This window comes from Thermodesulfobacteriota bacterium (genome assembly GCA_040753795.1).
Lineage (GTDB): Bacteria > Desulfobacterota > Desulfobacteria > Desulfobacterales > Desulfosudaceae > JBFMDX01.
The window spans coordinates 1-230,686 of record JBFMDX010000001.1 but is presented as its reverse complement, the minus strand read 5'-3'; the positions used below and the strand labels follow the sequence as shown (position 1 = coordinate 230,686).

Below are 230,686 nucleotides of genomic sequence, written 5' to 3'. Positions count from 1 at the left end.
GGCTGCCTTGATCCGCCCCACGGCCAGACACAACTCGGCCCGCCTGTTCAAAAAGGTCAGGATCTCCCGGTCGGTCCGGCTGATCTCCTGACGTAGCTGTTCCAGCGTCCTGTTTTCCGGTCCTCCCGGCTTTTCTGATCCGGAATCGTTCATCCTGATCTTTTCCCTGAAACGGCAGCAGGTTAAAGGTACCTTATCTTTTGATGCGCTCGTAAAAGCCTTACGAGACTGTCATTTATTGTATTTCACAGTTTATCGTTGATGGCCGCCTGATATCAATCTTTTTTTCCCATGTTGCACTATCCCGTTATTTATGCTAATCAGACCTTCATGAAACAATATGTAATCGACGAGCTCCGCCCCGGGGAAGCGGACAAAATCACGGATTATCTGATCAAAACCTTCGGTCCGCCGGAACTGTCCAGCCTGTTCTGGATTCCCCTTCCAGGAGACCTGCTCTCCGGCACCCAGGCGACCCACAAAAACTGTCAACCGTTTTATTTTGTTGTTGATATCAATGAGTCGCAGATGTCCTGCGAGCTCCTGGTCCGAACCAAAAACACCATCCGTTGCAACTGTATCGGCTATGCCACCCCGGAACAGCGGAATTGGCTGCTGACTTATATCGATTCAATTTTTGAACGGCTTGAAATAATTACGTAAGCATAACGATATCGTCCCTGCCGGCGCGGCCGTGGGGAAAAGGCGCTCCTGATGCTGAAAATCATTCCCCTGGGCGGAACCCGGGAAATCGGTCTGAATATGATGGCCGTTGAATACGGCGACACGACTTTCGCCATCGACGCCGGGCTGATGTTTCCGGAAGATTACATGCTCGGGGTGGATATCGTTATCCCCGAAATCAGCTATCTCAAGGCCAAACAGGACAGCTTCGCCGCCATTGTCCTGACCCACGGTCACGAAGATCACATCGGCGCCATTCCTTATGTATTAAAGACCATGAATGTGCCGGTCTACGGCACGCCCTTCACCCTGGAACTGGTCAAGTACAAGCTGAACGAATGGGGCCTGCTGGAAAATGCCCGTCTTCACCCGATCTCCCCGGATGATACATTGAAGATCGGTCCGTTTGAACTGAATTTCATCCGGGTCAACCACAGCGTGGTGGACGGTGTGGGTATCGCCATTGGCACGCCGGTGGGCACAGTCATCCATACCGGGGATTTCAAGCTCAGCGAAAGCCATTTCTCCTGGATGAACACGGACGTGGATAAGTTCGTCGAATACGGCCAGAAAGGCGTGCTGGCCCTCATGTCCGATTCCACCAACGTTGAAAAGGAAGGGCGCACCTTTTCCGACAAAAAAGTCGGGGACACCCTGGAAAAACTGATCTCCCGCAGCCCGGGCCGGGCCATTATCGCCCTGTTCGCGTCCAACATCGTCCGCATTCAGCAGATCGTCGACATCGCCGCCCGGCACAACCGCAAGATCGCCTTTGACGGACGCAGCATTGAGGTCAGCGTCCAGACGGCCAGGGACCTGGGATACCTGCGCATTCCGGAACACCTGGGAATCAGCATCAAGGACATGGATTACTTCCCCGACCGGGAAGTCATCGTCATCACCACCGGCAGCCAGGGTGAGCCCATGTCATCCCTGGCCCGCATGGCCATCGGCAACAACAAGATGATCCGCACCAAACCGGACGACACCATTATCCTGTCCTCCAAGTTCATTCCCGGCAACGAAAAGGCCATTGCCGGGGTCATCAATAATTTCTGCGAAGACGGCGCCCGGGTCATCTATGAAAAAATTTCCGACATCCATGTCTCCGGCCACGCCTTTGCCGACGAACTCAAGGAGATGATCGACCTGGTCAACCCCCAATATTTCATTCCCATCCACGGCGAACGGCGGCACCTGGTGCACCATATCCGGCTGGCCGAAGAAATGGGCATCCCCCGGGAACGGACGCTGCTGCCGGACAACGGCCGGGTCATCGAATTCGACGAGAACGGCGGACGCATCGGCGGACGCATCGAAACCAGCCGGGTGCTGGTCGACGGCAAAGGCGTCGGCGATGTCGGCCAGCGCGTCCTGCGGGAGCGCCGGGAACTGGCCGAGCACGGCCTGGTGATCGTGGTCATGATATTCGACGAAGAGACCGGCATCATCCTGCACGGCCCGGAAATCATCTCCAAGGGTTTTGTCTTCCCCGGGGTCACCGGCCATCTGCTCCAGGACGCCGAATGCGTCATCCTGGAAATCGTGGAAGAGGTCAGCGGTACCGTTCCCGACCGGGTGGCGGTCATCGAAGCGAAGATGAAAATCGCCCTGCGGCAATACTTTAAATTTACGATTCAGCGACGGCCGGTTGTCATCCCCATTATTGTAGAGATATAATTATAAGTATGAAAAAAGAACTCGGCGGCATCCTGCTTTTCTTCCTGGTCATCCTGACCCTGGTCAGCCTGCTGACCTTCAGCCCGGAAGACCCCGCCATCGGCCTGGGCACGTCTTCCACCGGAAAAATCAGAAATTTTTTCGGCCCCCTGGGAGCGCACACGGCCGGGCTGCTGCTGGCCGGTTTCGGCATCGGCGCGTTCTGGGCACCGCTGCTGCTCTTTATGGCCGGCATACGGATCATCCTCAAAAAAGACGTGGCGGCTATTATCCGCATCGCCTGGGGCGGGGTACTGCTGATGGTCGCCACCGGATGCCTGGCCTCGTTCCAGTCCGGTGAACGGTTTTTTTCCATTTATCCCGCTCACAGCGCCGCCGGGAAAATTCTGCAGGAAGCCCTGACCCGGTTGGCCGGCCCCAGGGGCGGGTTATTTATCGTTCTCCTGCTGCTTTTAGTCGGCCTGATCACCGCCACCGGGTTTTCGCCGGTCCGGTTCTTCAGGCGCGCCAGGGGGCTCGGCCGGATGATGATCGAGCAGATCAAAACCCGGCGGATGATTCTCCGGGAGCGAAAACTGAAAACGGAAAAGCGCGTGGCCGCCCAGTTGAAAAAACCGCCCAAAAAACCCGGCGAGCTGAAAATCAACACCCCTGTCCCTGCTCCCGTCAAGGCCGTGCCGCGGCCCAAGCAGGAAGAATTTTCCTTCATGAGTGACAGCGGGGGATTCTCTCTGCCCTCGGTAAAGCTCCTGGATGATCCCGATGAACGGCCGGCGTCGGTGGACCATGACAGCCTGGCAATGCTGTCCCGCCTGCTGGAAAAAAAGCTGGATGATTTCGGCGTCAACGGATCGGTCACCGCCGTCACCCCCGGCCCGGTCGTGACCATGTTCGAATACGAGCCGGCCCCCGGCGTAAAGATCAACCGCATCGTCAGCCTGGCCGACGACCTGGCCCTGGCCTTGCGGGCCTTGAGCATCCGCATCGTGGCGCCCATCCCCGGCAAATCCGTGATCGGCATCGAGATCCCCAACCCCCAGCGGGAGACGGTACGCATCAAGGAGATCATCGTTTCGGAAAGCTTTGAAAAACAAAAATCCAAGCTGACCCTGTGCCTGGGAAAAGACATTGTCGGCGAACCGGTGGCGGTGGAAATGGACAAGATGCCCCACCTGCTGGTGGCCGGTTCGACCGGATCGGGCAAAAGCGTGGCCCTAAACGCCATGATCTGCAGCCTGCTGTACAAGGCCACCCCGGACGAAGTCAAGCTGCTGATGATCGATCCCAAGCGCATCGAACTCTCCCTTTACAACAATATCCCCCACCTGATCACGCCGGTGGTCACCGACATGAGGAAGGCCACCAACGCCCTGTCCTGGGCGGTCCGGGAAATGGAACAGCGGTACGAACGGCTGTCCGAGAAGAAAGTCCGCAACATCAGCCAGTACAACCGTAAAATCGAAAAGGAGCAGAAGGCCGGGGAAGAGGCCGAGCCCAAACTGCCCTACATCGTCATCATCATCGACGAGTTCGCCGACCTGATGGCCGTCTCCTCCCGGGAGGTGGAAGCCGCCCTGGCGCGCCTGGCCCAGATGGCCCGAGCCGCCGGCATTCACCTGATCATCGCCACCCAGCGGCCGTCGGTGAACGTCATCACCGGCATCATCAAGGCCAACTTTCCCACCCGGATATCCTTTCAGGTCTCCTCCAAGATCGATTCCCGCACCATCCTGGACGCCAACGGCGCCGAAAGCCTGCTGGGCAGCGGCGACATGCTCTTCATGGCGCCCGGCACGGCCAAAATTCAGCGCATCCACGGCGCCTTTATTTCCGAGGAAGAGGTACTGCGGGTCATCGAGTTTCTGAAGAAGCAGAAGCGGCCGGATTTTGACGAACGTGTCACGGAAGCGCCGCCCCGGCCCGAGGGGGAACCGGAATCAACGGAATATGATGAATTTTATGATGAGGCGGTGGCCCTGGTCGCCAAAACCCGGCAGGCATCCATCTCCATGATCCAGCGCCATCTGCGCATCGGCTACAACCGGGCGGCCCGGATCGTTGAGACCATGGAGCGTGAGGGCGTGGTCGGCCCGTCCGACGGCGTCAAGCCCCGGGAGGTGCTGGTGGCTGATTTTGACCAGGGGCTCAAGGGATCAAGGGATCAAGGGGCCAAATGAAGTGGAAAAAAAATTGGATTTTGATGTAAAACAACTGGCTGCCATAAAAGGCTTTATGGACGACGAAGAGGCAGCCCACCTTTATCGCGTGGCCCGGGAGGCGGCCGGGCTGGGGCCCTGCCTTGAAATCGGCAGCTACTGCGGCAAATCGGCGGTTTGCCTGGGCAGCGGCTGCCGGGAAGCCGGCGGCATCCTCTTTTCCATTGACCACCACCGGGGTTCCGAGGAGCAGCAGGCCGGCGAGGAATACTTTGATCCGGCCCTGTATGATTACCGGGCCGGCCGCGTCAACACCCTGCCTGCCTTCCTGGCGGCCCTTGAACATGCCGGACTGACCGGAACGGTGGTGCCCATCGTCTGCGCCTCGGACGTGGCGGCCAGGGCCTGGGCCACTCCCCTGTCCCTGGTCTTTATCGACGGCGGCCACGCCCTGGAAACCGCCGTCACGGACTACCGCTGCTGGGCCCATCATCTCATGCCGGGCGGTTTTCTGTTGATCCACGATATTTTTGAAAACCCGGAAGAAGGCGGGCAGGCGCCATACGAAGTTTACAAGCTCGCTCAATCCTCAGGCCTCTTTGCGCCTCACTCCCGCGTCAGGACCCTGGGCGTGTTGCGGCGAAAATAAAACCGCTGATGGAAAGCGGGGCCTCATCATGAAATCAGCCTGGACGCGAATCAGCATCGTTATGCTGACGGTTGTCATCATAATTGCCGGCGGCGAGCTGGTTGTCCGTCACAAGCTGCCCGGTTACGCGACCCCGCCGCCCCACCCTCCCTGCCGGCATGATGATGTCCTCGGCTGGCGCAACCAGGCGACGGCCGGCGAACTGCCTTCCCTGTCATCCCACCGGCAGACGGTCATGGTGTCGCATACCGCCGACGGCCGGCGGATCACCTCCCCGGACAAGGGGAACATGGACGACCGCGGCCAGGTGGTGGTGATCGGCGACTCCCTGACTTATGGCTACGGCCTGTCGGACGAGGAGACCTGGCCCTGGCTTCTCCAGCAAAGAACCCCCTGTACCCGGGTATTAAACTATGGTACCCCCGGATACGGCACTTACCAGTGCCTGCTGACGCTGGAGCGGATTCTGCCGGAATTATCCTCCCCGCGAATCGTTCTTTACGGATTTCTCGAGCATCACCTGGTCCGCAACGTAGCACCGCCATCCTGGCGGGCAGTGCTGAACATGAACCGCGGGCAGGAAGCGCGGCTGCCATACGTAAGTATCGACCAGGAAGATCGTTTGATCCGCCATCCCGCGGCCTCCGTTCGCCCCTGGCCTTTCAGTCGGTCGCTGGCGCTGGTGAGGTTTTCCCAGGTCATGGTGTTGAGTACCCTCCAGGGCCGGGAATATTTTAAAGCCATGGATATGGCCTGGCAGCGCCTGATGACGGAGATGAGAGACCTGTGCGCCGCCCGTGGCGCACGGCTGGTGGTGGTGGTACTCGGCATAGACCACCGGCAGGAAAAATTTTTTTACACGACCTTTTTTGAACGAAACGGCATCCCGTTCATCGATGCCGACATGGACATGGCCCCGGACATGTTTCTGGAAAAAGACCCTTCCCATCCCAATCACAGGGCCAACGCCGCCTGGGCGGATATCATCAGCCGCCATGTTTTCTGCGACCCGAAAACAGCGCAGGTGGTTTTTGATTAGGCCTTCCGGTTCCCCGGAAAATGGGGGCAGGCCTTGAGACAGGCAAAGCAGGAAATGCCGTAGCTCTCGAAAAAGCTCAGGGCGAAAAGGTCCATGAGGCTGGAGAGAAACCGGCTTTTGCCCACCGGCCAGCGGATCAGCGACAGGACCCACCTCGGCGGCAGCAGCAGATGCTCGATGCAGTTGCCCATGCACTGCATTTTGTTGATGCCTTTTTCAGACAACGCTCCCACCGGGCAGGCATCCCGGCATTTATGGCAGGCTTCCGGGCACAGCTTCGGGAACTCGCCGGGGCCGTCGGCCGGCAGCTCCAGGGTCGTCATCAGGCCACCCAGGCGCAGGATGTTGCCTTCCGTCGGATGAATCAGCAGCGTGTTCTTGCCCATCTTGCCCAGGCCGGCGGCCACGGCCGCGTGCTTGAGGCTGATCAGCCCCCGCGGTTCGCCGTCGTGAAACTTCAAGGGGCTGTAAGACGGAATCGGCAGGGCGGCATGACCGGCGTCCTCGAGCATCAGGCAGATGGTGTTCACGGCTTCGTTGGTGGCCTGGTAGTAGGTGTGAAAGGAACTGGTGTAAAATGAATAGATCTTGCGGTTGCGCGGCGTCTGAAAAATCGACAGGGGCAGAGGCTTGGCCACGATCAGCACCGATCGGGCGCCGGGCAGCATGTCCTCCGGCCGGAAGCCTTCCGGCGCCGTGCGGTTTAACTGCCCGGCGTCGGCCACGCCGAGCAGGGGGATGTTGTTTTTTTCAAGGGTGGCGCGGATCTCGTCCAGGATTGGTGTTGTCATAATCTTCCCTTTGAGTCTTACTCTATGATTTAGGCGTTAAAGAACCGCTCAAATATTTATGCACAATACTTGAAATGAGTGTTTGATAGGGGATGCCTTCTTCAATGGCTCTTATCTGTATTTGATGGTAGTCCTTCTGAGAAAGACGAAGATTGATTCGCTTGTCTTTTTTCAGAGTGTTTCTGGCCGCCTCGATTGCTTTTTTTCTTTCCTGATCAAATTTTTTAACGGGTTGCCACTCGTCACGATCAATGGATTCCATCAGGTCTTTTTCTTCCTGATCGATTGGGTCAAATGCTTTTTTTTTGATTTTATTCATTATGCCCCCTTCAAACCGTACTTTTTTGTGTATTTACGGCTTGGAAAAGCAGTCTTTAAAAATATTTCGGCATCATCTTCCAGATAAGGTACGACGATGGCATATTCGTCAATTTCAAGCACATACATTTTTTGACCCGGATACCCGGGATTTTCCTCGATTCCGATTACCCGGCCGGATTCAACCAAATAGGCTATTTCTTCAAAGGACAGGCCACGTTCTCTTTTTAAAATTTCGTTTTTTTCAGGATTCCAGTTCAGATATTTCATGTTAATAACTTATGCTTTTGTCTGCCTTTTGTCAACATAATTTTGGTGGGGGATTGTGCCCCTTCTCATCAATCCGCCGTCTGTTTGGTCAGGCGTCGGACCGCCTCTACCGCGTCACTCTTCTCGGCAGAAAGGCCTGAATTTTCCCCCTCAACGCCTCAACCCCTTACACCCTGCACCTTTCGCCTTACACCCCGCCCCTCGACCCCTCGACCCCTTGAACCCTTTTTTATTCCCCCATCACCATATCCCCGCAGGCGTACAGTTGGGTTTCGTCATAGATCACAAAGGAGCTTCCCCCGGCCGCGTTGGGAGCCAGGCCGGCTTTGACCCGGCCGACCTCGCCGCCGATCTCCTTGTTGTACTGGATGAAGATGCTTTTCACCGTCGGCGCGTTTGGGGACGAGCGGCGGATGAGGGTGTCCAGATAATCGAAATAGGCGGCGTTATTGACATGACCCAGCATGTCATAGTCCGAATGGCGGGTGGTGATATCCATGACAAAGGCGGGCGCCAGTTTCTTGTCCGGCCGCCACTCCTCGATGTCCAGGCCCAGGGCCAGGTCCGGCCGCGTGCCGTAAATCCGGTCGGTTTCCGCCGGAATCTTGACCACCCGGCGCCGGGCCAGGTCCAGGTAAAGCCAGGAACTGGTGGCCGCCGCCACCAGTTCCTCACCCGACCGGATTTCGTATTCCCGGTAGGACTTGAAGCCTTTTGTCCCCCGGTGCCAGGTATCCACGGTCAGGGTCTGACCGTAAACCGGATGCCGGAAAATCGTAATAGCCACCTTGTTGAGGATCCAGGCATAGCCATCGGCGATGAGCACCCGGGAATCCCGGTCAACCTCCCGGACATGTTCCAGGGCCGCGTTCTGCAGGATCTTGATGAAGGAATCCAGTTTGACCCGGCCGTCCGTGGCCGACTGGAAATAATCGATGGTCCGGGTCAGTTGAAAACCCATGCCCTGGCTCCTCAAAACCAGATGCCGCAGAGCTTGGCGGCCTTCTTCTTCTTTTCTTCCAGGTTGACCAGCCGGGAGATCATGATGCGCTGGGCCTGGGGCGATCCGGCCCCGTGCATTGATTCGGTCAGGTAGCCCACGGCCGCGGTCCCCAGGGTCAGGTTCTCGATCAGCCGCAGCACCCGCTGCCGGTTTTCCACGGGCACGCCCGCCCGTCCTTTAAAATACTTTTTCACCAGCCCGCCCACGTCCGGGGAATTGAAATCAGCCTCCGACGGCAGGGTGACCATCAGGCCGCCGGCGATGTCCTGGGCCAGGCGGGCGATCTCGTAGGGGAACCGGGTCACGTTCTGTTTGAAGACGTTGGCCAGCAGGGTGTTGACGGCAAAGGTCCCGCTGGGTTCCCGGTGGCCGGCGGCGGCGCAGGAGAACGACCCGCAGAAAAGGGTCTCGTTTAAATGGTTCATCTCCACGATTTTGTCTTTGATATGTGAAGCTTTTTCTGCCCCGTTGTATTCAGCGGCCAGCTGGGCCGCGCCGATGAGCACATCGCCGACGCCCACCTTGCAGGCGTAGCTCTGGCGGTGATAGGCGGCGAACTGCTCCACCAGCCGGCCGGCGAACTCAAATTCCTTGAGCATGAAAACCCGCTCGTGGGGCACGAACACGTCCTCGAAGACCACCAGGGCCTCGTGACCGCCGAAGACCGGGTTGCCCCGGTCGATGAGGCCATTTTCCAGCTTGCGGGTATCGCAGGACTGGCGGCCCATGATATAGGTGATGCCCTCGGCATCGCTGGGCAGAGCAAAGGACACGGCGTAATCCTTGTCCGCCTCCCGCATGGCGATGGTGGGCATGACGACGACCTCGTGGGAGTTGACGGCGCCGGTCTGGTGGGCCTTGGCCCCCCGGACCACGATACCGTCGTTCTTCACCTCCACCACCCGCAGGTACATGTCCGGGTCCGGCTGCTGATGGGGCGGGAGGGAGCGGTCGCCCTTGGGATCGGTCATGGCGCCGTCGCAGGTCAGGTCATTCTCCTGGACGTATTCCAGGTATTTGACAAACCGGCGGTGGTATTCGGTGCCGTATTTGACGTCAATATCGAAGGTAACGATGGACAGGGCGTTTAACGCGTCCATGCCCACGCAGCGCTGAAAGCAGCAGGCCGTGGCCCCGCCCAGGAGCCGGCCCATGCGCGTCTTGCGGACCAGGTCGTCGGTGCTCTGGTGGATATGGGTAAAGCGGTTGATTCTCCGGCCGGTCAGGTGGGAAACGGCGGTCATCAGGTCCTCGTGTTCCGGCTTCCCGGCCAGTTCATAGGTCTTGGCGACCGCGTTCATGGAGGGCCGGATGATGGGGTTGTCCACCACGTTGTCCAGCTTCTCTCCGAACAGGTAAACCTTCAGGTTGAGTTTGCGCAGACTCTCTTCATAAGCTTCCGGGGTCATCATCATGGCCGTTCCTCCCCTTGCCGGTAAAAACGGTTATCGCGGCAGGACCGCCGCCGGTTTCTTGAAATAGAGCACCAGGCTCTTGCCCAGGACCGGATTGAGCAGCCGGCTGGCGGCCCGGGTGATTTTCGGCCGCTTCATGATATCCCAGGTCAAAAACCGGTGGTAGAGGTTGACCGGCAGGCTGTCCGTCCGGGTGGGTCCCACCAGGCATTTGAGCCACCAGTAGGGCGAATGCAGGCTGTGGGCAAAGTGCCGGGCGTACGGTTTCACCCCCAGGCTCTCCAGGCGCCGGATCAACTGCCCCTGCCGGTAGATGCGGACATGGCCCTGGTTGACGTTGAAGTACTCGTCCGACAGGGCCCAGCAGATGCGCTCGGGGAAATATCGGGGAACGCTGACCACCAGGTCCCGCCCCGGCTTGACCACCCGGATGATCTCCCGCATGGCAGCCTCGTCCTGGGGGATGTGCTCCAGCACCTCCGAACAGATGACCAGGTCAAAATACCCGTCCGGGAACGGCAGGCGGGTGATGTCGGTCTGGAGCAGGCCCCAGGCGCCGCCGCCGTGTTCGCCGAGCTGGTCGTGAAACTGAAGCCTTTTTCTGGCCTCTTGCAGGGAATTGAAATTCAGGTCCGCGCCCACCACGGTGACGTTTTTTAACCGGTAGGCGGCGCAGACGTGGCGTCCCTCGCCGCAACCGATATCCAGGATCTTGGATCCCGGCTTGACCCTCAGCCGGCTGAAATCAGCGGTAACCACGGATCACCTCCCGGTATACCCGCACCGTCTCCAGGGCGGCCTTTTCCCAGGTGAACCGCTGATGCACCCGCGCGTATCCTTTACGGCCCAGTTCGGCCGCCAGGCCAGGGTTGTCGAACACCCGGACGATGGCTTCGGCCAGGGCCCGGGGGTCTCCGGGCGGCACGATGATGCCGGCGTCGCCGACCACTTCCGGCAGAGCCCCGCCGGAGGTGCTGATGACAGGGATGCCGCAGGCCATGGCTTCACCGGCCGGCAGGCCGAACCCCTCGTACACGGACGGCACCACCGCCACCGTGGAGACGGCGTAGTGCCGGACGAAGGCATCGTGATCGATCCGGCCGGTGAAGGTGATCAGCTGGCCGATGCCGAGCTTTTCCACCAGCCGGAGGACGCCGCCGTTTTCCTTGGGCGTGCCGATCACCGTCAGCCTGATGCTCCGCTCGGCGGCGATCATGGCCACGGCCCGCAGCAGATGGTAAAGACCTTTCAGCGGGGTGTCGGCGCTGTTGGTGACGATGACCCGGTCGGGCTCCCGGGGAATTTCCGTCATGGGATAAAACAGTTCGGTGTTGATGCCGTTGGGAACCACGGCAAACCGGCCGAAGGGAATGTCAAAGTCCCGGCAGATATCATCACGGGAGCATTCGGAAACGGTGATGATGCGCGGAAACGTCCGGGCCACCCTTTTCTGCATGCCGATAAATGAATACCAGCGCATATGTTTCAGGCGCACCATGTGCGAACGGGTGCTGCGCATGGCGATTTCCCGGTCCCGGGTAATGGGGTGATGAATGGTGACCACCGTCGGCATCTTCCGGCCGATGGCCCAGACGCCGTAGGACAGGCTCTGGTTGTCGTGGACGATATCGTATTGCCGGTGATGCTTTTTTAAAAATTCGTAGGCTCTCAAGCCAAAGGTAAACGGTTCGGGAAAGCCCATGGTAGAAACGCCGAACCACTCCATGAAATTGATGGGCTGGGACAGTTCCTGCCGGGACGGCATTCGGAAGAGATTTTCCGGGTTATACAGGTCCAGGCAGGGCAGCTGGGTCAGCTTGACCCCGTCTTTTAACTGGGGGTCCGGCGGGCCGGAGACCACCTCCACGCTGTGACCGAGCCGGGAAAGCCCGTGGCTCAGGTTCCGGACATAAACCCCCTGGCCGCCGCAATGGGGATTGCTGCGGTAACTCAATATGCAGATGCGAAGCGGTCTGTCGTTGTTCACTACTTTATTCGCTCCATTATTAAAAGATCCGGGCTAACGGTATTTGATTTTTATACAAAAGACAACCACCCGAAACATTTTTTTACCGGGCCGGGAACCAAAGCTGACCGTGTCGCAAAAAGGCGATGGTTGTCGATGTCATTTCGACCGAAGGGAGAAATCTATCTTTTCCCGAAAGTTATGTTTTAGGGATTTCTCGCTACGCTCGAAATGACATAGAAGTGCGACTTTTTTCGGGCTCATCAATGTTTTCGGCCTGAAGGATATATCATTTTCTAATCAAAACAGCCGTATAAAGCGGGCTACAGCCGAGATAAAAGTTTTTCGTGTATATTATCAAACCCGCCGTTGGACATGACCAGGATCAGGTCGCCGGGACGGGCCCGGGGCACGAGAAAGTCAACGATCTCGTCGGCGTTCTTGAAAACATGCGCCTCCTTGCCCCGGGCGGCCAGATCGGCCGCCAGCTGGTCGGAGGAAAAGCGCTGGCCTTCCGGCACTTTTTCCGGCAGGGGCGGCCGGCTGACGCAGACCAGGTCGGCGGCGTCAAAAGCCCGGGCGTACTCCGCCTGAAACACGTTGCGCATGCTGGTGTTGGTGCGCGGCTCAAACACCGCGATCAGCCGGGCATCCGGGTAAAAGCTGCGGATTCCGGCCAAAGTTTCCGTCACCGCCGTGGGGTGATGGGCGAAATCATCCATGACGGTGATGCCGTTTTTTATTCCCCGAACCTCCTGCCGCCGCTTGACCCCGCCGAACCCGGCCAGGGCCCGGCCGATGGCGTCATGGGGAACGCCGACCATCTCGGCGCAGGCAAACGCCGCCAGGGCGTTGTACAGGTTATGGCGGCCGCTCAAGGGGCTGGTGTATTCCCCCACCAGCCTGCCGGAACGGATGATCTCAAAATCCGTCCGGCCCGTCCGGGCCGTCACCCGGCCCAGCCGCCAGTCCGAATCCTCCTTGCGGCCGTAGCGGACGATCCGGCAGGACCGGTTACCGACCAGTTCGTCGATGTTTTTGTCATCGTCAAAGGCAAACACCGTGCTCTCCGACGGTAGGCCGGAAAGCAGCCGGTCAAAACTCTTCTTGACCGCGTCAAGATCGGCGAAGATATCGGCGTGGTCGAACTCCACGCTGGTCAAAATGGTGGCAACCGCTGGATAATGAAGGAATTTCGATCCCTTATCAAAGAAGGCCGTATCATACTCGTCGCCCTCGATGACCATGTGAGGGCCCTTGCCCAACCGGTAATTGCCGCCGAAATCTTTGACCACGCCGCCGATGACAAAGGAAGGGTCAAAACCGGCCGAATGGAGAATTCCGGCCAGAAGGGAGGAGGTGGTGGTCTTGCCGTGGGTGCCGCAGACCATCAGGATTTTCCGGCCGGCGGCGGCAAAATGGTTGATGGCCTGGGGCATGGAACAGTAGGGAAGGTTCATCTCCCCTGTCTTAATGACTTCCGGGTTGTCGCGGGAAACGGCGTTTCCCACCACCACCAGGTCGGGGCCATAGGCCAGGTTGTCTCCGGAAAACCCGGAGGCCACGGCGATGCCCCGGTCGGCCAGCAGAACGCTCATGGGCGGATAGACGTTCCGGTCCGAGCCGGTGACCGCGTAGCCCAGTTCCTGAAGCATGCAGGCCAGGGCCGCCATGGCCGTGCCGCAGGCCGCGATCAGGTGAACGCGGCGCACATTATCCGGAATTCTGTTTTGTTCGGGCGCGAGCATGCCCACTTAAAACCAGATTTTCGCTTCGGACGCAATCTGTTTTATCAAAACACCTCCGCGCGGCCCTCGCCTGTCGCAAAGAAAGAAAATTTACCCCTCCGCCGGGCGGGTAAGGCGTTTCAGCTTACCGGGCAGATCGTCAAACAGGGTATAGAGGGTGGGCACCACCACCAGGGTCAGAAAAGTGGCCATGGTCAAGCCCCAGATCACCACGCTGGCCATGGAGCGCCAGTACTGGGAGGATTCGCTGACCAGGGAGATATTAAAATCCGTGAAGTTGATGGAGACGCCGGTCACCATGGGGATCAGCCCCAGCACGGTGGTCACGGCCGTGAGCATCACCGGCCGCAACCGCGTGGCGCCCCCGGCAATGACCGCTTCGCGCAGGGGCATGCCCCCGGCCCGCAGCTTATTGGTGTAGTCGATCAGCACGATGGCGTTGTTCACCACCACGCCGGCCAGGGAGATGATGCCCACGCCGGTCATGATGATGGAGAAAGGCGCGTTGATCAGAACCAGTCCCAGAAAGGCCCCGCCCAGGGAGAGCAGGACCGAGGTCATGATGATAAAGGGCTGCATCACCGAGTTGAACTGGGTCACCAGGATCAGGAAAATCAGGAGCACGGCCACGACGAAAGCCTTGGATAAAAATTTTCCGGCCTCTTCCTGTTCTTCGCTTTCTCCCGTGAAGGTAAGCTGGTATCCCGGCGGCAGGGCAAACCCGGACAACAGCTTTTCCGCCTGTATGCGCAGCACGCTTCCCGGCACCTGGGTTTCATCCACGTTGGCCTTGACCGTGATCACCCGTTTGTGGTCGATGCGGGTGATGTCGCCGATGGTGCCGGTGTGGCGGATGTCGGCCAGGGTGGTTAAAGGCACCAGTTCGCCGTTGGGCGCCGGGATCAGCAGCTTCCGCAGCACGTCGGTGTTCCGACGGTCCTTTTCCGGCAGGCGGACGCTGATGTCATAGTCATCGCCCGCCTCCCGAAAGGTGGATACGTCGACGCCGTTATACGCGGTCTTCAGGGCATAGCCGATGATGCCGGTGGACAGGCCGAACTCCGACGCCTTCTGCCGGTCAATAGTGATCTCGATGGAGGGGATCGATTCCACGTAATCATCCCGCACGTCCTCGATGTGGGGAAGCTGGGAGATGGCCTCCCGGATTTTCTGGGCCAGTACGCCCAGAACCCGGTAGTCGGTGCCGGAAATCTCGATGTTGATCGGTGCGCCGGTGGGCGGTCCCTGGTCTTCCTCCTTGATGGAGATGCGGGCGCCGGGAATGTCGCGGATGCGCCCCCGGATCTCCTGAATCTCATCAAAGGTGGGGTGGTGGCGATCCTCCAGGTCGATAAACTGAACGCCCAGGTGGCTGGCGCTGGTCTGGGAAAAAATGCTGGTGCTGGCCTTGAGCGCGCTGGTGGCGTACACATGCTCGATGTTGGCCAGGTCGCTGGGGCCTTCGAACACCGTGCCCTTCCGGGTTTCATGGGACTTGGACCGGTAAGCGGCCTCATACAGGTCCAGCGGAATATGGTCGAGGGCTTCCGGGTGGTCGGCCCGTACCCCGGACACGGCGATCTCCACCCGGCGGACGACCTTGTCGATATAATCGATGTCGGCCCCCTCCGGCGGGTCCACGTTGATGTAGATGTTATTGGGCTGAATGGATGGGAAAAATTCCACCGGCCGGTCCACGCCCACCACGATCAGCCACAGCAGGATGCAGCCGACCATCATGCCGAAGGCGCCGAACAGCACCTTGCCGGGGTTATCCAGCACCTCGCGCATCATGCGGCTGTAAAACATCAGGACGCGGCCTTTGATCTCGACGGGTTTTTCACCGCCCCTGAGCATCTCCTCCGCCGTCATGCTCCGTCCGGGCACGGCGCCGCCGGCCTTCAATTTCATGTAATAGGTAGCCAGGGCCGGATTGATGACCATGGCGACAAAAAGGCTGGAGGAAAGAGTGACCACCAGGGTGATGGGCAGGTATTTCATGAACTCGCCCATAATGCCGGGCCAGAAAATCATGGGGAAAAAGGCGGCCACCGTGGTCAGGGTGGAACCGATGACCGGGTAGGACACTTCCGAGGTGGCGGCCATGGCCGCCTGGAGCCGGGGCACGCCCTGCTCCATGTAACGGTAGATGTTCTCCACGATCACGATGGCGTTGTCCACCAGCATGCCCAGGGCCAGGGTCAGGGAAAACAGTACCACCATGTTCAGCGTCACGCCCAGGGCATAGAGCACGATAAAGGAGAGCAGCATGGAAAAGGGGATGGCCAGGCCCACCAGCACGGCATTGCGAAGCCCCAGGGAGAACAGCAGCACCCCGACCACCAGCAGCAGGCCGGACAGAATATTGTTTTCCAGGTCCTTGACCATGTTGTGTATATCCTTGGCCTGATCCATAAGCTTAGTCACGGTGATGCCCGGCGGCCACTGGGTCCGGCGCTGGACGATCAGGGCGTCAACGGCCTCAGCGATGGCAATGATGTTCTCACCGGCCCGTTTCTTGACGGAAATATTGACGGCGTTGTGGCCGTCCAGCCGGGACCGGCTGGTCTCGTCCTTGAAGTCGTCCACCACCACGGCCACGTCCTTTAAATAGATGGGCCGTCCCTGGTGGGTGGCCACCACCAGTCCGTATACCTCCTCCGGTGTTTCAAACTCGCCGGGTACGCGCACCTGGAATCGCCCGTCACCCAGCGTTACCGTTCCGCCGGTCGTGTTCTGGTTCTCACCGGGCACCACGGTCTGGAACGCGGTGATGGGAATGCGGTAATAGGCCAGCTTGTCCGGATCCACCTCGATACGGATTTCCCGCTCCCGGGTGCCGGTGACCTCCGCTTCCAGGACGCCGGAGATGGCCTCGATCTCGTCCTCCAGATCGTCGGCGATCTTTTTCAGGGTTCGCATGTTGTAAGGGCCGGCAAACGAGTAGACCACGATGGGCACGTCAGAAAAATTCACCTCGTACACCGACGGGTCGTTCTCCAGGTCCGTGGGCAGGTCGGGTGCCGCATCGTCCACCTTGTTTTTCACCTTCTGCAGCACGTCGTCGATATTGGTGCCGGGAATAAACTCGATATCGATGTAGGAGATGCCTTCGGAGCTGACCGACACGATCTTCTTGACGTCATCCAGATTTTTCAGCTTTTTCTCGATGGGGATGGTGATGGACGTCTCGATATCCTGGGAGGCCACGCCCCGGTAAGTGGTGGAGACAAACACGTGGGGAATTTCAATGTCCGGAGCGCTCTCCCGGGGAAGGGCCAGGTAGCACCAGGTGCCGGTGACCAAAATGATAAACGCCAGCACCATCACGCTGACGCGGTTTTTTATGGCGGTATCGGAAATAATCATTGCATTACCATGGCCGGGTCGGCGACGGTCCGGGTGACGGTGACCTTCTGGCCGTCGGCCACCTGTTTCTGGCCCACGACAATGACCTGCTCGCCGAAGTCAAGGCCGGATGTGATCTGAACGTTGAATCCTTCCACGATGCCCAGGCCGACCTCCCGGAGATGGGCCACCCCGTCCTTTTCCACCATGACGGTGTTCACGGCATTGGAGGTGACGACGTAAAGCGGCAGCACCACCGCGTTGTCCACGGTCTGCTTGACCACGTCCACCCGGGCGAACATGTCCGGCAGGATCTGGGCATCCGGGTTGTCCAGCAGAATTTCAAGATCGTAAAGCCGGGCCATGGGATCGGCGGTTTTGGACAGAAAATGCTTTCGGCCGGTCACTGTTTTGCCGCTCAGGGCGGCGATGGTCACGGAGAATTCGCTCAGGCCGCGCACCGCCGGCATATCCGTTTCGGGAATGCCCACGGTCACCTTGACCGGGTCGATCTGCAGGATTTCGGCCACCTCCTGGTTGGGGTTTATCACCTGGCCCACTTCGATAAAAACCCGGTTGATGATGCCGGAAATCGGGGCCCGGATGACGCACCGGTCCAGGTCCAGGGCCGCGGTCTCCAGGGCGGCCCGATAATTTTCCACGGCCGCGTCGGCCGCGTCCAGGTCCGACTTTCTGGCCAGCTGTTCATTGTAAAGCTCGGTCAGCCGCTGCTGGGTGGCCAGGGCCGACTCTAAAGAGGCGTAGGCCCCGTCGCGGGTGTTCTGGTATTTGCGGGAATCGATGACCGCCAGTTGTTCGTTCTTTTTTATCACGGCCCCTTCGCGGGCGTTTTTTTCAAACACCTCGCCGGCCACCTGGGAAACCACGTTGAGCCGCACCCAGGCGCCGATGGTGCCGGGCAGGTTGATGCGGTCGGAGATGGTCCGGGGGGCCGTCGTGTAGGTGACCACGTTGACCGTGGCCTGTTCCTGACCCAGTTCGGCCCGCCGCCGGGCCTCCACGTTCGCTTTCCGGATGATAAAAACAAGGATCAGCAGAAGAATCACCAGCGCGGGAACGCCATAGGCCAGGAAGGCCCGCAGCAGTTTTTGGCCGAATGGCCTCTCCGGCGGTGCGGTGTGAGATATGCTCATATGTCGGTTAAAACCCCCATAACGGTTTCAAAAAACGTACCGGTGGCCTTTTCCAGGCGAAGGGAAGCAATGGCGCATTCAAATTCGGCCACGGCCAGTTCCTTGGCCGCCTGGGTAAAAAGGGTGTTGGCGTCGATCTTATCAATGCTGGTGGCCAGTCCGTTCTCAAACTGCCTGGAAACCGCGGCAAAGTTTTCCCGGGCAAAAGTCAGTTTGTCGAAAAGGGCCTCGCGCCGCCGAAGCCGGGAGGAGAGGTCGCGCCAGGCCTGCTCCACTTCCACCCGGATATCCTTCTCCAGCGCCTCCCGGGCCAGCCGGGCCTTTTCCAGCTCGGCCTCGGCCGTTCCCGTACTGGCCTTGCGCAGGCCGCCGTCAAAGATCGGCACACTGACCGATACGCCGCCATGAATGCTCTCCTCCTCCGGTCGGAATTCTTTCGGCTCCACGTCGGTGTAAGCGTACCCCCCTTCCAGGGTGACAGTGGGCCAGTAGGCGCTTTTTTCCAGCCTGATCTGGGATTGCGCTATCTTCTCGGCCACTTTTCGGGTCCGCAGGTCCGGTCGAAGCAGAAGCGCCCGGCCCTGGAGATCGGCCAGGTTTTCTTTAGAAAGAGGCGTAATGCCGGTAACCGGGGGTGGTGCAATGATAAAAGAGGCGTCAAGACCCACCAGACGGCTCAATGAGGATTCGGTCAGGTAGCGGGCGTTTTGCGCTTCGGTCAGGTCGGCCCGGGCGCTGGAAAGTTCGGCGTCGGTGCGGTAGACGTCGGGCCGGGTCACCTCGCCCAGTCGCAGCCGGGCCTCCACCGCGGCCCGGTGCTTTTCCAGCCGTTCCAGGTTTTCTTCGGCCGCTGTTTCCATTTCCGAGGCTTTGAGCGCGTCAAAATAGGTGGCGGCCACCGTCAGCAGATAGTTTTCCTTTGCTTCGCGTAGTTGATACTCTTTTCCCTCGACATTGTCCGCGGCAATGCCGAAGGCCAGAAGCTCCCGGCCGTTAAGCGTAAACGTGTAAGTCAGCAGCCCCCCCCAGGCGTTGGATTGTTCGGGTTGATTGAAATTGGCCTCGGTATTGCGAACGTATCGGTCAAAAGCTGTTATTCTGGGCATCAGGGCGGAAAAGGCGGCGTCCTTGTAGTTCTGCGCGATACCCAGATCGGCCTCGGCTATTTTGATGGTTTCAGCCCGCTCCAACGCCAGTTTGTAAAGGTCGGGCAGGGCATAACCCGCGGGCGCCGGCGGATTTTCTTCCGCGCCGGCGGCCAATCCCGCCGCCAGCAGCCACAGAAAAACAACCATGATAAATCGTATATTCATAAATTTTTTTATTACGCTTGATTCCCGCTCATACCATTTACGATTCGGATCAATCCGACGCGGTTACACGGCTCTCACCTGTTCGCCAGCATGCCGCTGACGAGCAGCTTCATGTAGGCCTGTGATGTTTTTTCAATCTTAAAACCCGGATCAAACCAGGCCTGGACTCCCAGGCCGTCCCAGGATCCCACCATGGCCGCGGCAATGGCCCGGGAGTTGACCTCTTTTTTAAATTCGCCGTCGGTCATCCCGCCCTGGATAATGCCGGCCACGATCCGGCGGAACCTTTCGTAAATGTCCCGGACTTCCGTTTCCATCCGGGTCCTCTTCTCCGGGGAGGCGGACACCGCGGCCGCCCAGAACTCCATGCTCAAAGTGTAGAAGTGCCGGTGCCGGGCGATCCATGAAACAATGGCGCTGTTGAGGGCCATCAGCCGACGGGCGGCACTTTTCCCGGCCGCTTTTCTCAAAGCCGCTTCAGCGATATCGCCGCTTTCCTGAATCACATGTTTGAACACGGCGAAAAAAAGGTCATCCTTGCTTTTGAAATATTCGTACACCGTGCCCTTGCCGATTTGGGCGGCCGACGCCACCTCGGCCATCAGCGTACGGGTATAGCCCTTTTCGGCAAACACGCCGACCGCCGCCTGAATGATCAGCGCTTTGCGCTCTGTTCGACTGGGACGTTTCATGGTCACGACTCATCCTTTCCCGGTGACGGAATTAGTTGCCCCGTTACCGGGGATTGGTTCCCGACCGACCGGCCGGTCAGTTTCGAACTATAGGGATTTAACGCGCGCGTGTCAAACAGGATTTTTTAGGATGGTAAAATCGATCGGATATGATATTGATCTAAAATAATGGAACCGCCCATGTTCACCAACATCAATTTTGAATCCATTGTCGCCAATCTTCATGAAGCCCTGTTCGTGGTCGACCGGGACCGGCGCATTCAATACTGGAACCGGGCCGCGGAAAACCTGACCGGGTTTACGGCCGGGGAAGTCATCGGCTTGCGCTGTTCGGCCAACATCCTGATTCATATAGACGCCGATGGAACCAGCCTGTGTGGAGAAGGGTGCCCTCTGGACGCGACCATCCGCGACGGGGAAACCCGTCAGGCGGAAGTATTCATGCGTCACAAGTCGGGACACCGCCTGCCGGTTCTGGTGCGGGTAACCCCGCTGCGCAACGAGCAAGGTGAGATTATCGGCGGCATCGAACTGTTTTCGGACAACACCGCCCGACAGGCCCTGCGGGTGGAAATTGCCCGGTTGCGGCAGCTGGCCCTGATCGACCCCCTCACCGAACTGCCCAACCGGCGGTATATCGAATCCCATATCCTGTCATCCCTGGCGATGCTGCTGCGGATCGACATCCCCTTCGGCCTGCTGTTCATGGACATCGACAACTTCAAGGCATACAACGACACGCACGGCCACCTGGCCGGCGACCGGGCCCTGAAAACCGTGGCCGACACCTTCCGCCACGCCATCCGTTCCTTTGATATTGTCGGCCGCTGGGGAGGAGAGGAATTTCTGGGCGTGTTTCCCAATATTACCGCCGACACCCTGCGTCAGACCGCCGAACGGTTGCGCATGCTGGTGGAACATTCGCTGGTGAAGACGGAAAGTCGCCTGTTACCCGTGACGATCTCCGTGGGCGGCGTGATAGCCTCGCCGGAGGACACGATGGAATTGCTGATTCACAAAGCCGACACTGCCCTTTACAGGAGCAAGCAATCGGGAAAGAACCGGGTCACCATTCATGAGGCCGGTTCGTAAAATTCCAATCCCGGCGTCGCGTTTATTTCTCTTTCAGGTCTTTTAAAATCTTGTCGGCGTGTTGCGGATAATATTTGAGCAGGCACTCCGGGCAGACGCCGTGGCTGAACTCGGCGTCGGAATGCTTCTGGATATACGTTTCCACCTGCTGCCAGTACCCCTTGTCGTCGCGGATTTTTTTGCAGCAGGCGCAGATGGGCACGATGCCCTTGAGGGTCTTGACCTGGTCCAGGGCGTCCTGAAGCTGGCGGATGAGTTGATCCTTTTCCTGCTGCTGTCTCCGGATGGTTTTTATCAGCAGGGCCTTTTCCATGGCCACCTGCACAGTACGGCAGAAGGCCTCGTCCTGAACTCTCCCTTTGACCACGTAGTCCATGGCCCCCTGTTTCATGGCCCGGACGGCGATCTCCTCGTTGCCCGCGCCGGTCATCATAACCACCGGGAGGGGAACCTCACCGGAACCGCCGGCGATCTTCTCCAGAAAATCAAACCCGTCCCCGTCCGGCAGGCGGTAGTCCAGCAGGACACAGTCCGGCTGCCGCTGACGATATCGCTTCAGGCCGTCGGTGACGGATTCGGCCTCTTCCAGAACATAGTCATACACCATGCATTTTCCCAGGAAACGCCGGCAGGCGTCGCGGTCTTCCTTGGCGTCATCGACGACCAGCACCCGGACGGATGATCCGGCCGGAATGGGACTGTTCATTCCCTGTCTCCTTTCGGCAAAACGGTTATCTCAAACCAGTAGTCCTTCACCATGGTAACGGCCCGGACAAATCCCTCCAGGTCCACGGGCTTCTGGATGTAACTGTTGGCGCCCCGGTCATAGCACATGCGTACGTCCCGGTCATCCCCGGAAGTGGTCAGTACCACCACCGGAATCCGGCGCAGGCGTTTGTCCCCCTTGACCGCTTCCAGCACCTCCCGTCCGTCCGTTCCCGGCAGATTCAAATCCAGCAGGATAATGCCCGGCCGGGGCGACGAAGCGGCATCCGTGTACCGGCCCCGACGGTAAAGAAAATCCAGGGCGTCCTCACCGTCGGTGCAGCGGTAAATGGCGTTTCTCAAGCCGGACCGGCGCAGCACCCGCACCGTGGCCTCATAATCTTCGGGGCTGTCTTCAACGATCAGCAGATGGGGCGACACAGCAGTCATTTATTTCTCCCGCCGGCAGCGTAAACCAGAATCTACTGCCCTGCCCGTATTCAGAGGTAACCCCCATGGCGCCGCCATGGCGTTCAACAATACGGCGGGCCAGGGTCAGGCCCGACCCGGTGCCGCCGCCATACTGATCCCGGCCATGCAGCCGCTTGAATATCGTAAACACCTTTTCCCGGTGCTTGTCCGGAATCCCGATGCCGTTGTCCCGGACATAAAACGTCACAAAACCGGGATGCTCATCCCGGGCCCAGCCGATCTCCACCTGTTTAACGCGGTTGTCATTATATTTTAAGGCATTGGATATCAGGTTGCGAAACACTTCCCCCACCCGCGCCCGGTCACACATAACCGCCGGCATGTCATCAGCAACGGTAACTTCCACCTGGTGCCCCTCCAGAAGGGGTACCATGGTCTCCAGCACCCCCCGGACCAGTTCACCGGTATCGGTCCGCTGCGTGGCCAGTTCGATCTGGCTGACCCGGGAATAGAGCAGCAGGTCATCCAGCAGGGATTCCAGCCGGCGCGTCAGCCGCATGAGGACGAGAAGCTTGTCCTTGCCCGCCTCGTCCAGCCGGTCGGCGTAGTCTTCCAACAGAAAGGAAGAATAGTTGTGAATACCGCGCAGGGGTTCCTTGAGATCGTGGGAAGCGATGTAGGCGAAATCCTCCAGCTCCCGGTTGCTGCGCTCCAGGCCGGCCGCGTACCTGGCCAGCTCGTCCCTGGCGCGGGCCAGTTCCTCCTCGGCCTGTTTGCGGTCGGTGATATCAATGATCGTGCCTTGCAGGCCGACCGGCGTTCCCGCCTCATCGCAGATGTTCTGAATGCTGTCATAAACCCAGCGGATCCGCCCGTCCTTCCGGTAAATGCGGTATTCCCGATCATAGGCGAATCCGGGGATGGCATGCAGCCGGGACTCTTCGACCGTAAACATATTCTTCAAATCGTCCGGATGAATCAGGGCGTCCCAGCGCATTCCCCCGGAAACAAAATCACCCTCCGTGTAGCCCGTGATCTCCTCCACGGCGCCATGAAAAAACTCCACCGAAAAATCCATGCGGCCCCGGTAAGCGATTCCCCGGAACCGTTCCACAAAAGAACGATATCGCTGTTCATTCTCCAGCAGCGCCTCCTGCAGGCGGTAACTTTCGGTCACGTCCCGGAACACCAGCACCACCCCCAGGATCCGGCCGGTCCGGTCCTTGATCGGCGCGCCCGAATCAGCGATCTGCCGTTCCCGGCCGTCCAGCGTGATCAGGGCGGTATGATTGGCCAGTCCCACGATAGCGCCCGACATCAGCACTTTGGTGACAGGGTCGGTCACCGGGTCCCGGGTGCGGGAATTGATGATCCGGAACACGTCGGTCACGGGCCGGTTGCCGGCATCGTCAAAAAACCAGCCGGTCAGCTGCTCCGCCACCGGATTCATGCGGGTAATGCGTCCGCGGGTATCGGTGGTGATGACGGCGTCTCCGATGGAGTAGAGGGTGACCCGCAGGTTTTCTTCGCTTTTCCGCAGATCCCGCACCATCTCCCGCTGAATGAAGGCATAAAAAACAAACGCCCAGGCCATGGGCAGGAGAGCACCCGCGTAATCCTCATATCTGTCAAGGGTCGCCGTTATCCCTTTCCACTCCACCCAGAGGCAGCAAGCGTAGAACAGGGTTATCAGCAGAAGGACGGCGAGCAGCATCCTGACGTCCGGACCCTTGATCCGCTTCCACCCGGCCGCCAGGGATATGAGGGCGGCAGCCGCTGCCAGCAGCATGACGCAATCGGTGGCGGAGACAAACGTCATTGTCTCTCTCCCTTTTCCCCGGGGGAGAATTTACAGCACCATACGGCCAGCGCCGCCGTGCTGACGGCGTAACAGAGATGTTCCAGCGCATTTAAAACGTCGGGCCAGAAGAAGTCTTCGAAAACGGTCATCACACAGCCCGCCAGGAAAATACTGTAGGAAAACAGCAGCAGTTTCCAGCCGGGAGTGCGCTCAAGGTGAGTTTTATTGACCATGGCGAAAAAAAAGACCGCGATACCCAGCGCCAGCATAATGATTTCATTTTCATGAATCATGGGAACTTTCCGGATTCTTCAAACAACATCCTTGTTACAATGAATACGGGTAAACGCCCCGCGGCAGGGGAAGCCATCGGCCCCGTTCAGCATCCGTCGGTCAACAGAGAATGCCCGCGATGGAGAGCGGCTTGCGGAGAGAGGAACTTGTCTTCCGGCCTGCGAATGCTTGCATATGAGCCCGTTATCCGTCTCCCTTCCCCGGTCGCGGATAACGACAATCAACGCGGATGCGGGCATATGAGAACGCCCGCCCTTCTAATTTGCAATTAGATTAGCATGTCGTACGAAAAAATACAAATTGTTTTTTATCAGACCGTCTCATCTTCCGGCAGGTCCAGGTCAAGGTCGGAAGCCGGGGGCGGTGTTTGCACCGCCGGTTCCCCCTTTCCGGCAAACCTTCCTCGCCATTCTACCGGCCGCCACAGACCGCCGGCGCTGTAGCATTCCCAGGCCCACTTCAGCCAGGTGACAACGGCCAGGGCCAGCCACAGGGCCCAGAGCAGAATCAGGATCCGGTAAACGATGATCGGCAGGGAAAACACCCAGGCCCGGGGCAGGACATCTCCGGAAATATCCTGATACCAGTTGAGCAAGTAGTTGCCGGATCCGTTACCGGCGATCTGCATGTCCGGATACCCCAGCAACCCCTGCTTGATACCGAACAGCAGGGCGGACATGGCGGCGACGGACAGCCCCGCCAGCGCTATCTGGGTAAGGTTAAAAACAAAACCGGGGAGGCGGTCCGGCGCTCTTTTCCGGTACCCCATTGCCAGGAACCAGGCCGCCACCGGCAGGGCGATCAGCAGCGACGCCTGGGTCAGCCCCAGGGCCAGCAGCAGCCAGTGCCGAAAGCGCAGCGGAGTGACATCCAGCCGGCCGAGCCCGGCCGACATCAGCAGAATCACCACCACGACACTCCAGAACAGAACCGCCGGCCCCACGTGGGGACCGCCGCACAGCAGCACCCAGCGATTCCTCGGCATATGAGTCGTAATAAACGAATCCACGCTGGCCATACCCAGACCCACCGCCGGCGTCAGCCATTTCCAGCCCAGATCCCGGTTCTCCCGCCAGGTCAGCCGGATTTCCTGTTGCCCGGGCGTCAGCGGCAGGACCACGTTGCGGCCGCTCTGGCGGATGGCCTGGGAAGCGCCGTTGATCTCCACCGTCTGCAGAACGGCCTGGTCCGGCAGTATCACGGTCTGCCGGCTGCCCCGGCTGCTGCGGATGGTCATGTCCAGTTCGGTCTGCGTGATCCGCTGGCCCGGCCGGACCGTCAGCCGGGTCTTCTCGATGGTATGGGTCTGCCCGCCCACGCCTTCCGGACGGTTCAGGTTAATGGTCACCTCTTCTCCCGGCCAGGGACGCCATTCCGGCAGCCAGCTGCCGGTCCGGTCCTGGTGATGAATCACCGGGATGCCCTGGATCTCGGCATGCCAGATCGGACCGACATTGACGTTCCAGGCCTCTGTCCAGTCCAGTGTGTCCGCCGCTTTCAACACCAGCCGGTCCGCCACCTCCAGGGTGGAAGACCATTCGAATTCCGCCTGGTTCGGCCCCAGGTTCAGCAGCACCCGGCCGTTCTCCACGGGAATTTCCGTGGTGACGGACTCTCCGGCCAGAAGGGGGATGGCCGTCACCACGGCCGTTCCGGCCGGCGTCAGCCGCCGGACCCGGGTATCCACCCGCCAGGTCAGCCCCAGAGACAGGGTCCGGGTCACTTCCAGAAACGGCGGCAACAGCACCGGATCAAACGACTCTCCGGCCGATTCGCCGGCAGCTATGCTGTCCCGTCCGGTCCGGGAAAACTGCAACTGATCGTCGGCCGCGCCGTTGTCATGAAGTCCTTCGACGGTCCATCCTTCGGCCTGGACCTCGACATAACGCGGCTTCAACGGCAGGGGCAGCTGCACGGTCTGCCGCCGGGGCAGAGGCCCCCGCAGATCCACCTGGTGTTTTCCGGAGGCGACATTCAGCCACAGGGTTCCGCTGGCGGGAGAGCGATACAGGTCGGTCACGGGGCGGTCATCCACCAGAACCGTTTCCGGCAGCCAGTGCTGGTCGGATCCCGGCAGGGGTACGGCCACGCCGTCACTCAGGCCGTGTATTTCCATCCGGATCCGGAGTGACGTATTGTCCATGACCACTTTCATGCGGGGGCTGGCGGCACAACCGGGCAGACAGTCGGGCGGATCCCGATCGGTCAGTCTGGCCTTCAATTCCTGCAGCAGGGAGTCCGGCGGAAAGGTGTCGGCGGACCGTGCCTCGGGAACGGCCGCCAGGACGCAAACCATCAGGACCAGGGCCATGGCCGGTCCCGGCCGGATAGCGGAAAAATCAAACCCGCGGCCGCTGGCATACCCCACCCCGGCCAGCCCGAACATCATGACCGCCAGCAGGGTCGCCCGCGCCAGGGCCAGTAAAAGATTGGCGCCCGGCGAGAGGAAGATAAACGTCATCTGTTCCCCCCGGCCCACCGGACCGTTCCAGGAAAAGGATACCTGGCGCCAGTTCCAGTTGGGGATGCCCGGTCCGGTCTGGATTTTGGCGCCGGTATCCACCATGGCGACCTGGGCTTGCCGGCTCCGGCCCGGGTATGACGCGGCAACGGACGCTTCGGGAGCCGGGGCGGCCATCTGCTCCGCCACCATCCCGGCCTCGATCCTGGCCATCGCGTGGACCTTGTCGAGCCGGACGTCGGCCGTCTCTTCCTGTTCGCCGAAGGGACCCATCACCTGCCAGGGTTGCTCCAGTTGAGGATAAAAGCCGGTCCTGATCTGAGTCACCATGAACGGCAGGCTGATCACCACCAGGCTGATCAGGGCGCCCAGCCGGTAATAATCAACCAGGAAACGGATTCGGCCCTTCGGCAGCACCCGCAGCAGGGCCACGGCCGCCAGCAGATGCAGCCAGACCCAACGGGGAGCGCCGGCCTCGTGGTTGATCAGGACAACGGTAATCAGGCACACCGCCCCCCATTTCCAGCCGCGGAGCCTGGCCGCCGCCACGGCGATAATCAGCACCAGGAACAAATCCAGCAGTTCCCACTGTTTCAGCCAGGTCTGCCGGATATTGTCGATGCCGGCGGCATGCAGCAGGGACCAGCCGGGCGGCAGATTCAACGTGCCCTTGACCGACTGGAAATCCCGGTCCCAGCCGGTCACCGGCAGACGGCCGGCGGTTTCGGCCCGGCTCTCCGCGGTCAGATCAACGGACCCGTAGCGCATCTCGACGCCGGCCTTGTCCGCGCCGGCCAGCCGGGTGATAAACTGCTCCTGACCGTTGACGGTGACGCGGCCCAGTTCCTGGGGCGGCCCCATCTCCAGCCGCCAGCCGGTGGTCATGGTGCCGGAGATATGATCCCGGATGGAAACGCCGCCGCCGTCAAAATTCAGCCACAGGGTCCGCTCCAGATTGAGCTGATCCGGGGCCGGCTGGGGATCCCCCCGTTTCTTTTCCACAAAGGACATCTTATCCCTGGGGGTCATGACGTAAACCGGATACTGCCGCCACTCCTCCGGCACGGTGGTCTGAAGGGGGTCAACCTGGGCCGGTCCCTCCACCGCCACCTGGCGCAGGTGCCGACGGGCGTCAAAGGCCCAGATCTCCTCATCAGCGCCAAAACCGCCGACCGCGTCCAGGATCAGTTCGGACACCGGTCCCTGATGTCGGGTTACGATTTCAATGGTCCACTTGCCGGGCCGGACCTGCGCCACCAGGGTGCCGTCGGTGTCGATCTTGACGGGCAGGTCGCTGTCGATCCGCATGGGAGTAAATTGTCCGGTATCCGCCTGCCCCAGACGGGCTTCCCGGTGCCGACCCGACACGGACAGTTCCAGGCGGGTAATCAGCCGCAGGGGGATATCGTCCTGAATCAGTCGATGCACCCGCACCTGCAGCCGGTTTTCCTGGGTTTCGGCCGCCGCCTCCCGGTCTCCCTCCTGCCTCAGCCAGAGACGGCCCTCCCTGTCCAGACGGGGAAAAGCCACCGGCCGGCCGTCAACAACCAGCCGGATCAGGCCCGTCTGCTCCGGCACGCGGAACCACTCCGGAAGGCGGTTAAAATAAAAGGCCCCGCTGATCGTATACTCACCGGGAGCGGAAATCCGCACTGAGGGGCGGCCGTCCCTGTCGCCGACCGGATGGGCCGTGCCGTTGACCGTCACCTCCTGGGGCCACAGGCCTTCCCCGCCCGGCAGGGTCAGCCAGAGGTCTTCGGCATACACGCGCCACTGCTGGGAGAAGGCCGCGGTCGACTTCTGAACATCCAGGGTCAGAAACGACGGCCAGGCACAAATGGCTTGTTCGCCGTCATTGAAAACGATCGGGCAAACGTCCTGTTGTTCACCGTACAGGGCCCACTCGACCCATGGCCGCAAAGCGTCCGGAACGTCCTGGCGGGAAAGGGGGGCGGCCGTAACCGACGCCGCCAGCAGCAAGCACATAAAAGTAACGGATAGGGTTCGCATGGGGCCTTCCTCTCTGATTTTTGAAGAATGGAGAATAACGATTGGCAATATAGCAGTAACCGCCATGGTTTTCAAAGGTTTCTCAACCACCGTCGGCCAACGCCGGAAGACCGCCTGCGGAACATAAAGGAAAAAGTGTTGACAAACAGAGACGATCCATCATTATTTACCCTGTTTTACCGTAAAAGTAAAAAGTTCAACGTAACAGTTCCAGGCAAAACACTTATAATGGCTCGCGATATGGTTTTTCATCATGAATTCCGAAATGGATTGACTGCCCCGCCTTTCTTCATATATAGTGGCGCTGTTTTTTTGGCAGCCGCAAAGGCGCCCGAAACGCCTGACGGCGACCCGGGGAAAACCGGCCCGCTAACGGCCATTAAACAAAACATAAATCAGGAAGGGAGATCAGCATGACTTCACTAAAAAAGAAAATGGTGTGTATGTCCGCCGTTGCCGCTCTTCTGGTAATCGTATGCGGATGCACTCCCATGCTTCGCTCGGGAATCAAGGTCGCGCATCCGGCCATCGAGAACATCGAGGTCGCTCTTTTCCAGCAGAAAAACCTGGATTTAGTGGAGAAAGGGCTGCCCGGACAAATCCTGCTTCTGGAAGGCCTGCTGGGGACGGCTCCCAATGACCCGCTCCTGTTGACCATGGCCGTTAAAGCCTACACCGGCCTGGGCATGCTGGTCGAAGACGAACACCCGGAAAAAGCCACCGCCCTGTATACCCGCGGAACCGAATGCGGCATGCGGCTGCTCAAGCAACACCGGGGATTCCGTAAAGCGATAGAAAAAGGGAAAAGCGTGGGCGAAGCCACCAAGCAGATCAAGAGCAAAAAATTCGCTCCGTCCCTGCTGTGGACGGCCTCCTGCATGGGCGCCAACGTACTGCTGAACGCCGGCGACCCCATGATCGCCATTGACCTGGCCCCGGTCAACACCATGGCCAACCATGTGGCGGAGCTGGACAGCAATTATTTCCATGGATTCGCGCACATGTTTGTCGGAACGGTCAACAGCATGCTGCCGGCCACCTTCGGCGGAGACAAGAAAAAGGCCAAGGAAGCGTTCGACACCATCGACAAGATGAACAAGGGCAAGTTCCTTCTTCCGAAGGTGTTTTACGCCAAATTCTATCTGACCGACGACAAAGACGCCGAGATGACCCTGCGAAAAATCATCGATACCCCGGATGGCGAGATGCCAGAAATCGAGCTGTTGAACCAGATCGCCAAGGCCAAGGCCAGATTTATTCTAAAACAGAGGGGTCTCCTGGAGCAATAAGATGAAAATCCTGTATAAAATCGAACGCATCATCTACAATGTCGAGTTGACGGCCATTGTTCTCCTGCTGCTGTCACTCTCCATTTTTGCCTTCATTCAGGTCGTATTGCGAAATTTCTTTGACTATTCGATCATCTGGATGGCGGTATACAACAGTATGGCCCTGCTGGCGCTGGCCCTGCTCGGCGCCAGCATCGCCACCTCCAGTTTCGAAAGAAGCCACATCAATATCGACCTTCTCCAGGGAATACTCAAGCCTCCCTACAACAGATACTTGAGCATGTTTTTAATGCTCGTGGCCGCTCTGGCCTGCCTGCTGTTCATGAAATTCTCCTGGGATTACGTGCTGGTGACCAGAGAGGTGGGAAAAATCGAATCGGCCATTCACACCCCGGAATGGGTCATCACCCTGATGTTTCCGGTATGTTTTCTGTCCATGGCTTTCAAGTTTTTCGTTTGTTTCCTGACCGAGATAAACGATATCCGCAAGGCAAGGAACACAGATTAACAGCCTCATACGGTTGAAAGGAATTCGGGCGTGACATTCATTGCGTTAGGACTTCTCCTGCTGGCGATATCCGGTGAACCCCTGTTTATTATCATCGGCGGCATGGCCTTTGCCAACTTTTATTTCGTGATCGACATCGCCCCCGCCACCCTGTTCACGGACTTCTACCGGCTGACCACCATGCCGATCTTTGTCGCCATCCCGCTCTTTATCTTTTCCGGATACCTGCTGGCCGACACCCGGCTGCCGGAAAAAATGCTGCGCCTGACCAACGCCCTGGTGGGCTGGCTGCCCGGAGGACTGTGCTTTGTCGCCCTGATCGCCTGTTCCATCTTCACCGCCTTTACCGGCGCCAGCGCCATCACCATCGTCGGCATCGGCACCCTGCTCTATCCCGTCTTCCAGAAAGACGGCTACCCGGAAAATTTCACCCTCGGCCTGATCACCACCGGCGGCAGCCTGGGCACCCTGCTCATGCCCTGCCTGCCCTTGATCCTATATGGCGTCATCGCCGGCCAGCAGAAAGGCGTCAGCCTGAACGTGGAGGACATGTTCATAGCCGGGCTGCTTCCGGCAATCCTGCTGATCGCCCTGCTCTACGCCTATGCCTTCTTCTTCGGCATCAAATACAGCCCGCTGAAAAAATTCTCTTTTGCGGAAGTGGCTGCCGCGACCTGGGAGATCAAGTGGGAACTGCCCCTGCCCGTGCTGGTGGTCGGCGGCATCCTGACCGGCCTGTTTTCTGCGCCCGAAGCCGCGGCCGTGGCCGCAATCTATGTGCTGGTGGTGGAGTGGTTTGTCATCCGGGATTTGAACTTCCGCAAGCTGATCTCAATCATCCGCCGCAGCATGATCATGAACGGCGCCATCCTGATGATCGTGGGCATGGCCCTGGGCCTGACGGACGTGTTCGTGACCCTGTCCGTTCCGGAAAAACTGTTTGAATTCCTCGGTCAGTACATCACCAGCAAGTACACCTTTCTCCTCCTGCTGAACGGCTTCCTGCTCATGGTCGGCGCGCTCATGGACATCTTTTCCGCCTGCGCCATTGTCGTGCCGATCGTGGTCCCCATCGCCCTGAAATACGGCGTCGATCCGGTTCACCTGGGCATTATTTTTCTGGCCAACCTGGAACTGGGCTTCCTTACCCCGCCCGTGGGCATGAGCCTGTTCATCTCCTCGCTCAAGTTCAACAAATCTTTACCCACGATCGTGCGCTCGATTCTTCCTTTTATTGCTCTGCTGCTCATCGGCGTTCTGCTGATCACCTACATCCCGGCCTTATCGCTTTATCTGCTTGAATTCACGGATAAACCAGCGATCATTGACCCGTCATCCCTGCTGTAGGAGGCATGCGTTGAACCTGTAATGGTAAGGAGGCAAAAAATGTTCAGCCGGCAAGTGTTTTTCAGAAACATTCGTCCGTGGCTGCTGTTTGCCACTGCCATCCTGGCCCTTTCGGCGGGAAGTCCATTGAATGCCGCGGCGGAACCTGTTTCCCCGGAATTTCAGGGCGTATTGATCGAAAGCCTGACGGCCCTGTGGACCGGCCAGGAATTTTCCCCGGAGCTGAAACAGCGGCAGGAAACCGTCAAAACCATGCTGACTTCCGGCGCCGTGTCGAAAGCCGAACTGGAAAGCCTGCTGGAAGCGTCCTTTCTTTCCATACCGAATCAGCATAAAACCTCCCGTTATATTCTCAAGGACTTTCCCGCGCGAGTGAACGCCCTCCTGTCTCCCCACATGACCTGGGAAGAGGTGAAACCCATCTTGTGGCAGGCCATGTCGTCCCCGGCCAGAAAAGACAATCCCATACAAATCCGGATCGGCACCTTGGGCCCGCCGGGCACTCCCTGGATCAACGTACCTGAAACCATCGCCATTCCCGAAATCGAAAAGTTGAGTGACGGAAAGGTTCTGATCAAGATTTACGGCGGCGGCGTCATGGGGGAAGACACCCAGGTGCTGAGAAAAATGGGCGCCGGCCAGCTGGACGGCTGCGGCTGCACCGCCCTGGGCGTGCTGGAAGCGTCACCGGACATGTCGTCGCTGCTCCTGCCGGGATTGTTTAAGAATTATAAAGAAGTGGATTTTATCTGTGAAAAGTTCAGAAAGCGGCTGGACAAGGCCTTTGAGGACAAAGGATACGTCCTGGTCGCCATCATTGATACCGGTTATTTCTATCTGTTCTCGAAAAACAAGGTGGCCGGCCTGGCGGATTTGAGAAAACAGAAGGCCCTGACCTGGTTCGGCGCCATGGAAAACACCTTTTTCCAGGAAATGGGAATCACCGCCATGCCGGTATCCGTGCCGGACATCGTTTCCGCCCTGAGTACCGGCCAGGCTGAAACCACCATGGCGCCGGCGGCCTGGATGCTGGGCATGCAGGCCTATCAATACATCAGTTTTTATCTTCAGCCGCCCCTGCTCTATTCACCGTCAGCCGTCTTCATCTCTAAAGATTTGGTCGACCGGGTACGAAAACAGATCGGCGTGTCCGAGATTTACGCCTTCAATGTTCAGGAAATCCTTGTGTCTGAATTCATCGCTCTGGAGCCGGAATGGAACCGGCAGATCAGGGATTACGAGGAAAAAAGCCTGAAAGCTTTTGAAGGCAAATGCGGCATGAAGGCCGTCACCTTTTCACCCGAAGATCAGCAGGCCATCGAAAAAGCGGGTAAAGCCGTCCAGCAGAAACTGGCCGGTAAGGTTTTCCCGGAAGACCTGATGGGAGACATCCAGAAATCGCTTGAGGCTTACCGGGCGCAGCATTAGATTAAGGAGACGGGAAAATGGTTATTTCGAACGCGCGTTCCGGAATCAATCTGCCGCGGGTCTTTTTATCCGTTTTTATCGCGCTGCTGATCAGCATCATGGTTGGGCCGACGGTATCCGCGGCAGCGGATGCCGGGCGGCAGGGATTTCAAACCATCCTGGTCGAAAGCTTGACGGCGCTGTGGACCGGTCAGGAATTTTCTCCGGAATTAAAGCAGCGGCAGGAAACCCTTAAAGCCATGCTGGCATCGGGCGCCGTGCCAAAATCCGAGATGGAAACCATGACGGAAGAAACTATTTCTTCCATTCTGGACCGGCATAAAACTTCACGATACATTCTCAAGGATTTCCCCACCCGCGCCAGCGCCCTCTTTGCGCCTCAAATGACCTGGGATGAAATCAAGCAAATCATCTGGCGGGCCATGACGTCACCGGTCAAAAAAGAAGATCCTGTATTGTTTAAGGTCGGCACCCTGGCTCCGCCGGGCACACCCTGGCTGACCGTTCCCGAGACCATTGCCTTTCCGGAAATCGAAAGGCTGAGCGAGGGCAGGGTTCTGATGAAAATTTACGGAGGCGGCGTCATGGGGGAAGACACCGACATTCTCAGAAAGATGGATATGGGGCAGCTCGACAGCTGCGGCTGCACCTCCCTCGGCGTTCTGGCGGCCTCTCCGGACACCTCGGCCTTTCTGGTGCCGGGCCTGTTCAAAAATTACGAAGAAGTCGATTACATCTGCGAAAAATTCAGAAAACGGCTGGACGAGGGGTTTGAAAAAAAAGGGTATATTCTGGCGGCCCTGATCGACACCGGCTTCTTCTATATGTTTTCCAAAAACAAGATCACCGGCCTGGCGGATTTGCGCAAGCAGAAGGTCCTGACCTGGTTCGGTGCCATGGAAACAGCCCTTTACAAGGAACTGAGCATCAATCCCACGCCCGTGGCCGTCCCGGAAATCGTATCCACCCTGAGTACCGGACTGGCCGACACCAATCTGTCGCCGGCGGGATGGATGCTGGGCATGCAGGCTTATCAGTATTCCAAATATTTTCTCAAACCGGCCCTGCTCTATTCACCCGCGGCCGTCATTGTCAGCACCAAAACCAAGGAACGGTTGCGGAAGCAGATCAACGTGTCCGAGACTTACGCCCACAATGTCCAGGAATTGCTGGTTTTTGAATTTAATTCCATCGAGCCGGAATGGAGACGGCAGATCAGGGCTTACGAGGGCAAAAGCCTGGAGGCCTTCGAAAGCAAATGCGGCATCAAGGTCATGACGTTTTCATTTGAAGACCAGCAGGCCATCGAAAAGGCGGGCGAATCCGTGCAGCGACAGATGGCCGGCAAGGCTTTTTCCGCGGATCTGATCGTCGACATTAAGAAAGCGCTGGAGGAATACAGAGCAAAGCATTAACCATCAAGCCCCAGAAAAGATAAAGGAGGAGTCGTTATGGTTACTATCCATCTGCGTTCCATGAAACCCCGGCTGCGGGTACTGTGCGGCATCATGATCATGATGATTCTGACGTGGCGCCCGGCCGCCGTTGCGGCGGCGGATGCCGGAACTGCCGAATTCCAGGGCATGCTTCAGGCCGTTCTGGAGGCCCTGTGGACCGGGCAGGATCTGACCCCGGAGTTGAAGCAGAAACAGGAAACCATCAAAGACACGTTGAGAACAGGCGCCGTGCAGGCGGCCGACCTGGAAGCCATGCTGCAGAAAATGATGCCTTCCGTACTGGATCGCCAGCAGACATCCCGATATATCCAGATAGGGCTTCCGGAACAGATCAACGCCCTGCTGGCCCCGCAGATGGACTGGAAAAAATTTAAAGACATTGCCTGGAAGGTGATGGCGTCCCCGGCTAAGAAGGAGGACCCCATGGTGATCAAGCTCGGCACCCTGGCGCCTCCGGGCACCCCCTGGCTGAGCATCCCTGAAACCGTTACCCTCCCCGAGATCGAAAGGCTGAGCGAAGGAAAGCTCCAGATCAAAATTTACGGCGGCGGCGTCATGGGGGAAGATACGGACATCCTCAGAAAGATCGACATCGGCCAGCTCGACAGCTGCGGCTGCACCGCCATCGGTGTGCTGGCGGCCTCGCCGGACACCTCGGCTCTGCTCCTGCCGGGCCTGTTTAAAAATTATGCCGAGATCGATTACATCTGCGAAAAGTTCCGGAGAAGACTGGATGAGGGGTTTGAGAAAAAGGGATATATCCTGGCGGCCCTGATCGACACCGGCTATTTTTATATATTCTCGGCCAACAAGATTACCGGCCTGGAGGACCTGCGCAAGCAGAAAGTCCTGACCTGGTTCGGCGCCATGGAAACCACCCTGTACAAGGAACTGGGCATCAACGCCACCCCAGTGGCGGTTCCGGAAGTGGTTTCGGCCCTGAGCACCGGCCTGGCCGATACCAACATGGCGCCCGCCGCCTGGATGCTGGGCATGCAGGCCTATCAATACTCCAACTACTATCTCAAACCGCCTTTCCTCTATTGCCCCGCAGCCGTTATCGTCAGTTCAAAGACCAAAGAGCGGCTGCAGAAGCAGATTGGCGTATCGGAGACCTACGCCCAGAACATCCAGGAAATGCTGGTGGCTGAATTCAACGTCCTGGAGCCGGAATGGAAAAAGCAGATCAGGGCCTACGAGGAAAAAAGCCTGAAAGCCTTTGAAAGCAAGTGCGGCATGAAGGCCATGACCTTCTCTCCCGAAGACATGAAGATGATTGAAAAGGCCAGCCAGGCGGTTCTGGCTTCCCAGTCCGGCAAGACGTTCTCCGCGGAACTGATGGCCGACATCCAGAAGGAGCTGGACGCTTACCGGGCGAGCAAAAAATAGCACCGGGCCGGAAGCTGATCGTTTGCCGAAAACATTTGGAGGCGGCCTTCCGGCCGCCTCTTCCATCAGAAGCACATCCGTACCGGTGCCTGTTTCGTGTGACAGCGGGACAGACGGGGGTGAATCGGTTATAGGAACAAAAAGAAGGGGTGAATCATGCATATTCCCGGTGTTCGTTGGGGACTTATCCGCCGCCCGCTGCCAGTATTCTTCTGCCTGCTGATACTGGGCATCACGTCGCGGCCGGAGGCCGCTGGCGACGCACCCGCCCGTGATGGTTTTCAAAAAATTCTGCAGGAAAGCCTGGAGACCCTGTGGACCGGTCGTGAAGTAGGGCCTGAACTCAAACGGCGCCAGCAGTCCATGCTCAACAACGGCGCCGTGGCCAAGGTCGACCTGGAAAGCATGGCAAAAACAGCGCTGACGACCATTATGGATCGGCACAAAACCTCTCGATATATCCAGAAAGACCTGCCCGAACGTTTTAACGCTCTTTTTTCCCCGCATATAAACAAAAAAGAGTTTAAGCAGATCCTGTGGCGCGCCCTGACGTCCCCCATTCAGGGGAAGGAGCCTTTCCAGATACGGATTGGCACGCTGGCTCCTCCCGGAACGCCCTGGCTGACCGTGCCGGAAACCAGCACCATCCCGGAAATCGAAACATTAAGCGGCGGAAAAATTTTGATCAAGATTTACGGCGGCGGGGTTATGGGGGAAGACCCTGAAATCCTCAAAAAAATGAAGGACGACCAGGTTGACGGCTGCGGCTGCACCGCCCTGGGTGTATTAACGGCCTCTCCCGACGCATCCGCGCTGCTGATACCCGGACTATTTAAAAACTATGAAGAGGTGGATTACATCTGCGAAAAATTCCGTCCGGACCTGGACCGGGTTTTTGAGGAAAAAGGTTACATTCTGGCGGCCCTGATCGACACCGGTTTTTTTTACCTGTTTTCTAAAAACGCCGTGACCGGCCTGACTGATATGAAAAGTCAGAAAGTTGCCACCTGGTTCGGTACCGTGGAAACGGCCCTTTATCAGGAACTGGGAATTGTCCCGATCCCTGTGACAACGCCGGAACTGGTGACTGCCCTCAGCACGAACGTCGTCACCACCAACCTGTCGCCCGCGGCATGGGTCCTGGGGATGCAGGCCCATCAGTATTGCCGCTATTATCTCAAACCGCCGCTGCTCTATTCACCTGCGGCCGTTATCGTTTCCACCCGCATGAGAGACCGGCTGCAAAAGCAAATCGGCATTTCAGACGTTTTCGCCTGGAACATTCAGGAGGTAATGGTTTCTGAATTCAACGGCCTGGAACCGGAGTGGAAAGCGCAGATCAGAAGCTACGAAGAAAAAAGCCTGATGGCCTTTGAAACCAAATGCGGCATTCAGCCCGTGGTCCTCTCTCCGCAAGATCAGCAGGTCATTGAAAAGGCAGGCACGTCGCTTCAGCAGAAACTGGCCGGGAAGGTCTTTTCGGCAAAACTGATGAATGATATTCAGAAAGCGCTGGAGGCGTATCGGGCCCAGAAGCAGTAAACCAGGCAGGTGGAAAATTATTGTTTTGTATTCAATTCCACGGTATTCTAATAAAATCTGATTGCGGCGCCTGTCCGCCGGCTGCAACCGCGTTCGATTTCGCCTGGAAAAATTCGGAGGTTTCCGACAACAACCGCATTTCACAAAAGGAGTTATGGTCATGGCTATTTCTATCGCGCGTTCAGTCAATATCCGGCCGCCGGTGCGGTGGTTATGCCTGTTCCTGGCGGCGACCTTGCTGTTCGCTGGCGCGGCCGCGGCAGCTGACGCCGCCCGCACGGATTTCCAGAACAACCTCCAGGCAAGCCTGGAGGCCATATGGACCGGACAGGAATTCAGCCCGGAAGTTAAGCAACGGCAGCAGTCGCTGCAGACCGCGCTGACGAGCGGCAACGTCAACAAGGCCGAACTGGAAAGCATGATGGAAGCGGCGTTTCTGTCCCTGCTGGACCGGCAGAAGACATCGCGATACGCGCTCAAAGCCCTGCCGGAACGATTCAACGCCATTTTCGCGCCCCATATGGATTGGAAAAGAGGCCGGGAAATCATGTGGCGGGCCATGGCGTCACCGGTCAAGAAAGAAGATCCCGTAATATTCAGGGTCGGCACCCTGGCGCCTCCGGGCACCCCCTGGCTGAGCGTTCCCGAGACCATCGCCTTTCCCGAGTTCGAACGGCTGAGCGACGGAAAATTTATAACCAAAATATACGGCGGCGGCGTCATGGGCGAGGACCCGGAAATTTTGAAAAAAATGGGCTCCGGCCAGCTGGACTGCTGCGGCTGCACCGCCCTGGGCGTGCTGGAGACCTGCCCGGAAGCGGCCGTCCTGCTGGTGCCAGGCCTGTTCACCAGCTTTGAAGAGGTGGATTACATCTTTGAAAAATTCAGAAAACGGCTGGACGACGGGTTTGAAAAAAAAGGATACGTCCTGTGGGCGCTGATCGACACCGGATTCTTTTACATGTTCTCCACCACCAAAACGGCCGGCCTGGAGGATATTAAAAAGCAAAAGGTCCTGACCTGGTTCGGTTCCATCGAAACCACCTTTTTCAAGGAACTGGGGATTACCCCCAAACCCGTGGCCGTGCCGGATATCGTAGCAGCGCTTAACACCGGCGCGGCCGAAACCAATATAGCCCCGGCCGCCTGGATGCTGGGCATGCAGGCCTACCAGTACTCGAACTATTATATCAAGCCACATCTGCTCTATTCACCGGCGGCCGTTATTGTCAGCGTCGATAAAAAACATAAAATTCAGAAACAACTGGGCGTTTCCGCCGTCTTTTCCCATAACATCATTGAGGTTCTGGCCGCCGAATGGAACATCGTTGAGCCGGAATGGAGACGGCAGATCAGAATGTACGAGGAAAAAAGTCTGAAAGCCTTTGAAACCAAGTGCGGCATGAAGTCCGTTACCCTGTCCGCTGAAGATCAGGCGGTCCTTCAGAAAGTAAATAAGGCCGTGGCGCAGAAACTGACCGGTACGGTATTTCCCGGTGACCTGTTGGGCGAAATTCAGAAGGCGCTGGAAGAGTTCCGGGCAAAAACACATTAAGCAGGGATTGCCATAAAGAGGGCCGCCGCTGTCAGGGGCGGCCTTCTTTTTTTCCGTCGGCGTACCGTTTCTCTCCATACCAGTTGATCTGTCGGCAGATGCCGCGGATCAGCCGGACTTCCTTGGCCGTCAGGCCGACCCGTGCAAAAAACCGGCGGAAATTGTTCATCCAGTAATCCGGGTTGCTGCGGTTGACAAAATCGATCTTGATCAGGGCGTCCTTTAAGTGATCGTACATGCCCTCCAGCTCGTGGTGATTGGCCAGACGGGGTTGGAATTCAGGCTCCTTCTCGCCGGCCGCCCGGAAGATTTCATAGCAGACGATCATGACCGCCTGAGCCAGATTCAGCGACGAAAAATCCGCCGTCGGTATGGTGATCAGGTTGTGACAAAAGCGCAGTTCGTCGTTTTCCAGCCCCCGGTCCTCGGGACCGAACAGAATGGCCATGGAATTGTCCGCGGAAAGAGCAACCATTTTGCGGGCCAGCTGCTCCGGGGGCAAAACCAGCTGGCGCTGCTTCCCCCTTCGGGCGGTCGTCCCGGCGATATAGGTAAAGGAAGACAAGGCCGTTTCCAGGCTGTCACAGACCTGTATGGCGTCCGCCACGGCCACGGCCACGTGGGTGGCGGTTTTGTAAATCCGGTCGAACTCGAGGTTCTCCGGTGCCACTACCACCAGCCGCCGGAGGCCCATGTTCATCATGGCCCGGCAGCAGGCCCCGATATTTTCCGGAATACGGGGCCGCACCAGGACAATGGCGGTGTTTTCCAGGACGGCTGCCGCGGTCATGCCTACCGGACGATTTCAAAGGCGTTGAAAAAATAGCCGATTTCAAAGGCCGCGGTTTCCGGCGCGTCCGAGCCATGGACCACGTTTTTCTCGATGTCCGTGGCCAGATCCCGGCGGATGGTGCCTTCGGCGGCATCCTTGCAGTTGGTGGCGCCCATCAGGTCGCGATAACGTTTGATGATATTCTCACCCTTGAGTACCATGACCACGGCCGGTCCGGAACACATGAAATCGGTCAGGCTCTCAAAAAACGGCCGGCCCCGGTGAACGGCGTAAAACCCCTCGGCCTGGGCCTTGGTCATGGAAACCATTTTCATGGCGGCAATGGTGAATCCCGCCTGTTCCAGCCGCTTGACCACTTCACCGATGAGGCCGCGCTGAACCGCGTCCGGTTTGATAATCGACAAGGTCTGTTCCATGCGTCATCTCCTTCTATTGTCTGTGTGGTTAGGAAAGGCAAAGTTTTACTGCCTGTTACCTGAATTACGGGGCCAAGTCAACCGGGAAAGTGCGCCCGAAGAGCAGATAGGTTCGTTTTGAACTTTCCAGGGAAAAATGATAATGGTTATTAAAAAGAGCCAAGCAGTCGTCACGGGCGCGGTATTGGCGCCGGGAAAAACGGGAGGACGCAAATGACAGACAACCTGTTGAGCAAAGTGGAGATCTGGCAGGGGGACATCACCACCCTGGCCGTGGATGCCATTGTCAACGCGGCCAACAAGAGCCTGCTGGGCGGCGGCGGGGTGGACGGGGCCATTCACCGGGCGGCGGGACCGGGCCTCCTGGAGGAGTGCCGCGCTCTGGGCGGTTGCCCCACAGGAGAAGCCCGCATCACCGGCGGATACAATCTTCCCGCCCGGTATATCATTCATACGGTGGGGCCGGTGTACAACCGGAATAACCCGGAAGTTCCCCGATTGCTGGCCTCCTGCTACGAAAACAGCCTGAAACTGGCGGCGGAACATCAGTTATCCTCAGTGGCTTTTCCCGCCATCAGCTGCGGTGTGTACGGCTATCCGGTGGAAGAGGCCTGCCGGATAGCGATAACGACCATATGTAAATCGCTGAAAACAAAACCGGGAATTAAAAAAGTTGTGCTGGTGGTCTTCTCAAATGACAATCTCCTATTATATCAAAATGTTATCAATGAATCGACATGACTCTTGGCCTGCTTTCCTTCGAAATCTCCAGCGGCTTTCGACAATTTGTGTTTGACAACCATCGGGTTGATCCTTAATCTATATTAAAAAGGGCGGTTGAAACTTCCGGCCTCAAGCCGGCGTTTTAACAAAAAATAGCCGGGCATCTGTTCCCGGTTCAATAGTTTATGCTTCAGGAGGATATTATGGCTGATGTTGAGGTTACTGCCCCCGCGCAGGAGCAGATTACCGAATATTTCAAAGGCAGGACAGTCTCTCCCATCCGGATTTTTTTAAACGAAGGTGGCTGAGGCGGACCGTCATTTGCGATGGCTCTGGATGAGCCAAAAGAGACGGACAGTGTCCATGAAATCGGCGGTTACAAGTTTCTGGTTGACACGGTTTTCCTGGAAAAGGCCAAACCGGTTAAAGTCGATTTTACCAATTACGGGTTTGCCATTTCATCCAGCATTGAGCTTGGCAAGGGAGGCTGCGGAAGCTGCGGAAGCGGTGAAAAAAGCACCTGCTGTGGTTAAACCCGGTTAATCGTTTTTTTAATACAAAAACCGCTTCATCGCCTGACGATGGAGCGGTTTTTTTGATAACAGGAGAAGCAATGGACAAAGTCACGTATTCCCTGGAAAACGAGGTGGCCATCATCGCTATGAACAGCGGAGAGAACCGCTTCAACAATGATTTTCTGGACGCTTTCCTGTCCACCATGGATGCCGTTGAGAACCGGACCGACGCCCGCACCCTGATTGTCACCTCCTCACATGAAAAAATCTTTTCCAACGGCATCGACCTGGACTGGCTGTCCGGGTTCATCAATGCCGGAAGAATCGACGAGGTAAAAAAGTTCTTGTATAAGCAGAACGAAATGTTCAAGCGGCTGGTCACATCGCCGCTGATCACCATCGCCGCCCTCTCCGGCCATGCCTTTGCCGGCGGCGCTATCCTGGCCTGCGCTTTTGATTTCCGGCTGATGCGCTCGGACCGGGGCTTTTTCTGCTTTCCGGAAGTGGACCTGGGCATTCCCTTCCTGCCCGGCATGCTGGAGCTTCTAAAATCGGCCATTCCGCTTTATAAAATGGACGAGATGCAATACCTTGGCTCCCGCCTGACCGCCCAGGAGTGCGAAGCGCATCATATTATTACCAAGGCCTGTCCGCGCGATGAACTGATGAAGGAAGCCGTGGCGTTTGCCAAAAAATTCAACAAGGACAGAAAAACCGTGGGCGAAATGAAACGCCGCATGAACCGGCACATCGTCCGGGCCATCGAAGTGGAAGACGTGGAATATATTGAAAGAGGCCGTCTGGTATAACCGCCGCAAGGCAGGAAAACATAAAAAGGAGATTGTCATGGGCGCTGTCATGGAAGCCATTAAGAACAGAAGAAGTATCAGAAAATACGAAGAGAAGGATGTTCCGGAGGCGGTCGTTAAGGAGTTGCTGGAGGCCGTGCAATGGTCCCAATCCTGGGCCAACACCCAGTGCTGGGAAGTGATCGTGGTCCGGGGACAGCAGATCAAGGACCAGCTCAGCGAAGCGGTCCTGAAGGGAAATCCGGCCCAGAAAGCCGTGTCCGCGGCGCCGGTGGTACTGGTGCTTTGCGCCAAACTGAAGAGTTCCGGATACTACAAAGATGTGGTCACCACCAAGTTCGGCGACTGGTTCATGTTTGACATCGGCATTGCCGCCCAGAACATCTGCCTTCAGGCCCAGGACATGGGTTTAGGCGCGGTGGTCATGGGTCTGTTTGATCATAACAAGATTCAGGAAATTCTCGGCGTTCCGGGAGGATATGAAGTGGTGACCATGATTCCTTTAGGCTATCCGGCCAAACCGGCCAGCGCGCCCAAACGCCGGGAAATAGCCGAATTCACCCATTATGAGCGGTTTTAGACCGATTATTTTTATTGGCCGGATTTTTTTATATATTACTTCCGGTCATATCTTCACCAGCGCGACCACGGTGACAAGGTCCTTTTTCAGAACAAATTTAACGGGCGTTCCCGGTGAAAAATTCAACCGTGTCAATCGCACACCGCTTTCACTATAATATTTAATATCAGTAGAAAACCTGTAGCCGGCGTCATCGACAACCATGCCGTTGTCATTGATCGAATCGATTCGCCCGGACTTCCAGACCAGTTCGGGCTCTTCCTGGGTACCGAATTCCACGGCCCCCATCAGCGGATCAGCGGGCACCGATTCCTCCGCCGGCAGCGCCAGGGGCGCCAGTATCATCGCCATCATTATCACAATAAGCATGCCTTTTTTCATCGTATCTCCTTAAAAAACCAAACCGCGCTCAGGGGCGGCCACCGCCATCGCCCGATCATTCATGCAGGACTCTTAAAAATTGCCAGTAAGCCACGCCAAGATGCTCTGAAGGAGGTTCTTTGCCTTTCTTTTCGTCGAAAAACATCTTTGTGTTATCTCCTTCAACAAAAACCGGCTTGTAAACAATATCAGGCAGTTCTTCGCGATTACTGCCATCGTCCTTGTCATCAATAACACCGTCATCATTGGTGTCCAGCACCTCTTCTTCCGGATTGCTTCCGTCGCAGGCCCGTACCAGCATCAGAAAGGAGTTACCGCCGGGCTTGCAGGGCGCCGGAGAAGGATCCAGCGAAACCATGATGGCCAGACCGGAACGGATGGTGGTATCGGCGATAACGCGTTCGCCGGTATTGGGCAGATCTAAATACCAGCCTGCATACCTGACGCCGGTATAACCGGCGCCATTGGCTTGCCAGGTGTCGGCGTCAAACCAGGCCCGCTGGTCGTCTGCGTCGTTGGGAATGCCATTGGGGTCTTTGTACTTGTCATACAGTTTGATTGCAGAGGTTTCGCTGAAAATACCGGACACGCTTCCAGCGGACTGCCCCTGCAGGGCGAAGGTAACCGGAGAAGATCCGCCCAGCAGGACCGGCAACTCGGCGTAGTCGGTCTTCCGTGAAGGGGCACCCAGCGGATAGTTTTTCGGATCGACGATGTCGCCGGTTTCCAGTTCCTCGGCCCAGTCCCAGACGCCGTAGATCGTCTGCTGCGAAGTGTCCTGGTGATCGCCTTGCGCAAAAAACTTGCCGGTGCCGAAGACCACGATATAGCCCTCGCGATTGGCCAGGCAGTGCCGCATGGCGCTTGGCTTGGCATAAATTGGCTGCGGGACGCCTTCATACTCGGCTTTAAACAACGGTTGAGGGGCCTCGGCCGTGCCATAGGCGACCTTCCAGCCTAACGACGTCGGGGCGGTCAGATCAAATTTCCACAGGTTACCCTGCATATCGCCGGCATAGATAAAGTCCAGCAGATTATCATAATTGACATCCGCGGCCATGGTAGAAGAGAGGCCGTTACAGCCCGTGGTAACCTCCGGATCTCCGGACTGGCTTCCGGCCAGGGTGTCAATCTTCCTCACTTCCACGATGGCGTTGTTGGCATCCAGCGTGAGAACATACAGCACGGCCCGGCCGTTCTTGCTGTCATAACCGTTGCCGAAAATCGCCAATCGTCCATACTGGTGCGGCACGACAATCGGTTTGGCAAAGGAGAAACCCATATCGTTGTCAATGCCGGGAGGGTACTCCCACAACACGTCGCTGGAATTGAAAGTCCCGGGACTGGTCACATCCAGGGCAAAATAGCCTTTGCCGCCCGCTCCCAGACCGCCGATCAGCAGCCCTGTCGAGTCTATAAAGGGGGTTGTATCCACGTAATACCGGTGTCTGTAATCGGGATCAGACAGGTAGGCCAGATTTTCGTACACAAGACTCGGGATATAGGCAAATACTTCCTGCCCACCGTCACTTGTAGACGCGGCGTCAAACGCATGAAGCATGCCGTCATTACCGCCGACGTAAAGGTAGTCATTACCGTCTGCGTACATAACGTGCACCGGCGCTGAATGGACGATATCGCCCAAACGGGAGACACGATCGCGCAGAGGGCCGCCATTATGCTCCTCCTGCGAGCGGTCGCCTTTCAGAAAATCGATCAGCCGTTGCCGTTCTCCGTCAGTGGTTCCCAGAAACTTTTTCTGTTCGGGAGACAGATTGCCCAGTTCAAAGGGCACACCGCTGGGTACGTCCGGATTATAGGTGAATATAGTCCGCGGATCGGCGCTTAAATCCCGTGCATCCAGAAGTCCTGCGGCCAGCCAGGTGGGGGTGGGGTTTATGGAGCCATCCAGATTGATCTTCCAGCTGCCCAGTTCCCCGAACCAGCCGGAAGTATTGAAAAAGGCGCGGTAAAGCTGGGTATCTTCCGTCAACTCCTGGGTACTGACCGCCACCGACGCGCCCGATCCCCGGCGATCTGAAATTTCATTTAAAATCGTCGACAAGGCATACGATAACTGCCGGACGTTGGAGGTGGCAAAATATTTTCCCCGTCCGTTAACCGAGGCATGGTACAGGTCGTCGATCTTCTCGAGGCATCCCTCATCTTTCTGGGGGATATACGGCCAGTAGGGTACGCAATTGCATGGCGCCGCCGCCGTGCAGGTTGCTCCGGAAAGACAGCCAGTCGAACTCGAATTAAAAGCATATGCCTTTGGATCAAGGGTACCGATGACACCGAAAGAAATACTGTAGGTAACGACGTGCTGATGACGGGCCGTGTCGTTGGCGGTGGTGGGCACGTTATCATCCAGTTCCGTCGCCAGATCCCTCTCATAATAATACATGGCCATATCCGCCAGCGTGTCACCCTGGCCATAAGCGTCGGCAAAGGGGGGGCCGTCAAAGGCGGTGTTCTGATTACCATCCTCGTCATCGATGCCCGGATTGGCCCCATTGTAATAGCCATCCGTCATCAAAATAATGAATGCCATCTGGCATTCGCCCCCTTCCTCCTCGCTGGCCCATGGGGAAGGCCTGCTGTCGTGAGCGGCATTATCAAAATAATCGCCGAGAGATCGATACGTCCGCAGCAGAGGCGTACCGCCGTTGGGTACGCCGGATTCAAGGATAAAGTCGATAACGCTCTGCCGGTTGGCGGGGCCGTCGTGGCCGCTGGCAGTGTCGACCTTGTCATCCACCAGAACCGGCTCGAAGAAGCCGCTGGCGGAATTGACGTTGATAGTCGTAACGCCGAGCTTGATGCCCGAAACATTTGACACCACCGAGACCAGCGTGTTGATGGCCGTCAGCATGCGGGTGCGGTAGTACTGGTACCAGTTGGCAAAATTCTGCCGCGCGGCATCCGCTTCAGCCGCCGAGCACTCCCGGTTGCCATCCTTCCAGGCCTGGGGAATAATCGCGTCATTCGGAACCGCTGACGCCGCCACCGGTCCGGTGACATGGTTGGCATCCAGTTCATTGTCCGCCGGTGGATTGATCCTGTAATAAGTTACGCTGGAATTGTTGACAAACACCAAATAGGGTCTCTGTTCGGTTGAGGACCAGGCATAGTAATGGGCTACCTTGACGTCAATCCCGCCTGCTCCGCTGAAGGTTTCAAATTTACTGTCCAGGTCCGTGGTCGGTGACGCATCCGGGTGTTGTCTGGGCCTCTGTTTGTTCGCGTTCGAATAATTCGGCCAGGGCGTGTATTCCACATTCGGGTTGTAATAAATCGTATTTTTCCCCGAATATTGGGCCTGCCAGTATTCATTATTTCCCGTGGTGCAGTCGGAGTAACCCTTGTAAAGCCCGTCCGCCTCCCCTGGGCACATGACATTCCACGACATGCTCCCGGAGTTATCCAGCAGCAGCATGACAATGGGCGGCGCGGAATCCACCTGGGTTTCCAGGGGGACGGCGGCTATATTCGCGCAGCCCCGGGTCGCGGTCGTGCCGCAGGGACGGTCTGCTCCGGAGCAGTCCTCGTCAATACCGTTGTCGCAAACATCAAAGGCTTCGGGATGAACATCCGCATCTTTGTCGTTACAATCGCTGGCGTCTATGACATAACCGACATCCAGCATGCAATCTTCCACATAGACGCCGGGATTACCGTATCCGTCGCCGTCATAATCCTGATAAGTCTTCTTATAATCTTCCTTGGGGACATCTTCATCGGAAGCAAAGTCGCAGTCATTATCCAGATGATCGCACAGATCCAGCACAAAGGGACGGATAGCGGGATTGGCGTCATCACAATCACCGCCGGCGGCCACGTAACCGGCAGGCTGAGAAACCTCTTTGATGTAAACCTCGGGGTTTCCGAATTTATCGCCATCAAGGTCCTGATACCAGAAGATACAACCTTCGTCTACGGCGCCGTCGCAGTCATTATCAATACCATCGCAGGTTTCCCTCACTCCTTTATGAATGGCAGCATCGGCGTCGTTACAGTCGCCGGGGACCGCCACGTACCCGGGCGGCCGGGTAAAATCAGAAATAGTGTGGACGGAGCCGTAACCGTCGCCGTCATTATCCTGATACCAGTCAGCGCAGCCCTCGTCTTGCGATCCGTCACAGTCATTGTCAATACCGTCGTCACAGACTTCGGCCACTCCGGGATTTACGTCGCTATCGGCGTCATTGCAATCCCCGCCCCTGTCGGTGTAATCATCCGGCCGGGTAACGGCTTCGATGACAGCGCCCGGCAGGCCGTAATTGTCGCCATCGAGGTCCTGATACCAGGTAATACACCCTTCGTCGGCGCTGCCGTCACAGTCGTTATCAACCCCGTCACCACAGACTTCGGTTACGCCGGGATTGACGGCGGCATTACTGTCCTCACAGTCTCCGTCTCTGGCCGCAAAACCGAGCGGTTGCAGAACGGCGGTGACAGCAATGGCGGAATCACCGTAAGTGTCGCCGTCAAGGTCCTGGTACCAGGCCACGCACCCTTCGTCGGCTCTGCCGTCACAGTCGTTGTCCGCGCCGTCGCAGATTTCAACGGCGGCGGGATTGACGGCGGTGTCAGCGTCATTGCAGTCTCCGCCTCTGCCGGCATATCCGGCCGGCTGAGTGACGGCTATCGTGGTGACGGCGTCATTACCGTAACCGTCAGCATCATTATCCTGGTACCAGGCCACACACCCTTCGTCCAGACCGCCGTCACAATCATTATCAACACCATCACAGACTTCCACGGCACCGGGATTGACGGCGGCATCATTATCATCACAATCCGTTCCGGCAGCGACATACCCTGCCGGTTGGCTCACGGCATCGACAGAGACGGCCGGGTCGCCATAGGCGTCGCCGTCACTGTCCCGGTACCATCGGACGCACCCTTCGTCCAGACCGCCGTCACAATCGTTATCAACGCCGTCGCCGCAGACCTCCGTAACGCCGGGATTAATAGCGGCATTAGCGTCATTACAGTCACCCGGCAGGGCTGCGTAACCGGCCGGCTGGAGATCTGCCCGGGTGGAAACGGCGGAGCCGAAATTGTCACCGTCATTGTCTCGATACCAAGCCGTGCAGCCCTCATCGATACCGCCGACACAGTTATTATCAATGCCGTCGCAAATTTCCGTCGCGCCGGGATTGACAAAAGCCCTGGCGTCATCACAATCCATGTTGTTGCTTACGTACCCGGCCGGCCGGATAGCGGACTGGGTGGAAACCGCCGGGTCTCCGTAACTATCACTATCATTGTCCAGGTACCAGACCTGGCAGCCGTCGTCCACGCCGCCGGCGCAGTCGTTGTCAAGACCGTCCCCGCACACCTCCGCCATGCCGGGATTGACGCCGGCATTGGTGTCGTCGCAGTCCGTGCCGTCGGACACATAGCCCGGGGGTTGAATGACGGTCGCCAGGGCAACACCGGCATTGCCGTAATTGTCACCGTCACTGTCCTGATACCAGGTCAGGCAGCCGTTATCCGCACCGTCGAGGCAATCGTTGTCCAGACCGTCCCCGCACACTTCCATGGCGCCCGGGTGGACGGCGGTGTTGGTATCGTCGCAGTCCGTGTCGTCGGACACATAGCCCGCCGGCTGGACAATGGCGTCCATGGGGGCACCGGGACCGCCAAAATTATCACCGTCGCTATCCGGATACCAGGTCAGGCAGCCGTTGTCCGCGCCGCCGAAGCAGTCATTGTCAAGACCGTCCGCGCACACCTCCGCCATGCCGGGATTGACACCGGCATTGGTGTCGTCGCAGTCCGTGCCGTCCGCCACGTAACCGGCCGGCTGGACAATGGCCACCACGGATACGGCGGAGTTGCCATAATTGTCGCCGTCCGCGTCTTCATACCAGGTCACGCAGGTCTCGTCCGTCCACCAGTTGCAGTTATTGTCGATGCCGTCGCACAACTCCGGAACCCCGGGATGAATGGCGGCATTGGTATCATCGCAGTCGTTCCAGTCGTAGACATAACCGGGCGGTCGGACCATGGCGTTGACCCAGACGGCACTATTACCGAAGGTGTCACCGTCGGCGTCCTGACACCACCCCTGGCAGCCCTCGTCCCACACCCCGTCGCAATCTTCATCGGTCATCCAGTTGTCGCAGACCTCCTGGGCGCCGGGATGGACGGCCGGATTGGCGTCATCACAATCCGTCCGGTCTTCCACGTATCCGGGCGGCCTGGTGACGGAGACAATCCAGACACTGGGGTTGCCGTAATTATCACCGTCGCCGTCCTGATACCAGGTCTGGCAGCCGTTGTCGGCGCCGCCGGCGCAGTCGTTGTCCAGGCCGTCCCCGCAAACCTCCGTCTGACCGGGATTGACAGCGGCATTGCCGTCATCGCAGTCGGTACTGTCCGGCACATACCCCGGCGGCTGAATAATAGACGTGACAAAAGACCCGGCATTGCCGTAATTGTCGCCGTCGCCGTCCTGGTACCAGATCACGCAGCCTTCGTCCTGGCTCCCATTGCAATTATTGTCGATGGCGTCACCGCACACTTCCGGAACGCCAGGATTGACGGCCGCGTTGCCATCATCACAGTCACCGGCCCGAGAGACGTAGCCAGCCGGCTGTCCGACAGCCATGGTGGTCTGGGTGGGATCACCGTAGGTATCGCCGTCCACATCCTTGAACCAGTTAACACAACTTATGTCGTCAATATTGCCGTCGCAGTCATTGTCAATACCGTCCCCGCACTTTTCCGACATGCCGGGATTCTTCAGCGGATTGGTGTCGTCGCAGTCGGTATTGTCGGGGACAAATCCGGGAGGCTGATAGGCGGCCGACTGGGAAACGCCGGCATTGCCGTAATTGTCGCCGTCACTGTCCTGGTACCAAACCAGGCAGCCTTCGTCCGTGCCGCCGTCGCAGTTGTTGTCCAGTCCGTCACCGCACACCTCCGCGACGCCGGGGTTTACTCCCGGATTAGTGTCGTCGCAATCGCCGGCCACGGCCACGTAACCGCCCGTCTGATCAACGGCCGTGAGGGTGACCCCGGCATTGCCGTAGCCGTCACCGTCGCCGTCCTGGTACCAGACCAGGCATCTCTCATCCACGGCGCCGTCGCAATCCTCGTCATTAATACCATCACAGACTTCCGTAGCGCCGGGATGAATCAACGGATCGGTATCATCGCAGTCCGTGCCGTCCATTACATAACCGGCCGGCTGGGTTTCGGATACCACTGACACGGCGGAGTTGCCATAATTATCACCGTCGCCGTCCTGATACCAGGTCACGCAGCCTTCATCTATGTTCCAGTTACAGTTGTTGTCCAGACCGTCACCGCAGATTTCCACGGCACTGGGATTGATTGCGGGATTGGTGTCATCGCAGTCCTTCCAGTCCAGGACATACCCGGGAGGCGCGGTCTGGGACACCAGCCAGATGGCGTTATTGCCGTAATTATCGCCGTCGGCATCCTGATACCACCACTGGCAGTTCTCGTCCCAGCTACCGTCACAGTCTTCGTCATTGGCCCAGGAGTCGCAGATCTCCGCGGCGCCGGGGTTCACGCCGGGATTGGCGTCATTGCAGTCGGTGTTATCAGGCACGTAGCCGGGCGGCTGGGTGAGAGAGGTCATGGACACGCCGGCATTACCGTAATTGTCACCGTCGGCGTCCCGGTACCAGGCCAGGCAGCCTTCGTCCGTACCGCCGGCGCAGTTGTTGTCCAGGCCGTCACAAACTTCCATCGCGCCGGGATGGACACCGGGATCGCCGTCATCGCAATCCGTCCGGTCGAACACATAACCGGCTGGCGGCGTGATGGCCGTGATAGACACGCCGGCATTGCCGTAATGATCTCCATCGGCGTCCTGATACCAAGTCAGACAGCCCTCGTCAACACCGCCGGCGCAGTTGTTGTCCAGGCCGTCATCGCACACTTCCGTCAACCCAGGGTTCACGGCGGCGTTAGTGTCATCGCAATCCGTCCGGTCAAGCACGTATCCGGCCGGCTGGGCAATGGAAATCATGGAAACCGCCGCGTTACCGTAACCATCGTCGTCGGCGTCCTGATGCCAGGCAACACAGCCCTCATCCACGGCGCCGTCGCAGTTATCATCCTTAATTCCATCGCAGACTTCCACGGCTCCGGGATGAACGAGCGAATCGGTGTCATCGCAATCCATGCCGTCCCTGACAAATCCGGCCGGCTGAGTGCTGGACACGGTGGACACGCCGGGATTACCGTAACCGTCACCATCAGCGTCCCTGTACCAGGTCAGACAGCCTTCGTCCGCATCGCCGGAGCAGTTGTTATCAATCCCGTCGCCGCAGACTTCCGGAGCGCCCGGATTTACAGCAGCGCTGGTATCGTCGCAGTCGGTATTGCCGTTGACGTATCCGGCCGGCTGCGCATTGGCATTGCTGGAGACTCCGGCATCGCCGTAAGTATCTCCGTCCGCGTCCCGATACCAGAGCATGCAGCCTTCGTCCACGATACCGTCACAGTCGTTGTCGCCGCCATCACAGACTTCCGCCACACCGGGATGAATAGCGGCGTCAGTATCGTTACAGTCACCGGCCATGCCAACGAAACCGGCCGGCTGGCTCACGGATTCGAAAGAAACGGCCGGGTCACCATAGGTATCGTCATCACTGTCCCGATACCACCGGACGCAGCCTTCATCCCGATCGCCGTCACAGTCGTTATCGATGCCATCGCATATCTCAGTGGCATCAGGATTGACGGCGGCGTTGGCGTCGTTGCAGTCACCGCTCCGGGCTGCGAAACCGGCCGGTTGCCCGATAGCCATCACGTAATCGGCAGTACCGAAGGTATCGCCGTCATTGTCCCGGTACCACCGGACGCAGCCTTCATCCACACCGCCGGCGCAATTATTGTCAGTTCCGTCATCGCAGACTTCCGCCTGATCAGGGTTTATATCGGCTCTGGTATCGTCACAATCACCGGCTCTCTCCACATACCCGGCTGGCTGGTCACCGGTATTGTCGGAGACATCGGGGTTACCAAAGGTATCACCGTCCGCATCCTGATACCATGTCATGCAGCCTTCATCAGTACTGCCGTCGCAGTCGTTATCCTCACCGTCATCGCAAGCCTCCTCCGCCCCGGGATTGATGGAGGCCTTGGTATCATCGCAATCATCGTCGTTATTGACATAACCGGCAGGCTGCATTATGGCTTCAGTGGAAACCGCCGGATTTCCATACCCGTCGCCGTCCGCGTCCTGATACCAGGCCTGGCAGCCCTCGTCTATAGACCCGTCGCAATCGCTGTCCATTCCGTCGCAGGCTTCCTCGGCACCGGGATGAGCGGCGGCATTGCTGTCATTACAATCGCTGCTATCGGCCACAAAACCGGCCGGTTGTTCAACCGCATTGACCGAAACGCCCGGATTTCCATATGTGTCGCCATCGGCATCCAGATACCATTCAAGGCAACCCTCATCCACTCCTCCGGCGCAGTTATTATCAATACCATCATTACATACTTCCGGCGCATCGGGATTGATGCTGATTCTGGTATCATCACAATCCCCGGGGACAAGCACATAACCGTCCCGCTTTTCACCGGTATACGAAACGGCCGGGTTGCCAAAAGTGTCGCCGTCATTGTCCTGATACCATCTCTGGATACAACCCTCGTCCACAAACCCGTTGCAGTTGTTGTCCACTTCGTCGCATACTTCCCGGGCGCCGGGGGAAATGGCGGCATTGGTATCGTCGCAGTCCGTACCCGCACCCACGTACCCGGTTGGTTGTACAGAAGCCGAAACAGAAACTGCAGGGTTACCAAAGCCGTCGCCGTCATTGTCAACGTACCAGAGCTGGCACCCTTCATCTGTGGTTCCGTCACAGTCATTATCCTTGCTGTCGGCACATACTTCAAATGCGTCAGGATTAACGGCGGCGTCACTGTCATCACAGTCCGTCCCGCTGTTCACATACCCGGCCGGCAGGTTAGTGTCCGCCACCGAAGCGGCCGGATCGCCATAACCGTCATGGTCATTGTCGTGATAAAAAATCTGGCACCCTTCGTCCGTAACACCGTTGCAATTATTGTCCACATTGTCGCATACTTCGGTTGCCCCCGGGTTGGCGGCGGCGTTGGTGTCATCGCAATCCATGTTGTTCAGCACATAACCCGGCGCGGCCACAACGCTGGTGTTCGCGGCATCGCCGTAACCGTCTCCGTCGCCGTCCCAATACCAGACCAGGCTTTCATCCGTCTCACCGTCGCAGTCGTTATCATGACCGTCGCCGGTAACCTCCAGGGCGCCGGGATGTGAGCCTGCGTCGGTATCATCACAATCCGTGCTGTTCCCGACGTAACCGGCGGGCTGAGCAAAGGCTGATACAGATACAGCGGCGTTGCCGTAACCGTCGCCGTCGCCGTCCTGATACCAGGTCTGGCACCCTTCGTTGGCTAAACCGTTGCAGTTCTCGTCCTTGTGCCCGGTATCGCAGACCTCCGCCGCCCCCGGGTTTATAGCGGCATCAGCGTCATCGCAATCCGTATTGCCGGAAACAAAACCAGCCGGCTGGCCGACAGCCTGCTGGGAAATAGCGGGATTGCCGTAACCATCTCCGTCGCCATCCTGGTACCAGGATTGACATCCCTCATCCACGCTACTGTCGCAGTCGTTATCTTTGCCGTCGCACACTTCCGTCGCGCCTGGGAAAATGGCGGCATCGCTATCGTTGCAGTCGCTGGAATCAGCCACATAGCCGGGTGGCCTGGAATTAGCCGTTTGGGAGACATTGAGATTGCCGTACCCGTCCCCGTCCAGATCGCGGTACCAGGGGACGCAGCCTTCGTCCGTGCTGCCGTCGCAGTCATTATCCAACGTGTCGCAAAATTCCGTAGCGCCAGAAAAAACCGCGCTGTTGGTGTCATCACAATCCGTATTGTCGACAACATAGCCGGCCGGCTGAACCAGGGAAACCGTGGATACAGCCGGGTTGCCGTGTAAATCGTTGTCGCTGTCCCGATACCAGGTCACGCAGCCTTCATCTGTGGTGCCGTCACAGTCATTATCAACGCTGTCACATACGTCCTGGACTCCCGGATGAATGGCGCTGTTAGCGTCATTGCAATCATCGCTGTTGGTGACATATCCTGACGGCCTTATGCGTCTATCCACATAAACAGAAGGATTTCCATAGCCATCACTGTCAGCGTCTCGATAAAAGCGAGCGGCCATGACCGCGGTTGCCAGAAACAGATCCAGAGCCAGCAGGACCAGCAAAAACAGAATTGGTTTTGTTAAACGCGCGCGGGCTGATTTGATGCCTGAAAACGAGCCCATAGAAACATGTCTGATTTCTTTAGCATTCATGTTATGTTCCAAGTTTGTTTTCCCCCTGTCGTTTTCTGTCACCCGCTTAATCCGGACGCCTTTTTCTCCGTCTAAAACCGCACCCTGTAACCGATCTTTACCACGACTTCATCAGCGTCATTTCTCGTGGGCCCAACCCCCCGGCCGTACACGGAAAACTGATACACGTTGGTGGGTTCATTCATATCTATAGGAACCCCAGAGGCAGGGCCTTCATACCTGGCCATGAAACCCGAGGCGTTTTCATTGCCGTTGGCCAGCATGGTCGGCACGAAAGATCCGTAATCTATGTAGCCGCCGTCGCCCCGGAAATCACCAAAATCGACATCCGCTCCAAAGTCAAAGTCCAGTTTGTGCCGCATCCAGGGGAGCTCTCTGGGCCGCGCCGTCAACTCGCCTACGACTGACGGGTCGTCTCTATAGTCCTCTATTAACTGGGCCGCCTGCCGGACAGCGGCTTCCGCAAGGTAAAAATTCTGCCGGTGAATGGTGTGGTTACGCGCAATGGCGCTTTCCACGATTGTATCGTTGATTGACATGAGACCGACAATCAGCAGCGTCATCATGACCATAAGGGCGATGGCGATGACCGAGCCCTTCTGATTACCAATGCGTGAAAATATACTGATCACGATTGCCCCCCCCATATTTAGTTTTTTTCGTTATCTCAACATATTCCGGCACTGGACGGTGGTTGTCAGCAATACGCGCCGGTTATGATCGTTAAACGGCCCCCAATTTGCTCCTGACAGGGCAGTGTAGACCTGTGTGTCAGTGTAACCGGGGGACTCAAACTCGCTTCGGGTCAGGATGGATATACCGACCTTGCGAATATTTCCCCGATCATCATCACTGGCATAGGTGGTGGCGGAAGCACCATTATCTAAAACATAAAAAAACTCCAACCGATCGATATCATTAGCGACCACTTCGGTCCTCCGGACATTGCCGGTGGCATCTTCCAGCAGGGTCCGCCGCAGTCGATCTCCGTCCAGCGAATACTGAATGGTTTCAAGTTCGTTGATTTCGTCAATATCGCCGTCGCCGTTATTGTCGACCCCGTCCTTTTCGTGTTTTTCATCAACCGTGCCGTCGCCGTTATTGTCGATTCTGTCATCCATTAAGTATTGACCAGCATAGGTAAACTGCAGCGTGGTTGAACCGGCGTTGGTTATGGTTCCGTCCGAAGGATTGGAAGGATCGTCGCTGAAACCGGCCAGCATGATATCCTGCGTCAGAAGAAACATGGCGGCGCGGCCATTCTGCTGCATATTCACCATCATCTGCTGGGCCCGACCGGTCTTGGTTTGAGACCAGTAGGCAGTCACTATCAGGACGATAACAATCGAGCCGACCGCCAGCGCCACCAGCAGTTCCGCCAGAGAAAAGCCGTCCTGGTCCAGCTTGTTATGGGTCTTGTTTCTTTTTTTACAGTATGCTGACCGCCAACCCCGACCGTACGGGCTAAAAGGGAGGGAAGAGCAGCCTTTACTTGCCCCCCAACGACCTGACTGCAACAACCCACGGCGTGAAAACAGGATCTCACTAACCAATCGTCCCTCCCGATCGTTAATGGTGGGCAGCTTAATGCCCTTATAGTGAATTACGGAAAATTGTTTATCTATTTGTCCCCGCCCTGTATTTTTCCCTATTCAAAAAAAAAGTCAATTATTTTTATTGTTTTTTTTGTATACCATTCTTTTTTTTCCGACCGGGTTTTATTGTATTTTGAGTAGAATCTATACTTTATTATATGCAGGAATTTATATTTCTTAATAAAATTCAATTTGTTATAAAAGTAGGCGACCAGATCGGCGCATTCATTTAAAAATTCAGTTATAATTCTAAATTCATTTAAATATTTATATAATATTAATTTTACCGACTTAAGTTTATTCGTTTTCGACAACGGTCTACCAAACTGACAACAGGATGCCGGACGGGGGTTTTCGCAAAAGGCCACGGTGACCGAAAATAGTCATAACCCAAAATGAATACCGCCGCTGTCTTCACCAGGCGAAAACACCCCTCGCCGTTTCTTTTGAATCGCCAGGCCATCTCTCCCAGAATGTCCATCAACGTGCCGCACCTGAAAAAGAATTGACAAAAATAGCCATCTTGCTATAGGGAAAAGCCATAACATCTATTTATCATCCGTTTCTCCAGATTATCCATGAATGTCAGCGCATGATTGTGGATAGAACGGGAAATGAATCCGGCGTCTTGAAATACGCCGGCGGTTGCAGCATATGGATTTATCGGCCTTCTTCACCGTCATGTCTCTTTCCTTTGTCGTCGCCCTGACCGGGGCCATGGCGCCGGGCCCCCTGTTGACCTACACCATCGTCCAGTCGGCCCGCACCCGTAAGCGGGGATACCTGGTGGGCGTATGGGTGATCGTTGGCCATGCCCTGATCGAAGCGGCCATTATCCTCCTGCTGCTGGCCGGCTTTTCCATGGTTCTTCAAAAAGATATCGCCGCTAAAATTATCGGTTTGACCGGCGGCGCCCTGCTGGTCATGTTCAGTTTGATGATTATCCGGGATCTGTACCGCGAAAAAATTCCCGATGAGTTCACCGGGGAGCCCCCCGAACCCGAGGCCGTGGAAAATCGGGCGCTGATCAAAAAGGCCCTCCGCCACCCGGTGACCGGCGGCGCCCTGGTATCCATGTCCAACCCCTACTGGTGGATCTGGTGGGCCACTATTGGTTTCGCCTTCATGATGCAGTTCAACGTCTCCTTCGACAACCTTTCCGGATTTTTTGCTTTTTTTATCGGCCATGAGGCCGGTGACCTGGCCTGGTATGCGCTGGTCTCGGTCCTATCTTACTGGGGTATCCGCCGGCTGAACCGGAAAGTATATTATGCCACCCTGGGTTGCTGCGCCGTGTTTATGGCGGGATTCGGGGTTTATCTGGGGATTTCGCCGTTTCTTGCCGCCGGCTGAGCACATTTATTCCGGCTTATTTTTTTGCAGTCGTAGAATTTTTTATTGACAATTCCCGGCTGCCCGGCTATAACTATCGTCACAGGCTGAATAGTTTCGCCCGTTTTGCTTACGTTGACCGCAACCATTGACGAGGAAAAGACATGAGAGACGTGTATGTGATCGGTTCGCATATGATCAAATTCGCCAAATACATGGACAAGGGCATCAAGGACCTGACCGCCATGACCGTGCTCGACTGCCTCAAGGACGCCGGCCTCGGGAAAAAAGAGATCCAGGCCCTCTGGTTTTCCAACTCCGGGTGGGGGTTCGGCAAAGGCCAGGACTGCATCCGCGGGCAGGTCGCCCTGCGGCCCATCGGCATCGACACCATTCCCATCACCAACGTGGAAAACGCCTGCGCCAGCGGTTCTACGGCCTTTCATCACGCCTGGCTGGGAGTAGCCAGCGGCCTGTATGACGTCACCATGGCGGTGGGCGCGGAAAAACTGTACAGCCCCAACAAAACGGCCATTTTCGCCGGTTTTCTGGGCGGCATCGATATTGAAAACTGCGTTCAGATCGCCAAAAGCCTCTCCGTCTACGCCCTGGATGAAACCGAAAAAAAACGTTTGGAATCTTTTAAAAACAAATATCAGCCGGCGGTTAGCGCCGCCAGCCGGCCCCGAAAAAAGAAGCCGGTCAGGGAGCGGATCAGGGAAACCAAAGACAAACTGGCGGTCGGTGTCATGCTGGGAGAAAAACTGGGCTATGACGTCGTCAAACAGATGAGCAAACTCTCGACCGGCGACCATTCCCCCTTCATGGACGTTTACGGATTCGCCGCCCGCCAGCACATGAAAAAATTCGGCAGTACCATTGAGCAACTGGCACTGATCGCCTCCAAGAATCACGCCAACGGCGCCCTCAACCCCCTGGCCCAGTACACCTTCGAGGTTCCCGTGGAAAAAGTGCTGGCTGACCGCATCGTCAGCTTCCCCCTGACCCGGGCCATGTGTGCGCCCATCGGCGACGGCGCCGCCTCGGCCGTCCTCTGTTCGGAAGAGACGGTCAAAAGGCTGGGGGTTTCCGGCCGGGCGGTGCGCATCCGGGCTTCCATTCTGGGGTCGGGCCAGGACCGGGCCTTTGATTCCGACCTGCCGGATATCGGCGAACGCCTGTCCAAACGAGCTTACGAAGCCGCCGGCCTCGGCCCGAACGAGATGAACATGGCCGAAGTCCATGACGCCACCGCTTACGGCGAGCTGGTCCAGGCCGAAAACCTCGGCTTCTGCCCCCGGGGCGAAGGCGGCCGGCTGGCCGAATCCGGCGCCACCCGAATCGACGGCCGGATTCCCATCAACACCAGCGGAGGCCTCATTTCCCGGGGTCATCCCATCGGCGCTTCCGGACTGGCCCAGATCTTCGAACTGGTCTGTCAGCTCCGGGGAGAAGCCGGCAAACGGCAGGTGAAAAACTGCCGCCTGGCCATCGCCGAGAACGGCGGCGGCGCCCTGGGCAGCGAAGAGGCGGCCATGTGCATGCATATCCTGGAAGCGCCGTCCAGATAACAACGACGCGCAAACAGCCATATCAGAACGGATCAAGGAGCCTGACTATGTCCAGCAAGAACCAGTCGGACAAACCGGACTTAACCCAATGGACGCCGGTGGAAGAGGTGATTTTCAAGCGGCGCAGCATCCGCGCCTTTAAAAGGGAGCCCCTGCCGGATTCCATGATCCGCCGGATACTGGAGGCGGGACGGTTCGCGCCCTCGGCCGGCAACTCACAGCCCTGGAAATTTGTCGTGGTCAAGAGCCCGGAAATTCTGGAGGAAATGGAAAAAGACGCCGTCAAGGTAACCAAGCTGCTGATGTGGTTCATCGACTACACCCGCAGCCCAACCCGACGACTTTTGTTAAAGCCTCTGTCCAAGCTGTTTATCCGCCTGAATGCCAATCAGCTTCATCCGGTTCCCATGGGCTTGCTGAGCGCCATCGCCAGGGACGAATGCCCGGTCTTTCACCATGCCCCGACCCTGATCCTGCTGCTGGAGGACCGGCGGGGCGTGTCCAGTCCGCCGACCGATATCGGCATCTGCGGACAGAACATGGTGCTGGCGGCGCACAGCCTGGGCGCGGGTTCCTGCTGGCTGGGCATGATCAAGCTGCTGATGGTTCTGCCTAAATGGAGAAAAAAGTTCGGTGTCAGCTACCCATACAAATTGAACGACTGCATTGCCGTGGGCTGGCCAAAGGTCAAGGCCGACGATCAGGTGCCCCGAGAGAAACAGGTGGTGCAGTGGTTTGTCGGCGGCCTGGAAACGCCGCCCCGAATTGAAATACAGGGGGAATAATGAATGCGTTAACCGTAAAGCCCTGGACAAAGATACCCGATTATATCAATCCCGAAGAAATGACCACCGGTCTGCTCGGGTTTGACGATGAAAAATGCAAACGGTGCGGCATCTGCTCCTTCATCTGCCCGGCCCGGTCCATCAGAAACGACCAGGGCCCCATGAACTGGAAGGAAGGGCTGCCCTGGTTGAGCGTCATCGCGCCCGGCGTGACCAACTGCGTCTCCTGCGGCTGCTGCCTGGCCGCCTGCCCGGAAGGGGCCATCACCATTGAACGCGGATTCAACCCCGGTTTCTATTTTCAGCGGCTAACCCAGACAGCCGACCTGGCCTATCCGAGATTATACCTGGAGACGGAAGAAAGACCGGCCGAAAATCCGCCGGAGCCTGACCCGAACATGCTGAACCCGAAGTACGGACTGCGGGAAAAGCTGCTGATGAAGAAAAACAGCCTGAAAATCGCCGGCCAGGCCATAACGGGCGTGACCGCCTTTTTCGCGGCCCAGGCCCGCCGGGGCCGGCTTCTGCCCACCCTTAAAGGGGTCCTGGGCAAGGAAGCCATTGACATTTCCTGGTCCGACCTGCTGGAGATAGACGCCGCCGAAGTGCCCGACAAACCCTTTCTGCTCTACCGGGACGAGTCCTACACCTACCGGCAGATGGACGAAAACGCCAACCGCCTGGCCCACTTCCTGATGGAGCAGGGCGGCGGCCGGGGCCGGGGCGTGGGCATCTTCATGAAGAACTCTCCCCGCTTTCTGGACATCTTCTTCGGCTGCCAGAAGATCGGCATGTATGCCGTTCCCATCAATCCCGAACTCAAGGCCGACGGCCTGGCCTATGTCGTCAACCACAGCGACATCCATCTGCTGGTCATCGACGCCGAACTGCTGGATGTCATCACCGCCGCCCGGGATAAATTCGAAAAAATAAACGATATCATCGTCGATGACATGGAAACGGAAGCCGCGGGCATCCCCGTCCCCGCCGACATGCTCCCCTTGAGCCGGGCCTACGCCGACTATCCGGCCGCCAACCCCGGTATCGGCCATAACCCGGACGACATCTGCATGATCCTGTACACTTCCGGCACCACCGGCCCGCCCAAGGGCGTCGTCTACCGGTACAAGAAGACATCGGTGACCATGATGTGCCTGGCGGCGCACCTGATGATGCGCAAAAGCGACATCTATTATACGGCGTTCGCCCTCTGCCACGGCAACGCCCTGCTGACCACGACCACCATGACCATGGGCATTCAGGGAACCATGGCCATGGCCCGGAAATTCTCCGCCAGCCGCTTCTGGGACGACATCCGCCGGTACCGGGCCACGGTCTTCAACACCATCGGGTCCATCATTCCCATTCTCATGAAACAGCCGGAACGACCCGAAGACTCACAGAATCAGGTGCGCTACGTGGCCTCCGCCGGCTGCCCGCCGGAGATGTGGGCCCCGTTTGAGAAGCGCTTCGGCGTCCAGCTGTACGAAGCTTACGGCGCGGTGGACGGCGGCGGCAAAGGCGTCTTCAACTTCGGCAACGCCCCGGTCGGCTCCCTGGGGAAAATCCCCCGGGTGGTGAAATACCGGTTGGTGGACGAAAAGGGCCTGGACGTGCCGACCGGCGTCCCCGGTGAGCTGCTCTTTGAAGCCAAAAAAGAGAAAAGCCGGGTAGAGTACTATAAAAATGAAGAGGCTTCCAAAAAGAAGTCCGGCGACGGCTGGCTGCACACCGGCGACCTGATCAAACAGGACATCAACGACTTTGTCTATTTTGTCGGCCGTAACACCGAGTCCATGAGAAAGGGCGGGGAGAACGTCTCCGCCTATGAAGTGGAACAGGTCATCATGGATCATCCGGCGGTGGAGGAGGTGGCGGTCTACGCCGTTCCCTCGGAACTGGCCGAGGACGAGATCATGGCCGCCATCCGGCCGGTGGAAGGCAAAATCGTGGATCCGGCCGAGCTGGTCCGGTTCCTGTCCGATAAGCTGGCCAAATTCGCCATTCCGCGGTACATCCGTCTGGTCGACGAATTTCCCAAGACCAATTCGCACCGGATCATCAAGCGGGTTCTGGAACGGGAAGGGGTTACCCCGGACACGTTCGACGCCCAGAAAAAGAAGTAGAAGGGACAAGCATGCTGTCGCGCGCGGAAGAAAAATCCCTGCTGGCGAAGTCGCCCGCTTTTGACGACATGTTCGTCAGCCTCAGCTCGGCCCCGAAACTGCCGGCCGGTCTGGTCCGGGAAACCCGGCAGGTCATGGCCCTGGCCCGCAAGTTCAACGATGAAGTGGTCCGGCCCTATGTGCGGGAACTGGATCTGGCCATGCACGACAATCCGGATTTCCTCCCCTACGAATTCGTCTCCAGGGCCAACGAGTGGGGACTCTACACCCTGTGGATTCCCCGCCTGTTCGGCGGCCGGGGGTATAATATGGCCTCGATGTCGGTCTTCGTGGAGGAGATCGGCTCGGTCTGTCTGGCCATGGCCAACCTCATCGGCGTCCATTACCTGGGCGTAGCCACCCTCTGCGCGCCCTGGAACGTGCGCATGATCAACCGCGTCTGCCGGGACGTGGCGGCCGGAGAAAAATCCGGGGTGCCCTGCCTGATCTCCCTGGCTATTACCGAGCCCGGCGCCGGCACGGACGTGGAGGAGGTGGACCTGTCGGACAAGGGCAACATCACCTGCCACGCCAAACGGGTGGACGGCGGCTACCTGGTCAACGGTTCCAAGATTTTCATTTCCAACGGCCATATCTCCACCTGGCACATGCTCATCGCCTACACGGACCTGAAAAAACCGTCGGAAAACACCGTCATGATGGCGGTCAGGACCGGCACCAAAGGGTTTTCCTTCGGCCGCATGGAGCACAAGATGGGTCAGAAAGGCTGCCCGGCCAGCGAACTGATCTTCAAGGACTGCTTCATAGCGGACGAAGATGTCTGTTACGACTGGAACCAGGCAGCGCCGCCGAAGCGCGGCCGCAAGGCAGCCACCCAGCAGGTCATCGATTTCGTGGTCTCGGCCACCCGGGCCGGCGTCGGCGCCTTTGCTACCGGCGCGGCCCGCGGGGCGTTTGAGGAAGCCCTGGCCTTTGCCGCCGAAACCAGAGTCAACGGCAGGCTGCTGATCAACCACGAATGGGCCCAATCCCTGCTGGCCGAGATGTACAAGAACGTGGTCACCTCCCGGCTGGCCTACATGGAAACCAATTACGCCAACGGCCTGTACGGATTTTTCCGGCTCATGCATCAGAAACTGATTTTTTACTATCTCAAGCATGTTCCCACCATCATCATTGAAAAATTCATTGCCCCGCTCCTGGATTCCCCGACTGTCACCCGGATCTTCCGCCATGTCATGGCCGACCGCCAGACCGATGACGAGATTCACCGCTGCTCCGGGCTGGCCTCACTGGCCAAGTTCGCGTCTTCCGATGCCGGTATCCGCAACTGTCACCTGGCCCTGGACCTCATGGGTCAGGCCGGCCTGCGGCACGACCGCCGGGCCGAAAAATTCCTGCGCGACGCCAAGCTGCTCCAGATTTACGAGGGCACCAACCAGCTCAACCGACTGAACCTATTCAAGTGCCTGATCGGCCGGGATTATCCCCAGGCAAACGTTTTTGAGGAATAGGACATTGCCATGCTTTCACGGTCAGCCGTAAAAGACCAGGTCAACCGCGAACCCCGCTTTGACGACATCATGAACACCCTCATGGCCCAGCCGGCCCTGCCCCGCCCCGTCGTCAGGGAAGTTCGCCGGGCCGTGGCCGTGGCCCGCAAGTTCAACGACCAGAACGTCCGGCCGGGCGCCCTGGAACTGGACCGCCGGATGCACGAAGATCCGTCTTACCTGCCCTGGGACTTCGTCACGGAGGCGGGCCGGTGGCGTTTCTACTCCATGTTCCTGCCCAAGATGTTCGGAGGGCTTGGCGTGGCCGCCCTGGCCGCGCCGCCGGTAGCCGAGGAACTGGCCTCGGCCTGCCTGGGCATGGCCAACCTGATCCTGGTCCATTACCTGGGCGTGGCGGCCCTGGCCTGCACCCTGAACACGCGGCTGATGAACCGGATCTTCCGGGACGTGGCCGCCGGTGAGGAGAGCGGCCGGCCCTGCCTCATCTCCACCGCCATTACCGAGCCCGGGGCCGGCACGGACGTGGAGGAGACCGAACTGGTGGACCGGGGCCGCGTGACCTGCCACGCGAAAAAAGTGGACGGCGGCTACCTGGTCAACGGCACCAAGGTCTTTATCTCCAGCGGCCATCTCTCCACCTGGCATATCCTCATCGCCTACAGCGATCTGGACAAGCCTTCGCGCAACACGGTGGTCATGGCCGTCCGCAACGGCATGAAGGGATTCTCCTTCGGCAAGATGGAAAAAAAGATGGGCCAGAAGGGGTGCCCGGCCAGCGAACTGGTTTTCGACGACTGTTTCGTCCCGGACGAATATGTCTGCGGGTCGCCGGATGATATCGCCTTCAAGGGCATGGACAAAAAGGATGTCATCCAGTTGCTGCTCGATGACGTCCTGTCCGCATCCCGGGCAGGCGTGGGCGCCCTGGGAGCGGGCGCGGCCCGGGGGGCCTTTGAAGCCGCCCGGGACATGGCCGCCAGTGAAAAAATCAACGGCCGGCTCCTGATCAATCATGAATGGGCCCAGTGCCTGCTGGCCGAGATGTACAAAAACGTGGTTTCGGCCCGGCTGACCTACATGGAGTCCAACTATGCCAACGGGCTGTACGGTGCTTCCGCCGACCTTCAGGCCCGGCCGGCGTACTACTATATGAAGCTGACGCCCCGCGCCTGGTTCGACCGGGTCGTGTCGGGCTGGCTGGAAAAACCGGCCGCCACCCGACTGATGCGCAGCCGGCGGTTCCGTCAGCACGATGAAGACAACACCCTGCGGGTGGCCGGCCTCGGCTCCCTGGCCAAATTCTTCGGCACCGACATGGGCATTAAAAACTGCCACCTGGCCCTGGACCTGATGGGCCAGGCCGGCCTGCGGCACGACCACCGGGCTGAAAAATTCCTGCGCGACGCCAAGCTGCTGCAGATCTACGAGGGCACCAACCAGCTCAACCGGCTGAATGTCTTTAAATGCCTGATCGGAAGGAATTACCCGCAGGCAAAAGTTTTTGATGAATAGTGGAGGATGATATGATTGCCGCCGACAACAAGGAATTGAAGCTGCTCAATAAAAGCGCCATAGAATTCGCCAGAAAAGAACTGGCTCCCAACCGGGAGGAAAACGACAGGTTTCCCTTCGGTCCCTTCTTCGATGGCGTGCTGGACAAAGCGTTTGCGGCGGACTTCTTCCACACCACCCTGCCCGAGGAATCCGGCGGCATCGGTCAGGGGATCCGCGCCCTGTGCATCCTGCTGGAAGGCCTCTGTCAGGAGGACAGCAGCTTGGGCGGCATCATCTATACCAACGCCGCCGCCCAGGAAATCATGCTGGCGGCCGGCGCCGGCGAGCTGCTTAAAAAGAAAATCAGCGGCGCCGGGACAGCCAAAGAATTCCTGATCGCCCTGCCGGTCTTCAACAACCCCGGCGAAGACGACCACGTGATCCGGGCGGAAAAAAAGGACGATCAGTACCGCCTGTCCGGGGATATCGAATATGTCGTCCTGGGCGGGATGGCCGGTCACGCCCTGATCCCGGGCGTTATCGCCGGGCAGAAGAAGTATTCCTTTTTCCTGGCGGCCCTGGACCAGAAAAGCCTGACCATCAGCCCGCCGGTTCACAGCCTGGGCCTGCATGCCTGCCCGGCGGTGGATATTTCATTGAAAGACGCCACGGGTGAACTGATCGGCCAGGAGGAGGAAGGCGCCGTTTATTTTGAAACCATGGCCGACCGGATGTCGGTGGCGGCCGCGGCCATGTCCACGGGCATCATGAAAGGCGCCTTCAAGGAGGCCTTTGACTACAGCAAGGCCCGGTCCCAGGGCGGCCGCGAGATCATCAACTGGTCGGAAATCCAGATGATCCTGGCCAACATGGCCGTCATGACGAAAAACGCGGAACTGGCCGTGGCCCGGGCCTGCCAGGCTGTTGACGCCGGGGAAAAAGGCTGGGAGTCGTGCAGCCGGGCCGTGGCCATCCATGTCCAGGCCATGGCCGGTGACCTGACCACCGACGGCATCCAGGTCATGGGCGGCGTCGGCTACATGAAGGATTTCGGTCAGGAGAAGCGCTTCCGCGACGCCCGTCACATCCAGTCCCTGCTGGGCATGGTGCCCATGAAAAAGATCAACTTCATCAGGAAAATGATCTGAAAAAGGGGGGTAGCAACCCATGGCCAAATCCGCCTGGCCCGCTGCCACGGCCTTTCTGCTTGTCGCGGCCGTTGTTCTTATATTCTTCCCGGTAGTGGGGTATGAATTTGTACACATTGACGACATGGATTATGTGGCGAGAAACCCCGGCGTCCAGGCCGGTCTTTCCCTGGCGAGCATAAAAGCCGCTTTCACTTCTCATTTTACTTCCCGTTCCGTGGGTATGTGGCTTCCCGGAACGTGGATTTCTTTTCTTGTCGACCATGCCCTCTATGGCCAGAATCCGGGGGGGTATCATCTGACCAATCTGATCCTGCACGCGGTCAATGCGCTGTTGCTGTTCGCGATTCTGCGGATGATAACCGGCTCGCTTTTCTCGAGCGCGCTGACTGCATTTCTCTTTGCCGTTCATCCCCTGCATGTGGAATCCGTAGCCTGGATAACCGAACGCAAGGACGTACTGTCTACTTTTTTCGGGCTGCTCTCCATCCTTTTTTATGTCCGGTACGCAACCGGGCGAGGGGTTGCTTCTTCATACCTTGCCGCGGCCTTCTTTTTTACCCTTTCACTTCTTTCAAAGCCCATGCTGGTCACTTTGCCATTTGTTTTTCTTCTACTTGACTGGTGGCCCCTGGAACGCCTGTACGGTAAAACATCCCCCCCGGAATATTCGCGGACACGTCTTATCCTGGAGAAGGTCCCCTTTTTGATGCTATCGGCCATGGCAAGCGCCGTCACCCTCTTCTTGATGCCAAAAGAGACATTGGCGTCACTGCCGATTTTCCTCCGCCTGGAAAACGCCTTTGTTGCCTATGCCGGATATCTTGTAAAAATGGTGTGGCCTTCCGGCCTGTCGGTTCTCTATCCACTTCCTCCGGCGGGGCCGGATACGGTCAAAGTCATCGGCGCTTTTGTTCTGGTGGCAGTGATTTCTGCCGGCGTGATAATGCAAAGAACCAGTCGGCCCTATCTGGCCGTAGGCTGGTTATGGTACCTGGGAACCCTGGTGCCCGTCATCGGTGTTGTCCAGAACGGCTTTCAGGCCATGGCCGACCGGTTCACCTATGTGCCGCTGGTGGGACTCTTTATCATGTTCGCCTGGGGGCTCCCGGATCTGTTGAGAACCTGGCGGCACCGCAAAACGGCCCTGGCGATTGTCTCCGTTTCGGTTGTCCTGGCGTGCATGGCTGTTTCGGCCTGGCAGGTCCGTTTCTGGAAGAACACCGTCACGCTGTTTGAGCGCGCCCTGGCGGTGACAAGCAACAACTGGTTTGCCCACTGTATCCTGGCAACGGCCCTCTACGAAAAAGACAACATCGAGGAAGCCCTGACCCATTTAAAAGAATCTCTCCGCATATGTCCCGATTGCTTCGAACCCCTTTGCGGAATGGCCGAGGTCCTAACTAAAGAAGAGCGGCCTTATGAAGCCATCGAATACTATCAGGCGGCTCTGCGGACGGGCGGCGACCTGGCCCGGCTGCACATCAACCTGGGGACTCAACTGGAAAAAGTCGGACGGACCGACGAGGCCCTGGCCCATTTTGCCAGGGCCGCCTCCCTGGAGCCGGACTCCATCATCGCTCCCTGGAATCTGGGCAGGTTGTTGTTGAAGGCCGGGAAATATCAGGAGGCGCTGCGGCAATTTGAAAAAGTCCTGGAGAAGAATCCACGGGCGGTTGAGGTCCTCGACAGCAAAGGCACCGCCCTTGTTGCCATGGGCAATGCCGGAGAAGCGCAGAAAGCGTTTGAGCGGGCCCTGGAGATCAACCCGGATTTCGCGTCGGCTCATTACAGCCTGGCCAGCCTTTTTGCCCGCACAGGCCGGCTCGATCAGGCTGTCCCCCATTTTGAAGCGGCTTTACGCCTGGAACCCGGTCATGTAAAAGCCCGGTTAAACTTCGGCAATACGCTTCTTTTCATGGGCAAAAAGGACGAAGCCATGGCACAATACCGGCAGGCCCTGGCCGTAAAGCCGGACTTCGCGGAAGCGTACAAAAACCTGGGTCTGTTGCTTGCCGCCGGCGGCAATACTGAAGAAGCCGTCTTCCACCTAGAGGAAGCCCTGCGTATCAATCCCGGCGATCAGGCGACCCGGGCCGCCCTGACAAAACTAAAAAAATAATGAAATCAACCACCGCTAGAATGATTGCCGCGCTGGTGATAGCCTCGCTGATCACTGTTTTTTTTGCTTTTGATCTCGGGCAATACCTCAATTTCAACTATCTGAAATCCCGGCACGCCGCCCTCGTATCCTTTTACAGCGGCCATCAATTCATGGCCATGGCGGGTTATATGGCCGTGTATGTCATTGTCGCGGCGTTGTCGTTTCCAGGCGCCGCCGTAATGACCCTTGCCGGGGGAGCGATTTTCGGGTTCTGGCGGGGTCTTGTTCTGGTATCCTTTGCCAGCAGTATCGGCGCGACGCTGGCATTCCTGATGGCGCGATTTTTTCTGAAAAATGCCGTTCAAAAGAAATTCGCTGACCGGCTGGAAGCCATCAACCGGGGAATCGAGAAAGATGGGGCCTTTTATCTGTTCTCCCTGCGACTGGTTCCTGTTTTTCCTTTTTTCGTGATCAATCTGGTGATGGGGCTCACGCCGATCCGGACAAGTGTTTTTTATTGGGTAAGCCAGGTCGGCATGCTGGCCGGTACAGCAGTGTATGTGAACGCCGGCACCCAGTTGGCGAAAATCAATTCCATGACCGGCATTTTATCGCCCGGCCTGATGGCTTCGTTTGTGCTGATCGGCATTTTTCCGTTAATGGCCAGAAAAATAACCGCCGCGATCAAAAGAAGAAAATTCATGGCACCATATCCCCGACCGAAAAAATTTGATTACAACCTGATCGTCATCGGGGCAGGCGCCGCCGGTCTGGTAACATCGTATATCGCGGCGACGACACGCGCCAGGGTGGCACTCATCGAAAAACATAAAATGGGCGGCGACTGCTTAAATACCGGATGCGTGCCGAGCAAGGCCCTGATCCGGTCGGCAAAACTACTCGCCGATGTGCGGCGGGCCGGGGAATTCGGATTTGACGGCGGGAAAATGGACGTTGATTTTTCACGTGTCATGGAGCGGGTCCGGCGGGTGATCCAAAAGATCGCGCCCCATGATTCGGTGGAGCGGTATTCCCGACTCGGGGTGGAATGCATTTCCGGAGAGGCAAGGATCACCTCACCGTATACGGTCGAGGTTGACGGCAGGACCCTGATCACCCGGAAAATCGTTGTCGCCACGGGAGCACGGCCGTTTGTGCCGCCCATCCCCGGGTTGGATCAGGTGCCGTATCTGACCTCGGATAATATATGGGGCATCGGAACCCTGCCCCGACGCCTGGTGGTGCTGGGTGGCGGGCCCATCGGATGCGAACTGGCTCAAACCTTTGCCCGGTTCGGGTCGATGGTCACTCAGGTGGAAATGATGCCCCGGATTATGGGCCGGGAAGACGAAGAGGTGGCGGCCCTGATTCAGGACCGGTTGGAAAAAGAAGGGGTCCGGGTACTGACCGGGCATCAGGCCCGGGAAGTAAAGACGGAAAGCAGCCAACCCGTTCTCATCTGCAACGAAAACGGCCGGGATGTTTCCATCCCCTTTGACGCCATCCTGGTGGCGGTGGGACGGGCGGCCAACATCAGCGGGTTCGGCCTGGAGGAACTGGGAATCGAGTTAACCTCACGGAGAACCCTTCAGGTCAATGAATTTTTGCAGACCAATGTTCCTACCATTTATGGGGCAGGTGATGTGGTCGGCCCCTATCAATTTACCCATGCCGCCGCCCATCAGGCGTGGTATGCATCAGTTAACGCTCTTTTTGACGGATTGAAATCATTCAAGGTCGATTACCGCGTTCTTCCCTGGACCACCTATACGGATCCCGAGGTTGCCCGGGTAGGGTTAAGTGAAATCGAAGCCGGAGAAAAAGGGATTTCCTATGAACTGACCCGCTACGATATCAGCGATCTGGACCGGGCCATCACCGATTCCGAAGATGTCGGGTTTGTAAAAGTGTTGACCCGGCCCGGCACGGATAAAATTCTGGGCGTCACTATTGTGGCCGCCCATGCGGGCGATATCCTTTCGGAATATGTTCTGGCCATGAAACATGGCCTGGGGCTCAACAAGATTCTGGGCACCATCCATGCCTACCCGACCATGGCCGAAGCCAACAAATACGCGGCCGGCGAATGGAAAAAAGCCCATGCCCCGGAAAAAATCTTAACGCTTCTGAAAAAATATCATTCCTGGATGCGGGGGTAACAACAGCGGCGGATTGTTTTCGCCATCAAAGCATATTGCGTCCGCTGACGCGTTTATCGTGGCTGCAACCGGTTCCAGAACTCAATGCTTTCCACCATGGTGCGGTACACGACCTTTTCAACCGCCTCCGGCCCCCGGGGCAGGGCCTCCCGCAACTGGGCATAGTATTCGCGGGACGCCTTCATGGTTTCTGGCATGGTAAAATAGAGCGGCGCCAGGGTCTTAAACAGGGTGACAAAGTCATTCAGGATCAAGGGATAAATGCGGTTTCCGGATTCCTGGGCCATCACTTCCTGTAAATCCCAGTCATACTGGGCAGTGGGCTCCGGCTCACAGGGAATATCCGGAAATCGTTCCAGGAATTTCAGCAGTACTTGAGGGGCACGGCCGGCCGCGGCCCTGGCCACAGCAGGCATCAGCACCCTTCGCAGTTCCAGCAGATCGACGATAAAGTCCTCCGGAAGATACTCGCCGTATTGAGCCAGGGTACCCAAGATGCTCAAGCCGCCTTTGCGCCAGTAATCACTGACGATGGTGGATTTCCCCTGATGGATGGTAATCCACCCCTCGGCCGCAAACCGCTGAAGATTTTCCCGCAGGGTGGGCCGGGTGACGCCCAGTTCTTCCGCCAGAGCGCGTTCATTGGGCAGACTGGTTCCCGACGGATAAGTACCGTTCAGAATCCGGACAAGAAGCCGGTGCCGCGTGAATTGCGCGGGCCGCATGGGAACGTTGTTTTCATTTTGAGACATGAGTTCTTTTTTCCCCTTTTCCGACAGTGGTCTAACCTCTTACCGCTGTCTATTATCATAATGAACGCCGGCAATTCAATATGTTCATTTTAAATCACAGTAACCGGGTTCCATCGTCCGACCCTGATTCCTGCGCGTCAATCAACTTTAATAACAATCAACAGATTGAAATTAAAAGGGGAAAAAACTATTGACAAACAGGAGGGCGGTGCAATATGTTCATCCGACTGGTAAGACCACTTACCTCATTAGTGGAAATCATGGTTTTCAGATAGGACCATTTAAAAAAACAAAGCATAAGGAGCGGAAAATGAAGAGACACCAATTGATTGGCGCCGCGATGATGTTGCTGATTCTGGCAGTCCCATTGGCGGCCATGGCCGACAGTGCGGTCAGCAGATTGAAACATGCTAACACCCCCGCCGAATACGGCGCGATATTCGAAGAAATCCTGGACCAGGGAGACGCTTCGGCAGGCGAACTGCTGGCCCTGCTCAGGGAAGACGTGCCGGCCGGAGATCCGGCTGTCATGCAAAAGGCCTGGGAAGCAAAAGTGACGGCCATGAACCTTCTGGGCGAAATGAAAGCCCAGTCCGCTCTGGTCCTGCTGGGAGACATGCTGAAAGATTCCGACAATGTCAGCGCCATTTATAATGCCGGCCGGGCCATCGGCCGCATCGGCGGCACGAACGCCTTTAACATTCTGAAAAACATCCTGGCGGAAACAGCCGGTGCCGATAACGAACTGAGCGAAGCCCGGAAAAAAGCGGCCATCGTCGGTCTCGGTCTGTGTGAAAACGAACAGGCCATCGAACTGCTGCGGGACGAGTTGAATAATGCCGCCAACACGGACATCGTCCGCATTTATGCCGCCGGTTCGCTGGGCATGCTGGGCGTCAACGACGGGCTTGATGTTGTGAAAGCCCGACTTGATTCAGAAGATGCCGATATCAGGCTGGCCGCCATCAGAGCCTTGGGTCTGATCGGAGATGCTGATGCCATTGCGGATCTGAATAACGCGGTCGGCCCGAACGGAATGGCTGTGCCGCGGAGAGCGGCGCAACTGTCCGTGGCCCAGATCACGGCCGCCCGGATGACCGGTGACGAAAAAGTCCGCTTTATTGAAAAAGAGTTGATGAAGAATTCGCACGACACGGCCTTTATCCAGTGGGGGACCATGCAGTTGAAAAAAATCCGCTCATCGGCTTCCATGAACGCGCTGGCCAGCCTGGCCGGCCAGCCGGGCCAGGAAATGGCGATCCTGCGCCAGGCCGCCAGGATCCGGATGAAATCCGCCTTATAACCCTATATAAAAAATATTCTTGATATTTACAGGAGATAAGAAATGAATTTGACGCGAATGTTCATCACCCTGTGCTGCGTTTTTATCATGGCCTCGTCCGCTCTCGGATGGGATAACAACGTGTCCCACCCCGGCATGACCAATGCCGCCGCCGACCTGCTGATGGGCACGCATCCCGAATACGGCTTTCTGAGTAATTATACGTATTTTAATCTCGCCACCGACCCCCAGCTCACGTTTATGGATGAAGGTTCGGTCAAAGAGGATTACGCCTTAAGCGCCGACTGGAATACGGCTGTCTGGGGCAGCCAGCAGGATTCTCGCGTTCCATCACTGTCCTGGAAGAGCCACGGATACGAGCCGACCACCGGCGAAACCTGGTATGAAATGCCGGATTTCGCCAATGCCTTTGTCTATTCGGAAAACATCTGGAACGATGTCATCTCCGCCGCGAACGTCTACTTCCAGATCGGCCGTTTCTGCCACATCATCGAAGACATGGCTTCTCCCTCCCACGCCAACGCCGATCTGCATATAGACGGCGACGATCTGGAAACCTATTCCAACTACCATTTCGGCGAAGTCACCTATCTGACCAACCAGTTGAGGACCCCGTCAACCGACGGCCTGACGGCCCAGGCCGGCCTGCCCCACCCGACCATGACCACCGACTATTACGGCGACTATGTCCGCAACGTCGCCTGGCGGACCTATTACATGACCACCTATTACGGCGGGAACCTGGTCGAAGTCGAAGGGGACGCCCAACCGGACAGTGAACTCAAGCGCATGTTTCCTTACAGCTCCGGTAGCGGCCTGCGTTATGACGACGGCGGCTGGTTTGTCAATGACAGCTACCAGATTGATGCCGTCGGCTACAACTGGATTGGCTACGGTGTCGGCAACAACCCGGACTGGTGGAGTTGCCCGGGCGAGACCGGGTACTTCTACCTGGAAAATATCGACGGCGACTGGTCAACCTGCGATCCCAGCATCGCCGGGAACGGCGTGGCGCCGGCAGTGTTCAAGATCGACAAATTCCGCCGCGTCAGGTCCACGGACAATCTCGGCCTGGTCCTTGCCGCCAACAGCAAAATTCTGGCCAGGATCTACTGCGAAAATCTCAATCCCTTGGCCACGGAATGGGCGGCCGGATTTATCAAATTCGCCGTCGACACGGTCGGCATCACCCCTCCGCCGGTCGTCAATCCTGAGATTAATATTCTTGGCAGCGGGATATCCATTGCCGACGGCGACGCTTCCCCCTCTCTGACGGACGGCACCGATTTCGGATCAACCAAAGTCGTTGGTGGTACGATCGTCAAGACATTTACGATATCCAACACGGGCAACGGCGCCCTGTCGCTTAACGGCTCACCGGCTGTGTCCATCACCGGGACCCACGCGTCGAACTTCACGGTAACGGCCGTTCCGGCAACGTCCGTCGCGGCCGGCGGAAGCACCACTTTCAAGATCACCTTCGATCCGTCCGCGGTCGGCCTGCGTACCGCCACCGTCAGCATCGCCAATACCGACGGTGACGAAAATCCCTACAACTTCTCGATCCAGGGGACCGGCACGAAAAAATAATTCCGGGTTTTATCTCATCTCTTTTCAAGGGGGCACGGAACCGTGCCCCCTTTTTCTTCAATCAACGTCTCATTTAAAGGGCGGGCAACCCGTCTAACATATTGCCATCAGCGGAACCGTTGAGCTGAAAACCCACGACATCCCTGTCCGATGTAAAGGTAATATAGGTGGCTCTGCCAATACTCCGCGGGGCGAATACATTTTCAGCCAGGTTGACCACCTTGGCATGGCCCTCGACGGTAATCGTCTGAACAGCCACCTGGTTTCCATTATCATCATAAGCGGTCAGGGTAACAGCGGCCGCATCGTTTTCCGTATTGACAAAGGCGACACCGGTCCAGCCGTTTTTTTCGATCTTGGGGAAAGCGCCCGCTTTCGCTCCGGCGCCGCTCCCTTCCGCATAGGCCGCAAGCTGTTTCCCATCCAGGGTGCCGAAAAGCTCGAATCCGACCAGCGGCCGGGTGGAATCGATGCGGAACCAGGCGGTATCATCCGGAAGATCAAGGTTCTTCACCACGCCGATATATTTTTCCCGGCCGGCGATAACCAGGGAGGAGGCGGCAAGAGCGGATCCCGCCGCGCTGTACGGGGTGAGGGTAATTTCAGAAGCCGCGTTCGAGGGGTTATACGCCACGATTCCGGTCCACCATCTGGTGATATCAGCCACGTGAGGATAGTATATGGTTGAAACCGTATCGTCCGTCAGGAGAAGACCGTCCAGCTGGTTGGCGCTGCCGAACAGTTCCAGACCGATAATACCGCCGGCATTGGTAATCACTCCGGATTTAATATCCGGCTGCGGTTGCCCTCCGAACAGTCCGGCGATGGTAAAGATCCGGTGTTCCCCGGCGGCAACGGTGAGGTCACTTCGCCGCCCGTTATTAAAGCTGATGGAAAGATTCTTTTCTTCAGCACTGGTATTCACCAGACTGATTCCGGTCCAGAAGGTTTCGTTTTCCGCTATGTGCGGAATATAAATGTTGGCCGTGTTTACCTCGGTGACCGCAGGAATTGCCGTCCGGTATTTGCCGTCCTGAAAAAACTTCGTGTAACCCTGAACCGTTCCTGTGGCTTCGGTAAAAACAATGTAACCGATACCGGCATGGTCTTGAAATTCATCGCTGACGGTGATCTGTTTTCGGCCCCGGGCGGGGAGGGATACGGTTCTGACATTTACGATCTGGCCATCATCGCCGTAAGCCTTCAGCGTGCCCGTGACGGTTTGACCGGCGCCGGTATCAATAATCGCGATCTCCGTTTCCCAGGGAGACCGGGTGGTCACGTGCGGGAAGTAAATCGCCGGGCAGGTCACGTCGCAGTTCTGCGTCTCCCCCTGCCAGGCATCCATGCCGCTGCTCATCGTGTAGACACTGGTAAAGCCCTGACCGTCAAGAAAGGCCGCGGCTTGAGCACTGCGGATCCCGCTTTCGCAGACCAGAAGAAACATGGAGTCCGGATCAAGCTCGGTGTAATGACTCTGCAGATACGCTGTCCAGGGATAATTCAAGGCGCAGGGAAGATGTCCCATCGTGCAGTATGTTTCATACGCACGCACATCGATGATCGTTCCCGCCGTTCCGGCCGCGAGACGGGCTTCGACCTCGGCGGGGGTGAACGTCGTGTAGGCCATGGCCCTGGTGACGACGCCCGGTGCAAACTGCGAAAGCAGCATCAGGACGAACAGGACCAGACAGACGGCAGGCCGTTGTCCGCTCCGGAGACACGGCCTTTTCGTAATATTCATATCTGACATGGCACCCCTCCTTAAAATTAATTATCGTCATGAGGTTGATCAAACAGCGGTACCCGCGGCTTGCGGATATAGATAAACCAATAGACCATGCCGACCAGCAAAGCGCCGCCGATGATGTTGCCGATGGTCACGGGCAGCAGATTGCCGATCAGAAAATTCTTCACCGTCAGATGGGAATAATTTTCGGCAGCGCCGCCGATCAGGGTCCAGAAGTGGGCCGGCGCCCCGGCTTTAATAAGCAGGCCTACGGGGATGAAGTACATGTTGGCCACGGAATGTTCAAACCCCGCGGCCACAAAGGCGGCGATGGGTAAAACAATGGACAGGATCTTGTCGGTGACGCTTCGGGCGCTGTAGCAAAGCCAGATGGCCAGGCACACCAGGACGTTGCAAAGGATGCCGCGGGTCAGGGCGGAAACAAAGTCAAGCCCGCATTTCTGGTCGGCGATCAGGAGAGCGTTGAGCCCTACCGCTCCCTTGCCGAGCATATACTGCCCGGCGACAAACATGGTGGCTGCCGCCAGCACCGACCCGACAAAATTACCGAGGTAAACAATCCACCAGTTTCGCAGCAGTTGCCGATTGGTGATCTTCCTGCTGGCCCAGGCCATGACGATCATGTTGTTGCCCGTGAACAGTTCCGCCCCGCCGATGACGACCAGCACCAGCCCCAGGCTGAATACCAGCCCGCCCAGGAGACGCGTCACGCCGAAAGCCGTTTTCTGCGCGTCCCCGGCAGTGACGGTTGTCGAAAAAACAGCGCCAAAAGCGATAAAGCCACCGGCCAGAACGGCCAGGAGAAACATGTTGCGCCAGCCCAGGGTCGCTTTCTTCACCCCGACCGCCTCGGCCTTGACGGCCATTTCCGGAGGCAGGAGCGCATCAATCGGATGGGTCGTGTTCTGCATGTGCTGATGTCCTTATGTTAAGTTCTGGTGTATTGGATAGAATAAGACACATAAAATAAAAAAGAAAATAAAAATCGCATGTTGGACTATTCGCCCGGTGATTTTTTGTCACGACCGGAAGATTGATCAGCCACAGATTCGCCGGCAAATATATCTGGCATATTATTTGCTGTTTAAACGACGTTCCACCAGGGAATCCGGGGAACCGGACTGGCGAAATTCTTTAAATAGGAAGCCCTTGTTGATTGATATCAGAAAAACCTATAGCCCGGGGGCCTGGACCGTAACCGTTTTTTTGTTTGTGCTCCTGCCGAGCCTGTCCTTCTGCTCCGAAACGGAATGGAAACACCTTTTTACCCGGGACGGTATAGACGTGTATCGGAGAAGCTCACCCGAAACCGGCGTTTACGCCTTCAAGGGCATCGGTTCAGTGGAGGCCGGAATCGATGTGGTCGGTTCCGTTCTTCAGGATATTGCCGGCTACCCCCAGTGGGTGGCCAGGTGCAGGGAATCGGTGGTTCTCAAGGAAATCAACCGCGATACCAGAGTGTTTTATACCGTCATCGACACGCCAAGGCCTTTTAAAGATCGGGACATTATTTTAAGCAATACAACGGTTTATCACCCCAATGAAGGCCTGGTCGAAATAAACTTCAACGTCTTCAACCAGGACATTCTCCCTCCCCGGGAGGGATACTGCCGGGTGAACGAATTCTCAAGCCAATATTTGATTGAGCCCCTCAGCCCGGACAGGACCCGGGTCACCTTCGTATTCAAAGGAGACCCCGGCGGCAACATCCCCGTCACCATCGCAAACTGGGTGGAAAGCAGAACCTATCCGCATTCCATTATCATGGGGTTAAGGGAGATGGTCCGGAAACGCAAGTGCGTCTCAGCAATCCGCGCCGATGATTTTACGGATCGGAATTAACCCGGCAGCGACACCTTTCGGCCTCGTGTCCAAACCGGGAAAACAAGCCGGTGCAAATTCTTGTTTACGTTCCGAACAACAACTTTTGAATACTGTAAAACAGGACAGGCCGTCCTATTACAGTGGAATTTCAATAAACGTTTTTTCGGATGTGATGACGAAAAGACGCTCCTCAAAGCAAGAGAGGCCTGTTAGCAGCCGATAATCAATTGACATCAGCGGGCATTATTCTACAATACCTTCATGGAAACGTCTCCGCCCCAGCAAGCCGCCCCACCCTTTCTCTTGCCGCTGTTGATCATACTGTTCCTTTTTATTACTGAACTGATCTTGATCCTGAAAATAAACGACGGCTTTTTTCTTCTGCTTTTCGATGATGCCTATATTCATTTTGAACAGGCCAGAAACATTCTCGCCGGCCATTACGGCCATAACCCGGGCGAAATATCCGCCCCGAACTCCAGCATCTTATGGCCCTTTATACTGGCCCCCTTAACCCCCCTGCCGTTCTTTGAATGGGCTGTTCTGCTGCTCAACCTGGGAATCGTCATCGCCATCGTCCGCATCCAATACAACATCATCACCCCGATGTTTTCCCGGCTTCCCGAACGACTGCGAACACGACGCGGACAGGCCCTGCGCTATCTGCTGCTGATTTCCCTGATTTTCATTCCCAACCTGATCCTGCTGCTTTTCAGCGGCATGGAAACCCCCCTGCAGATCCTTCTGGCCCACCTGATCCTTCTGGGGCTGATCCGCGAGCATCAGACCGGACGGATGCCCGCTTACCTGACCATCGCCCTGCTGCTCTCCCCCCTGATCCGGTACGAATCATTGGCCCTTGTCTGCCCCGCCCTGATCCGGCTTTTTTCACGTAACCATCGCGCCGGATCCGTCTTAACCGGCCTGATCATGGGCCTGACCCTCTTTCTTTTCTCTTATTATCTTTACCGCCACGGCATCGGCATGCTGCCCACTTCAATAACGGCTAAAACTATTCATCAGAACGGCTTCGGCAACCCGCTGCGCGGCCTCGGGATCAATATTTTCCTGAATCTGACCAACCCCTTCAGCCTGCCCCTCATCCTTCTCCTGTTAAGCCACGTGCCGGCATTGACGGCCGATCGCTGGCGCCAATACCGCGGGCTGGCGGCGGTCGTGTTCTCCGCCGGAGGGCTGCACCTGATTTTCGGAAATATCGGCCCCCTGCCCCTGTTCCGTTATGAAGCCTACATTCTGTCCCTTCTGGCCGTCAGCGCCGCCTGGATTTACCTGGCCGACACCTTCCGGTACCCGGGCGGAACAATGCGAGCCGTCTTCTTCGGTGTCATGCCATTCCTGGTCCTGTCTCTGCCATCGCTGATCATTACCACCCTGGTTCCGGCCATATCCAACGCGGCCTATCGACATCCCTACCAGATGCATCGGCTGATCACGGAATTTTATCCCTACCCGGCGGCGATTAATGATCTGGGCTGGGTGACTTACAAAAATTCCGCCTATGTTCTGGATTTGTGGGGGGTGGGATCGATCGAAGCCCTGCGCTGCGGAATCCAGCGCGACAGCTTGTCTTGCGTGGCCCGACTGGCCCGTGAAAAAGGCGTTCGTCTGGTGATGATCACCAGCGCCTGGTTTAAAAACGTCCCCGGCGTCTGGATAAAAATCGGCGAATATTATCCGGGGAAGAACCCGCCGCTGCTGGATCCCTTTGTCAGAGGAATCGTCAACCATGTTGATGTTTACGTCACCGATCAGCGCTACCGCCAGGAAGCGATCGAAGCAATCGGGGCATTCAACCGGACGCTTCCCCGGGGCGCGGAATTTATCTTCAGCCCGTCAGCAGACAACCCCGGATAAACGCCGAGGCCACGGCATCTGCCTCTTCCGGGTTGATATCCTCCCAGTGAATATCTTCGGGCAGGCCCCCGTTCCGCTTCAGGGCGTTTTGCACCGCCGGATGCGAGTAGATGTTGCCGGCCTGATAGAAGGGCAGTGAAGGAGTGGCGTTCAGCCAGTAATCATCCTTCCATATCCAGCGGACAAAGCCTTTGTTGATCAGGGAGCGGAAGCGGGTCAGGGTGCCGCTGGTGGCGTCCGAATAAAACGGTATTGACTCCCGGCGGTTCCATTTGAGCCAGGCCGAGGCAAACACCTCGTGGGCCAGGATATCCGTTGACGCGAAAACCAGGCCCTGCCCGGGAGCGACGACATGACCGTTGTCCGGCCCGAAATTCGCCAGCACGCGCCGGCCGGAGGAAATCAGCAGCCGCAGCCGGGAACGGATTTCGGGAACCTGATTGACCTCCTCGTACATGGCGTAAAAAGCGCTGCCGCCCTGATGAAACAACAGCCGGCTGTCTTCACGCAGAAAGCCCACTCCCAGCTTCATGCCGGAAGTGATGTCTCCCATGATATGAGAACCGACCCGGGGCAGGTACACCAGGTGATCGACCTGATCCAATATATTTGAAACATAAAGCGGACGGTCCCAGTGGGACGATCCTTCGGACCGGGTTTCCCGGTAAGCGTCATATCCGGCCTCCTCAAAAAACACCGGCCGCGCACCTGTCTCGTCTATCACCCGCAGAAGACCGGCCGACCGGCAGCACTCCCGGGAAGAGCCCCGTTTTGCCGCGGCGGTCCAGTGAACGGATTCCACGCCGCTCTGATCGCCCGCCAGTACCTGGCCGGCCCCTTTTTCATAAAGCAGCTTCACCACGCAGTAAAGCGACCAGGGATCGGAGGTGGCCGGGAACGGTTTGCCTGAATTCAGGGCCAGCTTGACCAGCACCCGGTCTCCGGGCCGCAGCCAGGAAAAATCCGTGGCGGCTTCGGCCGTTTTTTTAAACAGGTGGTAGTAGTCGGGGTGCCCCGCCCCGGGCACCCAGCAACTGGCCACGCACGGCTGGTATCCCGGCAGTCGATTCATGGCCTCCGGCATTCGGCCGGCTGAGCGGGGGTTGAGGCCAACGCACGACGGCATCATGCCGGCCGCGGCCATGACCGCCGTTGCCTTCAGAAAATCACGACGGGAAAATCCGTGTTCGATGGTCATACCGCCTCCGGACGAAACTCCGGAACGTTATTGATCCGGGTATGGCGCCATGATACATAAACGCAGGCAGTGAAACAAGTATCCATATTAACGAAAATACAAGTCCTCTCTCCTTAACGGAAACGACCGGATATGGCCCTGATCAGCATGCATGACGTGCGCTGGGGGTTCGGCGAACCCTATCTGCTGGACGGCATCAGCTTGAACATCGAGAAAGGCGAACGGGTCGGGTTGCTGGGCAGAAACGGTGTCGGCAAGACCAGCCTGCTACGGCTACTGAACCGGGAAATCCTGCCTGACGGCGGCGAGATTGTCCGACAGCAGGGGGTCCGGGTGGCCGTCCTGGAGCAGGATGTCCCCACCGGATTCACCGGCACCGTATTTGATGTGGTGGCGGGCGGACGGCGTCCGGCCACGGATGATGCCCAAAAAGATACGGGCACTGGAGACGAATGGACGCTGCGGCAGCAGGTCGAAAGCGTTCTGTTCCGGACCGGCCTTGACCCGGATAAACCGTTTGCCGACCTGTCGGCGGGCATGAAACGGCGGACCCTGTTCGCCCGGGCACTGGCCATGTCGCCCGACCTGCTGCTGCTGGATGAGCCGACCAACCATCTGGATATCGACAGCATCGTCTGGCTGGAGGATTTCCTCCTGCGCCAGGTCAAGACCCTGATGTTTATCACCCATGACCGGATGTTTCTGGAAAAAATCGCCACCCGGATCATGGAGCTGGACCGGGGTCGGCTGACCGCCTATGCCTGCGATTACAAGACCTACCTGCAGCGGCGGCGGGCGGAGCTGGAAATCGACGACCGTCACCAGCGCCATTTCGACCGTAAACTTTCCCAGGAGGAAGCCTGGATCCGGCAGGGCATCAAGGCCCGACGCACCCGCAACGAGGGCCGGGTGCGCGCCCTGGAGGAACTCCGGGCCGCGGCCCGCCGGCGCCGTGCCCGAATCGGCCTGGCGCACCTGGAAATGCAGGAGGCCGAGCGCAGCGGCCGGCTGGTCATCGAAGCCGAAGAGCTGACCTACCGTTACGGAGACCGCCCTATCGTCAAGGACTTTTCCACGACCATCATGCGCGGAGACAAAATCGGCATCATCGGGCCCAACGGCGCCGGGAAAACCACCCTCATCCGGCTCCTGCTTGGTGACATCGCCCCGGACAGCGGCACGGTCCGCCACGGCACCTGCCTGCAGACGGCCTTTTTTGACCAGCTCCGGACGGGCCTGGACGAGCAGAAGACGGTTGTCCAGAACATCTCCACGGACAACGACTATATTGTTTTCAACGGCCGCAAACGCCACGTGATCAGCTACCTTCAGGACTTTCTCTTTTCCCCCGAACGTTGCCGCACACCGGTTTACGTACTCTCGGGCGGAGAGCGCAACCGCCTGATGCTGGCCCGGCTCTTTACCCGGCCGGCCAACCTGCTGGTGCTCGACGAGCCGACCAACGACCTGGACGCCGAAACCCTGGAGCTGCTGGAAGAGCTGCTGTTTTCCTTTGACGGCACCTTGCTGCTGGTCAGCCACGACCGGAGTTTTTTAAATCATATTGTCACCAGCACCCTGGTGTTTGAAGGGCCGGGGCAGGTGGTCGAATACGCCGGCGGATACGATGACTGGCTGCTCCAGCGTCCCCGTCCGGAAGCCCTGCTGCAGCCCGAACCAAAGCCGGCGCCGGCCCGCCGCAAGCCGGAACAGGAAAAGACCAGACGACTGACCTTCGCCCAGAACCGGGAACTGGCGGCCCTGCCGTCCGAGATAGAGGCCCTGGAAGCCGAACTGGACAGCCTTCAGGCGGCCATGGCCGACCCGTCGTTCTACAAGCAGAGCCGGGAAAAAATCGTGGGGGAGCAGAACCGCCTCAAGGCCGTGGAAGAGCGCATCGCCGCTGCCTACCGCCGCTGGGAAGAGCTTGACGCGCTGCCGCGATAATGGAATAAATACATTTCGGACCTGGAAACGATCACGGATCAATTTCATCAGAGGCAAGGGACATGATGAGATTCTGGAAAATGGTTCTGACATTGTTTTTTCTGCCGCTGGCCCTTTCGTACCGGGCGGCGGGAGTTATCCTGGGAAAGGACCGGGCGAGGCGGCTGTTTTACGACGCCATCGTCGCCGGTTCGGCCCGGGTACTGGCCTGGAACATCCCGACCCTTAAAAATGGCCAGCCGTTTTCCGTGTTTTCAGACCGCTTTGCCCGGGTGCTGTCCCGTATGCCCTTTGAAACCATCCGGGTGACGATCCGAACCGCGGACACCTTCCAGATCAACATCACCCGCTGTCAGTTTGTCGAGGTGTTTGCTCTGCTGGGCATGCCGGAACTGACCCCGGCCCTGTGCCAGGGCGACGTGACCTTCTGTGACAAATTCCAGCCCCTGATCCGTTTTGAACGGTTTCATACCCTGGCCGCCGGCGACGGATTCTGCGACCACACCTATTATTTCAGAAACGACCGGGAGACCTGACCATGTTACGACGAATCGTATCCGCTCTGTTCATCGCCTACATCGCCGTTTCCTGCGCGGTGTTATATTGCGTGGCCCTGGCCATCTGGCTGCTGACGGTGCTGGTCGACCGGCGGCTGGCGATCCTGCACTGGTTCACCTGTCTGTGGGGCTCCATGTACATCTGGATCATGCCGGCCTGGTCGGTGACGGTGGTCGGCCGCGAAAAAATCCCCCGCAGGGGCAGCCGGGTGATCGTCTCCAACCATCAGTCCCAGCTGGACATCCTGGTCTGCTTCACGCTCTTTTTTCATTACAAATGGGTATCCAAGGAAGAGATGTTCCGGGTGCCGTTCATCGGCTGGAACATGACCCTGAACCGCTACATCCGTCTGCGCCGGGGCGACAAGGAGAGTATCATCAAAATGCTGGCCGACGCGGAAAAGGCCCTGGATCAAGGCAGCTCGGTCTTCTTCTTCCCGGAGGGCACCCGCTCCCCGGACGGCCGGGTGAAAGCCTTCAAGCCCGGGGCCTTTCACCTGGCCAGAAAGACCCGCAAGCCGATCCTGCCCATCGCCATCAGCGGCACCACCCGGGCGCTGCCGAAAAAAAGCATGAACTTTCACGGCTTTCACAAGATCCGGGTGACCATTCTGGATGAAATCCCCTACGAGGACTTTGCCGGCCTGACGGACGAGGAGACCGCCGAGATGGTCAGAACCCGCATCATCGAGCATGTGGACGACCACCACCGGAAACCGGATCCCGTCAGTTAACGAGTGTCCATCCAAGGCTATGAAAAGGGACACTGAACCGTTTCCAACCCAGTCCCGCCATGGCGGGATTGCGCAAGGTCAAGGAAAACAAGGGGTTTTGCGGAGGCGACCTTTTCGTACGCCGCACAAAAAGCCCCGCAGTTTGACGCAGAGATTGCGAAAAAAGGCCATTTATGGATGGAAACTAACGAGGCCCGGTCCGGGTTCACTATGGCGGCGTTTCTTTGGGCTTGCTTTCGTACAGCAGAAAGACGTCGGGATTCTTGACGGTGCCCCTGATCTTGAAAGGGATAAAAACGACGCTCTTTTCGCCCCGCCCCATTTTTTTCCCCACATAAGGGATCAGGGTCACAATGGAATCAATGGTTTTAAAAGGAGTAACATAGGCCACCAGGTCCATGGCGGTAGTCTTCAGATCGATAGTTCCCTTGAAAAAAATATTCAACCCTTCCCCGATAATCTTGGTCTCATCGATAGTCAGAATGTTGTCCGCGATTTTTCCCCTCACCTTGATGTCCGAAAAAGGATAGCCCAGGGTGAAAAATTTTTTAACCACGTTCAGCGAAATCAGGTCGGTCACGTTCAGCAGGGTAAAAATTTTCGAAAGAATCACCATCCCCTTCATGGTCCCATCTTTCACCCGGAAGTCGATATGACCGCCGGTCCAGCTACCCGGCGTCCCTTCGATGACCACGTCAAGGGAATACACCCCGGAAATTTTTCTGTCTTTTATCCCCAGGCAGTCCAGAAGCTGCTGGGCGTCGTTTTTTTCACGGGCGCCGGTCAGAAACGTCAGGAAGGTCTTTTCCGGCGGCAGACCAACCATTCCGGAGATGGCGGCGTCGCAGATGCTGCCGGTATTAATGGAAACGGAGACCCGGTTGCCCGGCTGCATCAGGTTGATCGTGCCGGTTAAATCATGGCCGGTGAACTCCCTGGCCGTTGAATCCATGATCGCCTGGGCCGTCGACGGCTCCGACTCGGGGTTGTATTGAAAAATATTGACGTCAAAGTTGATGGTTCCCGTCGCCGCCATACCGCTCAGTGTTGTAGACGCCGGTGAAGGAGACGGGGAGGAAGACGAAGAAGCGGCATCACGTTCTTTGAACAGGTTTTTTAAGTCGTTAGACAGCCGCTTCAGATTGGCGACTGAAATATACCCCGATCTGGCGTTCAGTTCGGTCCTGATCCCGGCGTCATCCGGAAAGTAAACACGCCCGTCAACAAAAACAAATTCGTCGTTGAGGTTAAGGTCCGCCTTCTTGATCTCAACAAAAGAGTCCTGGCCGGAAACTACAGTATTATTAATTGTAATACGGCTGTCTTTGATGAAGAAGGTGCTGCCCGATGCTTCCAGATTCCCCTTGAACCGGTGGGCGGAGGCATGGGAAAAATCATAGGCCAGTTCGCAGTCGCCGGTAATTTTTCCGTTGAGAAAGCGGTTGTTTTCCAGGATCGTATCCAGGCTCTTTTTCCGCAGGCTGCCGGAAAATCCCACCGTCAGGCCCGGAGACCGGCGCCGGTCAAGCGACAGCCGGACCTCGGCGGCTTCATCCGCCGAAGCGATGATCACCTTCTTCAGATTCACCCGGCCTTCGGCCACGTTCATATCCAGACGGCTGGTAACGCTGTCGGCGCCCTGCCCGGATACAATGGTCCCGTTCAGGGAGACGTCCTTTCCGTTGAAGACGATCGTTAACGGCTTCACCTGGCAGGGAGAGCGGGGAAAAACCATGTCCGGAATCCAGCCCTTTCCCCTGATCCATTGAGCCGTCTGCCGCTCGACGGTCCCGGTAACCGTCAGGGTTCCGGCAAAAGTCTTCCAGAGCGTATGCGAAAAATCGGCTTCCAGGGTCACCCGCTCGCCGGACATGTCCAAGGGTATGGATGGTAAAACGATCCGTTTGCTGCTGATCCGGGCGTCCGAGACCCTGACCCGGGCTTCGCCCGGCAGGAGGGGAGAGTCAATCGTCAACCCGTCGGTACTGACCGTGGCGTCATAGTTCAGCTTGCTGATATCCGTTATGGGTCCCCGGACCGTCACCTTTTTTACCTGAAGCGGACCGGAAACGGAGCGGATCACCGGCTCCAGAATTTGCCGGGCGGACGGGTACGCGATAACTTCCTTCAACAAGGGACCCGCGTCCAGGCGGGCGTCGATATCATCGATATCCAGCACTACCTTTTCTTTCCAAAAGACCGTGCCGCTGGTGTCATCAATCCGTTGCGATCCGATCTGGCCCTGAGCCCCTGCCCAGGTCAGCCGGTCGGGATAGATCGTCAGATCGCCGCGTTTGAATAAAATGGGTTCCTGCAAGCGCCCATACTCAATCCGGCCGTCCGATGACAGGATGTCGGCGTTAACTGCCAGGTGATGCAAATCGTCGCCGATTTCCAGGCGGCCCCTGGCCCGCCCTTTGACGCTGCTTATTTTCTGAAGTTCGTTGACGACCGTCTCTTTATGCTTGAGTAAATTGTTGGCCAGCCACCCGCGCAGTTCATCCAGATCGGCGTCCACATCCACGGCCAGCTGAAAAACGGGATCCCGGCCAAGACCCAGCCGGAAGCTGCCGTTCTTACCGGTGGACTTTCCCAGGCCGGCGGCCAGTCCCTGCCCGTTCAGGATGGCGTTTTCGATGACCACGGAACCGCGGCCGTGTTCAATGGGAAGGTCGATTTTCGGAACGCGGATGGAGACATCATCCGCCAGAGCCGAAATTTTCATGGCTTCCAGATGATTCAAATCCTCGGCATACCCCGTAAACCCATAATGCCCTTCCTTCACCCGGCCGCCCCTGACGATATCACATACTTTTTGGGCGACCCGGTGCTCCCCGAAAAGCAGGAGTACAATATCCCGGGCCCGGGTCAGGTCGATATTTTCACCGTCGATGTCCAGGCGCCAGTAATTTTTCAGAACGCCGGTCTCTTTCTGAAGCTGCCTTTTCACGCTGACCTGGGAAAGAATACGATCGGCAAAAGAAAACCGGCCGTCGGTTTTTACCATCAGACCGTCATGATGAAACCGGACGTCGGCGTTGATTCCGGTAATTTCCGTACGGGTTTTCTGCGCCGCCAGCTTATCCAGAAAACCGTCGGCAGGTAGCAGCAAATGACCGTCCTTGATCTTTAAGGAAAAAAATGGCGGCGGCGTTTTCTGGACTGCCCCGCTCTTTTCTTCGGTGTTCGCCGATGGTCGCAGGGATTTGACGACGATCACCGGCTGCTCCAGCATCATCCGGCCTGCGGACTGCCATTTAATCAACCCGACGATATCCGGATAAACAATACCGTGGGGAAAAGAAACGTCCAGGCGGGAATGGGACAACCTGGCCTGATACAGAGACACCCGGGGAAACGGAAACCATTCCCAGGCGATCCTGTCAAAATCAGCCTTGATGCCGTATTGAACGTCAAGCGCTGATTTAAAGGCGACCTGAACCGGTTTCAGGCTGATGGCGTGGGGCAGGGCGACAAGCAAAACCCCCAGCAGGATCAGGCCGGGCACGAGAATTCTGACTGCTCTTTTCATAAAACCACACTATCGTGAATACCTCGCAGCGGCTCGGGATCTTCAGGCCGGACTGCTGATTTTTTAATGTTGGGCACCTGTAAAAAATTGCCTTTGGGCTCGGTGTCGGCTTTGTGCTCAAATTTTAATCGTCGAAATACTTCAATGTATTCCTCCGATTAAAATTATCGCCCGCCTTGACCTCGAACCAAAATTCTAATTTTTAGAGATGCCTGTTGTCTTTACGGAATGGCTTTTACTCCGGAGCCCTTATCATTAGCAAGGCCGGGTGGTGATGTCAACATTTTCGCCAGCAGCAGCTGGCCGGCCAGAACGGCAGCGATCGGCTCGCAGATCAGCGTGACAAAGCCGATCAGCCGGATTTCATGGCCATAGGTTCCGGGGATAAGACGTAGCAACTCCGTTTCCGGCCACAAAAATCCGATCAGGATGAAAAATCCGCCGACAGGCGGAGCGCCCAGGGCGATGATGAACCCCGGCAGGCGATTGTTGATGAGGGCGACGGCGGCCAACAGATAGCCGGGGATGGCGAACAGGAAGAATATCCAGACCCACCAGAAGACCGGCTGGTTGTCGCGGACTGCACCGTAAAGACCGGCGGCGTGCATCAGGCCGCCCGTGGCGATCATGGCGGCGGTCAATCCGCGGGTAAGGTCCACGTAAGGCAGGGGCAGAAGAGTGTTCCCCTCAACGCTCGCTTCTTTCATAAGAATTTTCCCCTTTTGCGGTTGAAACAATTTGCCCGTTTTTTTGTCAACGTCGACAAATAAAATACAATTATTTTATTTTATTGTTATTATTTATGAAAGAACCGCCCGCGACCTGTCAAAAATAATTTTTATATGGCCGGCAAAAGCGGCCATGAAAAATCGAACCTGTTGCCAGAACCTCCGGGAAAGTATACAACAACCCAGGCAAATACGGAAAATATTCAGAGTTGGAGAACATCATGAAAAAAATCTGCTGTCTATTGATTCTGACGATCTGCTGTCTGGTGTCACCCGCCCTCCCGGAGTCACCCAACATGTGCGATACCGGCGGCTGGGAGCTGGTCATGGACAAAAACGGCATCAAAGCGTATTCGCGCAAGGTCGAAAACTCGGGCATTTTTGAATTCCGGGCCGTGATGGTGGCTGACGCACCACCCGAAGTCGTCGCCGAAATGTTGCGTGACGTGCCCGCCGACCCCCAGTGGCTGCCGTACTGCAAAGAGGCGTACGTTATTGAAAAAGAAAGTCTGAACGATTTCACTACCTACTTTTCTTTTGACCTGCCCTGGCCCGTGACGGACAGAGACCTGGTCATGAAGACGAACACGGCCTACGACTATGATCACGCCAGGGCCGTTACCAACCTTTACCGTACCGAAGTGGCCTCCTGTCCGCCAAAGGCGGATCTTATCCGGGTGCCCGAGATGACCGGCCAGTATGTGTTTGAATTCGTGACCCGGGAAAGGACCGGCATCGTCCACACCTATCGCATCGACCTGGCCGGCAGCCTGCCGGAATGGATGGCCAATTATTCCAGCCAGTACAATATTTATAATACCTTCATGAACATGAAAGAGATGTTCAAAAAAGAAAAGTACATCGAGCTTGGCAAAACCTCTCCGGACCGGGAGCTCTGCGATAAGTATTTCGCGGATAAACAGCAGGTAAAAAAAGTCCTGGTAGCCAGGCTCCGGGAGTTTATCCGGGACTCCGATTTTGTAGACATGATCCGGGACAGCCCGGTCATTGACGACATGCTCCGGGAAGACAAGGGAGAAATCAGCGAGACCCTGCTGTACGGCTGGGGTTCCGAAGAGAGCAAGAAAAAGGCCATCCGGGTGGTGATGAAAATGTTTTTGTCCGGGACGACCCGGGATGAGCAGTTGATCAAAACCATGCTGCGTGATGACAACCTGGTCGGCGTCATCCTGTGCGGGCCTTATCCCGGTGGAAAGACCGGCCGCCAGATCATCGACGGTTACCTTAAAAGCGGCGGCAAAAACGAAAAGTAAGAAGATAATACCAATTTCAAATCAAAGATGATCGCAAGGCGGCCAGGAGGAGGCGACGCAGGCGTATTGTAATACGTCGAGGAGCCGACGACGCAGCCAACACAGCGAGCGCTTTGATTTGAAATTGGTATAATTACCAGGCGGGAACCATCCCTTCCCGTGCCAGCTGACCGTCGGAATAACCCAGGTTGAAATCAACCGTTCCCTTGGGCATGACCGGCGGACCGGAAAATCCCTGCCGGAAACCGCTGTCATAATCAATTGTATTCTGCGCCTGTTTGAGCTTAAGGCGATAAGCGCGCCAGCCGACCAGAGATTTGTCCGCTTCCCCCCCAACTTTTTTCCCCTGTGGATCAAAATTATTTTTGACAAAAACAGCTACACTGCCCCACCAGGCCTTCTCCACCTGACCCAAAAATAATTTACGTTTAAGAAAAAACACACCTGTGTCACCCTTGGAAAGCGCGGGATCAAAATCCTCCAGGGTGCCCCTCGATATCAGGGTAAAGGTGTACTCGGCCTGCTCACCTTCGCCCTTTAAAAACACTTCCGGCTTTATGGTGACCTCATCCTGATCCCCCTTGGCGGCCACGTTCAACACCTGGGCCATGACGATCAGATCCGCCTTGTCATATAGCTCCGTCAGCGTGATCGGTCCGATCGAAGAGGCAAAGGCGGTTACCGCCAGCACCGCCGGAATAAGAACGTGAATTGCTGTGATTAGGCCTTTTTTTTTCATCCGGGTCATCCTCCGTTTTATATTGTCCGCCAACCCGTTCTGCCATTTTTGGGGCTTTTCATGAATCATAACCAATCACAGTCATTTGCGATTTGCAACTATTTGGCGTTTTAAGAAAAATCGACTATCTTTTTTTGTCTCAACTGTATCGACAATTGTAACGAAATACACCGCCATCATGCGGCCGGTGTCACTTTTTTACCCGGTTATACCCCGATCGAAAATCAGCAATGGATATTTTTTCCCCGCCCGGCAGACAAAACATCTATCTTTAGCTGTTATTTTCTTGAGCTGCCATTCTCGAATCTTCACCATTTCAATTTGTTATCAGAATATACCACATTGTGGCATATGATATGCTTTCTTTATTTTCAGCATAACTGCGCTCCCGCCCGGAAAGGGCGGGTTTGCGGATGTGCTGAAATTATGGGGCATGGTATTAACCTGTATACTCCAAGGGGGTCAAAACACCCCCTTGGAGGGGAGGTGTTAAAATGTACAGAGCCAACAATATATATAATGAACCTGTTTTTGAACCGGCATGCGGCCTGTCAACCGAATCAGCGGAACCGGATACAGAAAGAATCCCTGGTCGCCCATGTAAACAAGATGGGACCTGCCAGTTGATATCGGCATCTGAAGTCGACCGGGAAAAGACCAGGCAACCCGGTAAGCGAAACGGCTGCATCGGTAAATGGATGAACCAGCCACTTAATGAGGCATTAAATCAGTCTCCTGACTTATGCCATCGCAATAAACAGTAAAAAACCTCTTTCACAAGCGGGAAACAGGCTGATGCCGGCTTCCCGCCTTCTTGTCATCTTTTCCTCCCTTTAAAAAAACACACAATAAAACACAAATATGGCCAAACGATCTGATTTGGTGTATGATAATTTTTATTTTGTGTAAATAGACTTCTGACGGCTGATTTGAGCGTAGATTCCCTTTCAGATCGGCCGAACGGCAGAAAATAGATGGCACCTGCTTACCGTTGGTTTTGACGTTGTTCATATGCCGCTGATTGATTCATACATATTAACCGATACCGGCACACGGAATCAGATGGAAGACCGGTACAACCTGTCTTTGAGCAACAAAACCGGGATGATCCTCGGCGGGGTCTATGACGGACACGGCGGGCCCGATGTGGCTGAAAACGCGTCCAGAATTATCCCCAAAGAGGTGGTGATGCAGGCCCGCAACGGCGTCAACATCAAGGACGCGTTCAAAAAAGCGTTCCGGGTGGCCTCCTGTGAAGGCAAGCATTTGTACATCGGGAGTACGGCCCTGGCGTTTTTGATCCAGGGGCGGACCCTGATTGTGGCCAATGCCGGCGACTGCCGGATGCTGCTTATCGATGAAAATCATAATACACAACTGACCACCGACCACCGTGTCACCAACCAGGACGAATTTAACCGATTAATAGCCGCCGGGGCGACGATCAAGGGAAACCGGGTTTTCTACGATGAGTTCGGTCTGAATATTTCCCGGGCTCTGGGCGACCTGGCCATGAAAAAGATCGGTGTCACGGACGAACCGGACGTGGGGGTGTTCAAACTGCCGGAGCGATACATCCTGATTGCCGCCACGGACGGCCTCTGGGGCTACCTGAAGAATCACCAGGTCAGCAAAATCGTCAAATTCGATCTTTCCGCTGAAGAGATTGGGCGGGAACTGATCCGGATCATCAAAATAAAATCCCGCAAATATAACTATCTGGACAACACCACCCTGATCGTCCTGAAAAAAGACTGATCCGTTCGCACGGGAATGTCATTATCCTCGGACGCCTGGCCATGCCCGAATCCGCCGGCGGCAATAAACGGCGTCCTCCTTTCATCCGTAAAAGTTGTTCTTCTTACCGGAGCCTTTGAACTCGATGCTAAACTCTTCGCCCAAGGCAACGAGACCTCAACTCCGTCAAGAAGGGCACACCTTATTCCCTTTGGCCTGCCCGTTATTGCCTTGACATCAGCCGGGCATCCTCGTAGAATTTGTTTTCTAATGTTATCAAGAATATATAATGATATCCAAAGGATATATCCGCAAAGGAATCGGCCATGTTGCAGAATCTGAAACAGTTCATCGCGGCGTTGGAGGCAAAGGGCGATTTGAAGCGCGTGAGCGTTGAGGTGGACCCGAAGCTGGAGATCACCGAGATCGCCGACCGGGTGTCCAAGGCGCGCGGCCCGGCCCTGCTGTTTGAGAAAGTGCGGGGCTACAAGTATCCGGTGCTGATCAACGCCTTCGGCAGTGTCGGCCGCATGGAGATGGTATTTGACAACCGCCCTGTTGACGCAGTGGCGGCAAAGATTGAAACCCTGCTCAAAACCAAGCCGCCGGAAGGCATTGCCGGAAAGATCAAGACGTTGTTCACGTTAAAGGAAGTGGCCGACCTGTTTCCCAAAAAGGTCAAATCCGGCCCCTGTCAGGAGGTGATCCTTGGTCCGGACAGCGGGCTGCTGGACCTGCTGCCGATCCTGACCTGCTGGCCGGGTGACGGCGGACCGTTTGTGACGTTGCCGGTCGTCATCACCAAGGACCCGGACACCGGTACCCAGAACCTGGGCATGTACCGCATGCACAAGTATGACAAGGCCACCACCGGCATGCACTGGCAATATAATAAGGACGGGGCCCGGCATTATGACAAGAGCCGCAATGCCGGCCGGCGCCTGGAGGTGGCCGTGGCCCTGGGCGGGTCCCCGGCCGTGACCTACGCGGCTACGGCGCCGCTGCCGCCGGACGTGGACGAGATGATGCTGGCCGGGTTTGTCAACAACCGGGCCATCGAGATCGTCAAGGGGAAAACCGTGGACCTGTATGTGCCGGCGGAATCGGACTTTGTCATCGAGGGTTATGTGGACCCGGCCGAGGAGCGCATCGAAGGCCCCTTCGGGGACCACACCGGCTTTTACTCGGCCGCGGACATGTACCCGGTCGTTCACGTCACCTGCGTCACCTGCCGCAAAGAAGCCGTCTACCCGGCCACGGTGGTGGGCAAGCCGCCCATGGAGGACTGCTACATGGCCAAGGCCACGGAGCGGCTGTTTCTGCCCATGCTCAAGATGGTGGTGCCGGAAATCGTGGACATGGAACTGCCCTTTGAAGGCGTCTTTCACAACTGCGCCCTGGTCTCCATCGACAAGAAGCACCCCGGCCAGGCCAAGAAGGTGATCAGCGCCCTGTGGGGCCTGGGCCAGATGTCCTCGACCAAGTTCATCGCCGTGTTTGACAAGGATATTGATCTGCGGGATTCGTCCACGGTGGTCTGGAAGCTGTTAAACAACGTCGACCCGAGGCGCGACATCCTCTTTTCCGAAGGGCCCCTGGATGCTCTGGATCATTCCGCGCCGTTTGCCAATTTCGGCGGAAAAATGGGTTTTGACGCCACCCGCAAAACCAAAGAGGAAGGCATGGGCCGGCCCTGGCCCGAAGAAATCGTCATGTCGCCCGACATCCGCGAAATGGTTTCCCGGCGCTGGAAGGAATATGGATTTTAAGACGTTTTCCAAGCTGATCATGATCGAGCAGACTTTGTTCGCGCTGCCGTTTGCCCTGCTGGGGGTGCTGTTTGCCGGGGGCGGGACCTTCGGGGATTGGGTCTGGGTGGCGGTGGCCCTGGCCGCGGCCCGGACCGCCGGCATGTCTTTCAATCGCGTCATCGACGCCGACATCGACGCGAAAAATCCGCGCACGGCCGAGCGGGCCCTGCCAAAGGGTGACGTCAGCCGGACGGAGGTGTGGCTGACCGCCCTGGCCGCCTGCCTGATCTTTGTTTTCGCGGCCTGGATGCTCAACCCCCTCTGCTTTTACCTGTCATTCGCCGGGGTGTTTCTTCTGTTTACCTACTCCTTTTTCAAGCGGTTTTCGTCCTCGTCCCATTTCTACCTGGGCCTGATCGAAGCGGCCGCGCCCATCGGCGGATTTCTGGCTGTGACCGGCGAATTCGCCTTTCTGCCGTTTGTCCTGGGCTTTATCATTCTGGCCTGGATCGCGGGACTTGATATCGTGTACGCCCTCCAGGACCTGGAGTTTGACCGCGGCCACGGCCTGCATTCCCTGCCGGTCACCCTGGGCAAAGAGCGGGCCCTGCAGGTGTCGGCCCTGTGCTATGGCGGGTCAATAGCGGCCATGATTCTGGCCGGGCTGATGAGCGGGCAAAAAGGGCCGTACTGGACCGGGTTGATCGCCATTGCCGCGATATTCGTTTACCAGCAGACGTTGGCCCGGAAGCCGGACATCAAAAGGGCGTCATTGATAATCTTTAAAATCAATGGCTGGGTGGCGCCGATATTGTTAGCCGGGGCGTTGATGAGTTATGTGGTTAAGTGATTAAGTGGTTAAGTGGTTCAGGTGTTAGGGTGTTAAAATTGAAATGTAGGGGCGGCCTTCAGGCCGCCAGCGAAAAATGGAAGGCTGACGCCTTCCGCTACATGTTTTACGGATTCAGAGGAAGGAGCGAGCGATGATTGTCGTGGGCATATCCGGGGCCAGCGGGCCGATCATGGGCATCCGCCTGATCGAAGAACTGCTGCGGTCAAAGGAAGAGGTCATGGCCGTGGTGTCGCCGGCCGCCCGGCAGATCATCGGACACGAGTTACCGGAGGCGGGCGCCAAATATCCCGGCCTGTCCGGCATCATCAAAAAACGCGGCCGGGTGAAAAAGACGGCCGGACTGACCGAGTATGACAACACCGATTTTTTCGCGCCCATGGCCAGCGGCACGGCTAATTTTGAGGCGGTGGTGGTGGTACCCTGTTCCATGAAGACCCTGGCCGCCATTGCCGCCGGGTTTGCCGACACGCTTATCACCCGGGCCTGCGACGTGGCCTTGAAAGAAAAACGGCGTTGCGTCATCGTTCCCCGGGAGACCCCGCTGAACCTGATTCACGTGCGGAATCTTTACCAGGCGGCTCAAGCCGGCGTGGAGATCCTGCCGCCGGTGCCCGGTTTTTACACCCGGCCGGAAACCGTGGATGACGTGGTCGATTTTATCGTGGGAAAAATTTTAAGCCTGCTGGAAAGAAAACATACGCTCTTTAAGGAATGGGGGAGCGAATAGAAGATACAACATGCCGTTACCCGATATCATACAAAGCCGTGATCTGAAAAGCATCGCCAGGAAGGTAGAGGAAGACCGGCCGATCTCTTCGGCCGACGCCCTGACCCTGCTGACCGCCAGCGACATCCTCGACCTGGGGGCCATGGCCCACCACATCCGCACGCGGATGCACGGCCGGACCACCTACTACGGGGTCAACCGGAACCTGAACTATACCAACATCTGTGAACTGCGCTGCCCGTTATGCGCTTTCTCAAAAGACCCGGGAGAGGAAGGCGCCTACCTTCTTTCTCTGGACGAGATTGAAAAGACTGTTTCCCGGGCAGTAACGGACGGGCTGGATGAAATTCATATTGTCGGCGGTCTGCACCCGGACGTGACCCTGGATTACGCCGAAGAGATGATCCGCACCGTGCGACGAGTCGGGCCGGGCCTGTTTATCGTGGCCTTTACCGCCGTGGAGTATGACTACTTCGCGCAAAAAAGCGGCCTGCCCGTGGAGCAGGTGCTAAAACGGCTGATTGCGGCCGGCGTCAACTCCCTGCCCGGCGGCGGCGCGGAAATTTTCTCCCCGGACATCAGAAGCCGGATCGCCCCCAAAAAGATCTCCGGTGACCGCTGGCTGGAGGTGATGCGGACGGCCCACCACCTGGGGCTCAAGACCAACGCCACCATGCTGTACAATCATGTCGAAAGCTCCGGCAACATCGCCGACCACCTGCTTCGGATCCGCAAGCTCCAGGATGAGACCGGCGGATTCAAGACCTTCGTGCCGCTGCGGTTTCACGGGGCCAACACCGGCGTGCGGGAAAAGAGAACGGTCTCCGGTTATGATGACATCCGCGTCTATGCCACGGCCCGGATCGTCCTGCACAACATTCCCCACATCAAAGGGCTGTGGATGTATTTAGGCGACAAGATCGCCCAGGTGATGCAGCATTTCGGCGTGGACGACATCGGCGGGACTTACCATCAGGAAAAAGTGGTCCATGCCGCCGGCGCGGCCACTCCGGATTACGGGTCGGAACCATTTCTGCGGCGGCTGATCGAAAACGCGGGATTTGAGCCGAAACGCGCCACGGCGGGATATTCATCATGAAACTGGGCTATATTGATTTTTTAAACTGCTATCCGTTCTACTATCACATGTTCGAAAAGGCGCCGGTTCCCGGCGTGACGGTGGTGCCGGGGTACCCGGGCAAGTTGAACGCCATGATGGCGGCCGGCGACCTGGACATGGGTCCCATCTCTTCGGCCACCTGCGCCGACATTCATGACGACATCATGGTGCTGCCGGACTTCTGTTTAAGTTCAATCGGTTATGTGGGTTCGGTCTCGCTGGCGTCGCAATGCCCCATCGAGGAACTGGACGGAAAAATCGTGGGCGTGACCAGCGCCTCCCACACGTCGGCGGTACTGCTCAAAACCCTGCTGAAAAAATACTATCAGGCCGATCCGACCTATGTCACCACCGCCCCCCGGCCCACGCTGGATGGGTTGGACGCGGCCCTGCTCATCGGCAACGACGCCATGGTCTGCGCCACCCGGCCGGTCCCTTACCGCTACGATTTGGGCGACCTGTGGTTAAGGAAGACGGGCTACCCGGTGGTCTTTGCTGTATTCGTCGTCAGGCAGGACGCCGTGAAGCGTTTTCTGCCGGAAATAAAGGCGGTCATTGATTCTTATCATCTGTCTCTGGATTGCCTCAAGCAGCAGAAGGAGCTGGTCATTCGCAAGGCCGCGCAAAAATATGAGGACGTGTTATACGACCTGGATGAATACTATAAAACCTTGAAATTTGAATTTACCGACCGGTTGAAAGCGGCTTTGATGTTTTATTTTGAACAGGCCGCGGGACTGGGATTGATTAAGACGGTAAAAGAGTTAAAAGTTTTAAGTGATTAAGTGGTTAGGTGGTTAGGTGGTTATAAACAACGAGCTTTGTGAAAAAATATACGCGGGCAAAAGATTGACGCCGATGGAGGCACTGGAGCTGTTTGGCTGGGACCTGATCGATCTGGGAAAAGCCGCGGATTTCAGGATGCGCCTGGCCCATCCGGAGAACACGGTCGGATTCATCCTTGACCGGATCATCAACTTTACCAATATCTGCCGGGCCGGTTGCGCCTTCTGCGCCTTTCACGCCCGGGCCGGCCTGATCGACCCGTATGAACTTTCCTTTGAGGAGATCGAAGCGAAGATCGCGGCCCTGATGGAGGCGGGCGGCACCCAGGTCATGCTCCAGGGCGGCCTGCATCCGGATTACGGACTGAAGCAGTACACGCAGCTGCTGGAAAATGTGAAAGCCCGGTTCCCCGGCATCTGGCTGCACTCCTTTTCGCCGGCCGAGGTGATCCATATCAGTGAAAAAGAAGAGATGCCCGTCAAAGGCGTGATCGGCGCCCTGAAGAACGCCGGGCTGGATTCCATGCCGGGCGCCTCCGACCTGCTGGTGGATCGGATCCGCAACACCGTCAGCCCGAAAAAACTGACTGTTTCCCAGTGGAAAGAAGTCATGACCGCCCTGGCTGATCAGGGCCTGCCGTCATCAGCCACCATGACCTACGGCATGGGCGAAACCATTGCCGAAAAAATCGAACATCTGGTGGTAGTCCGTGAAGTGGCCGACCGGACCGGCAACATTCAGGCCTTCATCCCCTGGTCTTTCTCCCCTGCCCGGACCCGCCTTGAGCATATCGTCCCGGCCACCGGCGTGGATTATCTCAAGGTCGTGGCTATTTCCCGGATCTTTCTGGACAACATCCGCTATATCCAGGCCGGCTGGCTGACCGAAGGGGTGCGGCTGGCCCAGATCGCTCTCTCCTTTGGCGCCAATGACATGGGCGGCGTGCTTACCGAAGAACTGGTCGTCAAGGCCACGGGGGTAACCACCACCTCGTCCCGCGACGAGATGATCGCGCTGGTTAAAAACGCGGGGAGGGCGCCGGTGCAGAGAGATTCCTTATACAAAATTGTTCACAAGTACTGATATAGCCAGTTGAACGCCAGCATGATTAAAGGATTCAAGGATTCGAGGGGTCAAGGGGTCAAGCGACTGGAGGGATAAAACATCTTGTTTGAGTGACCAGGGAGGGTCGAAGAAATGTTAAAGAACTATAAAGAGCTGAAGGTGTGGCAAAAAGCGTACGCGCTATGCTTGGATGTATATAAACTGACAACGGCCTTTCCGGGTGATGAAAAATATGGTTTGCGACTACAGATAAGAAGATCGGCTGTTTCTATCCCGTCTAATATCGCGGAAGGATACGGCAGAAGAACAACCGCTGATTATATCCGGATGCTTTACATTGCTTATGGTTCGGTTTGTGAACTGGAAACCCAGATTCTGTTAGCCGGGGATTTAGGCTTTATCAGAATAGACAACTTTAACCGAACAAAAACTGATATTTCAGAGATTGAAAGGATGCTGAAAGCTTTGATAAAATCTCTCGAACAGAAATCAATTGAGGTCTGATGCCTGTGTTTTCACTATCGCTAAAAAACATGGGGCCTCTAACCCTTGGTCCATCGAACCTTAGAATGCTTCTGTTCCACACCCTTGAACCCTTGAACCCTCGAATCCTTGAACCCTTCTAATCCTATGCAAGAATATACTTACAAGATCAACAACGATTCCCCCCAGGAGAAAAAGCGGTTCGTGCGCGGACTGTTCGACGCCATCGTGCCCACCTACGACCTGCTCAACCATGTCTTGTCTTTCGGCACGGACATTGTCTGGCGAAAAAATATTTTCAGACATATTCAGAACGTGAAAGGCAAAGCCGTCGTTGACCTGGCCTGCGGCACCGGCGACCTGTCGCTGTTACTGGACAGGCACGGCGCCGCCGTGGCGTCACTGGATTTTTCTCTGGCCATGCTGGAAAAAGGCGTGCGGAAAAAAGCCATCCGCCACTTTCCCGTGGCCGGCGACGCCGCCTGCCTGCCTTTTGCCGACAACGCCTTTGCCGTGGCCACCATCGCCTTCGGCATCCGCAACATACCGGACATCAACGTGTTCATGGGCGAAGCCTTCCGGGTGCTGGCGCCCGGGGGCGAACTGGTCATCCTGGAACTGACCCGGCCGGCCAACCCGCTGATACGTTTCGGATACACCCTGTACCTGACCCGGCTGCTGCCGGTTATCGGCGGTCTGCTGTCGGGTCACCGCCAGGCCTATCAGTATCTGGCCCGGACGATTTCCACTTTTATCAGCCCGGAAAACATCCGGAAAATGCTACTTGAACACGGGTTCGCGTCCACCCGGCTGATTCCCCAGTGTTTCGGCGTGGCGGCCATCATCATCGCCAGAAAGGAAACGCCATGACCCGATTGAGCCTGGCGTTCTCGCCCTGCCCCAACGACACCTTCATGTTTCATGCCCTCCTGCACGGCCTTGTCGACACCGGCGGCCTGGAATATGCTGCCCATCTGCATGACATCGACGAGCTTAACGAATTTGCTTTTTCGGGACTTTTTGACGTGACCAAGATGTCCTTCTTCGCCTACCTGAAGCTGCAGGACAACTACCGGCTGCTGGACGCCGGCGCGGCCCTGGGGTTCGGCTGCGGCCCCCTGCTGGTAGCCCGCAACCTGGAGGCGTTCTCGCCGGACGCCACCATTGCCATCCCGGGAGAGATGACCACGGCCAGTCTCCTGCTGCAGCTGTGGAACCCGGGCATCCACCACACGGTGGTAACCCGATTTGACGACATTCTCCCGGGCGTGGCCCGGGGTGTTTATGACGCCGGCCTGATCATTCACGAAGGCCGGTTTGTTTATCAGAATTACGGCTGCCGGAAGATCGTGGACCTGGGCCAGTGGTGGGAGGAAGAAACCGGCCTGCCGATTCCGCTGGGGTGCATCGCCGTCAAAAAAGCGTCACCGGCCATGGATCACCGTGAGGCCATACAGACAGACATCCGGCAATCCATTCAATACGCCGTCAACCATCCGGAAACGTCCCGGGATTTTATCAGAAAACACGCCCAGGAAATGGACGACCAGGTTATCGACGGGCATATTCAACTGTACGTCAACCCCTTTTCCCTGGAACTGGGGGAAGTGGGCGAGGCGGCGATCTGCAAACTGGAGGAGATGGCGCTGTGGGCGGACATTCTGTGACCCTGATTATCATGGCCACCATGCTCGAGGCCAAACCGTTTGTGTCCGGATTGGGGCTGGAGGCTGTTTCGGAAAAGCCCTTTCCGGTCTTCAAAAGCAACAACCGGGTTCTGGTGATTTCCGGTATCGGCAAGGCCCATGCCGCGGCCGCCACCGCTTTTGGCTGCGTCTTGTTCAAGCCGTCGCGTGTCATCAATGCCGGGGCGGCCGGCGCCCTGGAAACGGGCTATCCGGTCGGCGCCATGGTTCAGATCCGTCACATCGTCGAACACGACCGGCCGGATATTTTCACCGGCCGGCCCGTCAGCCACCAACCGGATATGGTGGCGGGTGGCTTGGCCGCCGCCGTTCTGGCCACCGGCGACCGTCCGGTGATCCAACCGGCCGACCGGAAAGCGCTCTCGGTCCTGGCCGGACTGGTGGACATGGAAGCGGCGGCCGTGGTCCAGACCTGCCGGACCCTGGCCGTACCCTGCCATATATTCAAATTCGTCAGCGATGAACCGGGCCATACCAACGGCCTGGACATTATCAACAACATCCGCGCCTTCCGGACGCCTTTTTTTGAGTTTATCAACACTTTTGTCCTGGAACATCCGGTTTAACGGAACCTCCCTTGATTTTCATTGAAAAAGTTGTCTTGAAGTCGTAAGGGTATCGTTAACAGCAAAGGGAGGGAGCAAATTGCACATGCGGGGGATATTTCTGTTCGACCGGTGCGGTCGTTTGCCAAAAAATAAAACCATAACCACCTTACCGGCAGTGACGAAGATATTTTGGCCGTCGAAAATCTGCGTGCTTCTCTGTTCCATATTTCTGGTTGCGGCGGCCTTTCCAACCGTCGCGGAAGAGAATACCGGCCAACCGGAAGGGACGCAACCGATTTTGATCAGCGCCGCCATCACGGACTGCGGCGCGGTCATGAACGGAGAAAGAAAGAGGAGCGGACTCTCGGTTCGCCCCTTCCTGGAAGACTGGACGGGTTTCGTGGCCGTGAAAAACACGGGCACCACCTTCATCGATCATTTCCGGATCAGTTTTTCCTGCCCCATGAAGGGATCGGACGCCATGAAAATCGACCTGGTCTCCCCGGACATTCCCGCCTGGCTCTGGAAACCCTTTGCCGGAGACATGATCAGCCTGTGCACCCGTGGCATGGACTTTGTCTTCACAGGCGGCGAGGTGAAGATGCTCGACGCCGCCACCGGCAACCCGATAACGGTCTCCGGCGTCTACCCTTCGCAGCCGCTGAAGCCGGAGGGGCTTCCGCCCGGAGAAACGGTTCTGGTTGAATACACCGAACCCTACAGCGCCTGCATCGAAGGTTTTGTCCACAGCATCGCGGCGCGAAAGCATATGGACATCCGCACCGAAATCATGGACCGCGAAAACAACGTCATGCACATGATCGCCAGAAACTACACCATCGTTTTTCTGACCTTCGATCAGATAATTGCCGCCATTACCTTTAAGGGGAAAGGGGAACACGGCGCCTGCTCGCTGGAACTGACCATCGATGATCAATTATACGACTCCATTCCCTGGGTCGCCTATGAGTGGAAGTAAAAAGGCCTCCCGCGCCATATCCGGCACCAAGACTATTTATTGACAAACCACAAAAAGATGGTATTTTGTTTATTTTTTTGAGAATATGCTCATAACAAACACGCCGGGAACGGTGCACCGAAACCGGACATCCCGGACTGACATCAAGAGCGAGCAAAATGAAAGGGAACAACATGAAAAAAGTAGTCGTAGTGGCCTGCGGCGCATACATGGATAACGGCTATGGCTGCCCCGGAGAATGGCGCTGCCTGAAAGCGGCAGCCATGGGTGACGGCTCTTTCGGCGAACCGGCCCAGGTGCTGGCCTTTGTCAAATGCACCTGCCCGGGCCGGCCGACGGTCGCCAACGTGGGCATGGCCATCAAGGCTCTGGAGATAAAGCCGGACGCGATTCACTTGAGTTCCTGCATGGCCAAGGCGGTTCCCGGTTGCCCCTACACGAACCCGGAAGAAATGGCCAAAGCCCTGGAGGATAAGTTCGGGATCAAGGTTATCGCCGGCACCCACAGCTATACATAATCCCGATTCCAAATCAAAGCCCTCTCTTCGTCGGCTCCTCGGCTTATTACAATACGTTTGCGTCGCCTCCTCCTGGCCGCCTTGAGATCATCTTTGATTTGGAATCGGGATAATATGTCCGTTTTACAACTGCGGCTCGAGAATGGTGATGTTGTTGCGCTTGAGAAATTCCTGAAAGCCGTAAACATCGCTGCCCATGAACGTCATCCTGACGGCCCCGGCCGGGCAGTTATTGACGCAGCCGAGGCAGACCAGGCAGCGGTCGCGATCGATCGTTTTTTCGGACAGGTCGATGGCATCGACGGGGCAGTTGTCCCGGCATAAGCCGCATTCAATGCAGGTATCTTTATCAATATAATGCCGGCCAATCATCAGCCGGGTAAACCAGACCTGGGGCAGCAATCGGGTCAGGGAGTCCAGCCCGAACTCCCGGTCGATTTCATGGCTCTGGCCCGCGCGGACCTTCTCGAGCAAATCGGCGGCAAACCGCCGCGCCCGGGCGTAAGTTTGTTCATTCGGCCGGTCTTTATATTTTAATGTCCGTTTTTCATTTCCCATGGACCAGGTCGGCGCAAAAGTCGACATGTTACCGTATGTGTCCATGCCCCCGGGAACGGCGCCCTTTCGGGCCAGTTCCTCCAGTAGCCCGCAGGCGGTATGATGCTGGCCGTCACCATGACCGCCATAGGTCACATAAGCCGCCACCGGAATGCCTGCCAGGGAAGGCAGGGCCCGGATCCAGCGGCGGAGGTTGACGGGCACATCCATATAATAAACGGGCGTGCCCAGCGCGATCAGGTCGTAGCCGGCCAGGTCGGAAGAATTGATGTCGCGGTAATCGGTCAGGTCAACGGACAGCCCGGCCCGGATCCATTCGCTTCCGATAATTTTGCCGATCCGCCGGGTATGCCCCGTCTGACTGTACCAGGCAACCAGTGCCCGGCGGGGAGAACGGGTTTTGAGGCCGGGATGGGATTTAACCGGGGAGCAACCCGCCGTCCCGGCCGGCAGCATGATCGCCAGGCATCCGGCCACCCCCTTGATAAGAAATGATCTTCTGGTATCCATAACGATTTCTCCGCCTCAAAAGGCAACCCCCGGCAGAAGGGGCTGCGCGATCATCAGACAATAGTTCCCTTGATAAGACGGTAAGTGCCCTGCCCCATGGCCAGCATCAGCCCGTCCGGGTCATGGATGGCCGCTTTGATGAAACTGATCCGCTTTGTCCGGGACACGACCTCGGCCCGGCAGGAAAAAGCCGGTCCCCGGGCGGGGTGGGTATACTGGATATCCAGGTGAATGGTCGTGCAGGAACCCGCCTCCTCCTGGGCGGAGATGGCGGCCCAGGCCATGGTGGTATCCATGAGCGTGAACAGCACCCCGCCGTGGGGCTGCCCGGGAAAGGGCCAGCACATGGACGGCGTCGGCTCAAGGCGCGCGGTCACTTCCCCCTCTTCGGCCGATTCAATCCGGATTCCCATGGCCTGATAGAGGGGGTTCTGATTCACCAGATCGATCATTTCCCGGGTAAATTCCATGATCATCTCCCGATAACGGATGGATATTTTATTTCTTTCTGGCGACCAGCGCCGCTATACGCGCCACACCCTCATCCGTGGCTTTTTCCGTTTCTTCATAATAAAGGACGTGAAGCGGCAGGAACGCTCGCAGCAGTTCGTTCTCATCGAGGCGGAAATCCCGTGAGTGCCGGCGGCCACCGCTCCCCGGAAAATCGATGACAGTTTCAAAAATCAACAGGCCGCCGGGCGCCAGCCCGTGAATGATATGGGGGAAAAGGCGGCGGCTTAAAAACATGATGTTGACGATAAGCTGAAACCGGCCCTCCGGAATATCGTAAACATCCAGGTCGACGCACAGGGGGTGGACGTTTTCGTGGACGCCGGCCACGCGCCGCAGCCCGTCTTCGGCGATGTCGGCCGCCACCACATCAAACCCCCGGCCGGCCAGAAACAGCGCGTTCCGGCCGGTTCCCGCGCCGATGTCCAGGGCCAGGCCCGATTCAGCCAGACGGTGAAAACGTCGCACGATTTCGGACGGCTCGGCGGGCCAATCCCTTTCGGCGTATTTTCTGTTCCAGCGGATCCGGTCTTCGCGCATGGGCGCTCCTTCTATACCGAATATTTTCCTTCCCGGAATTGCATGCGGCCCTGCCGGATCATCTCTTCCAGATGCTTTTCCACCATGCACCGCTCAAAAAAAGAATAAATCACTTCCAGGCCGGGAATATATTTTCCGAACACGGGCTTCAAACCACAGATCTCGTCAAGGGTGCGGGGAACATCCAGCGCCGCAGCCACCCGCGTCGCGTTTCTGTTAAATTTCTCCCTGAAGGCGGCCAGTTCGTCCATGACATGTTCGGTCACCGGCAGCCGGTGGGAGCTGGCCACAACCCGGGGCCGCAGATCCATGATCCTGTCTAGGGAGTCTCTGAAAAGGGCGATGTCCGATTCCGGATTGCCGTAAAAAGGGCCAAAACCCGTCAGATCGATATCAAAGGAAAGCAGGACGTTCTCATCCGGTTCCAGGAAGCAGTAGTGGTCGTCAAGGTGACCGGGCGTGTGAACCGCCAGGAGCGTTAAACCACCGAAGTCCAACATATCACCATCCCGGAAGGTTTTTGTCGGGTGATAATCCCTCATGCCCAGCCCCTGGCGGGCGAAAAAATCCCAGGCGGCCATGACCCCGGGATCAGGGCCCACCAGACGGCGGCACAGGCGGCTGACGGCGCCGACTTCCCCCACCCGCTGTTCGGGAACCCACAACTCCCTTCCCGCAAACAGGTGATTGCCGGAAACATGATCGGGATGGCAGTGAGAATTGATGACCACGTCCACGTCGAAAGCCGCCAGCACTTCCCGGCAGGCCTCCGGCCCGCATCCGGTATCGATCAGGGCCCGCACCCGGGAGCCAAGAACGAGGAATGAGCAGGCCATGGGGAATCGGCCCCGGGTGGGGGTGTCGACGATAAACAGCCGGTCGCAGACCGGCGTCAGATCGGCCTGATTCATCATCCACCGGGTTACGGGGCTTCCACGACTTCGGCCTTGTTGATCACGACCGGTGTCTGGGGAACGTCCTCGTGCATGCCTTTTCTGCCCGTGGGTACGCCCTTGATTTTATTGACCACGCCCTGGCCTTTGACGACCTTGCCGAAAACCGCGTAGCCCCATCCCTGCGGGGTCTTGGATTTATAGTTTAAAAAATCGTTCTTCTTGACGTTGATAAAAAACTGGGCCGTGGCGCTGTTCGGGTCCGAAGTACGGGCCATGGCAACGGTGTAAGCGTCGTTCGTCAACCCGTTGTCCGCTTCGTTGGGAATGGGCGCACCGGTGGCTTTTTCCTTCATTTCCGCGGTCATGCCGCCGCCCTGGATCATGAACCCGTCAATGACCCGGTGAAAAATGGTACCGTCGTAATGGCCCGACTTGACGTAACTGATAAAGTTGGCGGCTGTCTTGGGGGCCTTGTCCTCGAAAATCTCCAGTTCGATCTCACCCATGCTGGTGTCCAGTTTAATGTTCATCTCTTTTTCCTTTCTGTATGGATACTGTAGTTTTATGAAGCTGCGATAAAATGGTTTCAATCAAAAATATATGCCCGTACCCGGTAATTAATAATGATGAGCTCCTTTTTGCCCAAAACCGCCGGAAAAAGCAAGCCATTATACCGGATTAAAGCAAAGGGATGTCTTTGTAACATGTAGAAAGGCGTTGCCCGGCAGGGGCACGGCGCGTCGCCCCTGCGTTCTCTGGTGCAAGGAAACCTGAATCTTCCCCCGGCATTGGTGCCCGGCGTCTTGTCGCCGCGGTCAGATCAATGCTTACAGCCGCCGGGTGCGCTTTGTTTCACGATCCGGCCTTTCAGCATAACAGGGAAATAAATGGTCATGTCGGAAAAAAGCCGGTCGGCGCTGGTGGTATTGATCACGTAAGAAAAGACCATGTCCGCCCCGCGCAGCATGGGGTGAAACTTCCCGGCGTAAATCAGCAGTTCCGGATTCCCCTGCTCGGGGGGTGAAAAAAAACAGATGGCCGTGGTCCAGGGCCCGAAAAGGCAGGGCGCCGTTGATGCGGCCAGGCAGGGGTTCAGAAAGCTGGCGGTCTGAACGCGAAAAAAATCCCCCGCCGGAGGCTTCCTTACCACGGTAAATTCCATCTGGCCGTCGGTAAATACAGGCCGGGGCGGCCGAGTGTCATCCTCGCCGCCAGCCCACCCTGAAACGGCTCCCGTCCACCATTGCGGTGCGGTGAGGGTACCGGCCCGGGCCGCCGCCTCGGGCCAACGGACCAGGTAAATCGTGCGATCGCTGCCGTCGGCGGCAAAGGTCTGAAGGAAACCGTTTTCCAGGATCGGGCTGCCGACCCCCGCCACCAGTTCCCGGTACTGGGGGCTGATCAGCCATGTCATCCGCCATCGGTCCGGCGGGTCTCCGGGATTGCTGACCCAGGCCGCCTTCCAGCCGCAGGACTCAAAGCCCAGGGCGTTTTCCGCGGGCCGGATTTCCATCAGAAATACCAGCAGAGACCGGCCCAGCATAATTCCCGAGGACGGCCAGTACCAGGTTTCCCCTTTTTTATGAAAAAAGGCGACCGGGCCGCCGGGCTCTGTTTTCCAGGCAAAGGCCATGGAAGCAAGGGCGGGGTCATAACCGGTCTGGACGGCGATGCTGTTACGCACCAGGGCGGAGGATTTTCTGTCGCTGATCCCGGCAGGAGCGACAAAGCTGTCGCCGAAAAGCCAGAGCACCCGGTTTCCACCCAGGTCCACAGAGGAGGCCCCGTCGCCGCCCAGCCAGCGGGGATCGGAACGGAAAATCGCCTCGGCCGCCGGCCAGCGCTCGGCCTCGATATGCCATGACGTTTCGCCCCGGACCTCGCCGCAGCGCCCGTCCGGCAGTCCGGCCAGGAGAAGCAGAACCAGCAGAACGGCGGTTTGAAACGCCCGGCGCCGAAGGGGGCCGATGGTCGTCCCGAAAAAGGTCATTGGCCTGTCTTACGAATCAGGGAAGGGTCGCCAGCTTGTCATAATCGATGGCAGCGGCATAATCCTTGAGCTCTTGAGCCGTGATGTTGCTGCCTTCGATCTGCACCAGAAAACGGTTGGCCGCGACCAGCTGAAGGTTACCCGATTTATCAGCGGCATCAAATTTTATAACGGCCTTCTGGTTGCCGATGCGCTCCAGCTTGCCGCCGTCGGCCGTGGCGTACATGGGATTGGAGATCATCATCAGCGCGCTCTGGAGCATGGGTGAATCGGCCATGATCTGAACCCGGACAGAGCTGTCGCCTTTCGTATAACTGCGTTCGGCCGTAATGCCGCCGCCCAGAAACGCGGCGGGCGCGGCCTGGGAAGTAGCGTCCTCCGCCTCCCATCCGGCCAGGGGCTTGGGCAGAAAGCCTTCCAGGCCGCTGCTTTTCTTCTGCTGGATGAGCTGTTCGGCGGCGCTCAAACTGGAAACCGCCTCGGAAAACTTGCCTTCCTTGTAATACTTCAGGCCCTCATTGATATACGTCTCGACATCATCCGCCAGGGCGGCGGCGGGAAAAGCAAAGACAGCGATAGCTGTGACCAGCAGCAACCCGATCAATTTTGAAGTGTTCATGGACGTCTCCTTTCATGAATAGTTTTTATACTCGCAGGCGCGGAGGCGGCACATAAACACGCCGCGCCCCTTCCTTCAGGGAAATAGCGTCGGCCGGGCAGAACCGGGCGCAGATACCGCAGCCGATGCAGTATTGCTCTACGCGGACCGCGACGCTGTCGCTATTTAACGATATGGCGTCGACCGGGCACCGTTCCACGCAAATGCCGCAGCCGGTGCAGGCGTCGGCGTCGATGACGGAAAGATAATTGGTGGAGTTGACCATGGGGACGGCGCCGTTGCGCCACAGGGTGAAGGTGTCGCAGCAGTCCTTGCAGCAGTTGCAGATGCTGTTTTCTTCCTTATTAATATTGGAGCCGTTGTGAAAGGCCTTGTGAACCAGTCCGCCCTCTTCGGCCTGCTTCATGATGGCCAGGGCCTCCGCTTTGGACACCGCCCGGGCAAACCCCTGGGCCACCGTATGTCGGGCGGATTTTCCGAAGGTAAAACAGACTTCGTTGGGCGCCTTGATTTCACAGTCATGGCCCAGGACCTTGTTGTAGTTACGGCAGAAGCAGTAGCCCACGGCGATGTCGTCAAACTTGGCGATAATCTCCTCGACCGTCTGGGCCGGCAGGACCGTGTCCTCGGCCTTGATGGACTTGTCGACCACGATATTGATGGTCCGGCCGTCTTCGGTGGTGCGAACAGGCACGGTCCGGTCGACCGGCGGCTGGTGCTCGAAGATGGGCAGCAGGCTATCATAGCTGCGTTGCATGTTGTCGCGCAGTTCCGTCAGCAATTGGTGATAGAGCCGGGCGATTTTCCCCAGGGGTTCCCGCTCTTTGCCTTCCGGCAGCCTGGTCATGAAAGTGTATTCAAAAGTCCCCACCAGAATCAGGGGCAGCAGCTTGTAGACGATGACGCCCTGGGTGTTGGGCTGGTTGAAGATAATGCCTTTTTTTGCCAGCGATTCGGTTTTGGTCCGGATGCGTTCATCCGAAAACCCGGTCTTGGCCTTGAGCTGATCGTAGGAAAGCGACTTGCTCCTGTCAAAAGAGGCGTTGATGAAATCGGCATCGTCTTCATCCAGGTAGAACCGGATGATTTCCATCAGCGTGTCGGTAATCGCAAAGGGGATCATGCCCGCGCTGGAGATCAGCCCGGCGGCCTGTTTAAACTTCTGTTCCACGGCTTCTTTGTCGCTCATTGGTCGGCTCCTGTCCGTTAAAGAGGGATTGACGGCTGTCTGTATGGGATACCATTAAGGTAACAAGCTGTTTTATGAGTATTATCCATAACAAGGGTGGCCTGTCATGTCAACGGTTTTCCGGGCACCGGCCAGGAACCAGGTGGAAAATAACATCCATTACTGATATACATCAGGTTCAAAACGTAAACCCGCGGCAGGAGGAAAACCATGGATTACAATCGCTACCAGCATATTATCGTAGAGAACAAAGACGAAATTCTTCGCCTGACCCTGAACCGGCCCGACCGCATGAACGCCGTAACACCGGCGCTTCACACGGAACTGACCGAGATCTTCGCCGATATCCGCAAAGACAAGGGGGTCAAGGTTGTGACCATCACCGGCGCCGGCAAGGCCTTCTGCGCCGGCGCCGATCTGAAGGAGCCGATACCGGACCGGGCGGCCATGGACCGGGTGTTTGCCGAAGCCCGGGAACTGCTGGTCAACATCATGGAAATCGACCGACCCATCATTGCCGGAGTCAACGGCGCGGCTGCCGGTCTCGGCGCCACCCTGGCCCTGTTCGCCGACATCGTTATCGCCTCGGACCGGGCGAAAATCGGCGACACCCATGTCAAGGTGGGACTGGCCGCCGGCGACGGCGGCGCGGTCATCTGGCCCATCCTGGTCGGCGTCAACAAGGCCAAGGAGATGCTGATGACCGGCGAGGTCATCGGCGCCGAGGAGGCCCTGCGCATCGGCCTGTTCAATCAGGTCGTGCCCCATGAGGATCTGGACCGGGCGGTGATGGACATGGCCGTCAAGCTCTGCCTGGGCCACCAGCCGGCCATCCGCTCCACCAAGAAAGCGGTCAACCTCTACGTCAAATGGATGCTCAACCAGGTGTTTGATTATTCGCTGCAGATGGAGTACCAGTGCCTGTCGGACATGATGGCGCCAAAATAGCTCCGATCCTGGTTGAGCGCTCCATCTTTTAGAAACCGCGAATTTATTTTTGGCTGTCCGTGCCGGAGAAAAGTTCCCGGATGCGCTCGACCCGCCGGCGATTGGCGCCCATGTCCGAGTAGCCCAGCCGGGAGGCCGACCGGACGTGAATAACCGGCTCCTCCGGAAAATAGAACTCCACGTCATCGACAAACCGGAAAATCAGGCTGGTATATTCAACCCGCACATAATCCGCTTCCTCCGCCAGGAGTCGCGTCCGGGAAGTGGTTTTCGCTATCTGCAGCAGGCGTTGCCGGGCCTCCTCCCGGGTGCAGGAATAGGAGATGGGCGCGACAAAGTGCCGGTCATCCGGTGCCTGGCTATTGACGCAGTTGGGCGTATCCGGGCAGGGTGTCAGCCTCCCGCCGGTCACCCCCAGCGACGGCGTCCGCCCGGCGCAGCCGGCCAGAATAACCGCCAGCATCATCATGGGATAAACGAAACTGGTTTTCATGAAAATCCGTCCTTTTTTTATTGTTCTCATTGTTTGGTCCGCTCCAATTTAATTAACGCATAGGATTCAAGGGGTCGAGCTTTTTTTCCCTTGACAAACGCTCCGGCTATCTGGTATGACCTCCTACCAGTAAGGAGAAATAATGGTTCAGACCGAAAAAACGATTTTCCGTCCCGCCCAGTTTGCCGAGCACCGGCTGGTGACGGCCATTCTGGATGAAACCTATCCGCCGGGATCCTCCCTGCCGGCGGAACGGGTGCTGGCCGAGCAATTGAACGTCACCCGCCAGACCCTGCGAGAAGTTCTGCAGCGCCTGGCCGGCGATCGCTGGATCACCATTCAGCATGGTAAGCCAACCGTCGTCAATCATTACTGGCGGGAGGGCGGCCTGGGCATTCTCAAGACCCTGGTCAATTTTACGGATTACCTGCCGGGCGAATTTATCGCGCATCTGCTTCAGGCCCGGGCGGTCTTCATGCCGGCCTGCGCCGGCACGGCGATCCGAAATCATGCGGATCAATTCCTCAAGCACCTGGAAACGGCCGAAACACTCGGCCAATCCCCTGCGGATTACTCCGTCTTTGACTGGGAGCTGCAATCTCTGATGGCCAAGTTCAGCGACAACATGATCAGTCCGCTGATTCTGAATGATTTCGCGCCGGTTTTCAGAGCGTTGGGCGAGCGCTATTTCACCCTCCCGGAAGGACGGGCGGCCTCGGCCGGATATTATCGCAAGCTGGACCGGGCCATCCGCCGGAAAACGACGGTCGAAGGCATTGTCCGCAAGGCCATGGAGGAAAGCCTGAAAATATGGAAAACGTTTCAAGAAAATCCGAGGGAGCAATAGCCATGAATCTTACCGATATTAAAAAGGACTGGGATCTGATTGTCGTCGGCGGCGGCGTCACCGGCGCGGGCATTTTCCGCGAAGCCGTGCGCATGGGGCTGCGGACCCTGCTGGTGGAGAAACAGGATTTTGCCTGGGGCACCTCCAGCCGGTCTTCCAAAATGGTGCACGGGGGCCTGCGTTACCTTAAGGAAGGCAAGCCCCTGCTGACCCGGGCCTCAGTCAGGGAACGTCAGCGCCTGCTGAACGAAGCGCCGGGGCTGATCGATCCCCTGGGTTTCCTGATGCCCCTGTTCACGGACCGCAGCCCTTCCAAAAAAATCATGGGTATCGGCCTGATGGTTTACAGCCTGATGGCCCTGGAAAAACAGCACGTCGGTTACAGCGCCGCAGAAATGACCCGGCGCATTCCGTTTCTGCGTCAGCATCACCTGGCCGGCGGATTTTATTTCAAGGACGCCCAGGTGGACGACGCCAGGCTGGTCCTGCGGCTGATCAATGAAACAATCGCGGTCGGCGGCTGCGCCGTCAACTATGCCGGCGTCCGGGAGATCCTCCGGGACCGGCAGGGGAATGTCTCCGGCGTCACGGTAAAAGACACGCTGACGGGCCAGGAAGCCGAATTGCGGACCAGGGCGGTCATCAACGCCACCGGCGCCTGGGCCGAAACCCTTCAGCCGTCGCCCCAGCACGGGCTTCACCTGCGCCCCCTGCGCGGCAGCCATCTGATTTTTCCCAAGGACTTGTTCCCGGTGGACAGCGTCGTCAGCTTCATGCACCCGGCGGACAAGCGGCCGGTGTTCATGTTCCCCTGGGAGGGGGTAGCCATCCTGGGCACCACCGACATCGATCATGATCAGGACATGAACCTGAATCCGGCCATCTCCACGGCGGAGGCCGATTACCTGATGGAGGGGATCAAATTCATCATGCCGGATCTGCCCTTGAAAAAATCCGACGCCATCGCCACCATCGCCGGGGTCAGGCCGGTTCTCAGCACCGGGCACAAGGCGGCCTCCCAGGAATCACGGGAGCATGTGGTCTGGAAAAACAACGGCCTGGTCACCGTCACCGGCGGGAAACTGACCACCTTCCGGCTGCTGGCCAGAGACGCGCTGAAAGAGGCCGGGGAGTATCTTCCCAAACAAACCCTGCCTCCGGACCGGGAACCGGTGTTCACTACTCCGAAGCAGCGACAGGACCTGCCGGCGTCCATTGCCCCGGATACCCGGCGCCGGCTTTACGGCCGCTACGGGCAGCAGGCCGACCCCATCCTTGACTACTGCCTGAAAAACACCGCCGAAACGATCCCGGAGACCAATATTTTGTGGGGCGAAGTGATCCATGCCGCCAGGAGCGAACAGGTCCGGCGCCTGACCGACCTGCTGCTGCGCCGTGTCCGCCTGGGTCTGGTGGCGAGGGACGGCGGCAGCGCGCATCTTGAAAAAATCGGTTCCCTGTGCCGGTCTTCCCTGGGCTGGGATGAGACCCGGTGGCAGACCGAGAAAAACCATTATCTCGAGACGTGGAAAAAATATTACGGACCGCCGGTGGGTTGAGATGGCGCTCCGCGCCGTTGAGGAGTTGAGGGGTGAGGCTACTTGATTCTCTGAATCCTTCTCAACAACTAAACGCCTCAACAACTAAACCATTATAAAATTAATCGAACAAGCAATTTCCCAAAGACAGGAGTTAAAAAATGAATAAAACGCTCCTATCCATCGACTGCGGAACCCAGAGCCTGCGGGCGCTGCTCTTTTCCGTCAACGGGGATATGCTGGCAAGGGCGCAGATCGAATACGCGCCCTACTACAGCGTCAAGCCCGGCTGGGCGGAACAGGACCCGGAGGTGTTCTGGACCAGTGTCGGCCAGGCCTGCCGGCGTCTGCAGAATGACGCGCCGGATCATTTTTTGGCCGTTGCCGGAATCGGCGTCACCTCCCAGCGGGCCAGCATGATCAACGTAGACCGCAACGGCATGCCCCTGCGTCCGGCCATTATCTGGCTGGACCAGCGCAAGGCCGAACCGCCGTTTGTTCCCCCGGCCGTCCTGAAGCCGGTTTTACGCCTTATTAATATGGAAGAAGCCATTGCCGAGCTTCAGGCCGAGGGCAAATGCAACTGGATCCGCCAGAACCAGCCGGAGATATGGGAAGCCACCCACAAGTATCTGCAGGTGTCCGGGTTTCTCAACTTCCGCCTGACGGGCGAGTTTGCCGATTCCGCGGCATCTCAGATCGGCCATATCCCTTTCAATTACAAAAAAATCAGGTGGGCGGGTAAATATGACCCCTCCTCCCTGTTCTTCCCCGTGGAAAAGGAAAAGCTGCCGGACATTGTCATGCCCGGAGAAACGATCGGCAAGGTGACCCATGCCGCGGCCGCGGTCACCGGGCTCGCGGCCGGGATTCCCGTCATCGCCTGCGGCTCGGACAAGGGCTGCGAAACCATCGGCGCGGGCGTCATCGACCAGACCATGGTCAGCTTAAGTTTCGGCACCACCGCCACGGTCCAGACCACTTCCGCCAGATATTTTGAGCCCATCCGCTTCATGCCGCCCTACCCGGCCCCGATTCCCGGATACTACAATCCCGAAGTGGAGATCTTCCGCGGCTTCTGGATGATCTCCTGGTTCAAGAACGAATTCGCCCACGAGGAAGTCCAGGAGGCCGCCCGGCAGGGCATCCCCGCCGAAGTCGTTTTAAACCAGCACCTGGCTCAGACCCGGCCGGGCTCCATGGGCCTGGTGGTGCAGCCTTACTGGAGCCCGGGTCTCAAACACCCGGCCGCCAAGGGCGCCATGATCGGCTTCGGCGACGTGCATACCAAAGGAATGATTTACCGCGCCGTCATTGAAGGGCTGGGCTTCGCCCTGAAGGACGGGCTGGAAAAAATGGAAAAAGCCGGGAAAATGTCGGCCCAGTCAGCGGCCGTGTCCGGCGGCGCCTCCCAGAGCGACGAAATCTGCAAAATTGTGGCCGATATCTTCAACCTGCCCATGGTCCGGGGGAAAACCCACGAGACATCGGGCCTGGGAGCGGCCATTGTCACCGCCGTGGGGACAGGACTTTACGACTCCTTTCCCCAGGCCATCAACGGCATGGTTACCCACGAAAAACAGTTTGATCCCAATCCGGAGGCGGTTGAGATTTATGAGGCGTTGTATGACCGGGTGTATCAGCGGATGTACGACGCCCTGGCGCCGCTTTATGAGGAGATACGAGATATTACCGGATATCCTGAAAAATAATCCCAAGGAGAGATAAACATGAGCCAGAATAAATCTTTCACGCCGGACTGGACGGATACACCGCCGCCGGCAGGATCATTCCGATCCATTTTCAAGTGGGGCGCCCCTGAACGGGTCAAACATCCCAGCCATGGATTTTATCAGGCAGTCAAAGACGCCCTCGGCATGACCGACGCTGATTTTTCCAGGAAAGTCAGTACCGGTGAGGAAAAGGTCGGCCGGGAAATTCCGCCCGGGATTTCTTCGAATGACCTGAAAGACCTGGTGGACATTGTCGGCCAGGAAAACGTGTCCACCGACACCTTCAACCGGCTGAAATATTCTTCCGGCAAGGCCATGGAAGATATTCTGAAGCTGCGCGAACAGATCATTGAAAACATTTCCGATGTAGTGGTGCATCCCCGCCACAGGGAAGACGTGAAAAAAATCGTGGCCCTCTGCAACCAGAGAAAGATACCTGTTTACGTGTATGGGGGCGGCAGTTCCGTTACCCTGGGGCTGTCATGCATCCGCGGCGGCATTTCTCTGGCCATGAACACCCACATGAACCGCGTTCTGGATTTTAATGAAACCCGTCAGACCATAACCGTGGAAGCAGGGATGATGGGACCGGAGTATGAGAAGATTTTAAACAGCGCGCCGGAGAGATTCAAGGCCGCCTACCGCTACACCGGCGGTCATTTTCCCCAGTCCTTTGAATATTCATCCGTGGGCGGTTGGGTGGTTACCCTAGGCGCCGGCCAGAATTCTTCTTATTACGGTGATGCCTATGACCTTGTTATCAGTCAGGAATATGTTACACCCACGGGATCTTTCACCACCCTGCCGTTTCCTGCCACCGCTACCGGTCCCAAGGTCAACGACATCATGAAAGGCAGCGAGGGGTGCTTCGGCGTACTTGTTGCAGTTACAATGAAAATTTTTAGGTATTTTCCGGAAAATCGCCAACCTTTCTCCTACATGATGCCGGACTGGGAATCCGCCGTGAATGCCGCCCGGGATATCTGCCAGGGAGAATTCGGCATGCCCGCCATCTTGCGCATATCCGATGCCGAAGAAACGGACATTGCCATGAAAATGTTCGGCATCTCCGGATCACCCCTGGATAAACTGATGATTTTCCGCAATCAGAAACCGGGAAGACGCTGCCTGCTCATCGGCCAGTCAGACGGAAATAAAAAATTTGCATTTCAAGTGAAGAAAAATATAAAAGAGATTTGCGCTAGTTATAACGGAATGTACCTGACCAGCTACCCCATGAACAAGTGGATGCACGGCCGCTTCAGCGATCCGTTTATGCGGGAAGACCTGAATGATTACGGCGTGATTATCGATACCCTGGAATCATCGGTCACCTGGGACAACCTGCACCGCCTGCATCAGGGGGTCCGCGCTTACATCAAAAGTCACCCACACACCATCTGCATGACCCACTCCTCGCATTTTTACCGCCAGGGCACAAACCTCTATTTTATCTTTCTAAGGCGATCCATGCCCGCCAAAGAGTTTCTGGAGTTTCAGCGGAACGTCATCGAACAGATCGAAAAGCACGGCGGATCATTGAGCCATCACCACGGCGCGGGGAAAATGATGGGGCCCTGGATGGAAAAGCACCTGGGCAAGGAACAGATGGCGGTCTTAAAGGCCATTAAAAAACATTTTGACCCCAACAACATCATGAATCCGGGGGGAACACTGGGGCTGGACGGATAAGTCCGCGGGGTCAAGGAATGCCGAACCGCTTTTTCAGCGCCTCCGCATCTTCCACCAGGTCGATGCCTTTTACCGTCAGCGTGATCATGGTGGCGACATAAGGAGGAAAGAGAACGGACTTTCCCAGTTCGATGTATTCGCATTTCTCAAGGTAAATCAGGTTCCAGTTCATCTCTTCCGGGCTGGTGCCGCAAGACTCTTCCAGTTCCCTGATATCAACCGATGAATTGGGGTGACGACGGAACGTATCATACAGATACACCATTATCCGGTATCTCAAATGAAAATGGCTTTCGCTTTGTTGATTTTCCATGAGAAAAAAGGCGCTCAAAAACAGTCGTCTTTGAGCGCCTTGCCTTTATCATAAAGAACGCGGTCCTCGTTGAGGCTTATGCCGGGACCAAATCAAAGATGATCTCAAGGCGGACAGACAGCCGACACAAAAGAGCGCTTTGATCTGGTATCGGGATTACATCATTTCCAGAACCGTGGCCATGGAGACCCCGCCGCCGCCGCAGAGGGTGGCCAGGCCCAGGGTTTTGCCGCGTTTTTTCATGGCATGGATCAGCGTCACCATTACGCGGCAGCCGGTGGAACCGACCGGATGGCCCAGACCGATGCCGGAACCGTTGACGTTGGTGATCTCCCGCTTCAGGCCCATTTCCTTTTCACAGCCCAGATACTGGGCGGCAAAAGCCTCGTTCAGCTCGATCAGTTCAAACGAGTCCATGTTCAGGCCGGCATTTTTAGCCAGCAGGTTTTTCACCGCCGGCACCGGGCTCAAGCCCATCACCGCCGGGTGACAGGCGCCGCGGGAAACGGCTTTGATTCTGGCCAGCGGCTTTTTGCCCAGCTCCTTGGCCTTTTCCGCGGACATCAGCACCATGGCCGAGGAGCCGTCATTCAACCCCGAAGCGTTGCCGGCCGTGACCTTGCCGATTTTGGGAATAAACGCCGGCGGCAGCTTGGCCATCTGCTCCAGGGTCGCGCCCGGCCGGAAATGCTCGTCCTTGTCAAAAATAACCGGGGGTTTCCCTCTTTTCTGGGGGATTTCCACCGGCACGATTTCCTCGACAAAATCGCCTTCCCTGGTGGCCCGCTCCACGTTATTGTGGCTGCGGACCGCGATCTCGTCCATCTCTTCGCGGCTGATGTTTTTATAGGCCGCCACCAGTTCGGCCGTGTGGCCCATGATATAGGGTTTCCCCCTCATCAGGTCGATGATTTCACCTTCCTTGACCGGACCGTCTTCCGGATGAGGAATAATGTGGGAACCGCAGTGAAGACCCCGGATCAGGGCATCCACCAGGGGCTTGTCCTGAAGACGGCAGCCCCAGCGGGCATCCTGGGAGATATAAGGTACGCCGGACATGTGCTCCACGCCACCGGCCAGGATCACATCGGCCATGCCGGCCTGGATCATGGCCATGCCGCTCACCACCGCCTCCATGCCGGATATGCACACCCGGTTGATCGTTGCCGCGGTGACCGTGTCCGGAATGCCGGCCAGCAGCGCGCCGACGCGGGTGACGTTCATGGAGTCCGCCGGATCCAGGCAGCAGCCGAAACGCACGTCATCAATAATGACAGGATCAATACCGGCCCTTTTGACCGCTTCTTTCATGGAGACGCTGGCAATATGGGCGGCAGGCATATCCTTCAGGGTTCCGCCGAAGGTTCCGATGGGCGTCCGGCAGGCCGAAACAATAACGACATCTTTCATGGACATACTCCTTTCTACACAACAGCAATTATAGGCTTTGATGGTTTTATATGCATTCTGCTGAACCTTTTGAAACAAAGCTTTCCCTTAATATGCTCCGGAGAAAAAGTCAATGATATCCTTCAGGTCCAATTCCCGCCCGGGATTAAAGATGACACCGGAACGGGCCGGATCCGCATTGACAAAACCGGCGCCCTGGAGTAGTTTCAAGGTCGGATTTCAGGTTCCGGTGGCAGGACATCTGCTGTTAAACCGGATGGTTTGGCGCAGCCGGGTCCTTCGATCAGAGTTCATCAGGCCTCCCTAAAAAGAGCGCCCGGACGAAGGGTTTGTTTCTCATTTCAGACGAGGAGGACAAGTGGATATGCAGACAAGACAGGAAGGCAGAGTGACCGTGGTGTCCCCTTCGGGAAAGATCGACGCCATGACCGCGCCGGCTTTTGAAGCCTCACTTTCCGGTCTGATCGGGGAGGGGCGGCTATGCCTGGCCCTGGATCTTGGCGGGGTGGAATATATCAGCAGCGCCGGCCTGAGAGTAATATTGGCGACGGCCAAAGCGCTTAAAAGCAAAAACGGTGTCCTGCTGCTGGCCAATGTCCGGGGGACGGTCAAAGAAGTCTTTGATATCTCGGGTTTCGGGTCCGTGTTCAGCATGCATGAATCCGTGGAAGCGGCTGTGAAAGCAGCGGGGTGATGCAGACTTCTCCTTCCGCCATCCGCCTTCCGGCCGCCCTGACACGCCTTCCGGAGGTAATGACATTCGTGGAAACCCATGCCGCGGCGGCCGGGGTCCCCGCGGCAAAGCGTTCCGCCCTCTGCCTGGCCGTGGAAGAGGCCTTTGTCAACATCTGTTCCTATGCTTTCAAAAACGGACAGGGAGAGGTGGCCCTGACCTGTGCGGCCGCTGCCGGCGCCTTTGTGCTGGAAATTGCGGATACCGGGCCGGAATTTGACCTGCTGTCGGTTCCGGAGCCGGACCTTTCCGCTCCCATGGAACAGCGGCGGATCGGCGGCCTGGGCATCCATTTTATCCGGAAATTCACGGACCATGCCGACTGGCGCCGGGAAAACGGCAGGAACATCCTCCGCCTGACCGTCCATCTGAGCGGCGGGGGATCACAACCATAATGAAATCCCGGCCCGCAACCGAATTCGCCCGCATTGTCCTGCTGTGCCTGGGGTGTTGCCTGCTGCTTGGGGTTGGCGGCGCCAACGGCGGCGAAGAAGAGGGCTTGACGCCCTGCACCCTGATGCCCCTGTGGAGCCCCCAGGCCCAGTTTGCCGGATACTATGTGGCGCAGGACAAGGGGTTTTACCGGAAACACGGCCTGGACATGGTCATCCTCAAAGGCGGTCCCGCCTGTTCCGGCTGTGAATATCTCAAAGACGGCCGGGCCGATTTCGCCGTCCTGTGGCTGACCACGGCCATCCGGCAATACGGTGAAGGGCTCCGGCTGGTGCATGTGGGACAGATGGTTCCCCGGTCTTCCATGATGCTGGTGGCCAGAAAGTCAAGGGACATCCGGGAGCCGGCCGATCTGAAGGGCGCCAAGGTGGGGGTCTGGGGGGGTGATCTGGCCCTGCCGCCCCGGGCGTTCTTCAGAAAATTCGGACTTGAAGTGAAAGAAGTCCCTCAGTCCTATACCGTCAATCTTTTCCTGCGCGGGGGCGTGGATGCGGCCTCGGCCATGTGGTACAACGAATACCACACCATCCTGAACTCCGGCATCGATCCCGACGAACTGACCGTCTTTCCCATGTGGGAATACGGTCTGAATTTTCCCGAAGACGGCCTTTACATGATGGAAGCCGCCTACAGGAAAAATCCCTCCCTTGCCGCCGCTTGCGTCCAGGCGTCGCTGGAAGGATGGGCCTATGCCTTCGACCATCCCGAAGAAGCCCTGGACATTGTCATGCAATATATGCAAGCGGCGAAAATAAGCGCCAACCGGACGCATCAGCGCTGGATGCTGGCGAGAATGCGGGACCTGATCATGCCGGCCATGAAAACCGGAGATCACAGGCCATTGAACCGGACGGATTTTACGTCGGTCTCAACCTTTCTTCTGCAGTCCGGGCTGATCAGAGAAGCCCCGGATTTTGACGCATTTACCGGAGGGCCCCGTGTCGCCCCCTGACGCCCGATCACTTCACTCCGGCATCAAATGGCATCACCGGTTATCCGTCCGGTTGAGCGTTCTGTTTTCCGTCTTCAGTATTCTGATTTTCAGCGGGGTGCTGGGCTATAATTATTATCATGCCCGGAAAATGATCATCGCCAAGACGGAGGCGCAGGCCAGAAATATCGTCACCGCGGCCGCCGACAAAGTGTCGACCACCATTGCCTCGGTAGTGGCCGTTACGGATTCCATGGCCCTTTCCCTGGAAATGTTTCCCTATGACAACGACCGGCTGCTGGCCTTTATCAGGGCATCGGTTCTGTCCCACCCGGATGTGTTCGGCTCCACCGTAGCCTTCGAGCCTTACACGGACAGCCGATTCCCGGCCCCTTACGCGCCTTATTTTTACAAAACACCGGACGGCGCGGGTTTTGTCGACCTGAAGGAGAGTTACGACTACACCCTGCAGGACTGGTACCAGATTCCCCGGGAACTGGGGAGAAAGGAATGGAGCGAGCCCTATTTCGACGAAGGCGGCGGCAACATCCTCATGGCCACCTACTCTGTCCCCTTTTATGAAAAGCGGGGGAGTCAAAGGCGGTTTGCCGGAATCGTGACGGCCGACATATCCCTTGGGCACCTGACGGATATCGTCTCTTCGATCCGGGTGCTGAAAACAGGATACGGCTTTCTGCTGTCCAGGAACGGCGTTTTTCTGGCCCATCCCCGGCAGGACATCGTCATGAACGAATCCGTGTTCAGCCTCGCCGAGGAACGGAACGATCAGTCGCTGCGGGAAATGGGCCGCCGCATGGCCGCCGGACAGAGCGGGTTTATTCCGTCCGCCGCCATTGACGGCGCTCCCGGCTGGATGTACTACGCCCCGTTGGGGCAGATGGGCGGCACCATCGGCGTGGTTTTCCCGGAGGGCGAACTGCTTTCGGACATCCGCAACCTGACGGGAATTATGGCCAGCATGGGATTGGCGGGTGTTCTGCTGCTGGCCCTGGTGGTGGTCTTCATTTCCGGATCCATCACGCGGCCTATCCGGGCGCTGGCGGACTCGTCAGGCAGAATCGCGGCCGGGGATTTCGATGCCGGACTGCCGGAACCCCGGTCCCGGGACGAGATCGGCGTCCTGACCCGGGATTTCAGGACCATGCGGGACTCGCTCAAGGATCACATCCGCCGGTTGACGGAAACAACCGCCGCCAGGGAGCGGATGGAGAGTGAGCTGAAAATCGCCCACGACATCCAGATGTCGATCCTGCCCAAGACCTTTCCACCGTTTCCCACCCGCGATGAATTCGACCTTTATGCCCTGATCGCGCCGGCCAGGGAGGTCGGCGGGGACTTTTACGACTTCTTTCAACTGAACGAAAACACGCTCTGTTTTGTCATCGGTGATGTTTCCGGCAAGGGGGTGCCGGCGGCCCTGTTCATGGCGATCACCAAAACGCTGATCAAGTCTTTTGCCAGAGGGGATGTCTCGCCGGACGAGATCCTCTCCCATGTCAACGGGGAACTGGCCGCCGATAATGAAGCCTGCATGTTTGTCACGCTTTTCTGCGGCCTGCTTGACATGACCAGCGGGGAGATCCGGTACGCCAACGCCGGCCACAACCCGCCGGTCCTCATCAAGAGAAACGGCGGGGTGGAATGGCTGCCCCGGGCCGCATCCCTGGTGGCCGGCGCCATGCCGGAAGTTGAATTCCAGTGTGAACGCCTCCGCCTTGGACCGGGGGACAACCTCTTCCTTTACACCGACGGCGTGACCGAGGCAATGAACAAAGCCGAAGAATTCTTTTCGGAGGAAAGCCTGATCGGAGAACTGGCCGGCGCCGCGGATCTTTCAATCAGGGAGGCCATCGAAAAAATAATGAATGCGGTTCATCGTTTTTCAGACGGCGCCCCGCAATCGGACGATATCACCATGATGATGATCCGTTATTCCGGGGGAAAATGAACGGGAAAGAAAAAAACCGGTGGCTTATTGCCGCTTCGGCCGTGGGCATTCACCTGTCCATCGGATCCGTTTACGCCTGGAGCGTTTTTGCCAAGCCCATCGTCGCCCAGGTCGGATGGAGTTTCAAGGAAGTCCAGCTGACATTCAGCATCGCCATTCTGTTTCTCGGTCTTTCCGCCGCTTTTCTGGGGCGTTTTGTCGAAAAATACGGGCCCCGGAAAGCCGGCACTCTGGCCGCCTGCTTTTTCGGCGTCGGCATCGCCTCGTCCGGGCTGGCGGTCCGGCTGGAGAACCTGTATCTCCTCTATATCTGCTACGGGGTTCTGGGCGGCATCGGCCTGGGGGTGGGGTATATCGCTCCGGTGTCGACGCTGGTCAAATGGTTCCCGGACCGGCGCGGACTGGCGACCGGCCTGGCCATCATGGGATTCGGCTTCGCGTCACTGATCGCCGGCCCGATTATCCAGAGACTGATTGTAGCGGCGGGACTGGCCGACACATTTTTCCTGCTGGGTCTGTTTTATTTCACCCTCATGTTTCTGTCCTCGCAATACCTGGCCCCACCCCGGCCCGGCTGGGTCCCGGGAAATTTCCAGGGAGCGGCGCCCCTGCCGGAGGAAGGAAAAATAAAGGATGAGCGCTGGCAGCTTTGCGCCGGTGAAGCCGTTAAAACGCGGCGCTTCTACTGGCTCTGGATCATGCTGTTTATCAATGTCACCTGCGGGATAGCGGTCATTTCCGCGGCCTCGCCCATGGGACAGGAAATAGCCGGACTGACGGCCTCACAGGCCGCGGCCATGGTCGGGCTTATCGGGCTGTTCAACGGCGGCGGCCGCATCGTCTGGGCCACGCTGTCGGATTACATCGGCCGGGCGAACACCTATTCCGCTTTTTTTGTGATTCAGATTATCGCTTTCTTCCTGCTGCCCAAGACATCCGATCCCTGGCTTTTCCAGGGGCTGCTTTTTCTGGCCATGACCTGTTACGGCGGCGGATTTTCCTGTATCCCGGCTTATATCGGCGATATTTTCGGCACCCGCCAGCTGGCCGCGATTCATGGGTACATCCTGACCGCCTGGGCGGCCGCCGGCCTGGCCGGACCGGTGTTCGCGGCCTGGGTGAGGGAATCCACTGGAAACTATGTCGGCACCATGTCCGTTTTCATGGTTTTATTCTGCCTGGCCCTGACGGTGTCGCTGCTGATCCGCCTGGATTTGCGTCATGTCAGGAAACTGCAGCAGCGGCCGGTTCCGCCTCCGGTTCCGGAAATCCCGGCTGCCGGAGAAACGACCCGCTCTTTCCCGGCCAGACCGGATGTGATCCGGCCGGTCATCAATTTCATCACGGCCCAGGCGGAACAAGCCGGGCTTCCAGGCCGGACGGTTTCCCGCCTGCAGCTGGCCGCGGAAGAGGCGATTACCAATATCTGCCATTATGCCTATCTGGAAGAGTCCGCCATCAACCGCGTCAATTATGCCTATCAGAATCCGGGCTACGTGGTGGTAAATCTCAGGAATAAGGCCGACGCCTTTGAAGTGGACCTCATTGATCAGGGAGAGTTGTTCAATCCCCTGATGGTGCCGTCCCCGGCTTTCGGCGATTCTCTGGACAATTTCGACGCCAGGGGGCTGGGGATTCATCTGCTTCGAAAAATGGCCGATGAGGTCGGGTATCAGCGGACGGATAAACAGAACATCCTCACCCTGGTGATGAAGAAAGAACGCGGTTAACTCGTCTTCCCGCGGGCGGATCGGAAAACATGAAAACCATTTTCAGGCACTTGTGGCCGGCCGTCAGCCTGATTCTGGCGGCGTCTTTTATACTGCTGCTGTCGGACCGGGAACAGCGAACCGGACATGTCAAAGAGATCGCCCGCGTCTTTCCGTCCATCGCGGTGATGCAGATCGCTTCGTCGGCCGTGCTGGACACCCACGTTGCCGGCGTGGTCAGCCGGCTGGATGAAAAAGGCTACCGGGCGCCGGACGGGAAAAACATCCGTTTCTACAATCCCCAGGGGGATTACGCCACGGCCAGCGCCATGGCCCGGGACATGGTCAACAGTCCCTATGGCCTGCTCATCACCTCCAGCACCGTCGCCCTGCAGGTGGTCGCCAAGGCCAACACAGCCGTCCGGAAACCCCATGTATTCGGAACGGTCACCGACCCCTACGGGGCCGGGGTGGGCATCACCGGCCCGGAACCGGACCAGCACCCGCCCTACATGGCCGGAGTGGGGACGTTTCAGCCGGTCGAGCGCACCATCGAGATCGCCCGGGACATGAACCCCGGGCTCAAACGGCTGGGGGTGGTCTGGAACCCCGGGGAGCAGTGTTCGGAAGTTTGCCTGAAAAAAGCCCGGCAGACCTGTGAATCGCTGGGGATCGAACTGGTTGAAGCCAACGCCGGCAATACCTCCGAGGTGCCCGAAGCCCTGCGTTCGGTGATCGCCAAAAACGTGAACGCCGTCTGGGTCGGCGGAGACAACGTCGCCATCGCGGCCGTCCGGCTGATGATCGATCTGGCCGGCCAGGCCGGTATACCGGTGTTCACCAACGATCCCACGGATACGGAAAAAGGAGCCCTGTTCGGCCTGGGCGCCGATTATTTTACCGTGGGGCAGTATACCGCCGACATTGCCGTGGCGGTCCTGGAGGGGAAGAAGCCGTCCGCCTTCCGCATTGAAAACATGGTTCCGGAAAAACTGGCCGTGAACCGGCAAGTCCTGGCCTCCCTGAAGGATATGTGGCGAATGACATCCCCGATTGAACAGTTACTGTCCGGCCAGAAGCCCCAGCCCGGAGAAGAACCGGCTGATCCTGATCCGGACAGCCCCGTACAGGACTTGGCCGAACTAACCGCCCGGACAGCACCGGGGAGTTCGTCACCCGCGGACACGCCCCTCTCTCCGGAAAAAAGCAGGCAACTGGCGCTGGATATGGCGGCCTTGGAAAAAGCCGGCGTCACGCCTCCGGAAGACCTGCTGACAAAAGCCGATGTTTTTCTCAATCTCCGCGGCCCGGATCAACCGCCGGCGAAAATCGCCCTGGTGAACCTGGTGGAAAACACCGCCCTGCTGGATGCCGTCAACGGCGTGAAAACGGCGTTATACGAAATGGGATTGCGTGAAAAAACCGATTTTACGGTGACCGAATACTGCGCCCAGGGGGACATGTCTCAGCTTTCCCAGATCCTGGACCGCATCGCCATGGAACCGCCTGATGCCCTGGTCACGGTGACCACGCCGGCGTTCATCGCCGCCGTCAAAAGAGATTTTGCCTTTCCCCTGATTTTCACCGTGTGCAGCGATCCGGAAAAACTGGGGGTCTTCAAGACCGGCCGCCCGCCCAACGTCTGCGGCATTTATGATGACCCGCCGGTGGCCGAACTGCTCAGAATGGCGGCAAAACATGATCCGGCCCTGAAGGCGGTCGGCATCATCTACGACGCCGGCCAGATGAACTCTCTGATTTCCGTGGAAAAGCTCCGCCGGGCGGGGCCGGACCAGGGCATAACCGTTCTTGAGGCCACGGCGTCCACGGTTTCCGATCTGCCCATGGCGGCCCGGTCGGTAATCCAGCGGGGAGCGGGCGCCATCATCCTGTCCGCCGACAACCTGGTCACGACGGGATTTGCCGCCATTGACAAGGCGGCCGGAGAGGCCGGCATTCCGATATACGTGACCGATGTCGATCTGGTGGCAAAAGGGGCGGACGGCGCCATCGGCGACAGTTATTTCGAGTGGGGCAAGGCTTCCGGAGAACTGGTGGCCAGGGTCCTGGCCGGCGTGCCGCCGGCCCGGCTGCCGGTATCGCCGACCCGGGTTCATCACCGGGTGGATCCCGGAGAGATAACGGCTGCACCGCCGGCCAAACCCTTTCAACTGCGGATCGTGCTGTACAGTGAAACGGAATTCGCCGAGCAATGCCGGCAAGGGCTGATTGACGGAATCGCCAAAGCCGGACTCCGGGAGGGAAGGGATTACGTGCTGAAATCCTACAACGCCCAGGGTGACATGTCCACCCTGTCGAGCATCATGACCACCGTCCGATCGGACCGGGTGGACCTGCTGATGGCGGTTTCAACGCCCACCCTTCAGGCGGCCCTGCGACAGGCCGGCGAAGAGACCCGCATCGTTTTCACCGGCGTGGGAGACGGCGTCAAAGCAGGCGCGGGGAAAAGCGAGACCGACCATCTGCCCAATGTCACCGGGATCACTACCCGCTCGCCCTTTGAAGGCATGGTCCGGATCATCCGGCAGACCCTGCCGGATGCCCGCCGGGTGGGCACCCTGTTCACACCGGCTGAAATCAACAGCGTGCTTTACAAGGACGGGCTCAAAGAAGCGCTGGAAAAAGAGGGCCTGGAACTGGTGACCGTCCCGGTCACGTCCAGCGCCGATGTGGCCCAGGCGGCCATCGAGCTCTGCGGCCAGGACATTCAGGTCGTGGCCCAGGTGGTGGACAACCTGACCCGCCCGGGGTTCGCGCTGATTGCCAGAAAAGCCGCGGAGAACGATCTGCCGGTCTTTGTTTTTGACAGCGCCCAGATGAAAGACGGCGGGGTGATCTGCCTGGCCCGGGATTATTATGACGCCGGGCTGGAGGCGGCGGAAAAAGCCGTCCGGATCCTGCGCGGGGAAAACCCCGGGACTATCCCCTTTACCAATACCCAGTCCGAAAAACTGCTTGTCAATCGGGATCTGGCCGCACGATACAAGCTCCGGATCTCGGACGAACTCATGAAAAAGGCTACCCTTTTCAAGCCTGATAACGAGCGGGACGGAAAATGAAAATTGACTGCCGGCAACGGGGAAAATATCTGCTGATAAAGGCGGAAGGACGGTTAGACGCCTCCTGGGCGGAATATTTCGCGGACACGCTTCTGCTTCAGATCCGCCAGGGGCAGCACCATCTGATACTTGATGCCGCGGGCACGATTTTCTTAAGCTCCGCCGGTATCCGCGCCCTGCTGCAGGTGTTCCGGGAGCTCAAGGCGGTAGAAGGTGATTTTCGGATCGTCAATCCTAGCGCTTTTGTGGAACAGACCCTGAACACCTCCGGATTCCAGATGTGGCTGGGCCGGGGGATGCCGGAGGATATGCCGGCCGACGGGGCAGGCGAAGAACCGGCAGCGACCGGTCAAGCCGGCATTCAGCGTTATCGACTGAACGAAAAAGCCGCGCTGGCTGTCTCCGAGCCGGTCTGCTGGCGGCCCTGGCGGAAAGTCGGCAAAGACCGGGTAAAAACCCTTACCTTTGACCGGAACGCCTGCTGCCTGGGAATCGGCAGCGCCGCCGCCACCGATAAGGAAGCCGAAGATCTTTTCGGCGAATTTCTGGTCGTGGCCGGAAACGTGGTTTATCAGCCGCCGGATGAACAGGCGCCTCCGGATTATCTGATCGCCGAAAACCGGTTTCTGCCCCGCATGCAGTGTATCCAGGCTTTGAGCTGGACCGGCGAGATGGGTCATTTAATCCGGTTCGCCCCCACGGACACAAGGCCCTTTTATACTGTCTCGGCCCTGATAAAGCTTGTTCTGGAGCAGACCGGCGGCCGGCCGGCCGGGTTCGTTATCGCAGGAGAAATCGAGGGGCTGGTGGGAGCGGCGCTGATCCGGTCGCCGGGACATATCCAGGAGGATATTGAAACCATCTCCTTTCCCGAAATCCGGAAATGGCTGACCTTCTGCGGAGAGCGGTCCTTTGCCCATCAACAGGCCCTGCTGGTCGGCGTTGTCACGGCTGCGGTCGGCCCTCTGACGCCGGAGATGTCCGCCTCATCGGATTGGGCCGCCCATATTCATGCCGCGGTTTTTCCATACCAGCCGCTGCCCAACGGCAGGATCGATCTGCCGGCGATCACGGAGAAATTTTTCAACGGGCCGTCCCCCCTGGCCGTCATCCACCTGACCGATGATAACCGTCCCGCCATCGGACTGGGTGAAAGCGCCTTGATACGGGGCGCCTGCTGGTGTGGCCCCTTGAACAATCCGGAGGTTTTGTCATGAGCCTGGTCATCGGCGCCTTTACCATGGGACTGATTCTTTCCCTCCTGTCCCTGGGCATGTTCATCAGTTTCCGGATGATCCGGTTTACGGACATTACCGTTGACGGTTCCATCACCCTGGGCGCGTCCGTTTCCGCCCTCATGATCGCGCATGGATATTCCCCCTGGCTGGCGATTCTGGTTTCCGTCACGGGCGGCGCCCTGGCCGGGACAGCCACCGGCATCCTTTATACCCGCTTCAGAATCCAGGAGATTCTGTCCGGGATCCTGGTGATGACGGCCCTGTATTCCATCAACCTGCGAATCATGGGCAGGAGCAATATCCCGCTTCTGGATGTGGCTACCGTTTCCAGCGGCATTGAAAGAGTGCTTGAGAAAATCACCTCCGGGGCTTCCCGGATCGACGTCCTGGGATGGCCGGTGCCGCCGGGGGACCTGGCGATTTTAGCAACCAGCGGCGCCATTACCGTGCTGATATCCGCGCTGCTGTTCATGTTCCTGCTGACCCATATCGGTACCGCCCTGCGGGCCGCCGGCAGCAATCCCCAAATGGTGCGGGCACAGGGTGTCAACAACCGGACCATGATCGTTTTCAGCCTGGCCCTAGCCAATGCCCTGGTGGCTTTCGCCGGCTCGCTGCTGGCCCAGTATCAGGGTTTCGCGGATGTCCAGATGGGCATTGGCATGATGGTCTGGGGCCTGGCCAGCATCATCATCGGCGAAGCCCTGGTGGGACGCGCGGGTCTCGGGCTGACCATCACCGGCGTGATCCTGGGGACCATCCTGTTCCGGCTGCTGATTGCCATCGCCCTGCGCTGGGGATTGAACCCCAACGACCTGAAACTGGTGACGGCCGTTTTTGTCTTCGCCGCGCTGGTCGCACCGGCATGGTTCGGCTCCCTGGGTCGCAAGATAAAAGGAGGGCGCCGGCATGCTGAAAATTGACGCGGTCGCCAAGACTTTTCATGCCCATACCGTTAATGAAATCCGGGCCCTGCGGGATGTCCGTTTGACCATAGAAGAGGGAAGTTTTACCGCGATCATCGGGACCAACGGGTCAGGCAAAAGCACGCTGCTCAACGCCGTGGCCGGAACGTTTTTCGTGGACAGCGGCCGTATCCATCTCGATGGCCGCGATATCACCGCCTGGCCGGAGTATAAACGGGCTTGTCTCATCGGCCGGGTCTTTCAGGACCCGTTCGCGGGGACAGCGCCGGACATGACCATCGCGGAGAACATCGCCATTGCCGTGAAACGGGGCAAACACCGGTCCCTTCGCCCGGCCGTGACCCGCTCTTTCCGTGAGGAGGTGGCCGAGCGGGTCCGCATTCTGAAGATGGGGCTTGAAGACCGGCTGGGCAATCCCATCGGCACCCTTTCCGGCGGCCAGCGGCAGGCGTTGACGCTGCTCATGGCTGTCTGGACCCGTCCCCGGCTCCTTCTGCTGGATGAACACACGGCCGCCCTGGATCCCAAAAGCGCCGCCAAGGTGGCGGAACTGACAAAAAAGATGATCGAGAAGGAAAAGCTCACCGCTCTGATGGTGACCCATTCCATGCAGCAGGCCGTTGATCTGCCCGACCGCATTATCATGATGCACCGGGGAATGATCGTGGAAGACTATCAGCAGGAACGGAAACGACGGGTCCGGGTGCCTGACCTGATGGCCACCTTTGACCGGGTTCAGAAGAGGGAGCTCTTTGACGAGTCGGTTGCCGTCATGCTGGAAGAACAATATTATTAGAATCCGGGGAGGAATCTATTCTGTTGCATAACCTGATGCCACCAGACAAGCCATATCCGCCGGGGTGGCATCGACGGTTGCCGCTACGGCCCATATCCGGGCGCCCCGATCCCGATAGTACTCGATCAGTGGCAGGGTTCGACGGTTAAAGACGTCCAGCTTTCTTGCTATCTCCTCCGGCGTATCGTCAATCCGGCCGGTACGGTCCTTTCCCGTGTTTTCGGCAATGCGCCGGCAGACCCCTTCAGGCGTACAGACCAGATGGACCAAGGCCTGAATGTTCACCAGCCGGTCCGTATCCCTGGCCTGGTCCAGGTGACGAGGCAAACCGTTTAGCACCAGCAGATCGTTATTCCCGACTTGCCGGTCTTTAATAAAAGCCGACAGAATGGATTCAGCCAGATAGAACGTATCGTTTTCAAGCAATGCGCCGCCATGCAACACACCCTCCAGAAACCGCCGGTCGGTTTCGCTGATGTCCGTATGGCCGCAGGCGGCCGCCTGCCGCAGGTTTTCCCCGAAATCAAAATGATGGCAGGCCCGGCCATTCAGACCGTTCTTTTCAAAAAACCTTCCCAGAGGCGTCTTGCCGGAACCGGTCGGTCCCACCAGCAGCAGGGCCTGATATCGATGCGTTTCCACGGTTACGCTTTAAGCCGCCGGATAACGGCCATGCAGTCTTCCTGGTTCATAATTTTAGGAACCGGATAGGTCGGGTTGCACTCCATCAGGGCGCGTTCGGCGATGATGGGGATGTCTTCGTCCCGGATGCAGTCAAATTTGTCGGGAATGTTCATCCGCCGGTTCAAGTCCTTGATGGCCTGAATAAAAGCCCCTGCTTTTTCTGAACGGCTCATGCCGGGTTTGGCAACGCCGGCCACGTCGGCCAGCTCGGCCAGTGATTTATGAACTACCTCTCCATACCATTCCAGGACATAGGGCATGATGACCGGCATGGCCAGGCCATGGGGTACGCCGTACAGGCCTCCCAGATTATGACCAATACAGTGGATGTTGCCCACGCCGCCGCGCGTGAAGGTATATCCGCCGTAATACGCGGCCCACAGCATCTGGCCGCGGGCTTCCAGGTCCTGGCCGTTCTGGTAGGCCTTTTCGATATTCCGGAAAATGATTTCAACCGCCAGAAGGGCTTTTTGGCGAGTGTCTCTGCTGTTATAAAACTTGCCGATGTACGACTCGACGGCGTGGGTCATGGCGTCCATGCCGGTGGTGGCGGTGATGTGCGGCGGCAGGCCCACCGTCAGCATCGGGTCCAGCACCGCGTATTTGGGCCGGAGCACGAGATCGGTCAGGGGATATTTTTCATGAGTGGTGGGGTCGGACACCACCGCCGCGATGGTGGTCTCGGACCCGGTGCCCGCCGTGGTGGGAACCGCGAACAGCGCCGGTGGCAGGATCGAGCCCATTTTCAGGGCCGGCAGACTGACCTTGAACAGGCCTCTCATTTTGGCTACCGGACGATTGGGCCGGGCGACTCGTGCGCCCGTCGCCTTGGCGCAATCCATGGGCGAGCCGCCGCCAAAGGCGATGATAGCCTGACAATTGTTCGTCTTGTAAACTTTGAGGGCCGCTTCGATATTCTCGATGGTCGGATTTGGCTGAACCTGATCATAGAGAAAGTACTGGATACCGGCATCCTTTAATGCATCAAAAAGAGAATCAGGCAGGTGAAGGCCCATAAGGACAGGGTCGGTGACCACCAGGACCCGGGCAAAACCTTTTTCTTTGATAACGGCGGGCAGTTTTTTAAGGCTGCCCGCGCCTTCGATGATTTCCGGCTCAAACCAAGGCATGAGTTTCATGCCCATCCCCATGCCGAATTGAAAAGTCCGGTAATACGCCTTTTTTAATTGCCACATCATGTCATGCTCCCAAAATTGTCGTTTATTCCGGAATATTCCGGTTTGCAAAATGGCCCTTTCCAAATATAAATATTTTTCATTTCCGGGCATAAAAAAACCCGGAATCGAAATGATCAGATCATCCGGTTCCGGGTTTTTTGAAAATTTTTTCGGCAGCGTCCTACTCTCCCGTGCAGTCTCCCGCACAGTACCATCGGCGCTAAAGAGCTTAACTTCCGTGTTCGGGATGGGAACGGGTGTTTCCTCTTTGCCATGGCCACCGAAAAAAGCGATGTCACATATAAATAGAATGTAAACACAATTAAACGTTCATGGGTTCCTCTGGAAAAAATTTGTGGCTAAGCCGCACGACCAATTAGTACCGGTAAGCTGAATACATTACTGTACTTACACCTCCGGCCTATCAACCTTGTAATCTTCAAGGGGTCTTTAGTTCCTTTGTTTCCATTGGAAGGGATATCTTATCTTGAGGCTGGCTTCCCGCTTAGATGCTTTCAGCGGTTATCCATTCCAAACTTAGCTACCCAGCAATGCCGCTGGCGCGACAACTGGATCACCATTGGTTTGTCCATCCCGGTCCTCTCGTACTAGGGACAGCTCCTCTCAAATATCCTGCGCCCGCGAAAGATAGGGACCAAACTGTCTCACGACGTTTTAAACCCAGCTCGCGTACCACTTTAATCGGCGAACAGCCGAACCCTTGGGACCTGCTTCAGCCCCAGGATGTGATGAGCCGACATCGAGGTGCCAAACCGCCTCGTCGATGTGAACTCTTGGAGGCGATAAGCCTGTTATCCCCGGCGTACCTTTTGTCCGATGAGCGACGGCCCTTCCATGCAGAACCGCCGGATCACTAAGACCTACTTTCGTACCTGCTCGAAATGTCTCTCTCGCAGTCAAGCTCCCTTATGCCTTTACACTCTACGGCTGGTTTCCAATCAGCCTGAGGGAACCTTTGCGCGCCTCCGTTACTCTTTAGGAGGCAACCGCCCCAGTCAAACTACCCACCAGACACTGTCTTTCGCCCGGATTACGGGACGAAATTAGAATCACAAAATGGCAAGGGTGGTATTTCAAGGTTGGCTCCATCACACCTGGCGGTGTGATTTCACAGCCTCCCACCTATCCTGCACATGCCATTTCAAGATCCAATGTCAAGCTATAGTAAAGGTGCCGGGGTCTTTCCGTCTTTTCGCGGGTAGACGGCATCTTCACCGCCAATACAATTTCGCTGAGTCTCTGGTTGAGACAGTGCGGGAATCGTTACGCCATTCGTGCAGGTCGGAACTTACCCGACAAGGAATTTCGCTACCTTAGGACCGTTATAGTTACGGCCGCCGTTTACTGGGGCTTCGGTTCACAGCTTCTCCGCTGAAAGCGGATGACCACTCCCCTTAACCTTCCAGCACCGGGCAGGCGTCAGACCCTATACATCGTCTTACGACTTAGCAGAGTCCTGTGTTTTTAGTAAACAGTCGCTCCCGCCGTTTCTCTGCGACCCTTCTCTGCTCCATCCGCGGGGACTTCACATAACAAGGGCACACCTTCTTCCGAAGTTACGGTGTCATTTTGCCGAGTTCCTTAACCAGAGTTCTCTCAAGCGCCTCGGGATACTCTCCCTGTCTACCTGTGTCGGTTTGCGGTACGATCACCCGTTATCTCGCTTAGAGGCTTTTCTTGGCAGCATGGGCTCAATCAGTTTATGAGGCTTACGCCTCTCCTCGTCACCTCTCGGCGTTAACAAGGGAGTGGATTTCCCTGCTCCCTCCGCCTACCGGCTTGAACCGCCTATTCCAACAGACGGCTGATCTACCCTCCTGCGTCCCCCCATCGCTCAAACAATAACTAGGTGGTACAGGAATATTAACCTGTTTTCCATCGCCTACGCCTTTCGGCCTCGACTTAGGATTTCGACTAACCCTGAGAAGATTAGCTTTACTCAGGAACCCTTAGACTTCCGGCGATACTGTTTTTCACAGTATTTATCGCTACTCATGTCAGCATGATCTCTTCTATTCAGTCCAGCCGTTCTTACGATCGACCTTCAGCCCGAATAGAATGCTCCCCTACCAACCCCGCCTTGCGGCAGAATTTCGCAGCTTCGGTAGTAAGCTTAGCCCCGTTACATTTTCGGCACAGACCTACTCGACCAGTGAGCTATTACGCTTTCTTTAAAGGATGGCTGCTTCTAAGCCAACCTCCTGGCTGTCTATGCATTTCCACATCCTTTCCCACTGAGCTTACATTTAGGGACCTTAGCTGGCGATCTGGGCTGTTTCCCTTTTGACCACGAAACTTAGCTCCCGTAGTCTGACTCCTGTAATGAAATTAACGGTATTCGGAGTTTGGTTAGGTTTGGTAATCTGGTAGGACCCCTAGCCCATCCAGTGCTCTACCCCCGTTAACAATCTTACAAGGCTATACCTAAATATATTTCGGGGAGAACCAGCTATCTCCAGGTTTGTTTGGCCTTTCACCCCTATCCACAGATCATCCGAGCAGTTTTCAACCTACACCGGTTCGGGCCTCCACGTGATTTTACTCACGCTTCACCCTGCCCATGGATAGCTCACCTGGTTTCGGGTCTACTTCGTGCAACTAATACGCCCTGTTCAGACTCGCTTTCGCTACGGCTACACCTGACGGCTTAACCTCGCTACACAAAGTAACTCGCTGACTCATTATGCAAAAGGCATGCGGTCAGACTGAAATGCGCACAAGGCGCATATCATAGTCCTCCCACTGCTTGTAGGCAAACGGTTTCAGGTACTATTTCACTCTCCTCACTGGAGTACTTTTCACCTTTCCCTCACGGTACTAGTTCGCTATCGGTTGCCAAGGATTATTTAGCCTTATGAGATGGTCCTCATAAATTCCCGCAGGGTTTCTCGTGTCCCGCGGTACTTGGGTGTCCGACCCAGAAAGACAGTATATTTTCGCTTACAGGACTTTCACCTTCTATGGTCAGTCGTTCCAGACTGTTCAACTAATAGACTGTTTTGTAACTTTCCGACGGCTCCGAAACGCCATCCGGTCGGATCCCGCGACCCCGAGTATACAACGCTTTCGGGCTTACATATACTCGGTTTGGGCTGCTCCCCGTTCGCTCGCCGCTACTTAGGGAATCACTGTTGTTTTCTTTTCCTGGGATTACTGAGATGTTTCAGTTCATCCCGTTCGCTTCTGCAATCTATGTATTCAATTGCAGATGTTCCGACACTACCCGGAACAGGTTTTCCCATTCAGAAATCTCCGGATCAAAGCTTGTTTAGCAGCTCCCCGAAGCTTATCGCAGCTTACCACGTCTTTCATCGCATCTTGGCACCAAGGCATCCACCATTTGCCCTTAGTAGCTTAGCCACAAAATTGTATTGCCAGAAAACACCATGAACGCTTAAAATGCGTCTACATTCTATTTGTCAAAGAACAGTGCATCTCTGTAATGTGAATTACAGATCAGAGACGACGAATCATGTTTTATATATTCGTAATCCCTGGTCAACCATTCACAAGATAACGTATTGAATACACTTTGGTGGAGGTGAACGGGTTCGAACCGATGGCCTCCTGCGTGCAAGGCAGGCGCTCTCCCAGCTGAGCTACACCCCCAATTCAAATTGCTAAAATCAGGGTCAATGGAACTCACGGTAACAATATGGTGGGCCTGGATGGAATTGAACCATCGACCTCACGCTTATCAGGCGTGCGCTCTAACCGAAACTGAGCTACAGGCCCAAATGGTGCCTTCATCAGCTCGGAATCAGCCCCATTTCACTTTCCATAAGACAAAGAACAAAAATAAAACTTGATCCCTCAAAACTAAATAGTAACAGTGTCGAATTTTTTTAAATTTTCTTTCCTTAGAAAGGAGGTGATCCAGCCGCAGGTTCCCCTACGGCTACCTTGTTACGACTTCACCCCAATCATCAGCCATACCTTAGGTACCTGCCTCCCGAATGGGTTGGCCCAGCAACTTCGGGTACAACCAACTCTCATGGTGTGACGGGCGGTGTGTACAAGGCCCGGGAACGTATTCACCGTGGCGTGCTGATCCACGATTACTAGCGATTCCAGCTTCATGGAGTCGAGTTGCAGACTCCAATCCGAACTGAGAACTGCTTTTTGGGATTGGCTTACCCTCGCGGGTTCGCAACCCTTTGTACAGCCCATTGTAGCACGTGTGTAGCCCTGGACATGAGGGCCATGAGGACTTGACGTCATCCCCACCTTCCTCCCCGTTAACCGGGGCAGTCTCTTTAGAGTTCCCAACTTAATGATGGCAAATAAAGAAAAGGGTTGCGCTCGTTGCGGGACTTAACCCAACATCTCACGACACGAGCTGACGACAGCCATGCAGCACCTGTCACCGGGTTCCCCGAAGGGCACATCCTTCTTTCAAAGGACTTCCCGGGATGTCAAATCCAGGTAAGGTTCTTCGCGTTGCGTCGAATTAAACCACATGCTCCACCGCTTGTGCGGGCCCCCGTCAATTCCTTTGAGTTTTAACCTTGCGATCGTACTCCCCAGGCGGATCACTTAATGCGTTAGCTTCGGCACAGCGGGGGTAAAAACCCGCTACACCTAGTGATCAACGTTTACTGTGTGGACTACCAGGGTATCTAATCCTGTTTGCTCCCCACACCTTCGCGCCTCAACGTCAGTATTGGTCCAGGAAGTCGCCTTCGCCACCGGTGTTCCTCCTGATATCTACGCATTTCACCGCTACACCAGGAATTCCACTTCCCTCTCCCATACTCAAGCTCCACAGTTTCAAATGTACTTCCGAGGTTGAGCCCCGGGCTTTCACATCTGACTTATGAAGCCGCCTACGCGCGCTTTACGCCCAATAAATCCGATTAACGCTAGCACCCCCCGTATTACCGCGGCTGCTGGCACGGAGTTAGCCGGTGCTTCCTTTAGCGGTACCGTCAATGCTTATTACCATTCGTAATAAACATTTTCTTTCCACTTGACAGAGCTTTACGACCCAAGGGCCTTCTTCACTCACGCGGCGTTGCTGCGTCAGGGTTTCCCCCATTGCGCAAAATTCCTCACTGCTGCCTCCCGTAGGAGTCTGGACCGTGTCTCAGTTCCAGTGTGGCTGGCCATCCTCTCAGACCAGCTAACCATCGTCGCCTTGGTGAGCCGTTACCTCACCAACAAGCTAATGGTACGCGGGCTTTTCTTCAGACAGAGGCTTACGTGTAGAGGCCCCCTTTGATCCGCAAAGCCGGAGCTTCACTGATATTATCCGGTATTAGCACCGCTTTCGCAGTGTTGTCCCGAATCCGAAGGTAAATTACCCACGTGTTACTCACCCGTGCGCCACTTTACTAGCTCTAGCAAGCTAAAGCGTTCTCGTACGACTTGCATGTGTTAAGCACGCCGCCAGCGTTCAATCTGAGCCAGGATCAAACTCTCCAATTAAAATTAAAAAATCGCTACCAGTTGGTACCGGAAGCGACATGGAATTAATTGGGTCAAATCCGAGCATGCTGTTACTATTTAGTTTTCAAAGATCAAGTTTAACGGACGTAATATAACGGCCGTTATTGATACTGTCAAGACTTTTTTTTCAAAGTTTCATCTTTTTTCGGTGTTCATTTTCTTCGGAACACCGTCAAAGTTTCACCCTTTTACGCTCTCGCTCCCGGCATGTCAAGAGCTTTTTTTCACAAATCGCAAAAATTCAGAATATATTTAAATCCGCCGCCCGCCAACACCCGCGGCATCAGGCCAGGCGCTTCTTCCGGTCCGGCAATAGCCTGTATCAAAGCGCCAGCGACCGGTTGCCGGTCCTTCAGAAAGGCAATGGCACGGCGCATATCCGAACGCGTCAGCCCGTAACTTCCGATAACGGTAATTTCACGGTAGTGAATATGATTGATCAGATCTGCCGGGAAAGCATTGTCCGCATTGAGTCCGCTGAAAAAGCAGAAACACCCGCCACAGCAAAGCCGCGTCAATCCCCGGGCAAACGCCGCCGCGTCCGGGCAGGCGTTGATCACCGCATCGACTTCCGTCTCTTCTGTTTCCGCCAGACACATCGCCGCGCTCTCGTCCAGCAGTATTTGTGCCGCCCGCCGTTTGGCCGCGTTCGGTTCAATCACAATCGGCACGGCGCCGCAGGCTGCCGCTGCCAGCGCGCTCAAAAGCCCCATGGTACCACCGCCATAAATCAGAACGCGGGCACCGGCGCCAAGCCGGCATTTGTCCAGCGCGTGCAGCACGCACCCGGCCGGTTCAGCCAGGCAGGCGACAAGCGGATCCAGTGTTTCCGGGAATGGAATCAGAGCGGCTTCGGGAACGTTTATCCGGTCCGCAAATCCTCCGTCCCGATGAAACCCGATTATCTTCAACCGACGGCAAAGGTTTTCACGATCGCCCCGGCAGAAATCGCATTCGCCGCAACTGTCTCCGGGCCAGACCACGTAACGCCGTCCTCGGCCATCAATCGCAACGATTTCATGCCCGGGAACCCGGGGCAGAACCAGATCCCGGTGCCCCTGGGCCCACATTTTAGCGTCCGTCCTGCAAACGCCGCAATACAGCACCTTCAACGGAATTTCACCAACCCCTGAAGACGGATGGTTATCGTCACGCATTACTTCCATCTGCCCGGAGCCGGTCAGCATCAGTCTCATGACCTCTCCTTTCTTAAGCAGCCCGGATCGGCCAGTCGTTCCAGTGTTCGCAACCCTTTCTCCGGCTCCCGGTTTTGCGCGGCAACCCAGGCCGTCAGCGTCGCAAACGCTTGACCGTTTTCCAGCAGCCGGGTCGCTTTCTGCAGCCCGCCATCAATACCGGATACGGTTCCGGCAGCATAAAAAACAAGGGCGGCATTCAGCAACACCGCATCTTTCCGGATGCCGTTTTCCCGGTTTTGCAGCAACGAAACAAAACGACGGGCTTCGGCGGCAAGGCCGCCCGACGGCGCCAGGTCTTGGGGATTCGTTGCCCGCAAGCCGTAATCTTCAGGATAGAGCGTAAACGCTCTTATGTCTCCTGATTCGCGCAATTCGGCGCAATGAGTGGGCCCGCAGACAGAGGCTTCGTCCATTCCCCCATCAAGGCCGGTAATCGTGCCGTAAAGACCAATCGCTTTCTTATAGCCGATGGATTTCATCAGCCGGACTACCGGCAATATCATTGCTTCGGAATAAACGCCTCTCACCCCGATTACGGGCATGGCCGGATTGGCCAGGGATGCCGCGATGTTCAGGATGGACCCGAAATGAATCTGAGAAAGGATTCTAGCCAGCGATCCGGGATGAATGGTCGGACTCATGCCGTTAAACAACCCGATTCCGGCCCGGGCAATGCTTTCCGCCACCATCTCAACAGGGCACTCCACATCCACGCCCACCGCCTCGGCCATATCCACCGTCCCGCAGGCTGAAGTAATGGCGCGGGCGCCGTGGCGCGCCATGGAAAGGCCGCCGGCGGCAGCGATAACCGCGGCCGCGGTGCTGATATTAAACGTTTTGAAGGCATCCATTCCTGTACCGCTGTTCTCCACCAGCGGCCGGGGTGGCAACAAATTTATTTTGACCGTATCCAGATTGAAGATGGCTTCCCAGGCGCCGGCCATTTCCTCTCCGGTTTCGCCCTTGGTGGCCAGGGCGGCCAGAAAGGCGCCCTGCTGCATGGAAGTGGTAGCGTCATTTAAAACAGCGGAAAACGCCTGACTGCTTTCCTCACGGGTAAGATCCTGATGGCGGGCCAGGCGGGAGATGAGGGCCCCGAAATTGCGGTCGATTTCTGCCGGCATAAAACACCTCCTGATAAAAAATACCTCAGAAGAATTTTATCCAGCAAAAATTCGATTAAACACAACCAGGCAGGCTTTCCGGCTTACGGATCATTCTTAAACCGCGCCTTCCCCCCGGCGAATTCTCACCAGAAGTGGCATCAGGCGGTTTTTGTCCCCGCTTACGGCAACGGCTGGGATGCGATGGACTTGCACCATCTTTCCTTTTACCCGTTATCGACCGGCCCTTCCGGGCAACGGTCACGGCACCTTGGTGTAACTATTTTTCGCTTACGCAAAATCTCAACGGTTGTCAAGATCAATCCTGGTGCAATGCCGGTCTATCAAGCCTTGAGGTCGTCCTGGATTCTAATCGTGTGGTATTTCTTTTTACCGGCTCTGAGTACGATTTCCCCGTCCCTGATATCGTCGGCCGTCACGCAATAATCCACCGATTCCAGACGCTGACCATTGATATAAACACCGCCCTGCTGAATCAACCGCCGGGCGGCTCCTTTGGATTGGGCCAGACCGGTGGTGTTAAAAAGATCCACGGCTGAAATGCCGGCTTTAATGGTCGATAAAGGCAATTTGGTTTGCGGCTCGCCGGCCATGGCAACAGAAATATCCGAAGAACCTGAAAAGGCCAAATCAGCCGGAGACGCAATAATAACGGTGTCCCTCGGTACGGCACTGGATGGCAATAGATCTTCGGGAATATTCCGGACGCCAAATTTTTTAATCGTATCCTGATGCGCCTTAATCGCCTTGTCCATACCATGCGCGATGGTGGTCGCCTCAAAAGCTAAAATGGTCTTGGCCGCGTTCAAATCGGCCCCTGCAAGCGACTTTACCCGATTGATCTCCTCCATGGGTAGAAAGGTAAACAGAGCCAGAAACCGGGCGACGTCATCGTCATGGGTATTAATCCAGTACTGGTAATATTCATAAGGCGAGGTCCGGTCGGAATCAAGCCAGACCGCGCCGGCCGCAGTCTTTCCCATTTTGGCGCCGCTGCTGGTCGTTATCAGCGGGAAAGTCAGCCCGTACACCTGCGCGTTGCGCACTCGCCGGACCAGATCAATGCCGGCCACGATGTTGCCCCACTGGTCGCTGCCGCCCATCTGCAGAACGCATTGGTGTTTGTCAAAAAGCTGCAAAAAATCATAGGCCTGCAGCAACATGTAGTTGAACTCAATAAAGCTCAACCCGTCTTCGGAATCAAGACGCATCTTATAGCTTTCGGCTTTAATCATGCGGTTAACGCTGAAATACCGGCCGATATCTCTTAAAAATTCGATGTAATTAATCGGCAACAGCCATTCGGCGTTATTCTCCAGCTTCGCCCGCCCTTCCGCAAAATCGATAAACCGCTCCAGCTGGCCTCGAATCCCCTTGACGTTTTCATTGACATCTTCAACCGTGATCAGCTTGCGCATTTCCGTCTTGCCGCTGGGGTCACCGACCAGACCGGTCCCCCCGCCCATCAGCGCGATGGGCAGATGTCCGTTTCGCTGCATATGCGCCAGTGCCATGATCGGCACCAGGCTGCCCACATGAAGGCTTGAGGCCGTGGGATCAAAACCGATATAGCAGACGAGGCGCCGGCTTCCCAGGGCGTCCCGCAACTCCTCGGGATGCGTCATTTCCGCCACGAATCCCCGCTCCTGCAATACATCAAGGACATTCATTATCAAAAACCCCTTAACCGGCTCACTTGTTGGCATATTCAACGGCTCTGGTTTCCCTGATCACCGTCACCTTGATCTGGCCCGGGAAAGTGAGTTTGGCTTCTATTTCACGGGCGATATCCCGGCTCAGCAATACCGCCTTTTCATCGGAAATATTGTCTCCCTCAACCATTACCCTCAACTCCCGGCCGGCCTGAATGGCAAAGGCGTTGGCCACGCCCTTATATCCGGCAGCGATTTTCTCAAGGTCCTCCAGCCGCTTGATATAGTTTTCCAAGAGCTCTTTTCTCGCCCCCGGCCGGGCTCCGGACAGAGCGTCCGCGGCCTGGACGAGAAGGTCATAAACAGTTTCCGGCGCCACGTCTTCATGATGGGCCGAAATGGCGTGGGTGACCTCCGCCGATTCACCGTACTTTTGAGCCACATTGGCGCCGATAAGGGCATGGGGGCCCTCCACCTCATGGTCAATGGCCTTGCCGATGTCATGAAGCAGGCCCATACGCTTGGCAAGCTTGGCATCCAGGCCGAGCTCCGTCGCCATGATACCGCACAGGAAGCTCACTTCCACGGAATGCTGCAGCACATTCTGGACGAAACTGGTTCTGAACTTCAGGCTGCCCAGAATTTTTATCAGTTCGGGGTTGATGCCGTGCACGCCGGTATCAAAAGCAGCCTGCTCACCGGCTTCCTTGATGGTGACATCCACCTCGGCTTTTACTTTCTTAACCACATCCTCGATACGGGCGGGATGAATGCGGCCGTCGGCTATCAACCGCTGAATGGAAATCCGCGCCACCTCTCGCCGGACCGGATTAAACCCGGACAGGATTACCGCTTCCGGAGTGTCATCAATAATCAAATCAATACCGGTAGCGGCTTCCAGCGCCCGGATGTTTCTACCCTCCCGACCGATAATCCGGCCCTTCATTTCATCTCCGGGTAACTCAACCACGGAGACAGTCCGTTCTGCGACAAAATCGCCGGCATAACGTTGAATCGCGGTGGCAATGATCTTTTTCGCCTTCTTGTCGGCTTCCTCTTCGGCGTCGGTGGTGATCCGTTTAATCAGTTTGGCGGCTTCATGCCGGGCATCTTCTTCCATGGATTGCACCAGGATGTCTTTGGCCTGATCGGAAGTCAGACCGGAAATGGCCTCCAGCTGCCTTTTCTGCTCATCAAACATCCGATTGCATTCCGTCTCTTTCTTTTCCAGATTTTCTTCCCGCTTCTGGAGAGATTTTTCTTTTTTATAAACCTCCTGCTCTCTGTGCTCGATCTGATCATATTTCCGATCCAGATTTTCCTCTTTAGAGATCAGGCGCTGTTCCTGTTTTTTCAGTTCTCCTTTGGTTTCTATGGTTTCAGCGTCAAAATCGCTTTTCATCTTCAGAAGCCTGTCTTTAGCCTCCAGTTTGGCTTCTTTGATGAGATTTTCAGCCCGCAACCGGGCGTCTTCTAAAATGCGACCGGACTCGGCCCTGGCGTCATCCATCTGCTTTATATAATTTTTCTTACGGACCCATATCGCCAAGACAAGCCCGACCGCCAGCCCCAATATCGCAAATATTATTTCCATTGTTGATCCCCTCAACCAAGTATTATTATTTTGCAGCGGCGTATGTCACAAAACGTCCCTGCCATGTCAAGCCCATCTTATGCGGCATATGCCACGTAAAGACCAAATAGATTTACCGACCCCACGAAAAACTCAATTCTGTCTTTCTACTGTCCTGAAGTCTTGTCAACCCGAAAGTCCGCGACCGTTTTCAGGGCTGCCTTAACGCACAACACCCGGAAAGCGGGAAAATGGGGTCTCTTTTGTAACCTGAAATTACTGCGAGGAAGAAGGATGTCTACTGGTCGGAAACGCGGCACAAAAAAAAGCCCCCTGCCATTGTGCCGTGTTGTTAGGTCTTTGACCTGGTTTTAACAACGTGGGCGCCATTTGATTTTTTTAGGCTTTTCTGCTTCAGCAGAACATGCACACCAAAATCAGTGACGGCTCCCTTCTTGTTGTATTTGGGACAAAGAGCATCTGTCAATCACTTGCACGGCAGGGGGCAAACATGAGGCTCTGATTATGTTACATCACCTTACAGGTGAAACAGGCTATACGGATAACAGCAGCAGCTTTATTTACAAACGGGCGTTTATTGATTTGAGCAAAGCATTTGATCTGTCTGTAAATTTTTTTTCCAGTTCCGTATATCGTCGCTGCAGTTCGACAAAATCATTTGCTATATTCAGGGCGGCTTGAGTCAGCTTGGCGAAATTATCCATGCTGGACGGTTGTTTTTCTCTGGCTGTTACTTTATGCACTTCCTGCGTCAGTAATTCCGCAACCCGCCTGGCATCGGCGACACCCTCGTCCGCCGTGAACCTTAACCTTTTTCCCAACAGCGTTATCGTTATATCTTCAGTCAATAATCAGCCCTGTTGTACTGCTGAAAAATATCTTTGTTACACCTGTGATACAAACGCATTTATTTTCTGAATTAACCCATCAACCTTGGACCTAATCAAAGCCTTTTCCTCACTGTACTTTTCTTCTTCCTCTGCTTTTTTCCTGGCTCCCTTCTCAAGATCCGAAATCGTTTCTTTCAGTTGTGCATTAATTGATTCAAGCGATTGAATTTTATCAAACAATTTTTCTACTTTTTTCTCGATCTCTTCAAATTGTGAAAAAAGCTGCTCATTTCCCATGGTTCCCAAAACACCTCTCTAGATTATGTATTATTTATATTGCCAATGACATGTAATGTCAAGAAAATTAGCGCATTTTTTGGCATAATGAGCTTGTAGCCCTGCCAAGATCGTCCAGACTGTTTACTCCGATAACTTCATGCTGATCCTGCACAACCACCGCCCCGGCCGGTCTGTTGGCACTGCGGGCAATGCCGACGATATCCGTTAAATACAGTTCTTTTTGTTTATTGTCAGATCCGATCTGCGCTAGCGACCACTCCAGAAACACTTTGTCGACGCAATAAGTTCCTGCGTTTATTATATTTATCAATTTCTCTGGTTCACTGGCGTCACTTTCTTCCACTATCTTCAGGACCCTGTCCTGACCATCAAAAAGAAGTCTGCCATACCCCTTCGGGCAATCCACTCTAGCAGCAAGAAGGGTCATATCCAACTCATCGCTCCTCTTTTTATCAATCAAGGCATTAACCGTTTTCTGACTGATAAAAGGCATATCCCCTGACAGGATAACAACATCCCGGACATTTTCCGCGAGGCTGTCCATAGCGCACAAGACCGCATGTCCGGTGCCAAGCTGCTGTCTTTGGTAGGCAAATTTTACAGCTGCCCTTTTCAGCGCCTCCCTGCGAACCGCATCTGCCTGACAACCGACAACCACCACGATATGGTCGCAGGAGGTAACGCCCAGAGCGGTTTCCAAGACATAACTGATCATGCTCTTTCCGGCGATTTCATGAAGCACCTTGGCTTTTTCGGACTTCATCCGGGTGCCCATACCCGCAGCCAGAATCACGACCGCGATGCCCTCTCCCCCGTTCATTGCCATATTCATATAATCCCGCCCCCATCATCTCCCCAGAAAAAAGGGGCATCCCTTGCTAAAGGCATGCCCCTGATTTTAAAACACAAGCCGGCAACCGGCGAAAAAACCGGCCTATAAGGATGACACAATTTTAAGACGCTGTATCGCCCTTGCCAACGCCGCTTGCGCCCGGATCATATCCAAATCCTTACCCGCCTCGGCAATTCGTTTTTCGGCTCTGTCCCTGGCTGCTTCCGCACGATTGGCATCGATAGCTTCCTTGCTTTCAGCCGATTCGGCCAGAATGGTCACTTTATCCGGCAACACTTCAGCAAAGCCTCCGCTGACAAACACCATGTGCTCTTTACCACTACCATCCGTATAACGAATCGCGCCGATTTTCAGGGAAGTCAAAAAGGGCGTATGTCCAGAAAGCACGCCGAATTCACCAACAGATCCAGGAGCCATGACGATCTGACAATCATCGCTGACCACCTCTTTTTCAGGTGTCACAATCGACAACTTAATATTCTGTGCCATTTACAAATCAACTCCCCGGGCTAAAAAAAATTAGGCTTCCTGTTTCATCTTTTCCGCTTTTTGAACGGCTTCTTCGATAGACCCAACCATATAGAAGGCCCGTTCAGGGAGGTCATCATACTTGCCTTCACAGATCTCCTTGAATCCCCTGACGGTATCTTCCACTTTCACGTACTTGCCGGCCATGCCGGTAAAAGTTTCGGCCACGTGGAACGGCTGAGACAGGAACCGCTGCAACTTCCGGGCGCGCTCAACTGTGAGCTTGTCCTCATCAGAGAGCTCTTCCATACCGAGAATAGCGATAATATCCTGAAGTTCTTTATATTTTTGAAGAATCTGCTGAACCTGACGAGCCGTGCGGTAATGCTCTTCCCCGATATAGTTGGCGTCCAGAATACGGGAGGTGGAATCCAGCGGATCCACTGCGGGATAAATCCCCAGTTCAGCGATCTGACGGGACAGAACCACGGTACCGTCCAGATGGGCAAACGTTGTTGCCGGAGCCGGGTCGGTCAGGTCATCGGCGGGAACGTACACACATTGTACCGCTGTAATGGAGCCTTTATCGGTAGAGGTGATGCGTTCCTGAAGTTCGCCCAGGTCAACCGCCAGCGTCGGCTGGTAACCGACCGCGGAAGGAATACGACCCAGCAGAGAAGAAACCTCCTGACCGGCCTGGGTAAACCGGAAGATGTTGTCAATGAAGATCAGCACGTCCTGACCTTCCACATCACGGAAGTATTCAGCCGCCGTCAGGGCGGACAGGGCAACGCGTGCTCTCGCTCCGGGAGGTTCGGTCATCTGTCCGTAAATCAGGGCGGCCTTGGGCAGAACGCCGGAATCTTTCATTTCATGATAGAGGTCGTTGCCTTCGCGGGTTCTCTCGCCGACGCCCGCGAAAACGGAAATACCGCCATGCTGCATGGCGATATTATGAACCATTTCCATCATGATAACGGTTTTACCGACGCCGGCCCCGCCGAACATGCCCATCTTACCGCCGCGGGGAAAGGGAACCAGCAGGTCGATAACCTTGACACCGGTCTCCAGAACATGCACTTCCGTGTCCTGTTCGGTGAATTTCGGCGCCGGCCGATGAATCGGCAGCATTTTTTCCTGGCTGATGGGACCGAGGCCATCCACCGGCCTGCCCACAACATTGAGAACCCGCCCCAGTCCGGCCGCGCCGACCGGCATCATGATCGGTTTCCCGGTGTGCGTGACAGCAGCCCCGCGAACCAGTCCGTCGGTAATGTCCATGGCGATCGTCCGCACCACATTGTCGCCCAGATGCTGCGCCACCTCCACCACCAAGTTTCCCGGTTCATCGTTGATGGCGGGGTTGGTGATCAATAAAGCGTCTTTGATGGGCGGCAGATTACCTGGCGCGAATTCCACATCGACGACCGGTCCCATGACCTGCGTGATCTTCCCTATATTCTCTCCCATTTATAACCTCCCAAACACTATTATGAAAAAATCCGATTCAAAAATTATCCTCTAAGCGCCTCGGCGCCGCCGACAATATCCATCAATTCCGCTGTAATCGCTGCCTGCCTCGCCTTGTTATAAGTCAACGTCAGCGCGTCGATCATATCGTTACAGGCCTTGGTGGCATTATCCATGGCCGCCATGCGGGCGGCATGTTCACTGGTGGATGTTTCCAGCAGGGCTCTGTAGAGCTGAATATAAATATTACGCGGAAGCATCTCCGCCATCAATTCACGGGCTGAAGGCTCACAGATGTGCTCGGCCTGAAAAGCGGCATCACCTCCGGAGTCGCCCCCTGTTTTCCCGGTTTCCAGCGGTGGGATCGGCAACAGCTTCTGCAACGTCGGAACCTGCCGGGACATACCTTGAAATTCAGAATAGATCACATAGATCTCGTCACATTCACCGTTCAGAAAACTGTCAATCAGCTTTCGGCCGGCCTTCATGGCAACGTCAAAAGGAATTTTTGTGCCCACCACATCAAGGTAGCTTGACCAGATGGTCAGTTTATTCTTCTGCGCCCACTTGAATCCTTTTTTTCCGAAATGGGTAAGGGAAACCTCGATGTTCTGACCGGATTTTTCCTTCAGAAACGAGTTGGCCTGTTCCGTCAGCTTGTTGTTAAACCCCCCGCACAGACCACGGTCGGAGGTGCAGAGGACCACATGAATTTTTTTTACCTCGTCGCGGGGAACCAGAAGGGGACTGGCCTCATCTCCGGCTTTTTCCGCCAGGCTGCCCAGGACTTCAGAAAACTTCTCCGCATAGGGGCGAAAAGCTTCCATGGCCATCTGGGAGCCCCGCATCTTGGAGCTGGCCACCATGTTCATTGCCCGGGTGATCTTTTTGGTTTTCTGAACCCCGGATATTTTCGACTTGACCTCTTTTAAACTCGCCATGCTTTATTACCCTTATTAATAACCGGTCTGCATTATCCGCTCAAACCCGGTCGCTATTTAACCGTGTCCTTAAACTCCTCGTCAAAGGCGGTGAGCGCCTGCTTCAACAGCGCATCGATATCATCGGTGATCTGCTTCTTTTCGGCAATTCCCTTGAACAGCTGCGGGTATTTGTTCTCAATAAAGGCATACAGGCTCTCTTCATATTTGGCGAGAACGCCGGTGTCGTACTTGTCGAGATATCCCTTGGTACCAGCATAAATAATCGATACCTGCTTCTCCAGAGGCAGCGGCTTGTACTGCGGCTGTTTTAAGATTTCCACCAACCTGGCGCCACGAGTCAGCTGTTTGCGTGTAGCCTCGTCAACATCACTGCCGAAAGCGGCAAACGATTCCAGTTCCCGGTACTGGGCCAGATCCAGCCGTAAGTTTCCGGCGACCTGTTTCATGGCCTTGGCTTGGGCGGCACCGCCGACGCGGGAGACGGACAGGCCGACGTTAATGGCCGGACGAACGCCAGCGAAGAAAAGGCTGGGCTCAAGGTAGATCTGGCCATCCGTAATGGAAATAACGTTCGTCGGGATATAGGCGGAAACGTCGCCGGCCTGGGTTTCAATAATCGGCAGGGCCGTCAGGGAACCGGCGCCGAGTTCGTCATTCAGCTTGGCGGCGCGCTCCAGCAGACGGGAGTGGTTATAAAAAATATCGCCGGGGTAAGCTTCACGGCCGGGAGGCCGTCTCATGAGCAGGGAAACCTGACGATAAGCCGCCGCCTGTTTGGAAAGGTCATCGTAGATAATCAGGGCGTGCTGACCTTTATCCCTGAAATATTCGCCGATGGCGCACCCGGCATAAGGCGCCAGAAACTGCAGAGAGGCCGGATCGCTGGCGTTGGCCGCGACGATGGTGGTGTATTCCATGGCGCCGTGTTTTTCCAGGATAGCCGCGACCTGGGCAACTGTCGATTTTTTCTGACCGCAGGCGACATAGATACAATAAACATCGGTATTTTTCTGGCTGATGATGGAGTCAACGGCTACTGCCGTTTTACCGATCTGACGGTCACCGATGATGAGTTCCCGCTGCCCCCGCCCGACCGGGGTCATGGAGTCAATCGCTTTCAAACCGGTCATCATCGGCTCATGAACGCTCTTTCTGGCAATAACGCCCGGCGCGACCATTTCAATACGGCGGCTTTCAGTCGAGGCAATCGGTCCTTTGCCATCCAGCGGTGCGCCGGTGGTGTCGATAACACGGCCCAGAACACCTTCACCGACGGGGATCTCCGCGATACGCTTGGTCCGCTTGACAATATCGCCTTCCTTGATATGCCTGTCGTCACCCATAACGGCGATACCGACGCTGTCCTGCTCCAGGTTCATCGCCAGACCGAGGATGCCTCCTGGAAATTCGACCAGTTCCAGAACCATCACATTTGTCAAGCCGTAGACTCTGGCGATACCATCGCCGACGGACAGCACCACGCCCGTCTCGCTCAATTCGACCTTTTTGTCGAACCCCTTAATCTGCTCCTTGATAACCTGACTGATCTCTTCTGCTCTTATTTCCATTAGACTCTCTCACCTTTTCTTAAAGATTCTTTCATATTTGCTAATTGGGTTTTTATGCTTCCATCCAATACGATATCGCCAACTTTGGTCACCACGCCGCCGATAAGAGCCTCATCCTGTTTGATATCAAGGATAATCTTCTTCCCGGTCATCCTGGAAAGGGAGACGCGGATTTTTTCAACCGCGTCGTCGGAAAGCAGGGTGGCCGACACCACATCCGCGCGAACGATTCCCTTAAACTCGTCGACAAGCTTCTTGTAATAATCGGTTATTCCGCGGATATGATCAATGCGACGTTTTTCAAACAGCAGAACAAGGAACGATCTGACAATCTGCGACAGCCCCATCTTGTCCATGACCGCCACCAAAACCCGTTTGCGGTCCTCGGCCGCGAACAAAGGATTGACCATCAAATCCTCAAAGGTCTTCTCGCCGTCCAGCACACCGACAAAGCCCTCCAGTTCTTCCTGGTAACGCTCGGCCTGATTGTCCTCGGTGCCGATAAGCATTAGCGCTTTAGCATAACGCCTTGAAATAGCATAGTTCTTCACTATAGCACCACCTTCTCTAAATATTCCTCAACCAACCGGTCCTGATCCGCCGATGTTATCTTTCCCTTTACCAGCACCTCCGCCCGGACAACCGCCTGATCAAAAATGTCCTCCCGCAGTTTTTTTCTGGCCACTTCGAATTCATTTTCGATATTTCTTTTGACCTGTTCGGTAATTTTATCGGCGGACTCCCTGGCGCTGGCCAGAATCCTTTCCTTTGCCGCCTCTCCCTGCTGACGATAATCCTTCAGAATGGCCTCCACCTCCTGATCCAGTGAAGCAATCCGTCTGGTATATTCATTCAACTGTTTTTCCGCCGCTTCTTTTTCCGCTTCCAGAACTTTCAGGTCTTCTTTGATCTTTTCAATCCGTCCATTCAAGGCGTTGGATACCGGCTTGCGGACCGCTACAATCAGGGCAATCGCCAGAACGGCGAAATTCAACACTTTATACCAATCTGTTTTTTTCCATATGACTTCAGCATTCCCCTCACTGGCGGCACAAAGGCCTGCCGCCGTCAGCAACAGGCAGACCGTAACCGCCATCAAAACCGTTTTCTTCGCCGATTTGGACAGGTTAAACAATGAGTTATATGTTCCCGTTGTCCTCATGAAAGCTCCCTCCCCAAGATTTTCCGGCCGATATCTGCTGCAAAAGCTTCCACTTCCTTCTGCAAATCCGCGGCTGCTTTTTTCACATCCTGGGCAATTCTGGCTTTGTTATCAGCCAGCGCCTGCTGGGCCTTCTGATTAATTTCTTCGATTATTTTATTTTCCTCCGCGGTCCCCTCCTCGAGAAGAGCGTTTTTTGCTTTCATGCCGTCAGTCTTGGCCTCTTTGATGGCACCCGCGTAAGCATTTTCCTTTTCGCTTAACTCTTTTTTAGCCTGCTCAATATCTTTGTCCAGACCGGACATGTGCTCCTGACGCTTGGCCACTATGCTCCGCATCGGCCGATACAAAATAATATTAAGCGCCCAGATCAAAACCAGAAAATTAATGATCTGCAGAATACACGACTGGTCCGGGAAAACACTGATACCGCCACCTGAAGCCTGGGCGGCTCCCGTTAAAAGGAATACCCCGGATCCTACGGTTATTCCTGCCGACACCCATTTTCGATCACATCCCATAAAAACGCCTCCGGCAATCAAAACCACTGTCGCTATTACAAAAATTCTTAATTAAACACATATAAAATGCAAAACAAACTGCTCTTATACCATAGCGTTAATTAATGTCAAAGGTTTTTTGGAAAATTTTTAACTTTTCCTCCCGCTTCCGCCTCCCGGGAACCGAAAGGAGGAAGATTCTTCTCCAACGTTGTTCCGCGGGGTTTCATGGTGCATTTGCCGTTAAACTGGACCCCGGCATCAATGGAAATGACCGGCGACTGGATATCTCCATCCACCTGCGCCGGAGGATAAATCTCGATCCGGTTGGCGGCATCGATGACCCCTTTGACCCGTCCCATGATAATAGCCACGCCCACGGAAATATCCGCTTCAATCACGGCTTTTTCTCCGATAATAACCGTTCCCGTCTGACTTTCGATTTTTCCGGAAACCCTGCCGTCCAGCCGAACCGTACCGGTAAAGGCTATGGAGCCTTCAACGGCGGTTTCCACTCCCAGAATGGTCGTTATCGGAGCCGTCTCCTTTGTCTTGCGCATTATGCCTCCCCTCTCTGATGTGGTTTCAGATCTTACCCGACGAGGTATCACTATTCAATCCAGGTTCTCTTCATGCTGATATTCATCAGCACCCCTATGGCCATCATAAACGTCAGCACCGACGAACCGCCGTAGCTGATCAGCGGAAGGGGGACGCCGACCACCGGCATCAACCCCATTACCATACCGACATTGATGACAACCTGCCAGAAAATTACTCCGATGGCGCCCACGGACAAAATAATACCGAACGGATCCTTACACTTATACGCAATACCGATTCCCCAGACAATTACAAAAAGATAAAGCAGAAGCACTGCGCCGGCACCGACCAACCCCCATTCTTCCGCCAGCACCGAAAAAATGAAATCCGTATGCTGCTCCGGAAGGAAAGCCAGCGCGTTCTGGGTCCCTTTCATGTATCCCTTGCCGAACAGCATGCCGGAACCGATAGCGATCTTTGACTGAATAATATGGTATCCGGCGCCCAGGGGATCACGATCAGGGTTCAGGAAGGTCAGCACCCGGAGTTTCTGATACGATTTTAACAGAAACATCCAGATCAGGGGAGCTGCGGCTATCAGCGCTCCCCCGAATACCAGAACCGTCCGCCGTCTCACCTTGACAAAACCGGTCATGAATGCGGTAATCAACACCAGCAGCATGGCGGTCCCGAGATCCGGCTGGACCAGAATCAGGCCGAACGGAACGGCTGTCAGCACCATGGGAACGATCAGATGCCTTAACGTCAGGCCCCCCGTAATCGATTTCTGGGAATAGTACTTGGCAATGATGATGACCAGCGCCATCTTCATCATCTCCGAAGGCTGGACGGAAATTGGGCCCAGGGGCAGCCAGCGCCGGGCCCCACCGGCCTCACGTCCGAGCAAAAGCACGGCGATCAACAGAACAATGCTGACGATATAAATACCCTCCGCCCAGGAAAAAAGTCGCTTATAATTAAAAAAAAGAAAAAAAAGAATCATCATCATGCTGCCGGCAAACCACATCGCCTGCTTGAGGCAAAGCCTTTTCTGCAGGTCAGGGGTTTCCGACGCGGCTGCACTGAAAATCGTCATGATCCCGATAATGCCCAGCAGGAAAACAGGCACCAGGATCCCCCAGTCCACCTGTTTTTTCCCCTCTTCTCCTTCGGCCATGATCTCCTTCCTTTCCGGCGTGTCCCCTATTCTGACGCCAACGGTTGAGGGCAGTGTTCCGGATCCGGACTTCCATTCAGGTACATACTGATCATTTCTCTGGCAATCGGCGCCGCCACGCTGGATCCGTGACCTCCCCGTTCCACCACGACCGCCATGGCGATCTTCGGATTTACAGAGGGGGCGTAGGCGATGAACCAGGCATGTGGTTTAATGGCGTCAACCAGACCCGACAAACGACCATCTTTTTCCTTGGGGCTGGCTACGACTTGTGCCGTCCCGGTTTTCCCGCTGATATCCAGTGCTTCATCGTGAACACGATAATAGGCCGTTCCGCCCGGTTCATTGACCACTTTCCAAAGGCCCTCCCGGACAACCGCCAGCGCAGCCGGGTCAACCGGAAGTCTTCCCTCATCCGTTGTCCGTCCGTTCTCGACAACGATACCATCCATGGTTTCAATCTTTTTCATGATCAGGGGTTTTTTTATCATTCCCCCGTTGGCAACGGCCGCCGCCAGCACCGCCATCTGAATCGGCGTTACCAGATTGTAGCCCTGACCGATAGCAACAGAAAGAGTTTCACCGCTGTACCAAGGCTGTTTCAAACGGCTCCTTTTCCATTTCTCCGACGGTATCAGACCGGCTTTTTCCCCGAACAGATCGATGCCGGTCGGACGGCCCAGGCCGCACCCCTTGGCATACCAAGCCAGCCGTTCCACTCCGGCTCTCTGGCCCAGCTGGTAAAAATAGACGTCACAGGATTGCGCCAGGGCGTTTACCATACCGACCTGGCCGTGCCCATGCTCTTTCCAGCAACGGAAAAGACGGTCTCCATACTGATAGTATCCGGGGCAGAAAAAGGTTTCCGCCGGCGATATCAACCGTTCCTGCAAACCGGCCAACGCCGTTACAATTTTGTATGTCGATCCCGGCGGGTATTCCGCCTGAATCGCCTTGTTGCTTAATGGCTTCCGGGGATCCGATACCAGCTCCCGCCACGCTTTTCCAGACAGACCGCTGATAAAGCTGTTCTGATCAAAGGCAGGGCTGCTGCATAGCGCCAGGACTTCCCCGGTAAGCGGATCCAGGGCCACGACCGCTCCGCACAATCCTTCCAGCAGGGCCTCGGCCTTCTTCTGTAATTCAAAATCAATCGTCAGATAAATGCTGTTTCCGGCTTCGGCGGGAACCGTTTTTAAAATCCGTTTGACCTGCCCGTTGGCGTTAACCTCCACTTGGGAACCGCCTTTTCGTCCTCGCAGATGGCGGTCAAAGGCCCTCTCCACACCGCATTTTCCCACGAAACAACCGGCCTCGTAACCGGTGAACTCCCTCTCTTCCAGTTCTTTTTTGCTGATTTCACCCAGATATCCGATCAGGTGAGCGGCAAATCGGTCATAAAGATAATGCCGCAAGGGTTTGAGATGAATGATCACTCCCGGCATATCAAATTTATTGGCCATCACCGCCGCCAGGACGTCCCGACTGACGTCAGCGGACAACAGAATCGGTTGATATCCCCCTTTTTTGTTTTTCGAATAACTGCTCTTCAGATCCTGAAAGGTAAAACCGGTAATCTCCGCCAGCGTCGCCAAGGTGTCGTCGATTTTACCGGCGTCCCGGGGAATAATGGTCAAATCAAAGGAGGGCCGATTGTCCACCATGCATTTCCCGTTCCGGTCAAAAATCAGTCCCCGCAGGGGGTCGATATCCTGAAGGCGGATACAATTATTGGCCGACAGCCGCAGATAGTCGCTTCCTTCAATAATTTGCAAAAAAAACAGTCGGGAGAAAAGGACGGCAAAGGCAGCCGTTATCATCAGCAGGAGAAGGATGAGGCGTTTTCTATAGACATCAAGGTCCACTGTCCGGAAAAAATTTTTCACGTCGCCACATCCCGCCTGCCGCTTAACCGGCCGTCGTTTGCAATTTCATGACGATGAAAAATGCGCAAAACCAGTCCCAACAAGAAAAAGGGCGTCTCAATACTTGAATGATCCGCCCCGGCTCCATCCATGACGCTCAGGGGAACAGCATCACCGGATCAGTTGCTGCCCTGCGGCTTGCGTTCCGGCGTGCCGGACAAATCAACTTCTGCTATATCCGGAATGGTCTTCTTGCCGCCATATAACCATTTGAAGGCGCACACCATAACTGGTCCCGTTGTGCCCGCCACAATCATTCGGCCAATGAGAATACCGGCCAGGTGCTTCTCCACCGGCAACGCGTTTCCGGACAAACCCGCAACGGTCAGTAAAAAAGCATATTCCAGAAGAATCCCCGCGAGAATTACGCTGGCCATCAAGGCCAGATTGTCTTTCTGCAAATAATGGACCACCAGTTGCGCGCCCGCAAAAATCCAAAAATAGGTCAGCGCATAAACGCCCATCGCCCCGCCGGTTAATCCGTCCACGATCAATCCCAGGAACAGAATCAATAAAATCGTCCTGCCGTTGGGATGAAAAAACGACAGATAAACCACCAGAGGGATCAATAAGTCATAGGTCAAACCGGACGGCAGATAAACCGCCAGCACCAGTGTTTCCAGAAGGATCAGCGCCAAAGCGGTGAAAACATAAAAGAGATAAATCATTGGATATCCGTGAAGTCAAGCTGCGGCTGATTCAACACTACCAGAACCTCCTCCAGACGATCAAAATCGACAAATGGCTCAATCTCAACGTTCTGGAACATACCGCACTTTTTTTTCATTACACCCGAAACCCGTCCCAGGGGCAAGCCTTTGGGATAGATCCCGTCCAGCCCGGAAGATATCACCATGTCTCCGGCGATGACATCGCTGGTTCTTAACACGTAAATAAAATCGCACTGATTGTCCACATCAGAGCCCTTGACAATCCCCCGGGCCCTTGACCGCTGGCATAAACCGTCCACCGCGCTGTTCCTGTCGATCACCAGCAGAACCTTGGAGTAATAACGGGACACATCAACGATCTGACCGACGATACCGGCCGCGACTACCACCGGCATCCGTTTTCTCACCCCGTCCGCGGATCCTTTATCGACAATAACCGTCTTAAACCATCCGGAGGGGTCCCGGCCCACGACTTCGGCGGCCGTCACCTGGATATCGAACTCCTTGTGAAAATCCAACAGAGCGCGAAGCCGCTCGTTGGAGAGCTCAATTTCCCTGCAGCGGTTGTTTTCAGCAACCAACCGTTGCACCTCCACTTTTAATTTTTGGCTGGTTTCCGCGGTCGAAACCAAATCAAAATAGTTGTGCCAGGTCTGTCTTATAAAACGGGCCGAACTGGTCAAGATATCCTGAATCGGGGCTACGATAAAAATGCCGAGAGTTCCGCCGCCGATAGGATAAGTGCTGCGCCGGCTGGTAAAGAAGAGAAACACCACATGGGCGAGCAAGATAAGAATAACGGCGGCTACAATCAAAAATTTTCGTGAAAACATATTGTATGATGGTAAACCACAATGACATGCCGGCTGAACGCCGCCGGAAAAACGCTAAAACACGCCGGTTTCGCCCCTGAATAATTCGGAAGATTTTCCGTCTACAGCATGACCTGCTTCAGGACTTCAATGTTATCCAGGGCTTTACCGGTACCAACGGCAACGGTTATCAAAGGATCATCGGCGATGGTTATGGGAAGGCCTGTCTCTTCCCGAAGCAGCTTGTCCAGATTCTTCAGCAGGGCGCCCCCTCCCGTCAGTACGATTCCACGATCAACAATATCCGCCGACAGTTCAGGAGGCGTCTGTTCCAGAGCCATTTTGACGGTTTCCACAATCGCTTCGATCTGTTCGGAAATCGCCAGGCGAATCTCCTCTGAATCTATGGCCAGTATCTTGGGAATACCGGATACCAGATCCCGGCCTTTCACCTCGATGGTTTCCAGGTTCTCTTCATCCGGATAGGCATTGCCGATCGTTATTTTAATCAGTTCGGCCGTTCGCTCGCCGATCAGCAGATTGTATTTCCTTTTAATGTACTGGGCGATGGCTTCGTCCATCTTGTCACCGGCCACCCGCAGCGACCGGCTGTAAACAATGCCGGCCAGAGAAATCACAGCCACTTCAGTGGTTCCGCCGCCGATATCCACCACCATGTTACAGGTCGGCTCGGTGATCGGAAGGCCTGCGCCGATGGCCGCCGCCATCGGTTCTTCCATAAGGATAACCTCCCTGGCGCCGGCCCGTTCGGCCGAGTCCTTAACGGCCCGCTTCTCGACCTCGGTAATACCGGATGGCACGGCGATAATAATTCGCGGCCGGACAAACTTGCGCCGGTTATGCGCCTTCAGAATAAAATAGCGCAGCATGGCTTCCGCCACCTCGAAATCCGCGATCACACCATCCCGCATAGGCCGGATTGCCACAATGCTTCCCGGCGTCCTGCCCAGCATCCGTTTGGCTTCCGCGCCAACAGCCACCACCCGATTCTTGACCCGGGTGTCGGTCCGTATGGCCACCACGGACGGTTCGCTCAAGACAACCCCCTTACCCTTGACAAACACAAGCGTATTAGCAGTCCCCAGATCAATCGCCAGATCGCTGGAAAAAAAGCCCAAAAAAGTATCCGACAGAAGATTCATGACAATCCTTTTTCATAATTGATCATACCGGAGGCGACGAGCCGGAACCGCTGTCTCACCACCGCGCCCCGGTCAATTCTTCATAAAAAAACAAATTGTTAAAAACATCCCTGATTGAAAAATATCTTTTATTTCTATCAATAAACCGTCCCCGGCACAAGGGAAAATATCTTATTTTTAAAAAACCGCCGGATTTTGACCGGTCAATTCCGACATAACGGCGTCATGGAGAATCGGGCGAAACGCTTTCAATTCGTTATGATCCCGGCGGGGATGAACCCGGTTGGTAAACAGCAGAACGGTTACGGCGCGGGCAATGTCCAGCCACACGGACACGCCGGTAAAGCCCAGATGCCCCACGGTTGTATCAGAAAACAGTCGGCCGGCACTGGAATTCTCACGATCCGGGGTGTCAAACCCATAGGTTCGTCCGGATCCCGGCTTGGGCGCCAGCATCAGCGCCGTCGTTTCTCTTGACAAAATCCCCACCGGCGTTTCACCGCCATGGATATCCAGCAGCGCGTCCAGAAACCGGGCCACCGCTGTGGTGGTGCCAAACAATCCCGCCTGGCCGGCGACCCCCCCGGCCTCATAGGCGTTATCATCATGAACCATCCCTTTGACGAGGCAGCCCCGTCGGGGGCAGTCTTCGGTCGCGGCAAAAGCTCTTTCCGTCCGCATTACCTCCAGCGCGGCCGGATCCTCCCGGTGGATATCGATAAAAAAAAGATCGTGGATGCGCAGAGGCGCGTAGAGGAATTCATGAACGAAAACATCCAGCCGTTTACCGGACACCTTTTCCACCACATATTTGAGCACCATGTAACCCAGGTCACTGTATACCTGATGGCGGCCGGGGGCGTATTCCAGAGGTTCTCCGGCCAGCAGCCGGAGCAGGGCCTGATCCCTTTCCTGACGGGGAAGGCGGGCCAGCGTCAAAAAGTATTCGCGGTGGGCGGGAAGCCCGGAAGTATGCAGAAGCAGTTGCACCGGCGTAATGGCGTGTTTATCCGTACCCCGGAATTCCGGCAGGATATCGCCGACGGCATCGTCCAGGCGCAGACGGCCTTCATCAGCCAGCTTCAAAACGGCCGGGGCCGTGGCCAGAGGCTTGGTCAGCGATGCCAGATCAAAAACCGTGTCCCGGGTCATGGGCTGGCGTGAAAAAAGATCGGCCTGCCCATAAGCCTCATGAAAAAGATCCCGGCGGTTCCGCCGGACATGCAGCACGCCCCCCGGGAAGACCCCCCGGGCGACCCCCTCCTCCATCAGGCGCCGGGCTTCTTTCATGGCACTTTCCGGACCGCTGTTGACAGCGCCGGCGAGTCGTATGCCAGCGTCCCCCGGTCGGCGTCCAGGGTGGCGCTCAATCCCAGGGGCAACGGCAGGTTATCTCCTTCATGCCCCACCGGCAGCCCGGCCAGAATCGGAATCGATTCGGTAAAACAGGCTCTGACGATATCGTAAATCTCCCGCATCTCCCCGCACTGGTCAAACCGCCCCAGGATTACCCCGGCCACGCCGTCCAGACACCCGGCCAGACGCATCTGGGTCAGCATCCGGTCAATCCGGTAAGGCGCTTCAGCCGTGTCTTCCAGCAGCAGCAGGCTCCCTTTCAAATCCGGTTGATAGGGAGTGCCGGTCAGCTGGCAGAGGGACGCAAGATTGCCGCCGCGAACGATTCCCGTGGCCCGTCCCGGCACCAGCGAAATCCCTTCCACCGCCGCCAGTGTCGTGGGCGCCGGTGACATGAATGCCGATGCCAGCGCCGTCCGTGTTGCCTCCCCGGCATCCGCCAGCGTCGTGATGACCGGAGCATGAAGGGTCACCAGCCCTGTTTTTTCAAAAAAAACTGACAGGAGTACGGTTATATCGCTGAACCCGGCGAAAATTTTCGGCCTGGTCCTGATCAGGTCATAATCGAGCATGGACAGAATTTTCAGGGACCCGAACCCGCCCCTGGCGCACATGATTGCTTTCACGTCTCTATCGGAAAAAAGCCGGTTTATGATGGCGGCCCGGTGCGCATCCGTCCCGGCCAGATACCCTCTCTGCAACGAAAGGTTCTCCGGGATGATTGCCCGGAACCCCAGCGATTCGAGCGCCATGATCCCCCGTTGAAACAGGTTGGCATCAAAGGCACTGGCCGGGGCGGCAATACCGATGGCGTCTCCGGGCTGCAGCGCCGGAGGGAGAATAGTCCTTTGTGAGGGCCGGTCCGGGTTCATCGCTTCCTTAAGTTGTATGGTATTGCATGCTGAAAATTGAATAATGGACGGGAAGACCATCTGTTCTTCACCCGCCCGTTTTTCCTTTGTTTTATAGCATCATAAGCATCAGAAAAACAAGCGGTTATTCACCGCCGGCGACCGAACGCGGTTGACAGGCGGAATCTTTTATTATAAAAGACAGTTGTTCCGTGGAACCGGAATACAAACATTCATGCAACCAACCGGAAACGGCCATCAGGAATCGTGAAATGCCGCACACCACCGACCACCCGGAGGCGGAGAAATACTTCAAGGCGCTGGCGGATATCAGCCGGGCGGTGGCCTCCGAACAATATCTGGAAGACATCCTCAAGCTGATTGTCATGGTCACGGCCAAGGTCACGGGCGTGGAAATCTGCTCCCTGTGGATGATTGAGGAAGAAGGCAATGGAAAAAAAATCCGGCTGAAAGCCACCCAGGCCATCGATCCGGCATACGTCAAGGACCGCACCTTGAACCTGGATGAGGGGATCGTCGGTTACGTGGCCACCAACAAAGTGCCGATCATTGTCCGCCATGTTCTGCGGGACGACCGGTTCAAGGAAAAGGCCATGGCGGAAAAGCTGGGCCTGGTTTCCATGGTGGGCATTCCCATGCAGATCAAAAACAACGAGGTCATCGGGGTGCTGAACTGTTTTACCGCCGTGCCCCACGACTTTTCCGAAACGGAAGTCAATCTGATCACCGCCGTGGCCCACCAGGCGGCGGTGGCAATCCACAATACCCAGCTGGCCCTGGACGCTAAAATCATCCGCGAAGAACTGGAAACCCGGAAAATGGTGGAACGGGCCAAGGAAGTACTCATGCGCAAACGCGGCATGGAGATCGACGAGGCCTACCGCTGGATCCGCAAACGCAGCATGGATTCACGCAAGCCCCTGCGGGATGTAGCCGAAGCCGTACTGCTTTCTGAGGATCTTTATTAAGGCCACATTAAGGAAACATCTGAATGCGGGCTAATGACTTTTTTGGTCGGGGCGGCAGGATTTGAACCTGCGGCTCCTTGCACCCCATGCAAGTGCGCTACCAGGCTGCGCTACGCCCCGCCGGAAAAACATGAAACGGTGAAACGGATACCACCTTCAGCCGCTTGATGTCAAGGCAATAATTTTGCGTGGCGGCAGATGAATATCCTGCCCGAATGAGCCGTAACGGCCTCTATTAATGATATCGACGGCAACGTCCCTTTTTCCTTGACAGAAAAAAATTGCTTGATTATATAAACTTTTTTTAACATCGTAGCGGTATCGCGTGTCCGGTACCATGTGCAGGCAAGCGGTCGTCGGCATGCTTCTGACGATTTATTTTCGGGAAGGGGACAGGCCAGTTGAGTATTTGGGAAAACAGTCATGCCAACCGTTGAATCCTTAATAGCCGGCCATAAAGAGTCCATTACCAGGCAATGGATCGAGGTTGCCCTCAAAACTTACCCGGCGGAAACCGCTTCCTTTTTTTTAAGGGAGAAAGACCGGTTTGCCAACCCCGTGGCCGGTAGTCTTTCCGAAAGCCTGACAAAAGTCATTGATGGCCTGGCTTCGCAGGCGTCTCAGAACGAGTTGTCGGAGTGCCTGGATGCCGCCATCCGGGTCCGAGCCGTTCAGTCCTTTGCGCCTTCCGAAGCGGTCTCTTTTATTTTTTCACTGAAACAGATTATCCGGGACGTGACGGGCGGCCAGGGCGACAACGATAATTCCGGTCCATATCGGCAACTGGATAAAAAAATTGATGAACTGGTTCTGCTCGGTTTCGACAAATACATGGAGTGCCGGGAAAAAATTTTTGAGCTTCGGGCCTATGAGGCCAGGAACAGAGTATTCAAAGCATTTGAAAAAGCGGGGTTGGTGTCGGACCCGGAGCAAACCAACTGATTAACTGGTCGTTCGAGAATCAGCCGGTTTCAGCGGCCATGATGGATGAATTTTTTATAGAGAGGTGCTGTTGATGAATGTAAACTATCTGTTCTCGTTGGCAACGGTTGTGGTCCTCATTGTGCTGACCTGGATAGGGGTCGACACACTGGGATTGAAAGGATTTTTCGGCATCATCATCCCTTACGCGGCCGTCGTCCTGTTCATTGTCGGAGTAACCCGCAAGGTGCTGAATTGGGCCAATTCCGCCGTTCCCTTTCGCATCCCCACGACCTGCGGCCAGCAGAAAAGCCTGCCCTGGATTCAGCAGGACAAAATTGACAACCCCAGCACAACCATCGGGGTGGTCATCCGCATGCTGTTTGAGGTGCTGACGTTCCGCTCCCTGTTTCGAAACACCAAAGCCAAATTCAAGGAAAACTACCGGCTCTCCTATCGCTGGGAAATCGTTCTCTGGGCAACGGCCCTGGCGTTTCATTATGCCTTTGCCGTGGTCCTTCTCCGGCATATGCGGTTTTTCTTCGAGCCGGTCCCGCTGGTGATTCGGCTTCTCGAAAACGCCGATTCCTTTTTCCGCCTGGAGTTCTTCTCCCCTTACTTTGCCGTCGGCCTGCCCGGCGTTTACATGTCCGGCCTGGTGCTGCTGGGCGCACTGCTGGTGCTGCTGGGCAGAAGGATCTTCCTGCCCCAGATCAAATACATCTCACTGGCGTCCGACTATTTCCCGCTTTTTCTGATTATCGGCATCGCCGCCACCGGAATTCTGATGCGCTACTTCGCCAAGGTGGACATTCTGGCCATCAAGGCCTTCGCCATGGGGTTGCTGACGTTCAATCCCGCCGTCCCGGAAAACGTCGGCACCCTGTTTTATGTTCATCTGCTGCTGGTCAGCGCGCTGGTGGCTTACTTCCCCTACAGCAAACTGATGCATGCCGGAGGGATTTTCCTGTCACCCACGCGCAACCTGGCCAATACCACCCGGGCCAAAAGGCATGTGAACCCCTGGAATTACACCGTCCATACGCATACGTATGAAGAATACGAGGAAGAGTTCAGAGAAAAAATGAGAGAAGCTGGTTTACCACTGGAAAAGGAGTAATCAATGGCAAGCAAGATAAAACCCGCCGAGTTGCTGGCAAGAACAGATCACAGGCCGCCTCGGACCGGCTGGATGGACACGCCGGTTGTCATCCGGGAGGGCATGTACTGTTACGCCTCAAACCCGAAAAGCGTGGAATATGTCGGTCTGCCCAATGCCAGAGCCTGGAATCCGCTGGAAGACGACTGGAAGCTGCCGGAAAACTGGCAGGAGATTCTGCACGAAGGATTCAAGGAGCGGCTGGAACGGTTCCGGACATTCAAGGTCTTCATGGATATCTGTGTCCGCTGCGGGGCCTGCGCCGACAAGTGTCATTTCTTTCTGGGCACCGGCGATCCCAAAAACATGCCGGTATTGAGGGCCGAACTGCTGCGGTCGGTTTATCGTAAAGATTTCACCGCTGCCGGGCGAATCATGAGTAGCCTGTTCGGCAAGCATATTTCCGGCGCCCGGGAACTGACCATGGATGTTCTCAAGGAGTGGTGGTATTACTTCTTCCAGTGCACCGAGTGCCGCCGCTGTTCGGTTTTCTGCCCCTATGGCATTGATACCGCCGAAATCACCATCATGGGCCGGGAACTGCTCAACCTCATCGGCCTGAACATCGACTGGATCGCCACGCCGGCGGCCAACTGCTACCGCACCGGCAACCATCTGGGCATCCAGCCTCATGCCTACAAGGACATGCTCGACTTCTTCGTCAGCGACATCGAAGAGTTCACCGGGGTCACCATCGACCCGCCGCAGCTGAACAAAAAAGGCGCCGACATCCTTTTTATTACGCCGTCAGGCGACGTCTTCGCCGACCCGGGCACCTATACCTGCATGGGATATATGATGCTGTTCGATTACCTGAAGAAGGTATACGGCCTGGATGTGACCTGGAGTACCTACGCTTCCGAGGGGGGCAACTTCGGGTTTTTCACCTCCCATGAAACCATGAAGCGGCTCAACGCCAAAATGTACGCCGAAGCCAGGCGGTTGGGCGTCAAATGGATTCTGGGCGGGGAATGCGGCCATATGTGGCGGGTTATCCATCAATACATGGATACCATGAACGGACCGGCCGACTTCCTCCAGGAGCCGGTTTCTCCCATCACCGGCACCCGTTTTGAAAACGCGAAATCCACAAAGATGGTTCACATCGCCGAATTTACCGCCGATCTCATCAAGCACGGTAAACTGAAACTGGATCCTTCTCGAAACGACAAAATCCGGCTGACCTACCATGACTCCTGCAACCCCTCCCGGGGCATGGGGCTGCTGGATGAGCCCCGGTATGTCATTAAGAACGTGTGCAACCACTTTTACGAGATGCCGCCGAACACCATCCGTGAACAGACCTTCTGCTGCGGCAGCGGCGCCGGCCTCAACGCCGGAGAAGACATGGAGCTGCGGATGTCCGGTGGATTGCCCAGGGCCAACGCCGTCAAGTACGTCCATGAAAAATACGGCGTCAATACGCTGGGCTGCATCTGCGCCATTGACCGGGCGGTGTTGCCCGCGCTGATGGATTACTGGGTTCCGGGAGTGGGCGTAGCCGGCCTGCATGAGCTGGTCGCCAACGCTCTGGTTTTCCCGGAAGAAGAAGGTCCAAGAGAAATGAACCTGCGCGGTGAACCGCTGGGAGCCGAGGAGGATGCAGATGAAGAATAAAGGGCTGATTATTGCCGGGCTGGTCGTGTTTTTCATAATCGCGCTGACCCCCTGGTGGTGGAACCTGGTCACCGGGACCAAAGCCAAAGCACCGGAACCGAAACTGACCGCTAAAGCCGAGGCAGCCAAGAACTGCGTGGAGTCCAAAGACTTCATGAAAAAAGAACATATGCAGCTCCTGGACCAGTGGCGGGAAGAGGTCGTGCGCCAGGAACGCCGGACTTATGTCAACACGGAGGGTAAATCCTTTGACATGAGCCTCACCAACACCTGCCTTGACTGTCATTCCAACAAGGCCGAGTTCTGTGACAGTTGTCACAACTATACATCCGTAAGGCCCTATTGCTTTGACTGTCACAACATTCCAAAGGAGGCAAACTGATGGATAACAGCCGGAGAACATTCCTCAAGATAGCCGGCATCGCAGCCGCCGGCCTTACCGCCGCGCCCGCCGTGACTTCCCTGGCGTCATCCGCCAGTCCGTCAAAGGGGGGGAAAGTGGTTAGAAATCCAGAGGCACTGACCGCCAAGCACTGGGGCATGGTGATCGACACCAGGAAACTGACCACGTCGGCCGACCTGGAACCGATCATCGAAGCCTGTCACCGGATTCATAACGTTCCCACGTTTGAAGACGACCTCATGATGCCGCAACTGCCGTGCCGGATGGCGGAAACGGAGTCTCTGAAACAGTCCTGCGAAAAAGTGAACGAGAAGATTCCCAAGATCTCTTCCGACAAGAAACGGCATGAGATCAAGTGGATCTGGGAAGAAGAATTTCACAATTTATTCCCCGATCAGTTGAATCCGTATCTGACCGAACACTTGGAGCATCTCCCCTTTCTGACCCTGTGCAACCACTGCGCCAATCCCTCCTGCGTCCAGGCCTGCCCGACCAAGGCCACGTTCCAGCGGGAAGACGGTATTGTGCTCATGGACTTTCACCGCTGCATCGGATGCCGCTTCTGCATGGCGGCCTGCCCTTACGGATCCAGAAGTTTCAATTTCCGTGATCCCCGGCAAGGATTGAAGGAAATCAACACCGCCTTCCCCACCCGGATGAAGGGTGTGGTGGAAAAATGCAACTTCTGCGCGGAACGATTGAGCAAGGGCCAGATGCCGGCCTGCGTGGAAGCGTCCAACGGCACCATCCTTTTCGGCGATCTGAATGATCCGGAATCGGAGGTCAGAAAGGCGCTGAAAGAAAATTATGCCGTCCGGCGACAGCCGAGCCTCGGCACCGAACCGTCAGTTTATTACATTTTATAGTCTTCATAAGATGAGGTGGTCATGCTTGAAACCGCATTAAAGGGAAGCAAAAGGTACTGGTCGCTGCTGATCGTCCTGGGAGGTCTTGCCGGCGCCGGATTTCTTGTTTATCTGCAACAGTTTGAACTCGGCCTGGGCATCACCGGCATGAGCCGGGATGTGACCTGGGGATTTTATATCGCCCAGTTCACCTTCCTAGTCGGCGTCGCGGCCGGAGGGGTGATGCTGGTCCTGCCGTATTATCTCCACCACTACAAGGTGTTCAGCAAAATTACTATCCTGGGTGAGTTCCTGGCCATTTCGGCGGTGTCCATGTGCCTGATGTTTATTATCGTCGATCTTGGTCAGCCCATGCGGGCCATGAACGTCATCCTGCACCCGACGCCCTACTCCATGCTGTTCTGGGATATGATTGTCTTAAACGGCTATCTTTTCCTGAACGTCGTTGTCGGCTGGGCGGTTCTGGAAGCGGAAAGAAACGCCGTGGCGCCCCCCAAATGGATCAAACCGCTGATTTACCTCTCCGTGCCCTGGGCCTTCGGCATTCATACGGTCACAGCCTACCTGTACTGCGGCCTGCCGGGACGCCATTTCTGGCTGACCGCGGTGCTGGCCCCCCGCTTCCTGGCCTCGGCCTTTGCCGCCGGCCCCGCCCTGATTATCATTATGGCGCTGATTCTGCGGCGGTTTACCTCTTTTGACGCCGGCAAGGAAGCCATCCAGGGAATTGCCCGGATCGTAACCTACGCGCTTATCGCCAACGTCTTCTTCTTCGCCTGCGAGGTATTTGTGGCCCTCTACAGCCAGATTCCCGGCCACGTGCATTCCCTGCAGTACCTCTTCCTCGGTCTCCACGGCCACAACGCCCTGGTGCCCTGGATGTGGACTTCTCTGTTTTTGATGCTGCTGGCCATTGCGCTGCTGATTGTCCCGTCTTTACGGCAGAATGAAACCGTGCTCTGCTTTTCCTGCATCATTCTGTTTGTCGGCATCTGGATCGACAAGGGCCTGGGCATGATCTCCGGCGGGTTTATTCCCACGCCGCTGCATCATGTCGTCGATTACATCCCAACCATTCCGGAAATCATTATTTCCCTCGGCGTCTATGGTGCGGGTTTTCTGATCCTGACGGTTCTGTATAAGATCGCCATCAGCGTGAAGGAAGAAGTTTCCGCATAGCGGTTCTGCCAGACAAAAAAGGCGCCGGAGACAAAAGTCCGCCGGCGCCTTTTCTATTTTCAGCCTCAGCCTTTATTTGATGCCTAAACCCCTTTTCCGGGGAAAAGCCGGTGCCGCAAATAGCCGAGAATCGTATTGTCCTTAAGGACATGGCGGTCTAGAGCATCAAACCCGTAATATATCTGCCGATATTCTCTCCGGAACCACTCCGTGCGGGTGACCAACTCTTTTTCCAGATCCAGCTGCTTGACGATCCTGGCCGGATTGCCGGCAACAATCACATTCTCCGGAACGTCATCAATGACAACGGCCCGGGCGCCGATGACGCTGTTATCGCCGATCGTCACGCCTTTGCATATCATGGCGTTGTCACAGACCCAGACATTCTTCCCCAGGGTAATGGGAGCGGCAACACCCATGCTGACCCGGTTGTAGAGATCATGCCAGTCCGCGTCGCTCAGATATACGCCGCTGGCCAGCATGGTCCCGTCTCCGATGGTTATTTTCCTGGCGGCGCTGATCCTCACTCCCGGGCAGATAAGACAGGCATCGCCAACGAATATGCCTTTGGTGTCCTCGCTTTCCGACCATACCGAAAACCGGACTTTATTGTCGGAAGTGGCGATGACCGTGGCATGGTTGCCGAGATGAATGCCGGGACCGAACAGCTCCACATGCCAGGGTTGCATGAAATTGAATTGCGGACCGAGGGATTCAAACTGCGGGCGCAGAAAATGATTCACATACAGGTGCTGCAGCCGCAAATGAAGTTTTTTCAAAAAATATGGACGGAAATCGTTTCTCAAGAGAAGCCTTGGCTTTACTCCTTGATGGTTGCGTCAAAAAGAAAGGGGTATTCCGTTTTCCAGAAGTTGTGATTAAAAAGGCGGCCGGCCGGAGTCAGGTGGTACAGGGCATCCGCGGCCAGAAGTACCGCCGCGTTGGTCCAGGAAATTTTTTCTTCCGGCCAGACAACCATATTCGGATAGGTAAAACCGCACCAGAAGGAACCGTCATCAAAGCACTTATCCTGAATCCAGGAAAAAACGGCCTGGGCGTCATTTTCATTGCCCATGGCGGCCAGCGCCATGACCAGTTCGCAGGATTCGGCGATGGTGACCCAGGGTTCATCGGCCACGCATTTAACACCCTGGCCTTCGACAACGAATTTCTTCCAGTGCCTGTCGATCCGCTTTTGCGCGTCGGGGCCGGTGATCGCTCCGGACAGAATGGGATAAAACCAGTCCATGGAAAAACGCGATTTGGCCACGTTAAACAGGTGCGGCTGAAACTGGATGGCATGACCGAGTCGGGACAGAGACGCCCGCCAGCCGGGCATATCCGCACCGATCTCATGAGCAAGGGCCAGCGCGCATTTTAAGCTGAAATAAATGGAACTTGAACCGGTCAGCAACGACATGGGATCGGTCCTGCCCTCCGGGTTTTTGGCCCAGTAAATTTCCCCTCTGGGGGTTTGGAGGCTCAAGGCGAAATCGATGCCCCCGCACATGACCGGCCACATGCTCTTGATAAAATCGATGTTCCCGGTAACCAGGTAATGATGGAAAAGACCGGCGGCCAGATAGGAGCTCATATTGGTGTCGACGGTACGGTCGTCCGGCAGATCATTGCGATAGGCGGCATACCAGCTTCCGTCCGGTCGCTGCTTGTTTTTCAGCCAGCGGAAAGCGGCCTCCGCTTTTTGCGCCTGACCGCCGATGGTCAAACCCATGGCGGCCTCCACCAGGTCCCAGGGATCCGTCTTGTCGCCGGACGACCAGGGGATATCGCCGTTATCGCGCTGGGTGGCGGCGATCCGGGCGCAGACCGCGTCCATGTCAATTGTCAGGTCCTGTTTTTTAACCGCAACTTTAACGTTCATGCCGCGTCCTTAATCGTTGACAGGTTAAAGGCCACCTTTAAAAATGACCGTAAAACCGCCTACCCGTTTTTCTGTTCGAACGCCTTCATAAAATCGGCCAAGGCCTGCACCGACTCCATGGTCGTGGCATTGTAAATGGAAGCCCGGCAGCCGCCCACGGAACGGTGGCCCTTGAGTCCTCCCAGATCATTGGCAGTCGCTTCGGCGATGAATTTCTTCTCCAGTTCTTCTGAAGGGAGCCGGAAGGTTACGTTCATCAGGGAACGGCTGCCTTTTTCCGCGGTTGCCTTGTAAAAACTGCCGGCATCCATCATGTCATACAGAAGGGCCGCCTTTTTGCGGTTAAGGGCATCCATTTTTTCAAGACCGCCGACGGTTTCTTCCAGCCATTTTAAAACCAGTTGAATGGTATAGATGGTGAAACAGGGCGGGGTGTTGTAAAGAGAGTTTTCCTTGGCAAAGGTGGCATACTTGAGCATGGTCGGCAACTGATCCGCGGCGGCCTCGAGCATATCCTTGCGGATAATGACCAGGCACACCCCGGCCGGCCCGATATTCTTCTGGGCGCCGGCGTAAATCAGCCCGAAACGGGTCATATCAACAGGCCGGCTCATGATATCGGAAGACATGTCGCAGACGATGGGGACCCCTTTTGTATCGGGGAAGGATGCCCATTGGGTGCCCTTGATGGTATTGTTAGACGTAAGATGAACATAGGCCGCGTTCGGATCAAAATCGATGTTCTGCGGGATATAGGAAAAATTCCTGTCTTCGGAAGAAGCCGGAACGCGAACGGTCTTGCCCAGAATTTTGGCTTCCTTGATGGCCTTGGTGGCCCAGGTGCCGGTGTTGACATAGTCGGCCGACTTTTCGTCCGGCAGCAGGTTCATGGGTACCATGGCAAACTGGAGACTGGCGCCGCCCTGGATGAACAGAACCGTAAACTCGTCGCCCACGCCCAGCAGCCGTTTGACTCTGGCCACCGCGTCATTGATGATGTTTTCAAACGGTTTTGAACGATGACTGACTTCGGTAATTGACATTCCCGTTCCGGCAAAATCCAGAAAAGATGCCTGGATTTCCTGCAAAACGCTCACCGGCAACGCGGCCGGCCCCGGGTTGAAATTATGAATACGCTTTGACATAAAAACCTCCTTTAAGACTATTCTCTGATTTGATATAATTAAAAAAAGGAAATAAAACAAATTTATAAATATATGTCAATGGGGAAAAGCGGGAGCTGAAAAAACGCAGTAACGGTAATTTCCATACGCCGGCGAATCCGGCAGCAAAAGGATGCTCACATGAAAGTATTTGATTACACGACGAAAACGGCCCAGGAACAATTGCGCCGGATCATGAACCGGGGAACCGATTATTCCCGGAAGGATTACCGCCAGGTCGAGCAGATTATTGGAGAGGTTCGCCGGAATGGTGACCGGGCCCTTGAAAAATACACCCGTCAGTTCGACGCCCCCGGACTGAAGGCCGCCCGGCTGCGGGTAACTCCTCAAGAGTTTAAAGCCGCCGGCAGGCAGGTCGACAGGCAATTCCGCCACTCCCTGGCCCGGGCCATTCGTCAGATTGAAACATTCCACCAGGCCCAGCGGGAAAACTCCTGGATCAGCACGGATCGCCCCGGTGTGGTGGTGGGTCAGCAGATAACACCGGTCGACTCGGCCGGCATTTATGTGCCCGGCGCAAGAGGGGGAGAGACGCCGCTGGTGTCAACGGTTCTGATGGGGGTGCTGCCGGCCAGACAGGCAGGCGTTCCCCGGATCGTGATGGTAACCCCGCCGAGAAAAGACGGCTCGGTCAGTCCGCATCTGCTGGTGGCCGCCGAAAAGACCGGGGTAACGGAAGTATACAAGGTCGGCAGTGCCTGGGCCATCGCCGCCCTGGCATATGGAACGGAAACGATTCCCAGGGTGGACATGATCGCCGGGCCGGGCAATAAATACGTGGTGCTGGCCAAAAAAACACTTTCGGGCACGGTCGGTATTGATATTATTGCCGGGCCCAGCGAAATCCTGATCATCGCCGACCAGACCGCCGATCCCCGTTATCTGGCGGCCGACCTTCTTTCTCAGGCGGAACATGACGCCCTTGCTTCGGCCGTACTGATCACGCCCGTCCGGGAAATCGCCCGGCAAACCGCCCGGGAAGTGGACGCGCAACTATCCGCCCTCAACCGGCAGGAAACGGCGAAAAAAGCCCTCGCCCGATACGGTGGTATTTTTATCGTCGACTCGATGGAAACCGCCCTGACGACAGCCAATCGCTTCGCGCCGGAACACCTGGAACTGCAGGTGGAAGAACCCTTCGCGATGCTGGGGAGAATACGAAACGCCGGGGCCGTTTTCCTGGGCCGCTTTACTCCCGAGCCCATCGGGGATTATGTGGCCGGCCCCAATCATACCCTGCCCACCGGCGGGTGCGCCCGTTTTGCCTCGGCGCTTTCAACCAGTCATTTTCTAAAGCGAACCAGCGTGGTTTTCTATTCTGAAGCCGCGTTGAAAGCAGAGGCCCCGGACGCCATCAGGCTGGCTGAAATCGAAGGACTGGGCGCCCATGCCAACGCCATCCGCGTCCGGTTGGAAAAATAACCGTAAAAGTTTATTGTAAGATGGCTTCGTCAGGGGTTCAAGACCAAGGCGCGCAAGTCACGAGGAATGCCGTCACGCCTGTGGCGTGATGAAATTCCGAGGGATGCATCGTAACGCGGATATTGGACGCCTGACGAAGCCATCATAATGAATACAGCAGGTAGGGACCGAGCTTATCGTAATGCTCCGTGGAAATAAAACTGGCGCCGACGGAGTCGCCATGCTGGCTTCTGACGATCACCTTGCGCGAAATCAGAGACTGGTCCCGGTCATTGATGGTGAACTCCAGTGTTATGGTTTCACCGATGGTAAACTGATGAGAAAGATGAAGTTTAAACCGCAGGCCCGATCGGGAAAGATCCCTGATGGTGACCCTGCCCTTGACTTCCATCCCTTTAACGTAAGCGTAATATGTTCCCGTAAAGGAGACCTCTTTTCTGATCTCCTTTCTCCTCTCTAAAAGGACGCTGTACTGATGACCGCAGGGGCATTTACACTTGACCTTGATAACCGACTTGTTGATGTGTTTGAACTGCGAGACATCCAGGACCCTGACCTTCCCGCACTTGGGGCAGGTGAAAGCCGCCCTGTCGTCCTTGGTCATGAATGTCCGCGGCAGATTTTCTTCGGTCATGAAGGTCATCCTTCAGGGTTAAAGACTGCTCTATCAACTGGTTAAGTATATCCGCAGGAATTTATATATTAAATAATATCAATCAATATAGCCCATGTCAACCTCCGGAGACAGGCAGGGCGGCAACTTTCGGTTCGATTTTTTAACTGCTTGCGGCAGGAGCAGTCCTGATGTCCGGATAATGATTGAACATTCATCCGTCTTTTAGTAATGGTAGACTCGAAGCCGCCGGGGTAACCCCGGACAATATGGAAGGAGACTGTCTGATGGGCGCTAATGAAGACCAGGTCTTAAGAGCCGCCAAAGAAGTAGCGGTCAAATTTATCGAAATGGGCAGGATTTCTCCGGCCAACTTCTCCGAATCGTTCCAGATGATTTATGAAGCCATAGAAGAGCGGATTCAGAGATCAGAAACCGGAACCACCGATCATAAGCAGAAAAAGCGGTGATTGGCCTTAAAATGCTTACGAAGAGGAACAGGTGAACAGGTTTTTTCCCTCTCTGCGGATCGCCTTTTTTCTCCTCCTCTGCTTTGTGGCGGGTGTGTTTTGCTGCTTTGCCGAAGACTCTCCCCTGTTTGGTTTTGGCGACCCCGATACCCCCTGGCACATTGAAGCCGATACCCTGCATTACCTGGGCAATGACCAGTATTCAGCGGTCGGCGGGGTTGTCATCTCGTCGGGGGAAAGACGGATTCATGCGGATACGATCCGGTTCGACAGCAAAAAACGCGAGATTCTGGCCGCGGGCAATGTGGTCATCAGATCCGGTGAGGACGTCCTTACCGGGGACAGGATGGAAATGAGCCTGGCGTCCGAAACCGGCACGGTTTACGGGGGGGAGTTACTCTTCGGCAAGAATCATTTCTACATCGCCGGGGACCGGATTGAAAAGGTGGGACCGGACGCCTACAAGGTCGACCGGTTCAAGGTTACGACCTGCGATCCGAAATCCCCCGACTGGCAATTCACGGGCCGGGACCTCTCTTTTACCATGGAGGGATACGGCTCCATGCGTCATGCCTCTTTCTGGGCGAAAAGCGTCCCGCTGCTGTATGTCCCCTACCTGTTTTTCCCGGTGAAGACAAAACGGCAAAGCGGTTTACTGGTCCCGGAGATAAACTATTCCAGCGAAGACGGGGCGGGATACACCCAGCCGCTATTCTGGGCCATAAACGACAGCACCGACATGACGATTTTCTCCCACTATATGACGCGCCGGGGGGCCAGGATGGGCGCCGAATACCGCCAGGCCTTCGGTGAGGATTCTAAAATCGTCATCATGATGGAAGGCCTGCACGACCGCCAGAGGAACAAGGAAGTCACGGATGGTGATTACGGATATGACGGGGACGCCTGGGCTAGGCCCAACTCCGATCGTTACTGGTTCCGCATGAAGCAGGATCATGCTTTTTCCGAAACGACCACCGCCCGCCTGGATCTTGACGTGGTCAGCGATCAGGACTATCTGAAAGAATTCGACAGTTCCTATATGGGCTTTAAAAAAACCGACGCCTTTTTTGAAAAATATTTCGGCCGGGATTTGGATGAAGAGAACGAGGCCATCCGCACCAACAATCTCAGCGTAAACCGGTTGTGGGCAAGCCACAGCCTGAACGGTGCCCTGCGGTGGGAAGACGATGTCATCAAACGGCGCTGGGAAGATGAGGATACAACGGTACAGCGGCTTCCGGTGGTGATGTTTGACGCCGTCCGGCAGTTTGCGCCGGGCCTTCCCCTTAGCTACGACCTGGGAAGCGAATATACTTTCTGTTTTCGTAAGGACGGGGCCAAAGGGCATCGGACGGATATTCATCCCAGGCTTTATCTCCCCCTGTACTGGCATCATTTTCTCGCCTTCGAACCCTCCGCCGGTATACGGGAAACCGCCTGGTGGATGGATAAACCCGATCCGTTATATCCCGCGATGGACAAAGATCAGACCCGGACAGCGTATGATATGCGGCTGGATCTCTCATCCGAACTGGACCGGGTATTTTCCTTAAACCGGGAGATGGGGACGAAACTGCAGCACGCCCTCCTTCCCCGTGTGGTTTATGACCATGTCCTTTCCCCGGAAGCGGATGACCCGTTTCCGGAATTCGACGACAGCCTCGACACCATTGAGGAAGAGCGCCTGGTTACCTATGGGCTGGAAAATGTGTTCACGCTGAAAAAACTGGTGGGCGGAGAAAAGAAAAGCCCGGGGGATCCGGATTTTCGATACCGCGAGATATGCCGTTTCAATATATGGCAAAGCTATGACATAAAAGAAGCCCGGGAAAACGACCCGGCCGACTGGAACAACGGGACCAGCCGGCGGCCGTTTTCTCCGATTATGGTGGAGCTCGACTTCAGGCCGGCGAATTATTTGCGGCTGGATATGGATGCCGGCTGGAATCGTTACGAACACGGCTGGTCCGAATATGATTTCAAAATGGCCCTGGCGGATAACCGGGGAGACGTCCTGCATGTCGCCTATCGGTATGACCGGGACATCGCCGAATCCATCCGCTCCAGGGGAACCCTGGTCCTGAATCGATTATTAAGATTGTATGCCGAGCATGAGCATAATTTCTTCGACCATATCGACATTGAAACCAGCGCCGGCTTCATCTATTCGGCCTACTGCTGGTCCCTGGATGTCTCTTTCACGGACGAGTCGGATGACGACCGATTTTCTTTCATGATCCGGCTGAACGGTTTGAGTGACATGGAAACCGGCATCACCGGAGAAGAATTGTAAATCAGCGGGGCGGAATAAATGCTTTTGGAAAAAGACCCGGCCTGGTATGTTATTCACACCCGAAGCAAATTCGAGAATGTCGTCTATCAGGGCCTCATGAAAAAAAGCAAGGATGTTTTCCTGCCGACCGTCAGGAAAAGAAGCCGGCGCCAGGACCGGCGCCTGTTTCTGCGGCAGCCGCTTTTTCCGGGATATCTGTTTGTGCGGATACCCATTACGCCGGCTGAACGGCTGGACGTGCTGAAAACCACGGGCGTGGTGAACCTGATCGGCAACCGGGATATACCGGTTCCGGTGGAGCCGGAGGTTATCGAATCGCTGCGGATTATCGTCCAGGCCGATGAACTGGTCGAAACCATAAACTGCCTGCGTCAGGGAGACCCGGTCCGGGTTATGGCCGGACCGTTTGCCGGTGTTATCGGTGTATTTGTCCGATACCAGAACTCGGAAAGGGTGGCAGTAAACATAGAGGCCATGGGCCGGGCGGCCGCCATTTTCGTGGCTGCCGAAGACGTGGAGCCCCTGGCCCTAAAAATCCTATAATCTCTTGACTTGTTATGATATTGTATGATTTAACGTCGTTATTCAACACTCCGGTCATCGGATACGATTTATTAATATGTGGGCTTTTTTTAATAAGGAGGATGGATGAATAAATTAGAGCTTATTACCGCTCTGAAAGACAAAGCGGGTATCTCCAAAGCCGAATCAGCCAAGGTCGTCAAGATTTTTTTCGATTCCATGGCCAACAACCTGGCGGAAGGCGGAAGGATAGAGATCCGCGGGCTGTGCAGCTTTTTCGTCAAGGAATACAAAAGTTATACCGGCCGGAACCCCAAGACCGGCGAGCGGGTAACCATATCTCCGAAAAAACTTCCGTTTTTTAAATGCGGGAAAGAGTTGAAAGACAGGGTTAACTATTAGCTTTGTGCCGCGATTTCACGAACTGATCGATCAGGAAAGGCCCCTGCGGATTTTATCGGGCATCCTGACAAAAGGAAACATCCCCCACGCTTTCTTGCTTACCGGTATAGACGGCATCGGAAAACGATCGACCGCCATCCACTTTGCCATGGCCAGGAATTGCCACGGATTGAAGCATGACGGCGGCGCTTCCGGTACCCGGGACATGATGACGACCCCTTGCGGTCAATGCGGCGCCTGCGTCAAAATCATGGCCGGAAGCCACCCGGACGTGTTGATGATAGAACCCGCCGGGGATGTGATAAAAATCGCTCAAATCCGTGAACTTTCCCGGAGACTGGCCTTTCAGCCACAGGAGGGGGGAGCGGCCCGAGTCGTCATTATTTCAGACGCGCAGGCCATGAACGTTGAAGCCGCCAACGCACTGTTAAAAGCACTGGAAGAACCGCCGCCCCTGACGTTTTTTTTCCTTACCGCCGGCCAGCCGGCGGACCTTTTGCCAACGGTTGTCTCCCGCTGCCAGCATATCCGGTTTAATCCCGTTTCAACTGAAAAGATCGAGCGGTTTCTGACGGAACACCACGGGATCAGCCCCACGACGGCAAGGCCCGCCGCTATTCTGGCGGACGGCAGCATGGCCAGGGCGCTGGATCTGTCGGAACGGCCGGAAACACTTCACGGGATGGAACGGCGGCGGCAATGGCTGGCAGCCGAAATGGCCGGATTACCGTCTTACCCGATCCCGCGTATTTTGCTGTTTGCTCAAAAACTGGCCGCCGATAAAAATGATCTGCCGGATTTTTTGCGGCTCATAAAAGGGCTGTTAAGGGACGCGGCGATATGCGGTACCTGCCCTGAAAAATTAATCAACACCGATTTACGGGAAGCGATAGAGGAGATGGCCCGGAAAAACAGCCTGTCCGCTATTTTTGACAAAATCACCGCGGTCGAGGAAGCGGACCAGGCTATCCGGCAACACGCCAACCAGCGGTTGACGCTGGAAGCCTTGTCTATCAGACTGGCGGATATTGCCGCCTGACCAGGAGTTGTTGACCATATCATGACCATGAGAAAAACAGTTGAAATCAAATTCAAGCCGGACGGCAAGGCCTATATCTTTGACTGCGGCGCCTTTGTGCTGGAAACCGGGGATTACGTAATCGTCGAAACCGAACAGGGGTACGGCATGGGAGTGGTGGCCAGTACGCCGGCCCCGGTCAATCCGGAACGGATAAAAACCCCGCTGAAAAAAGTCCACCGCAAGGCCATCGACAAGGATTTTGCCCAGTTGGATGAAAATCGGGTGCTGGAACAGCAGGGGCTCGAGTTCTGCAAGACGCAGATCAAGGAACTGAAGCTGGAGATGCACCTTTTTTCCGTGGACTGCTCCTTTGATTCCAGAAAACTGACCTTCCTCTATACCGCCGACGGACGGGTCGACTTCAGGGAACTGGTCAAGCGGCTGGTGAAACAGTTCCGCATTAAAATTGAAATGCGGCAGGTCGGCATCCGCAACCAGGCCAAAATCACCGGCGGTATCGGACGCTGCGGCCGGGAAATCTGCTGCGCGGCATTTATGAGAAAATTCGACCCCATTTCCATCCGCATGGCGAAAAATCAGGGGCTTTCCCTGAACCCGACAAAAATCTCCGGCGTCTGCGGCCGGTTGATGTGCTGCCTGGCTTTTGAAGAGGAGTCCTATCGAACACTCAAGAAGAGCATTCCCGCCATCGGCGACCGGATCCAGACCACCAGGGGAGAAGGAACGGTGATCGGTCACAATGTAATCGCCAAACGGGTAACGATTGAAAAGGAAGACGGAACCGTAGTGGAGGTCGCGCTGGACGCCATCACCTGCGACGAAGTGGAAAATGTTGAGGAAGAGGATTATGACGGATCCCTACTATCTGACGACCCCGATCTATTACGTTAATGCCCGTCCCCACCTGGGACATGCCTATACCACTATCATGGCGGATGTGGCCTGCCGCTTCAACGCCATGCGCCGCCGAGAGACCTTTCTGCTGACTGGAACCGATGAGCACGGCGACAAGATCATGAAGGCAGCCGCCGCCGAAGGCATTTCCCCGAAAGCCTACGCCGACCGGATCAGCGGTGTGTTCCGGGAATTGTGGCCGGCGCTGAACATCCGCTATTCCCGGTTCATCCGGACGACCGACGAGGGGCACAAACAGGTGGTCCGCTACCTGCTGACGCGGATCCATGACGCCGGCGACATCTATTTCAGTGAATATGAGGGGCTTTACTGCTTCGGCTGCGAAAGGTTTTACGGTGAACGGGAGCTGGTGGACGGCAAATGCCCGGACCATGAAACGGTCCCGGAAAAGATAAAGGAGTCCAACTATTTTTTCCGGATGGGCAAATACCAGCAGTGGCTGATTGACCATATCCATGCCAACCCGGATTTTATCCGCCCGGAAAGCTACCGCAACGAAATTCTTTCGTTTTTAAAGGAGCCCCTGGAGGACCTGTGCATTTCCCGGCCCAAATCCAGGCTGGACTGGGGCATCACCCTGCCCTTTGACGACCGTTATGTCACCTATGTCTGGTTTGACGCCCTGGCCAACTACATTTCCGCCATCGGCTACCCGGACGGCGAGGAGTTTAAAAAGTTCTGGCCCGTGGCCCAGCACCTGACCGCCAAGGACATCATCAAGCCCCACGGGATCTACTGGCCGATCATGCTCAAGGCGGCCGGCATCCCCGTCTATACCCATCTGAATGTTCACGGTTTCTGGAAAATCGACCAGAGCAAGATGTCCAAAAGCCTGGGCAACGTGGTCAGCCCCCTGGCGATGAAGGATGTGTACGGCCTGGACGCCTTCCGCTATTTCCTGTGCCGGGAAATGACCTTCGGGCTCGACGCCAGTTTTTCCGAGGACGCCCTGGTCGACCGGATCAACGCCGATCTGGCCAATGATATCGGCAACCTGTTTTCCCGGGTGCTGGCCATGGCCATCAAGTACGGTGACGGAACGGTCCCCGCCGGCGACCCGGCCCTGCTGCCGCAGAGCGAACTGGATTTAAGGGAACTGGCCGGCAGAACCGTCAGCGAATATGAAAAACAGATGACGGAATTTCATACGTCCAAAGCCCTGGCGGCGGTCTGGGAGTTCATCGGCGCCATGAACCGGTTCGTGGATTATTCGGCCCCATGGGTGCTGGCCAAGGACGCCTCCAGAAAAAAAGCGCTGGACGCCGTCCTCTATACCCTGCTGGAAGGATTGCGCGTCATCGCGGGCCTGGTCTCTCCGGTGATGCCGGACACCGCCGGCATCATGGCGCGGCATCTGGGCTTGTCTTCCGGCGATGAAAAGAGCGCGGCTTTCGACCTGGAATCACTGAAAATCTGGGGGAAGCTCCCGCCCGGGACGCCGCTCCTGCCGCCCGTTTCCCTGTTTCCCCGGGTCGAAAAGAAGACGCCCCACCCGGCGGAGCCCGAAAAAAAACCGGCCGAGACCGTTCCTCAAATCAGCCCTGAAATCGACTTTGACCTGTTTTTAAAAACGGACCTGCGGGTGGGTACCGTGCTGACCGCGGAAAAAATTCCCAAATCGAAAAAACTCCTGCGCCTGACGGTGGACATCGGCGAGACCCGCACCATCGTGGCCGGTATCGCCGAACGATACGCCCCGGAAGCGCTGGTCGGCAAGCAGGTCGTTATCGCGGCCAACCTGAAGCCGGTCAAGCTGATGGGGGTGGAGTCTCACGGCATGGTGCTGGCCGCGGTCACGGATCAGCAGACCTCCGTGGTGACCGTGGACCGGGAAGTGGCCCCCGGCACCCGGCTCCGATAGCAACCGGCGGAAAACGCCAGAGGAAAGTGGCAGTTTATGTGCGGCATTTCATCCATCATACCGGTGACACCGTCCGGAAGCGGTGATAACCGCCAGGTAACCGGGGAGTGCCTGTCCGACCTGGCCGCGCTGCTGAAAGAGATCGAAAACAATGTCTGGAGCCGGTGCTGTCCGGAAGGCCGGACGGCGACGGACCGCTACCTCGGAGGGCAAGACACGCTCGAGCGGCTCTGGCATATGTCCTGCCGTCTTAAAACAGACGCCTGCTTCTATCATCTGTTCGCCGAGGGAGCCGATTACCAGAAGGCCCTGGACGCCACCGCCCGCTTAGAAGCGGTGATTGCCGGGGAAGCGGAGGTCATGGAGCGCCAGGAGACGGCCCGGCTCGACGCCGCCGAGGGTGAAGCCGTCGCCGCCCGGTTTGAAAAAATCCGGGACATCTGCTGGTGCCTGAAACACGAGGTCTGCGGCAACATTGTCAAGACGCGGGACCTGGCCGCTTCCGGCATCACGACCTATGCCGCCATCATCCTGCTCAAAAAAATCAACGCCGTATTCAACAGCCTCGACCGGCTGGAAGTCCGGGGCCGTGACTCGGCGGGGTTGTCGATCTTATTCTCCCTGACGGAAGACTCTTTTAAGCGATTCTCGACGGTCCTTGAACAATCCGGCCTCGGTGAAGAACTGAAACAGCGGTGCGGGGACGACATTCTGACCCACCGCACGATCCGGGTTTCCCGGGACAAAAGCACCGGGACCGTCGGCCTGGCCTTTGTCTACAAGTATGCCGCCGAAATCGGCCGCCTGGGCGACAATGTCCGCTTCCTGCGTCGGGCCGTATCCGAGGACGCCGTTTTCCACGGCATGCTGGCCGCCGCCTGGCAAGACTACACCATCTCTTCCCACACGCGCTGGGCGTCGGTGGGCACGATCACCGAAGCCAACTGTCACCCCATGGACGGCCTGACCGGCCGGCCGGAGTCCCGGGAGCACATCATTCACGCCTGTCTAAACGGGGATATCGACAATTACCGCCAGCTGAAATCGGAACATGAAGCGGCCGGGGAGGTCATCGCCGCCGACATCACCACCGACACCAAGATCATCCCGGTGAGGATCGGCCGGTACGTCCGGCAGGGCCATGACATCATCGACGCCTTCCGCCTGGCCGTCAGCGACTTCACCGGCGCGCACGCCATCTCCATGCACACGGACCTGGCGCCGGGAAAAATGTTTTTTGCCCAGAGGGGAAGCGGCCAGGCCCTGTTCATCGGGCTGGCCGAGAACCATTACGTCGTCGCGTCGGAATTATATGGCGTCGTGGAGGAGACCTCCCGGTTCATCAAGATGAACGCCGGCGGAACGGCGGCAGCCGACGAGCAGGCGCCCGGGCAGATTGTGGTGCTGGACCGGGCCGCGGGAGGACTGGAGGGGATCGCCGCCATGCGGTACGACGGCACGCCGGTAACCTTCAGCGAAAAAGATATTCTGCGGACGGAAATCACCTCCCGGGACGTGGACCGCCAGGAGTACGAGCACTACTTTTTAAAAGAGATCTCGGAAGCGCCGCAATCCATTGAAAAAACGCTGCGCAACCGCTGGCAGACCGCGGCCGACGACCCGGGGATATTCGAGGTGCGCCTGTCGCCCGATGTCATTCCCGCCTCCCTGGCCGAAGCCCTGAAGAAAAATCTCATCCGCCGCGTTTTCTTCATCGGCCAGGGCACGGCCGGCGTGGCCGCGCTGGCCGGCGCCAACATCCTGCGCTACTACCTGTCCGACCCGGCCATCACCGTGCGGGCGGTGAAATCATCGGAATTAAGCGGCTTCAACCTGACCATAACAGATAGCGCCAGATCCATGAGCGACACCCTGGTCGTGGCCGTCAGCCAGTCCGGGACCACCACCGACACCAACCGCGCCGTCGACATGGTCCGGGGACTCGGCGCCCACACCCTGGCCATCGTCAACCGCCGGGACTCGGACCTCACCTTCAAGACGGACGGCGTCTTTTACACCAGCACCGGCCGGGACATCGAAATGTCGGTGGCCTCCACCAAGGCCTTCTATTCCCAGGTGGTGGCCGCGGCCATGTTGAGCCTGTATATCGTCGGGCTCAAGGGCGACCGGGACCGGGAATTTATTTCCAACGAGATCCGCCAGTTGTCCAAGCTCCCCTCGGCCTTACGGAAAATATTCTCCCGCCGGGACGACATCCGGGCCGTGGCCCAGCGCCTGGCGGCCACCCGGACCTACTGGGCGGTGGTCGGAAGCGGGCCCAACAAGGCCTCGGCCGACGAGATCCGGATCAAGCTGAGCGAGCTGTGTTACCGGACGATCTCCTCGGATTTCGTGGAGGACAAGAAGCATATCGATCTTTCCGCCGAACCGCTCATCATCGTCTGCGCGGCCGGGTCCCGCCCGGGCGTGCTGGACGACATCATCAAGGACACCGCCATCTTCCGGGCCCACAAGGCCATTCCCGTCGTCATTGCCGACGAGGGGGAAGACCGCTTTTCCCATTACGCCGCGGCGGTCATCCCCGTCCCCCAAACCGCCGAGCACTTCGGCCCGGTGGTCAACACCTTCGCCGGCCACCTGTGGGGGTACTACGCGGCCTTGGCCATCAACGAAGGGTCCCGCATGCTCCATGCCTTCCGGGAGGAGATCCGGAACGAGATCGCGGAATGCCGCCGGCGCAGCCTGGATGTTTTCGAAATCGTCCTGGAAAAAGGGTTCCGGGAAAAGGTGATCAGTTTTTATCACAAGATCCGGGGCATCCGGAAAGACATCATCGCGCCGTCCTGCATCGCCATGGCCTCCGACCTGGTGCTGCTGTTAAAATACCTGGCCGGCCGCCTGCCCCTGTCCGATTTCGAACTGGATTTCGGCCGGACCGGCACGGCCCCGAACATGTTAAACACCCTGTTCGAGTTCGTGGATGAATCCATCAACCAGATGGCCCGGCCCATCGACGCCATCAAGCACCAGGCCAAGACCGTCACCGTCGGCACCAGCCGCATTACCCAGACCATGGAAGGCATTCTCTTTGACGCCCTGACCGCCTACGGCATGGGCCTGTCCCAGTTGACCAACAGCAATGTGGTGGTCTTAAAGAACCTGCAGGGCATCGTAGCCGGCATCAAGGGCGCGATCCTCTATGAAGTGGACCGCCTTAACCTGCTGGGTGAGCCCACGGACGAGACGACCATCACCATCTTGAAAAAAGACGGGGTCCTGGCCGCCATCCCCTCCCGGGTCGAAAGCGACAACCGGCTCAAGGGGACCAAGAAGATCATCGTCCGGGAAGGCAACGTCTATATCGGCAAGGGCCGCAAGGACGACCGCTCCATCGTCGTCATCCCCGTTCTCTCCTCCTCCGCCTCCACGGGCGGCATGATCCGGTATATTCTGCTGATCAATATCGCCTTCAGGGAAGACGCGGCCCTGGCCGCCAAGAAAAAGGCCCTGGGCGGAAAAAGCGAGCGCATCAAGAATATCGTTCAGGAAAACAACGTGGCCTGGCAGGATCACTTTCTGGAACTGGTCGGCATCAAGGACCTCTTCGGCCTGTCGGCCGAGAAACTCGCCGAAGCCATTGTCGCCCGGGTGGAATCCGGCGCCGCCAGTTCTTAGCGTTTTATAATAAGAGGTAACATTCGGAAGGGGATTTGGTTCGTTCCCCGAGCATTTTGGGCGGGTTGAAGGATTCCGGCTGAATTTCTCGAACTCGGGCTGTTCAATATTTCATGAATTGTCCGGGATTCACCCTCAAACAGCGAGAAATTCTTTGCGCCGAAATCCGTCAACCCTTGTTCCCCAAAATGCTCGCGGGTCGCTCACAAAACCCCTTTGCCGAATGCGGCGGTTTATTTGTGCCAACAGGGGGAGATCTTCTACCTAAAGATAATGTTAGGCTCATGATGAAGATACTCAACGCACTTCTCGCCTTTTGCCTGTTACTGAATTCAGTCGCTTCGTTGGCTGCGGAGAAGGCCGACCTGGTTGTCGTCGAGAAGAGCAAGAATCGACTTTCCCTATACAGAAACGGGGAGTTGCTGGCCTCCTACCATGTGGTTTTCGGTGGTAACCCTACTGGGCCCAAAGAGCGGCAGGGAGATGGAAAGACTCCTGAAGGTCGCTACATCCTCGACTCAAAGAAATCGAATAGCGCCTACTACAAGGCCTTTCATGTATCCTACCCAAACCAACAAGATCTCGCCCGCGCGAAAAAAATGGGAGTCTCCCCAGGAGGGGACATTATGGTCCACGGGCAGAAAAACGGCTTGAGTTGGCTTTCCTTTCTCGCCCAACGAGTGAACTGGACAAAGGGATGTATTGCATTGTCCAATGCGGATATCGACGCAATGTGGAAGCTTGTAGATGCAGGCACCCCGATTGATATACTTCCGTAATACGCGCAACTGCTCACTACAACTGACGAGCCGAGGCTGTGCAAAAAGTGTGGGTGTGAGCGCCGTTGAGCCTTTTGGGAAAGAGCCGGATGGCGTCATCCGCGAAGAGCGTTTCTCGCTGTCCGAGGGTGTAGGCAGATATTTTGAAAAGATTCCAGCGCAGCCCGAGTTCGAGAAACGCCGCGGATGAGGGCAGCCGGCCCCAAAAGGGTCAGGGCGCGAACAAACATGCTTTTTGCATCATCGCATGCTATGTTCTTCACCAGCAGAAGTCATGCATGAACAAGGGGGTAGCATTCGGAAGGGGTTTGGGTTCGCTCCCCGAGCATTTTGGGCGGGTTGAATGATTCCGGCTGAATTTCTCGAACTCGGGCTGTTCAATATTTCATGAATTGTCCGGGCTTCACCCTCAAACAGCGAGAAATTCTTTACGCCGAAATCCTTCCCCCCTTGCTTCCCAAAATGCTCGCAAGTCGCTCACAAAACCCCTTTACCGAATGCGGCGATTTTATTTGTACGAATGTGTGAAGATTCTTTCTATCCAAATACAATGGTAGAATTAAAATGGTAAATAAGCTTTTCGTCAGCATTATGATCGTTTTGTGTTTTATAGCCTCGCCCTATGCAAATGAAATGATAAAATCTATGGAAAAGACGCAAAGTTCAGAGCTTGGCAGTTCAGTCCTTTGTTCTAAATTCATTGATTGGTGGGAGAATCAATGCAATAAAGATTGGTTGTCTTACAATAAAAAAAATATCGGTGAGATATCTATTGTAACAAAATATTCGAAACTAAAGATGGAAAACCTAAAGCGATATTATGGATCATCTTTCAAAATATCAGATAAAATCAAAGGAGCAAAATTACCTGATGGGTGGAATCATCCATATTGGCCAGAAGCCGGAGCTAAAGTCTATTATTTGTATGAATCAAAAGATATCACTTTATTTTTAATTACAGTAGTAAACGAGTACGCTTTTAGTGATAATTCATACCAGATTCTTAGCAGTAGCTCATACATTTCAGCAGCACCTTTTTCGAAATACGTAGCTATTGATATCGAGGAATACTCTGATGTTCATTCGGAAGAGGGTTTAGGCGGGGCGTTTGAGATCTTTTGGTTAAACAATAAAAAATATCCGGAAATTGCCGTAACTAAACCTGAAATGAATGGTGTCACAATTTACTTGTATATATTTGATGAAACAGAAAATGAATTCATTCTATCAAAAAAGAAATATTTGAGTTTTTAATGCTAAAAGCTCTTACAGCGTCATGATTGCGATGGTAAAAAGCCGCCGCGAATAGGCCGGACGGCGCAAAAAGTATGGGTGTGAGCGCCGTTGAGCCTTTTGGGAAAAGGCCGGCTGGCGTCATCCGCGAAGAGCGTTTCTCGCTGTCCGAGGGTGTAGGCAAATATTTTAAAGATTCAGGACAGCCCGAGTTCGAGAAACGCCGCGGATGAGGGCAGCCGGCCCCAAAAGGATCAGGGTGCGAACAACCACACTTTTTGCGCCGTCATCAAAAGTAGCTGGAGCCATCCCAACAATGCGTGCAAAGCTTCTCCTTCGGCAGCCCGATGGCCTCAACCAGGTCGTTCATGGTCTGGAATTTTAAGGTGGTCAGCTTGAGGCGCTTGCGGATGTTCTCGATCATGGCGCTGTTCTTTTCCGTGCCCGCCACGGCGTACTGGTCCAGGTTGGCGTCCTCACGGCCTTCGATTTCATAAATGGCTTTGCGGCCGGCCAGGTCCAGGGTAGACCGGGACTGGGAAAAATTCAGGAACTGGCAGGGATAAATCAGGACGGGGCAGGCCGGCCGCATGTGGACCTCCTTCGCCCCGGTGTTAAAAAGCAGTTCAACATTGTCCTGGAGCTGGGTCCCCCGAACGATAGAGTCCTCGCAGAACAGGATCCGCTTTCCCCTGATCAGATCGGCGATGGGGATCAGTTTCATCCTGGCCACCAGATCACGCATCTCCTGGTTCTGGGGCATGAAGCTTCGGGGCCAGGTCGGGGTGTATTTGACGTAGGGACGTTTATAATTAATTCCTTTGCCGTTGGCGTATCCCACCGCGTGGCCGATGCCCGAATCGGGGATGCCGGCTACAAAATCAATATCCACGGAATCGTTTCTGGCCAGGGCCTGGCCGCAGCGATAACGGACGCACTCGACGTTGATGCCTTCGTAGGCCGAGGCCGGGTAGCCGTAGTACACCCATAAAAACGAGCACACCTGCATTCTGTCCCCGGGCGGCTTCAACTGCTCGTATCCCTCGGAGGTGACGCGGACGATTTCGCCCGGCCCCAGATCTCTTTCCACGGTATAGCCCAGGTTGGGAAAGGCGCAGGTTTCCGACGACACGGCATAGGCGCCCTCTTTTTTACCGAGGATGAGGGGCGTCCGGCCCAGTTTGTCCCGGGCGGCGTAAAGGCAGTCCCTGGACAGAATCAGCATGGTGCAGGCCCCCTTGATCAGCTCCTGGGCATAGGCGATTCCCGCCTGGAAGGAATCCTGTTCGCAGATCAGCATGGCCACCAGTTCGGTGGGATTGATGCCGATGGGGCTTAATTCGGAAAAATGCTGTTTCCGCTTGAGAGCGATTTCAGCCAGCTCTTCGATGTTGATGATTTTTGACACCGTCACCAGCCCGAAGGTTCCCAGGTGAGAGCGCATGAGGATGGGCTGGTCCTCATGGTCGCTGATCACGCCGATACCCTGCCGGCCGTGAAGATCGGCCAGGTCCGACTCGAACTTGGACCGGAAATAGGCGTTTTCCAGGCTGTGGATCTTCCGCTTGATGCCCGAGGAGTTCCGCACCGCCAGCCCGCCCCGCCGTGTTCCCAGGTGAGAATGGTAATCCGTCCCGTAAAACAGGTCCGTCACACAGTTATCCCGTGAAGCACAACCAAATACGCCGCCCATAACGCCATCTCCCGTTTACGATTTTTCCCCTGTTTACCCCGCCGCGGGACTTTTTGTCCATTACTTTTTTTGCCTGAAAATACACCGGCTCTGCTTCACGATCCGCCACGCCGGACCGCGTACAAAAAAGGCCGTGCCACAGCCTTTTTTAACCCTCGAGAACCGATTCCCTGTCCTTGAGCAGCAGGTCCAGAATCCGCCAGCTGCCTTCGCTTTCCAGCTTGATTCCCTGGATGTTGGGCTCGTGGAGAATCTTCTGCATCAGGATGCCGTCGTCGTCATACCAGCGAGGCAGAACGCCGCCCAGGAAGTAGTGATGATCGCGCAGAAGGTCCAGGGCGCTGACCGTTGCCGGTTCGGACAGGTTTAAAAAAGCCTGAAAAACAGTGCAGCCGGCGGCCAGGGCCTTTTCCTCCATGGCGGTCAGCCGGGCTTCAAAATCACGCCCCAGGGTCATGAAGGTGGTTCGGGCCACGGCCGCTTCGGCATACATCTCTTCCCGGCTGACCGTGTCACGGTCTGCCGGCAGCGGCTCCGCGCCGGTTTCGATCCGGCGCCGGAGAGGAAGGGGCTGATAGAGGAAAGAGGCGATCCCGCTGTAAACGGCCGGAACATGGATCGTCCGAGTGACATCATCCGTGACCTTGAATCCCAGGATGGAGGAAACCCGGCCGGCGCTGCTTTTTTCCTTGCGGTAGGCGGCGGCCGGCATCAGGTCGATCTCGATGCCGGTGTAAATATAGCCGAGCTTGAGAGAGGCCTTCTGGGTGAAGACATGATTACAGACCCCCTCGCCCCAGCGCAGGGTGATGCCTTTTTCCGGATGGACGACCTCATGGCAATAACACCAGATGTCTTCCAGGATGTTCCGGTTGCGGCATTCAGGCAGAACCATCCCCTGGCCGTCTTCGTATAACCGGGGGTTGGGGGGGGCGGAGCGGTAGGAGGCGATATGTCCGAGGACCCTGCCTTCGTCGACTGCCACGATGCGGTAGCAGTCCCCGGCGTCCTGAGCCGCCATGATGGCAACGGGATCATAAACGCTTTTGACGGGATAAGCGTCCCCGTAAACCGTCCGGTACAGCTCAACCACCCCGGCGGCATCTTCTGACTGCATCAATCGAATCTGAAGGTCCATGTCTTCTCCTGTTCTGCTGGTATTAAGAAAACTGCTGTTTCAGTTGCAAATAGGTTTCGGGGGTGTCCATGTCCCGCAGGATTCCCGGCTCCCCGCACGCCACTTCAAAAACGCCCGCCCGGTTCAGCACCGCCCGCAGTCCGCCGTCTCCTTTTTCCGCGAGAATCGTTGCCTTCAATCCGGCGCGGATGAGGGGGGGGTGCCCGCGGCGGCCGCCGGCGGCAGGCACCAACACCATCCGGCCGGGGTGCCCCTCGGCGGCTTCCAGAATCCGCTCAAGGACGGAGACCGGCACCAGGGGGATGTCAACCGGGTGAATGAAAAACGCCTCGGTCTCGGGAGCGATGACCCGGACGCCGGCCTGGACCGAAGAGAACATGCCCTCTTCCGGCCGCGGGTTCTCGACCAGGACGGCGTCCAGGGGCAGGCCCGCCAGGGCGGAGGTGTTCCGGCCCGAGACCACTACAATGTTCCCCGCGCCGGCCGCCCGGTGGACGGCGATGACATGCTCCACGACCGTGACCGGCCCCAGGGGCAGGCGGGCCTTGTCGGTCCCCATGCGGCCGGAGTCTCCGGCGGCCAGGATAATGGCGGCATGCCTCATGGGGCATCTCGGCGCACGGCGATCATCCGGGCCAGGATGCTGACGGCGATTTCCGCCGGCGTTTCCGCGCCGATGGGCAGGCCCGCCGGGCTGTCCACCCGGTCAAGATCGGCCGGGGTCCATCCCGCGCGCAGCAAATCCCCGGACAGGGCGGCGCGCTTCCGGCGGCTGCCCACCATGCCGATGTAGGCGGCCGTCGTTGCCAGGGCCTGTTCCAGAACCACCCGGTCATGCCGGTGGCCGTAAGTGGCGATCAGGAGAAAGGTGGCGGCGTCCGCATCCGGTCCGGCCAGGCACCCTGCAAACGACGGCAGGACGCGGGTGGCCACCGTTTCGGGGAAAAGCCCTGCCGCAAACCGCTCCGGCCGGTCATCCAGGACCGTCACCCGGAAACCGGCGGCCAGGGCCATGGGCGCCAGGGCGGCGGCGATATGGCCGGCGCCGAAAACCATCAGACGGGGCGGCGGCGCCAAGGTGAAAACAAACGTTTCGGATGCGGCCGGTCCCTGCGTAGACGGCGCCGGGGCCGGACACAGGGACCAGTCCACGGTCTTGAACACACGGACGGGGGACGCTCCCACCGGCCGGCCGGAAGCGCCGGCGCTGTCCGGTTCGTCATGGCACTGGATCCGGAGGGAAACCGGGGCGCCGTCCCGGAGGCACTCCCCGGCCCGGCCAAAAAAATTTCCCGCCGGCCCGGCATCCGGTCCCAGGGGAACGATGAGCACGGCCATCCAGCCGCCGCAGAGCAGGCCGGCTTCCATGGTCAGGTGAAGGCGGAAGAGACGGACCCGCCCGTCCGCCAGGCACTGGCGGGCCAGGGCCAGGGCTTCATATTCCGGGGCCCCGCCGCCGATGGTGCCGCTGGTATCCCCGCCGCCGGTCACCAGCATCATGGCCGACGGCCCGGCCGGGACCGGGCCGTCCTGCTCCACCACCAGCATCAGGGCAACGGATTGCCCGTCCGCCAGCAGATCGACCAGGCGCTTTAATATAATAAGGTTATCGGTCATGAGCGGAAGCCGCCATCAGCACCAGGAAAGCCGCCGGAAGCATGAGCGCGCCGCCGGCCAGAAACAGCGGGGCATAACCGGCCTGGGCCAGAATCATGCCGCCCGCCAGGGGGCCGAGGAAAAAGCCCGCCTGGAGCATGAGGAATATCAGGTTCTGGTTGAGGCCCCGGGTTTCCGGCGGGGAAATGACAAAGCCGAGGGCATTGAGCAGCGGCATGGCGATTCCCCATCCCGCGCCGCAGACAGCGGCGGCGGCCAGCAGGGACGCCATGCCGGCGCACAGGGGCAGCGCGGCGATGGCGGCGGCGGACAGCACCAGGGCGCCGGCGGTCAGCCGCGCCTTGTCGAAACGGTCAAAGAGAAACCCGCCCGCCAGGCGGACGGCGATCATCACCAGGGTGGCCAGGGTGAAAAAGAGCCCGCTGTGGGCCAGGCCCGCTTGGGCCAGCAGGCCTTTGATGAAGAAAAAGGTGATGGCGTAGGAGGCGTACACCAGAAGGGTCGCCAGCAGCAGGCAGCCGAGCCGGACGTCCTTCAGGCTGCGGCCCATATCGGCCAGGGGCGAACCCGGCGCGGCGCTTTTTTCCGCGGGCGAGGCCGGGATGAAGATTAAGGCCAGCGCCGGGAAAAGCCCCAGCAGGACCGACCAGCGGATGACCGGGCCGAAACCGGCCGGGGTAATCCCCAGCAGGCCAAACAGCGGCGGCACGGCGGCGTAAGGCACCAAGCGGATCATGGAGATCCAGCCGAAGGCCTGGCCGCTGCGCTCCGGGGGAATGCACAGGACCAGCAGCGGCATGAAGGCGGTCATGACGCAGATGAAGCCGGCGCCCTGCAGCAGGCGCGCCGCCGTGAAGGGGACGGCCCGGGAGACGGTCCCTTCGGCCAGCAGGGCCGCGGCCAGGACCAGCGACCCGGCCGCCAGCCAGGCACGGGCGTTTCTGGCCGAGACCAGCGGCAGGATGAACGGTTGCACCACCAGGGCGGCCAGGGCGTCCGCGCCGATAATAAATCCGGCCGCCCGCTCGGAAATGCCCAGGCTGGTCAGGTAGAGCTGGAGGGGGAAAAACAGGGCCACAATGGTCGAAATGGCCAGCAGCTGGGTGCAGAGGAGAAGAAACGGTCGGGTCAGCAGGCCGGTGGTCATGGGGTCTCCAGCCTCAGGAGCAGGTTGGCGGACAGCATCCGGCGGTATTCGGCCGTAGCCCGGATGTCGTCGATGGGACGAACGGCCCGGCGGACGGCTTCCCCGGCCTCCCGGAGGCTGGCTTCGGAAAGCGGCCGGCCGGTCAGCCGGGCTTCGGCTTCGGGACAGCGCACCACGCAGGGGCCGACACTGCCCCAGGCCAGGCGCGCTTCGGCCACCCGGTTCCCTTCGTCCAGACGGACCAGGGCCGCCAGGCTGGCCACGGCAACGGCCAGGGCATTGCGCCTGCCGACTTTCTCAAAATGGCGGATGGCAAACTCGCCCGGGGGCGGCAGATGAACGGCCGTCAGCAGTTCGCCCGCCGACAGGACGGTTTTTTTCGGCCCCGTGATAAACGCCTCGACCGGCACCCGGCGCCGGTTTTCCCCGTCGGACAGTTCCAGGCGGGCCTCCAGCAGGTAAAGGGGCGGCAGGCAGTCGCCGGCGGGTGAGGCGGTGCAGATGTTGCCGCCGATGGTGGCCATGTTGCGGATGGCCGGGCCGCCCACGGTGGCCGCGGCCATGGCCAGCAGGGGATACCGCTCCGCCACCAGCGGGTGACGGATGACGGCCGACAGGGGGGCGGCGGCGCCGATGACGATCCCCCCGTCCGTGCCCGGGGCGATCTGACGGAGAGCCGCTATCCGCTCCAGGCAGACAAGGGGCCGCCCGCCGGAGCCGGTTTTACGTTCGGCCACCAGCAGATCGGTCCCGCCGGCCATGATCAGGGCGTCGCCGTACTGCCGGCGCAGATCGAAGCAGGCCTCCAGGGATTCGGGGAAAAAGACCGCGCTCATGGCGACTCCGTCCTGACCCGCGTCACGGCATCGATGATCTTGACGTAGCCGGTGCAGCGGCAGAGGTTTCCGGACAGGGCCCGCCTGGCGGCCTCCCGGTCCGGGGACGGGGCCTGCCGCAGCAGGGCCAGGGCGGTCATCTCCATGCCGGGCATGCAGTAGCCGCACTGGACCGCGCCGTGGGCCTCGAAGGCGTCCACCAGCCCGCGGCCGAGGGGCGTCTGCTCCAGGGACTCGACGGTTTCCACGGCATGTCCCTCCAGCTGGGCGGCCAGCATGAGACAGGCCAGGCGGGGCTCTCCGTCCACCAGGATGGTGCAGGCGCCGCACTCGCCGGTGCCGCACCCTTCCTTGCTCCCGGTCAGGCCGAGGTCCTCCCGGAGCAGGTCGATGACCCGCCGGTCAGGGGCGGTCCTGACCGTGACAGGCGCTCCGTTGAGGCTGAAATTAACGGCCGCTGAGGCATCGACAAGCGTCATGGCTCCCTTTCCTTTTCAGCCGGCGGCACATCCGCCGCCGCTGCGCGCAGGACCGCTTCCGGCGTCAGGGGGGCCCGGCGGATGCGGCCGCAGCCGGCATCGGCCAGGGCGTTGGCAATGGCCGGCAGGGGGCCGTTCATGGCCACCTCGCCGATCCCCTTCATGCCGAAAGGCCCGGTCGTTTCGGTCTGCCCGGTGGCGGCGACGGAAACGATCTCCGGCAGATCCAGGCTGCCGGGAATGATGTAAGTGGTCAGGTCGCCGGTCCGGACATGCCCGTCGCGGACGACGAAGTCCTCGTACAGGGCGTACCCCATGCCCTGGGCCACCCCGCCCTGGACCTGCTGATCGAACATGGCCGGGTTGATCACCTGCCCGCCGTCGGTCACGGCCAGGTAGTCGCTGACGCGCACCGCGCCGGTAAGGGTGTCTGCTTCGATCCGGACCAGATGGGCGCCGTAGGCGAAAATCACATGGGGGAAACCGATGAAAAAATCCTTGCCGGTGTCCGGCACCGAGGGGCAGACGGGGGCCACAAACTGGCCCAGGCAGACCCGCTCCTCGGGCTGCATAAAACCGGCCAGCCGCTCCAGGGGCACGGCCCGGTCCGAGGGGAGATGGCGCACCCGGCCCGGCTCCAGGGCCAGGCCGTCATCGTTCTGTAAAAAAAGGATCAGCCCGGCCCGGTTGATCAGGCGGCTTTTCATCTCCTCGCAGGCGATCATCAGGGCCCGGCCGTAAGTATAGGTGGTCCGGCCGGCGGACGAAGACCCGGAGGGATAGGCCGTGCCGGTGTCCGGCTGGCGCAGGCTCACCCGCCCGGCGTCCTGGTTGAGGATGTGGCCGGCGATCTGGACAAAGGCGCAGCTGTTGCCCTGGCCCATGTCGGAGACGGCGTTGTGGACGATAAACCGGCCGGCGGCGTCCATTTCGATTTTGGCGATGGCGGCGTCCCGGACCCCGCCGCCGTACCCGGCGGCGTTGAAAACGGCCGCCAGCCCCGTGCCCCGGCGGGTGCGGGGCGGCGCCTGCCGCTGCCAGTCCAGCCGCTCCCGCCACAGGGGATGACGGCCGATGATCTCCAGGCACTCCCGGATGCCGGTGGAGGTTTCCAGGCGCACCCCGGCGCAGTTGGTGTCCCCGGGGTCCAGGGCATTGGCCAGCCGCAGGTCCAGCCGGTCCATTTTCAGGCGGTCGGCCAGCAGGTCCATCATGGATTCAAAGGCGAAACTGACCTGGCAGACGCCGAAGGCGCGCATGGCCCCGGCAACGGGATTATTGGTGTAGACGCAATGGCCCTCGATGCGGGCGTGGGGAATACGGTAGGGGCCGCCGGCGTGTTCCATGCCCAGCTCCATGACCTCGCCGCCCAGGTGGGCGTAAGCGCCGGTGTCATACCACAGCCGGGCGTGCAGGGCCCGCAGGGTGCCGTCCCGGTCAGCGCCCAGGCGGTACTGCAGGCGGCAGGCGTGACGCTTGTAGCCGGCCAGAAAACTCTCCTCGCGATCCCAGATCATTTTCACCGGCCGGCCGCCGGCATTGAGGGCGGCCAGGGCCAGCAGGCACTGGACCGTGGCCCCGTCCTTGCCGCCGAAGCCCCCGCCCAGGCTGGGGGCCGCGATGCGGATGCGGTCAAAGGCAAGGCCCAGGGCATGGCCGATCTCCAGCCGGTCCCGGAAGGGCGACTGGGTGGACACCTCCATCCGGATGGTGCCGTCCGGCTGCAGGCAGGCGACGCCGTTTTCGGTTTCCAGAAAGGCGTGGGCCTGCACCGGCACGGAGAAAGAGCCCTCGACCACGACCGGGCACTCCTCCAGGGCGTCGGCTCCCCGGCCCTTGCAGATAACGGCCTTGTTCAGGATGTTACCGGGGCGGTCCTCATGGACCAGGGCCGCGCCCGGGGCCAGGGCCGCGTCCAGGTCGTACACGCCCGGCAGCGGCTCGATATGGGCACTGACCCGGGCGGCGCCGGCCCGGGCGGCCGCCCGGCTTTCCGCCAGCACCAGGGCCACCGGATCCCCGCCGTAGCGGACGCGATCGCCCGCCAGGACGGGCATGTCCTTGTGAACCAGCCCCTGAAGATTGGTGCCGGGCACATCAGCGGCCGTCAGCACCTTGACAACGCCCGGAACCGCCAGGGCCTCGGCAATGTCCACCCGGACGATGCGGCCGGAAGGGATCCCCGGCCGGACAGCCGCCGCCCAGAGCATATTGTCCGGATAACAATCCGCGGCATAATGCTCCCGGCCGGTCGCCTTGGCCCGGGCATCGCCCCGCGGAACCGGTTCTCCGATCCGCATGGGCTTTGTTTCTTGGTTCGTGCTGTCAGGTGAACGGGTCATGTCGGTCAATGAATTAAGAAAATGATGACAGAATCTCTCTATAACAAGAACGGTATACCCTGTCAATTTCCGGCCGATGCCCCCCGCCCGCCCGCCTTCCGGCCGTTTTTTTTCATTGAAGCACAGAGGGTTATACGGTACTCTGACGGGCAATTCACGCTCGGCCCCATGCCCGGGGCGGTTTGGCGTGCCAGGGAAAGCATATATTAATGATGGGTCGGAAACAGCCTGACCGTCTCTCCGGAGGGACCCTATGAAACATGACTCTCCACCTGTTTTTTTAACCGTGCCCGCTGATCCGGCCTGGGTCCCGGTGGTCCAGTCCGTGGCGGAAACCGTCGCCCGGATCTTCCGCCTTGACCGGACAAAGGGATTGCGCCTGGCCATGGGAATGGAAGAGGTGCTGCTCTACCTGTCGCAGGTGGTGCCCGGAACACCGATTAAGATCGAGGTCGGACCCGACGCCACCGCCGTGCGGGCTGTTTTCTCGCTGGACGCCGAGGCCCTCGACCTTTCGGCCATGAACATTACCGCCTCGCCTTCCCTGGCCGATGCGGACGGCCAGAACCTGCCCATGCTGCTGGCCTCGCGCCTGAGCGACGGGTTCTCCCTGACCCGGTCCGGACGGCAGATCCTGCTGACCCTTTTCCAGGAGCATGTATACCCGGCCGTGTCCCCCGTGGAGACGGCCCCGGCCCCGGCCCGCCCGCCGCTGCGGGTGGAGAGGGCCCGGGAGGCGTCCCTGATCGCCGATGCCTGCGCCCGGGCGCTGGGGAGATTTCCCGGAGACCGGCTGCCGTCCTGGTTCTCGACCCCGGCCAGGGGGGTGGATCTGATTCTGGCCGGCCGGATGCATCTCCTGCTGCTCCGGGACGGGGGGGACGCCGTCTGCGGCCTGCTTTGCTGGCAGGCGATATCCGGAAAAAGCATCGTGTTCTCCGGTCCCTGGCTGTTGTCCGGGGATGATGCCGGAGCCGCCCTGTTGCTGGAGGAGATGATCAATTCCCTGGCCCGGGGCGCGGCGGTTTCCCTGGTCAGCGACCCGGAGGCGACGCCCGGGAACGTCGATTTCGCCGGTCATGGATTCGAACTGCTGGCGACCCTGCCCGGCCGGGCGGTCGGACAGGACGCCCCGGCGGATATCCCGGTGTGGTTCCGCCACCTGCGGGAGGACGACGGCCTGAACGTCTGGGCCCACCCGGATTTCGCGCCGTTTCTGGAAGAGACCTATCGCCGCCTCTTTCTGATCCGGACCGTTCAGCCGGTTGTGGAAACCGGGGTAACCCTGACCGAGCCGTCGGTCTTCGCCGCCGCCCTGAACAAGGAGCGCCGGCAGGCGACCATCACGCCCCTGCTCAACGGAGCGGACAACCGGGACAATATCGCCGCCCATCTGAACGGGCTGAGCCAGGAAGGCTACGAGCGGATTCGCTTCCGTATCGATCTGGCGGAACCCTGGCAGGCCGCCCTGGGCGGTGAACTGGTCCGGCAGGGCTGCCGGCCGATCCTGGTGCTGCCCCACGCGGGCAGGGCCGATGTGGTGGTGTTCCAGTATGTTTAACCTCCCCCTGGACCATCTGGTCCCCTCCCATATTCAGCGCTTCGAACCCTACCAGCCGAGCCGGCCGGACAGGGAGCTGATGCGGATGTTCGGCGTGGACCACCTTTACCGCCTGAACAACAACGAGAACGTCCTGGGGCCGCCGCCGGCCGCGCGGCGGGTGATTGAACACTTCGATCCGGTCCAGTGGCCCATCTACCCCAGCGGCGACTGTTTCTATCTGCGCCAGGCCCTGGCCGAGCGGTTCGGCAAGTCGCCGGACCAGTTCCTGGTGGGCAACGGTTCCTGCGAGGTCATTACCAGCGTCATCAAGGCCTTCTGCGAGAAGGGCGACAATATCGTCACCGCCGACAAGACCTTTGCCGTGTACGAATGGGTGGCCGAATTTTCAGGGCTCGAAGCCCGGCTGGTGCCCCTGCGGCGGTTCGCTTTCGACCCCCAGGCCATGCTGGACGCCGCCGATGAGCGGACCAAGATCTTCTTTGTCTGCAACCCCAACAACCCCACCGGGACCTACTGGGACAGCGCCACCTTCCGCGGCTTCCTGGAGGCGGTGGGCAACCGGCGGATCGTGGTCATTGACGAGGCCTACTTTGAATACGTGGCCCGGGACGACTACCCCGACGGCATGGCCCTGATGAACGATTATCCCAACGTGGTCGTTTTCCGGACCTTCTCCAAGATGTACGCCCTGGCGGCGCTGCGGGTGGGGTATCTCTGCGCCGCGGCGGAGGTGGTAGACATCATCCGCCGGGCGCACGTGGTCTATTCCGTCAACGCCCTGGCCCAGGCGGCCGCGGTCGCGGCCATGGAGGACGACGCCGGCTTCATCGCCGCCACCCGCGACATGGTGGCCGGGGCCAGGGCCCTGCTGGGCGCCGAATTTGAGAATGCCGGCCTGGAGCATGTCTCGGGGGAGGGGAATTTCATGATGGTCCGGCTGCCCGTGTCGGACACGCTTTTCTACCGCAAGATGGCCGCCCGGGGCATTCTGGTCCGCACCATGACCGGCTTCCGCTTTCCCGGGTGGATCCGGGTCAGCCTGGTGACGCGGCCGGTGATGGAGGCTTTCTGCCGGGCCTTCCGGGAAGCCATGACGGCATAACTTTTTGAGGGAAACAGGAAACGCAACATGACGCATCAGTTCGACAGGGATATCGAGATCTCGCGGCGGTCGCCGCTTTCTTTTCAGACGGCCGTATCGCCCAACTGGTCGGTCAACGGCAATCCCGACGGCGGCTATCTCATGGCCCTGCTGGCCAGCGCGGCGCAGCAGAGCGGCGAAAAAAAATGGCCCCTGATCGTGACCGCCAACTTCGCGGCCCGCTGCGTGCCGGGGCCGGCGGAGGTGACCCTGGAGCTCATCGGCGGATCCCGGTCCTTCGACCGCTGGCAGGCGACCCTGTCCCAGGAGGGCGCCGTCAGAATCAGGGCGATCTGCACCATGAGCGATGAAGCCGACGACGACGGGCAGAAACGCTACGAGGACGAGGCCCCGGACCTGGCCGCCTTCGAGCGGTGCCTGGCCATGCCCAACCTGCCCGGATACACCATGTTCGAGCACCTGGAGGTAAGGCTGGACCCGTCCTGCACCGGGTGGCTGACCGGGCCGAAGTTGTCGGACATATCCGAACAGCGCGGCTGGCTGGCGTTCCGGGACGGCCGCCCCTTTGATCCCCTCTCCGTCCTGCTGGCGGCCGACGCCTTTCCGCCGGCCGTCCTGGCCAGCCAGGGCGCGGTGGCCTGGGTGCCCACCATCGAACTGTCGGTGAACCTCCGTAACGTCCCGCGGACCCCCCGGCTGAAATGCGTGTTCCGGTCGCGTTTCCTCAACCGCGGCGTGGTGGAGGAGGACGGCCGGGTCTGGGACGAAAATAACGAACTGATCGCCGTTTCCCGGCAGATTGCCCGGTTCCGGAAAAACGGCTGACGGAAAACAGCCGGCGGGAGGACAGGATGAATATCTCGGATTTTTCAGACCGGATGCTGGCCGGTCAGCGCCTGATGGCCGGTTTTGAAGGCCCCGGGTTCAATGACGACGCCCGGTACCTGGTCGAAACCCTGAATGTCGGCGGCATCATTCTTTTCTCCGGCAACCTGGAAGGCCCGGAGGAAATCAGGGAGATGTGCGCCGCGGCCCAGGCCTGCGCCGCCGCCTGCGGCCTGCCGCCCCTGTTTGTCGCCATCGACCAGGAGGGGGGCGCCGTGGCCCGGCTCAAGGCCCCGTTCACGCAGTTTCCCGGCAACCCCTCCATTCACGATGAAAAGAGCGCCGCCCGTTTCGGGGAGATGACCGCGGTGGAACTGGCCCACATCGGCGTCAATATGGACATGGCCCCGGTCATGGACGTGGCCTCCCTGCGCGACGACAGCATCATGAAAAACAGGTCGTTCCCGGGAAGTCCGGACAACGTGGCGCGCCTCGGCTGCCGGGTGATCGAACGCCTGCAGGCCGGCGGCGTCATGGCCGTGGCCAAGCATTTCCCCGGCCTGGGCCGGACCACCGCGGACACGCATATCGATTGCCTGGAGCTGGAAACGAGCGCCGGGGAGATGACCGCGACCGATCTGGTTCCCTTTCAGGCGGCCATTGACTGCGGCGTGGCCGGCATCATGCTGTCCCACGTCCTTTACAGCGACTGGGACCGGCAGTGGCCGGCGGGTATGTCCGAGGCCATTGCCGGAAAGCTGCTGCGGGAAAAGATGAAATTTGACGGCCTGGTCATGACCGATGATCTGGACATGGGCGCCATGGCCCGGCATTACGATATCGAAACCGTCATCCGGCGGGTGGTTGAGGCCGGGATCGATCTGGCCCTGGTCTGCCACCGGGGCCCCGGCCGTGAAATCGCGGCCGACACCCTTCTGCATATCATTCAGGAAAGCGAATCGGGCCGGCGGGAGGCGCTGAACTCAGTGGAGCGGATTCTGCGATTGAAACGGCAATACCTCAAAAGGGAACTCAAAATTTCTGATTTTTAGAGATAGCCTTAAGCACCGCTGACCCGGGAGAAGACGTCCGTATCCAGGGCGGCCCCGAGGCCGGATGACAGCCGGTGAAACCCGGCCACCGCGATCATGGCGGCGTTATCACCGCAAAGCTCAAGTGGCGGGACATGCAGCGACAGCCCCCGGGCCGAGGCCGCTTCCGCCAGCTTTTGCCGCACCCGGGAATTGGCCGCCACCCCGCCGACCAGGGCGATGTGGCGACTGCCTTTGACCTCGGCGGCATGGATCAGCTTGTGGCACAACACGTCCGCCACCGCTTCCTGGAATCCCGCGGCGATATCGGGAATGGTTTCCTCCAGCCTGTCCCCGGCCAGTTGAATCTGGCGGCTGACAGCCGTTTTTATGCCGCTGAAGCTGAAGTCAAATCCGTTTTTGTCCAGATAGGGCCGGGTGAATGAAACAGCGGCCGGATTTCCGCGGCCGGCGACCTTCTCAATGACAGCGCCGCCCGGATAGCCCAGGCCCAGGGCCTTGGCCACCTTGTCAAAGGCCTCGCCGGCCGCGTCGTCCCGGGTCTGCCCCATCAGTCGAGACTCCGTGGCCGAAACCACCTCATAAATCGCCGTATGCCCGCCGGACGCCAGCAGCGACACAAAGGGAAAATCCGGCGGGCTCTCTGAAATCAGAACCGAGCCCAGGTGACCGTCCAGGTGGTTGACGCCGATCAGCGGACGGTTCAGGGCATAGGCAAAGGCCTTGGCAAAGGAGAACCCCACCAGCAGGGCGCCGACCAGTCCCGGTCCCCGGGTGGCGGCCAGGGCGTCGATCCGCTCCGGGGTAATGCCGGCTTCGTCCATGGCCCGTCGGACAACCGGCACGATGTTTTCGATATGCTTGCGGGAGGCCAGCTCGGGCACAACGCCGCCATAGGGCCGGTGGATATGGACCTGGGATGAAACGATCGAGGAGAGGATGGTTTGGCCGTCCGCCACGATGGCGGCGGCGGTCTCATCGCAGGAAGTTTCAATGCCTAATATGTTCATTGATCATTTGTTCCGCCGGACCGGGGGACGCCTGGCGGTGCTTCAACTGCCGCAGGCGGGCGTTTTTTTCCAGGCGGTCTCGATGCGCGCCAGCCGACGGATCAACGCCTCACGAAGACGCCGGAAAAAATCCGGACCATTATTGGCAGCGGTCATGGCGGGCTTACTTTAACTGGACCTGGGGAGCGTTTTTCTGCCGGGTTTTGATCTCTCCGATAAGGAAGGCCTTTTCCCCCGTGGCGTTAATACTCTCAAGAACGTCCTGGAACTTGTCCTTGGCGGTTACCACCACCATGCCGATGCCGTTATTGAACGTCCGCTGCATCTCTTCATCAGCCACCTTGCCGCCCTGCTGCAGGAAGGGGAAAACGGGCGGCACCGTCCATGAACCCTTCTCGATAACCCCGGCGCAGGTCTGGGGCAGAATGCGGACCAAGTTTTCCGCCAGTCCGCCGCCGGTGATGTGGGCCATGCCGTGAACGGGAAAAAGTTTGGTCAGCTGCTTGAGCATTTCGCAGTATATTTTGGTGGGTTCCAGCAGTTCTTCACCCAGGGTCCGGCCGAACTCGTCGATATGCTTGTTTACCTTAAGCTTCATGACGTCAAAACAGATTTTTCTTGCCAGGGAATACCCGTTGCTGTGCAGGCCGCTGGAGGCGATACCGATGATCCGGTCGCCCACACGGATTTCGGAGCCGTCGATAATCTGATCATTATCGACTACGCCGACCGTAAAACCGGCCAGGTCGTATTCGTTCGGCTGGTAGAAATCGGGCAGCTCGGCCGTTTCCCCGCCGATGAGGGCGCATCCGGCCTTCTGGCAGCCGTCGGCAATACCCTTGACCACATCCGTCGCCACCTGGAGGTCCAGCTGGCCCATGGCCAGATAATCAAGGAAAAACAATGGACTGGCGCCCTGAACCGCGACGTCGTCCACGCACATGGCCACCAGATCGATGCCGACGGTATCGTGTTTGCCGGTCATGAAGGCGATTTTCAGCTTGGTGCCGACGCCGTCGGTGGAGCTGACCAGCACGGGGTTTTTCATGGCGGAAATATCAAGAGAAAACAGACCGCCGAAACCACCGATCTCTCCGATGACACCCCGGCGCTTGGTCTTTTTGGCGAGTTTCTTGATCTGATTCACAAAGGCGTTGCCCTTGTCGATGTCAACGCCTGAATCTTTGTAAGTGATAGCTGCCATTCCCGTTTCCTGTAAGATAATCCGACTGTTCCGTATCCCTTGTAACAAGACTGTTGATATTAACGCCGACCGCCTGAAAAGTCAAAATATTTTTTGACAGCATCGGCGTATCTGTAGTATTGAATTCAAATTTACTATTTTGCTGACTGGAAACGCTTATGATGGAAAATAAGTTTGGAAGGCTGGACCGTCTGCCGCCCTATGTGTTCGCGACGGTTACCCAGCTCAAGATGGAAGAGCGCCGGGCGGGCAAGGATATCATCGATCTGGGCATGGGCAATCCCGACCTGCCGGCCCCTGATCATGTCATCGACAAGCTGGTCGAAGCGGCCCGGAAGCCTCACAATCACCGCTATTCCGCCTCCATGGGCATCCGCAAGCTCCGCCTGGCCATCGCCGACTGGTACCAGCGCCGCTATGACGTGGCCATCGATTACGAAGAAGAAGCCATCGCCACCATCGGCGTCAAGGAGGGGTTCTCCCACCTGACCCTGGTGACCATCAGCCCGGGAGATCTGGTCTTCACCCCCAGCCCGACCTACCCCATTCATCCTTACGCCACCATCATTGCCGGCGGCAACGTCCGCGGTATCCCGGTGGGGCCGGGCGAGGATTTTCTGAAAAACCTCATCGACGGCACCCGCCAGAGCTGGCCCAAACCCAAGATGCTGGTCATCAGCTATCCCCACAACCCCACCACGGAAGTGGTGGAGCTGGATTTCTTCAAGGAGATCGTGGCCTACGCCCGGAAATACAACGTCATGATCATCCATGACTTTGCCTACGCCGACCTGGTCTTTGACGGTTACGTGGCGCCGAGCTTTCTCCAGGTGGAAGGCGCCAAGGACGTGGGCGTGGAGTTTTTTTCCCTGTCCAAGAGCTACAACATGCCCGGCTGGCGCGTCGGCTTCTGCGTCGGCAACCGGCACATCGTCGCGGCCCTGCGGCGGATCAAGAGTTATCTGGATTACGGCATGTTCCAGCCCATCCAGATCGCTTCCATCATCGCCTTAAACGGGCCCCAGGACTGCGTTCATGAAATCTGCGAGATTTACCGTTCCCGGCGCGACGCTCTGGTCAACGGGCTGAACCGGGTGGGCTGGCCCATCGAAAAACCCAAGGCGACCATGTTCGTCTGGGCCCGGATACCTGAAAAGTACCGGCACCTGGGATCGGTAGAGTTCTCCAAAATGCTGATCCATGAGTCCCAGGTGGCGGTCTCCCCGGGCCTGGGGTTCGGCGAGTACGGTGACGACTATGTCCGCTTCGCGCTGATTGAAAATGAAATGCGCATCAGCCAGGCGGTGCGGGGAATTAAAAAAATATTATAGGACCTGTTTATGAAAGAGATCTCCGTCGGCCTGATCGGCTGCGGCACGGTCGGCACGGGCGTGGCTAAAATCCTGCTGGAAAAGCAGCCGCTGATCTCCTCCCGGACCGGACTGGCGATCCGGCTGAAACGCATCGCCGACATTGACACAAAACGCGACCGGGGCCTGGCCATTCCGGCGGGCGTCATGACCGCCGATGCCGGAGCGGTCATCGGCGATCCGGACATCGATATCATCGTGGAACTGGTCGGCGGCGTCACCATCGCCCGGGACTTGATGCTGCGGGCCATCGACAGCGGCAAGCACATCGTCACCGCCAACAAGGCACTGCTGTCGGCCCACGGCGACCGGATTTTCCCCCTGGCCGCGGAAAAAGGCGTGGATATCGCCTACGAAGCCAGCGTGGGCGGATGCATGCCCATCATCCGGACCATCCGGGAATCCCTGGTGGCCGACCGGATCGATTCCATCCGCGGGATTCTAAACGGCACCTGCAATTACATCCTGACCAAGATCACGGAAGAGCACTGTCCCTTCGCGGTCGCCCTGAAGGAAGCCCAGGAAAAGGGATTTGCCGAGGCCGACCCCACTCTGGACATTGACGGCCTGGACACCGCCCACAAACTGGCCATTTTAAACACCATCGGCTTCGGCATGACCATCCGGCTGGAGGACATCTACGTTGAGGGCATCAGGGCCATCACGCCGCTGGATATCGAATTTGCCGAGGCCTTCGGCTACCGTATCAAACTGCTGGCCATCAGCAAACAGACCGACGACGGCGTGGAAGCGCGGATTCACCCCACCATGATTCCCCGGGGCAACCTTCTCTCCGATGTGGCCGGATCGCTGAACGCGGTTGAGGTGTCCGGCGACTGCGTGGGGGATATGATTCTGTACGGCCGGGGCGCCGGCATGATGCCCACCGCCAGCGCGGTGGTTTCCGACATCGTCGATCTGGCCAGGAACATTGCCGCCGGCATCCGACAGCGTGTTCCCGCCCTGTCCTACCGGCCCGAGGCCATACGGCCCCTGCCGGTACTGCCCATGGACAACCTGGTGACCCGCTATTATTTCCGGTTTACCGCCACCGACCGGCCCGGCGTGCTTTCCAAAATCGCCGGTATTCTCGGGAACCACCACATCAGCATCCAGTCGGTTCACCAGAAGGGCCAGGATACCGGCGGGCAGGTGCCGCTGGTGATGCTGTCCCATCTGGCCCGCGAGAAAGACGTGAAGCAGGCCCTGGCGGAAATCGTCCAGCTCGACATCGTAACTGACCAACCGGTACTGATCCGGATTGAAGATACCGGCGGTCACTGACCGCCAGGGGGAAAAACAATGACCATGATGAATATCGTCTGCAGCGACCTGGAAGGCGTGTTTGTTCCGGAAGTGTGGATCAATGTCGCTCTGAAAACCGGCATCGAAGAGCTGAAACTGACCACCCGCGATATATCCGATTATGACGTGCTGATGAAGCGGCGGCTGGCCATCCTGGCCGAACACCACCTGACCATCCGGGATATCACCGACGTGATCGCCACCATCGATCCCCTGGACGGCGCTGTTGAATTGCTGGACTGGCTGCGGCGCCAGGCCCCGGTCATCATCGTGTCCGACACGTTTACCCAGTTCGCCGGGCCGCTCATGGAAAAGCTGAAAATGCCGGCCCTGTTCTGCAACGCGCTGATCATCGGGGACAACGGGGCGGTGACCGGATACGCCCTGCGGCAGAAGGACGGCAAGAAAAAGACTGTTCAGGCCCTGAAAACCTTAAATTACCGGGTCACGGCCATGGGCGACTCCTATAACGACATCAGCATGTTAAAAGAGGCGGACTGCGGTATTCTATTCCGTCCGCCGAAAAATGTCGTGGCCGAGTTTCCGGAGTTTCCCGTGGTCACCGACTATGCGACATTAAAAACCAAACTGTCCGAATCCCTGGCCCTTCCATGATCCCGGTCAAAGAAACAGCCGCCAGTCTGGAATTTAAGGTGCTGGTGGTGCCCCGATCATCCCGAAACAAGATCGTGGGTGCCGTTGACGACGCCCTCAAGGTAAAGCTGATGGCCCCGCCGGTGGAAGGGGCGGCCAACCGGATGTGCCTGGAGTTTCTGGCCAAAGCCTTTGAGGTTCCCAAATCCTCCCTGGGAATTGTATCCGGCCAATCCGGCCGCCATAAGGTGGTGGCCATCCGTTTCGCGGAAGACAGCGAGGGCAGCGAACACCTCCGGCGGATCAAGGCGCTTTTATCCGGGTATTAACGGCGCCCTCAAAACAGAAGGCCCTCCTCCGATCAAAAGAAAATCATAAATAATGGCGGCCCGCTAAAAACATCTTGACACTTTATTTTGGCATAGGTACTATTCAGCCCTGTTCATTGATGCGGGGTGGAGCAGTCTGGTAGCTCGTCGGGCTCATAACCCGGAGGTCGTAGGTTCGAATCCTGCCCCCGCTACCACAATAAAATAAAGGGTTTAAGTGAAAAACTTAAACCCTTTTTTATTGGCTGAAATGGCCGCCCCCAGCAGTACACCCAACGTCCAAACACCTTTTACGGTTTCCCGAGTAACCGCCGAAAATGCTTTTCAGCCTGAAGACCTGAAAATGTTAAGACTTCGCGCAGCGTGACAGGATAAGCGGAAAATGAGTTAACCGGGTGGAGATGTTTGGAGATAAAAGTCACATTTTCGTTTGATGGCACTTCCGGCATCAATTCTCTTTACGGCCCGGGCCAGGCCATTATCGGCACGGTGCTGATGCTGTTCTTCGGGCTGCCCTCGATGATACGGTCGCTGTAAGCCACGTAAACCAGGACGTTGCGCTGCCGATCGAAGAACCGCACGACCTGAAGCTTCTTGAAAACGAGGCTGCGGTGTTCATCAAAGACCTGTTCGCCGTCCTTCAACTCGCCCATGATCCGGATGGGGCCGACCTGGCGGCAGGCAATGCTGGCGTCACTGGTATCTTCGGCCACGCCCATTCCGCCTTTTATCCCGCCGGTTTGCGCCCGGCAGATGTGACAGGTGACGCCCTGGACTTTGGGGTCGTCAAAGGCATCAACCACGATCTTATCGTTGGGTCCGAGCCACCGGAAGCGGGTGCTGACCTCACCGGTGGTACCGCGCTCCGGGCGGCTGAAAACCCACCAACCGGAGAAAACCGCGGCCAGGAGGGCAACAAGGCCCAGAATCACTCCGATCTTTTTCATAGAGATTTATCTTTTTCAGCCAGCAGGACCGATTCTATTGCATCACTCTCAAGACAATCCGGCAGAACATATCCGCCGAAAACCGCGGACCCCACCCAGCGCGCCTCGCCCTGGACGAACAATTCGCCCAGTTTGAAAGCCGCATAGGCATCAAGATGGTCGTCATCGGCTCCGGCCGCTTCGGGAAAGCCAAGCTCCCGGGCAATCATGGCTGCCTCGGCTTGGCTGTTATGGTATGGCTTCAACGGACGGTCAACCTTCTTGTCCAGCCACCATACCGCCAGCGCAACGGCCGGATTCACTTCCACTAAGCAATGGCCGTTGTGTATGCGTCCCACGAGTCTCAAGTTTCCTGGAGCGGTACCAAAGGGATGTCCCAGGGCATGGCAGGAAAGGGCCCAGCCCGGCAGGTCGGCAAACGGTCCGGCCGTGACGGCTTTTTCTTCGATCCGGCCCTTCTCCACCCGGGCCGCTACCCATGACCGGACAGCCTGATCGATGGTACGGTCATAAAAATTATCTGATCCAAAACCCAGGGGAGAGCCCCAGGCGATCAGCACGTTTGCATAGCTCTCAAGCAACTCATAAAACCAGGAACGGAGGGATTGAGGCGGCAGGCGGTCAAAAAAACCTTTGCCATGACACAGTACCGTATCTTTGGATGGCGACGGATCAACACCGACGATGTACCAGCTGTTTTCCATTAAAACCTTTCCATCAGCACAAAACCAATTTGGAGCAAGACGGGCTCAAGGCGCGCCGCCTGGAGCCTTTCTGGCCGGCCTGAAATATTCTTTAATAATTATAAGCCACAGAAGCGGCAATGTCATCACCAATTTTACAGGTCACCGCTTAAAGCTGCCGCTTGGCGCCGATCCGGCGCTGTACTCACTGGCTGATGGCGTTTCGTAAAAGATCTTTTTTGCTGTTGCAATGACAGGGGCCTTCCGACTATATTCCCGTAACCGTCCGGCGGAGCCGCCGGTACCATTTTGTTTGCTGACAGACACCGCACCGGCACAGAAGACCATTTGCCTGAAGTTTTTTGATAATTGCACCGAAACCATCGGCAGGAACCGGATGCAAGGACAAGGAGACAACCATGAAAATCGCATTGCCATCCCGTCAGAACCAGATTGACGAACACTTCGGTCATTGTGAGCACTTTACGGTATTCACCATTGACGACCGGAAAAAAATCATCGCGGAAGAAAAAATCGCCTCGCCCGCGGGCTGCGGCTGCAAATCAAACATCGCCCAGGTACTCGCGGAAAAAGGCGTCACCCTGATGCTGGCCGGGAACATGGGCCAGGGCGCGGTGAATGTCTTGAACAGCCACGGCATCGAAGTCCTGAGGGGTTGCGCGGGCGACGTGAAAAATGTTGCGGAAAGGTGGCTGTCCGGCAGCCTGAAGGATTCGGGAATCATCTGCGCGCATCATGAGCACGGCTGCCACGAATAAACGCCGTCCTGATCACCTCGTCGATACCCGGCCGGCATGATCACTTTTTTTCCCCGAAAAAGGCTTCCACCGCGAAGGTGATGCCGGGCGTAGGAACGAACTCCTGGTCTTTACGGAAAGCGAGCTGCGGCTCGATTTCAAAAAAAAGCCACGGCCGCCAGAACCGCTGCCGGTAGGTTACATGCAGATGGATCTGATCCAGTCGGTCGCTGGGCCGGGTTTCAAAGTAGTTGTTCCAGGCATATTCCAGCGCCCGGTCTTTGTCGATCACCTGATACAGGATAAAATTCACATCGTAATAATAGCCGACCTCGTTTTCATACCAGGAACCCTCGGTCCGTGTCCTGAAAAAAAGCGCGTCAGACAGGGGCTTTTCAAAGTCAAAGCGGCTGGTGGTTTCCCAGCCGTCATCGGTGAAATATTTTACCTCCTGGGTGAACCGGACCACCCAGGGCTTGAATTTTTTCGAAATCCTGAACCGGGGGCCGGCGTAGAACACCGCCGGGAATCCATTGAGCCGGGCGCCGACTTTGAAGCTTAAATTCCTGTTTCTGGCCTTCTTAATGAAATAGCGCAGAGACAGGGTCACGTTTCTGTCGGCCTCCGGGTCAAATTCCCCTTTCTTGATGACGACGGGGGCGTCACTGAAGTCATCCTCTTCATCCCGCTCTCCGGTGATCATGAGATGAAACCGGTCTTCCAGTTCGGGAAGCACCAGCCGTAAGCGGAGCTTGGCGTCGGCGTCAAGCCCTTTTCCGTCTTCCAGAAAGGAGGACAGCCTGACTCTCAGGCTGGTTTCGTTATCTTCGATTTCCGTCCGCTCATCCCGGAAAAACGAATCCAGCCAGTTGGCGCTGGCCGTAAGCCTTTCAGAAACGATCTTGTGAAAATCATCGGCCTTCGACCCGTAGTCATCTCCGACGGGGTCCCGGGGGTTTTGAACATTTTCCTCCTCCCCGACCGTTTCCGACGTCGCCCCTGTTTCAGCCGCGACTTCCCGCGTCTGCCCGGGGATATCCTCCACCGGCAAAGAAGGCCCGAAAGACTCCCCCGCCGCCGGAATGAAGCCAAGCGCCAGCAGGACGAAAAGGCAGCCGGCATGAAACCGCCGGATATGAAAAATGGGTATTGCCATCGTGTTCCCTGGGAAAAACATCCGTTAAAATCGTGCCCCAGAAATATACTGAACAAAAAGCGACGGTGTCAAAAAGATATCCCGGACGGAACCGCTGGCGGGCGTGTTCATGGCCCGTGCGTTTTTCCGGATCCGAGCCGGGCGGCCAGTTTTTTCCCCAGGCGGATCACTTCCTCCAGCCGCAATGCGTATGCGGCGGCGATGAGCAGGCTGAGAAAAACGGCCAGGGTGATGGTGCCCGTGACCAGGCAGCCCGTCAGGGTCGTTGTATCAATGACCGTATGCAGAAATATTTTCAGCCGCTCCAGCAGCAGCCCCAGGGGAATGGACAGTCCGATGACGCGAAGGTAGAACAGATAAACCGAACGGCTGCCGGCGTTCCCGCTGCGCCGGTTCCACAGGTTAAACAACATCACCACCTGCAGAATGGCCGACAGAGAAACCGCCAGCGCCACGCCGTCCGCGCCGAAGTACCGCAGGCCGTAAACATAGATTGGCAGACTGATCACTGCCGCGGCCGTTGAAAACAGCGCCGGTAGAAGGGTGTTCTGGGTGGCATAAAAACCCCGGACCACGACGGTCTGCACCGCGAAGGCAAAAGCGCCGAGCATGAGAAAAATCAGCAGGCGGGAGGTGATCGCCGTAGCGGCGGCATCAAACCGGCCCCGCTGGAACAAGACCAGGACCGTCTCGTGACGCAGCGCCATGAACAGCGCTGAAAGGGGAATGACCAGGGCCAGATAGCGCAGGGTGCTGTTGAGCAGCCGGTTCAGTTCGCCCACCTTGCCTTCGGCGGCCAGGCGCGTCAGAAAAGGATAGGAGGCAACGCCCACGGCCTGGCCGAAAAGAGCCACGACGATATACATGATCCGCAGGGCGTAATTGAGTGCGGCGATGGACCCGGGGGGGAGATGGGACCCGAAATACTTCAGGAATATTTCAGTGACAAATGTCATGGTCAGGCCGAGCATCAGGGGGATGGTCAGGAGAATGTATCGTTTCAAATCCGGATGGCGCCAACGGAGAAGAAAACGGAACCGCATACCGATCCGGCGGGCGCCGACGTATTGCAGGGCGCAGTTGCCGATAAAGGCCCCGGCCAGCACACCCCAGGCGAACCCTTCCATTCCCAGCCACCGTCCTCCCAGCAGGCCGCCGGCGATAATGCCGAGGTTGTAGATCAGCGGCGCCAGGGCGGGGACGGCGAACCGCTCTTTGGCAAACTGCACGGCCATGAAAAGACCGCCGGCAAAGAAAAAAATTTGAGCCGGCATGATGATGCGGGTCATGCGCACGGCAGAGTGAAAACGGCCCGGATCGGTCAGACCGGGCGCCAGCAGCCTGACCAGGTGCGGTGTCAGCACAAAAGCCAGAGCGGTCAGCAGCACCAGAATGCCGCCGAAAACGGTCATAATGACGGAAAAAAGCTCCCAGCCGCGATCTTCCTCCCCCGCGGCCAGGTAATGGGAGAAAATCGGGATAAACGTCACTGAAAGAAAACCGCTGGCCACCACGTGGTTCAGAATTTCCGGAATGATGAAGGCCACCTGATAGGCGTCCACGGAGCCGCTGGCGCCGCCGGTATAGGCTATGGCCATTTCACGGAACACGCCGATGAGCCGGCTGGCGAAAATCGACGCCGTCATGATCAGGGAGGCGATCCCCACCTTCTTATATACGGAAGATGCCATGCGCTTCGGTAACACACCCGAACGGTGGAAGCAATAGGGTTAATATCGGCTACTTTCTGACGCCGGCGGGGGGAAGGTCGCCCGGAGCCGGGGCTTTCAGAATGACTTTCCGCTGAGGCGTAAAACCGACCATCTCCGTATCCACCCTGCCGAACAGCAGTTCACTGGTGACCTTCAGAATCTGCCGGGGCTGATCCGCGGATATGAAGATCCGGGCCTGCCGCAGGCTGTCGTCTGATTCGTCCGCTTCGGCTTTGGTCAGTTTTTTTATGCTGGGGATAAGGACAAAGGCCGGGCGGGCTTTTCCATTGACCGTTACCGATGTCTTTCTGACCGCCACGAATTCAATCAGATAGCGGTGTTTGCCGTTAAACAGATCGAACCGGCGCTTATCGCCCACTTTCCATTCCTGGCTCAAGGCGAGGAGTCCGGCGGAGTAAGGATCCAGGGTAAAGTTGTCCGGATCGAACTTCAGGGTTTTGACATTTCCCTCGTCATCCCTCCTCACGGAGAGGATTTCCCCGTCCGGCAGAAACTCGATCCGGACGGTTTTCTGCCGGGAATTGGTTTCGGCAACGGAAAACGAATATTTCGGTTTGAAAGTGTCGGCGGCCAGAACCGTCGCGCACTGGTAGCGAAGCTTGAAAACCACGTCAATTCCCTTGGCCGTCTGGGCGCTGGCCCGGATTTCATAATCGCCGTCCCGGCGGTCCAGTTCCAGCGCGGCACTGGCTGCCGGGACTCCGTTCCATGACACCACATAGGAATACAGACCCGGCAATGGCTGAAAAGAATCGGCTGGGGCATAAACAGGCGTGGAAACCCGCACTTGATTTGCGGGAATTCTTTTGGCCGGCAAAGGAAGCACCGGCAGCACCGCAAGCGCAAGGGCCGCGGCCATGACGAGAAGCCATCGGCCTGTTCGTTGCTTTTTCCGGGTCACATCCGCTCCCTGTTGTGGATTCATTCGGCTGGTACTATAAATAGCCAAGAAGTCCTTTTCTGTCAATTTCATTCAAAATGAGTTTCCCCGTTTTGGAATCAACGGGATATGTGCTAAAAATATTTTATCGGTCAGCTTAAAAAAACTCACAGACATGGGAGGAGATATGATTCGGGCCAGAGACATTATGACCAGGGATGTTATTACCGTTGCGCCGGAGACCGACATTGCCCAGGCCGCCGGCATTCTGCTGAAAAATCACATCAACGGTGTCCCGGTGATAAACCGGCAGGGAGAACTGGTGGGAATGCTCTGCCAGAGTGACCTGATCACCCAGCAAAAGCGCTTTCCACTGCCGTCCATTTTCACCTTCCTGGACGGCATCTTTTCACTCACATCCGCTAAAGCGCTGGAAAAAGAAATACAGAAAATCGCGGCCACCACCGTGGCGGACGCCATGACCCCCGATCCGGTGTCCGTTGAGCCGGACACGGCCATCGATGAAGTGGCCTCCCTGATGGTCGAAAAGCATTTCCACACCATACCGGTGGTGGACGACGGCCGCCTGGTGGGGGTGCTGGGCAAAGAGGACGTCCTGAAAATGCTCGTCAGCGGAAACCCGCCCGCCTGAGCAGACACCTGCCGCAGGACAACCGCGACCGCTTATTTGTGCGCCTGGGAGACGAAAGCCACGACCGCCAGCAGCGCGATGATGACGCCGAAACCGAAATAGAGATAAACGATGTATTCCGAGCTCTGGAAGAGATCGGTATAGAGTTCCAGGTTGCACAGGTATCCCCAGTACAGGGCGAACAGATAATTGATCACCAGCGCCAGTTTGGCCCTGCCGAAAAGCAGCGCCAGCGTGCTGATGGTAAGAAAAAGAACGATCTGGGTAATCGGAATGACGACGGTGGTTTCGGTAAAGAATTCGAAAGGCAGGGACGTTAAGAAATCCATGCGGGACTCCTTTCTGTTGTTAGCGTAAAAAGAATACCTGGGAAATGACGCTGATTTGAAGGTAAATTATTAATTGAAACGGCCGGTTGAGTCAACACAAAAACAAGCGGTGACGTTTTTTCTGAGCTTATGGCGCAAAGGGCTTCAACCATTCCTCCACCTGACCAAAGACAGCGGTCAATTCTTTTGACGCCGGCAGCGTGGCCATGATCGCCGGGATATACCCCCGCTCAATGACTTTCCGGACGGCGGGCGGAAAGTTCAAATCAAACACCCAGCTGATCTGCATCAGCTTAAAGTCGTTCAGCCGGGAGATCGCCGACTTGTTAACCAGCCGTTTTTCAGCCACGGCCTGAAGGGCTTCCGGAGAATACTGGCCATCATCCGTCATGCCGAGCGCGATCAGCGCCGGCGTAGCCGTGTTACGAAACTGATCATCGGTGGTTACCACCCTCCAGATATCGAGTTTGTCGGCATCCCTGAGCAGTTTAATAAAAACCAGGGCGACCTCTTCCTGGTCCCCGGGAAGCGCGGCGGCATTATGAAAAGCGACGGCCGCGCGCAGAATCTCCGCCTCCCGCACATCCCATCCATCCAGCAGGCGCTCCTCTTCGATTACCCGCAGGCCGATCCGGGCGTGATCTTCAGACAGATCGTCCACAAAAGTGCCGTACTGGTCCAGTTGCCGGAACCGGCCGACATCATGCAGGCAGGCGGCGGCTTCGGCCAGCAGGAGCGCATGGTGATCAAGGCCCAGTTCCCGCCCCAGGGAAACGATCTCCCGGCAGACCCGAAAAGTATGGTTTTTCTTCAACAGGTATCCTTCCGGGTTTGCGGCCCGGGAGGCAAATCCATCGGCATATGCTTCAAACCAGTGTTTGAGACGATCGACCTGTTCAGGCGTCACGGATCACATGCTCCTTGTATCCGGGTTTAAGTCTTTGTATCAAAAGAAGCATTGCAGAATTTACCGGTTTTGGCAATAATCGAACCGCTTGGTCATCCGGAATCAAACCATAAAAAGGCGCCCGAATGATTTTAGATATGCTGGCAAATGCAAGTCGTTACCAGACGCTTATCCCGGGATTCGCCGCGGCTTTCGTGTTTCTGGCGCGCCCGGATCTGAAGGATCTGGCAACGGGAAAATATGGGATCGACGGCGAAAACGTGTACGCCACGGTATCCAAAGCGCCTGGCCGCAAGCCGGAAAATGCCCGGCTGGAGACACATGAGCGATATATCGATATTCATCTGATTCTGGCCGGAACCGACCTTATCGGCTGGAAGCCGGCCTCGTTGTGCGCGACGCCAGCCGGGGAATATGACGGGACGGCGGACGTGCGGTTTTTCGCGGACGAACCGGTTGTCCGGCTGGCCACCGCTCCTGGTATGTTCGCGATTTTTTTTCCGGAAGACGCGCACATGCCGGGCGTCTCGGCCGGACAAATCCACAAGGTCATCGTCAAGGTCGTGACTGTTCCGGAGAAAAAATGACGGGCGCAAAGGCCCGCTCCGCCAATACTGCATAAATGACAAATTCGACACATCATACCAGAGAAGCCGGTAACCGAACCGGATGGCTGACTGCCGCGGCCGCGGCACTGGTGATCAACCTGATCATGTTGAGCGTTCTGCCGGTCGTCAACATCGGAACCGTGACGCTGCCCAGGACATCACCCGCCCCCCGGGCCGTCCAATTCGTCCGGCTGAAGCCGCCCGAACCCGCCGGACCGCGACACGCAACACTGGCAAAAAAAGCGCCTCCACCGGAACAGGCTCTGCCGCCGGTGCCGACCGCCGTGAGTCTACCCCCGGATTATCTGGACCGGACCCTGCGCCCGGAGCTTCAGGCCATATCCGTCCGGGACGGCATCCCACAACTGACCGATATGCCCCTGGCGACCATTGATCCCGGGGTCACCGGCGCGAACGGCATTTTCAGCATCCAGGAACTGGACCGGCCGCTGACGGCCGTCTCCCGGATGCCGCCGCTTTATCCCCTCGGCGCCAGGCGGGCTTCCATAGAAGGTTGGGTGGAAATAGAGTTTCTGGTCGATACCGGTGGCCGGGTGGAAGATATTCGCATCATCAAGGCCCAGCCGCCGGGGGTGTTTGAGGAGAGCGTCCGGCAGGCGGTCGCCGGATGGCGGTTTCAGCCCGGGACTGTTCAGGGAGATCCCGTCAGAACGCTGGTGACCACCACCGTCCGTTTTGACCTGGAGGATAACCCATGAAGTATCCAGGTGTTATCTGTCTGATGCTGATCCTGGCCTTCGGGGTCTGCGGACCGGTCATGGCCGCTGATGCCGGCAAGACGCCCGCCCCGGCCGCCCTCGCCGTCAGCAAGTCCCGGCAACTGCTGGCCGGGGGAAAAACAAGGGAAGCCCTCGAACTGCTGGAATCGTTTCAGTCACGGCAAAAGACCGTTTCCGCGGACGAGGCGGACAGCCGGGGGTATACCCACCCGCTGATCGATTTTATGATCGGCAACTGTCGCCTGCTGCTGAAAGACCCGGCCGCCGCCGTTTCCCACTATCAGGCCGCCGTCAACCGGAAACCCGACTTTACCGAAGCCCGTCTTAATCTGGCCCGGGGATTATATGATCTGAACCGGCCGGCGGAAGCCGCCCGGGAATTTACCGCCGCCTATGACGCGTCCGGGAATCAGGCTGTCGAAGCGCTTTATTACGGGGCGGTCAGCTTCATGGAAGCCAAAGATTATTCCCTGGCGCTTACGGTTTTCGACAGGCTGCTGAAAAATCATCCGGACGCCCTGACGCCGGAGCGCCGCCAGACCCTGGCCCGGCTTTACCTGGCGCTGGAAAGGCCTGAGCAGGCCCTGCCGCATATCGAATTTCTGGCCGACCAGGCGGATCTGAAGGATCGGCAGGCATGGCGGGAAACACTGATCCATCTTTACCTGGAGCTCCACCGGGAAGAAAAGGCGATGGCACGGGCCGAGGCCTACACCCGGGACGATCCGCTGGAACCCAAATGGTGGAAGCTTCAGGCCTGGCTCCTGCTTTCCCGCCAGGATTTCCGCCGGGCACTGACTGCTCTGACCGCCTACAGCTATCTATCCCCCCTGTCCGGAGAGGAGGCCGCGCTGCTGGCCGACGTTAACTTCACGGCGGGAATCCCACAGGAAGCGGTTCGCCTTTACGAACAGCGGCTGATCGAAAAGCAGGATCCGGAACTGATAAAAAAGGCGGTCCGCGGGTACCTGCGGCTGCATGACAAGCATCAGGCACTGGTCTGGGTGGAGGCCGGCCTGAAGCTGACGCCCGGTGACAAGGATTTGCTGGCCTTTAAAACGCATCTCCAGAGCCGGAAACCGGAATAACTGCCTCTATTCTTTCCCTCTTCTCCCATTCAGTGGGCACATGGCGGTCAAGGGGTGGTTCGCTTGCCCCCTTGAATCCTTGACGCCTTGAACCCTCACAAAACATAGGGCCGTGATTAAACATCAGGCCTTGTTTGCTGAAACGAATCGAACGATAAACCAAAAAAATTTTCCCAACTGTGACCTGATCTGTCACAGGTCCATGATAGCGTGTAATTACGGTTGAAAATGAGTTTTTCAGCCGGAGGCTTTTATCGGAAGGGTGGACATTTTTATTCATCCAAAAACATAACAACCTAATCACACCATTGCCCACCGGAGGTACCCATGGAAATCATTGTCTGCATTCTGACCACCCTGTTTTTTGCGGTTATGGAAATACGGGACATCAAGGTTCGATATACGGGGATGCGGCACGCCCGGATCGAAAACGAAGAGTTCATGCTTCTGCCGCTTTATTCGGATGAGCGGTCTCCCCGCTGAGTCCATAACCTCCGGCAGGGCGACTGTCGGTTCGGCCCAGCCACGACGCGCGGGTTGAAGACGGCGACATCTTTATGGTGACGCCCGTCCGGCAGGCCCTTGACAACCCCGCGAATTTTTTATAATGCCATGTCCTGACGGGTGATCCAGCGCGCGACCGGCGAAGAAAAGCAGGCCGGCAGCAGAGGGAGCGAGGCCCCCGTCGCCGAACTTAAACACCACCCACCGGATCGGGAGGAGTCATGAGTCAGGGGACATTTACCAGAATGGGGGAAACGGATCAGCCGCTTTACGGCCCGAAGGCTTTGCTGGTGTGCGGGTTTACGCCGCCGGAGCAGGACGCCGTCATGAAACTGCTGGCCGCCGTCCGGCTGACGGATGTGCCGATAATTTTTGCCGCCGCGACCGACGGCGAAGAAAAACTGGCGGATCTGTTGCGCCGAACGGATCAATCGGGCCGAAACGCCGACTCCGGGCTGGCCCGGGCCATCATTATTTCGGGTATAACGGAAAGCGAGCTTCACCGGACACTGGCCGCTTACCGGCAGTCCGGATTGCCGCGGCCGCTGTGGGCGACCCTGACGCCGTTTTCCGAAAACTGGACGCTTTCCGCCCTGATCACTGAGCTGGAACAGGAACGAACCGCCATGGAACAGCAGCAGGGCTGACCCGGATGCGTCAACGCTTTTTCGGAGTTTAATGATACTGTTGAGAAGACAGCTTTTGCATGAGGTCTTCATACAGGCTGTCCCATCCCGGGAAGAATTCGGGCGGGAATCCGGGAGAGAACCAGTCGGACGCAAAAAAAGGATCACCCGGTGTGGGGGTTACAAAGGCAGGCTCGGGAGCCGGATACGGGACATACTGATGGAACAGAAAGTATTCGGAAAAAATCATTTCAAGGCCGGCGGTCATTGACTCGCTCATATCATCTTTTAATTCGTCAGAGGGATAGATTTCCCGGTATTTAAGAACCTCGAAACCACACGTTTCCTTTATGGAGGCGAAACAAAGGCCCTGATCGCCGGATATTTCACACAGTTGATAATCTTCCAGAAGCGACCATCGGGCGGATGCGTCGCCGGCAAACAGGCCTGCCATGCAACAGGCGATGACAAGAATGCTTTGGAGTCGGTTCATTGATAAAATACCCTTTGCGGTTAATATTTCAAAAACCCGGCAGATTGAGGATAAACAGGACAGCCTGAAATTCTGATCGTATAGTAGCAGAAAACTCGGATAATGTCAAATTAAGGCGATTAGCATGAAAACTGTAATGATTACAGGTTCTTCCACTGGAATCGGCCGCGAATGCGCCCTTGATCTTGCCCGCGCCGGCTGGCGGGTATTTGCCGGCGTCAGGAAACCGGCGGACGGGCAGGCGATCCAGGCCGAAGCTCCCGGCGCCATCACGCCCCTGATCATTGATGTCACCGACGCGAAAAGCATCGGGAAGGCGGCCGCGCAAGTGGAAGCGGACCTGGCGGGCGCGGGCCTGGACGGCCTGGTCAATAACGCCGGCATCAGTGTGCAGGGCCCCCTGGAGTTCGTGCCTCTGGCCATGTTCGAGCAGCAGCTCAAGGTCAACGTGACCGGCCAGCTGGCCGTCACCCAGGCCTTCCTGCCCCTGATCCGCAGAGCCCGGGGCCGGATCGTGTTCATGGGCTCGGAAAGCGGCCGCTACACCCTGCCCCTGCTGGGGCCTTATTCCGCCTCCAAGTTCGCCCTGGAAGCCGTCGGCAATGCCCTGCGGCTGGAACTGATGCCGGCCGGCATCCGGGTCGTCCTGATCGAACCGGGCAGCGCCAAGACCCCCATCTGGGACAAGGCCAGCAGCAGCAGCGACAGCCTCATCAACAGCATGCCGCCGCAGGCCCGGAACTACTATGCCGCTGAACTGCGACTGTTGAGCAAGCTGCCCCAGAAGATGAACAAACTCGCCTTTTCGCCGAAAAAGGTCTCCCGGGCCGTTATCCACGCCCTGACGGCCGGAAGGCCGAACATCCGGTACGTGGTCGGCGCGGAAGCCCGGGTGATGGTTGCCTTTTACGGGCTGACGCCCGCGCGCCTGGCCGACTGGATTACCGGAAAAATCATGGCCGCCCTGAGCCGCTATCTGTAGAACAGGGGCTTTTATTTCTCCGATGATTTGAGCACCGGCCACAACATCAGCCCGCCGGCCGCGGCCACGGCCGCGCTGCCGAGAAACAGCGGCGTGGAACCCGCCAGATCAAAGAAATAGCCGTTGACGAAAACCCCGACCATCATGCCCAGTCCGAAGCTGACGGAGTTGTTCAGGGCCTGGCCCACGGTTTTGGCGCCCTCGGGGCTGACCCGGTCCATGTAGAGAATGCTGGCCATGTGAAAGGCGGCGTAGGTGATTGCGTGCAGAAGCTGGGAGAAGAGTACCGCTCCGGCCGAGGCGGCAAAATACATCAGGATCCAGCGGGCGCAGGCCGCAAAAAACGAGAAGACCAGTACGCTTTCCAGGGCAAACCGGTCAAACAGGCGCCGGGAGGAGATCATGACGATGATTTCGGCCATGGACGCCAGGGCCCAGGCAAAACCGATGAACATGTTGCCGAACCCCAGTCGCTCCAGGTGGATGGAAAAAAACCCGTAATAGGTGCCGTGGCTGACCAGCATCAGGAATCCGCACACCAGAAAGATCACGATTTTTTTCCGGGCCAGGACGGTTACCGGTACTGTTTTTTCCCGTTCTTCCTTTCCTGCGGCCGGCATGAGCAGCGCGCCCAGGGACTGGACCAGCATGCCCGCCAGGATCAGGGGCACGATGATATTGACCGAATAGGCATCCGTCAGCCGGCCCATCAGGATGACAATGGCGACAAAGCTGGCCGTTCCCCAGGCGCGGATTTTACCGTAACTGGTTTTCCGCGTGCCCAGGATGTCCATGGAAAACGCTTCCATGAAGGAGATGACCGGGGCGCGGAATATGGCAAAGAAAACGGTGATGATCAGCATGGGGAGAAAGTCCGTAGTCCACAGGAAGAAACTCCAGGCCCCGGCGCAGACAACGTTGCACAGCACGTAGATCGGTTTTCTGGCGCCGAAGCGGTCGGCCAGGGCGCCCCAGAGTACCGGGAAAATAACGGTGGCCCCGGTGTTCACGGAGAACAGGGCCCCGATCTGGAACCCGGAAAAGCCCAGATGGTAGCAATAGAGGTTGAAAAAGGGCAGGAAGATGCCCAGCACCCCGAAATACAGGAAATACTGTAGCGACAGCGCCGCCCTGGACCGGTTGGTATCCAAACTTTCTCCGATATTGATTGCCTGACAGCATCAGTGATATATATTTTTCAATACGTTGTAAACCATGAGATGGAGAATTTCTTATGCCGTTGATTTTCAGAAGCACCTTCAGGATCTGGCTTTGCGGCCTGGTCGTCTGCTGTTTTCTGGCCGGCTGCGCCACGCCCGGGCCGCCCCGCCGGAAGTCCCAGAACGATCCCTACGAGGTGTTCGGCAAGCGGTATGCCCCTATCACCGACAGCACCAACTTCATGGAAATCGGCATCGCCTCCTGGTACGGCAAGGATTTCCACGGAAAAAACACCTCCAGCGGCGAGGTGTACGACATGAACGGTATGACCGCCGCGCACAAAACCCTTCCCCTGGGAACTTACGTCATGGTCGTCAACCTGGAGAACGGACGCTCGGCTATTCTCCGGGTCAATGACCGGGGCCCCTTTGTGGACGGCCGCATCATCGACCTGACCCATGCCGCGGCCGAGTATCTGGGCATTGCCCAGAATGGCACCGGCCGGGTGGCGGTCGTGGCCCTGGACCGGATGTACGCGGAAACTCAGCAGGGGGACAGCCATTATCGCCCGGCGACAGCCATGACGGATGATCCCGGCCGTTCCGGCTTTTCCCTTCAGGTCGGCTCCTTTGCCAGCCGGCAGAACGCCGAGCGCCTCCGGGCCGAGGTGGCACAACAGTTCGACACCGTCTATATCACCACCTCCGAAGACGGCGCCCAGACCCTTTACCGGGTTCGAGTCGGGCCGTTTGACTCGAAAGAGGCCGGCGAAGACGCCCTGGAAAAACTGAACCGGGCGGGATTTGAAAATGTCAAGCTGGTATCGGAATAACATATCATTTTCCGGATCGTCTCCCGATTATTTCAGACAAATAAGGACATAACGGCATATGAAAAATGCGGCCCGTGGGACGGTATTTTTCCTGATGGTAATAGTGCTGGCCTTACCCGGCCTGCTGGCGGCTGAAAACGAAGCGCCGGCGCAACCGAAGACGGAAGCTTCCCGCAACAAGACCGACGCGGTTCCTCCCCAGCCGGCCGGACCGGCGGTAAACTCGATCACCCAGCAGGCGGTGGGCATGGGCGTGCTTTCCAGCGCCGGCCGCATCAACCAGGTGGTCAATTTTCTTACCGCCGGCAACCAGAGCGGCGCTTTTCTTTTCCCGGTTCATCCACTGCCCGACCAGCATGTTTTTTCCACCTCCCTTGAGGTCGTCCGGCCGGACAAATCCATGTGCTATGCCAGCGCCAGTTTTTTTCCCAACCAGGACGCGGTGTATGACACGGTGGAATATGTCGACCGGAGCCCCCAGGACATGGAAAAGATCGTATTCAAGGACCTAAAGCGGATCGGCGTGCTGAAGAACGATATTGTTCTGCTGGATGGCGGGACGCTGAAGATATTTCTCATGCCCGCGGGAAAGGGGTGCGTGGTGATAAAAAAGGAAGTGGTTCGGTAGGGAACGTCCGGGCGGTTTGACATATATGCACGAATAATGCATATTAAGGCATCATAATTGTATGAGGTACGTATATGAGAACAACGCTGAATATCGAAGACGACCTGGTGGAAAAAGCCTCCCGTATGACGGGCATAAAGGAAAAGACAACACTGGTGAAACTCGGCCTGGAGGCACTGATTGCCAGAGAAAGCGCCCGGCGGCTGGCCAAACTGGGCGGGACCCAGAAGCAGTTGAAAGCGATACCCAGAAGAAAAGGGGCATGATAAGCCATGGTCCTGGTGGATACTTCGGTCTGGGTTTCACATTTTCGGGACGGAAACGCCGGGTTGGCCGCGCTGCTGGATGAAGGAAGCGTCATGTGTCACCCCTTCATCATAGGAGAGCTGGCCTGCGGAAACCTTACGGACAGAGCGACTATTCTTTCTTCTCTGCGCCTGTTGCCCATGACCGTTGAAGCCGATAACGAGGAAGTCTTAACTTTTATTGAGCGCCATCGGTTAATGGGGAAAGGCATAGGCTTTGTGGATGTCCATCTGTTGGCATCCGCCGTATTGACGGGAGTCCCTGTCTGGACGCTGGACAAAAAGCTGGCGCAGGCCGCTCATAGCCTGCGCATTAAATTTTAGGGGTTCTCAAAATGCGGTCTCGCGGGAAGGCGCTGTTGTTCGCGCTCTTAAGGTAAAATGATAGAGTCAATAAGCCATATTACTTTCATCGTAAAAAACGTTAAGCAGAGTGCCGAGCTTTTTCGTTCCGTTTTCAATGCTGAAGAAATATATGACAGTTCAAAAATGAATTTTTCAGTTGCATATGAAAAATTTTTTCTAATTGGCGGAATTTGGATCGCGATTATGGAGGGAGACCCTCTGTCAGAAAGAACTTATAATCACGTGGCTTTTAAAGTGGCAGAAGCTGATATTGCCGATTGTATAAACAAAATTCGGAAAGCTGGCTTGGAAGTATTTGAAGGTCGCCCACGGATTGAAGGCGAGTCTCGTTCTGTCTATTTTTACGATTTCGATAATCATTTATTCGAATTGCATACTGGAACGTTAAATGATCGGCTATTAAAATACACGGGTGGCCCGGGCCCCACTTTGGCGGGGTTGCCCGTGCCCGAAGGGCAAGAGGATTGAAAAAGGTCTCGCGGGAGGCCTGTGTTGTTCGCGCCATGAGCCTTTTGGGGGCGGGTTTAAATTTCTCGAACTCGGGCTGACGCCCTCAAACAGCGAGAAATTCTTGACGCAGACGGTTTAAACCCGCGTAACCCCAACGGCTCAAAAGGCGCTCACCCCGACGCCTTCCCGCGAGGTCAGATTTTACGGCCAACGGTGCCATGATACATTATGAGACAACAATAACTAACATTGATTGGGGAAAAGCAGCAGAGGTGTTCAGGCTTGCACCGCTTGGTGAACGCGATCCTGAAATGTTATCTCGTGCTTTTCAAAGAAGCTATGCGTATGTTTTTACATATGACGATGAAATGTTAATAGGTTTGTGCAGAGCCCTCTCTGACGGTGAATACCAAGCAGCAATATATGATGTTGTGCTTCTTCCCGAGTATCATGGCCGAGGAATAGGCAAAGAAATGGTTCGATTGCTATTCAACAAGCTTCAAGTTCCAAATATTATTTTATTTTCAGCTCCAGGCCGGGAAGGATTCTATCGCAAGTTCGGTTTCAAAAAAATGCTAACAGCAATGGGCATACTGCAACCACGAATAGGCGCTCCAGAATGCGGATATTTAGAACCATGAAAAATACAACCCTGCGATCACGGGTGACACGGGCCCCGCTTTGGCGGGGTTGCCCTTGCCCGGAGGGCAAGAGGATTGAGATGTCTCGCGGAAAGGCATTGTTATTCGCGCCATGAGCCTTTTGGGGGCGGGTTTAAACCGTCTGCGTCAATTTCTCGAACTCGGGCTGACGCCCTCAGACAGCGAGAAATTCTTGACGCAGACGGCTTAAACCCGCTTTTCCCCCAACGGCTCAAAAGGCGCTCACACCAACGCCTTCCCACGAGGTCAGATTGTTTTGGACAACTGTGCCCTGCGATATAATTTCATTGTTAGCCGTTAACGAGTTTACGAGGATTAATTATGAATTTGAGGCCAATTCGATATATTGTATTGCTCGTTATTCTTCTCCATTTTAAAGCCAATATTGCATTTGCAGGCTGGGAAGTTCAACAATCAGGTTTTGATTCATTATGTATCCTTCAATATTATTCATCAACCGAGGTGGGGCACAAACTTCTTGCGGGGGCATTGGAGGAATTAAAAAAAGAAGGCAAGCTAAATCAGTTAACAAGCCTGTTCGTAGTTGAATTGCTGGATGATTCTGTATTTGAAAATGAAATATTGTCTCTGCTACAAAAAAACAATCCAACTGAACTTGAGGCAGCATTAAGATCAGCCGAGAACATGCACAATCCTAAAGTGATTGCATTGCGTGATGCGGTTAACAATGCTGTATTTGGCACAGCCACAGTTGAAAAGATAAACAAAGAACTAAATTCCTATGGTTTAAATGTTTTAAGTGCGTCACATGAAAAGTTAACGATCTATGAAAAAGACGGGGTGAAACATTTTTTTGCTTTTTTATGGCTCAGTATAAAATAGAGTGGATCCGGCTAACCATTCAGCGCAAAAGGATCGCCAGGCTGGCTTTTTGGACAAACTAGGAAAAATGAGCATTAACCGTCTTTAAAGCAAGTCAGCGGAAACCTTGGCTGCCTCTGGCTGCCGGACGTTGCATCGTGTGTGGCAAGAGGGTTGACAAGTTGCCGGAGCTGACGGCTGACGGGCTCGGAAAAAGTCTTTTGTGAGCGACCTGCGATCATTTTGGGGAGAAAGGGCTCAAGGTCCCTGGCGTAAAGAATTTCTCGCTGTCCGAGGGTGAAGCCCGGACATTTCATGACCTAATGAACAGCCCGAGTTCGAGAAATTCAGCCAGGGACGTTGAGACCGCCCAAAATGATCGGGGAGCGAACAAAACGGCTTTTTTCGAGATTGCCATTCGGGTTATGATAAACACAGATGGCTTCGAAAATGAACAATATCATTTTGATGCTGGATTCCGGGTCAAGCCCGGAATGACGATGTAAAGGCTGTCTACGAATGCATCAAAACCATAAGGCGCCATAAACATACAACAGGCAACCATGAAACCACCCGCGCTTGAAAAAGTCGTCTTTCTGGATAAAGACGGCGTCATCAACCAGGACTCGCCGGATTACATTAAGGGCTGGTCGGAGGTGGTCTTTATTCCCGGTAGTCTGGAGGCCATCCGGCGGCTGACGGAAGCGGACTTTTCTATTATTATCATTTCCAACCAGTCGGCCGTCAACCGCGGCCTCATGACCCGGGAAGGGCTGGATTACATCTTTTCCAAACTGACCCATACGGTGGTCGACCACGGCGGCAAAATTACCGATATTTTTTACTGCCCCCACACCCCGGAAGAGGGCTGCGACTGCCGCAAGCCACTGCCCGGACTGATCCACGAGGCCTGCCGGCGGTACACCATCGACCTGTCTTCCGCCTGCATGATCGGAGACAGCGAGCGGGATATCGAATGCGGCAAAGCCGCGGGTTGCGGCTACTGCCTCCTGGTTAAGACCGGCAACGGCGAAACGGCTGAAACCCAACTCATGGCAAAAGGCATATTTCCGGAATATGTCGCCGCCGATCTCCTGGACGCGGCCAAATGGCTGGAGGACAACCACGATTCGGATCCGGCCGCATGATTACCATTGAGGGCAGTCTGGAGAGAATCCGGTTCCGCAACGAGGTCAGCTGCTATTCGGTGGCGGATCTGAGAACCGCGGGCCATAAGAATCTGATCACTCTGGTGGGCGTCATGCCATCGGCCGCGCCCGGCCAGACCGTGCGTGTGACCGGCGACTGGGTTGCGCATCCCAGGTACGGCCAGCAGCTTAAAATCACCGCTTATGAGATCGTGCTGCCGGCCACCACCGACGGCATTAATCGCTACCTTAAATCCGGCCTGATCCGCGGCCTGGGGCCGGCCATGGCGGACAGAATCACGGCTCACTTCGGTACGGATTCCCTGCACGTGATCGAGCGGGAACCGGAGCGGTTGACGGAAGTGCCCGGCATCGGCCAGGCCCGGGTCGCCATGATCCGGGCCGCCTGGCTGGAGCACCACGCCGTCCGGGAGCTGATGGATTTTCTCCGGGAAAAGGGCGTGGATATCGCCTACAGCGCCAGAATCTTCCGGCAGTACGGGCCGGAATCCCTGAACGTGCTTCGTACCGATCCCTTCCGTCTGGTCGAGGACATTCCAGTCGCGGGCTTTGTCATTGCCGACGCCATTGCCTTAAGTACCGGGGCCGCGGCTGACGATCCCCGCCGGATCCGGGCCTGTCTTTCCCACCTGCTGGCCCGGCAGGTCTCCGCCGGCCATGTTTTCGCCTTTGAGCGTCAGTTGCTGGAGCAGTGCGAATCTGTTTTCCAGATCGATCCGTCCCTGGCCGAAACCGCCCTGGCCGGTATGGCCGCCGGCGGCCAGGTCGTCCTGGAAGCCATGCCCGGCCCGGATCCGGACATCAACCTGGTCTTTCCGGCCCGGCTTCATGAAGCCGAAACCATGACCGCCGCCAGATTGCTGGCCCTGCTGGCCGCGCCCGTGGAGGACGCCGACGCCGCCGGCTCTGAAGACCTGATCGATCAGGTCGTCAGCCGGCTGGCCATCAAGCCTTCCTCGGAACAGCTTAATGTGCTGGAAAATGTCTTTCGCCACCGGGTGGTGGTCATCACCGGCGGTCCGGGCACGGGCAAGACCACCCTGGTCCGGGCCATTACCACCGTCCTGGAAGGCTCCGGCCGGACGGTCATCCTGGCCGCGCCGACCGGCCGGGCGGCCAAACGCCTGGCCGAGGTGTCGCATCACGACGCGGCCACCATTCACAAGCTGCTGGGGTACAACCTGGAGGACGAATCGTTTATCCGGAACCGGGACAATCCCCTCCAGGCCGATGCCGTCATTGTCGACGAGGCCTCCATGGTCGATATTCAACTTTTCTACCATCTGCTGTCCGCCATCCCCGTTTCCTCGGTGCTGGTGCTGGTAGGAGACGTCTTTCAGCTGCCGTCGGTGGGTCCGGGAAATGTTCTGGCCGACCTGATCCGGTCGGAGATGCTGCCGGTTTTCCTCCTGACCGAAATCTTCCGCCAGGCCCGGCAGAGCGCCATCGTCACCAACGCCCACCGCGTCCGCAACGGCCAGCCGCCCGACCTGGAAACGGCGCGGCGCCGGCCTCCGGATGAGGACTTCTGGTTTGTCGAGGAAAGCGATCCCGAGGCCATTGCCGGCCGCATCGTGGAACTGTGCGGCCAGACCCTGCCCGGGATGTTCGGGCTGGACCCGTTGACCGGGATCCAGGTGCTGACGCCCATGCACAAGGGCCCGGCCGGAACCATCAACCTGAACCAGAAGCTGCAGGCCGCCCTGAATTCGGCCCCGGCGGCCGGCGTCGCCGGCAGCACCGGGTTCAAGCCCGGGGACAAGGTGATTCATTTGAGGAACAACTATCAGAAGGAGGTCTTTAACGGCGACATCGGCACCGTTGCCGCCGTTGATCCGATGCGGCAGGTGTTGACCGTAGACTACGACGGCCGGCTGGTGGATTACGATTTTTCCGAAACCGACGAACTGACCCTGGCCTACGCCATCACCGTCCACAAGTCCCAGGGCTCCGAATACCCGGCGGTGATCGTGCCCCTGATCACCCAGCACTATACCATGCTGGAGCGGAACCTGCTCTACACCGCCATGACCCGGGCCCGCCGGCTGCTGGTACTCATCGGCACGACCAAAGCGGTACAGGTGGCCATGAGCCGGAACGACCCCCACCGCCGCCTGTCCCTGCTGGCGGCAAGACTGAACCCCGATCTTGAATGATCAGCACAATAGAACATCATTATTGATGACGCGGCAAAGCGTTCGGATCCAGGGCCGCCGCCCGACGGAAATACAAGGCAGCCGATGCCTGATCGCCATTTTCCAGACGAATCGTGGCCAGCCGATGGTAAACCCCGGCCATCTGCCGGGTCGACAATACCGGAGCCAGAACATGGTCGGCGGCTTTTTCAATGTCGCCGATCTTATTCAGCACGTTCCCCAGGTTATCAAGGGCCAGAGTAAAATCCGGGTCCAGGCGCAGGGCCGCCAGATATCGGTCCATGGCCTCCTCCAAGCGGCCGGCAATCGCATAGGCCGACCCCAGGTTGTTGAGCATTTCCGCGTCCGGCTTCAATCGTACCGCGGTCTCGTAATGGGCGATGGCGGCCGCGACGTCCCCCTTCTCCAGTAAAACCGCGGCCAGATTGTAGTACGCCGACGCATACCCCGGGTCCAGCCGCAGGGCTTCCTCAAATTGCCTGACCGCCTCATCCGGCCGGCCGGTTTCCGACAGCTCCACGCCCAGATTGTTGTACGCCTGGGCATAATCCGGATTGAGCCGCAGGGCCGCTTCGTAATGCGCCATGGCCTGTTCGGGCTGCCCCCGGTCGGACAGAAAGGCGCCCAGGCTGTTGTGGATCTTGGAGCTGTCCGGGCTGACGGCCAGGGTGCGGGTGTAAAACGTCAGCGGGTCCTTCCAATCCCTGTTACGGACGATGGCCCGGGCGGAAAACCCGACCATGACCAGACCGCCAATCAGCCAGGGCAGGACGATCCACGCCTTTTTATTCAGGCCGAAACGATACAGCCGGTTGATCAGCCAGGCCAGAATGAGACAGAATCCCAGGGAAGGAATATACAGTCGCTGTTCAGCAATGGGCCTTGACTCCAGAAAGATGATGTTGGCCGGGGGTATCAAAGTCAGCAGCATAAAGCCGATGCCGAAAAAAATCGTTCTGGACCGGCGCCGGGCCAGGACCGCCGCGACGGCAATCGCGGCCATGACCGCCAGCGACAGGAGGACAGCCGGTTCCCGGATAGAATGGGGAATAAAAAAGGCCCGGTCGGCGTTGAGATGGAACGGGAAAGCCAGGAGCGACAAATAGGTGCCGACGGTTTTCACGACCGCCAGCACATGCCGGCCAACGCTGATGTGAAAATCATCCGCGGGAATACCGGCACGGGCGCGGAGGGCCAGGATGAACCCGCCATAGACCAGGATCATCAGACCGTAAGGGACAATCCAACGGTATGAGTGGAAACGCTCCTTTTTGTCCTGAAAGCAGAAAGCATGAAACGCCAACACCCCCGGCAGGGTCAGGGCCACTTCCTTGGACAGGACCGCCAGCACGAAGCACAGCAGCGAACCGGCCAGGCGCGTCAGGCGCCGGACCGGCGCCCCGGTCCGGATAAAGAGCAGCCAGGCCGCCAGGAAAAACAGCAGGGCCAGCAGATCGGAGCGGTTTTTAACATAGGTCACGGATTCCGTGTGCACGGGATGGACCGCGAACAGGGCCGCCGTCAGAAACGGCAGCCCCATCAGCCACGGGCCCCGGGCGTTGTTTTGAGGAAGAGCATCTCCCGCGCTGCGGCCGATGACCGTTATCAGATAGAAGATCAGCAACACGTTGGCCGCGTGCAGCAGCAGATTGGTAAAGTGATAACCGGCGGGATTCAGGCCCCAGAAGAAATAATCGATGGCGAAGGTGATGGTCCGGACAGGCCGGTACACGACGGCCAGATCAGAGTATGGCTGCAGGTCGCTCCAGTAACGCGGCGTGAAAAACAGGGGAATATGGCGGAGGGTTTTGATGTAACGGTCGCCGGGGATCAGCGACAGGTCATCCCAGACAAACGCGTTGGAAAAGGTATTAAAAAAAACGCCCAGACATAAGGCCAGAAGGAAGGCAATCGCAAGCCGGTTCTGCTTTGTGAACGAATCCGTCATCTGTCCCGCTCGTTAGTTTTTCAAATCCTGCCGCCGGACGACTCCGCCTGCACAACCAGGGTTTCGGTGGAAACGGCCAGCCGGCCGAGGGCATCGGGCGTAAAGGTGCGCTCGGAAAAGGTCACCCTGTTCTCCCGGTCGACGGTGATTACCGAAGAACTCCGGGTTCCGTACACGTCCGTGACGATAAACAGGGGAGAAAGTTTCCGTTCCCAGTCCAGCCCCACCCCGGTTTGCGGCAGGGCGTTATCCGGCGCTGTTTCCCGGTCCTGGAGAAGAGAAAAAACCGATTCCGGATCAAGTGGTCCGGGCGTATTCAGCAATTGGGCCAGGCGCTGCTTCCCCTTCTCCACCTTGGGCCAGGGCGTGTTCAGCAGGTGATTGCTCAGGCCGTGGAGGCCGTCGGCAATTGGGGCAACCGGCCCCTGGCCGCGGTTGGAATAGTAATATAGAGAAGTCACGTCCCCGAAAACCAGGTTGAACCCGTTGCAGCCGGCCATCCGCTCCGCGTTTTCCCGGCAGAAGTCCGGCGGCGCGGATGATCCGGCCAGAAAATCAAGGACCAGCCGCCCGCGGGACGGCGCGTTCTCTTTTACCCGGGCCGGATCCCGGTAATTGGTGATGGCGGCGATCCGTCCGGAGCGGGTCACGCCCAGCCAGGTCCCGCCGGCTTCCAGGTCCCGGCCAGCCAGAAGCCCAGGGTGGTCCTTCCAGAAGGAGAGTTTTTCCGTGGGCCGGCGATAGAACTCATCCCGGTTTCCGGCAATCACCAGCGGGTAATCGGGATGACGGTTGATGGCGATAAAAAGCAGGCACATGCCGGAGTTATATCCGGTTTTGCCGGGAAGTTCAATCGGATACCCGGTGGGGACGGAATTGGCTCTTATACCAATTCCAAATCAAATCGGTATTACTCGTTTACGCTGGCCGCGATGGAAACGTTCTCCGCTCCGGCCAGTTTGCAGGCGTCCATGATTCGGATCACCGCGCCGGTGGTACTTTCCCGGTCCGCCACGATGATCACCCCGGCGTCCGGTATCTCGGTCAGGGCCCTCTCCACGTTGACCCGGACCGCCCGGATGTCGATTTCCCTGCGATCCATGAAGATACGGTTGTCCGGAGTGACGCCGATCATGATGGTGGCTTTTTCCTTGCCGGCGGCGGTGGCGGCCGTCGGCCGCCGCACGTCCACGCCGGTCTCCCGGACAAAGCTGGTGGTGACCAGAAAAAAGATCAGCAGCAGGAAAACCATGTCGATCAGGGGCGCCATGTTCAGCTCCACCCCTTTTTTCTGGGATCGTCGGGCGGCGGTGATATTCAGCATTTCGGCTGCGCGGCCTCCGTTATAAACCGTTTCAGATAAATGCCGGCGGAGGCCACCCGCTGTTTGAGGGTGGTTGCCCGCTGGGCGAGAAAACCGCTCATGTATAAACCCGGGATGGAAATCAGCAGCCCGGTTTCGGTGGTGATCAATGCTTCCGATATGCCCCCGGCCAGTGCCCGGACATTGCCCGTGCCGAACTGGGTGATGACGTCAAAGGTAACGATCATGCCGGTGACCGTGCCCAGCAGACCCAGCAGCGGCGCCACGCCGGCCAGGATATTGATGGCCGACTGATGCCGGTCCAGGGAGACCACCACGGACAGGACGGTTTCGTCCAGGATATGGACGTCAAGCTCCGGCCGGCCGCAGCGCCGGGCCAGGAATGCCCGCACCAGCAAGGCGTTCACGCCCTGGTATTGGGGCGCGGGCTGGCGGTTTTCCCGGATCAGTTGCCCGGCTTCCCGGCGGGGCATGTGTTTCAAATAAAGGCGCCGCAAAAAAACGGCCCGGTGGATGATCAGGACCCACATGGCAAAAGAGACCCCCAGCAGGGGGATCATCATCACGCCGCCGCTGGAAAGGTAGCCGTAAATTCTGTAGGCATAGTCCTGCAAAAAATACATCACTCGTCCCCTTGCGCCCCCGACCCCTCGACCCCCCGGCC

At 57.1% G+C, this 230,686-nt stretch carries 200 protein-coding genes, 4 tRNA genes, 3 rRNA genes, 1 other RNA gene, 1 pseudogene and 1 riboswitch (1 of these 210 cut by a window edge); of the genes and pseudogenes, 109 read left to right on the top strand and 100 right to left on the bottom strand.

Going from position 1 to position 230,686, the window contains the following annotated elements; all coding sequences use genetic code 11:
• Positions 1 to 153, bottom strand: partial view of a prephenate dehydratase gene (gene pheA, locus AB1724_01045; GenBank protein MEW6076376.1) — the 5' end (the start) only. It extends 981 nt beyond the left edge of the window; only the first 153 of its 1,134 coding nucleotides appear in the window; its start codon is at positions 151 to 153; its stop codon lies off the left edge, out of view.
• 177 nt (positions 154 to 330) lie between these two features.
• Here pheA and AB1724_01040 point away from each other — a divergent pair, with 177 nt between their 5' ends.
• Genes AB1724_01040 through AB1724_01020 form a run of 5 tightly spaced genes read left to right on the top strand, consistent with a single transcriptional unit; the run spans position 331 to position 6,208 of the window.
• Positions 331 to 663 carry a hypothetical protein gene (locus AB1724_01040; GenBank protein ID MEW6076375.1) on the top strand — a complete coding sequence of 111 codons (333 nt, stop codon included), beginning with the start codon at positions 331 to 333 and terminating at the stop codon, positions 661 to 663.
• Positions 664 to 714: 51 nt separating this feature from the next.
• Entirely contained in the window at positions 715 to 2,364 is a 1,650-nt protein-coding gene (locus AB1724_01035; protein ID MEW6076374.1) for a ribonuclease J, read from the top strand.
• A gap of 8 nt (positions 2,365 to 2,372) precedes the next feature.
• Positions 2,373 to 4,541 (top strand): DNA translocase FtsK, encoded by a 2,169-nt coding sequence (locus tag AB1724_01030; GenBank protein ID MEW6076373.1) that lies wholly within the window; start codon positions 2,373 to 2,375, stop codon positions 4,539 to 4,541.
• A 1-nt stretch (position 4,542) separates the two neighbouring features.
• Entirely contained in the window at positions 4,543 to 5,169 is a 627-nt protein-coding gene (locus tag AB1724_01025) for a class I SAM-dependent methyltransferase (protein ID MEW6076372.1), read from the top strand.
• 28 nt (positions 5,170 to 5,197) lie between these two features.
• Positions 5,198 to 6,208, top strand: coding sequence for a hypothetical protein (locus AB1724_01020; protein MEW6076371.1), 1,011 nt, complete (start codon positions 5,198 to 5,200; stop codon positions 6,206 to 6,208).
• Here the strand turns inward: AB1724_01020 and AB1724_01015 are convergent.
• The 12 genes from AB1724_01015 to AB1724_00960 all read right to left on the bottom strand — a co-directional run bounded on the left by AB1724_01015 (position 6,205) and on the right by AB1724_00960 (position 20,226).
• Entirely contained in the window at positions 6,205 to 6,999 is a 795-nt protein-coding gene (locus AB1724_01015) for a hypothetical protein (GenBank protein ID MEW6076370.1), read from the bottom strand. The genes AB1724_01020 and AB1724_01015 overlap by 4 nt on opposite strands.
• A 22-nt stretch (positions 7,000 to 7,021) precedes the next feature.
• Positions 7,022 to 7,318, bottom strand: coding sequence for an antitoxin (locus AB1724_01010; GenBank protein MEW6076369.1), 297 nt, complete (start codon positions 7,316 to 7,318; stop codon positions 7,022 to 7,024).
• Positions 7,318 to 7,587, bottom strand: coding sequence for a BrnT family toxin (locus AB1724_01005; GenBank protein ID MEW6076368.1), 270 nt, complete (start codon positions 7,585 to 7,587; stop codon positions 7,318 to 7,320). Before AB1724_01005 ends, AB1724_01010 begins: the two co-directional genes overlap by 1 nt.
• 229 nt (positions 7,588 to 7,816) lie before the next feature.
• Complete coding sequence (locus AB1724_01000) at positions 7,817 to 8,548, bottom strand: acyl-ACP thioesterase domain-containing protein (GenBank protein MEW6076367.1); 732 nt, start codon at positions 8,546 to 8,548, stop codon at positions 7,817 to 7,819.
• Between the two features lie 11 nt (positions 8,549 to 8,559).
• The gene (locus AB1724_00995; protein MEW6076366.1) at positions 8,560 to 10,005 is read right to left on the bottom strand and encodes a 4-hydroxyphenylacetate 3-hydroxylase family protein; all 1,446 of its coding nucleotides are present in this window, start codon (positions 10,003 to 10,005) and stop codon (positions 8,560 to 8,562) included.
• A gap of 30 nt (positions 10,006 to 10,035) precedes the next feature.
• The gene (locus tag AB1724_00990) at positions 10,036 to 10,764 is read right to left on the bottom strand and encodes a class I SAM-dependent methyltransferase (GenBank protein ID MEW6076365.1); all 729 of its coding nucleotides are present in this window, start codon (positions 10,762 to 10,764) and stop codon (positions 10,036 to 10,038) included.
• Positions 10,751 to 11,992 carry a glycosyltransferase family 4 protein gene (locus AB1724_00985; GenBank protein ID MEW6076364.1) on the bottom strand — a complete coding sequence of 414 codons (1,242 nt, stop codon included), beginning with the start codon at positions 11,990 to 11,992 and terminating at the stop codon, positions 10,751 to 10,753. The genes AB1724_00990 and AB1724_00985 overlap by 14 nt, the downstream gene beginning before the upstream one ends.
• A gap of 302 nt (positions 11,993 to 12,294) precedes the next feature.
• The gene (gene mpl / locus AB1724_00980) at positions 12,295 to 13,719 is read right to left on the bottom strand and encodes a UDP-N-acetylmuramate:L-alanyl-gamma-D-glutamyl-meso-diaminopimelate ligase (protein ID MEW6076363.1); all 1,425 of its coding nucleotides are present in this window, start codon (positions 13,717 to 13,719) and stop codon (positions 12,295 to 12,297) included.
• 90 nt (positions 13,720 to 13,809) lie between these two features.
• A complete protein-coding gene (locus AB1724_00975) occupies positions 13,810 to 17,088 on the bottom strand; it encodes an efflux RND transporter permease subunit (GenBank protein ID MEW6076362.1) in 3,279 nt (1,092 codons plus the stop codon).
• On the bottom strand, positions 17,085 to 18,221 hold the full coding sequence (locus tag AB1724_00970; protein ID MEW6076361.1) for an efflux RND transporter periplasmic adaptor subunit: 1,137 nt from the start codon (positions 18,219 to 18,221) through the stop codon (positions 17,085 to 17,087). The genes AB1724_00975 and AB1724_00970 overlap by 4 nt, the downstream gene beginning before the upstream one ends.
• Positions 18,218 to 19,534, bottom strand: a complete 1,317-nt coding sequence (locus AB1724_00965) for a TolC family protein (protein ID MEW6076360.1) — start codon at positions 19,532 to 19,534, stop codon at positions 18,218 to 18,220. The genes AB1724_00970 and AB1724_00965 overlap by 4 nt, the downstream gene beginning before the upstream one ends.
• Positions 19,535 to 19,608: 74 nt before the next feature.
• Positions 19,609 to 20,226 (bottom strand): TetR/AcrR family transcriptional regulator, encoded by a 618-nt coding sequence (locus tag AB1724_00960; protein MEW6076359.1) that lies wholly within the window; start codon positions 20,224 to 20,226, stop codon positions 19,609 to 19,611.
• 180 nt (positions 20,227 to 20,406) lie between these two features.
• Between AB1724_00960 and AB1724_00955 the strand changes: the two genes are divergently transcribed.
• Positions 20,407 to 21,318, top strand: coding sequence for a sensor domain-containing diguanylate cyclase (locus AB1724_00955; GenBank protein ID MEW6076358.1), 912 nt, complete (start codon positions 20,407 to 20,409; stop codon positions 21,316 to 21,318).
• A 22-nt stretch (positions 21,319 to 21,340) separates the two neighbouring features.
• Here the strand turns inward: AB1724_00955 and AB1724_00950 are convergent, their stop codons facing one another.
• The 5 genes from AB1724_00950 to AB1724_00930 form a co-directional block, all read right to left on the bottom strand.
• Positions 21,341 to 22,024, bottom strand: coding sequence for a response regulator (locus AB1724_00950; GenBank protein MEW6076357.1), 684 nt, complete (start codon positions 22,022 to 22,024; stop codon positions 21,341 to 21,343).
• Positions 22,021 to 22,473, bottom strand: coding sequence for a response regulator (locus AB1724_00945; protein ID MEW6076356.1), 453 nt, complete (start codon positions 22,471 to 22,473; stop codon positions 22,021 to 22,023). The genes AB1724_00950 and AB1724_00945 overlap by 4 nt, the downstream gene beginning before the upstream one ends.
• Positions 22,439 to 24,274, bottom strand: coding sequence for a PAS domain S-box protein (locus AB1724_00940; protein MEW6076355.1), 1,836 nt, complete (start codon positions 24,272 to 24,274; stop codon positions 22,439 to 22,441). Before AB1724_00940 ends, AB1724_00945 begins: the two co-directional genes overlap by 35 nt.
• Complete coding sequence (locus AB1724_00935) at positions 24,271 to 24,549, bottom strand: hypothetical protein (protein ID MEW6076354.1); 279 nt, start codon at positions 24,547 to 24,549, stop codon at positions 24,271 to 24,273. The genes AB1724_00940 and AB1724_00935 overlap by 4 nt, the downstream gene beginning before the upstream one ends.
• A gap of 311 nt (positions 24,550 to 24,860) precedes the next feature.
• Complete coding sequence (locus AB1724_00930) at positions 24,861 to 29,021, bottom strand: hypothetical protein (protein ID MEW6076353.1); 4,161 nt, start codon at positions 29,019 to 29,021, stop codon at positions 24,861 to 24,863.
• Between the two features lie 27 nt (positions 29,022 to 29,048).
• Between AB1724_00930 and AB1724_00925 the strand changes: the two genes are divergently transcribed.
• The 9 genes from AB1724_00925 (at position 29,049) to dctP (AB1724_00885) (ending at position 39,536) form a co-directional block, all read left to right on the top strand.
• Positions 29,049 to 29,438: a hypothetical protein gene (locus AB1724_00925; GenBank protein MEW6076352.1), complete on the top strand. Its 390-nt coding sequence runs from the start codon at positions 29,049 to 29,051 to the stop codon at positions 29,436 to 29,438.
• The gene (locus tag AB1724_00920; protein MEW6076351.1) at positions 29,435 to 30,310 is read left to right on the top strand and encodes a TRAP transporter TatT component family protein; all 876 of its coding nucleotides are present in this window, start codon (positions 29,435 to 29,437) and stop codon (positions 30,308 to 30,310) included. The genes AB1724_00925 and AB1724_00920 overlap by 4 nt, the downstream gene beginning before the upstream one ends.
• A gap of 1 nt (position 30,311) precedes the next feature.
• Positions 30,312 to 30,818, top strand: a complete 507-nt coding sequence (locus AB1724_00915; protein ID MEW6076350.1) for a TRAP transporter small permease subunit — start codon at positions 30,312 to 30,314, stop codon at positions 30,816 to 30,818.
• A gap of 30 nt (positions 30,819 to 30,848) precedes the next feature.
• Complete coding sequence (locus AB1724_00910) at positions 30,849 to 32,165, top strand: TRAP transporter large permease subunit (GenBank protein ID MEW6076349.1); 1,317 nt, start codon at positions 30,849 to 30,851, stop codon at positions 32,163 to 32,165.
• A gap of 39 nt (positions 32,166 to 32,204) precedes the next feature.
• Positions 32,205 to 33,593 carry a TRAP transporter substrate-binding protein DctP gene (dctP, locus tag AB1724_00905; protein MEW6076348.1) on the top strand — a complete coding sequence of 463 codons (1,389 nt, stop codon included), beginning with the start codon at positions 32,205 to 32,207 and terminating at the stop codon, positions 33,591 to 33,593.
• A 17-nt stretch (positions 33,594 to 33,610) separates the two neighbouring features.
• Positions 33,611 to 35,008 carry a TRAP transporter substrate-binding protein DctP gene (dctP, locus tag AB1724_00900; GenBank protein ID MEW6076347.1) on the top strand — a complete coding sequence of 466 codons (1,398 nt, stop codon included), beginning with the start codon at positions 33,611 to 33,613 and terminating at the stop codon, positions 35,006 to 35,008.
• Between the two features lie 36 nt (positions 35,009 to 35,044).
• Positions 35,045 to 36,439 carry a TRAP transporter substrate-binding protein DctP gene (dctP, locus tag AB1724_00895; protein MEW6076346.1) on the top strand — a complete coding sequence of 465 codons (1,395 nt, stop codon included), beginning with the start codon at positions 35,045 to 35,047 and terminating at the stop codon, positions 36,437 to 36,439.
• A gap of 156 nt (positions 36,440 to 36,595) precedes the next feature.
• Complete coding sequence (gene dctP, locus AB1724_00890; protein ID MEW6076345.1) at positions 36,596 to 37,981, top strand: TRAP transporter substrate-binding protein DctP; 1,386 nt, start codon at positions 36,596 to 36,598, stop codon at positions 37,979 to 37,981.
• 160 nt (positions 37,982 to 38,141) lie between these two features.
• Complete coding sequence (dctP, locus tag AB1724_00885; GenBank protein ID MEW6076344.1) at positions 38,142 to 39,536, top strand: TRAP transporter substrate-binding protein DctP; 1,395 nt, start codon at positions 38,142 to 38,144, stop codon at positions 39,534 to 39,536.
• Positions 39,537 to 39,567: 31 nt separating this feature from the next.
• Here dctP (AB1724_00885) and AB1724_00880 read toward each other — a convergent pair whose 3' ends face one another.
• Positions 39,568 to 40,326, bottom strand: a complete 759-nt coding sequence (locus tag AB1724_00880) for an RNA methyltransferase (GenBank protein MEW6076343.1) — start codon at positions 40,324 to 40,326, stop codon at positions 39,568 to 39,570.
• Positions 40,327 to 40,328: 2 nt separating this feature from the next.
• Complete coding sequence (ndk, locus tag AB1724_00875) at positions 40,329 to 40,745, bottom strand: nucleoside-diphosphate kinase (protein ID MEW6076342.1); 417 nt, start codon at positions 40,743 to 40,745, stop codon at positions 40,329 to 40,331.
• 213 nt (positions 40,746 to 40,958) lie between these two features.
• On the opposite strand from ndk, the gene AB1724_00870 reads away from it, so the two are divergent.
• The 4 genes from AB1724_00870 (at position 40,959) to AB1724_00855 (ending at position 43,372) form a co-directional block, all read left to right on the top strand.
• Complete coding sequence (locus tag AB1724_00870) at positions 40,959 to 41,486, top strand: O-acetyl-ADP-ribose deacetylase (GenBank protein ID MEW6076341.1); 528 nt, start codon at positions 40,959 to 40,961, stop codon at positions 41,484 to 41,486.
• Between the two features lie 308 nt (positions 41,487 to 41,794).
• On the top strand, positions 41,795 to 42,001 hold the full coding sequence (locus AB1724_00865) for a hypothetical protein (GenBank protein MEW6076340.1): 207 nt from the start codon (positions 41,795 to 41,797) through the stop codon (positions 41,999 to 42,001).
• Between the two features lie 80 nt (positions 42,002 to 42,081).
• On the top strand, positions 42,082 to 42,792 hold the full coding sequence (locus AB1724_00860) for an enoyl-CoA hydratase/isomerase family protein (protein ID MEW6076339.1): 711 nt from the start codon (positions 42,082 to 42,084) through the stop codon (positions 42,790 to 42,792).
• Positions 42,793 to 42,829: 37 nt separating this feature from the next.
• Positions 42,830 to 43,372 carry a nitroreductase family protein gene (locus tag AB1724_00855; GenBank protein MEW6076338.1) on the top strand — a complete coding sequence of 181 codons (543 nt, stop codon included), beginning with the start codon at positions 42,830 to 42,832 and terminating at the stop codon, positions 43,370 to 43,372.
• A gap of 45 nt (positions 43,373 to 43,417) precedes the next feature.
• Here AB1724_00855 and AB1724_00850 read toward each other — a convergent pair whose 3' ends face one another.
• The 4 genes from AB1724_00850 to AB1724_00835 form a co-directional block, all read right to left on the bottom strand.
• Complete coding sequence (locus AB1724_00850; GenBank protein ID MEW6076337.1) at positions 43,418 to 43,753, bottom strand: hypothetical protein; 336 nt, start codon at positions 43,751 to 43,753, stop codon at positions 43,418 to 43,420.
• Positions 43,754 to 43,808: 55 nt separating this feature from the next.
• Entirely contained in the window at positions 43,809 to 55,097 is an 11,289-nt protein-coding gene (locus tag AB1724_00845) for a PilC/PilY family type IV pilus protein (GenBank protein MEW6076336.1), read from the bottom strand.
• Positions 55,098 to 55,168: 71 nt separating this feature from the next.
• Complete coding sequence (locus AB1724_00840; protein ID MEW6076335.1) at positions 55,169 to 55,729, bottom strand: pilus assembly PilX N-terminal domain-containing protein; 561 nt, start codon at positions 55,727 to 55,729, stop codon at positions 55,169 to 55,171.
• Positions 55,730 to 55,759: 30 nt separating this feature from the next.
• Positions 55,760 to 56,650, bottom strand: a complete 891-nt coding sequence (locus AB1724_00835) for a PilW family protein (GenBank protein MEW6076334.1) — start codon at positions 56,648 to 56,650, stop codon at positions 55,760 to 55,762.
• A 696-nt stretch (positions 56,651 to 57,346) separates the two neighbouring features.
• Between AB1724_00835 and AB1724_00830 the strand changes: the two genes are divergently transcribed.
• The 9 genes from AB1724_00830 (at position 57,347) to AB1724_00790 (ending at position 70,925) form a co-directional block, all read left to right on the top strand.
• A complete protein-coding gene (locus tag AB1724_00830; GenBank protein ID MEW6076333.1) occupies positions 57,347 to 58,045 on the top strand; it encodes a LysE family transporter in 699 nt (232 codons plus the stop codon).
• A 143-nt stretch (positions 58,046 to 58,188) separates the two neighbouring features.
• Positions 58,189 to 59,595 (top strand): thiolase family protein, encoded by a 1,407-nt coding sequence (locus AB1724_00825; GenBank protein ID MEW6076332.1) that lies wholly within the window; start codon positions 58,189 to 58,191, stop codon positions 59,593 to 59,595.
• A 47-nt stretch (positions 59,596 to 59,642) separates the two neighbouring features.
• A complete protein-coding gene (locus AB1724_00820; GenBank protein MEW6076331.1) occupies positions 59,643 to 60,380 on the top strand; it encodes a nitroreductase family protein in 738 nt (245 codons plus the stop codon).
• Positions 60,380 to 62,506 carry an AMP-binding protein gene (locus tag AB1724_00815; GenBank protein ID MEW6076330.1) on the top strand — a complete coding sequence of 709 codons (2,127 nt, stop codon included), beginning with the start codon at positions 60,380 to 60,382 and terminating at the stop codon, positions 62,504 to 62,506. The genes AB1724_00820 and AB1724_00815 overlap by 1 nt, the downstream gene beginning before the upstream one ends.
• An 11-nt stretch (positions 62,507 to 62,517) precedes the next feature.
• Entirely contained in the window at positions 62,518 to 64,020 is a 1,503-nt protein-coding gene (locus tag AB1724_00810; protein MEW6076329.1) for an acyl-CoA dehydrogenase family protein, read from the top strand.
• Positions 64,021 to 64,029: 9 nt separating this feature from the next.
• Positions 64,030 to 65,532 (top strand): acyl-CoA dehydrogenase family protein, encoded by a 1,503-nt coding sequence (locus AB1724_00805; GenBank protein MEW6076328.1) that lies wholly within the window; start codon positions 64,030 to 64,032, stop codon positions 65,530 to 65,532.
• Positions 65,533 to 65,543: 11 nt separating this feature from the next.
• On the top strand, positions 65,544 to 66,662 hold the full coding sequence (locus tag AB1724_00800) for an acyl-CoA dehydrogenase family protein (protein MEW6076327.1): 1,119 nt from the start codon (positions 65,544 to 65,546) through the stop codon (positions 66,660 to 66,662).
• A gap of 19 nt (positions 66,663 to 66,681) precedes the next feature.
• Complete coding sequence (locus AB1724_00795; GenBank protein MEW6076326.1) at positions 66,682 to 68,784, top strand: tetratricopeptide repeat protein; 2,103 nt, start codon at positions 66,682 to 66,684, stop codon at positions 68,782 to 68,784.
• Positions 68,784 to 70,925, top strand: coding sequence for an FAD-dependent oxidoreductase (locus tag AB1724_00790; GenBank protein MEW6076325.1), 2,142 nt, complete (start codon positions 68,784 to 68,786; stop codon positions 70,923 to 70,925). Before AB1724_00795 ends, AB1724_00790 begins: the two co-directional genes overlap by 1 nt.
• A 53-nt stretch (positions 70,926 to 70,978) precedes the next feature.
• Here the strand turns inward: AB1724_00790 and AB1724_00785 are convergent, their stop codons facing one another.
• Positions 70,979 to 71,677 carry a GntR family transcriptional regulator gene (locus AB1724_00785; protein MEW6076324.1) on the bottom strand — a complete coding sequence of 233 codons (699 nt, stop codon included), beginning with the start codon at positions 71,675 to 71,677 and terminating at the stop codon, positions 70,979 to 70,981.
• Positions 71,678 to 71,987: 310 nt separating this feature from the next.
• Between AB1724_00785 and AB1724_00780 the strand changes: the two genes are divergently transcribed.
• Both AB1724_00780 and AB1724_00775 read left to right on the top strand, forming a co-directional pair.
• Positions 71,988 to 72,980, top strand: coding sequence for a HEAT repeat domain-containing protein (locus AB1724_00780; GenBank protein ID MEW6076323.1), 993 nt, complete (start codon positions 71,988 to 71,990; stop codon positions 72,978 to 72,980).
• Positions 72,981 to 73,022: 42 nt separating this feature from the next.
• A complete protein-coding gene (locus AB1724_00775) occupies positions 73,023 to 74,570 on the top strand; it encodes a choice-of-anchor D domain-containing protein (GenBank protein ID MEW6076322.1) in 1,548 nt (515 codons plus the stop codon).
• A 73-nt stretch (positions 74,571 to 74,643) separates the two neighbouring features.
• Here AB1724_00775 and AB1724_00770 read toward each other — a convergent pair whose 3' ends face one another.
• Both AB1724_00770 and focA read right to left on the bottom strand, forming a co-directional pair.
• The gene (locus tag AB1724_00770; protein ID MEW6076321.1) at positions 74,644 to 76,323 is read right to left on the bottom strand and encodes a rhodanese-like domain-containing protein; all 1,680 of its coding nucleotides are present in this window, start codon (positions 76,321 to 76,323) and stop codon (positions 74,644 to 74,646) included.
• A gap of 17 nt (positions 76,324 to 76,340) precedes the next feature.
• A complete protein-coding gene (focA, locus tag AB1724_00765; protein MEW6076320.1) occupies positions 76,341 to 77,231 on the bottom strand; it encodes a formate transporter FocA in 891 nt (296 codons plus the stop codon).
• Between the two features lie 241 nt (positions 77,232 to 77,472).
• Here focA and AB1724_00760 point away from each other — a divergent pair, with 241 nt between their 5' ends.
• Together AB1724_00760 and AB1724_00755 are read left to right on the top strand one after the other, a co-directional pair.
• Entirely contained in the window at positions 77,473 to 78,162 is a 690-nt protein-coding gene (locus AB1724_00760) for an START domain-containing protein (protein ID MEW6076319.1), read from the top strand.
• A gap of 330 nt (positions 78,163 to 78,492) precedes the next feature.
• Entirely contained in the window at positions 78,493 to 80,019 is a 1,527-nt protein-coding gene (locus AB1724_00755) for a hypothetical protein (protein MEW6076318.1), read from the top strand.
• Here the strand turns inward: AB1724_00755 and AB1724_00750 are convergent.
• Complete coding sequence (locus AB1724_00750; GenBank protein MEW6076317.1) at positions 79,991 to 81,217, bottom strand: DUF362 domain-containing protein; 1,227 nt, start codon at positions 81,215 to 81,217, stop codon at positions 79,991 to 79,993. The genes AB1724_00755 and AB1724_00750 overlap by 29 nt on opposite strands.
• 132 nt (positions 81,218 to 81,349) lie before the next feature.
• On the opposite strand from AB1724_00750, the gene AB1724_00745 reads away from it, so the two are divergent.
• From AB1724_00745 to AB1724_00735, 3 genes are all read left to right on the top strand, one after another.
• Positions 81,350 to 83,164, top strand: coding sequence for an ATP-binding cassette domain-containing protein (locus tag AB1724_00745; GenBank protein ID MEW6076316.1), 1,815 nt, complete (start codon positions 81,350 to 81,352; stop codon positions 83,162 to 83,164).
• A 62-nt stretch (positions 83,165 to 83,226) separates the two neighbouring features.
• On the top strand, positions 83,227 to 83,700 hold the full coding sequence (locus tag AB1724_00740) for an L-2-amino-thiazoline-4-carboxylic acid hydrolase (GenBank protein MEW6076315.1): 474 nt from the start codon (positions 83,227 to 83,229) through the stop codon (positions 83,698 to 83,700).
• Positions 83,701 to 83,702: 2 nt separating this feature from the next.
• Positions 83,703 to 84,455: a lysophospholipid acyltransferase family protein gene (locus AB1724_00735; protein ID MEW6076314.1), complete on the top strand. Its 753-nt coding sequence runs from the start codon at positions 83,703 to 83,705 to the stop codon at positions 84,453 to 84,455.
• 208 nt (positions 84,456 to 84,663) lie between these two features.
• Here the strand turns inward: AB1724_00735 and AB1724_00730 are convergent, their stop codons facing one another.
• Both AB1724_00730 and AB1724_00725 read right to left on the bottom strand, forming a co-directional pair.
• Positions 84,664 to 87,987: an AsmA-like C-terminal domain-containing protein gene (locus AB1724_00730; protein MEW6076313.1), complete on the bottom strand. Its 3,324-nt coding sequence runs from the start codon at positions 87,985 to 87,987 to the stop codon at positions 84,664 to 84,666.
• A gap of 221 nt (positions 87,988 to 88,208) precedes the next feature.
• Complete coding sequence (locus AB1724_00725) at positions 88,209 to 88,694, bottom strand: hypothetical protein (protein ID MEW6076312.1); 486 nt, start codon at positions 88,692 to 88,694, stop codon at positions 88,209 to 88,211.
• A gap of 242 nt (positions 88,695 to 88,936) precedes the next feature.
• Here AB1724_00725 and AB1724_00720 point away from each other — a divergent pair, with 242 nt between their 5' ends.
• Positions 88,937 to 89,989 (top strand): START domain-containing protein, encoded by a 1,053-nt coding sequence (locus tag AB1724_00720; protein MEW6076311.1) that lies wholly within the window; start codon positions 88,937 to 88,939, stop codon positions 89,987 to 89,989.
• Positions 89,990 to 90,122: 133 nt separating this feature from the next.
• Here the strand turns inward: AB1724_00720 and AB1724_00715 are convergent, their stop codons facing one another.
• Positions 90,123 to 90,728, bottom strand: coding sequence for a hypothetical protein (locus AB1724_00715; GenBank protein MEW6076310.1), 606 nt, complete (start codon positions 90,726 to 90,728; stop codon positions 90,123 to 90,125).
• 1,011 nt (positions 90,729 to 91,739) lie between these two features.
• On the opposite strand from AB1724_00715, the gene AB1724_00710 reads away from it, so the two are divergent.
• From AB1724_00710 to AB1724_00650, 13 genes are all read left to right on the top strand, one after another.
• Positions 91,740 to 92,486 carry a PP2C family protein-serine/threonine phosphatase gene (locus tag AB1724_00710; GenBank protein MEW6076309.1) on the top strand — a complete coding sequence of 249 codons (747 nt, stop codon included), beginning with the start codon at positions 91,740 to 91,742 and terminating at the stop codon, positions 92,484 to 92,486.
• Between the two features lie 305 nt (positions 92,487 to 92,791).
• Positions 92,792 to 94,234, top strand: coding sequence for a menaquinone biosynthesis decarboxylase (locus AB1724_00705; GenBank protein MEW6076308.1), 1,443 nt, complete (start codon positions 92,792 to 92,794; stop codon positions 94,232 to 94,234).
• The gene (locus AB1724_00700) at positions 94,224 to 95,066 is read left to right on the top strand and encodes a UbiA-like polyprenyltransferase (GenBank protein ID MEW6076307.1); all 843 of its coding nucleotides are present in this window, start codon (positions 94,224 to 94,226) and stop codon (positions 95,064 to 95,066) included. The genes AB1724_00705 and AB1724_00700 overlap by 11 nt, the downstream gene beginning before the upstream one ends.
• A gap of 133 nt (positions 95,067 to 95,199) precedes the next feature.
• On the top strand, positions 95,200 to 95,796 hold the full coding sequence (locus AB1724_00695) for a UbiX family flavin prenyltransferase (protein MEW6076306.1): 597 nt from the start codon (positions 95,200 to 95,202) through the stop codon (positions 95,794 to 95,796).
• A 10-nt stretch (positions 95,797 to 95,806) separates the two neighbouring features.
• Positions 95,807 to 96,895 (top strand): CofH family radical SAM protein, encoded by a 1,089-nt coding sequence (locus AB1724_00690; protein ID MEW6076305.1) that lies wholly within the window; start codon positions 95,807 to 95,809, stop codon positions 96,893 to 96,895.
• Positions 96,892 to 97,701 carry a menaquinone biosynthesis protein gene (locus AB1724_00685; GenBank protein ID MEW6076304.1) on the top strand — a complete coding sequence of 270 codons (810 nt, stop codon included), beginning with the start codon at positions 96,892 to 96,894 and terminating at the stop codon, positions 97,699 to 97,701. The genes AB1724_00690 and AB1724_00685 overlap by 4 nt, the downstream gene beginning before the upstream one ends.
• A gap of 16 nt (positions 97,702 to 97,717) precedes the next feature.
• Positions 97,718 to 98,785, top strand: a complete 1,068-nt coding sequence (locus AB1724_00680) for a CofH family radical SAM protein (GenBank protein MEW6076303.1) — start codon at positions 97,718 to 97,720, stop codon at positions 98,783 to 98,785.
• Positions 98,786 to 98,899: 114 nt separating this feature from the next.
• A complete protein-coding gene (locus AB1724_00675) occupies positions 98,900 to 99,271 on the top strand; it encodes a four helix bundle protein (GenBank protein MEW6076302.1) in 372 nt (123 codons plus the stop codon).
• Positions 99,272 to 99,397: 126 nt separating this feature from the next.
• Positions 99,398 to 100,120: a ubiquinone/menaquinone biosynthesis methyltransferase gene (locus AB1724_00670; protein MEW6076301.1), complete on the top strand. Its 723-nt coding sequence runs from the start codon at positions 99,398 to 99,400 to the stop codon at positions 100,118 to 100,120.
• A complete protein-coding gene (locus tag AB1724_00665) occupies positions 100,117 to 100,917 on the top strand; it encodes a 1,4-dihydroxy-6-naphthoate synthase (protein MEW6076300.1) in 801 nt (266 codons plus the stop codon). The genes AB1724_00670 and AB1724_00665 overlap by 4 nt, the downstream gene beginning before the upstream one ends.
• Positions 100,899 to 101,522 carry a hypothetical protein gene (locus AB1724_00660; protein ID MEW6076299.1) on the top strand — a complete coding sequence of 208 codons (624 nt, stop codon included), beginning with the start codon at positions 100,899 to 100,901 and terminating at the stop codon, positions 101,520 to 101,522. The genes AB1724_00665 and AB1724_00660 overlap by 19 nt, the downstream gene beginning before the upstream one ends.
• Before the next feature lie 190 nt (positions 101,523 to 101,712).
• Complete coding sequence (locus AB1724_00655) at positions 101,713 to 102,483, top strand: hypothetical protein (protein MEW6076298.1); 771 nt, start codon at positions 101,713 to 101,715, stop codon at positions 102,481 to 102,483.
• A gap of 173 nt (positions 102,484 to 102,656) precedes the next feature.
• Complete coding sequence (locus tag AB1724_00650) at positions 102,657 to 103,001, top strand: CGGC domain-containing protein (protein ID MEW6076297.1); 345 nt, start codon at positions 102,657 to 102,659, stop codon at positions 102,999 to 103,001.
• Positions 103,002 to 103,124: 123 nt separating this feature from the next.
• Here the strand turns inward: AB1724_00650 and AB1724_00645 are convergent, their stop codons facing one another.
• The 8 genes from AB1724_00645 to AB1724_00610 all read right to left on the bottom strand — a co-directional run bounded on the left by AB1724_00645 (position 103,125) and on the right by AB1724_00610 (position 109,813).
• Entirely contained in the window at positions 103,125 to 104,069 is a 945-nt protein-coding gene (locus AB1724_00645; GenBank protein MEW6076296.1) for an EFR1 family ferrodoxin, read from the bottom strand.
• Between the two features lie 53 nt (positions 104,070 to 104,122).
• Positions 104,123 to 104,539, bottom strand: a complete 417-nt coding sequence (locus tag AB1724_00640; protein MEW6076295.1) for a PaaI family thioesterase — start codon at positions 104,537 to 104,539, stop codon at positions 104,123 to 104,125.
• Between the two features lie 28 nt (positions 104,540 to 104,567).
• The gene (locus tag AB1724_00635; protein ID MEW6076294.1) at positions 104,568 to 105,119 is read right to left on the bottom strand and encodes a methyltransferase domain-containing protein; all 552 of its coding nucleotides are present in this window, start codon (positions 105,117 to 105,119) and stop codon (positions 104,568 to 104,570) included.
• Positions 105,120 to 105,130: 11 nt separating this feature from the next.
• A complete protein-coding gene (locus tag AB1724_00630) occupies positions 105,131 to 106,033 on the bottom strand; it encodes an MBL fold metallo-hydrolase (protein MEW6076293.1) in 903 nt (300 codons plus the stop codon).
• Between the two features lie 8 nt (positions 106,034 to 106,041).
• Positions 106,042 to 106,545 carry a peptidylprolyl isomerase gene (locus tag AB1724_00625; protein ID MEW6076292.1) on the bottom strand — a complete coding sequence of 168 codons (504 nt, stop codon included), beginning with the start codon at positions 106,543 to 106,545 and terminating at the stop codon, positions 106,042 to 106,044.
• A 290-nt stretch (positions 106,546 to 106,835) separates the two neighbouring features.
• Positions 106,836 to 108,005: a hypothetical protein gene (locus tag AB1724_00620; GenBank protein ID MEW6076291.1), complete on the bottom strand. Its 1,170-nt coding sequence runs from the start codon at positions 108,003 to 108,005 to the stop codon at positions 106,836 to 106,838.
• A gap of 16 nt (positions 108,006 to 108,021) precedes the next feature.
• A complete protein-coding gene (locus tag AB1724_00615) occupies positions 108,022 to 108,624 on the bottom strand; it encodes a hypothetical protein (GenBank protein ID MEW6076290.1) in 603 nt (200 codons plus the stop codon).
• A gap of 25 nt (positions 108,625 to 108,649) precedes the next feature.
• Positions 108,650 to 109,813: a 4Fe-4S binding protein gene (locus AB1724_00610; GenBank protein MEW6076289.1), complete on the bottom strand. Its 1,164-nt coding sequence runs from the start codon at positions 109,811 to 109,813 to the stop codon at positions 108,650 to 108,652.
• Between the two features lie 210 nt (positions 109,814 to 110,023).
• On the opposite strand from AB1724_00610, the gene AB1724_00605 reads away from it, so the two are divergent.
• Positions 110,024 to 110,761 (top strand): enoyl-CoA hydratase-related protein, encoded by a 738-nt coding sequence (locus AB1724_00605; protein MEW6076288.1) that lies wholly within the window; start codon positions 110,024 to 110,026, stop codon positions 110,759 to 110,761.
• Positions 110,762 to 110,804: 43 nt separating this feature from the next.
• On the opposite strand, the gene AB1724_00600 is transcribed toward AB1724_00605, so the two are convergent.
• Complete coding sequence (locus AB1724_00600) at positions 110,805 to 111,254, bottom strand: DUF1499 domain-containing protein (GenBank protein MEW6076287.1); 450 nt, start codon at positions 111,252 to 111,254, stop codon at positions 110,805 to 110,807.
• A gap of 142 nt (positions 111,255 to 111,396) precedes the next feature.
• On the opposite strand from AB1724_00600, the gene fadR reads away from it, so the two are divergent.
• From fadR to AB1724_00580, 4 genes are all read left to right on the top strand, one after another.
• The gene (gene fadR / locus AB1724_00595; GenBank protein MEW6076286.1) at positions 111,397 to 112,101 is read left to right on the top strand and encodes a fatty acid metabolism transcriptional regulator FadR; all 705 of its coding nucleotides are present in this window, start codon (positions 111,397 to 111,399) and stop codon (positions 112,099 to 112,101) included.
• Complete coding sequence (locus AB1724_00590) at positions 112,065 to 113,660, top strand: glycerol-3-phosphate dehydrogenase/oxidase (GenBank protein ID MEW6076285.1); 1,596 nt, start codon at positions 112,065 to 112,067, stop codon at positions 113,658 to 113,660. The genes fadR and AB1724_00590 overlap by 37 nt, the downstream gene beginning before the upstream one ends.
• Before the next feature lie 140 nt (positions 113,661 to 113,800).
• Positions 113,801 to 115,351, top strand: coding sequence for an FGGY-family carbohydrate kinase (locus AB1724_00585; GenBank protein MEW6076284.1), 1,551 nt, complete (start codon positions 113,801 to 113,803; stop codon positions 115,349 to 115,351).
• A gap of 18 nt (positions 115,352 to 115,369) precedes the next feature.
• On the top strand, positions 115,370 to 117,064 hold the full coding sequence (locus AB1724_00580) for an FAD-binding oxidoreductase (protein MEW6076283.1): 1,695 nt from the start codon (positions 115,370 to 115,372) through the stop codon (positions 117,062 to 117,064).
• 10 nt (positions 117,065 to 117,074) lie between these two features.
• Here AB1724_00580 and AB1724_00575 read toward each other — a convergent pair whose 3' ends face one another.
• The gene (locus AB1724_00575; GenBank protein ID MEW6076282.1) at positions 117,075 to 117,329 is read right to left on the bottom strand and encodes a hypothetical protein; all 255 of its coding nucleotides are present in this window, start codon (positions 117,327 to 117,329) and stop codon (positions 117,075 to 117,077) included.
• Between the two features lie 204 nt (positions 117,330 to 117,533).
• Positions 117,534 to 118,787, bottom strand: a complete 1,254-nt coding sequence (locus AB1724_00570) for an acetyl-CoA C-acyltransferase (protein ID MEW6076281.1) — start codon at positions 118,785 to 118,787, stop codon at positions 117,534 to 117,536.
• 364 nt (positions 118,788 to 119,151) lie between these two features.
• Between AB1724_00570 and AB1724_00565 the strand changes: the two genes are divergently transcribed.
• The 10 genes and pseudogenes from AB1724_00565 to AB1724_00520 all read left to right on the top strand — a co-directional run bounded on the left by AB1724_00565 (position 119,152) and on the right by AB1724_00520 (position 130,622).
• A complete protein-coding gene (locus AB1724_00565) occupies positions 119,152 to 119,481 on the top strand; it encodes an STAS domain-containing protein (GenBank protein ID MEW6076280.1) in 330 nt (109 codons plus the stop codon).
• Positions 119,481 to 119,915 carry an ATP-binding protein gene (locus AB1724_00560; protein ID MEW6076279.1) on the top strand — a complete coding sequence of 145 codons (435 nt, stop codon included), beginning with the start codon at positions 119,481 to 119,483 and terminating at the stop codon, positions 119,913 to 119,915. Before AB1724_00565 ends, AB1724_00560 begins: the two co-directional genes overlap by 1 nt.
• Complete coding sequence (locus tag AB1724_00555; protein ID MEW6076278.1) at positions 119,915 to 120,925, top strand: ABC transporter substrate-binding protein; 1,011 nt, start codon at positions 119,915 to 119,917, stop codon at positions 120,923 to 120,925. Before AB1724_00560 ends, AB1724_00555 begins: the two co-directional genes overlap by 1 nt.
• Complete coding sequence (locus tag AB1724_00550; protein ID MEW6076277.1) at positions 120,912 to 122,873, top strand: SpoIIE family protein phosphatase; 1,962 nt, start codon at positions 120,912 to 120,914, stop codon at positions 122,871 to 122,873. The genes AB1724_00555 and AB1724_00550 overlap by 14 nt, the downstream gene beginning before the upstream one ends.
• A pseudogene (locus AB1724_00545) lies at positions 122,870 to 124,111 on the top strand (OFA family MFS transporter). The gene AB1724_00550 and the pseudogene AB1724_00545 overlap by 4 nt, the downstream one beginning before the upstream one ends.
• Complete coding sequence (locus tag AB1724_00540) at positions 124,088 to 124,603, top strand: ATP-binding protein (protein MEW6076276.1); 516 nt, start codon at positions 124,088 to 124,090, stop codon at positions 124,601 to 124,603. The pseudogene AB1724_00545 and the gene AB1724_00540 overlap by 24 nt, the downstream one beginning before the upstream one ends.
• Positions 124,604 to 124,632: 29 nt before the next feature.
• The gene (locus AB1724_00535) at positions 124,633 to 127,662 is read left to right on the top strand and encodes an ABC transporter substrate-binding protein (protein MEW6076275.1); all 3,030 of its coding nucleotides are present in this window, start codon (positions 124,633 to 124,635) and stop codon (positions 127,660 to 127,662) included.
• The gene (locus AB1724_00530; GenBank protein ID MEW6076274.1) at positions 127,659 to 128,879 is read left to right on the top strand and encodes an STAS domain-containing protein; all 1,221 of its coding nucleotides are present in this window, start codon (positions 127,659 to 127,661) and stop codon (positions 128,877 to 128,879) included. Before AB1724_00535 ends, AB1724_00530 begins: the two co-directional genes overlap by 4 nt.
• Positions 128,876 to 129,823: an ABC transporter permease gene (locus tag AB1724_00525; protein MEW6076273.1), complete on the top strand. Its 948-nt coding sequence runs from the start codon at positions 128,876 to 128,878 to the stop codon at positions 129,821 to 129,823. Before AB1724_00530 ends, AB1724_00525 begins: the two co-directional genes overlap by 4 nt.
• A complete protein-coding gene (locus AB1724_00520) occupies positions 129,810 to 130,622 on the top strand; it encodes an ATP-binding cassette domain-containing protein (GenBank protein ID MEW6076272.1) in 813 nt (270 codons plus the stop codon). The genes AB1724_00525 and AB1724_00520 overlap by 14 nt, the downstream gene beginning before the upstream one ends.
• Before the next feature lie 15 nt (positions 130,623 to 130,637).
• Here the strand turns inward: AB1724_00520 and AB1724_00515 are convergent, their stop codons facing one another.
• The 30 genes from AB1724_00515 to AB1724_00370 form a co-directional block, all read right to left on the bottom strand.
• On the bottom strand, positions 130,638 to 131,264 hold the full coding sequence (locus AB1724_00515; GenBank protein ID MEW6076271.1) for a nucleoside monophosphate kinase: 627 nt from the start codon (positions 131,262 to 131,264) through the stop codon (positions 130,638 to 130,640).
• A gap of 2 nt (positions 131,265 to 131,266) precedes the next feature.
• Complete coding sequence (locus AB1724_00510) at positions 131,267 to 132,436, bottom strand: iron-containing alcohol dehydrogenase (protein MEW6076270.1); 1,170 nt, start codon at positions 132,434 to 132,436, stop codon at positions 131,267 to 131,269.
• Positions 132,437 to 132,652: 216 nt separating this feature from the next.
• A 5S ribosomal RNA gene (gene rrf / locus AB1724_00505) occupies positions 132,653 to 132,769 on the bottom strand.
• Between the two features lie 70 nt (positions 132,770 to 132,839).
• Positions 132,840 to 135,865, bottom strand: a 23S ribosomal RNA gene (locus tag AB1724_00500).
• Between the two features lie 173 nt (positions 135,866 to 136,038).
• Positions 136,039 to 136,114: transfer RNA gene (locus tag AB1724_00495), tRNA-Ala, on the bottom strand.
• 47 nt (positions 136,115 to 136,161) lie between these two features.
• Positions 136,162 to 136,240: transfer RNA gene (locus tag AB1724_00490), tRNA-Ile, on the bottom strand.
• 129 nt (positions 136,241 to 136,369) lie between these two features.
• Positions 136,370 to 137,932 (bottom strand): 16S ribosomal RNA (locus AB1724_00485).
• Together the 16S, 23S and 5S rRNA genes with 2 tRNA genes alongside form the textbook arrangement of a ribosomal RNA operon.
• Positions 137,933 to 138,177: 245 nt before the next feature.
• Positions 138,178 to 139,149: an alcohol dehydrogenase catalytic domain-containing protein gene (locus tag AB1724_00480; GenBank protein MEW6076269.1), complete on the bottom strand. Its 972-nt coding sequence runs from the start codon at positions 139,147 to 139,149 to the stop codon at positions 138,178 to 138,180.
• Positions 139,146 to 140,276 (bottom strand): anthranilate phosphoribosyltransferase, encoded by a 1,131-nt coding sequence (gene trpD, locus AB1724_00475; protein ID MEW6076268.1) that lies wholly within the window; start codon positions 140,274 to 140,276, stop codon positions 139,146 to 139,148. Before trpD ends, AB1724_00480 begins: the two co-directional genes overlap by 4 nt.
• 50 nt (positions 140,277 to 140,326) lie before the next feature.
• Positions 140,327 to 140,544: riboswitch (cobalamin riboswitch) on the bottom strand.
• 55 nt (positions 140,545 to 140,599) lie between these two features.
• Entirely contained in the window at positions 140,600 to 141,946 is a 1,347-nt protein-coding gene (gene tyrS / locus AB1724_00470; GenBank protein ID MEW6076267.1) for a tyrosine--tRNA ligase, read from the bottom strand.
• Positions 141,947 to 141,968: 22 nt separating this feature from the next.
• Entirely contained in the window at positions 141,969 to 143,537 is a 1,569-nt protein-coding gene (gene rny / locus AB1724_00465; protein ID MEW6076266.1) for a ribonuclease Y, read from the bottom strand.
• 290 nt (positions 143,538 to 143,827) lie between these two features.
• Positions 143,828 to 144,009, bottom strand: a non-coding RNA gene (gene ssrS, locus AB1724_00460) — 6S RNA.
• A 73-nt stretch (positions 144,010 to 144,082) separates the two neighbouring features.
• A complete protein-coding gene (locus AB1724_00455) occupies positions 144,083 to 144,370 on the bottom strand; it encodes a cell division protein ZapA (GenBank protein MEW6076265.1) in 288 nt (95 codons plus the stop codon).
• Between the two features lie 36 nt (positions 144,371 to 144,406).
• On the bottom strand, positions 144,407 to 144,649 hold the full coding sequence (gene zapB, locus AB1724_00450; GenBank protein ID MEW6076264.1) for a cell division protein ZapB: 243 nt from the start codon (positions 144,647 to 144,649) through the stop codon (positions 144,407 to 144,409).
• Positions 144,650 to 144,716: 67 nt separating this feature from the next.
• Positions 144,717 to 145,484, bottom strand: a complete 768-nt coding sequence (locus AB1724_00445; protein ID MEW6076263.1) for an NTP transferase domain-containing protein — start codon at positions 145,482 to 145,484, stop codon at positions 144,717 to 144,719.
• A 102-nt stretch (positions 145,485 to 145,586) separates the two neighbouring features.
• Positions 145,587 to 145,994 (bottom strand): F0F1 ATP synthase subunit epsilon, encoded by a 408-nt coding sequence (locus tag AB1724_00440; protein ID MEW6076262.1) that lies wholly within the window; start codon positions 145,992 to 145,994, stop codon positions 145,587 to 145,589.
• A gap of 30 nt (positions 145,995 to 146,024) precedes the next feature.
• Positions 146,025 to 147,443, bottom strand: coding sequence for a F0F1 ATP synthase subunit beta (gene atpD / locus AB1724_00435; GenBank protein ID MEW6076261.1), 1,419 nt, complete (start codon positions 147,441 to 147,443; stop codon positions 146,025 to 146,027).
• Between the two features lie 44 nt (positions 147,444 to 147,487).
• Positions 147,488 to 148,384, bottom strand: coding sequence for an ATP synthase F1 subunit gamma (atpG, locus tag AB1724_00430; protein ID MEW6076260.1), 897 nt, complete (start codon positions 148,382 to 148,384; stop codon positions 147,488 to 147,490).
• Positions 148,385 to 148,437: 53 nt separating this feature from the next.
• Complete coding sequence (gene atpA / locus AB1724_00425; protein ID MEW6076259.1) at positions 148,438 to 149,955, bottom strand: F0F1 ATP synthase subunit alpha; 1,518 nt, start codon at positions 149,953 to 149,955, stop codon at positions 148,438 to 148,440.
• The gene (atpH, locus tag AB1724_00420) at positions 149,955 to 150,506 is read right to left on the bottom strand and encodes an ATP synthase F1 subunit delta (protein ID MEW6076258.1); all 552 of its coding nucleotides are present in this window, start codon (positions 150,504 to 150,506) and stop codon (positions 149,955 to 149,957) included. The genes atpA and atpH overlap by 1 nt, the downstream gene beginning before the upstream one ends.
• On the bottom strand, positions 150,506 to 151,117 hold the full coding sequence (locus AB1724_00415) for an ATP synthase F0 subunit B (protein ID MEW6076257.1): 612 nt from the start codon (positions 151,115 to 151,117) through the stop codon (positions 150,506 to 150,508). Before AB1724_00415 ends, atpH begins: the two co-directional genes overlap by 1 nt.
• A complete protein-coding gene (locus tag AB1724_00410) occupies positions 151,114 to 151,638 on the bottom strand; it encodes an ATP synthase F0 subunit B (GenBank protein ID MEW6076256.1) in 525 nt (174 codons plus the stop codon). The genes AB1724_00415 and AB1724_00410 overlap by 4 nt, the downstream gene beginning before the upstream one ends.
• A gap of 107 nt (positions 151,639 to 151,745) precedes the next feature.
• Complete coding sequence (locus AB1724_00405; GenBank protein ID MEW6076255.1) at positions 151,746 to 152,177, bottom strand: polymer-forming cytoskeletal protein; 432 nt, start codon at positions 152,175 to 152,177, stop codon at positions 151,746 to 151,748.
• A 50-nt stretch (positions 152,178 to 152,227) separates the two neighbouring features.
• Positions 152,228 to 153,337, bottom strand: a complete 1,110-nt coding sequence (gene rodA / locus AB1724_00400) for a rod shape-determining protein RodA (GenBank protein ID MEW6076254.1) — start codon at positions 153,335 to 153,337, stop codon at positions 152,228 to 152,230.
• Positions 153,338 to 153,363: 26 nt separating this feature from the next.
• A complete protein-coding gene (gene mrdA, locus AB1724_00395; GenBank protein ID MEW6076253.1) occupies positions 153,364 to 155,223 on the bottom strand; it encodes a penicillin-binding protein 2 in 1,860 nt (619 codons plus the stop codon).
• A 158-nt stretch (positions 155,224 to 155,381) separates the two neighbouring features.
• Positions 155,382 to 155,900, bottom strand: coding sequence for a rod shape-determining protein MreD (gene mreD, locus AB1724_00390; protein ID MEW6076252.1), 519 nt, complete (start codon positions 155,898 to 155,900; stop codon positions 155,382 to 155,384).
• Between the two features lie 26 nt (positions 155,901 to 155,926).
• Positions 155,927 to 156,766 (bottom strand): rod shape-determining protein MreC, encoded by an 840-nt coding sequence (mreC, locus tag AB1724_00385; protein ID MEW6076251.1) that lies wholly within the window; start codon positions 156,764 to 156,766, stop codon positions 155,927 to 155,929.
• Between the two features lie 101 nt (positions 156,767 to 156,867).
• Positions 156,868 to 157,908, bottom strand: a complete 1,041-nt coding sequence (locus tag AB1724_00380; protein ID MEW6076250.1) for a rod shape-determining protein — start codon at positions 157,906 to 157,908, stop codon at positions 156,868 to 156,870.
• 177 nt (positions 157,909 to 158,085) lie between these two features.
• On the bottom strand, positions 158,086 to 159,198 hold the full coding sequence (locus tag AB1724_00375) for a serine hydrolase domain-containing protein (protein ID MEW6076249.1): 1,113 nt from the start codon (positions 159,196 to 159,198) through the stop codon (positions 158,086 to 158,088).
• Positions 159,195 to 160,136, bottom strand: coding sequence for an LD-carboxypeptidase (locus tag AB1724_00370; protein MEW6076248.1), 942 nt, complete (start codon positions 160,134 to 160,136; stop codon positions 159,195 to 159,197). The genes AB1724_00375 and AB1724_00370 overlap by 4 nt, the downstream gene beginning before the upstream one ends.
• A gap of 251 nt (positions 160,137 to 160,387) precedes the next feature.
• On the opposite strand from AB1724_00370, the gene AB1724_00365 reads away from it, so the two are divergent.
• Positions 160,388 to 161,104: a GAF and ANTAR domain-containing protein gene (locus tag AB1724_00365; GenBank protein MEW6076247.1), complete on the top strand. Its 717-nt coding sequence runs from the start codon at positions 160,388 to 160,390 to the stop codon at positions 161,102 to 161,104.
• Between the two features lie 43 nt (positions 161,105 to 161,147).
• Here AB1724_00365 and AB1724_00360 read toward each other — a convergent pair.
• Positions 161,148 to 161,224, bottom strand: a tRNA-Pro gene (locus AB1724_00360).
• A gap of 303 nt (positions 161,225 to 161,527) precedes the next feature.
• Here AB1724_00360 and AB1724_00355 point away from each other — a divergent pair.
• From AB1724_00355 to dsrP, 6 genes are all read left to right on the top strand, one after another.
• Positions 161,528 to 162,046, top strand: a complete 519-nt coding sequence (locus tag AB1724_00355; GenBank protein MEW6076246.1) for an RsbRD N-terminal domain-containing protein — start codon at positions 161,528 to 161,530, stop codon at positions 162,044 to 162,046.
• Positions 162,047 to 162,119: 73 nt separating this feature from the next.
• The gene (dsrM, locus tag AB1724_00350; protein ID MEW6076245.1) at positions 162,120 to 163,145 is read left to right on the top strand and encodes a sulfate reduction electron transfer complex DsrMKJOP subunit DsrM; all 1,026 of its coding nucleotides are present in this window, start codon (positions 162,120 to 162,122) and stop codon (positions 163,143 to 163,145) included.
• Between the two features lie 3 nt (positions 163,146 to 163,148).
• Positions 163,149 to 164,801: a sulfate reduction electron transfer complex DsrMKJOP subunit DsrK gene (gene dsrK / locus AB1724_00345; protein ID MEW6076244.1), complete on the top strand. Its 1,653-nt coding sequence runs from the start codon at positions 163,149 to 163,151 to the stop codon at positions 164,799 to 164,801.
• The gene (gene dsrJ / locus AB1724_00340) at positions 164,791 to 165,183 is read left to right on the top strand and encodes a sulfate reduction electron transfer complex DsrMKJOP subunit DsrJ (protein MEW6076243.1); all 393 of its coding nucleotides are present in this window, start codon (positions 164,791 to 164,793) and stop codon (positions 165,181 to 165,183) included. Before dsrK ends, dsrJ begins: the two co-directional genes overlap by 11 nt.
• A complete protein-coding gene (gene dsrO / locus AB1724_00335; protein ID MEW6076242.1) occupies positions 165,183 to 166,070 on the top strand; it encodes a sulfate reduction electron transfer complex DsrMKJOP subunit DsrO in 888 nt (295 codons plus the stop codon). Before dsrJ ends, dsrO begins: the two co-directional genes overlap by 1 nt.
• A gap of 21 nt (positions 166,071 to 166,091) precedes the next feature.
• Positions 166,092 to 167,249, top strand: a complete 1,158-nt coding sequence (gene dsrP / locus AB1724_00330) for a sulfate reduction electron transfer complex DsrMKJOP subunit DsrP (protein ID MEW6076241.1) — start codon at positions 166,092 to 166,094, stop codon at positions 167,247 to 167,249.
• Positions 167,250 to 167,332: 83 nt separating this feature from the next.
• Here the strand turns inward: dsrP and AB1724_00325 are convergent, their stop codons facing one another.
• From AB1724_00325 to serC, 3 genes are read right to left on the bottom strand one after another with little or no spacing between them, the layout of a single operon-like run.
• A complete protein-coding gene (locus tag AB1724_00325) occupies positions 167,333 to 168,028 on the bottom strand; it encodes an acyltransferase (GenBank protein ID MEW6076240.1) in 696 nt (231 codons plus the stop codon).
• A 41-nt stretch (positions 168,029 to 168,069) separates the two neighbouring features.
• Positions 168,070 to 169,131 carry a phenyltransferase domain-containing protein gene (locus tag AB1724_00320; GenBank protein MEW6076239.1) on the bottom strand — a complete coding sequence of 354 codons (1,062 nt, stop codon included), beginning with the start codon at positions 169,129 to 169,131 and terminating at the stop codon, positions 168,070 to 168,072.
• A gap of 59 nt (positions 169,132 to 169,190) precedes the next feature.
• A complete protein-coding gene (serC, locus tag AB1724_00315) occupies positions 169,191 to 170,276 on the bottom strand; it encodes a 3-phosphoserine/phosphohydroxythreonine transaminase (protein MEW6076238.1) in 1,086 nt (361 codons plus the stop codon).
• Between the two features lie 159 nt (positions 170,277 to 170,435).
• Here serC and hisD point away from each other — a divergent pair, with 159 nt between their 5' ends.
• Entirely contained in the window at positions 170,436 to 171,737 is a 1,302-nt protein-coding gene (gene hisD / locus AB1724_00310; protein MEW6076237.1) for a histidinol dehydrogenase, read from the top strand.
• A 142-nt stretch (positions 171,738 to 171,879) separates the two neighbouring features.
• Here hisD and AB1724_00305 read toward each other — a convergent pair whose 3' ends face one another.
• Positions 171,880 to 172,371 carry a PilZ domain-containing protein gene (locus AB1724_00305; GenBank protein ID MEW6076236.1) on the bottom strand — a complete coding sequence of 164 codons (492 nt, stop codon included), beginning with the start codon at positions 172,369 to 172,371 and terminating at the stop codon, positions 171,880 to 171,882.
• Between the two features lie 266 nt (positions 172,372 to 172,637).
• Between AB1724_00305 and AB1724_00300 the strand changes: the two genes are divergently transcribed.
• The 10 genes from AB1724_00300 to AB1724_00255 all read left to right on the top strand — a co-directional run bounded on the left by AB1724_00300 (position 172,638) and on the right by AB1724_00255 (position 185,527).
• Positions 172,638 to 172,820 (top strand): hypothetical protein, encoded by a 183-nt coding sequence (locus tag AB1724_00300; protein MEW6076235.1) that lies wholly within the window; start codon positions 172,638 to 172,640, stop codon positions 172,818 to 172,820.
• A gap of 31 nt (positions 172,821 to 172,851) precedes the next feature.
• Positions 172,852 to 175,116, top strand: coding sequence for an LPS assembly protein LptD (gene lptD / locus AB1724_00295; GenBank protein MEW6076234.1), 2,265 nt, complete (start codon positions 172,852 to 172,854; stop codon positions 175,114 to 175,116).
• Between the two features lie 18 nt (positions 175,117 to 175,134).
• Complete coding sequence (locus AB1724_00290) at positions 175,135 to 175,659, top strand: UpxY family transcription antiterminator (GenBank protein ID MEW6076233.1); 525 nt, start codon at positions 175,135 to 175,137, stop codon at positions 175,657 to 175,659.
• Between the two features lie 105 nt (positions 175,660 to 175,764).
• A complete protein-coding gene (locus AB1724_00285; GenBank protein MEW6076232.1) occupies positions 175,765 to 176,040 on the top strand; it encodes an HU family DNA-binding protein in 276 nt (91 codons plus the stop codon).
• Between the two features lie 4 nt (positions 176,041 to 176,044).
• Positions 176,045 to 177,079 (top strand): DNA polymerase III subunit delta', encoded by a 1,035-nt coding sequence (gene holB / locus AB1724_00280; protein ID MEW6076231.1) that lies wholly within the window; start codon positions 176,045 to 176,047, stop codon positions 177,077 to 177,079.
• A gap of 21 nt (positions 177,080 to 177,100) precedes the next feature.
• Positions 177,101 to 177,973 carry a regulatory iron-sulfur-containing complex subunit RicT gene (gene ricT, locus AB1724_00275; GenBank protein MEW6076230.1) on the top strand — a complete coding sequence of 291 codons (873 nt, stop codon included), beginning with the start codon at positions 177,101 to 177,103 and terminating at the stop codon, positions 177,971 to 177,973.
• Complete coding sequence (gene metG / locus AB1724_00270; protein ID MEW6076229.1) at positions 177,930 to 179,858, top strand: methionine--tRNA ligase; 1,929 nt, start codon at positions 177,930 to 177,932, stop codon at positions 179,856 to 179,858. Before ricT ends, metG begins: the two co-directional genes overlap by 44 nt.
• 36 nt (positions 179,859 to 179,894) lie before the next feature.
• Positions 179,895 to 183,494, top strand: coding sequence for an SIS domain-containing protein (locus AB1724_00265; GenBank protein ID MEW6076228.1), 3,600 nt, complete (start codon positions 179,895 to 179,897; stop codon positions 183,492 to 183,494).
• Positions 183,495 to 183,607: 113 nt separating this feature from the next.
• Positions 183,608 to 184,273 carry a L,D-transpeptidase family protein gene (locus AB1724_00260; protein MEW6076227.1) on the top strand — a complete coding sequence of 222 codons (666 nt, stop codon included), beginning with the start codon at positions 183,608 to 183,610 and terminating at the stop codon, positions 184,271 to 184,273.
• Between the two features lie 645 nt (positions 184,274 to 184,918).
• Positions 184,919 to 185,527 (top strand): hypothetical protein, encoded by a 609-nt coding sequence (locus tag AB1724_00255; protein MEW6076226.1) that lies wholly within the window; start codon positions 184,919 to 184,921, stop codon positions 185,525 to 185,527.
• A 268-nt stretch (positions 185,528 to 185,795) separates the two neighbouring features.
• Here the strand turns inward: AB1724_00255 and AB1724_00250 are convergent, their stop codons facing one another.
• The 8 genes from AB1724_00250 to AB1724_00215 all read right to left on the bottom strand — a co-directional run bounded on the left by AB1724_00250 (position 185,796) and on the right by AB1724_00215 (position 194,716).
• On the bottom strand, positions 185,796 to 187,199 hold the full coding sequence (locus AB1724_00250) for an amidophosphoribosyltransferase (protein ID MEW6076225.1): 1,404 nt from the start codon (positions 187,197 to 187,199) through the stop codon (positions 185,796 to 185,798).
• A 148-nt stretch (positions 187,200 to 187,347) separates the two neighbouring features.
• Positions 187,348 to 188,337 carry a hypothetical protein gene (locus tag AB1724_00245; GenBank protein MEW6076224.1) on the bottom strand — a complete coding sequence of 330 codons (990 nt, stop codon included), beginning with the start codon at positions 188,335 to 188,337 and terminating at the stop codon, positions 187,348 to 187,350.
• Positions 188,338 to 188,359: 22 nt separating this feature from the next.
• On the bottom strand, positions 188,360 to 188,941 hold the full coding sequence (locus AB1724_00240; protein ID MEW6076223.1) for a nucleotidyltransferase family protein: 582 nt from the start codon (positions 188,939 to 188,941) through the stop codon (positions 188,360 to 188,362).
• Positions 188,938 to 189,954, bottom strand: coding sequence for an XdhC family protein (locus AB1724_00235; GenBank protein ID MEW6076222.1), 1,017 nt, complete (start codon positions 189,952 to 189,954; stop codon positions 188,938 to 188,940). The genes AB1724_00240 and AB1724_00235 overlap by 4 nt, the downstream gene beginning before the upstream one ends.
• Positions 189,944 to 191,101 carry an MFS transporter gene (locus AB1724_00230; GenBank protein ID MEW6076221.1) on the bottom strand — a complete coding sequence of 386 codons (1,158 nt, stop codon included), beginning with the start codon at positions 191,099 to 191,101 and terminating at the stop codon, positions 189,944 to 189,946. Before AB1724_00230 ends, AB1724_00235 begins: the two co-directional genes overlap by 11 nt.
• Positions 191,098 to 191,937, bottom strand: coding sequence for a xanthine dehydrogenase family protein subunit M (locus AB1724_00225; GenBank protein ID MEW6076220.1), 840 nt, complete (start codon positions 191,935 to 191,937; stop codon positions 191,098 to 191,100). Before AB1724_00225 ends, AB1724_00230 begins: the two co-directional genes overlap by 4 nt.
• Positions 191,934 to 192,416, bottom strand: a complete 483-nt coding sequence (locus tag AB1724_00220; GenBank protein ID MEW6076219.1) for a (2Fe-2S)-binding protein — start codon at positions 192,414 to 192,416, stop codon at positions 191,934 to 191,936. The genes AB1724_00225 and AB1724_00220 overlap by 4 nt, the downstream gene beginning before the upstream one ends.
• The gene (locus AB1724_00215; GenBank protein ID MEW6076218.1) at positions 192,413 to 194,716 is read right to left on the bottom strand and encodes a xanthine dehydrogenase family protein molybdopterin-binding subunit; all 2,304 of its coding nucleotides are present in this window, start codon (positions 194,714 to 194,716) and stop codon (positions 192,413 to 192,415) included. Before AB1724_00215 ends, AB1724_00220 begins: the two co-directional genes overlap by 4 nt.
• Positions 194,717 to 195,011: 295 nt before the next feature.
• Here AB1724_00215 and AB1724_00210 point away from each other — a divergent pair, with 295 nt between their 5' ends.
• From AB1724_00210 to AB1724_00195, 4 genes are read left to right on the top strand one after another with little or no spacing between them, the layout of a single operon-like run.
• Positions 195,012 to 196,319 carry a hypothetical protein gene (locus AB1724_00210; GenBank protein MEW6076217.1) on the top strand — a complete coding sequence of 436 codons (1,308 nt, stop codon included), beginning with the start codon at positions 195,012 to 195,014 and terminating at the stop codon, positions 196,317 to 196,319.
• Positions 196,312 to 197,424 (top strand): histidinol-phosphate transaminase, encoded by a 1,113-nt coding sequence (hisC, locus tag AB1724_00205; GenBank protein MEW6076216.1) that lies wholly within the window; start codon positions 196,312 to 196,314, stop codon positions 197,422 to 197,424. Before AB1724_00210 ends, hisC begins: the two co-directional genes overlap by 8 nt.
• A 27-nt stretch (positions 197,425 to 197,451) precedes the next feature.
• Positions 197,452 to 198,249, top strand: coding sequence for a thioesterase family protein (locus AB1724_00200; protein ID MEW6076215.1), 798 nt, complete (start codon positions 197,452 to 197,454; stop codon positions 198,247 to 198,249).
• Between the two features lie 26 nt (positions 198,250 to 198,275).
• A complete protein-coding gene (locus AB1724_00195) occupies positions 198,276 to 199,301 on the top strand; it encodes a glycoside hydrolase family 3 N-terminal domain-containing protein (GenBank protein MEW6076214.1) in 1,026 nt (341 codons plus the stop codon).
• 8 nt (positions 199,302 to 199,309) lie between these two features.
• On the opposite strand, the gene tsaD is transcribed toward AB1724_00195, so the two are convergent.
• Both tsaD and purM read right to left on the bottom strand, forming a co-directional pair.
• Entirely contained in the window at positions 199,310 to 200,311 is a 1,002-nt protein-coding gene (gene tsaD / locus AB1724_00190) for a tRNA (adenosine(37)-N6)-threonylcarbamoyltransferase complex transferase subunit TsaD (GenBank protein MEW6076213.1), read from the bottom strand.
• 163 nt (positions 200,312 to 200,474) lie between these two features.
• Positions 200,475 to 201,515, bottom strand: a complete 1,041-nt coding sequence (gene purM / locus AB1724_00185) for a phosphoribosylformylglycinamidine cyclo-ligase (protein MEW6076212.1) — start codon at positions 201,513 to 201,515, stop codon at positions 200,475 to 200,477.
• 161 nt (positions 201,516 to 201,676) lie between these two features.
• Between purM and AB1724_00180 the strand changes: the two genes are divergently transcribed.
• The 5 genes from AB1724_00180 to AB1724_00160 all read left to right on the top strand — a co-directional run bounded on the left by AB1724_00180 (position 201,677) and on the right by AB1724_00160 (position 205,310).
• On the top strand, positions 201,677 to 202,846 hold the full coding sequence (locus AB1724_00180; GenBank protein ID MEW6076211.1) for an aminotransferase class I/II-fold pyridoxal phosphate-dependent enzyme: 1,170 nt from the start codon (positions 201,677 to 201,679) through the stop codon (positions 202,844 to 202,846).
• Between the two features lie 9 nt (positions 202,847 to 202,855).
• Positions 202,856 to 204,169: a homoserine dehydrogenase gene (locus AB1724_00175; GenBank protein MEW6076210.1), complete on the top strand. Its 1,314-nt coding sequence runs from the start codon at positions 202,856 to 202,858 to the stop codon at positions 204,167 to 204,169.
• 27 nt (positions 204,170 to 204,196) lie between these two features.
• Positions 204,197 to 204,805, top strand: coding sequence for a bifunctional phosphoserine phosphatase/homoserine phosphotransferase ThrH (thrH, locus tag AB1724_00170; GenBank protein ID MEW6076209.1), 609 nt, complete (start codon positions 204,197 to 204,199; stop codon positions 204,803 to 204,805).
• On the top strand, positions 204,802 to 205,113 hold the full coding sequence (locus AB1724_00165; protein ID MEW6076208.1) for a DUF167 domain-containing protein: 312 nt from the start codon (positions 204,802 to 204,804) through the stop codon (positions 205,111 to 205,113). The genes thrH and AB1724_00165 overlap by 4 nt, the downstream gene beginning before the upstream one ends.
• A 120-nt stretch (positions 205,114 to 205,233) precedes the next feature.
• Positions 205,234 to 205,310, top strand: a tRNA-Met gene (locus tag AB1724_00160).
• Between the two features lie 261 nt (positions 205,311 to 205,571).
• On the opposite strand, the gene AB1724_00155 is transcribed toward AB1724_00160, so the two are convergent.
• Together AB1724_00155 and AB1724_00150 are read right to left on the bottom strand one after the other, a co-directional pair.
• On the bottom strand, positions 205,572 to 206,060 hold the full coding sequence (locus AB1724_00155; GenBank protein MEW6076207.1) for a CreA family protein: 489 nt from the start codon (positions 206,058 to 206,060) through the stop codon (positions 205,572 to 205,574).
• Positions 206,057 to 206,764, bottom strand: coding sequence for a hypothetical protein (locus AB1724_00150; GenBank protein MEW6076206.1), 708 nt, complete (start codon positions 206,762 to 206,764; stop codon positions 206,057 to 206,059). The genes AB1724_00155 and AB1724_00150 overlap by 4 nt, the downstream gene beginning before the upstream one ends.
• On the opposite strand from AB1724_00150, the gene AB1724_00145 reads away from it, so the two are divergent.
• The gene (locus tag AB1724_00145; protein MEW6076205.1) at positions 206,745 to 206,972 is read left to right on the top strand and encodes a hypothetical protein; all 228 of its coding nucleotides are present in this window, start codon (positions 206,745 to 206,747) and stop codon (positions 206,970 to 206,972) included. The genes AB1724_00150 and AB1724_00145 overlap by 20 nt on opposite strands.
• Before the next feature lie 190 nt (positions 206,973 to 207,162).
• Positions 207,163 to 207,522: a NifB/NifX family molybdenum-iron cluster-binding protein gene (locus AB1724_00140; GenBank protein MEW6076204.1), complete on the top strand. Its 360-nt coding sequence runs from the start codon at positions 207,163 to 207,165 to the stop codon at positions 207,520 to 207,522.
• Positions 207,523 to 207,562: 40 nt separating this feature from the next.
• Here the strand turns inward: AB1724_00140 and AB1724_00135 are convergent, their stop codons facing one another.
• The 3 genes from AB1724_00135 to AB1724_00125 all read right to left on the bottom strand — a co-directional run bounded on the left by AB1724_00135 (position 207,563) and on the right by AB1724_00125 (position 211,291).
• On the bottom strand, positions 207,563 to 208,657 hold the full coding sequence (locus AB1724_00135; protein ID MEW6076203.1) for a hypothetical protein: 1,095 nt from the start codon (positions 208,655 to 208,657) through the stop codon (positions 207,563 to 207,565).
• Between the two features lie 107 nt (positions 208,658 to 208,764).
• Positions 208,765 to 210,348, bottom strand: coding sequence for a murein biosynthesis integral membrane protein MurJ (gene murJ / locus AB1724_00130; GenBank protein MEW6076202.1), 1,584 nt, complete (start codon positions 210,346 to 210,348; stop codon positions 208,765 to 208,767).
• 49 nt (positions 210,349 to 210,397) lie between these two features.
• Positions 210,398 to 211,291, bottom strand: a complete 894-nt coding sequence (locus AB1724_00125; protein MEW6076201.1) for a DUF3108 domain-containing protein — start codon at positions 211,289 to 211,291, stop codon at positions 210,398 to 210,400.
• A 166-nt stretch (positions 211,292 to 211,457) separates the two neighbouring features.
• Here AB1724_00125 and AB1724_00120 point away from each other — a divergent pair, with 166 nt between their 5' ends.
• Entirely contained in the window at positions 211,458 to 211,922 is a 465-nt protein-coding gene (locus AB1724_00120; GenBank protein MEW6076200.1) for a CBS domain-containing protein, read from the top strand.
• Positions 211,923 to 211,954: 32 nt separating this feature from the next.
• Here AB1724_00120 and AB1724_00115 read toward each other — a convergent pair whose 3' ends face one another.
• Positions 211,955 to 212,251, bottom strand: a complete 297-nt coding sequence (locus tag AB1724_00115; GenBank protein MEW6076199.1) for a hypothetical protein — start codon at positions 212,249 to 212,251, stop codon at positions 211,955 to 211,957.
• 127 nt (positions 212,252 to 212,378) lie between these two features.
• Positions 212,379 to 213,158, bottom strand: a complete 780-nt coding sequence (locus tag AB1724_00110) for an HD domain-containing protein (protein MEW6076198.1) — start codon at positions 213,156 to 213,158, stop codon at positions 212,379 to 212,381.
• Between the two features lie 125 nt (positions 213,159 to 213,283).
• Here AB1724_00110 and AB1724_00105 point away from each other — a divergent pair, with 125 nt between their 5' ends.
• From AB1724_00105 to AB1724_00085, 5 genes are all read left to right on the top strand, one after another.
• The gene (locus tag AB1724_00105; protein MEW6076197.1) at positions 213,284 to 213,745 is read left to right on the top strand and encodes a YhcH/YjgK/YiaL family protein; all 462 of its coding nucleotides are present in this window, start codon (positions 213,284 to 213,286) and stop codon (positions 213,743 to 213,745) included.
• A 35-nt stretch (positions 213,746 to 213,780) separates the two neighbouring features.
• Positions 213,781 to 214,485 carry a TonB family protein gene (locus AB1724_00100; protein ID MEW6076196.1) on the top strand — a complete coding sequence of 235 codons (705 nt, stop codon included), beginning with the start codon at positions 213,781 to 213,783 and terminating at the stop codon, positions 214,483 to 214,485.
• A complete protein-coding gene (locus tag AB1724_00095; protein MEW6076195.1) occupies positions 214,482 to 215,594 on the top strand; it encodes a tetratricopeptide repeat protein in 1,113 nt (370 codons plus the stop codon). Before AB1724_00100 ends, AB1724_00095 begins: the two co-directional genes overlap by 4 nt.
• Positions 215,595 to 215,921: 327 nt before the next feature.
• Positions 215,922 to 216,077: a hypothetical protein gene (locus AB1724_00090; GenBank protein MEW6076194.1), complete on the top strand. Its 156-nt coding sequence runs from the start codon at positions 215,922 to 215,924 to the stop codon at positions 216,075 to 216,077.
• A 242-nt stretch (positions 216,078 to 216,319) separates the two neighbouring features.
• Positions 216,320 to 216,745 carry a DUF3783 domain-containing protein gene (locus AB1724_00085; protein ID MEW6076193.1) on the top strand — a complete coding sequence of 142 codons (426 nt, stop codon included), beginning with the start codon at positions 216,320 to 216,322 and terminating at the stop codon, positions 216,743 to 216,745.
• A 28-nt stretch (positions 216,746 to 216,773) separates the two neighbouring features.
• On the opposite strand, the gene AB1724_00080 is transcribed toward AB1724_00085, so the two are convergent.
• Positions 216,774 to 217,217: a hypothetical protein gene (locus AB1724_00080; protein MEW6076192.1), complete on the bottom strand. Its 444-nt coding sequence runs from the start codon at positions 217,215 to 217,217 to the stop codon at positions 216,774 to 216,776.
• A gap of 124 nt (positions 217,218 to 217,341) precedes the next feature.
• Here AB1724_00080 and AB1724_00075 point away from each other — a divergent pair, with 124 nt between their 5' ends.
• A complete protein-coding gene (locus AB1724_00075; GenBank protein MEW6076191.1) occupies positions 217,342 to 218,199 on the top strand; it encodes an SDR family oxidoreductase in 858 nt (285 codons plus the stop codon).
• 11 nt (positions 218,200 to 218,210) lie between these two features.
• Here AB1724_00075 and AB1724_00070 read toward each other — a convergent pair whose 3' ends face one another.
• On the bottom strand, positions 218,211 to 219,350 hold the full coding sequence (locus AB1724_00070; GenBank protein MEW6076190.1) for an MFS transporter: 1,140 nt from the start codon (positions 219,348 to 219,350) through the stop codon (positions 218,211 to 218,213).
• Positions 219,351 to 219,433: 83 nt separating this feature from the next.
• Between AB1724_00070 and AB1724_00065 the strand changes: the two genes are divergently transcribed.
• The 9 genes from AB1724_00065 to AB1724_00025 all read left to right on the top strand — a co-directional run bounded on the left by AB1724_00065 (position 219,434) and on the right by AB1724_00025 (position 226,750).
• A complete protein-coding gene (locus AB1724_00065) occupies positions 219,434 to 220,192 on the top strand; it encodes a septal ring lytic transglycosylase RlpA family protein (GenBank protein ID MEW6076189.1) in 759 nt (252 codons plus the stop codon).
• Between the two features lie 58 nt (positions 220,193 to 220,250).
• Positions 220,251 to 220,820 (top strand): hypothetical protein, encoded by a 570-nt coding sequence (locus AB1724_00060; GenBank protein MEW6076188.1) that lies wholly within the window; start codon positions 220,251 to 220,253, stop codon positions 220,818 to 220,820.
• A 74-nt stretch (positions 220,821 to 220,894) separates the two neighbouring features.
• The gene (locus AB1724_00055; protein ID MEW6076187.1) at positions 220,895 to 221,086 is read left to right on the top strand and encodes a type II toxin-antitoxin system VapB family antitoxin; all 192 of its coding nucleotides are present in this window, start codon (positions 220,895 to 220,897) and stop codon (positions 221,084 to 221,086) included.
• Between the two features lie 6 nt (positions 221,087 to 221,092).
• Positions 221,093 to 221,449 carry a PIN domain-containing protein gene (locus tag AB1724_00050; GenBank protein ID MEW6076186.1) on the top strand — a complete coding sequence of 119 codons (357 nt, stop codon included), beginning with the start codon at positions 221,093 to 221,095 and terminating at the stop codon, positions 221,447 to 221,449.
• A 57-nt stretch (positions 221,450 to 221,506) separates the two neighbouring features.
• Positions 221,507 to 221,959 carry a FosX/FosE/FosI family fosfomycin resistance hydrolase gene (gene fosX, locus AB1724_00045; protein MEW6076185.1) on the top strand — a complete coding sequence of 151 codons (453 nt, stop codon included), beginning with the start codon at positions 221,507 to 221,509 and terminating at the stop codon, positions 221,957 to 221,959.
• Positions 221,960 to 222,159: 200 nt separating this feature from the next.
• On the top strand, positions 222,160 to 222,582 hold the full coding sequence (locus AB1724_00040; GenBank protein ID MEW6076184.1) for a GNAT family N-acetyltransferase: 423 nt from the start codon (positions 222,160 to 222,162) through the stop codon (positions 222,580 to 222,582).
• A 342-nt stretch (positions 222,583 to 222,924) separates the two neighbouring features.
• The gene (locus AB1724_00035) at positions 222,925 to 223,446 is read left to right on the top strand and encodes a hypothetical protein (GenBank protein ID MEW6076183.1); all 522 of its coding nucleotides are present in this window, start codon (positions 222,925 to 222,927) and stop codon (positions 223,444 to 223,446) included.
• A 542-nt stretch (positions 223,447 to 223,988) separates the two neighbouring features.
• The gene (gene gmhB, locus AB1724_00030; protein ID MEW6076182.1) at positions 223,989 to 224,573 is read left to right on the top strand and encodes a D-glycero-beta-D-manno-heptose 1,7-bisphosphate 7-phosphatase; all 585 of its coding nucleotides are present in this window, start codon (positions 223,989 to 223,991) and stop codon (positions 224,571 to 224,573) included.
• Positions 224,570 to 226,750 (top strand): ATP-dependent RecD-like DNA helicase, encoded by a 2,181-nt coding sequence (locus tag AB1724_00025; GenBank protein ID MEW6076181.1) that lies wholly within the window; start codon positions 224,570 to 224,572, stop codon positions 226,748 to 226,750. The genes gmhB and AB1724_00025 overlap by 4 nt, the downstream gene beginning before the upstream one ends.
• 19 nt (positions 226,751 to 226,769) lie before the next feature.
• Here the strand turns inward: AB1724_00025 and AB1724_00020 are convergent, their stop codons facing one another.
• The 4 genes from AB1724_00020 to AB1724_00005 all read right to left on the bottom strand — a co-directional run bounded on the left by AB1724_00020 (position 226,770) and on the right by AB1724_00005 (position 230,645).
• Complete coding sequence (locus AB1724_00020) at positions 226,770 to 228,698, bottom strand: tetratricopeptide repeat protein (GenBank protein MEW6076180.1); 1,929 nt, start codon at positions 228,696 to 228,698, stop codon at positions 226,770 to 226,772.
• Positions 228,699 to 228,718: 20 nt separating this feature from the next.
• The gene (locus AB1724_00015; GenBank protein MEW6076179.1) at positions 228,719 to 229,516 is read right to left on the bottom strand and encodes an NRDE family protein; all 798 of its coding nucleotides are present in this window, start codon (positions 229,514 to 229,516) and stop codon (positions 228,719 to 228,721) included.
• Positions 229,517 to 229,608: 92 nt separating this feature from the next.
• Positions 229,609 to 230,022, bottom strand: a complete 414-nt coding sequence (locus AB1724_00010) for a biopolymer transporter ExbD (GenBank protein MEW6076178.1) — start codon at positions 230,020 to 230,022, stop codon at positions 229,609 to 229,611.
• Positions 230,016 to 230,645 (bottom strand): MotA/TolQ/ExbB proton channel family protein, encoded by a 630-nt coding sequence (locus AB1724_00005; GenBank protein MEW6076177.1) that lies wholly within the window; start codon positions 230,643 to 230,645, stop codon positions 230,016 to 230,018. Before AB1724_00005 ends, AB1724_00010 begins: the two co-directional genes overlap by 7 nt.
• Positions 230,646 to 230,686: the final 41 nt, after the last annotated feature.

Coding starts and splice junctions, on each gene's coding strand:
- AB1724_01040 (MEW6076375.1), top strand. CDS start 331: ATGAAACAATATGTAATCGACGAGCTCCGCCCCGGGGAAGCGGACAAA.
- AB1724_01035 (MEW6076374.1), top strand. CDS start 715: ATGCTGAAAATCATTCCCCTGGGCGGAACCCGGGAAATCGGTCTGAAT.
- AB1724_01030 (MEW6076373.1), top strand. CDS start 2,373: ATGAAAAAAGAACTCGGCGGCATCCTGCTTTTCTTCCTGGTCATCCTG.
- AB1724_01020 (MEW6076371.1), top strand. CDS start 5,198: ATGAAATCAGCCTGGACGCGAATCAGCATCGTTATGCTGACGGTTGTC.
- AB1724_01015 (MEW6076370.1), bottom strand. CDS start 6,999: ATGACAACACCAATCCTGGACGAGATCCGCGCCACCCTTGAAAAAAAC.
- AB1724_01010 (MEW6076369.1), bottom strand. CDS start 7,318: ATGAATAAAATCAAAAAAAAAGCATTTGACCCAATCGATCAGGAAGAA.
- AB1724_01005 (MEW6076368.1), bottom strand. CDS start 7,587: ATGAAATATCTGAACTGGAATCCTGAAAAAAACGAAATTTTAAAAAGA.
- AB1724_01000 (MEW6076367.1), bottom strand. CDS start 8,548: ATGGGTTTTCAACTGACCCGGACCATCGATTATTTCCAGTCGGCCACG.
- AB1724_00995 (MEW6076366.1), bottom strand. CDS start 10,005: ATGATGATGACCCCGGAAGCTTATGAAGAGAGTCTGCGCAAACTCAAC.
- mpl (MEW6076363.1), bottom strand. CDS start 13,719: ATGCTCGCGCCCGAACAAAACAGAATTCCGGATAATGTGCGCCGCGTT.
- AB1724_00975 (MEW6076362.1), bottom strand. CDS start 17,088: ATGATTATTTCCGATACCGCCATAAAAAACCGCGTCAGCGTGATGGTG.
- AB1724_00970 (MEW6076361.1), bottom strand. CDS start 18,221: ATGAGCATATCTCACACCGCACCGCCGGAGAGGCCATTCGGCCAAAAA.
- AB1724_00965 (MEW6076360.1), bottom strand. CDS start 19,534: ATGAATATACGATTTATCATGGTTGTTTTTCTGTGGCTGCTGGCGGCG.
- AB1724_00960 (MEW6076359.1), bottom strand. CDS start 20,226: ATGAAACGTCCCAGTCGAACAGAGCGCAAAGCGCTGATCATTCAGGCG.
- AB1724_00955 (MEW6076358.1), top strand. CDS start 20,407: ATGTTCACCAACATCAATTTTGAATCCATTGTCGCCAATCTTCATGAA.
- AB1724_00950 (MEW6076357.1), bottom strand. CDS start 22,024: ATGAACAGTCCCATTCCGGCCGGATCATCCGTCCGGGTGCTGGTCGTC.
- AB1724_00945 (MEW6076356.1), bottom strand. CDS start 22,473: ATGACTGCTGTGTCGCCCCATCTGCTGATCGTTGAAGACAGCCCCGAA.
- AB1724_00940 (MEW6076355.1), bottom strand. CDS start 24,274: ATGACGTTTGTCTCCGCCACCGATTGCGTCATGCTGCTGGCAGCGGCT.
- AB1724_00935 (MEW6076354.1), bottom strand. CDS start 24,549: ATGATTCATGAAAATGAAATCATTATGCTGGCGCTGGGTATCGCGGTC.
- AB1724_00930 (MEW6076353.1), bottom strand. CDS start 29,021: ATGCGAACCCTATCCGTTACTTTTATGTGCTTGCTGCTGGCGGCGTCG.
- AB1724_00925 (MEW6076352.1), top strand. CDS start 29,049: ATGGAGAATAACGATTGGCAATATAGCAGTAACCGCCATGGTTTTCAA.
- AB1724_00920 (MEW6076351.1), top strand. CDS start 29,435: ATGACTTCACTAAAAAAGAAAATGGTGTGTATGTCCGCCGTTGCCGCT.
- AB1724_00915 (MEW6076350.1), top strand. CDS start 30,312: ATGAAAATCCTGTATAAAATCGAACGCATCATCTACAATGTCGAGTTG.
- dctP (MEW6076348.1), top strand. CDS start 32,205: ATGTTCAGCCGGCAAGTGTTTTTCAGAAACATTCGTCCGTGGCTGCTG.
- dctP (MEW6076347.1), top strand. CDS start 33,611: ATGGTTATTTCGAACGCGCGTTCCGGAATCAATCTGCCGCGGGTCTTT.
- dctP (MEW6076346.1), top strand. CDS start 35,045: ATGGTTACTATCCATCTGCGTTCCATGAAACCCCGGCTGCGGGTACTG.
- dctP (MEW6076345.1), top strand. CDS start 36,596: ATGCATATTCCCGGTGTTCGTTGGGGACTTATCCGCCGCCCGCTGCCA.
- dctP (MEW6076344.1), top strand. CDS start 38,142: ATGGCTATTTCTATCGCGCGTTCAGTCAATATCCGGCCGCCGGTGCGG.
- AB1724_00880 (MEW6076343.1), bottom strand. CDS start 40,326: ATGACCGCGGCAGCCGTCCTGGAAAACACCGCCATTGTCCTGGTGCGG.
- ndk (MEW6076342.1), bottom strand. CDS start 40,745: ATGGAACAGACCTTGTCGATTATCAAACCGGACGCGGTTCAGCGCGGC.
- AB1724_00870 (MEW6076341.1), top strand. CDS start 40,959: ATGACAGACAACCTGTTGAGCAAAGTGGAGATCTGGCAGGGGGACATC.
- AB1724_00865 (MEW6076340.1), top strand. CDS start 41,795: ATGGCTCTGGATGAGCCAAAAGAGACGGACAGTGTCCATGAAATCGGC.
- AB1724_00860 (MEW6076339.1), top strand. CDS start 42,082: ATGGACAAAGTCACGTATTCCCTGGAAAACGAGGTGGCCATCATCGCT.
- AB1724_00855 (MEW6076338.1), top strand. CDS start 42,830: ATGGGCGCTGTCATGGAAGCCATTAAGAACAGAAGAAGTATCAGAAAA.
- AB1724_00850 (MEW6076337.1), bottom strand. CDS start 43,753: ATGAAAAAAGGCATGCTTATTGTGATAATGATGGCGATGATACTGGCG.
- AB1724_00845 (MEW6076336.1), bottom strand. CDS start 55,097: ATGAATGCTAAAGAAATCAGACATGTTTCTATGGGCTCGTTTTCAGGC.
- AB1724_00830 (MEW6076333.1), top strand. CDS start 57,347: ATGGATTTATCGGCCTTCTTCACCGTCATGTCTCTTTCCTTTGTCGTC.
- AB1724_00825 (MEW6076332.1), top strand. CDS start 58,189: ATGAGAGACGTGTATGTGATCGGTTCGCATATGATCAAATTCGCCAAA.
- AB1724_00820 (MEW6076331.1), top strand. CDS start 59,643: ATGTCCAGCAAGAACCAGTCGGACAAACCGGACTTAACCCAATGGACG.
- AB1724_00815 (MEW6076330.1), top strand. CDS start 60,380: ATGAATGCGTTAACCGTAAAGCCCTGGACAAAGATACCCGATTATATC.
- AB1724_00810 (MEW6076329.1), top strand. CDS start 62,518: ATGCTGTCGCGCGCGGAAGAAAAATCCCTGCTGGCGAAGTCGCCCGCT.
- AB1724_00805 (MEW6076328.1), top strand. CDS start 64,030: ATGCTTTCACGGTCAGCCGTAAAAGACCAGGTCAACCGCGAACCCCGC.
- AB1724_00800 (MEW6076327.1), top strand. CDS start 65,544: ATGATTGCCGCCGACAACAAGGAATTGAAGCTGCTCAATAAAAGCGCC.
- AB1724_00795 (MEW6076326.1), top strand. CDS start 66,682: ATGGCCAAATCCGCCTGGCCCGCTGCCACGGCCTTTCTGCTTGTCGCG.
- AB1724_00790 (MEW6076325.1), top strand. CDS start 68,784: ATGAAATCAACCACCGCTAGAATGATTGCCGCGCTGGTGATAGCCTCG.
- AB1724_00785 (MEW6076324.1), bottom strand. CDS start 71,677: ATGTCTCAAAATGAAAACAACGTTCCCATGCGGCCCGCGCAATTCACG.
- AB1724_00780 (MEW6076323.1), top strand. CDS start 71,988: ATGAAGAGACACCAATTGATTGGCGCCGCGATGATGTTGCTGATTCTG.
- AB1724_00775 (MEW6076322.1), top strand. CDS start 73,023: ATGAATTTGACGCGAATGTTCATCACCCTGTGCTGCGTTTTTATCATG.
- AB1724_00770 (MEW6076321.1), bottom strand. CDS start 76,323: ATGTCAGATATGAATATTACGAAAAGGCCGTGTCTCCGGAGCGGACAA.
- focA (MEW6076320.1), bottom strand. CDS start 77,231: ATGCAGAACACGACCCATCCGATTGATGCGCTCCTGCCTCCGGAAATG.
- AB1724_00750 (MEW6076317.1), bottom strand. CDS start 81,217: ATGACCATCGAACACGGATTTTCCCGTCGTGATTTTCTGAAGGCAACG.
- AB1724_00745 (MEW6076316.1), top strand. CDS start 81,350: ATGGCCCTGATCAGCATGCATGACGTGCGCTGGGGGTTCGGCGAACCC.
- AB1724_00740 (MEW6076315.1), top strand. CDS start 83,227: ATGATGAGATTCTGGAAAATGGTTCTGACATTGTTTTTTCTGCCGCTG.
- AB1724_00735 (MEW6076314.1), top strand. CDS start 83,703: ATGTTACGACGAATCGTATCCGCTCTGTTCATCGCCTACATCGCCGTT.
- AB1724_00730 (MEW6076313.1), bottom strand. CDS start 87,987: ATGAAAAGAGCAGTCAGAATTCTCGTGCCCGGCCTGATCCTGCTGGGG.
- AB1724_00725 (MEW6076312.1), bottom strand. CDS start 88,694: ATGAAAGAAGCGAGCGTTGAGGGGAACACTCTTCTGCCCCTGCCTTAC.
- AB1724_00720 (MEW6076311.1), top strand. CDS start 88,937: ATGAAAAAAATCTGCTGTCTATTGATTCTGACGATCTGCTGTCTGGTG.
- AB1724_00715 (MEW6076310.1), bottom strand. CDS start 90,728: ATGAAAAAAAAAGGCCTAATCACAGCAATTCACGTTCTTATTCCGGCG.
- AB1724_00710 (MEW6076309.1), top strand. CDS start 91,740: ATGCCGCTGATTGATTCATACATATTAACCGATACCGGCACACGGAAT.
- AB1724_00705 (MEW6076308.1), top strand. CDS start 92,792: ATGTTGCAGAATCTGAAACAGTTCATCGCGGCGTTGGAGGCAAAGGGC.
- AB1724_00700 (MEW6076307.1), top strand. CDS start 94,224: ATGGATTTTAAGACGTTTTCCAAGCTGATCATGATCGAGCAGACTTTG.
- AB1724_00695 (MEW6076306.1), top strand. CDS start 95,200: ATGATTGTCGTGGGCATATCCGGGGCCAGCGGGCCGATCATGGGCATC.
- AB1724_00690 (MEW6076305.1), top strand. CDS start 95,807: ATGCCGTTACCCGATATCATACAAAGCCGTGATCTGAAAAGCATCGCC.
- AB1724_00685 (MEW6076304.1), top strand. CDS start 96,892: ATGAAACTGGGCTATATTGATTTTTTAAACTGCTATCCGTTCTACTAT.
- AB1724_00675 (MEW6076302.1), top strand. CDS start 98,900: ATGTTAAAGAACTATAAAGAGCTGAAGGTGTGGCAAAAAGCGTACGCG.
- AB1724_00670 (MEW6076301.1), top strand. CDS start 99,398: ATGCAAGAATATACTTACAAGATCAACAACGATTCCCCCCAGGAGAAA.
- AB1724_00665 (MEW6076300.1), top strand. CDS start 100,117: ATGACCCGATTGAGCCTGGCGTTCTCGCCCTGCCCCAACGACACCTTC.
- AB1724_00650 (MEW6076297.1), top strand. CDS start 102,657: ATGAAAAAAGTAGTCGTAGTGGCCTGCGGCGCATACATGGATAACGGC.
- AB1724_00645 (MEW6076296.1), bottom strand. CDS start 104,069: ATGGATACCAGAAGATCATTTCTTATCAAGGGGGTGGCCGGATGCCTG.
- AB1724_00640 (MEW6076295.1), bottom strand. CDS start 104,539: ATGGAATTTACCCGGGAAATGATCGATCTGGTGAATCAGAACCCCCTC.
- AB1724_00635 (MEW6076294.1), bottom strand. CDS start 105,119: ATGCGCGAAGACCGGATCCGCTGGAACAGAAAATACGCCGAAAGGGAT.
- AB1724_00630 (MEW6076293.1), bottom strand. CDS start 106,033: ATGATGAATCAGGCCGATCTGACGCCGGTCTGCGACCGGCTGTTTATC.
- AB1724_00625 (MEW6076292.1), bottom strand. CDS start 106,545: ATGAACATTAAACTGGACACCAGCATGGGTGAGATCGAACTGGAGATT.
- AB1724_00620 (MEW6076291.1), bottom strand. CDS start 108,005: ATGACCTTTTTCGGGACGACCATCGGCCCCCTTCGGCGCCGGGCGTTT.
- AB1724_00615 (MEW6076290.1), bottom strand. CDS start 108,624: ATGAACACTTCAAAATTGATCGGGTTGCTGCTGGTCACAGCTATCGCT.
- AB1724_00610 (MEW6076289.1), bottom strand. CDS start 109,813: ATGAGCGACAAAGAAGCCGTGGAACAGAAGTTTAAACAGGCCGCCGGG.
- AB1724_00605 (MEW6076288.1), top strand. CDS start 110,024: ATGGATTACAATCGCTACCAGCATATTATCGTAGAGAACAAAGACGAA.
- AB1724_00600 (MEW6076287.1), bottom strand. CDS start 111,254: ATGAAAACCAGTTTCGTTTATCCCATGATGATGCTGGCGGTTATTCTG.
- fadR (MEW6076286.1), top strand. CDS start 111,397: ATGGTTCAGACCGAAAAAACGATTTTCCGTCCCGCCCAGTTTGCCGAG.
- AB1724_00590 (MEW6076285.1), top strand. CDS start 112,065: ATGGAAAACGTTTCAAGAAAATCCGAGGGAGCAATAGCCATGAATCTT.
- AB1724_00585 (MEW6076284.1), top strand. CDS start 113,801: ATGAATAAAACGCTCCTATCCATCGACTGCGGAACCCAGAGCCTGCGG.
- AB1724_00580 (MEW6076283.1), top strand. CDS start 115,370: ATGAGCCAGAATAAATCTTTCACGCCGGACTGGACGGATACACCGCCG.
- AB1724_00575 (MEW6076282.1), bottom strand. CDS start 117,329: ATGGTGTATCTGTATGATACGTTCCGTCGTCACCCCAATTCATCGGTT.
- AB1724_00570 (MEW6076281.1), bottom strand. CDS start 118,787: ATGAAAGATGTCGTTATTGTTTCGGCCTGCCGGACGCCCATCGGAACC.
- AB1724_00565 (MEW6076280.1), top strand. CDS start 119,152: ATGCAGACAAGACAGGAAGGCAGAGTGACCGTGGTGTCCCCTTCGGGA.
- AB1724_00560 (MEW6076279.1), top strand. CDS start 119,481: ATGCAGACTTCTCCTTCCGCCATCCGCCTTCCGGCCGCCCTGACACGC.
- AB1724_00555 (MEW6076278.1), top strand. CDS start 119,915: ATGAAATCCCGGCCCGCAACCGAATTCGCCCGCATTGTCCTGCTGTGC.
- AB1724_00535 (MEW6076275.1), top strand. CDS start 124,633: ATGAAAACCATTTTCAGGCACTTGTGGCCGGCCGTCAGCCTGATTCTG.
- AB1724_00530 (MEW6076274.1), top strand. CDS start 127,659: ATGAAAATTGACTGCCGGCAACGGGGAAAATATCTGCTGATAAAGGCG.
- AB1724_00525 (MEW6076273.1), top strand. CDS start 128,876: ATGAGCCTGGTCATCGGCGCCTTTACCATGGGACTGATTCTTTCCCTC.
- AB1724_00520 (MEW6076272.1), top strand. CDS start 129,810: ATGCTGAAAATTGACGCGGTCGCCAAGACTTTTCATGCCCATACCGTT.
- AB1724_00510 (MEW6076270.1), bottom strand. CDS start 132,436: ATGCCTTGGTTTGAGCCGGAAATCATCGAAGGCGCGGGCAGCCTTAAA.
- AB1724_00480 (MEW6076269.1), bottom strand. CDS start 139,149: ATGAGACTGATGCTGACCGGCTCCGGGCAGATGGAAGTAATGCGTGAC.
- trpD (MEW6076268.1), bottom strand. CDS start 140,276: ATGCCGGCAGAAATCGACCGCAATTTCGGGGCCCTCATCTCCCGCCTG.
- tyrS (MEW6076267.1), bottom strand. CDS start 141,946: ATGAATGTCCTTGATGTATTGCAGGAGCGGGGATTCGTGGCGGAAATG.
- zapB (MEW6076264.1), bottom strand. CDS start 144,649: ATGGGAAATGAGCAGCTTTTTTCACAATTTGAAGAGATCGAGAAAAAA.
- AB1724_00445 (MEW6076263.1), bottom strand. CDS start 145,484: ATGAATATGGCAATGAACGGGGGAGAGGGCATCGCGGTCGTGATTCTG.
- AB1724_00440 (MEW6076262.1), bottom strand. CDS start 145,994: ATGGCACAGAATATTAAGTTGTCGATTGTGACACCTGAAAAAGAGGTG.
- atpD (MEW6076261.1), bottom strand. CDS start 147,443: ATGGGAGAGAATATAGGGAAGATCACGCAGGTCATGGGACCGGTCGTC.
- atpG (MEW6076260.1), bottom strand. CDS start 148,384: ATGGCGAGTTTAAAAGAGGTCAAGTCGAAAATATCCGGGGTTCAGAAA.
- atpA (MEW6076259.1), bottom strand. CDS start 149,955: ATGGAAATAAGAGCAGAAGAGATCAGTCAGGTTATCAAGGAGCAGATT.
- AB1724_00415 (MEW6076257.1), bottom strand. CDS start 151,117: ATGAGGACAACGGGAACATATAACTCATTGTTTAACCTGTCCAAATCG.
- AB1724_00410 (MEW6076256.1), bottom strand. CDS start 151,638: ATGGGATGTGATCGAAAATGGGTGTCGGCAGGAATAACCGTAGGATCC.
- AB1724_00405 (MEW6076255.1), bottom strand. CDS start 152,177: ATGCGCAAGACAAAGGAGACGGCTCCGATAACGACCATTCTGGGAGTG.
- rodA (MEW6076254.1), bottom strand. CDS start 153,337: ATGGCCGAAGGAGAAGAGGGGAAAAAACAGGTGGACTGGGGGATCCTG.
- mreC (MEW6076251.1), bottom strand. CDS start 156,766: ATGTTTTCACGAAAATTTTTGATTGTAGCCGCCGTTATTCTTATCTTG.
- AB1724_00380 (MEW6076250.1), bottom strand. CDS start 157,908: ATGAATCTTCTGTCGGATACTTTTTTGGGCTTTTTTTCCAGCGATCTG.
- AB1724_00375 (MEW6076249.1), bottom strand. CDS start 159,198: ATGAAAGAAGCCCGGCGCCTGATGGAGGAGGGGGTCGCCCGGGGGGTC.
- AB1724_00370 (MEW6076248.1), bottom strand. CDS start 160,136: ATGAACCCGGACCGGCCCTCACAAAGGACTATTCTCCCTCCGGCGCTG.
- AB1724_00365 (MEW6076247.1), top strand. CDS start 160,388: ATGCCGCACACCACCGACCACCCGGAGGCGGAGAAATACTTCAAGGCG.
- AB1724_00355 (MEW6076246.1), top strand. CDS start 161,528: ATGCCAACCGTTGAATCCTTAATAGCCGGCCATAAAGAGTCCATTACC.
- dsrM (MEW6076245.1), top strand. CDS start 162,120: ATGAATGTAAACTATCTGTTCTCGTTGGCAACGGTTGTGGTCCTCATT.
- dsrK (MEW6076244.1), top strand. CDS start 163,149: ATGGCAAGCAAGATAAAACCCGCCGAGTTGCTGGCAAGAACAGATCAC.
- dsrJ (MEW6076243.1), top strand. CDS start 164,791: ATGAAGAATAAAGGGCTGATTATTGCCGGGCTGGTCGTGTTTTTCATA.
- dsrO (MEW6076242.1), top strand. CDS start 165,183: ATGGATAACAGCCGGAGAACATTCCTCAAGATAGCCGGCATCGCAGCC.
- dsrP (MEW6076241.1), top strand. CDS start 166,092: ATGCTTGAAACCGCATTAAAGGGAAGCAAAAGGTACTGGTCGCTGCTG.
- AB1724_00320 (MEW6076239.1), bottom strand. CDS start 169,131: ATGAACGTTAAAGTTGCGGTTAAAAAACAGGACCTGACAATTGACATG.
- serC (MEW6076238.1), bottom strand. CDS start 170,276: ATGTCAAAGCGTATTCATAATTTCAACCCGGGGCCGGCCGCGTTGCCG.
- hisD (MEW6076237.1), top strand. CDS start 170,436: ATGAAAGTATTTGATTACACGACGAAAACGGCCCAGGAACAATTGCGC.
- AB1724_00305 (MEW6076236.1), bottom strand. CDS start 172,371: ATGACCGAAGAAAATCTGCCGCGGACATTCATGACCAAGGACGACAGG.
- AB1724_00300 (MEW6076235.1), top strand. CDS start 172,638: ATGGGCGCTAATGAAGACCAGGTCTTAAGAGCCGCCAAAGAAGTAGCG.
- AB1724_00290 (MEW6076233.1), top strand. CDS start 175,135: ATGCTTTTGGAAAAAGACCCGGCCTGGTATGTTATTCACACCCGAAGC.
- AB1724_00285 (MEW6076232.1), top strand. CDS start 175,765: ATGAATAAATTAGAGCTTATTACCGCTCTGAAAGACAAAGCGGGTATC.
- ricT (MEW6076230.1), top strand. CDS start 177,101: ATGACCATGAGAAAAACAGTTGAAATCAAATTCAAGCCGGACGGCAAG.
- metG (MEW6076229.1), top strand. CDS start 177,930: ATGACGGATCCCTACTATCTGACGACCCCGATCTATTACGTTAATGCC.
- AB1724_00265 (MEW6076228.1), top strand. CDS start 179,895: ATGTGCGGCATTTCATCCATCATACCGGTGACACCGTCCGGAAGCGGT.
- AB1724_00260 (MEW6076227.1), top strand. CDS start 183,608: ATGAATTGTCCGGGATTCACCCTCAAACAGCGAGAAATTCTTTGCGCC.
- AB1724_00255 (MEW6076226.1), top strand. CDS start 184,919: ATGGAAAAGACGCAAAGTTCAGAGCTTGGCAGTTCAGTCCTTTGTTCT.
- AB1724_00250 (MEW6076225.1), bottom strand. CDS start 187,199: ATGGGCGGCGTATTTGGTTGTGCTTCACGGGATAACTGTGTGACGGAC.
- AB1724_00245 (MEW6076224.1), bottom strand. CDS start 188,337: ATGGACCTTCAGATTCGATTGATGCAGTCAGAAGATGCCGCCGGGGTG.
- AB1724_00240 (MEW6076223.1), bottom strand. CDS start 188,941: ATGAGGCATGCCGCCATTATCCTGGCCGCCGGAGACTCCGGCCGCATG.
- AB1724_00235 (MEW6076222.1), bottom strand. CDS start 189,954: ATGACCGATAACCTTATTATATTAAAGCGCCTGGTCGATCTGCTGGCG.
- AB1724_00230 (MEW6076221.1), bottom strand. CDS start 191,101: ATGACCACCGGCCTGCTGACCCGACCGTTTCTTCTCCTCTGCACCCAG.
- AB1724_00225 (MEW6076220.1), bottom strand. CDS start 191,937: ATGAGCGCGGTCTTTTTCCCCGAATCCCTGGAGGCCTGCTTCGATCTG.
- AB1724_00220 (MEW6076219.1), bottom strand. CDS start 192,416: ATGACGCTTGTCGATGCCTCAGCGGCCGTTAATTTCAGCCTCAACGGA.
- AB1724_00215 (MEW6076218.1), bottom strand. CDS start 194,716: ATGCGGATCGGAGAACCGGTTCCGCGGGGCGATGCCCGGGCCAAGGCG.
- AB1724_00210 (MEW6076217.1), top strand. CDS start 195,012: ATGAAACATGACTCTCCACCTGTTTTTTTAACCGTGCCCGCTGATCCG.
- hisC (MEW6076216.1), top strand. CDS start 196,312: ATGTTTAACCTCCCCCTGGACCATCTGGTCCCCTCCCATATTCAGCGC.
- AB1724_00200 (MEW6076215.1), top strand. CDS start 197,452: ATGACGCATCAGTTCGACAGGGATATCGAGATCTCGCGGCGGTCGCCG.
- AB1724_00195 (MEW6076214.1), top strand. CDS start 198,276: ATGAATATCTCGGATTTTTCAGACCGGATGCTGGCCGGTCAGCGCCTG.
- tsaD (MEW6076213.1), bottom strand. CDS start 200,311: ATGAACATATTAGGCATTGAAACTTCCTGCGATGAGACCGCCGCCGCC.
- purM (MEW6076212.1), bottom strand. CDS start 201,515: ATGGCAGCTATCACTTACAAAGATTCAGGCGTTGACATCGACAAGGGC.
- AB1724_00180 (MEW6076211.1), top strand. CDS start 201,677: ATGGAAAATAAGTTTGGAAGGCTGGACCGTCTGCCGCCCTATGTGTTC.
- AB1724_00175 (MEW6076210.1), top strand. CDS start 202,856: ATGAAAGAGATCTCCGTCGGCCTGATCGGCTGCGGCACGGTCGGCACG.
- thrH (MEW6076209.1), top strand. CDS start 204,197: ATGAATATCGTCTGCAGCGACCTGGAAGGCGTGTTTGTTCCGGAAGTG.
- AB1724_00165 (MEW6076208.1), top strand. CDS start 204,802: ATGATCCCGGTCAAAGAAACAGCCGCCAGTCTGGAATTTAAGGTGCTG.
- AB1724_00155 (MEW6076207.1), bottom strand. CDS start 206,060: ATGAAAAAGATCGGAGTGATTCTGGGCCTTGTTGCCCTCCTGGCCGCG.
- AB1724_00145 (MEW6076205.1), top strand. CDS start 206,745: ATGTACCAGCTGTTTTCCATTAAAACCTTTCCATCAGCACAAAACCAA.
- AB1724_00150 (MEW6076206.1), bottom strand. CDS start 206,764: ATGGAAAACAGCTGGTACATCGTCGGTGTTGATCCGTCGCCATCCAAA.
- AB1724_00140 (MEW6076204.1), top strand. CDS start 207,163: ATGAAAATCGCATTGCCATCCCGTCAGAACCAGATTGACGAACACTTC.
- AB1724_00135 (MEW6076203.1), bottom strand. CDS start 208,657: ATGGCAATACCCATTTTTCATATCCGGCGGTTTCATGCCGGCTGCCTT.
- murJ (MEW6076202.1), bottom strand. CDS start 210,348: ATGGCATCTTCCGTATATAAGAAGGTGGGGATCGCCTCCCTGATCATG.
- AB1724_00120 (MEW6076200.1), top strand. CDS start 211,458: ATGATTCGGGCCAGAGACATTATGACCAGGGATGTTATTACCGTTGCG.
- AB1724_00115 (MEW6076199.1), bottom strand. CDS start 212,251: ATGGATTTCTTAACGTCCCTGCCTTTCGAATTCTTTACCGAAACCACC.
- AB1724_00105 (MEW6076197.1), top strand. CDS start 213,284: ATGATTTTAGATATGCTGGCAAATGCAAGTCGTTACCAGACGCTTATC.
- AB1724_00100 (MEW6076196.1), top strand. CDS start 213,781: ATGACAAATTCGACACATCATACCAGAGAAGCCGGTAACCGAACCGGA.
- AB1724_00095 (MEW6076195.1), top strand. CDS start 214,482: ATGAAGTATCCAGGTGTTATCTGTCTGATGCTGATCCTGGCCTTCGGG.
- AB1724_00090 (MEW6076194.1), top strand. CDS start 215,922: ATGGAAATCATTGTCTGCATTCTGACCACCCTGTTTTTTGCGGTTATG.
- AB1724_00085 (MEW6076193.1), top strand. CDS start 216,320: ATGAGTCAGGGGACATTTACCAGAATGGGGGAAACGGATCAGCCGCTT.
- AB1724_00080 (MEW6076192.1), bottom strand. CDS start 217,217: ATGAACCGACTCCAAAGCATTCTTGTCATCGCCTGTTGCATGGCAGGC.
- AB1724_00075 (MEW6076191.1), top strand. CDS start 217,342: ATGAAAACTGTAATGATTACAGGTTCTTCCACTGGAATCGGCCGCGAA.
- AB1724_00065 (MEW6076189.1), top strand. CDS start 219,434: ATGCCGTTGATTTTCAGAAGCACCTTCAGGATCTGGCTTTGCGGCCTG.
- AB1724_00060 (MEW6076188.1), top strand. CDS start 220,251: ATGAAAAATGCGGCCCGTGGGACGGTATTTTTCCTGATGGTAATAGTG.
- AB1724_00055 (MEW6076187.1), top strand. CDS start 220,895: ATGAGAACAACGCTGAATATCGAAGACGACCTGGTGGAAAAAGCCTCC.
- AB1724_00050 (MEW6076186.1), top strand. CDS start 221,093: ATGGTCCTGGTGGATACTTCGGTCTGGGTTTCACATTTTCGGGACGGA.
- fosX (MEW6076185.1), top strand. CDS start 221,507: ATGATAGAGTCAATAAGCCATATTACTTTCATCGTAAAAAACGTTAAG.
- AB1724_00040 (MEW6076184.1), top strand. CDS start 222,160: ATGATACATTATGAGACAACAATAACTAACATTGATTGGGGAAAAGCA.
- AB1724_00035 (MEW6076183.1), top strand. CDS start 222,925: ATGAATTTGAGGCCAATTCGATATATTGTATTGCTCGTTATTCTTCTC.
- gmhB (MEW6076182.1), top strand. CDS start 223,989: ATGAAACCACCCGCGCTTGAAAAAGTCGTCTTTCTGGATAAAGACGGC.
- AB1724_00025 (MEW6076181.1), top strand. CDS start 224,570: ATGATTACCATTGAGGGCAGTCTGGAGAGAATCCGGTTCCGCAACGAG.
- AB1724_00020 (MEW6076180.1), bottom strand. CDS start 228,698: ATGACGGATTCGTTCACAAAGCAGAACCGGCTTGCGATTGCCTTCCTT.
- AB1724_00015 (MEW6076179.1), bottom strand. CDS start 229,516: ATGTGCCTGCTTTTTATCGCCATCAACCGTCATCCCGATTACCCGCTG.
- AB1724_00010 (MEW6076178.1), bottom strand. CDS start 230,022: ATGCTGAATATCACCGCCGCCCGACGATCCCAGAAAAAAGGGGTGGAG.
- AB1724_00005 (MEW6076177.1), bottom strand. CDS start 230,645: ATGTATTTTTTGCAGGACTATGCCTACAGAATTTACGGCTACCTTTCC.